This window comes from Haloterrigena sp. KLK7 (assembly GCF_037914945.1).
In the GTDB taxonomy this organism is placed as follows: Archaea; Halobacteriota; Halobacteria; order Halobacteriales; family Natrialbaceae; genus Haloterrigena; species Haloterrigena salinisoli.
Genome location: NZ_CP149787.1, coordinates 2,133,934 through 2,358,086 on the forward strand (window position 1 = coordinate 2,133,934; position 224,153 = coordinate 2,358,086).

The window sequence follows — 224,153 nt, forward strand, 5'->3', positions numbered from 1 at the left end:
TGCAAGATACAGGGGGCGAAACCGACGACGAGCGCGTTTCCACCGGTGCGGTCCTCGCAATGGTGGTCGTCGTACTCGTCGCGTTCGGACTGACGGTCGCTGCCATCGGCGCCGGGCTCTCGACGGGCGAATCGGAGACCGACGGCGGCGAGGAGTCGGTCGACATCGACGGCCCCGAGGACGACGGAGCCGCCGCCGAGAACGACACGACTGTGGCCGATGGAACCGACGACGCTGAGGACGGTACAGCTAACGACTCGCCGGACCAGGACGAGAACGATTCGGACGGCGCGGATGCCGGCGAAGACGGAGCAGATGACGGGAACGAGTCGAACGACGACGCGGTCTCCGAGAACGACTCGAGCGAGAACGAGACGGATGGGGAGGCTGCAGACGACGAAGACGATTCGGCTGGGAACGAGACGGACGGCGAACCCGAGGCGAACGAGACGGACGGCGAATCCGAGGCGAACGAATCCGACGGCGGTACAGAGGGCGCGACGGAGCCGTCGGAACGCGACGGCGCCGATAACGGCGGTTCGATCGTCGACCGAATTACCGGCTTCTTCAGCGATATGCTCCCGATCGGTTACGACGAGTGATCGGATCGAGCAGGAACGACCGTCGCGCAGTCGAACGTCGGTCAGCGAGGTGACAACACCGCGGTCGCGGACGACGGCGGCGATGTCACTGCCTCGAACGCGATGAGCCAGTCGAACCGGAACGCGCTGAGAGGCGGTTCTGTCGAACGATCGAATACGCCGCTCGCGAGGACTGTCGACGGCCGCCGAACGGGACGAAAAAAGTGACTTTATACTCTGGGGGTACGTGGCGACCGAGTATGCGCGTCGCGTTCGTCTCGAGCGAAACGGTTCACCACCGCGATACCGAGACGAACCGGCGACTCCAGTCGGTCCTCGAACTCCTCCGCGACGCCGGCCACGACGTGGAACTGTTCTGTGCGCGGTTCTGGGACGACGACTCGACGACCCTCGAGCGCGACGACGTCACCTATCGCGCCGTCACGGACGACCCCGACGCCCGGCGATCGTTTTGCCTGCGACTTCCGTTCGACCTCGCGGCGGCCGGCCCGGACATCGTCCACGCGAGCGCGCGGCCGCCGACCGCGCTGCTGGCGGCCGGCTGGGGGGCGCGCCTCGCGCGGGCTCCGCTGGTCGCTGAGTGGTACGGCGACGGCGGCGTCGCCGACGACCGGTGGACCAGACGGGCGACGAAGCGGGGCGATCTGATCGTCACGCCCTCGGAACTCGTCGCCACGTGGGTCCGCGAGCGCGGCGGCGACGGCGACGTCGTCGAGACGGTTCCCAATCCGATCGATCTCGAGCGAGTACGGGAGGTGACGGCCGACGAGCGCGTCGACGTGGTCTACGCCCGGCGGCTCGACGAGGGCGCGAACCTCGAGAGCCTCCTGCTCGGCCTGGCGGAGCTCCGCGGCCGCGACTGGACGGCGACCGTGATCGGCGACGGGCCCGAACGCGAGGCCTACGAGCGACTGGCGAGCGACCTCCGGATCGAAGACCGGCTCTCCTTCGTCGGCGACTGCTCGCTCGAGGAGCGTATCGCGGCCTACAGAGGGGCCCACGTCTTCGCGCAGACGGCCGAACGCTGCGTCTTCCCCACGGAGATGCTGTGGGCGCTGGCCGCCGGCTGCGTCGGCATCGTCGAGTACCACGCCGACTCGAGCGCCCACGAGCTCGTCGAGGGCTGGGAGCGGGGGTTCCGGACGACCAGCGAGGACGAACTCGCCGACGCCATCCTCGCGGCCGGCGACCTCGAACACCGGACGTTCGACGACCGGTTCGCCGACTACGACCGCTCGGCGGTCGCCGAGCGCTACCTCGAGCAGTACCGGACGTTGCAGGAGGAGTTCGGCCTGCTGTGAGCGCCGTCGGTACCGTCGCGCTCAGAGGTCGAACTTCGACGCCGCGGTCTCCATGTCCTTGTCGCCCCGTCCCGAGAGGTTGACGAGGATCGTCTCGTGGTCGCCCTCCTCGGCCAGCTGGATCGCCCGCGCGACGGCGTGGCTGGACTCGAGGGCCGGGATGATTCCCTCGGTCTCGCTCAGTTCGCGGAACGCTGCGAGCGCTTCCTCGTCGGTGATGCCGGTGTACTCGCAGCGTCCCACGGCGCGGAACATGGCGTGTTCGGGGCCGACGCCGGGATAGTCCAGTCCCGCCGAGACCGAGTGGACCTCGACGTCGTCGTCGAGCACGCGCGTTTTCATGCCGTGGAGGACGTCGTCCGTCCCGTTCGCGAGCGGCGCGGCGTGACGGTTCGAGTCGCTCCCCTCGCCGCCCCCTTCGGCGCCGTAGAAGTCGACGTCGTCCTCGCGGAAGGCGTGGAAGAGACCGATGGCGTTCGAGCCGCCGCCGACGCAGGCGACCGCGGCGTCCGGCAGGTCGCCCGTCCGATCCCGAAACTGCTCGCGGGCCTCGCGACCGATGACGCTCTGGAAGTCCCGGACCATCCGTGGGAACGGGTCGGGGCCGACGACGCTGCCCACGAGGTAGTGGGTGTTCTCGACGTTCTGCGCGAAGTCCTCGAGCGCGGCGTCGACGGCGTCGGCGAGGCCCTCGTTCCCGCGCGTGACCTCGTTGACCTCGGCGCCCATCAGGCGCATCCGGAAGACGTTCATCTCCTGGCGCTCGACGTCCTTCTTCCCCATGTAGATCTCCGTCTCGAGGTCCAGCAGGGCGCCGACCATCGCGGTCGCGGTGCCGTGCTGGCCGGCGCCGGTCTCGGCGATCAGTCGGTCGCGGCCGGCCCGTTTGGCCAGGAGGGCCTGGCCGAGCGCGTTGTTGATCTTGTGGGCGCCGCCGTGGAGCAGGTCCTCGCGTTTGAGGTAGATCTCGGCGCCGTAGCGCTCGCTCAGGTTGCGCGCGTAGTACAGCGGCGTCGGTCGCCCGGCGAATTCCTCGAGGAGTCCGCGTAGCTCGGACTGGAACTCGTCGGTGGTCGCTACGTCGTCGTACGCCGCGGCGAGTCGCTCGAGCGGTTCCTCCAGCGGGTCGGGGACGTGTCGGCCGCCGTATCCCTCGAATGCACCGTCTGACATACGTTCGCAGTGGCACGCCGACGGCAAATAGATTCCGTGCGTGAACCCCGATTCGACCGCGCTTCGCTCGCGGCCGGGGAGACGGCCGGTTCGGGTGGTCGCCGAGCCGCCGGCGCCTGCGCACACGGGTGGTGTGAGAATGTAGCTATCCTCGACCCCTCGGTCAAAACAGCACCAGCAACGCCGCGAGCGAGAGCCCGCTGCTGACGAGCAACGCCAGCAGAACGACGACGGCGGGCATCGGCCCGGTGGCCCGGAGATCGGCGAGCCGGATCTCGGTTCCGAGGCCGACGAACGCGAACACGAACAGCCAGTCGTAGGCGTTCTCGATCGAGGCCACCTGGGCCGAAGAGAGGACGCCCGCGCTGGCGACGACGGCGAGTGCGAGAAAGCCCAGCACGAACGTCGGAAACTCGTCCCAGAGCGTCCGGACGGAGGGTCGACCACCGCTACCCGCGTGGGCGTAGTAACTCGCGTATGCGAGGACGACGACGCCGATCAGGGCGTTTCGCGCTAACTTCGTCATCGTCGCCCACTGGCCGGCGACGTCGGAGTGAGCGAAGCCGACGGCGACGACGGGACCCGTCGAGAACATACTGACGCCGGCCCACGTGCCGAACACCATCCCGGAGAGGTTCAGGAGGTCGCCGACGATCGGGTAGACGACGATGGTGATCGCGTCGAACAGCAGGACCGTCGCGGCCGCGTAGGCGATCTGTTCCTCGCGGGCGCTGACGGCACCCGCGACCGCGACGACCGCCGAGACGCCGCAGATACTGGCGCCGGCCGCGAGCAGCGACCCCATCCGATCGGCCAGCCCGAACACGTTTCGCGCGAGGAATTCGACGGCGAGCAGCGTCGTCGCGGTCACGACGACTACGATCAGCAGGACGAGCCCGCCGACCTCGAGGACGGTCTCGAGCGAGATCGACGCGCCCATGAGCACGATCCCCCCGCCCAGCCACAGGTTGTGCGTCGCGATCCCGGGCTCGAGGCGGTCGGGGACACCCACGGCGTTCGTCGCGACGAACCCGAGCGCGATCGCGAGCAAAAGCCGGTTGAATCCGAGCGAGACGGCGAGCGCTCGGGCGAGTATCGCGCCGAGACAGAGGGCCAGCAGCCCCGGCAGCAGTCGACGGCCGTTCATCGCGTCGTCGCGGGACCTGCAGTTCGAACGCGCTCACCGGCGCGGCGATCGCCGCGTCGGCGAGGACGCTCCGCCAGTCCCGCTCGAGCCCTCCTCCGGCAATCCGTCACGGCGCCGGCAGTCGGCTGCCGGACATCGATCGACATGTGTCCCGTGCTCGGGTGGCGATCGCAGTTAACTGTTCTCGATTCCGTCGTCGGTCGCGGGGAAACTCGACGGATCGGCTGCGAAGGCGTCGGGAGAGACCGTCGATCGCAGCCGCTCCGCGCGGAACCATCGCCTCGAGTACGTCGAAGCGGGCGGCGACGGACGGCCGAGAAACGAGTGACGCGGTCGAGAACTGGGGGGCTCAGCGATCGACGCTCCCGAGGACGATATCCAGACTGCCCAGCGAGGCGACCAGGTCGGCGACGTACTCGCCTTCGGCCATCTCCGGTAGCGCCGAGAGGTTGTGGAAACACGGGCTGCGGATCTTGAACCGGGCCGGCGAGTTCGAGCCGTCCGAACGGATGTAGACCCCGAGTTCCCCCTTCGCGATCTCGACGCTCCGGTAGGTCTCGGTGCCCGCGTCCGGCTTCAGCGTTCGGGGAACGTTGCTCTGGACGGTCCGCTCGTCCTCGGGCCAGTTCTCGAGGAGGTCGAGACACTGCTCGATGATCTTGGCCGATTCTTCGACTTCCTTCAGGCGGACGAGGACGCGCGCGTGGTTGTCGCAGCTGTCTTCGGTGACGACGTCCCAGTCCAGGTGCTCGTAGTAACCGTAGGGGTCGTCTCGGCGGACGTCGTAATCGATGCCCGAACCCCGGGCGACCGGGCCCGTACAGCCGTAGTCCTTGGCGACCTCGGGCTCGAGAACGCCCGTCCCCATCGTCCGTCGCTGAAAGATCTCGTTGCCCGTCAGCAGGTCGTGGTACTCGTCGACCTTGGCGGGGAGTTCGTCGAGGAAGTCCCGGCACTTCTCGATCCACTCCTCCCGGGGTTCGGGGAGGTCCCAGGCGACCCCGCCCAGCCGGAAGTAGTAGAACATCATTCGCTGGCCGGTGAGATCCTCGAGGATGTCCTGGACGACCTCCCGATCGCGCATCCCGTACTGGAAGATGGCGGTGAAGTCGCCGTAGACGTCCAGGGCGAACGTCGAGACCGCGAGGAAGTGCCCGAGCATCCGGCCGAACTCGACGGACATCGTCCGCAGGACCTGGGCGTACTCGGGGACCTCGATGTCGGCGATGTCCTCGATGGCGCGGGCGACCGCCCACTCGTTGGGGAGATTCGCCGTGTAGTCCCAGCGGTCCGCGTAGGGGATGATCTGGTGGCGATACGTGCCGTTCTGGCACATCTGCTCCTCGCAGCGGTGCAGGTAGCCGACGTCGGGGTCGACGTCGATGACCGTCTCGCCGTCCAGTACCGTCTCGAGGTGGAGCACGCCGTGGGTCGCCGGGTGGTGCGGTCCGATGTTGAGGAACATCGTGTCGCTCTCGGGATCGTCGTGGTCCGACTGGATCGGGTTGGCGTGTGCGGTGTATTTGACGATCTGGGGCTTTTCCTGGTCGTAGTCCAGCGCGAGCGGGTGGCCCTGCCACGACTCGGGCAGGAGAATGCGTCGCGGATCGGGGTGGCCCTCGTACTCGATCCCGACGAGGTCGTAGGCTTCGCGCTCGTGCCAGTCGGCGGTGCGAAACACCGGTTCGGCGCTCTGACAGACGGGGTCGCTCTTGGGCAGTTGGACGACCAGCGTCACCTCGTGCGTTCGGTTCTCGTACTTCGTCAGGTGGAGAATCGACTCGTAGCGGTCCTCGTACTCCTGGGGCGTGAGACACGAGAGGTGATCGAACCCGGCCTCGTCGCGTAGCAGCCCCAGAACCGCTTGGACGTCGTCCGGACGGATGACGAACGCGGGCGCGTTCTCGTGTACGTCCCGGCGAAGCGTGTACTCGGAGAGCAGCGACTCGAGGGACGCCTCGTCGACCCCGTCCTCCCGGCGGTGGTCGTACTCCGGATCGATACCCCTCGGCTCTCGCTGACGTTGTTCACTCATTGGATTCCCGTGCGCCGACGAACGGCGGGCGCGCGTATCGGGCGTACGACTGACACGGAATTGAGGGTTTTCCCGTATTGCGGAGACTGTCACGGTCGAGCGACCGATCGGTCCGCTGTTCTGTCGACCCGGCAATCTGATTACCCAATCGAATCCCCTATGAACACGGCGGGCAATACCTCGAGATATGACAAAGCGGTACGTCTCGCTCCCAGGGGAGGCGGAGGCGGGAATGCGCGAGTTCATCGACGAGGTCGACCGGCGACTCTCGAGCGACGAGGACACCTGTTCGGTCGTCGAGGACGTCCTGATCGATCTCTCGGGCGACCGCGAGGCCTACGAGCGCTGGCGGAACGGCGAGTCGGTCTCGACGGCCGAGCGCGTCCGACTGCAGAGCTACGACCCCTGTAACACGACCCTCGAGAGCGAGTACTACGCCGAGAAGGACGAGGAGCGGTTCCGCCGCTCCAAGCACCTCCAGTGGCTGTGGCGACAGTTCGACAGCCTGCCGATCGCGGACAACGTCGAGTTCGCGCTGCGATTCCGGCGGATGCTCGCCGACCACCTCTTCGAGGAGTGCGGCGACGGCTGCCGCTTCTTCAAGGGTATCACGTTCACCTACGGCCACAACATCACGATCGGTGACAACACGGTCGTCCACGACGACGTCCACTTAGACGACCGCGGGAAGCTGACCATCGGCGATCGCGTCTCGATCTCCGACGGCGTTCACATCTACAGCCACGATCACGACGTCGTCGACCAGACCGAGGTCCGCAACTACCACACCGTCGTCGAGGACGACGTCCGCCTCACCTACGACGCGATGGTCCGCGCGGGCTGTAAGGTCGGCGAGAACGCCATCGTCGGCGCGCGCGGCATCGTCCAGCACGACGTGCCCGCCCACCACATCGCCATCGGCACGCCGGCCAAGAGCGTCAAGATCAAGCCCGGCTGGGAGGACGTCGCCACGCCGGTCGACGAGGCCGGCGTCAACCGCCAGGAACAGCGCCGCATCGAGTACGACCTCCCCGACGACCTCGAGGTCTTCGACGAGTTCGAGCGCGACCTCCGCTGACCGGTCGCCGGCCCTGTTATTCGCCCCGTTCTGACTCTCCGGGATTCCTGAGGCGGGGAATATCCAAGTGGCTTGAGAACCTATAGCACACTGATGGAGCTCTGGGGCTGGCTCATCGGCTACGTGGTGTTGTTCGCCCTCCTCCACCTGGTACTGTACTACGTCTACGTCCGGGGCGGTGACGGCGACAACGCGAGCTCGCCCTCGTTCGCCGATCCCGACCGCGCGAGTTCCCACACCTCGCCCGGTCCCGACCGCTACCCGCGTGCGGTCGACGACGTCGGCGACCCGGACGACCCCGAGGGCGAGCACGACATCGAGTTCGACGGCGAGACGATCCGCTGTCCGCACTGCGGCGTTCGAAACGAGGCCGACCAGACGTTCACCTACTGTTGGAACTGCATCTCGACGCTCCGGCGGTGACCGCGGTTCGGTGCAGTCGGCCAGCGGGTTTCCGATCTCGATCGCGGCGTTCCCGCCCGATATTCGCGATACTATAACTGTACGCATTTTCTATATATTCGCCTATAACTCGTGGAATGAGTCGAGTAATGAACGATTACGTTTTTGGCCTTCAAACACAGAGTGGAAGGAGACGACGAACAGTCATGCACGGACACCGCACTCACTCCCCCGCCTCACAGTCTCGCTCTCCATCGGTCTATCGCGCAACGCACGACCCCGACGGGCCGGCCAGGCTCAGCACGACCGTGGTCCACGCGCTGGCCGACTGCATGGGGACCGACGTCACCGACGGCTACATCTCGCTGTACGACGCCATCGATCCCGTCGCCCTGAACGCCCTCTTCCGGCCGCGCCACGACGGCCGCCAGCGAAGCGGCGGCACGCTCGGCTTCACCGTTCGCGACCACTACGTGACGGTCTCCAGCGACGGCGAAATTCTGATCGAACCGCCCGCACAGCGCTGACCCTCCCTCTCGCGGTTTGTGGCCGTCTCGCCGTCCGAAGTGACGACCTCGAGTAAGAAGCGGCGCGTCTGCGCTACGCCGACAGCGCGTCCGCCAGCGTCCCGAGGTGGTCGACGCCGACGACGGCGACGATATCGCCGTCCGTCTCCGTCCGCAACGTCTCGAGTCGGTCGATCATACAGCGCTCGCGGGTGTCGTCGCGGTAGGTGAGCGCACTGCCCTCGGTCGCGACGCTGCCCAGCAGCGCCTGGACGCTGGCGACGTGGGAGCGTTCGTGAGCGGCCTGGCGCTCCGGGGAGTCGTCGTGGTCGCAGTCGTACTCGATCGGATCGTCGCAGGCGATGGTCATCGACGTCGCGTGGGTCAGCGTCGCCGCGACGCGGCAGGTCAGCGCCTCCCGCGTCGCGCCGCCCAGCCCCGAGAGGACGCGGCGGGCCGTCGACGGCGAGACGCGGTCGGCGATCAGCCGGGCCACGAGCCGCCGGACGAACGACCAGTTGGGCGCGTCGATGCCGACGACGTCGGCCTCGGGCGCGGCGTGGATCGCGGCGCTCATCTCGCCGCCGAACCGGGGCGGGGAGTCGTCGGAGCCGTCGCGGGCGTAGGCGCGATACAGCGGGAGGGCCGCCGACGGTAACTCGAGGGCGACCGTGTCGGGGGCGACGGACTCGAGGATGCGATCGACGCGCGCGATGCTCGCGGGGTGGTCGTGGACGACGCCGAGAAGAACGCAGTCGCCGGACGACCCGGGGACCCGGCGGCAGAACTGGGTCGTGATCCGGGGGTCGTCGAACGACGCGGCGAAGGGAGGGGATTCGTCCATTGATCGACTGGTAATACGCGACTACCGGCATAACCCTTCTGTTGTGGACTCCCTCGAGCGGAGCTGAACGTCACTATCCCGACGTAACGGACGCCTACTCGAGCGCTAACGCGCGAGCGAGCGATAACGGGCCGGTGACCGGCGGAACGATTTCGGCTATTTATTGCTCGCGTCTCCGTCCCGTCGGCTAGTCGGTACGGTCGACGCGCGAACCACCGTCGAACGAGTATGACCGAGGGGACACTCACCGAAGCGGACGAGGGGAAACGGGTCCTGAACACCGACGGGACCGAAGTCGGCCGACTGGTCGACGTCCACGACGGCCGCGGCTACGTCGAACCGGATCCGAGTCTGACGGACACGATCGCGGCGAAACTCGGCTGGGGGTCCAGAAGCGAGGAGGCCCACCCGCTCGACGAGGGGAGCATCGCGGAGATCACCGACGACGCGGTCCGCCTCCGCGGAACGCTCTAGTGTCGGTCACTCGACTGCGAGCTCGGTTTTTCACGGTCCGTCCGGCCGTCTCGATCGGGACGGTCGCATCGCTGTCTCGGTACCTCGAGTCGAGGCCGTCGTCGCGACACCTAGCTCTCGGTGCCGTATACGGTGACCGACCGGACGGCCGAGTCGTCCGGAGTCTCGACCCGAACCGGGAACTCGGTCGTCTGCGCCGCCGGATAGGTCGTATACCCCAGCGACACGGTCTCGCTCGCGCCCGACTCGAGGGAGACGGTCGTCGAGTCGACCTCCTGAGGGTCGTGACCGACGACGAGCGCGACGGTGCCCGAGGCCGATCCGCCGCCGGTGTTCTCGACGACCGCCGTCACCTCGAGGAAATCGCCGGCGTCGACGGGCGCGTTCGTCCCGTCGATCGAGACCGAGAGCGTTCCCTCGCCCCCGGCTCCGCTCTCGATCTCCTCGAGACAGGATTGGGCCTGTGGGTTCGAGCGGGAGATCGTCGCGGTCGGGTAGTCCGGCGGCAGCGTGATGCCGGTCAGCACCGTCCCGAGCTCGCCGTAATCCGGAACCTCCACGCGAGCCCCGTCGGGCGTGGTCGAGACGTCGCGTTCGTCGCCGATCTCGAAGACGATCGTGCCCGAGAACGGCGCGTCGACGTGGGTGCCGATCTCGATCCAGTCCTCGAGGAGCGTGTTGCCGTAGAGCGGCTCGCCCCCGCCCTCGTTGTAGAAGCCGGTGCTCGCCGCCACGCTGTCGCCGTCGCCGAACGTGCCCGAAACCTCCGCTCGCGTACACGAGGTGAAGGTCACGTCCGTCTCGACGGGGTCGTCGTTCCGTCCGATCACGCGGACGGTCCGTTCGGCCGAATCGGACGAGCCGACCACCCGGACCGGGAACTCCTGCGTGTTGTCGACGATCGCCGTCTCGAACTCCAGGGTTACCAGTCGGCCGCCGCCGGATTGCACCGAAACGGTCGCCGAATCGACGGTCGTCGGATTGTGACCGACGATCAACTCGACGGTCTCCGTCGCCGACACGTCACCCTCGGTCTCGAGCCGTGCGGTCACCTCGAGGACCTCGCCGGTCGCGAGGGGATCGTTCGTCCGAAAGATCTCGATCGCGACCGGCGGCGCGTCCGCGTAGGCGAGGACGTTCGTGCTGTCGGCCGCGCCGTCGACGACGACCCAGACGGGAAACTCCTGATCGTTGTCGACGATCGCCGTCTCGAACGTGAGTTCGACGGTCTCCGTGGCCCCGGCTCCCACCTGTATCGACCGCGTGTCGACGACCGTCGGATCGTGGCCGACGACGAGCACGGCGTCGGTCGACAGGGACCCGCTGCCGCCGTTCTCGACCGTCGCGGTCACCTCGAGGACGGCTCCCGTCTCGACCGGACTGTTCGTCTCCTGGATCGTTACGTCGATCGGTGCGTCCTGAACCGCCGTCCGCGCCGCGGCGGTCCCCGTGGCGGCGACGGGAACGAGCCCCCCGACCGCGACACCCTCGAGTACCCCCCGGCGCGTCGGTGTCTGCCACATATTCGATCGACGTCAGCGAACGATCGAAAAGGGTAGAGTCCGTTACATCTTCTAATCGGCGAATGCACCCCTTCTCCCGGTACTGGAGAGATTACGACTGGCTGGTAACGGCCCCGTACGGGGGAACGCGTTCGCTCGAGCGGTGGTCGACGAGTGAATCGGTCCGTCCGAAGCCGAGAGAAGAGAGCACCGACGGCGGAGAACGACAGGAGCGAGTACGGGACGCTTAGACGCCGGTGGAGTACCGCAGGAGACCGGCGAAGCCGCCGAAGGCGTTGTAGAGCTGTTCGCCCTTCTCGAAGTCCGTCGAGATGAACTTGGTCTCGGTGCCGCGCTGTTCGGCGATCTCGATGAGGTGGTCGATCGCGTCCTCGCGGTCGTCCTCGGTCGCCTCGACCTCGGTACCGCAGTCGGTGCAGGTGTGGTCGGGCGTGGACTTGCGGCGGTCGATGACCTCGCGGTCGGTGTTGCCACACTCCGGACAGTCGTAGGTGACGACGTCCTTGCGGAGGTCCTCGCTGATGAGCAGTCGGTCGACCGCGCCCATCATCAGGTTCTGGCGGGTCTGCTCGAAGCCGTAGGTGGCCTGATCGCCCGCGTTGAGTTCCTCGAAGAACTCCTCCATGACCTTCTTGTCCTTCATCACCTCGGCGTCGGCCAGCGCCTCCTCGGCGTTGTCGACGAGGTCCTTCAGGCCCGACTCGTCGGTGTAGGCGACGTCGAACTTGCCGATGACGTTGTCCTGGATCTCGTGGTGGAGATAGTCACCGTCGAGGAACTCGTCTTTCGTAGGCGAGGGGCCCCCGACGAGGATTCCGTCGAGTTCGTGGCGCCGGGGGACGAACAGGTCGTTCGCCATCCCGGCGACCTCCTGGTAGAAGTTGTCGATGGCCTCGAGGCGCAGGCGGGCGAATCGCTGGGCGGACTGACCCCCCTTACGCTGTTTGCCGGGGACGAGCGAGGAGGCGGACTTGACGGGTTCGATGCGCTTCCCCTTCAGCCAGCCGACGTTGGCCTCGCGCCGGTCGAGGACGATCAGACCGTAGAGGCCCTTGTCCGCCATCATCTCCTCTAACGGCTCCGTCAAGAAATCGGAGTCGCAGTGGTAGCGGAACGACTCGACGGGCTGGGGCGGGCTCTCGAGGACCTTCGTGACCATCTCCGTGCGGCCGCCGCCGGAGTCGACCGCACCCGAGAACAGCACGAGTCCGTTCTCCGGCGGATACGTGTCGTAGTAGCGCAGTCGGTCCTTGATGCTCGTCAGCGCGTCCTGGACGGCCGTCCGCGTCTGCTTGGACTTGATGTTGGCCGCCTCGCTGTGTTCCTGCGTGACGTGCTGGACGACGTCACTGATCTGTCTATCCTCGGGTACGTAGATCGTCACGAGCTGCGTCCCGGAGCCGTCGAAGTCCTTGAGATCCTCGAGAACCTTCCGGAACTCGTATTTCTTCCGGTCGGATTGCTCCTGTTCGCCCTCCTGGCTCATTGTCCCTAGGAAACGGTCCTGTGGGTAAGTATTCTTTGAGACGCCGATGTCCGCGGGGGCGCACAACGGGAATCGACCGTCGCGTCCGCGAGCCGATGTCGAGTCGCGTGCCGAGGTCACGTTTTAAGGTCCTCCCGTTCTACTGTCCGGACAGTATCCAGTATGTCTCACGAGACGGTCTATGCTATCGCGAGCGGGAAAGGCGGGGTCGGAAAGACGACGACGACGGTGAACCTCGGGACGGCGCTGGCCCAGGCCGGCGAGCGCGTCGCCATCGTCGACGCCGACCTCGGAATGGCGAACCTCGCCGGGTTCGTCAGTCTCTCCCCCGACTCGACGACGCTGCACGACGTGCTGTCCGGCGACGCATCGGTCGACGACGCCACCTATCGAATCACCGAGAACATCGTCGCGGTCCCGAGCGGCACCAGCCTCGACGAGTACGCCGACACCTCCCCCGAGGGCCTGCGCGAAGTCGTCGACGAGCTCCGAGAGCGGTTCGACTACGTCTTCCTCGACGTCGGCGCCGGGGTCAGCCACGAAACCGTGCTCCCGCTCGGACTGGCCGACGCGGTCGTTCTCGTCTCCACGCCCGAACCCGCGGCGGTCCACGACTCGAAGAAGACCCTCGAGTTGACCGAGCGCGCGGGCGGCGACGTCACCGGCCTCGTCATCACCCGGACGCGCCCCGACAGCGACGTCTCCTACGAGGAGATCGCCGCGCGCCTCGAGACGCCCCTGCTGGCGATGATCCCCGACGATCCCGCGGCCCGCGAGAGCGTCTACGCCGGAACGCCGCTGGTCGTCTACGAACCCGACGGCCCCGCCGCCGGCGCCTACCGACGGCTCGCGGCCGATCTGGCGGGCATCGAGGTCGCAGACACGACGGAGGACGCGGACGACGACGCCGATTCCACCGCGGCCGACCCGTCCGACGCCTCGACCGACGAGGAGTCAACCGAGCGGGAGGCGGCCCACGACGACGTCTCGAGTGCGATTACGGAAGCCGAGTCCGACTCCTGATCGGCGTTACGCCCCTCGAGCGGCGGCCGGGACGTCCCGTATCCGTCCGCGTCGGACGGTAGGCAGTTCCTGTCCCGAGCGTTTCGCGCTCGAGACAGGCGGTTCCCATCGGATTCAGTGACGGTCGTAAACGCGTGATAATCACTCAATATTGTCGTTCATGCGGCACATACTACCGATTGTATCGGCGATAGCGGGTCGCTCGAGCGACGATAGAGGTGAGTCCGAGAAAACCGTCCGCGTTCCCCTCTATTGCCGTGAGTGTATCTGTCTACTGACCGTAACGAACTAATTACTAATCAATTCCCGTAGCGATCGGTCGCCCATGGAGCGACGAAAGATCCTCCTAGGCAGTGGCGCAGCGCTCACAACCGCACTCGCGGGCTGTACCGGCAGCGGCGGTGGCGACGACGAGCCCGACGACGATACCGAGTCGAACACCGACGACGAGCCCGAGAACGACTCCAAGGACACCGAGGACAACTCCAAGGACACCGAGAACACCGACGACAGCGACTCCGAGAAGTCCGACGGGACCGACGACGAGACGTCCGATGCGGACATCCCCGGATTCGACGGCTCGAAACTCTCACTGAAGAGCGACTCGGTAACGGTCGCGTCGATCGAACGGACGGACGGCACGGTCGAGGTCGTCGCGACGAGCGACGTCACCGATCTCGAGAAACTGTACGCGGAGCTCGGGACGCTGGCCGACGCGCACAAGAGCGCGATCGTCGACCTCGAGGCGTTCGCGGACGCGATCGAGTCCATCGACTGGGTCGTCGACCACGAGAAGAAGAAGGTGGTCTCGTTCTCCGTGAAGACCGAGTGGCTCGTCAGCTACAAGAACGGCGACCTCTCGGCGGAGGAGTTCCTCACGAAGGTCAAGTCGACGGCCGAGTGAGAGCGAGCGCGATCCGATCGACGATTCGACGCAAACCGTCTTTTTCACGCGCTCGAACGGCGTCAGTGGGGACCGGCCGTAGTAGCGAGTGAGCCGACGAGCGACCGGCCCGACGTCACATCGAGCGCGGTGCTTCGACGCCGAGGATCGACAGCGCGTTGGCGACCGTGTGTTTCGACGCGGCCACGAGCGCGAGTCGGGCCTCCCTGACGTCCGGGTCGACGTCGTCGGCCAGTACGGGACACTCCCGGTAGAAGGCGTTGAACCGGTCGGCGAACTCGCGCGTGTAGGTCGCGATCTGGTGCGGTTCGAGGTCGTCCGCGGCCTCGTCGACGACCGCCGGGAACCGCGCGATCGTCTCGAGCAGGTCCCGCTCGGCGTCGGTCTCGAGCAGATCGGCCTCGAGGGCCTCGAGTTCGACGTCCTGTCCCGCGAGGTCGGTTTCGGGGTCGAGACCCGCCTCTTCCAGGATGCCACAGCAGCGCGCGTGGACGTACTGGACGTACGGCGCCGACTGGGCCTCGAAGTCAAGCGCCCGGTCCCACTCGAAGGTGATCGCCTTCGTCGGCTGTTTGGAGACGATGTCGTACCGGACGGCGCCGATGCCGACCTGATGGGCGATACGCTCGATGTCCTCGACGTCCAGGTCGTCGTCGCGGATGCGGTCGTCCAGGCGGTCCTCGACCTCCTCGCGGGCGCGGTCGATCGCCTCGTCGAGCAGGTCGTCGAGATCGACGCCCGTGCCGCGACGCGTCGACATCTTCCCCTCGGGCAGGTTGACGTACGAGTAGAGCACCTGTCGGAGGCCGTCGGTGTCGTTGCCGAGCAGTTCGAGGGTCGTCCGGAGCTGTCTGGCCTGCAGTTTGTGGTCCTCGCCCAGCACCGTCACCGCGCGGTCGTACTCGTCGAACTTCCACTCGTGGTGGGCCAGATCGCGGGTGGCGTACAGCGAGGTGCCGTCCGAGCGCAGGAAGACGAGGTTCTTGTCGATCCCGTGGTCCTCGAGTTCGAGCTGCCAGGCGTCCTCCTCGTAGACCGCTTCGTCGAGCTCTTTCAGCCGCGAGACGAGGTCGTCGGTGTCGCCGTTTCGCATGAACCGGGTCTCCTTGACGAACTCGTCGAACTCCGCGGGCAGGCGCTCGAGACATTCCGTCATTCCGCCGAGCACCTGATCGACGACCTCGCTGACCCGCTCGTAGGCCTCGTCGTCGCCGGCCTCCAGGCCCTGCATGATCGACTCGATCTCGGCCTCGGCCTCCGCGACCGCTTCCTCGGCGGCGTTCTCGAGGTAGGCGTTCCCCTTCCGGTAGTAGCGCACGAGGTCGTACTCCTTCCGGTCGCGCTCGGGCTCTCCCTCGAGGTCCTCCTCGTCGAAGGTCTCGTAGGCCCACGTGAAGACGGCCATCTGCCGACCGGCGTCGTTGACGTAGTAGTGGCGGTCGACGTCGTAACCGGCGTACTCGAGCAGGTTAGCCACTGCGTCGCCGATGATCGGATTCCGGGCGCGGCCGACGTGGACCGGCCCCGTCGGGTTCGCGCTCGTGTGCTCGACGACGACGCTTTCGTCGCGGTCCTCGAGGGCGCCGTAGGTTTCCGCGGTCGCGGTCTCGAGAGTCTCGGCGAGATAGGCGTCGCTCGGCAGGAAGTTGAGATAGGGGCCCTGCGTCTGCACTTCGGAGACGTAGGTCAGCTCGTCGGCGTCGAGTTCGTCGGCCAGCTGGCCCGCGACCTGCGGCGGTGGAGCACCGGCTTCGCCGGCGAGTCGGAAGGCCACGCTCGAGGCGAGGACGCTGTCGACGTCTTCCGGCGGTTCTTCGATCCCGAGGTCGTCGGTCGGGAAGTCGAGTGCAGAGAGCGCCCGTTCGAGGGTCTCCTCGACCTCCGCGCGTAAGGCAAGGAACATACCCGCCCGTATTCAGGGCCGAAGTAAAGGAATGTCGGGTTCGCTCGCCCTCGCCGTCACTCCGTCGTCGGACCCTCGAACGACAGTTCGGAGCCGAGTTCATCTCCCGGCTCGGCGCCGTCGCTCGCGAGTTCGGCCTGAATCTTCTCGGTCAACAGGTCGACCGCCATTCGGTTCGCCCCTTCGGGAATGATCACGTCCGCGTTCTTCTTCGTCGGTTCGACGAACTGCTCGTGCATCGGTTTGACCGTTTCGAGGTACTGCCCGATCACCCCCTCCAGATCGCGGCCGCGCTCGATGACGTCGCGTTCGATCCGTCGGAGGATTCGGACGTCCGCGTCGGTCATCACGTAAACGCGGAGATCGAGCATCTCGAGGATATCCTCGTCGTACAGCGAGAGGATACCCTCCAGGACGATCACGTCCGTCGGCTCGACCGTGACGCGCTCGTCCTTGCGGTTGTGGACCTCGAAGTCGTACTGGGGCATCTCGACCGGCTGACCCATGAGCAGGGCGTCCAGTTGCTCCCGGAGGAGTTCCCACTCGAAGGCCGACGGGTGATCGTAGTTGACGTCCGCTCGCTCTTCGTACGTGAGGTGCGAGAGATCCTTGTAATAGTTGTCGATCGGGATACGGGTGACCGCTTCGCCGACCGTCTCGGCGACGGTCCGCGCGACGGTCGTCTTCCCGGCTCCCGTCCCGCCGGCGATCCCGATAGCGAACGACGGAATGCTCATCGTCCGATGGAGGGTCGGATCGCTATTGAATCCCCTGATCCCGTCTCGCGCCGGTTCCGGTCGCAGCCGCGGTCGCGGCCGTCGACGACCCGCTCCGCGCCGGATTCGAAGAGCGGGGCGAGGCGACGGTCACTCGAAGACCGCGGCGGCCTCCCGGAACCGCTCGTCGTGGACGGGTCGGAACCGCTCGCCGGAGGCGTCGAAGGCCGCCGGCGTCCAGAACCGCGCGTTCGTCGCGTCGCTGCCGGCCGTCGGGTCGCCCGTCGCGTCCGTCCGGTCGGCGACGTAGTGGACCGTCACCACGTGCTTGCCGTCCCGGGGCGCCATCGCCGACGCGCTCAGGATCTCGAGCGCGCCGGGGTCGACGCTGACGCCGGTTTCCTCCTCGAGTTCGCGCGCGGCGGCCGCCGCGGGCTCCTCGCCGATCTCGATGTGGCCGCCGGGGAGGGTCCACTCGCCGACGCCCGGCGGGACGCCGCGCTCGACGCAGAGCACCGCGGCGTCGTCCCGCGAGCGGTCGACGACCGCGACGCTCGCACAGGGGATGGGATTGTGCCAGACGACGGTCTCGCAGGCCGGACACCGTTTTCGATCGCGGTTGTCGACCCGTGTCTTCTCGAGGCGGGTACCGCAGTCGGGACAGAACGTCGGCGGTCGACTGACCATTCGTTCGGGTTTCGGAACCCCGTCCTCAAAGCGTTTTCAGTCCGCTGCCGGTCAGGGGGACGACGACGTCGTCGTCGGCGTCGAGCACGTCGTCGTCGCGGTACTGCTCGAGCGCCGCGGGGGCGACCGCGCAGGTCGGCTCGACGTAGAAGCCGCCGCGGTGGAGCCGATCGAGCGCCGTCTCGATCGGGTCCGCGCCGAGAGCGATGGCGTCGCCGCCGGTCGCCTCGATGGCCCGGAGGATCTCGCCCTTCCGGGCCGGTTCGGCGATTCTGATCCCGTCGGCGATCTCGGCGCCGTCCGCGTCTTCGTCCGCTTCGGTACGCCCGCCCTCGAGTTCGTCGACGATCGGCGTGTAGCCGGTCGCCTGCGCACCCAGCAGTCGGGGCATGCCGTCGACGATGCCGGCCTCGTTGAGCAGCGAAAAGCCGCGGTAGGCCCCCAGAAACAGCGTTCCGTGGCCGATCGGGAGCACGACGGCGTCGGGCACGGTCCACCCCTGCTGGGCGGCGACCTCGAACGCGAAGGTCATCGTGCCCGCGTAGAACGCCGGGTTCCAGGCGTGGCTGGCGTACCAGCCCGCTCCCGTCTGTCGCGGGGTGTCCCCGCTCTCGCTTTCCGAGGCGCCTTGCGCCTCGCCCTCGACGGCGTCGATACAGGCGTCGGTGACGTCCCGTCGGCTCCCCTCGATCCGGACCGGCCGGGCGTCGGCCCGCTGGATGGCCATCAGCTTCGATTGCTTGACGTCCGCCGGGACGTAGATGTCGGCCTCGAGGCCCGCGCGGGCCGCGTAGGTCGCGATCGCGGCGCCGGCGTTGCCCGAGGAGTCCTCGATGACCTTCTCGACGCCGAGTTCCACTGCTCGGGAGAGGGTCGTCGTCGCGCCCCGGTCCTTGAACGAGCCCGTCGGAAACACGTACTCGAGTTTGAACTGGGCGTCCCAGTCGGGCGCGTCGACGAGGGGGGTAAAGCCCTCGTGGAAGGTCACGTGCTTCTCGATCGGCAGGAACTCGAAGAACGTCCAGAGCCCCTCGGTCGTATCGAGGTTCTGTAGCGGCAGGGGATCGCCCTGCGGGTGCGGCCGTTCGGTGAACTCGAGGGCGTGGCCGCAGGCGCAGCGCCACGGTTCGGTCGGTCCGGCCTCGTAGACGGTCTCGCAGTTCGGACAAATGAGATCGGATGCCATGTCAGTAGTCGTCGATATCGGTGGCGACAGAACAGACGTACTCGCCGCTGGCGACCTGTGGCAGCCGCCGGGTCCGCCAGAGGATCCCGTCGCTGTCGGCGGTCACCTCCGCCTTCCGTTCGCCGAAGGGGGTCGTCAGTTCGAACAGCAGGTCGCCGCGACGGACGCGCTCGCCTAAGTCCCGCTCGAACGAGATCAGGCCGCCGCCCGGCGCCCCGTACTGTTCGAACCCGTTGGCACGCGTCTGGGTCTCGACGGTCGCCTCCCCGTCGAGGAAGCCGTAGTAGGTGAGGACGTTGAACACGCCCTCGACGCCCTTGCGGATACTCTCCTCGTCCCAGCCGACGGCCCCGCCGAGTTCGGGATCGACGGTCGGGATCCCCTCGTCCGGTGCGGCGCGGGCCAGCTGGCCGTCGGGCCCCTTCTGATCGAGGATGTACCCGCAGCCGAAGACCTTCGCGAGTTCGAGGCAGTCGTCGTGGAGGCGGTGGCGTTTCCCGCAGCGAACCCGGACCTCGTCGATCATTCGACTGGTCGAGCCCTGGTGGAGGTCGAGGATCAGATCGGCCCGGGTCGCGACCTCGAACGTCGCGGCGGCGATCCGCTCGCTCGAGGTGCCGGTCTCGTTGCCGGGGTAGGCGCGGTTCATCTTCGTGTCGTCGATCGGATTCCGGTGTTCGGCGACCTGAAACGCGTGGTAGTTGACGATCCCGACGACCAGGATCGTCCCAGCGATTTCGGCGGGATCGAGCCGCGGGACGACGCGCTGAATGACGCCGACACCGTTGAGCTCGTCGCCGTCGCTCGCCGCCTGCAGATAGAGCGTCTTTCCCGCCCGCTCGCCGTTGATCACGGCGACCGGTAACCCGAACGAGCTTCCGTCCCGGGTTTCGCCGACCTCGAGACGGCCCGTATCGATCTCGCCGGGGGCCGCACTCGCCGTTCCGAGCGTCGTCGTCATGTCCCTGTGGACGGACCCGTTCGCCTTTATTGGTTCGGTGTTCGCCAGCGAGCGGGCAGTTCCGACAGTTTCACTGCGACGAGTCGTCGGCTGTCAGCTGAGGAAAACAACAAAGACACTCGAACGGACACGTGCGACTATGAGTCTCGAGCGGGACGCTCCGGAGACTGAGGAGGCCGATCCGCTGGACGCCTACCGACAGTTCTTCGCGCTCGAGCGCGACGTGCTGGTCCTCTCGGCGGCGATGTTCGCGTTCAGTCTGGGATTCCAGATGACCAGCCGCTACGTGGCCGAGTACATGTACGCGCTGGGTGCGTCGGCGTTCGTTGTCGGCCTGTTCGGGACGGTCGGGAACGTCATCAGCGCCGTCTACCCCTACCCGGGCGGGGCGATCTCCGATCGCATCGGCTCGCGGTACGCACTGACCGCCTTCGGGCTGTGTTCGACCGTCGGCTTCGGGGTCTGGCTGGCCGCGCCCCTGCTCGCGGACGTCTCCGTCGGTCCCACGTCGCTCGCGATCGTCGCGATCTTCGTCGGCCTGTTCTTCTCGCAGGCGTGGAAGTCGTTCGGACTCGGGGCGACGTTCGCGATCGTCAAACAGGCGGTCCCGCCGTCCCAGCTCGCCGCCGGCTTCGCGAGCACCGAGACGTTCCGTCGCACCGCCTTTCTGGTCGGCCCGCTGCTCGCCGCCGCGCTGTTCTACCCGTTCGGCTCGAGCGACGCCGACGTGCAGGTCGCCTTTCAACTGATCCTGCTCGTCGCCGTCGTCTTCGGCGTCGTCGGCACGGTCGTCCAGCACGTCCTCTACGAGGCCGAGGCGGACAGCGTCGGGAAGGAGTTCGGCGGCGTCTCGCAGGTCATCGACGACCTGCGGGCGATGCCCGACGAACTCCGACCGCTGCTGGTCGGCGACACCCTCGTCCGCTTCGCCAACGGGATGGTCTACGTCTTCTTCGTCATCGTCGTCACGCGCTTCCTCGAGGTCGGACTCACCCTCTCCGTGCCCGCGATGGGGACCCTCGAGCTCTCGCCCCAGTCGTACTTCGGCGTTCTGCTCGGGATCGAGATGTTCGTGGCCCTGCTGACGATGATCCCGGTCGCGAAAGCCGCCGAGCGAATCGGGCTGAAACCGGTCGTCGCGCTGGGCTTTTTCGTCTACGCGATCTTTCCGATCCTGCTGATCAACGCGCCGACGGAGAACGGGGGCGCCCTCGCTCTCGCCGCGCTCTTCGCCTTCTCCGGGCTGCGCTTCGCGGGCCTCCCCGCGCACAAGGCGCTGATCGTCGGCCCGGCCGAGCGGGGCGCCGGCGGCCGCGTCACGGGCACGTACTACCTCCTGCGGAACCTGATCGTCATCCCCAGCGCCGCGCTGGGCGGCCTGCTCTGGGGCGGGTTCTCGAACCCGCTCACCGGCGAGACGGTGTTCGGCGGCTCGCCGACGCTCGCCTTCTCCGTCGCGACCGTTGTCGGACTGCTCGGCACCGCCTACTTCCTGCTGTTCGGCGAGGAGTTCGAAGCGTACGCCTGATCGAGAGTTTCCGTCACTGAGCCGCTCGAGGCGCGCCGGAGCGCGGACGGCCGGCGGACGTCAGAGCAGCAGGTCGTAGTAGTACGGACTCACGAAGCCCTCGATGGCCGCCGCGACCGCCAGCAGGACGCCGACGCCGATCAGCACCCAAAACGCCCGCTCGAGCGCGTCGGCGAGGTCCGTCCGGCTCGCGTCCCCGCGAACGGTTCGCCAGCCGGTGACACCGAGCCGGATACCCAGCGCCGAGGCGACGAAGATCGCCGGAATCTCGAAGACGCCGTGGGGGACGACGAACGCGAGCAGTTCCGTCGGCTCGACCTCGGTTCGGGCGACGACCCCCATCGCCACCCCGTTGAATAGCAGCGAGGCGACCGCGGGGAGTACCAACACGACGCCGGCCAGCGCCGTCGTGAGCGCGACCAGCCAGTTGTTGGCGAAGAACTCGAGGGTCGCGGCGAACGGGTTGTGATCGACGAGTCGCGCCGAGATCGACGTCTCGACCGTGTCGGCGATCGGCGCCGCGGCCGCCCAGCCGGCCCAGAAGCCCCCGAGCGCGAGGGCGACGACGAGCGCGTGCGTGCCGGGCGTCTCGCGAACGAACGCGATCATCTCTGACCAGCCGTGCCGAACGCCGTCGCGCAACTGCTCGCCGAGGGACCGCTCCGGCGCGGTCGGCGGCTCGAGGCGCCGTCGATAGTCGTTGTAGACGGCCGTCTTCAGGAGGTCCAGCGCCGGGAACGCGACCAGCGGCGTCACCACCGACAGCAGGGTAGCGACGTCGACGAACGTGATTACCGCCGAGAACGCCGCGAGCGCGATCGTCGTCCCGAGCGCGACGGCGTAGTAGACGCCCGCTTCGATGGGCTTCGATCGGATGAATCCGAGCGCGTTCGTCACCGCGTCGACCGCGGTCGTGTCGTCGACGACGACGGCGACCGACGCGAACGCGAACACCGCGCGGACCGCCAGCAGTGCCGCGAGCCCGGCGACGGCTCCGACGAGAAGGGTGGCCCCGCCCGAGCCGGTCGACAGCGTGACGACGGCGGCGACGATCCCGATGACCAGGCCGAGCGTCAGCAGGACGCCGATCCACGCCAGCAACTCGAGGAGGTAGAGCCCGAGGAACCGCAGCCAGTAGCGACGGGCGCCCGCGAACCCGGCCGCGACGCCGCGATTCCCGCGGAGCCGTGCGGAACAGGCCGTCAGCTGTCCGGCGGCGACGGCCGCGTACAACGCGATCCCCACGACGATCGTCACGGCGATCGTCGCGAGGGTCAGCAGGATCATCGTCGGCGTGAGCACCTGCTCGACGAGCACCTCGAACTGGCTGGCCCACGCGTCGAACGCCTCGGGCTCGGCGTTCGGATCCGGCGGCTCGGTGTTCAGTTCCCGTAGCGCCGCGACGATCGTCTCGAGCCGGCCGGTCGTCGCGAGGTAGGCGTAGCCGATCGCGACCGCGAGGAACGGGACGACGCGGGCGATCGCGGGGACGGCGGCGCCGAGAACGTACCAGGGGAGGAGATCGCCCGGTCGGCGACGGACTGCTGCGACGGCCGCGTCGACGGCCTCTGAGAGGGACATACCGATCGTTCGTCGGTGTGTCAGTTAAATGGACCTCTCTTCCGGAACGACAGTTGCGTCGAGTCTGACGCCGTCGGTGTCGGTCGGCGGTCGATCGTCTGTGAGCCGTCGGTCGAACGTCCGATCGCCGCGGAATCGGTCGCTTCGCCCCCAGCGGAACCTGCGTGACGGGACTTACGTCACGCGCGGACGTACGAACCGGTATGGTCACCACGCTCTCGGCCGACCGACTCGCCGAACTCGTCGACGGGGACGACGAGTTCGCCCTCGTCGATACCCGCCCCGAGGACAGCTACGAGTCCTGGCACGTCCCGGGGGCGGTGCACTTCTCCTTCGGCCCCGAGGAGGAACTGGACGACCGCCTCGAGGCGTTCGCGGACGTCGTCGGCGATACCGACCGCGTGATCACCGTCTGCGCGAAGGGGATCTCGTCGGGCAACCTGGCGACGCGACTCGAGTCGGCCACCGACGCGTACGACGTGGCGACGGTCGACGGCGGGATGAAGGGCTGGAGCGGCGTCTACGACCACGTCCAGATCGACGTCGGTGGGGGCGGCGTCGGAATCGACACGGACGCCCCGACGATCGTTCAACTCCAACGGCGGGCGACGGGCTGTCTGGGCTACGTCGTCGGCTGTCCGGCGACGGGCGAGGCGATCGTCGTCGACCCGACGGATGAATCGACGAGTACGAGGTCGCCGCGGAGGAGGCCGGCCTGACGATCGTCGGCGTCGTCGACACCCACGTCCACGCCGACCACGTCTCCGGCGGTCGGGAGTTGGCCGATGGCCTCGCGGTCCCCTACTACCTCGGCGCGCGAGCGGCCGACCGCGGCGTCGATTTCGAGTTCACGCCGCTCGAGCGAAACGAGGTCCTCGGCGTCGGGGACCTCGAGCTCAAGGCGCTCTCCGCGCCGGGCCACACCAGCGAGATGATCAACCTGCTGGTCGACGGCGCGGCGCTGCTCACCGCCGACACGCTGCACGTCGACTCGGTGGGGCGGACGGAACTCGAGTTCAGTGAGAGCGAGGGGGAGGAAGGTGCCGAGATGCTCTACGAGACGCTCCACCGGACGATCCTGGCCGAACCCGAGGACGTCGTCGTCCTCCCGGGCCACGTCTCGGTCGCCGACGACGGCACGTTCGAACACGGGTCGGCCGGCGAACCGATCCGGACGACGGTCCGAGAGGCTCGCACCGAAATCGACGTGCTCGCCCTCGAGGAGGAGACGTTCGTCGACCGCATGGCCGACGCCGGCGAGAAGCCGGCGAACTACGAGGCGATCATCGACCTGAACCGCGGTCTCGAGGAGCGACCACCCGAGGACCGCACGGAACTCGAGTTGGGACCGAACAACTGTTCGGCGTGAGCCACTGACGAATCGCCCGTTATCGGAAGCCCCCGTGAAACCGAGCGAGAGCACAGGTGCGGCGCCTCAAAGAGGCGTGCACCTGCTCGCAGCCGCGAATGCGCCGGCAACTCGTTCGGTTTTCCTGAGAATCCGTTATCTCCCTGCGTGCCGTACGGTAACACGGGTGAACGCGAATGCAAATACCGGTGACGCAGGAGGTCGAGTGTCCACAGTGTGGAGAGCGAACGAGCGTTTCGGTCCCGAGCGAGGGTACCGAACTGAAGATCAGGCACTCGGTGGCGGCGTTCGGCGAGCACACGACGGTGACGTGTTCGAACGGACACCGGTACTGGGTGTACTTCTGTTAGCGTAGCACCTCAGAACGGATACTCCCGCTCGTCGTGCTGCAGGGAGATCCACTTCTTCTCGGTGACCTCGTCCATGACGTCGGTGCTGTTGTAGCTGCCGACGCCGGAGGCCTTCGTCCCGCTGAACGTGACGTGGGCTTCGTCGTTGATCGGCTGGTCGTTGACGTGGACGTTCCCGGTGTCCATCCGCTCGGCGATCCGCATCCCGGTGCCGACGTCGCCGGCGTGGACCGACCCCGAGAGCCCGTACTCGGTGGCGTCGTGCATCTCGATCGCCTCGTCGATATCGGAGAACGGAATGACGGGTGCGATCGGCCCGAAGTGCTCGTTACAGGCCGCGGACATGTCGTTGGTCGCGTCCGAAATGACCGTCGGCGCGACCAGCAGCGAGTCCTCGACTCCGTCCATCGCGACGGTTCCGCCGCCGGTCTCGAGGGTCGCCCCCTGGTCGATCGTCTCCTCGACGTACTCGAGCATCTCGTCGCGCTGGCCCTCGTCGATGATCGGGCCGACGACCGTCTCCTCGTCGTGGGCGCTCCCGGTCGGCAGGGATTCCGCCCGCGCGGTCAGGCGTTCGACGTACTCGTCGTAGACGCTCTCGTGGACGAGGTGGCGATTGATCGAGATGCAGACCTGCCCCTGGTGGACGAACGAGCCGAAGACCGCCGAGTCGACCGCTCGCTCCACGTCGGCGTCGGCCGTGACGATGTGGGCGTTGTTGCCGCCCAGTTCCAGCGCCATCTCGGAGAGGTTCTCGCCGGCGGTCGCCGCGACGCCGCGGCCGACCGGCGTCGAGCCGGTGAAGGCGACGAGGTCGCTCTCGGGATGGCCGACGACGGCGTCGCCGATGTCGGAGCCGTGCCCGGTGACGACGTTGAGCAGTCCGTCCGGCAGTCCGGCCTCCTCGTACAGCTTCGCCATGAGGAGCCCGCCCGTGATCGGCGTGTTCGACGCGGGCTTGAGGACGACGGCGTTGCCGGTCGCCAGCGCCGGCGCGATGGCGCGTCCGGAGAGGTTCAGCGGGAAGTTCCACGGCGAGATGACGGTGACGACGCCCTGCGGTTCCCGTCGAACGAGGTTCTCCTTGCCGGGAACGTTCGAGTCGATCCGCTCGCCTTTCATCCGCCGCGGGAACGTGGCCGCCTCCGCGGCCTGATCCGAGGCGATGCTGACGGACGTCTCACCCATGATCGGTCCGCCGCCTGCTTCGTGGGCTAACAGGTCCGAAATCTCGTCCTCGTACTCGCCCAGCAACTGCGCGAACTGCTGGGCGACCTGCTCGCGTTCGATCGGTGGAGCCTGTTGCCACTCCGTCTGGGCGTCCGCGGCGGCCTCGTAGGCCGCGTCGACGTCGGCCTCGTTCGCCGCGGGAACGCGGGCGATCTCCTCGCGCGTCGACGGGTCTTCGACCGCGATCTCCTCGTCGCTCTCCGCGGTCGTCCACTCGCCGTCGATGTAGAGACTGTTCCAGTCCGCCTCGATCGAGAGATCCGGCGACATTGCCCGCGGTACGCGACTCCCGCGGAAAAGAAATCGGCCGGCCCCCGATGAAATTTGGCTGCGAGTGAACGAACGCGCGAGCCTCTCGCCGACTCGATCGTTCTCGAGCGGTCAGCGGGAGTACGTCTCGAGTCGCCCGATTCGGTCGTCCTCGATCGCGAAGAAATCGGCGAACTCGAACAGTGCGGTTTCCGATCCGGTATCGCGAACGCGGCCGCGGGCGGCGACCGTGTCGTCATCCGCGACGACCGCGAGCAGTTCGTGACTGGTGTCCGGATTCGGCCGCTCCTCGCGCATGAAGCGGACGAACGACGTGCGGTCCTCGAACGTCCGATCCGGCCGCCGCTGGACGAAGTCGGGCGCGAGGAGGGCCTCGAGTGCCTCGTAGTCGTGGTCGTCGAGGGCGTCGTAGTAGTCGCGGACGAGCGACGCGGCGTCCGACTCGCCGTCCGGATTCCCCGATGGATCGTTCGGCTCCCTCGCTGAATCTCCGGTCATACCGTCCCGTTTGCCCCCGACCGGAAAAGGTGACGCGTTCGCGGCGCGCTTCGGGGGTCGATTCGGGCCGCTTTTCTCCCGGTACGCCCTATCCTCGAGCGTGGAGTGTCACGTCTACTACGAGGGCGACGACGACCCGAACAAGTGCACCGCCAAGCGCCTCGAGAAGTTCGACGAGGCGACCCTCTACCGCTCGATGGGGCAGGTGCCCTACGGCGTCGTCCTCAACCCCCACGCCGAGCGGGCGCTGTCGCCGGCCGACGCCGAGGAGGGGCTGGGGACGCTGGTCGCGCTGGACTGCTCGTGGGAGTCCGCTGAGGCCGCGTCGTTCAAGATGCGCGGCGTCCACCGGGCGCTTCCCTTCCTCGTCGCCGCGAACCCGGTCAACTACGGGCGGCCGTTCCGGCTGACCACCGTCGAGGCGCTGGCCGCCGCCTGCTGCATCTTCGGCGATCGGGAACGGGCCGAGGAACTGCTCGAGCCGTTCCGCTGGGGCGAGACCTTCCTGACGCTCAACGAGGAACCGCTGCGCCGCTACAGCGAGTGTGCCGACTCGAGCGAGGTCGTCGCGGTCCAGGAGGAGTACCTGGCCGACGAGGAGTGACCGCCGGTCATATCGAGGGCTGATGGCCGAGTCATGTCGAGGACCGATGGCCGAGGCATGCCGATGACCGATGGCCGAACCGCTGGGACAGGACCACACAATCACAGCGATTATATGCACCACGGGCGAACGGGGCGACATGCCAAGTTTCGACGCCGCCGAGAAACGGACGCTCGAGAAGATGATCTGCATGCGCTGTAACGCTCGCAACCCGAAGCGAGCCGACCGCTGTCGGAAGTGCGGCTACGAGAACCTCCGTCCCAAGGCGAAGGAACCGCGCGCGGCATAACGCGGGCTCTCCGTTTTCGTTCTCTTACCGAACTTCTCTCGAGTGGCAACTGTACCAATGGAAACCCGGGCTCGAGCAGATTCGGGCTCGAGTAAACCCGAGTCGAGCGCGGTCTACTCGTCGGGATACTTCGGCTCCCGCTTCTCCGCCCGCTCGAGCGCCGTCTCGCACCCACCTTTGTTCTTCGGGTCCTCCCTCACTTCGTTCGGTCGAACCACTCGAAAAATCTGGACCAAAAAGCCGCTCACTCACTCCGTTCGTTCGCGGTACTATTCGTCGGGATACTTCGGCTCTCGCTTCTCCGCCCGCTCGAGCGCGGTTTCCACGACGTCGCGGACGTTCCCGTGGAAGACGCCGCCGTGGCCCGCGTACATGTGTTCGACGCCCTCTGGCATGCGCTCGAGCAGGTCCTCGATGCTCTCGATGAGTCGCTCGCGGGACTGACCGGCCATGTCGGTGCGGCCGAAGCTGCCGTAGTCGAACGCCCCGTCGTCGTGGACGACCACGTCGCCCGAGAACAGCGACGACTCGGAGACCAAGGAGACGTGGTCGTCGGCGTGACCGGGCGTGTAGACCACGTCGAATTCCTCGTCGCCGATCGGTACCGTGTCGCCGTCCTCGAGCGCCTCCGTGCGGGTCGGATGGTCGTCGTAGGCGTAGACCTCGGGATCGAAGGCGTCGACGACGGCCGCGAGCCGTTCGACGTGATCGCCGTGCTGGTGAGTCACGACCACGCTATCGACGTCGTCGACGTGGCTCCGGATCTCGTCGACGATGCCGTCCCACGCGCCGGCGTCGACCAGCGTCGTCGCTCCGTCCTCGCCGACGGCGAGGAATGCGTTGCAGGTGAACGTCTCCGCGTCCTCGGTGACGTGATGGACCTCCATACGCGATGGCTCGAGGGCCGGCCCCAAAAACGGTGCCGTCGCGGACTGGTCGCGGCGTTTGCCGGGCGAGAGCCGACGACCAGAGCGTCGTCTAGCGGCGACATAAACGGAAATAAACAGGTAACCACGAGATTTTTCAATCGGAATCCCAAAGATGACACCGTATGGGATTCGGGAGCTACGACGAATCCGAGCAACAAGAAGTCGACGCTGATTTTGACGACGATGACGCGGTGAAATCCGGTGAAAACAGCCACGAAGGGACGATCGAATTCGAAAACGGTGCGTCCAGCGACGAGTTACTCGATCGCTTGCAGGAGATCAAAGACGAGACCTGATGAAGCCCGGGGTGCGGGCGCTGGGTATCGCCGAATCGTTTCGTCGCGACGCGGACCGGAGCACGCTCGCCGGTGCCGTCGTCCGCGCCGACCGGGTCGTCGACGGCCTCGCCTACCGTCGGTGTACCGTCGGCGGAACCGACGCGACCGACGCCGTCCGCGAGCTGATCGACGAACTGGGTCGGCCCGACGTCCAGTACGTCCTGCTCGGCGCCGTCGCACCCGCGTGGTACAACCTTCTCGACTGTACTCGTATTCACGAGGCCGCCGACCGGCCAGTGATCGCCGTCACCTTCGAGGTGAGTGACGGCCTCGAGGCCGGTCTCCGAGACGCCTTTTCCGGCTCCGACCTCGAGGAGCGTCTCGCGACCTATCGCTCGCTGCCCGACCGCCGCGACCTGTCGGTCAACGACGAGACCGTCTACGTGCGCCAGCTGGGCTGTGACGAGGACGAGGCCGCCGAGGTCGTTCGGGCGTTCACACCCGAAGGCGGTCGTCCGGAGCCGATTCGGGTCGCGAGCGCGGCCGCTCGAGCGGGCGATTCGTACGCCGACGCGCTCGAGACCGAGGAAGAGGACTCGACGTAGCTCGAGTGTAATCGGATGGGCAATAGCAGCCCCGACTAGCCACCGCTGGGTGGGACTGAAAGGGGCTTTCACCGTATCGTGTGTAGCGAAGTCGACTGTAGCCTTGGTTCGAACGACCTGCACCCGAACGGCTCCGGTAAGCGAGACCCGAAAGACGTAGGAGGCGACCGCCTGTCCCACACCGTATGGACGAGTCGGAAGCGATGGACGGGCTCTGCGTGACCGAGTGTACGCGCTGTCCGAAGCTCGTGGACTCCCGGAGCCGGATCGTCAACGGCGCCGGGCCCGAGGACGCCGATCTGCTGTTCGTCGGCGAGGGGCCGGGCGCGAACGAGGACGAGAAGGGCGAGCCGTTCGTCGGCCGCAGCGGCACCGTCCTCGACGACGGTCTCCGGACCGTCGGCCTGGATCGGTCGGACATCCGCATCACCAACTGCGTGCGCTGTCGGCCGCCGGAGAACCGCGACCCATCGAAGGAAGAACTCGCGAACTGCCGAGGCTACCTCGAGACCGAGATCGATCGGCTGGATCCGGACGTGATCGTCACGCTGGGAAAGGTCCCCAGCGAGCACCTGCTCGACCGCTCGGTGGCGGTCACCAAGGAGGCCGGCTCCCTCGAGGAGGTCCGCATCAACGGGTCGCCGCGGCGGGTGCTCCTCTGCGTCCACCCGGCGGCGACGCTGTACGATCGCAGCCAGGAGGAGACCTTCGAGGACGCGCTCGAGCGGGCGGCGGAGTTGGCGGACGTCGGCGACGGCGACAGCGGCCAGACGCGACTCGACGGCTTCTGAGTGTCTGCGCTGCGATCGGCCAGAGCAGTCCGCGATCGGCCAGAGCAGTCCGTCAGCGCTCGAGAGTACTCGATCTGTACCCGAGACTCGAGAGTGAGCGAACAGTAATTGACTTCAACGCGCCACACGGAGTACCGGTATGAGCACGCTTTCGACTTCCAGCGAGCAGTCCCTCGCCTCGGTCGTCGTCGTCGACTACGGGCTGGGGAACCTCCGGAGCGTCACCCGCGGTCTCGAGCGCGCGGGCGCCGACGTCGAAATCACCGACGATCCGGCCGCCTTCGCGGACGCGGACGGCGTCGTCCTCCCCGGCGTCGGGGCGTTCCGCGAGGGCGTCGAGAACGCCGATCCGCTCCGTGAGGACCTCCTCGAGGTCGCCGAGAGCGGTACCCCGCTGTTCGGGATCTGCCTCGGGATGCAGATGCTGCTGACGACCAGTGAGGAGGGCGAGAACGACGGCGAGTCGGCCGTGCAGGGGCTGGACCTGATCCCGGGCACCAACGTCCGGTTTGCAGAGGGTCAGAAGGTCCCCCACATGGGCTGGAACGAACTGGACGTCCAGCGCGAGCACCCCCTCGTCGAGGGCGTCGACGGCCAGTACGCCTACTTCGTCCACTCCTACTACGCCGTGCCCGACGACGAGGACGCGGCGGTCGCGACGACCGACTACGAACGCGAGTTCCCCTCGATCGTCGCCAACGAGGCGGGCACCGTCTTCGGGACGCAGTTCCACCCCGAGAAGAGCGGCGAGACGGGACTGCGGATTCTGCGGAACTTCGTCGAGATCTGCAGTCGAGAATAATCGACCGCGAACGACCAGCGAGAGTGAGCGGTTTTTGGTCTCTTCGCGAACATCGTGAGCGAAGGTCAGCGAAAGCTTCGCTTTCGCTAGACAGATTTTTGCGCGAGTGGTGAGTGAGCAGCGCGAACGAACCCGAGCGGAAAAAGGTGGGCGAGTGAGACGGGACTGCAGATTCTACGGAACTTCGTCGAGATCTGTGCCGAGGAGTAGTTCGGGACGACCGTCCGGTTCGATCGTTTGTCGGCGTCTGAAGGGTCGGCGTCTGAAGGATTCGTATCGATAGCTGTCGCCAGTGGATCGGGACCGGATCGATGATCGGGTCTTCAGAGACACACCCCTCGTTGCCGCTGTATAGATTCGGGAGAGTGGTCATCTCTCGAGAGATCACCGAACCCGGCTGCTATCGACTGCTGAACGGCTTCTGATCGATGATCCGTGGCTAACACCAATCACTGTTATTAAGTACTAGTTCTGTGTCAACGTCCATTGAGTGTATTGGACGAGGATACGTCCAATCGGTATTGGACGTGGACTCGTCGCTCGAGACGAACTCATCCCGCTGTTCTCGATCAGTGTACCGTTACCGAACGGTGGCCGCAATCGCCGAATCCCTCACTGATTCTGGCTGACTCTGTCGGCATTCCGCTCGAGAACGTCGTTCCGCGTCACCGACCGCACCGCGGGCCGCCCCATCCTCCCTCGCCCCACCTCCGCTTCGAGTCGACACCCACCGTCAACTCGTTACAGCGGCACCGCGGGGTGTGTGTCTCCACATACAGCGGCACCCCGGTGTGGAAACCGACCGGCTCAGTTTCGATAGAAACTCTTTTTATCCGATACAGCGGAACTACGGTAACCGTTCCGTTCACCGGGCCTGACTCGCTTCCGCCAGTGACGGTCGTTCGACCCCGCGTATCCCGATCGGTGGCCGGTTGTTGATCGCCGCGTGTGACCTCCCGCCATACAGCGGCACTCCGGGGTCCCCCGACGAGCGACGCGGTGAATCGGCGTCGCTATACAGCGGAACCGAGGGGTGTGGTCCCGGCTATACAGCGGCACTCCGGGGTTTCCCGTGCTCTCGCGTCTCCCCACTGAGTCCCGATGATCGGTACAGGACGTTCGAGACGGCCATACAGCGGAACTGAGGGATGGGTTTTCGCCTATACAGCGGCACCGTGGGGTGTGTTTCTCCCTCGATGAGTACCTCTCGAGACGAAACCGAGCGTATACAGCGGCACTCAGGTTCCGTACGTTTAAGGTATCGTAGCGCGCTCTCTCGAGTAACTGAATGTCGGATTCGATGGACTACTTCGGCAGCGAGAACGAGATCTTCCGGAACAAGGAGCTCCTGCAGGTCTCGCACCTCCCCGACGGGGATCGGATCATCGGCCGCGAGGACGAGCTGACGAACCTCGCGAACGCGATCAAACCCGCCACGCGGGGGAACACGCCGAACAACGTGCTCGTCTACGGGAAGACGGGAACCGGGAAGTCCCTCTGTTCGAAGTTCATCACGAACCAGGCCATCGAACGCGCGGAGGGCAACGACGTCTCGATCGGCGTCGCGTACGTCGACTGCCTGCAGGAGTCGACGGAGACCCAGGCCGTCCAGTCGGCCGGCCACCAGCTCAACGACCAGTCCGCGACGAACGTCTCGATCCCCCACTCGGGGCTGAGCACGGCCGAGTACTACCGGCGCCTGTGGCACATCGTCGACACCCGCTACGACGTCGCCCTGATCATCCTGGACGAGGTCGACAAGATCGAGGACGACGACATCCTGATGCAGCTCTCGCGAGCCGTCGAATCCGGCAAACTCACCGAGAGCACGGTCGGCGTCATCGGTATCTCGAACAAGGTCCGCTACAAGGACTCGCTCGACGAACGGATCAAGTCCAGCCTCTGCGAGCGCGAGTACGTCTTCTCGCCGTACGACGCCACCCAGATCCGTGAGATCCTCCGCTCCCGATCGGACGCGTTCCACGAGGGCGTCCTCGAGGACGGCGTCATCCCCCGCGTGGCCGCGCTGGCGGCCCGGGAACACGGGGACGCGCGGAAGGCGATCGACATCCTCCGATTCGCCGGCGAGATCGCCGAGGAGAACGCCCTCGAGCGCGTCACGGAGTCCTGCGTCGATCAGGCCCACGAGCGCGAGGAGACCAGCCGGCTGGCCGAACTCATCTCCAAGAGCCCCAGTCACGCGAAACTCGTCCTCGAGGCGATGGCGCTGTTGACCCAGCAGAAGGAGGGCGACGACGCGCCCGTGACGACCAACGAGGTCTACGACCTCTACAAGCGGCTCTGTGACCGCGACGGCTCCGAGCACCTGAAACTGCGCCGGATCCGGGACATCCTCTCGGAACTCGAGTTCCTCTCGATCATCGATCAGGAGCGCAAGTGGGCCGGGAAGGGGAAGGGCAACTACATGGAAAACCGGCTGATCGACGATCCCGAGGTCATCATCGCCGCCTGCAACGAGTCCGAGTAGCGATACGTCAGCGACTCGGGTATGATGGATACTCGCGCCTCTCGTTCTCCGGTATCCGCTTGGTGACTTCGGAGTCGATCGGCCTCGAGCGTTCTGCTATCGTGGCAACGGTGAGTGCCACACCCTCCCCAGCCGATTCGTTCGCTCCCTTCGTCTGCTCACGGCGTGGAGCGCCGTTCGCACGGTATGCGGGACCTTCGGTCCCGCACTGTTCGCACGGTTCGCGGGACCTCCGGTCCCGCGCCAGTCGCTCACTCATCCACAGTCAGAGCAAGCTCTGACAAGCCTTCGCTCGTGAAACTCGCGAAGACCTCGCACGAGTTCGAACTGCGCCTCACGGTCCGTTCGGCGCAGTTCAGCGCGCGCCATTGCAAGACGGGTACCGATCGACGTGATATGGTGAGCATTGTACTGACACCGACGAGAGAAAACTAGTCAGACGCGTCTCTCAGAGCAGTTCCCGAACCTCCGAGTACCACATGTCGTGGTAGTCGACGTGGCCGACCCGGCGCGCGATGGCGACGGCCAGCGCGTGCCAGCACTGCTCGGTCGGGTCGTCGGCGTCGAGGTTATACTCGCTGTCCTTGCAGGTACAGCCGCCGTCCTCGACGATGTACTCGTCCTCGTAGCCGACGACGATCGTGAAATCGCGGTAGGCCTTCACCCGGTTCTCGCCGACCGCCTCGATCGCGCGGACCCCGCGGTCGCCGTGGACCCGGGAGATTCGCTCGACGATCTCGGGCGTGAGCTCGCCGGTCTCCTCGAGGTCCGCCTGCCATCGCTCGACTGGGTTGGCCTCCGGCACGACCGCAACTGTGCACCCAACTGTAAAATCGGTTTGGTTGTTGTGCCGCGACGACCGGTCGGGCGGTGTGAACGGGGTTCGGGCAGGCGGTGTGATTCGAGGGATAGTTCGCACCGGGTCGGCCCCGCTTCGACCGGCGGTCGACCGTTCGCGAGACCGCCTGATGAGCGGCCGCTGGGAACGATAATCGGCCCTCGAGTACCCGTAATCCTCGAGTAACCGCAATCCAGAAATAGAGCGCGCGATTCCAGTAGAGGTAATGGATCAGGGGGACCAGAAGACGGCTACCGTCGGGGGGAGACCCCTGATCGCATCGCTCGGCGCCCTATATATCGTCCTCGCGATCGGGTGGTCGATCGGTCAACTGAACCTCGGCAAACCGGCGTCGAACGTCATGCTCGTCGCGGCCTTCATCGGGATTCCGGGGCTGGTACTCCTTTACGGCGGGTATCGGTTACCGCGAACCGACATCCGCCCGCGGTTCTATCCCGTGGTCGCACGCTGGTGTTTCGGTGGGCTCCTCTTGCTGCTCAGCATGCTCGCACTCTACCAACTCGAGCCCGCCAAGGGCGTCAACGATCCGTCACAGGCCGCGCTCGTCCTCTCCGCGTTCGGAATCGCCGCGGGATTCGGCGTCGGCGTCTACGACGCGCTGGCGAAGACGCAAGCGCTCGAAGTGAAGCGGCGCAATCGGGAGCTACAGGAGGTAAAGCGGCGCCTCGAGGAGACCAACAGCGAACTCGAGGCGTCGAACGAGCGCTTAGAGCAGTTCGCCTACGCCGCCAGCCACGACCTGCAAGAGCCGCTGCGGATGATCACGAGCTACCTCACGCTCGTCGAAGATCGGTACGGTGACGAACTCGATCAGGACGGTCGGGAGTTCATCGCGTACGCCGTCGACGGCGCCGAGCGCATGCGCGAGATGATCGAGGGGCTGCTCGAGTACTCCCGCGTCGAGACGCAGGGCGATCCGTTCGAACCCGTCGATCTCGAGTCGGTGTTCGCGGACGTTCGCCGGGACCTCGAACTCCGACTCGAGGAGCACGACGCCACCGTGGAAATCGGGACGCTACCTCGTGTCGAGGGCGACGGCCGCCAGTTACGCCAGCTGTTCCAGAACCTGCTCTCGAACGCGGTCGAGTACAGCGGCGACGAACCGCCTCGGATCAGGGTCACTGCCGAGCAGAACGGCACCCGCTGGACGGTGTCGGTCTCTGACAACGGAATCGGCATCGACCCGGACGATCAGGAGCGCATCTTCCGCGTGTTTCAGCGGCTCCACGGCCGCGAGGAGCACGACGGCACCGGGCTCGGACTCGCGCTCTGCCGGCGGATCGTCGAGCGCCACGACGGCGAGATCTGGGTCGACTCCGAGCCCGGCGAGGGGTCGACGTTCTCGGTGACGCTGCCGGCGGTCCCCGACCGCGGCGAGTGAGATCACGTCGTCCGCTGTCGATCGCGACCCGTTCTCTCGGCTCGAGGCGACGCCAACGGTTCGCAGAGCCGACTCAGGACGACGTGCTCGAGTCGGCCGGCGATTCGAGGGGCGACTCGGCCGCGGCGTCGACGGCGGTGTCGACGTCGACGGTATCGACGTCGACGGTCGCAGCGGCATCGGTCCCGGAACCGGCTCCGATGTCGGCACCGCGACCGACGTCCCGCTGCTCGCGCACGAACGCGGTGAAGTTATCGAACAGGCGTTTGGCCTCGCAGGCGGCCTCGTATCGCTCGGCGTCGATCCCCGCGAGGACCGATTGGATCCGCGCCGGCTCGAGGTCGCCGTCCTTTCCGGCGGTCACCCGCTCGGCCGTCGTCATGTCGTACTCGGGGTGGAACTGGACGCCGAAGACGCGGTCCCGCTGAAAGCCGTGGATGCCGTACTCGTTCCGGGCGAACACCGTCGCGCCCGGCGGCGCCGCGGCCACCCGGTCGGAGTGGGTGGTGAAGACGGTGAAGTCCTCGTCGACGCCAGTCAGCAGCCGGTTCGCTCCGTCGTGCTCGACGGATCGGTAGCCGATCTCGTACTCGCCCATGTCCTCGACGCGGCCGCCGAGCACGTCCGCGAGCAGTTGGTGGCCGTAACAGACGCCCAGAAACGGCAGCCCGGCCGCGACGGCCTCGCCGACCCACTCCTTCAGCGCGCCGATCCACGGCTCGTCCCAGTAGACCGAGGCGCTCGAGCCGGTGACGACGCAGGCGTCGAACGCGAACGTCTCGGGGAGTTCGCCCGACGGGCAGTGGAACTCGACCAGTTCCGCGTCGAGTTCCCGCTCGAAGTTCCGCCGCGTGCTCTCGCGTTTGTGCGCCGCGTTCAACAGGGCGATTCGGAGCCGGTCGTCGTCCGCGCCCTCGCCGGACCGGTCGTCGGCTGACGGGTCGGTCACGAACCGATCCGCTCCGTTCGATTCGCGGCGGCCGAGGACGTGAGCGTTCGCGACTCGAGCTGTGGTACGGTATCCCGAGGCATCGATATGTGAACGGAAGGACCGTCGGGTACAAAATGCTTTGCACTGAGGAAGTAACTGAAAGGCCGATTTCAACGACGATCTCATGGGTATCCCGACTACCAGTGGACGATCGTCTCCCGAGACCGCTCGCTAGGAAAATACTACGGAGAACGGGATCGGCCGGTAAGCCGCGGTTACTCGCATCGAGCGCCGTTCGCGGACGAGAGGGAGCGACGCGGCCGCCACAGACCACGGCGTTTTTCGCGGTCGCCCGTCGACAGGGGGTATGCGCGTCACCGAGGGCGGGATCGACCTCGAGGTCCCCGGCGAACAGACCGAGGGCGTCGAGGAGGCGGTGTTCTACAACCCCAGACAGGAGTTGAACCGAGATCTGACGATCGCGACGCTGCGGGCCTTCCGCGAGCGCGAGGAGCGCGCCGAGACGTATCTGGACGCGATGACCGCCAGCGGCGTCCGCGGGATCCGCGCGGCCGCCGACGGCTGGGACGTCACCTGCTGCGATCTCGAGGAAGACGCAGTCGACCTCGCGCGGGAGAACCTCGAGCGAAACGACCTCGCGGACGAGGCGCGCGTCGAACACCGCAACGTCAACGCGCTCATGCACGACGAGATGTTCGACGTGATCGATCTCGATCCCTACGGGACGCCGATGCCCTTCGCCGACGCGGCCTTCGCCCGCTGTCGGGACCTCCTCTGCGTGACGGCGACCGACACCGCGCCGCTGTGTGGCGCCCACTTCAACAGCGGCGTCCGTTCCTACAGTGCGGTGCCACAGAACACCGACTACCACCCCGAGATGGGCGTCCGAATCCTCATCTCCGCGCTCGCCCGCAGCGGCGCCCGCTTCGACGTCGGCGTCGAACCGATCCTCACCCACGCGACCAGTCACTACGTCCGGACCTACCTCGAGCTCGACCGGAAGGCGAGCGCGGCCGACGCCGCACTCGAGCACCTCGGCCACCTCTCCCACTGCGAGGACTGTCTCTACCGCGAGGCCGAGCACGGGCTGGTCGCCGACCCCCTCGAGAGCTGTCCCCACTGCGGTGGCGACCGACTGCTCACCGCCGGCCCGATCTGGCTCGGCCCGGTTCAGGACACCGCGTTCGTCGCCGAGGTCCGCGCGGCGATCCCCGACGCCTTTGGCACCGCAGAGAAGGGCCGAGAACTCTGCGAAACGCTCGAGGCCGAACTCGACGAACCCACCCACTACGATCAGCACAAGCTCTGCAAGAACTGGGGCGTGCCCGCGAACGCGATGGACGACTTCCTCGCGGACCTCCGGAACGCGGGCTACGCGGCCTCGCCGGCCCACTACGGCGGAACGACGTTCAAGACCGACGCGAGCGTCGGCGAGATCCGCGCGGCGACCGAAGCCAGCCTCGAGTGACCCTGATCGAGTCCCGTTGCCTCCCGAGCCGTCGACTCGAGTCCCAGACCCGTCGACTCGAGGGCGTCACTCCTCCTCGGCGTACAACCGAACGAGCTGACACTCGGGACAGCAGACGCCCTGCAGCTTCGCCCTGTTCTTGAACCCGAGTTTGCCCAGCAGTCCCCCTCGCTCGCCGGTCGCGATCGAGAGCCCCATGCTCTCACCGTCGCGAACGGGAACGGGTTCCATCGTCACGCCACAGTCGGGACAACGTCGTTGTTCCATACGTACGATCGATGTGACAGAGAGAAGAAATTTCGGGTCTCGACGGCGAGACGCACTGGGTCTCGACGGAGCGACGGGCGCTGACCGATCGATTTCGTCACGATCCGTGACGGTACCGTCGAGTGTGCAAGCCAGTGCCACACCGTCGCATATGGCGCTGGCCGTCGCCAATTTCGACCCGTGATCGACCGCACGTTCGACTTCGAACTCGCGGGCGACGCCGTTCGGCTCGCTCGCAGCGAGCAGTTGACGCTGCTCGCGGCCGGCGTCGCCTTCTACGGATTCATCTCGCTCGTGCCGCTGATGTTGCTCGCGCTGGGGATCGCGGCCTCGATCGGCGGCGAGGCGCTGGCCGAGCAGCTGACGGCCGCGGCCACCGACGTCCTCACGGAGTCGGCCCGGGAACTGCTCGCCGAGACGGTCCTCGACGACACCGGCCGCCAGAGCGCGACCGTCATCGGCGCGCTCGGACTCTTGTGGGGCTCGAGTCGCGTACTTCGGGGTCTCGATCGGGCCTTCTCGCAGGTGTACGGCACCGCCGGATCGAAGTCGCTGTTTGACACCTTCTGGGACGCGATGATCGTCTTCCTCGCGATCGCGGGCGGACTCGCGCTCGTCGGCGTCCTCGAGTTACTGATCCGGTACGTCCCGTTCGTGGGGGCGACCGTCCTCGGCCCGATCCTCGTCGTGCTCGGGTTGATCGTGACCTTCCTGCCGCTGTACGTCGTCTTCCCCGACGCTGACGTCGGTATCCGGGAGGCGCTTCCCGGGACGCTCGTCGCCGCCGTCGGCTGGTACGTCCTGAGCCGGACGTTCTCCCTCTACGCCGCGTTCGCCGGCGATTACGTCGTCTACGGCGCGCTCGGAGCCGTCTTTCTCGTGCTCGCCTGGCTGTACCTCGGCTCGATCATCCTCGTCTTCGGCGCCGTCCTCAACGCGGTCCTCGCCGACCGTGAAGTGGATCGGCAGCTACAAAGTCCCGGCCATCGACAGCTTTCGACAGAAGCGATGACCGACGACGCCACGGGTGCCGACGAGGGGGCGACGGACGATCGCGCAGGGACGGCCACGGAATCGACGGAGGCGGGATCGAGCCGCCGTCGAAGCGCCCGCACGCGGGATCGATCGGAGGATCCCGAAGCGCTTCGCGAGGAGATCGAACGCCTGCGCGATCGAGTCGATTCGTTCGAGGACAACGTCGAACGCCGCACCGTCAGGAAGGAGTCCCTCGAGAGCGAACTCAAGCGCTACGTCCGCCGCAAGCAGCGGCGCGGCCACGCCACCGACTGGGGGCCGTACCTCGTCTTGCTCTACGGGACGGCGATGTCCATCGGGGCGTTTTACTTCCTCGAGGGCGGCTGGGCGATTCTCGCGATGCTCGTCGTCTGGACGTCGACGCTCGGCGTCTACGTGCTGATGGTGCTGTTCGGCTTCGGCATCTCCGTTCTCGGTCTCCCCGGCCGCGTCCGCGACATGGTCGGCGAGCGCCGCTCCTGACCGGCTCCGATCCGATCCCGACTCGCTTTCGATCGACTCCCTCGTCCGTTCTCGGCACCGACGCCGTTCGACTCAGCGCCGTGCGACTGCGCGCTGGCGCACGAAGTTCCGAACCCGGTCGGTGTACGTCTCCGGACGGTGGAGGTTACAGATGTGGCCGACGCCGGCGAGCACCTCGACGCGACCGTCCTGGGCCGCCGCCGCGTGCTCCCGCTCGCCGCGGCGCATGAGTTTGTCGTTCTCCCCGTTGAGCACGAGCGTCGGCCCGGGGTAGGTCGACAGCTTCCCCCGGAAGTCCTCGCCCGCGATGAACGGGCCCGCGTTGCCGAACTCCCGCGGGTAGATGCCCGAGTCGATGATCTCCCGTTCGATGTCCGCGGGGAGCTCGCGGTTGCGAACCCAGCGGTAGCCGAGCTTCTCGACGGCCCGACAGCCGATGTCGGGTTTCGTGGCGAGTCGATGGATGGCCCCGGTCGCCCGCGTGAGCGTCTCCATCCCGCCGACCGGGTTCACGCTCGAGCCCGACAGCACCAGCCCGTCGACCGTCTCTGGACGGCGAGCGGTGTACTCCGTTGCGACGTAACCGCCCAGCGAGAGCCCGACCACCACCGCGTTCCCGTCGGTGTACTCGTCGATCACGTGCTCGAGGCGATCGACCGCGGGCTCCATCCGGAACTGCTCGTCGCCGTCGGTGCCGTGACCGGGCAGATCGAACGTGACGACGCGATACTCGGACGATAGCTCCCGCTGCTGGGGGAGCCACATCTTCCGCGTGAACATGGCGCCGTGGACGAACACGATCGACTGGTCGTTTCCCGCGCCGGCGACGTCGATACCCTCGTTGCTCCGTCCGCGTTCGCTGTCTCGACCGAACATAGCCCTCCTATCAGCCGGCGGCCTATAGTGTCCGGGCCGGCGAGATACGGCGAAGCTGTGACGGGAGTTTCCGGTCCGAACCGAAGAATCGACGAGAGCGACCGCTCGAATCAGTTTTCGCGCCGGCCCTCATCTCCGTCGGCGTCTTCGTCCCCATCGCTCAGTCGCTCCGTCTCGGGACCGTCCTCGAGGTCCGTCCGTCCCGCGTCCTCGGTCGTCGGCCCGTTGCGCTCCGACGTCGCGTCGCGGTCGGCGTCGGGCTCCGGATCGACGTCGGACCCACGGGGCCGCTCGCCGGGATCGACCGCGGCGTCCGTCCGTCGCGGTTCGCCGATTCGATCGACTTCGGCGTCGGTCGACTCGAAATCGTCGTCCCGATCGACGTCGGCGTCGGTCGCGTTCATCTCCGCGTTCGGGTCGACGGCGGCGTCGGTCGACTCGAACTCGTCGGTCGGCTCGACCGACGGGCCCGGCCGGGTGCCGCCCTCGCGCTCCTGTCGGGCCAGTTCCGTCGGATCGGCCTCGAGGCCGCGATCGCTCGGTCGGTCGCGGCCCGTCTCGGGTTCGTCGCTCGCGTTCGCCTCGTCCGCGCCGTTCGCGTTCCTCCCGCGCTCGTCGTCCGCGTTCGTCCCGTCCCCGTCGACGGCGTCCGTCTCCTCGAGGGGCTCCTCGTCGGTCTCGTCGCGGAGGGCCTCGGCGATGTCGGTCTCCTCGGTGCCGGCCGAGCCGCCGGCGGGCTCGGTCCGCTGGTCGTCCGCGTCGCCGCCGGTGTTCGAATCGACGGCCGCCTCGAGGTCCCGCTCGTCGACCGACGGCAGGTCGCCCTCGAGGCGGACGGCGTGGTCGGTGATCTCGCGGACGGCGTCGGCGTCGAGCGGTTGAACGGCGTCGGCGACGCCCTCCCAGCCGATCGAGGACTTCACCGAGTCGACCGCGTCCGTTTCGGGTCTGACGTGAGCGACGTCCCCTTCGACCGACGCGACGACGCCGACCTCCTCGCCGTTGTCGTTCACGACGGACTTCCCGACGTCGCCGTTCGAAAACGTTGCGCACATGGGTGGCGCTACCACCACTCTCGGGAAGCCAGTGGTGCCTGCATTCGTCAGGGCCGCCAGTCCGGAACGCCCTCGCTTTCAGTGATCCGGACGGTTCTGTGGGCTATCCCTGCTTTCGGTCCGGTCTCCCGCGGCCTCCGTTCCCGACTCTTGTGGCGAAAATCCCTCTGTGAGGTGGATTCGCGTGTCCGAAACCGCGTCGACGGCGTCGGCCTCGAGGATGAAGGGTTCGTCGACGATATCGTCCCAGCCGAACCGGGCCATGATCGAGTCGAGCGCGTCGGGAGCGGGCTCGACCCGGGCCCGGTCCCCCTCGATCGCGTCGACGGTCCCGATCACCTTCCCGTCGGCTCGCTCGACGGGTTTCCCGACGTCGTCGTCGCTGAAGGTCGCACACATACAGGACGCTCCCGGATCGCGAGTAAAGCGCGTAGTGCCTGCAACCGCCGGGATTTTAGAGAGACGAGAGAGCGATCGCGATCATTCGGCGGGCTGTTCCGACAGCGACTGCACGATGGCAGTGAACTCGTCCGGATCGAGCGGCTTCTCCACCCGGGCGTCCACGGCGGCCGCGATGTCGTCGTCCTCGAACACCTGTTCCTGCTGCGTGCCCGAGAGGACGATGATGGGAACGTCCCTGACGTCCTCGTCCATCTCCTCGAGGACTTCCTCCCCGTCCATCCGCGGGAGATGCAGATCGAGGAGGATCGCGTCCGGCCGCGGGGCGTCGGCGTAATCGCCGCGCTGGTGGAGGAACTCCAGCGCGTCGGGCCCGTCGGAGACGACGTGGATGGTCGGCTCGAACCCGCCCTCTTTCAGCAACTCCTTCGTCAGTCGGACGTCACCGGGGTTATCTTCCACTAAAAGTATTTCCCCAAAGGAATTTGGCCCATCCATTACCAATCCAATTGCGACTGCCACATTTAAGAATTCGGTCTGTCCGGGACCTAGTTCATCAACATCTACAACTCACATGCGATAATATGGGTGGATACGTTCTCGGACTGCGCCAGCTCCGTCCGTCTCGACGTCCGCGAGAGATTCGGCCCGCTATCCACTCAGTCGATCGGGAACCGCAACAGCGCCCCGACCCCGTCGAACGCCTCGGCGAACCGGTTGCCGTCGGGGAAGTCGTCGGGGACGACGACGGTCTCACCGCCCTGTCGCTCGGTTCGATCGCCGAGCTCCTGAAGTCGCTCCCCGTCCAGTCCCGTCGAGAGCAGCAGCGTCTCGACCGCGTCGAACTCGAGGGCGTCGTCGACCTCCTCGCGGCCGTAGGCGACGGGATCGTCGCCGCCGACCCGATCGAAGAACTCGCCGAGCGCCTCGCGCGCGTCGTCCCGGTCGCGTTCGTCGATCGCCTCCTGGCCCTTCGCCGCGAGCTGCTCCAGTCCCTGTCGCGTGGCGTACTCGACGGCGAACTCGCCGACGATCCGGTCCTCGAGGCGGTGATCGAGGTCGGCCTCGTCCCGGAACGTCTCGACGGTGCCCGTCGTCCCACCCAGCAGGACGCCGTCGACGGGGTCGTCGCCGAGGAACGTCCGCTCGGCGCGGTCGGCGACCTCGTCGAAGAACTCCCGTTTCCGGCGTTCGCGGTCGCGTTCGAACCGCTCGGCGGACTGGCCGCCCGCGCTCGACTTCCCGGGGACCTCGCTCTCGAAGCTCTCGAGGGGCTCGACGCCCTCGTCGTCGAGCACGCCGAGCGCGGCGCCGCCGCGTTCGACGACCAGTAGCCCGTGGGTCGACTCGGGCTCGGTGACTTCCTCGAGAGGCTCGAGGTCGAACTCGTTGGCGTGGCAGTAGATCGAGTCGTCGATGGGGACCGGCAGATCGTCGAAGACGACCGACACGAGGTCGCCGTCGGGAACGCCGGCGTAGATCGCCAGCCCGTTCTCCGGGATCTCGTCGTACTCGTTCAGTTCGCTCCGGACGGTCTCCAGCGCGTCGGTGAGCGGCCTCGGAAACGATTGTTCGTCGAGCTGGCTCGCCTCCGCGTAGTCGGTCTCGACGGGCTGGCGGGCCTCGCCGATCGTCTCCTCCGGCGGGACGGCGAGACTGACGAGGATATCGCGGTCGGCCGAGGCCGAGGAGAGTCGGTCGAGTCGGTCGTGGAGTTCGTAGGATGCGAGGGCCATGGATACGGTGTGGTGCCGGCGCCTCCGAGCGCGAGAAGGGGACTCAGAGGGGCGGCGAGTATCCACGCTACGAGAACCGCAGGGTTGAGCGGTCTGCCGGCGCTCTCATGCAGAACGGGACTCGAGTCGGGGGATTCGATATCGCTCGAGGGGGACGAGTCGCCGGACGCGTCGTCAGATAACGCTCGTAGCGCCAGTTGTAACTACACGCCGACAGGCCACCAGTAGTTACGTTTGGACCGCTAAATCTAACCAAGCCGCAAGAGACGAGCGAGCGTTTTCAATTAGCATCCGAGACTGAGAATAGCGCGCGTGCGGCCGCTCAGTCGCTCCGGTAGCCCCGCGGTTCCTCGGTGACGCACGCGGCGTCTTCTGGGGTCGTCGCGCCGGCCGTCAGGCCGGGCAGCCGCGAGCGAACGTCGATCGAGTCGCTGCCGATGACGGCGAAGCCGACGAAGATCGTCAGGAAGCCGGCGATCGCCGACGGCGCGATGGTCTCGTCTAAGATCGCCCAGCCGCCAAGCGTCGAGACGACCGGTACGACGTAGAAGATCAGGTTCGCCGTGGTCGCCTCGGTCGCCTCGAGCAGCCCGAAGTAGGCGATGTACGCGAGGACGCCGGCGATAACGCTGACGTAGCCCAGCGCGACGAGCGCCTCCGTGGTCCACGAGATCGCGGCCATCGACTCGCCGGTCGAGTAGGCGAAGCCGTGACAGAGGGCCGCCGCGAGCGGGAGCCCCCACGCGATCCGGACCGTACTCGAGAGCGTGGCCGTCGACCCCGCCCGGCGGATGAGTACCGCGCCCAGCGCGGCGCTGATCGCACCGCCGAAGAGGATCGCGCGGCCGATCGCGTCGCCGCCCAGTAGGGCCGCGGGGTCGGGGCTGACCACGAGCGCGACGCCGAGCAGTCCGAGCCCCATCCCGACCGCGCCGCGACGCGAGAGTCGCTCGTCGGAGAGGAGGACGGCCGCGAACACCGGCGTCAGGATCGGGTTGAGACTGAAGACGATCGCGCCGACGGCGCTGGTCGCGTACTGCTGGCCGACGAACAGGAGCGCGTTCGCCAGCCCGATCACGAGGACGCCCGTCGCGAGGATCCCGACGACGTCGCCCCGCGTTTCGGGCAGGAGGTCGTCGCCCGAGACGGTGAGCGCGACGTAGCCCAGCATGACCAGTGCGGCGACGTCGAACCGGATCGCGACGAACAGCAGCGGCGGGAAGTACTCGAGGCCGGCCTTCGCCGCGACGAACGTTCCCCCGAAGAAGACGCTCGAGAGGACGAAGAACGCGAGCGTTCGACGGTCGATCACTGGTCGATCACCACCGTAGCCGTGCGATCGGACAGAGAAGTCGCCGACGGATCGTCAGTCGGCAGAAATTCTTCGAGGATCATCATATAACTACGTAGGTGGTCAGGCCATATAGTTTCGTTCAGAAAATATTTCACGACAAGAAAGGTCGCGGCCGGTGGGAGCGGACCGACGACGGGGGAAAGCCGTGCACCCTCGATGCACTCGATCACGGTGTGAAATGATTTCACGGTGCGAAACGGCTTTCCCGCAGGGAGGCGAACGAAGCGTATGGAATCGGCACTCGAGGAGATCGAGTTTCTCGCGCTCTCGGCCAACCGCGTCGAAGTGCTCGAGTCCCTCGCCGAGAGCGGCCAGACCCGTAACGAACTGGCCGCGGCGACCGGGGCCTCGCAGGCGACGCTGGGGCGGGTTCTCGGCGACTTTCGGGAGCGCTCGTGGATTCGCCGAGAGGGCAGCGAGTACGTCGCGACGGCGACGGGCCGACTCGTCGCGTCGGGCATCACCGACCTCCAGCGGATCATCGAGACCGAACGGCGCCTCCGCGAGGTCGTCGACTACCTGCCGAGCGCGGACCTGACCTTCGACCTCCGGCGGCTGGCCGACGCGACGATCACCACGCCCAGCCAGACCCGCCCGAACGCGCCGCTGTCGCGGCTGCTCGAATTGCTCGAGGACGCCGACGACGTTCGGACGGTCTCGCACGCGTTCAACGAACAGACGCTGTCGGTCGTTCAGGACCGCGCGGGAACGGGGGAACAGACGTTCCGGGGCGTCTTCTCGCGAAGCGCGATCGAGGCCCTCGTCGACGACGCGGAGCTTCGGGACCGACTCGAGGTCCTGCTGGCGACCGACGGGACCGCGATCCGCGTTCGGGACGGGACGGTCCCGCTCGCCGTGATGCTCCTCGACGACGTCGTCTACCTGCTCTTGCGCGACGAGCAGGGCGTCCTGCGGGCGTCGATCGACACCGACGATCCGGCGGTCCGATCGTGGGCCGACGAAACGATCGAGGAGTACTGGACGGCCGCCGACTCGCTCGCGGACGCCGGGTTCTCGCTCGAGTGAAAACGCTCTCCGACGGACTCGGCCGCGATACCCGTACCGCGAGTGAATCCCGTCGGCGTCGCATCGACTCATTGTCGTTGCGGACGCTCGAGACCGGAGGCGCTGGGAAAATCGAGGGCCGGATCCGATCTGCCTGCGATTCTTATAACTGGGCACGCGAAATATCGCGCATCGAAAGCGATGGATCTCCACGTCGATTACCGCGTTTCGGTGAGTCTCGTCGGAACTGTACTCAAGTATACGACCGTTCCGCTGTTCCTGCCGCTGGCGATCGCAGTCATCTACGGGGAGTCCGTCCTCCCGTTCGTCGTTACGATCCTCGTCGCGCTCGCCGCCGGCGCCGGCCTCGAGCGGCTCCACCCGGAACCGGAGCTGGGCCGCCGCGAGGGGTTCCTGTTCGTCGCGCTGACGTGGCTCGCCGTCCCGCTGGTCGGCATGCTTCCTTATCTGGTCGCCGGTCAGGGAACGATCGCCTCACCCACGAACGCGCTGTTCGAGTCGATGTCCGGCTTCACGACGACGGGGTCGACCGTCCTCGGTGAGATCTCCTTCGAGCGACACTCCCGATCGATTCTCATGTGGCGCCAACTGACCCAGTGGCTCGGCGGGATGGGGATCATCGTTCTGATGGTCGCGATCCTCCCGCAGCTGTCCGTCGGCGGCGCGCAACTGATGGAGGAGGAAGCGCCCGGCTTCAGCCTCGAGCGCCTCTCGCCGGGAATCAGGGAGACCGCGCGTGCGCTGTGGCGGATCTACATCGGCTTTACCGTGCTCGCCTTCGGCCTCTACTACGCGCTCCATCTGGTCGGGCTCGCGCCGAACATGGACCTCTACAACGCCGTCGCGCACGCCCTCACGACGATGCCGACGGGGGGCTTCTCGCCGGAAGCGCGCAGCGTCGAGGCGTTCAGTCCGTTCATCCAGTGGGCGGTGATGCCGTTCATGCTGATCGCCGGCACCAACTTCGCGCTCTTCTGGCACGCGTTCAACGGGCGCTCGGAGCGACTGTTCGGGAACGCCGAGTTCCGCTCGTACGTCGGACTGGTCGGGCTCGTCGGCGCCGTCCTGCTCGCGTTCCTCGTCACCGGACTCGGGCTGGCAGTGACCCCCGAGAACGTCGGCGTCATTCCCGGCAACCTCGAGGCGTCGGCCCGGCACGCGCTGTTCCAGTCGCTAGCGTTTATCACCACGACCGGCTACGCCAGCATGGACTTCAACACGTGGAGCGAGTCGACCCAGACCGTTCTCCTGTTCGCGATGTTCCTCGGCGGCTCCGTCGGCTCCGCCGCGGGCTCGATCAAGATCGTCCGCTGGTACGTCATCCAGCGGGTCATCCGCCGCGAGTTGCTCACCGACGTCCACCCTAACGCGGTGCTCCCGATCCGCGTCTCCGGCGAGGTCCTCGACGAGGAGACGATCCACGGACTGCTCTCCTTTACGCTGCTCTTTCTCGTCCTCTTCGCCGTCTCGACGATCCTCCTCTACTTCGACACGCATCGGATCGAGGAAAATCTGACCGCGCTCGAGGTGATGAGCGCGACCATCGCGACGCTGGGGAACATCGGCCCCGGCTTCGGCATCGTCGGGCCGATGAACAGCTTCCTCCCGTTCTCGAACGCCGCGAAGCTCTACATGGTGTTTCTGATGTGGATCGGCCGCCTCGAGATCCTCACCGTGCTGGTCGTCCTGACGCCGTCGTACTGGTGGGACTGACGGGCGGTCGCACACGGTTCGCTCGACTCGCGACTCGAGGCCGCGGTCACGACGCCTCGAACGACCGAGCCAGCGAACGGTGATCGAAGCGTTGGGTTCGAAGCTGCGGACTGAACGCCGGCGAGAGGAGAACAGACGCCGTCGATAGTCGCAGTCGACTAGTTCGCGCGCGGGAAGTTGCCGATCGTGTCCGCGCGGAACGCCTCCTCGTCGAACTCGTAGTCGCCGTCGAGGAACTCCAGGACCTTCTGGGTGTCGTTCATGGCATTTTTCAGACACGTCGACGCGCCCGGCGACGGCGTGATGTTGAAGATGATGTCGTCGCCGACGATCTTCGCCTCGCCCATGTCCAGGGACTTGTTCTTCGTGTCGACGATCTGCGGTCGGACGCCGCCGTACCCCTTCGCGCGCTCGATGTCCTCGAGTTCGACGTTCGGAACGACCTTCTGGACGTGCGGGAGGAACTGTCGCGGTCCGACTTCGGGGACGTCGTACACGAGGTTCCGGAGGGCGTACGGCAGGAGGATCCGGTCGGAAAGGATGTTCGCGTAACTGAGGAACGCCGCCGCGTTCAGTCCGAACACGTCGAGGAAGTCCTTGACGGTCGAGATGCGACCGCGCTCGAGCGTCGGGACGAGTTTCGCGGTCGGCCCGAACCGCGTGATGGAGTCGTCGTGGACGTCCGCGTCGCCGTGGACCGCGGCGAAGGGGAGCTTCTTCATCTGGAGGGTGTAGACCTTCCCGTTGAGCAGGTCGTCCGCGAGGAAGAAACTCCCCGCGATGGGGAGCAACACCTTGCCCTCGCCGTAGCCGAGTTCCTTCGCGATCTGGAGGCTGTGCGACCCGGCCGCGACGACGGTGGCCTCACAGTCGAACCGGCCGTCGGTCGTCTCGATCGTGTACCCGTCGAGCGTCGGCGTGATGTCCTCGACTTTCGTCCCGGTGAAGACGTCCACGTTGGGCTCGTCCTCGGCCTGTCGGACCAACGACTGGGTCACCGCGCCGTAGTCGACGACGTAGCCGTCCGGCGTCTGTAACGCGCGCATCTCCTTGCTGGGGTCGCGGCCCTCGACGACCTTCGGTTCGTAGTCGGCGATCTCCTCGCGCTCGATCATCTGGAGCTTCGGGAAGAGATCGCCGAAGCCCTCGCCCTCGTAGCGGTGCTCGAGTTCGGCGACTTCCTCCTTGCCGACGCCCAGCACCATCTTGCTGCGCTTGTCGTGCATCTCGCGGTCGTCGTCGTGGTTCTCGAGATAGCCCGCGAGGAGCTCCGCCCCCTCTTTGACTTCTTCGGCCTTCTCGAGGGTGTAGTTGGTCTCGATATCGCCGAAGTGGAGCGTCTGGGAGTTGTTCGTGTGGTTCGTGTTGATCGCCGCGATTTCCCGTTCCTTCTCGATCAGTGCGATGGAGTCGACGTCGGAGAACTTCGCGGTGGTGTACAGGAGCGATGCACCGCTGATCCCACCCCCGACGATAACGAGGTCATATTTGCCAGACATGGTTGATTTCGGTAGGTACCCGTTTCGACCGGTGAACTCCGAACGGATAACTCATATTCTTTCGATTGGACTTTCGTCGATCGACGAACCCTCTCTCGACGACTCGAGAATCGAACAGGAAGGCGCGTTTCGACGGACCAGCTCGACGTATACGTCGTCTCTACGATCGTTCTGAGCTGTTCGGGCAGGTCAACGCGTCTCAGTCGGTCGTCGATTATCTGTCATCCCGGTTGTAGTTCGGCAGCTGTCGACAGGCGATGGGGACGGTGTGCTCGCAGGTTTTTATAGGGGGTTTCACATCGCGCGGGTCGAAATCTCACTGCGCGCGCGATCGCGCTCGATCGGACGATACGGCGGTCGCCGACTGCGACCGGGACGATCGGATCGGTCTACGTCTCGCTATCGAGTCGCCGCTGAGTCGCCGTTCGATCGTCCGGCGGTTCTCCGCCGGGAACGCCTCGACAAACGCGTCGGCCTCGACGAACCGGTCGACGTTCACCGAAACGCGTCTGTTCAGTCGCGGTGAACTGTGGCTATATTGCGCTTCTCGAGCGATATTCGAGTGGGCCATGAGTACTGATACCACTGCGCTCGGGGAACGGACGACGTGCGAGGAGTGTGGGCTCCCGTATTACGTCGACAACGGTGCCTGTCCGTACTGCGGATCCGCGTCCGGAGACGAATCGCCCCGCTCGAACGCCCGATCGGCGTCGCGATCGCGAGCGACGTGCGACGAGTGCGGGTTACCGTACTACGCCGACGAGAACGACGACTGTCCCTACTGCGAGACCGCAGCGACCGACGATCGGTCGCGGTCCGTCGAGCCGGCGTCCGAGCCCGAATCCGAACCTGCAGCGTCCGAGTCCGAACCTGAGCCCGAACCGAGATCCCGCGAGGAGCCACCGGCGACGGCCGAGGTGAGCGAGTCGACCGACGACGAACCGCCGCTGCTGGCACGGATCTCGAACACGGTCCGGGCCGTGCTGACGGGCCGATGACGGCGGCCGGGCCGGAATTCGGTCGACCGATGGCTCGGCAGGAACGGGACGGGTCGATCGCGTCAGTGTCGGCGGAGCGCCATCGCTCGAGACGCGACGACCATCGGTCAGCCGGTGCGGGCCCCGTCGCGGTCCGCCGGTTCGTCGATCGATCGCAGCCCGCGGTCGGCCACCACCGCGCCGGCGATCAGTGCCGGCAGCCAGAGGATTCCCGGTCCGAGATGGGCCAGCGCGTCGAACGTGAACCCGGCGGTCTGGTGCACCGGGAGGCTGTGCACGAGGAATACGGCGGGAAGGGCGACTGCAGTCGCCCACGCCCACCGCTGGCCGCGCCGAACCCCGAACCATGCGAGCGCGATCACGGCGATCCCGACGGCCGCCATGAGGCCGGCGACGTTGACGTGGAGGTGGTCGATGTAGTGGACCACCTCGTGGTGGGTAGTCGCGAGTTCGCCCCGCGTGACGCCGCCCAGCGTCTCGACGCCCGACTCGAAACCGGGTTCGAAGACGACCCGGTACAGCATCGCCGCTCCGTTCGCGATGAGCCCGACCCCCGACAGGGCGAGCAGGTACGCGCCCCAGCGCAGGCTCCGATTGGTCGTCGGACGGGTCGCGTTTTCGATCGCCGATTCGGTGCGCCGTTCGCCATCGAGTGTGGTCGGTTCTGCCATACACGAACGGCTATCGCGCCGCGATCACATCCCGATTCCTGCGGGCCTGCTAGGCGGGTTTATGTCGGTCCCGGACGCCGGTCGCTCGAGGCCGTACCAGTCGCCGATCTGCCGTGGCGTCGCCGTTGGGCCTCGAGCGCGAACGCGACCGACGCAGCGATTCGAACCGTTCGTTCCGGTCGCTACGTCGGGAGTTGCGTCGTGAGCAGGTTCCGCTCGGCCCGCTGGAGGTGTTCGGAGACCGTCGCGTCCTCGAGCCCGAGTTCGCCGGCGATCTCCGCCGTCGACGCCCGCCGGGGGACCTCGTAGAACCCCATCTCGTAGGCCGTCTCGATGACCTCCCGCTGGCGGTCCGTCAGCGACTCCAGCGGGTTCGCCTCGCCGTCGTACTCGGCGAGCTTACAGAGGTCGGGGACGGCGCCGGCGGCCTCGTAGTTCCGGAGCATCTCCCGAATGGCCGCCTGCGAGCCGACCAGCGAGATCAGGACACCGCGATCCGTCACCGAGGTCTCGCAGTTACCGAGCAGCGCGTCGTGGTCTTCGGTCGCGTCCGCGGGCAGTTCCGCGGCGGAGAGTTCCAGCAGGTACCGATAGCCGGTCCCCGTCTCGGCGAGCAGTTCCCAGTCGTCGACGCACTCGAGGGCCTCGAGGCCCTCCGGATCGAGCCGGTTCGCGACGTCGATCTGCGGAACGCAGGTGGTCCCGTGGTCCTCGAGCATCTCAATGTCGCGGATCCCCGCCTCTCGGAGGAGCGCGACGAGCCCCTCGAAGCCCATCGCCTCGAGCGCCGCGTCGCTGAGGGTCACGATGGCTTCGCGCATGGTACGACGGACGACGATCGCGCGTATAATTTTTTCAGTCGGTGCGTCCGGGAAGGGGGTTGATCCGCCCTCGAGGCACGTCCGCCGTTCGGCGTCCGTGGCGCGACATACCGAACGTGTTCTGCCTCCGGCAGTCTTCTGTCGGTAAAGAACTTTAATCGTCTGCTCCTATCCCTCTCATGTGAAAAGCGAGTTCGATTCGACTGCGGTGGTGATGCCGTCGTGATGCCGTGGGGCCACGCCGCCTTCGGCTACCTCCTGTACTCGTTCGGTCACCGACTCGTGACGCGCGAGTCACCGACGGGTCCGATCGTCGTTCTGGCGCTCCTGTTCGGCACGCAGCTTCCGGATTTCGTGGACAAAACGCTCTCGTGGGGGCTCCACCTCTTTCCCCAGGGGTATTCGGTCGCACACTCCGTCTTCATCGCCGTCCCGGTCGGGGTACTCGTCCTCGGGGCGACGGCGTCCGGACGCCGCGATATCGGTATCGCGTTCACTGTCGGCTACTGGTCGCACCTCCTCGGCGATGCGATTCTGGCGGTTCCAAAGCTCGGCGTGTCGCCGAGCGACCGGCTCCTCTGGCCCGTCGTTACGCTGCCGCCGTACGAGACCGAGGTGTCCCTGATCGGACGCGTCACCGCGATCTTCGGCGAACTCTCCGGTGAGCTGCTGACCGCGGAGCACCTCGTCTTCCTCGCCATCTACTCGATACCGTACCTGCTGGTCTTCTCGCTCTGGGTCGTCGACGGAGCGCCCGGCGTCGCGCAGTTTCTGCGCACGGACAACCGCTAGCGCCCTCCGCCCGGAGCACACCTCGTGCCCGCGTAGCGAGTCCTCGGGACTCACGACTCGCCAGAGCGATCGAACCGGTCTTCGACGGAGTCGACTCCGATGACCGCGCTCGGGCGGACGCAACGTTTTGAGTCGCGACGTCCTACGTACCGGTAGATGGACGCCGAACGCTGGTGGCCACCGTTCGTCGAGGTCGCGGCGCTCCTGTGGATCGTGCTGTTCGTCGCCGACGTCGCGATCAGCGTCGACGTGCTCGTCGTCTCCGAGTCGCTCGCGGCGACGGTTCGCGGCGTCCTCCAGTGGCTCCTCGTCGTCTTCCTCCTCGACGTCGCGGTCCTCTACCGATGGTCTGATCGGGGCCCGAGGGGGTTCGTGCGTTCGAACTGGTTTCTCATTCTCACCGTCGTTCCCTGGTTCCGACCGTTTCGGCTGCTCCGCGTCGGTCGGTCGATCCGCGCGCTTCGACTCCTCTCCGGGTCACGCCGGATCGGCTCGTTCCTCAACAAGGTTCGACGGAAGTGTCACAGCCTGTGGCATCGACTGCGCGGATGAGGGACCCGTCGAGAGCGGCAGCCACTCGTCGATCGGCCACCACGCGCTTCGCCCGTCGTCGTCGCCGACCGCCGCCGCGCGCTGGTAGTCCACGAACCGAACGTCGACGTTGACGGACCGACTCGTCTGGGCATCGATCTCGGTCTGCAGATCCTCGGCCAGTCCCTCGTGTTCGAGGCCGCTCGAGCGCCCCACGGTCACCGTCACCGAGACCTCGTCGCTGAACACGCTCCCGTCGTTGTACTCGGTCTCGACGCCGGCGAGTTCCAGCGTCGCGTACTCGGGGTCGTCGAGCACGGCCTGGACCTCGTCGTTCGCCTGCTGTTCGAAGACGAGGTGCTGGTACGTTCCGAAGGCCGTCAGCGCGACGACGACGAGGAACAACAGGACGATGACGGCGTACGCGCCCGTGCGGAGCGAGACCTCGGCGTTCTCGCGGATGTTGCGGATCACCGACGAGCGGTAGCCGAGCGCGATGAGCGTGAGGTAGGCGGTGAGGTTGATGAACACGATGTTCATCAGGAGCAGGACGATGCCGCCCGCGACGATGAGCGGCTCTCCCCAGGCCGTCCCGATGCCGGCCGCGGCGGCGGCGGGGACGATGGCCGCCGCGACGGCGACGCCGGCGAGGGAGACGGGGAGGTCGGTCGCGAGCGCGAGCGCGCCAGCGAACCCGGCCGCGATGGCGATGACGAGCGTCAGGAGGTTCGGCGTGGCGAACCCGCTCACCTGCCCGACGCGACCGACGTCCAGTGTCGACGGGACGAACCCGGTCTGTTGGAGGAACACGCTCATCACGATCGCGCCGACGTACGCGATGACGAGCCCCGTCACCTGTGACGTGGCGCTGTCGACGACCATCTCGCGGTCGCTGATGACGGCGCCGGCGCTCGCGGAGAGCGTCGACCCCGCGAACGGCGCGATCACCATCGCGCCGACGATGACGATGGCGGAGTCCAGCAGGAGGCCGGCCACCGCGACGATCGCGCTCGCGATGGCGAACGCGAGGTACGTCGCCGTATCCGGCGTCAGGTCCTCCGCGCGCTCGCGAATCTCGGAGTGCGAGGCGCCGCGATCGCCTTTCGGTCCCTCGACGTAGCGGTCCGTCAGCTCCTCGGCGTTCGGCACGGTCGCTCGGTCGACCTCCGTGACGACGGTGTACGTGTCGTCGTCGAGTCCGGCGTCGTACAGGCGCTCGAGGACCGTGTCGACGGCGCCCGCCGGGACCGGGACGTTCGCCAGGCTCCCGTCGCGGTGATCGTCCGCGTCGCTGAAAACGAACTCCACCTCCATCTCGGAGAGCGTCTCTCGCACCGCATCGTGGTCCTCGCTGGGAACGAAGACCTGAACGAGTCGCATACCGACCGGTCGAAGGACAGGCCATTTACTAACAGCCTACTACTGACTGTAACGCGAGCATATGGGGTTCTCGAGGCCAGCTCGTGCCATCTCGGTGTCAAGAATCCACGCGTGACGTCCGGACCGATATCGTTCGACGGACGCGGACGGGGGGACGAACGGTCGGCACCCGTCTTCCTCGACGGTCAGTCCCCCTCTCGACCGAATGCGGATAGAAGACCGGCGCCGGGTATCCGAACCGGACACGTCGCGCAGGTCGTCGAAACCAGTCGGATCACGTCGCAGGCGTTCGGATCGATCGTCGCGAGTCGCTGGTCGACGATCGTCGCCGGTATACAATCGTGTCCGAACGCCCTCGCCGCTCCGACGTCGTGGAAATACTGACTTCCAACGGAAACGCCGATTAGCGCTAAGGGCCTCTCCGGTGTACAGTCCCGTACGAATCTCTCCGTGGATCGAACCGTATGAATCAGCGAACCCGCGTCACCGTCGCCACCGTCGTCATCGCCCTTCTGATCGCATCGCTCGGGGTCCAGGCAGCGGTTATCGAACGCGAGAACAGGGTCGTCAACGACGACGGGCGGTATCCCGGGAACACGCTCGTCGGCGTCCATTCGTACGACGAGACCGGTCGGATCGTCGAACTGACGCCCGACGGCGAGGTCGCCTGGGAGTGGTCGGTGCCCGAATCGCGGGTGTTCGGCGTCGAACAGCTCGACGAGGAGACGGTGCTGGCGGCCGTCGCCGTCAAGCGACTCGCCGAAGACTGCGACGAGGAATACCTCGAGTACGACGAGAAGGACGGCCACTGCGTCCGCAATCGCGTCGTCGAGATCGACAAGGAGTCGGGCGAGGTCGTCTGGGAGTACGACTGGTACGACGAGTTCATCGCCTGGCACGAGGTCCACGACGTCGAGCGACTCGAGAACGGCGAGACGGCGATCGTCGATATGGGGAACGATCGCGCGTTGACCGTCGACCGCGACGGCGAGATCACCTGGGAGTGGCACGCCGAAGACCACCTGACGCCCGGCACGCCGTTCTACGAGGAGTACGGCGGCCCCGAAAAAGCGGGGGAGCACGACGACTGGACCCACATGAACGACATCGACCACCTGGAGAACGGCAACTTCCAGCTGAGCATCCGCAACTTCGACGTGATCATCGAGGTCGATCCGGAGACCGACGAGGTGGTCGACGTCGTCGGCGAACCGGGGAATCACAGCGTGCTGGACAAACAGCACAACCCCCACCGCATCGAAGACCAGGGGACGATGGTCGTCGCCGACAGCGAGAACGGCCGCGTCGTCGAACTCGACGTCGAATCCGAAGAACGCATCTGGCGCTACACCGGTCCCGCGACCGACTCCCTCCAGTGGCCTCGAGACGCGGACCGACTGCCCAACGGCAACACGCTCATCACCGACTCCCGGAACAACCGCGTGCTCGAGGTCGATCCCGACGGCGAGATCGTCTGGCAGTTCGGCGATCCCGACGGGACGGTCATTCCGCTGGCGTACGAAGCCGATCGCATCGGCGCCGGCGAACGGTCGGACGTCCCGCCGGGGAGCGAACTGACCGCGGTCGAGGACGAACCCGGCGCCATCACGGCGACGATTCGCGAGTGGGAGGCCATGGCCCAGTACGTCTTCCCGACGTGGATGCACCTCCCGCAGATACTGCACGTCGTCGGCATCGCCCTCGGGGTCCTGTGGCTCTGTGCGGAGGGGGTCGTCTTCGGCTGGCGTCGAATCAGTGCCGGTCGATGATCGGATCCGGGGGTACCGGCGTTGCGACTTCCCCGACCCCGGTATCGATCCCGGGGCGTTCACGTCGGTCGATGGGCGACAAGCCTGCAGGCTCGGCGTCGCACCCTCGCGTACGGCATCGTTTCAATTCGGCTTACTCTCCGTTCCGTGCGAAATACCTTTACGACCGTCTGCGGCGTTACATACTCTGTATGCCCGGACTCGTACAGCAGACTGCGGAAGCGATCGACGGACTGTCGCGATCGGTCTGGGACGACTCGAGTCAGTTCCAGAAGGCGATCGTCGCCGTCGTTCTCATCGTCACGGGGTTAGCGATCCCGGTCGTTCCGATCGTCCTGGTCGCCCGATACGTCGCCAGCAGGTAGTACAGCGCTGCGTGCGGTCTGGATCCCAGAAGTCGGCCTCGGGCACTCGTACAGCTCGGAATTCCTCGTATCTGATACCGCTCTCTCGAGGACACGGACCGTGTTGAGTGCGAACCCGGCTGGGACTGGAGACTGACGGATAGCAACACCGAATCGATGAGAGTGATACCGTTAGAACCGGCCATCCGCGAACGCAGTTAAATAACAGAGCCGCGATTAGGCGTCGACCGTTGTCCGGACCTCAACCACGCCAGTTCCGCGCACAACGACATCGTACCCCGCGTACTCGAACGAAACTTCGCCAACAGCAGGCTCAGATCGGGAGGTAAACAACTCGTTCAACGCGTCCGGATTGATCGCCTCATAGAGTGGCGGCAATTCGAGCATGTCCAGACCAGACGCTTCTGCAACCGCCGAAACAACCGCATAGACGGGCGTCTTCTCGGTGCCTCGCTTCCATTCAGCAGTGGTAGACAGAGTCAGTCCAGCTTGAGATTCATCAGCGGTAACCTGTGTGTTCATCTTTCTCATGGACCCTGAAGTGCAACAGTCCTCCATAAAAGGATTTACAAACTCTGTTGAATGAGACACGGTCTTTCATGTTTGACGGAGCATTGTCAGCTCTATTCTTCTGTTGTTGACCATCATGCGGTCTGATGTGTACGATTTGACCGGTTTCCAACGAGATCTTCTGTACGCGACTGCAGGCTTAGACGAACGGATATTCGGTTACGCGACGTGGAGTGCGTGAGATCGAAGTCCGCCGCGACTGGGAAAACCAGTCTATCTCTGAATTCTTCGAGAACTGTGCGTCACGTCGGCAAGAGTCGAACGGCAGAAGCCCGAGACGAAGACAGTGATGACCGAGAGAGGTGTGTTATTCCTGTTCTTTCGCTGGAGGATGAGACGCAACTCGTTCAATTACCGTGCAAAAATATCACTATGAGGCACGTTCACATCATAGTCACACCCAATATATTGTGGGAAAGGTATCAAATACAGATTCGTTGAATTCTCTCGTGAGATGTACGACCTCACTGGATTCCAGCGTGACTTGTTATACGTGATCGCAGGTGCCGACCAGCCGTCCGGCCAAACCGTCAAAGAAGAGGTTGAGGGCTACTACGAGAATGAGATCAATCACGGCCGGCTGTATCCGAATCTCGATACACTGGTCAACAAGGAATTCGTCGAGAAGGGACAGCTCGACAGACGAACGAATTATTACGCAATCACTACTGAAGGACGAGAGAAGATTCAAGAACGGCGGGAATGGGAAAACCAGTACGTTAATTTCTGAGATTAATTGATTTGGTTTGACGGCACGTTCTCCTCCTTCTAGCTTTTTGCCGACAAGAAGGCTTATACTGGCAGAATTGAGTCGTCAACGTATGACCGCAAAACATGAGGACACGCTGCCAAATCTCGTAACGATCGTCGGTCGAGGTGTTCCATCGAACTACGAGATCACCGTCAACGGCGAGATCGAATTAGTCGGTTCCGATCCACTCGAGGAAGCGACGGTCGTCACAGACCACGCCGCAGAAGGGGCGATCGAGACCGGTGTGATGCGGTTCCGGTTCTCCGGCGAAATGGCGAACGTGCACGTCGTCGACTGGAACGGTACGCCTGCATCGGAATCACCGAACACGCCGGAAGTCCACATCGACTACGGCGTGCCCGCTCGAAGTGACGGCAAATAACTACCTGAGAATTTTGAACAGGTCTTACGGGAGATCTCTTTATCGCGTTTGTCCGTCGGGAGGTCCAGTGACCGCCTGCCACTGCGATAGCTGCTGAGAGAACTCCAACGATGATTTGCGTGGGAGAGACAGTCAATTGCGGTAGATTCCTTACATCGGACACGTCTCCCATCCGATCGTCGCGCTCGTTTCCGAACTCGAGAGACTGACGCCCGCCCAGCCAGGACGTATCAGTTCGGACCGAACGCAACTTATGTTCCTGATCGAAGTAGGGCAGAATTATGTTCTGGCCTATGGCGCACAACGGGCGAGAGACCGGAGGGAGACCGTAGATGTGTACGCGATTAGTGTATCTCGGACCCGAGAATATCGTGCTCACCGGCCGGTCGATGGACTGGCACGGCGAGATCGGGACCAACATTTGGGTCTTCCCACGGGGAATGGAACGAACGGGCGAAGTCGGGCCGGCCTCGATGGCGTGGACCGCCGAGTACGGCAGTGTCGTCGCATCCGCGTACGACATCGCGACGACCGACGGGATGAACGAGGCGGGTCTGGTCGCGAACGTCCTGTGGCTCACCGAATCCGACTATCCCGAGTGGGACGGCGACAGACCTGGACTGTCGATCTCGCTGTGGGCGCAGTACGTCCTCGACAACTTCGCGACGGTGGCCGAGGCGGTCGAGAACCACCGGAACGAAGAATTCGTGGTCGTTTCCGACGAAATCCCGGACGAAGGCCGGTTGGCCACCCTCCACCTGTCCATCTCGGACGCCACGGGTGACAGTGCCGTCCTCGAGTACGTCGACGGCGAGTTGACGATCCACCACGGTCGGAAGTATCAGGTGATGACGAATTCCCCGACGTTCGACCGACAACTCGCACTCGACGAGTATTGGTCGGAGATCGGCGGAACGGTCATGTTACCGGGGACGAATCGCCCGGCTGACCGATTCGCCCGCGCGAGTTTCTACGTGGACGCGATCCCGCAGACCCGGAACCGTCGGGCCGCAACGGCGAGCGTCTTCGGCGCGATCCGCAACGTCTCCGTGCCGTACGGGATCAGTACGCCGGACGCACCGCATATCTCCTCGACGCGGTGGCGCACGGTCGCCGATCACCGTGACCGACGCTACTACTTCGAGTCGGCGCTCTCACCGAACGTTTTCTGGCTGGACCTCGACGGGATCGACTTCGAAGCCGATGCCGGCGTTCGATCGCTGTCGCTCGGTGAGAACCAGGCGAACGTCTTCACCGGCGATGTCGCCGACGAACTCGTCGAGACTGAGTCGTTCGAGTTTCTCGGTGTCCCGGCTCGATCGGGCTGATCTCGGCCGCGTCCGACGCACTCTTACGGAAAGTCAAGGAGAAAGCCCCGCCCTTTAGGGTGGGCTACGATATTCCAACGACGGTCGGGAATCCTCGTCCTCGAAAACGCGAAGGGTTTTCAGGTGTGATTTGAGATCGCCTCGCGATCCCATCACCACGAGAGACGATGTCTCTCGAGTGAAATCGAACGCGATGGCACTGCGCTATCGGTACGCTTCGAATTCGGTAGGGTTGGTCTGTCTGTCGCACGGTACTCACACGGAGCTGTCGCCACCAGCCGTTAAGAACGTCCACGATGAACCGTCGGACGATGTGTCGTTCTCGATCGGGCGACCGCGACGATCCGACGCTAGTGGCGGCCGAGCGCGAGGGATCAACCGGGCTACAGATCGACGTGGGGGTGCTGGTCGCGCACGCGCCGGGTACCGACCCGGGCCGGCTCCGATCGTTCGCGACGCAAGCTGCCGAAGATACGGTCGACGAGCTCGCGTCCGTCACGGACGTCACCTGGCGGTTCTACCTCGAGGACGCGGTACCGCTCGCGGACAACGACCGGCGACGGCCCTCGGAGTTCCTCGACCGGGCCACGCACCAGATGGTCGAGGGGCCGTACGACTTCGTCTTCGTCGTGACGGACGTTCCGCTCGTCTCGAGCACGGAGCGGTTCGTCCCCGGACTGGCGTCGCCGCTCTCTCGCGTCGCGATCGTCTCGACGGACCACCTCCGCAGTGCGCCCCGGAACGAACCGCGCCGCTCGCTCGAGGACGACGCCGTCCGCTGGAATACGGCGACGCTCGTGGTCCACCTCGTCGGGCACATGCTTGGCGCCCGCCATCGCGACGCCGACGGGGGCGTCATGGAGCCGTTCCGGTTCGACCCGGAACGACGGACCGTGCCGCCGATCGACGCGGACGTCGAGCGGGATCTCCATCGGATCGCCGGGGAGCTCTCCGCGGCCGAGGCCCGCCCGCGCGGCCCGATAGAGCGCCTCGCCTTCCACGCGGCCAGTGCCGTCCGAAACCCCGGACGGATCCTGCAGGCGCTCGGGAACAGCCGGGCACCGTTGTTGCCGCTCTCGTTACCGAAGCTGTCGACGGCCGCGCTGGCACCGACGCTCGTCATCGTCTTCAGCGCCGAATCCTGGGACGTCGGCTTCCACATGACCAACGTGACGGCGGCGCTGTTCGCGGCCGTCAGTATCGTCACTGCGACGCTCTACCTCCTGTTCGTCCAGAACCTCTCGTTCCCGCGGAAGCGTCATCAGATCGTCACCGAACACACGGCCTTGGTCAACGTCACGGTCTTTTTCGTCCTCCTGCTGGCGATGGTCGGCCTCTTCGCGCTCGTGTGGGCGATCATCCTCGTCATCGAACTGGTCGTCTTCCCGCCGAATCTGATGTCCAACTGGCCGAGCCTCGAGGAGCCGACCGTGGGCTTCGTCGATCTCGTTCGGACCGGTGCGTTCATCAGCACCATCGGGGTCCTCTCGGGCGCGTTGGCGGGTGGACTCGAGAGTCGGATCATCATCAGCCACCTCGCACTGTTCCCCGACCGACCGTAGCCTCCTCACTCGAGTTCGAGTGCGACGGCTCCGATTTTCCGGGAGAATGAGACGTGGGATACGCAAATCGCTGGCCTCGGCACTCATAGGGCTCGTCACCACCGGGTGCCGAGTCCGGCTCGGAGCGAGTGAATCGTCATCGGCCACTCGAGCCTACGAGAGTCGCTCCAAAGACGGTTTGGATTCCGCGAAAACGTGGGCGGCTACGAACCGGACGCCGAATCGCCCGTAGACGCCGCGAAGGCGGTGTTGAACTCGTCCATCAGGTTCTGGAGCTGCGCCGTGTTCCGGCGGGAGAACGTCTGTGGAGAGCGCTCGACGGCCGTCCGGGCGTCCGTCCGCTCGGTCGGCGTCGGTCGCGTGCGCGTCCGGGTGTCGGTGTGGTTCGGCTGCGGTTCCGTCTCGGGTCGGGTCTGTGGGCGTCGTGTGCTCATGTCGGTCGGATCGGTGTGGGGTCGTCGAACGGTACGAGGACTCGTCGGAGGAGAGGCGAGTTTACGCTACTACGTGTACGACCGACATCTGTACTCACCCGTAGCGGCTCCGGGGTAATAAAAGTTCATGATAGATAATGGGTTTGGTAGTGAGTATCTAGCCCAAATACCGGCTCGTCTCGAGTCCTGTCCCACGCTCTCGGTGCAGTCGAGCGCCGAGACGTTATACCGGTCGGTGAGAGAGCCTCGAGTAGGATCTCGATGGACGAGGGTGACACGACCCGGGTGCAACGCGGCGACGGAACCGACGGTCGACCGGACGTGAGCTTCGTGCTCCCGGCGCGAAACGAGGCCGACTATCTCCGCGGCGCGCTCGCGAGCATCGCCGGGCTGGACACGGACTATCGAACGGAGGTGATCGTCGTCGACGGCGACTCGAGCGACGAGACCGTCGCGATCGCTCGCGAATACGGCGCCACCGTCCTCGAAGAGGGGGGCAGGAGCATCGCGGCGGCCCGCAACCTCGGCGCGGCCCGCGCCGACGGCGAGTGGCTGGCGTTCGTCGACGCCGACACGGAGCTGCGGGCCGACTACCTCACCGAACTGCTGGGCTACCTCGAGGCGAACGGGCTGGCGGCCGGCAGTTCCTACTGCCGGATCACCGGCCCGCGCCGAGCGAAGCTGATGGAAGCGACGATCAACTGCGTCTTCTCGCGGCTCGAACGTCCCATCATGCCGGGGTTCAACTGCGTCGTCCATCGGCGGGCGTTCGCGGCCGTCGGCGGCTTCCCGGAGGTCCCCAACGAGGACACGGCGTTCAGTCGGTTACTGGGCCGCCGGTATCCGACGGGGTACTGCCCGACCGTGCTGGTCGAGAGTTCGGGTCGCCGGATCGCCGACTCCGGGCTGACGGGGACGCTCTGGCACTACGCCCGACTCGACGTCGGGCGACTCCGTGCCGGCTACTGAGCCTCGGCTGGTGGACGGTACGGGACGTCGCGAATCGTCCGCTCTCGAGACGGCGGTCGGGCGGTACGGAGCGCTACTGGGCCGCCGATTCGGGCGACGACTCCGCCCGCGGCTCGACCTCGAGTTCCTCGAGGTCCTCCATATTGCCCTCGGCCGTCGCCTGCTCGATTTTGGCGATCTCCTCCGCGTAGTGGAGGAAGGTGTCGACCGAGGCGACGACGACGCGGGCCTCGATCGTCAGGAGTTCGATCCCGACGACGGACACGCGCGCCCAGACGTCGATGACGACGCCCTTGTCGAGGATGCGATCGAGCACTTCGGAGAGGCTCGAACCGTCCGGTCGCCGCTGTGGTGATGCCATTGTGACTCTGTCCCAGACTCGAGCGGGCGCTCAGTTCACTACTCGGGCTGCGTCAGCAAGCCGACGGCCGGACCCGCGTCGCGACGCGCCACTCGCGGTTCTTCGCCGATCGTCGCCTCGGCTGGCACCCGCATGGCGTCCGCTTTTGCCGAACCCCGTGGTCGAGACGGCCGTGTCGACCGTTCCGCCCGAAGCCGAGCGCTTGCTCGAGAGCGAGCCGGTAATGGCCCATCTGGGCACCTGCGTCGAGGGCCGACCGCACGTCGCCCCGGTGTGGTACCGGTACGTCGCCGACGAGGAGGTCGTCGAGATCGTCACGACGGGTCGAAAGCTGGCGAACATCCGGGAAAACCCGCGGATCTCGCTTTCCATTCAGAAAGACGAGGCGGGCCAGACGCGCTGGATGGTGTCGCTGCTCGGCACCGCGACGGTCGTCGACGACCCCGACGAGACGGCTGCGGCGCGCCGGCGGATCAACGAGAAGTACGACGCGGAGCCCGCGGCCTACGCCGAAAACACGCTCGTCCGGATCGCGGTCGGCTCGGCGAGCTATCGGACGTACTGAGATCGAGACCTGGCGTGCGGTGGCGCGCGCTGTCTGCGAGGCGCGACCGAAGGGAGCGCCTCGAAACGCGAATAGCGCGGGACCGACGGTCCCGCGAACCATACGAACGGGCGCGGAGCGCCCGTGAGTAGACGGGGAACGAAGTGACCCGTGAGCGAGGTCGGCCGAACGACAGTGAGGGCGACCGATTACTATCGCGCGAGGGATGAGCGACCGAAGGGAGCGAATCGGTTGGGGAGGGAGTGGCACTCCCCTGTTGCCACGATAGCAGAGACACTACGTTGCTCTCAGTTGCTCCTAATTCCACCATTCTGTGATAGAAGCACCAACGAAGAACGTCTGACTCAGGCTGGCGGCGGGGAATCGCCTCGCCCTCCCCAGCCGATTCGCTCAGTCACTCCGTTCCTTCGCTCATCCCTCGCGCAGTTTCGAACCACAGTTCGCTGGGCTTCATGGGTCGCTTCGCTCCCCATTCGCCTCTCGAGGCGCTCACTCCGTTCGCGCCTCGCGTTCGCTCACTGTGGTTCAGCGCGCGCCACCGCATGCCGGGTGTTCGAACCGGTGTGAGACAGCGAATCGCTATCCGCCCGCTCATCGAACTCGGTCGCCGACACCCCCTAGCTGCGACGGTCCGACGACGCTTCGAACTCGAACGTCTCGCCGTGCTCGAGGTATTCGACCCGGTCCTCGAGACCCGCTTTCCGGATCGCCTGCTTGAAGTTCGACAGCGGCGACCGGAACACCTCGTAGTCGTTGTAGTGGATCGGGATCGCCGTGTCGGCGTCGATCAGGTCGACCGCCTCGACGCCCTGCGCGGCGTCCATCGTGAGCAGCACGCCGAGGATCCGCGTCCCGCCCAGATGCAGCAGTGCGAGGTCGATGTCGGGGTAGCGCTCGGGAATCTCCTCTAAAGCGTCGTAGACGAGCGTATCGCCCGAGACGTAGAGCCGCATCAGGGGCGGCTCGTCCGGACTCGCCGCCTCGTCGTCGGGCCGGAACTCGAGCATGCTCCCCATCACCGGCGGCAGTCCCTTCGAGACGACCGGCGGGCCGTGGCGACCCGGCATCGCGGTGATCGTCAGTTCGGCGTCGCCCTTGCGGATCCGACACTCGTCCCACGTCTCGAGCGGATAGGTCTCGAGAAAGCCCTTCTCAGCGAGTTCGACGGCCGCGTGCGGAGTCGTGACGATCGGCAGGTCCGAATCGAGTTTCGCCTCGGCGACGCGGTCGAAGTGGTCGCCGTGGTAGTGGGAAAGCAAGACGAAGTCGATCGGCGGGAGGTCCTCGATCTCGAGTGCGGGATCGGTTCGGCGCCGCGATTTGATCCCGTAGCCCAGATGAACGTGATCGCCGCTGTGGAGGAAGTTCGGATCCGTGAGGATCGTGAAGCCGGCGTACTCGATGATGACGGTCGCGGTCCCGACGAAGAAGATCGACCCGTGCTCGAGGTCGGCGGGTTCGTCCGCTTCGCCGGTCGGTATCTCGAGGTCGACGGCGTGTTCGAGACTCATGGACGGCTCTCCACCGCCGACTCGTTTCAACCCCATTCGGAACTCGCGGGACTGACACGGGAGCTGATACGGTCGCGGTGGCAGCCCCAGTACTCCCGGCCGCATATTCACGGCTCAGCCTCAACCCGCTGGGCGACCTCCGACGCGTATGACCGATCCCCTCGAGTACGAAGTCGTCGTGATCGGCGGCGGTCCAGCCGGCCTGACGACGGCGATCTACGCCACGCGACTGGGCCACCGCACGGCCGTCTTCGAGAAGGAGGGCGGCCGCCACGCGAAGGTCGCCCACGTCCACAACCTGCTGGGCGTCTCCGAGAACGTCTCCGGCGAGCAGCTGGCGACCCACGCCGTCGACCAGCTCGAGCACTACGGCGGCGACTTCTTCCCGGACGCGGTCGAGTCCGTGACGCGGCCGGAGGAAGGCGACGGCGATGGGCCCCGATTCCGCCTCGAGTCCGCCCACGCCACGGTCGACGCCCGGCGGGTCGTCTTCGCGACCGGCTTTCGCGATCGGAGTCCGGACGTCCCGGAACTCGAGCGCTTCACGGGCCGCGGGCTGCACTACTGTCTACACTGCGACGCCTACACGCTCGGCGACGGCCCCGTGTTCGTCCTCGGCCACACGGAGCACGCGGCCCACGTCGCGATGACGATGCTCAACTTCACCGCCGACGTGGACCTCCTGCTCGACGACCGCGAGCCCGAGTGGGGCGAGGAGACCGACGCGCAACTCGAGGCCCACCCGGTCGACGTGATCGACACGGCCGTCGTCTCGGCCTACGGGGACGAAACGATTTCCGGCGACGAGTCGCCGCGGCTCGGCGGCCTCGAGCTGGCCGATGGAACCGAACGGGACTATCTGGGCGGCTTCGCGATGTACGGTTCCACGTACAACGCCGGTCTGGCCGCCGACCTCGGCTGTGACCTGCGCGAGGACGGCGCCATCGCCGTCGACGAGAACCGCGAGACCAGCGTCGACGGCGTCTACGCCGTCGGCGACGTCACCCACGGCCAGAACCAGACCACCATCGCCATCGGCGACGGGGCCCACGCGGGACTGGCGATTCACAAGGACCTCCGGCCGTTTCCGAAGTCCGTCGAGGAACTCGAGGATGAGGGCGACGGGGAGGAGACCGGCGCTCTCGAGGACGGGGTGCCGGGAGCCGCGGCGGATCTGCGCGCCCAGATGCGACGGGTTCGCGACCTCGAGACGCACCCGGGGCTTCGCGGGCCGTCGCCGGGTCGCGAGTGATCGCTAGGTTCGGGGCTCGCTGGTCCTTCTATAATCGATATACCGCGGTCTGTTCACGGTCGCGTAGATAGCGACGCCCGCGAGCGGAACCGGATACGAACGAAGCGTTCTGCTCACGCTGGCGGCTGTGAGTGCCACACCCTCCCCAACCGATTCGCTCACTCCGTTCGCTCATCCCTCGCACATCGTCGTCGGTCGTCCTCACTGTCGTTCGGCCGACCTCGCTCACGGGTCACTTCGTTCCCCGTCTACTCACGGGCGCTCCGCGCCCGTTCGTATGGTTCGCGGGACCGTCGGTCCCGCGCTATTCGCGTTTCGAGGCGCTCCCTTCGGTCGCGCCTCGCAGACAGCGCGCGCCACCGCACGTGGAACGATCGGTATCCAAATTCCTTCGAGCGTCGCCGCCTAGTTCTCTAGTCGCTCGAGGGCCGCCGCAACCACCAGGGGGAAGGTGATCGTCGCGTCGGCGTAGACGGAGACGTTGTCGGCGTCTTTCTCGAGTTTACCCCACGAGCGGGCCTCGTCTAAGGTGGCCCCGGAGAGGCCGCCGGTCTGTTTGGGGTCCATGGTCAACTGGACGGCGTAGTCGTAGGCGTCGGGGGAGACGAGCATCGTCTGGAGGGTGAAGTTCTTGGGGACGCCGCCGCCGACGACGAAGGCGCCGGCCTCGTCGGCGTGGTAGGCGATGTCGGTCAGCGGCGTCATGTCGGCCAGCGCGTCCAGCGTGAACGCGCCCGTCTGGGAGTACATCCAGGCCTGGAGCCCGAGCACGGAGTCCTGTACGGCGGGACAGTAGATCGGGACGTCGTTCTCGTAGGCCGCGGCGGCGATGCCGGGCCCCTCGTCGACGTCGTCGCGCTCGTTGACGTCGGCGTTCGCCCGTCCCAATTCCTCGGTGAGCCGCTGGATCGAGACCGCGCCCTCCTCCTCGCACTCGGCCTCGAGCACCGGGAAGACCTCCTCGCGGAGGTGGCTCTCGAAGTCGGCGAAGAACTCCTGGGGGAGGTAGACGTTGTAGATGCGGTCGACCCCCTCGTCGCGCAGCGTCTCGTCGTGTTCGCGCTCGGTCTTCCCCTCGGCGGTCACCTCGCCGTGGTGGTGTTTCCCGCCGATGGCCTCGATGCTGTCGTGGGTGAGGTTCGCGCCGGTCGTCACGAGGACGTCGATGTGGCCCTCGCGAATCAGGTCGGCGACGATGCGCCGCATCCCCGTGGGGACCATCGCGCCCGCGAGGCCGAAGAAGACGGTCACGTCGTCGTCGAACATCGACTCGGTGACGCCGACGGCCTCGTGGAGGTTCGCCGCGCCGACGCCCGCGTTCCCGTACTCGTCGGCGAGTTCGCCGACGGTCATCCCCGCTCGGACCTCGGCGTGACCGACCGGGTCGTGGGAGAACGCTTCCCGCTCGGGTTCGCGGTGGCCCTCCCCGTCCGCCTCGCTGTCACCGTCGTCGCTCCCGTGCTCGTGCTCGTCGCTCATGTCCTCGCATCCGCGAGCCAGCGGTTTGAACGCCGCGGTTCGATCCGTCGTCTCGGCGCATCACGCTACCAGCGAACGGAGTGCCGCTACGATCACCGCTACGAGCATCGCGATCGCTGTTACTCGCAATGCGATCGCGGCTCGCCGTCGGTTCTTCGGCAGCAGTTCCGCGATACCGGACAGGCCCGTTGCGACTCCGATAACCAGCATCGCGACTCCGCCGCTATCGTATAGGAGTTCGGAGTAGGCGTACAGACTGAAGAACGCGAGCGAACTGCCGACGGATATTCGCGCAGCGTCCCTCCCACTTGGTTCGGAGAAGAGCTCCGTTAGATGAAGCTCCATATTCGCGAATACTGGGCGAGAGATGTAAAACGTAAGGCCCCTCTGTCCGCGTCCCTGCCGGCGCGATGCACGTCAGCTATCGGAATCTGGTGCCCACTGACGTTCAGCGGTACCGACAGCGAGTCGCGTATCGACGGTCCCGCGATAGTGAGCGGAACGCTCACCCGCCGCGACTGGCCGTCAGAGCCCCGTCGGCACCTCGAGATACGTCGTCTCGAGACCCCACTCCTCGACCAATTCCTGCAACGCCCCCACCCCGAACGTCTCCGTCGCGTAGTGGCCCGCGAGGAAGACGTGAATCCCCGCCTCCCGGGCCTCGTGGTAGGCCTTCTGCTTCCCCTCGCCCGTCACCAGCGCGTCCGCACCCGTCTCGACGGCCTCGTCGAGCCAGTCAACGCCGCTGCCGGTGACGATCGCCACGTCCTCGATCTCGTCGGGGCCGAACGCGAGGTGCCGGACGGACCGACCGTCGGTCTCGAGTTCGCCCTCGAGGCGCTCGCGCAACTCGTCGGGCGCGTAGGAGTCCGTTGCCGTCCCGCGCTGGCCGATGCACTCGGGACCGAGCTCGCCGAAGGGAGCGCGGTCCTCGAGCTCGAGCACGTCCGCGACGCCGGCGGCGTTACCGCGTTCCTGGTGGCCGTCCAGCGGGAGGTGGGAGACGTACAGCGCGAGGTCGTTCTCGATCAGGGGAGCGATCCGGTCGTAGGTTCGTCCCGTTACGCGGTCGAAGCCGCCCCACGAGAGGCCGTGGTGGACGACCAGCAGGTCCGCGTCGGCCTCGATCGCGCGGTCGAACGTCTCGCGGACGCCGTCGACGGCGAACGCGACGCGCTCGATCTCGGCGTCCTCCGGTCCGACCTGCAGCCCGTTCGCGCTGGCGTCTACGTCGGCGTAGTCGGCGGTTCGCAGTTCCTCGTCGAGTCGATCGACGACCGTCGAGAGGTTCATGGTCGGCCGTTCGGCGGCGGTCTCCTTGTATCCGGCTGGTTCCGCCGACCCGACCGATTGCGGTCGGCAGCGAGCGCGGGCGAAACGGGAACCCGGTAGCGCGTGGGGCGCTACATCAGGTAGAACAGCGGGAAGAGGATCACCCAGACGATGTCGACGAAGTGCCAGTAGAGGCCGAAGAACTCCACCGGTCGATGGTCCGTCAGGTAGGCGTCGACGCTGACGATCCGGTAGATCATGAACCCGGCGAGCAACATCCCGAGGATGACGTGCAGCGCGTGGAGCCCCGTTGTCACGAAGTACGTCGAGTAGTGGAGGTCGGTGAACCAGTAGACGCCGTGGCTGAACTCGTAGGCCCACTCCCAGCCCTTGATTCCGAGGAACGTCAGCCCGAGCACCAGCGTCGCGCCCATCGTGCCGAGCAGCCCCCGCTTGTTCCCGCGCTCGGCGAAGACGAGCGCGAGGATGACCGTGAAACTCGAGGTCAACAGCACGTACGTGTTGACGAGGCCGAGCGTCGACGACGGCGGAACGGTGCCCCAGGACCCCCAGCCGGCGTGGAGCCGCGCGAAGACGTAGCTCCCGATGGCGGCGCCGAAGACGACGACGTCCGAGGCCAGGAAGAACCAGACGCCGAGTTTCGTGGTGCCGATCCCTTCGAACGGCCAGCGGCTGGCGATCGCCATCTCCGGCGCGTTGAACTCCTCGCGGCCGTACTCGAAGAGCGTGTAGCCGAGGATCCCGACGCCGAGGAGCGTCAGGATCGGGTAGATAATCGTCTGTTCGGCGCTCGTTCCGACGATCTCCTGGCTGACCTCGCCGGTCCCCCGTGCGAACTCGACCGTGTACGGCGTCAGGCCGGTCAGCCCGAGGAAGAACACGAAGGTCCCGAAGCCGATCCCCACCGGCCAGATGCTGGCGTGATCGGCGTGTTCCGCCTGACTCTCCACCGCGGTCGTCACGCCGCCGTCGGTCGTCGCCGCCGTGTCGTCGACGAACTCGAGGCGGCCGCTGGCGTAACTCGGACGGCCGTCCCAGTTGTCCAGCGGTGGCGGCGAGGTGGTCGCCCACTCGGCGGTGCGGGAGTACTCCCAGGGATTATCGGGCGCGTCGGGCCCCGAGAGCAGGCTCTTCACGAGCGTGTAGAACGTGATCAGGAACGACGCGCCGAAGACGAACGCGCCGACGGTCGCCGCCTGATGATAGATCTGAATCGCCTCGCCGTAGTGGAAGACGCGACGGGGCGTCTCCCAGGCGAGGAACATCGGGAAGTACAGCAGGTTGAAGCCGACGAAGTAGACTGCGAAGTTGAGCTTCCCCAGCGTCTCGGAGTACATCTTCCCGGTGATCTTCGGCCACCAGTAGTAGAGGCCGCCGATCAGGGCGGTCACCCCCGAGACCATCACGTAGTGGAAGTGGGCGACGACCCAGTAGGTACCGCGGAACTCGTAGTCCAGCACGACGGCGCCGAGGAAGACTCCGGTGATGCCGCCGAGGATGAACAGGACGAGCGCACCGAGACTGAACAGGAACGGCGTGGTGAATCGCACGCGCCCCTTGACCATCGTGTAGATCAGCGAGAAGATCATCAGGTCGAAGGGCAGCGAAATCCCGATCGTCGTCGCCATGAACAGCGTCTTGATCTCTAAGTTGATCGTCGTCAGGAACATGTGATGGGCCCAGACGAGGAACGACTGGACCGCGACGAGGACCATCGCGATGATGACCCACTTGCGGCCGACCAGCCGTCGTCCCGTGAAGGACTGGAACGTCTCGAACATGATTCCCAACGCCGGGAAGAAGACGATGTACACCTCCGGATGCCCGAAGAACCAGAACAGGTGCGCCCACAGCAGACTCGAGCCCTCGTCGGTCGCGAAGTACTGGGTCAGGAGGAGCCGGTCGCTCGCCAGCAACAGGAGCGCGGCGAGCAGCGCCGCGAACGCGAACAGCATCATCCAGATCGTCAGCAGCCACGACCAGGTGAACAGCGGCATGTTCCACAGCCCCAGCCCCTCCGCGCGCGAGCGGTGAATCGTCGTGAGGAAGTTCACTGACCCGAGCGTGATCGAGAGGACGAACAGAATCAGCCCGAGGATCGTCCCGTTTCCGCCGGTCGTCGCCTGCATCGCGGGGTGGTACATCGGCACGTTCAGCGGCGCGTACATGTACCAGCCGCCGGCGAACGCCCGTCCCTGGAAGAACGAGACCGCGAGGAGAATTCCCGAGAACAGGTAGAACCAGTAACTCAGGGCGTTCAGACGGGGGAAAGCGAGGTCCTTCGCGCCGATCTGCAGCGGGACGAAGTAGTTCGCGAAGCCGGCCGCGAAGGGCGAGAGAAACAGGAACACCATTATCAGTCCGTGGTTGGTGACCGCCTGGTTGAACTCCATGTTCTCGAGCAGCCCCGTCCCGCCGGGGACCCACATATGTGCGCGAAACAGCAGTGCGAGCACCCCGCCGAGCAGGAGGAAAAACAGCGCCGTCGCCAGATAGAGAATGCCGATGTCCTTGTGGTTGGTCGTGACCAGCCACCGCTTGACGGTCGTCCGCGGGGGCAGATCGCTCATCGATCACCCTCCGTGTGGCAGTCTGCGCGGTGCCGTTCGTCCCGTCGTCTCGAGGTCCGTCGATCGGATACCGTCGGCAGACTGGCTGTGGCAACCATTAGCAATAGCTCTCCTCGATGTCGCGTATCAAGGTGTCCGCCGCATGTGCAAGCCGTCGACCCTGTGCCGAACGGACGGTCGCCCGTGCCGAGCGGGGACGTCTCGCACGAAGAACGATCGCTCACCGGGACGGCGCAATCGACGCGTACACCACCAATCTCGAGTCAACGTCGGGGGATCTCACCGCCGCGATGGAACCGATCGCGCTCGAGGGACCGGTCCCGGTGCTGTCCGCCGCGTACGCGACGCTACCGATCGTCGGTGTGAGAAAAGACGAACTCTCGGACCAGTTTGCCGGCGAGCGCCGCGGTCTGTCCCTCGTCGCGGTCGTTGACCTCGACGACGTCGAACCCGTCCGCGTGCGGTGCGACCGCGCGGACGACGTCGCGCAGCTCGCGGGACTCGAGGCCGAACGGCTCCCTCGTACCGGTTCCCGGCGCGTAGGCTGGGTCGGCGGCGTCGATGTCGACGCTCAGGTAGACGTCGCGACCGTCCAGTCGGTCCGCGAGCGGCCAGTCGGCGACGTCTTCGGGCGGGACGACCGTCACGTCCGGCGCCCGGGACCGCTCCCACTCCGCCTCGCTGCCGGTGCGGGCCCCGAGGACGAACACGTCCTCGACCGCGGGCTCCTCGAGGATCCGTCGAGTCACGGAGGCGTGGGAGAGCGCGTTGCCGTCGTAGGCCTCGTAGAGGTCGAGGTGGGCGTCGAGCACGACGACCGCCTCGGGTTCGACGGCGCGGACGCCCGCCAGCGAGACGCTGTGCTCCCCGCCCAGCGTCAGCGGGACGGCGTCGTCCCAGACGACACCGCGCAGCGTCCCCTCGAGGTACTCGAGGTACTCCTTGGCGTCGTCCCACGCGCGGACGTCGCCGTGGTCCTCGACGCCGAGTTCGGAGAAGTACTGACCCGTCCGGTGGTCGTAGTCGTCGAACGGCTCCGCAAAAGTCCGAATGCGCTGGGGACCGAATCGGGTCCCCGGCTGAAAGGTCGTCGATACGTCCAGGGGCGCACCGACGACCACGAAGTTCGCGCCGCCACGGTCAGAGTCACCCGCCGTGTGGCTCCCCTCGCCGTCGTCGGTCGCCCCGGGAAACATCAGACGATCTTTCGCTGTTCTTCCATCTCGAGGTATTCGATGTTCTCGTCGGGTGAGACGTCGGCGTCGTCGGGGACGCGCATCGTGATCGTCTCGTAGGTCTCGAGGTCCATGACCTGCATGTCGTCGCCGTCGACGGAGACGACCTGGCCCTGTTTGCGCTCGATGATCGGGACCCAGATCTTCGCGTCGACCGGCTGGGAGAGCGATCGCTTCTTGCCGTCGAAGACGCCCTCGGCCTCGACGCGCGCCTTGGCGCTGCCGTGTTTGCCCGGCTTCGCCGTCGAGTAGGAGTTGATCTTACACGGCGCGTCGTCGATCATCACGTAGCTTCCTTCCTGGAGGTCGCGAACTTCGGTCTGCTGTTTCGCCATGTCCCGGCGTAATCAATCGACGTGCATAAACCGTTTGGAATGGCCGCTGGCACCGAGTCAGTCCGTAACACGCCGGAGCCGCGGGCGCGACCGACGGCGATGGAGATCGCGTCTCGAACGCGACGACCCGCGATCGAATCCGTCCCGAGACGGCTCTCACCGTTCGTCCCGGCGGAACCCGCGAGGATCGGCCGGCGGCTCGAGCGGACTCGCCGGAAGCCCGTCCCCGACGGTCGGATCGTTGTACGCCCGCGGCGCGACGTCGTTCGGCCCGTCGGGGTAGTACAGCGCGGCGAGCGTCTGGATCTGCCCGCGGCCGACCCCGAGTTCGAACTGTCCCCCGCCGTACAGCCGAATCCCGCGTTCCTCGCAGTAGGCGAGCGTCTCCAGTAGCGACTCGAGCGAGCCGAACCGGGAGGGCTTAACGTTGAGCCAGTCGGGTTCCCACGGCAGATCCGCGACGTCCTCGACGCCGTGGATCGGGGCGTCCCACGACACCCGGCCGCGGACGTCATCGTCGTCGAACAGCGGCCGCGTCCGCGCCGTCAGCGCGGGGTCCTCGACGACGGCCTCGGGGAACCCCTCGAGGACCCGTTCGTACAGTTCGCGATCGGCCGGGACGTCGACCTCGGTCCCCTCGTACTGGCCCTTGAGGTCGAGAATTCGGACGGCGTCCGTTCCGACGGTCTCGCCGATCGCCGCCACGAGGTCGTCGTCCCACGCCGGAATCGGATCGAGCTTGAACTCGAGGCCGGGGACTCGCTCCCGCAGGGCCTCGAGGCGATCGGTCGTCGGGGGCTCGCCCAGCCGCGTGCTGGCGACGAAGCGGACGGGGTCGAGCGACCGGCCGAGCGCGCTCGCGACGTCCGTTCCGGCCTGCCGCAAGGCGAGGTCCAGCGCTGCCGCTTCGAGCCCCCAGCGCCGGTAGTTGCGGAAGACCTCGCGTTCGGGCGGCCCCGCGGGGAAGAGATCGACCGACTCGAGGTGGGCGGAAAACGAGTCGATCGTGTATTCGCCAGTCAGGTCCGGCAGCCCCGACTCGGCCAGCGCGTCGTGATCGGCGGTCTCGTAGGTGACGTCCTCGCCGCGGCCGACGGCCGACTCGCCGTCCGGCCCCGGCCCCGACAGCGCGAACTCGGTCGTGACGCGCGTGAACTCGCTCGAGGTCTCGCGCTCGAGGCGCTCGGTCGCGGCGTCGTCGATCGTCAGCGACAGGTCGGCGATCCGGTCGTAGTCCATACCGGGCTATCGACCGGCCGACGGAAAATCGCTTGGTGCGGGTTCTGAACTGCGCTCACTGTCTCCTCGAACTACGACCGGTCTCGAAGGCGCTCGCTGAATCGACTTTCGGCGAATCGTCGCGCGGTTTCCTTGAGGGCGACGAACCCGAAAACGAGCAGGGCGACGAAAAAGAGCGGGACCAGTCCCTCGACCATCTCCGCGAGGATCGAGATCTGCACGACGAACAGCATCAACAGGATGTCCTTTTCCCGGTCGTTTTCTTCGAACACATCATCGGATTGTAAGCAAGAGCGCATATATGATTCCCTTCTCTCATATCAAGGGCGTATTCGAGGCGGCCCGGTGAGGGTACTGCAACCGGTCTCGTCCGGGACCACCCTCACTCCTCGCCGCGGCGCTGGCGCATGTTCTGTCGCGTGAACTGCGGCTGGGTGCCGATCCCCTCCCGCTCGCGGAACGATCGATAGAGCAGGACCGTCACGACCAGCGAGAAGACGGCCGCGACGATCGACGCTCGAGGCGCCTCGAGCGCGTAGAGGACGCCCGTCGAGAACAGCGACATCGTGAGCAACATGCCGTATATCAGCCGCTTCGCGAAGGTGTCGAAGACGTTCTCCTCCTCCTCGAGGCCGATGCGGATGTAGAGATCGTCCCGATCCAGCCGATCGAGGGCGCGCTCGGCCTTCGGCGCGATCCGGGTCAGCGACTCGCCGGTCTCGCGGAGCTGCCGGCCCGTCTCCGCGGCGTATCGGCGAACTGACTCCTCGCGGTACCCCTCCTCCGTGAGGTAGTCGGTCGCGACCGAGATGAAGTCGAAGTCTGGGTCGAGAGTGACGCAGACCCCCTCGACGACGGTCGCGACCCGCAGGACCAAGGCGAGGTTCTTGGGCAACCGGAAGGGGAAGACGTAGATCGAGTCCTCGATCTGGCCGACGATCTGGTTGACCCGGTACTGTTCGACGTCCTCGCCGCGGGCGTCCTGGATGGCGATCTCCATCACCTCGGCCATCACGCCCCGGTCGGCGTCGGGGCTCAAGGTGCCGATCTCGATCAGGGCGTCCAGAATGCCGTCGATGTCCTGGTTGGCGACGGCGACGTAGAACTCGATGATCTTCTCCTGTGTGAACGAGTCGACCCGTCCCGACATGCCGAAGTCGTAGAAGACGATCCGGCCGTCGTCGGTCACCGCGAGGTTCCCCGGGTGGGGATCGGCGTGGAAGACGCCGTCGTTCATGATCATCTGCAGGTACGCCCGCTCTAAGTTCTCCGCGAGCAGCGTGCGGTCGATCCCCTTGCGCTCGAGTTCCTCGAGGTCGTTGATCTTCGTCCCCTCGACGTACTCCATCGTGAGCACGCGCGGCCCGGAGTGGCTCTCGATCACGTCGGGGATGACGAAGCGGTCGTCGCCGGCGAAGTTCGCCCGGATCTCCCGGAGCATCTCGGCCTCGCGCTCGTAGTCCATCTCCTCGCGGATCGTCTTCGCGAACTCGTCGGCGAGGTTCCGCAGGGAGAACGCCCGGGATTCGTCGACGAAGTACAGCAGGATCGGCAGCGACCACTTGATCACCCGCAGGTCCGCCGCGACGAGTTCCTCGATGTCCGGCCGCCGGATCTTCACCGCGACCTCGCGGCCGGCGACCCCGCGTCCGGAAGCGCCGCCGTCCGCTCGAGCGTCCCCCGATTCGGCCCCCGTTTCCGCCGTCTCGGCGGCGCCGACGGCCTCGGGAGCGACGCGGGCGCGGTACACCTGTCCGAGGCTCGCGCCGCTGATCGCCTCGGTCTCGAACTCGGCGAACCGCTCGTCGACCGGACCGAGCTCTTCCTCGAGGACCCGCTTCGCGTCCGCCCAGTCGGCCGGGGGCACCTCGTCCTGCAGCGCCGCGAGGACGTCGAGGTACGCCGGCGGGAGCACGTCGGGCCGGGTCGAGAGCAGCTGGCCGAGTTTGATGAACGTCGGTCCGAGCGTCAGCAGCGACTCCAGCAGGACCTCCGCGCGGTGGCGGTGGGTCTCGGCGTCGACCGTTCGCGGTCGTCCGAACAGCAGGAACCGGTGGCGGTCACGGGCGTAGGCGAGCAACAGCGGGAGGAACTGCCAGGCGACGAGGACGAACCGCTTGTAGGCGCGGAGGGAAACCAGTCTGGGTCACCTCGGGTTAGGCGTCTTCCTCGACGACGTCGATCGTCGTCTCGCTCGTCGCCGCCGTTTTGGGGAGGGTCAACTCGAGGACGCCGCGTTCGACGACCGCTTCCGTCTCCGTGCCGACCGCGTCGGCGGGCAGGGGGAGTTCGATATCGAGAAAGAGCGAGCGGTTCTCCTCGAGGTACTGATAGTCGCCAGCGGGGTCCTTCTCGCGGTGGGCCTCGATGGAGAGCCGGCCGTCGTCGACCGCCACCTCGAGCGAGTCGGCGGAGACGCCCGGAACGTCGAGGACGAGCAGGTAGGCGTCCTCGCTCTCGAGCAGATCGAAGAAGACGTCTTCTGAGAGATCCTGCAGTGCGGCGCGGAGCGCTGACATGGCTACAGGTTCGAACGCCGATACGAAAAAGGCCGCGGTAGCGGTCGATTCGGCGGTCGGACGGCGGGCCCGTCCGACGCAGGCCACGCCACGCGCTGGGACCGTCGATCGGCAGCGATCCGGGCGGTCCCCCACGTTTTAGGCGCCCGGCGACCCGAGTGAGGGTATGGACGGAGCCGACAGCGAGCGCAAACGGGCCGGGTTCAAGGAACGGACGCCGGTCGACGAGGCGCGACGAATACTCAGAGAGGCCGTCGTGGGGGACGGCGACGCCGGCGACGAATCCGGTGTGGACGGCGACGCGGCCGGCGTGACCGCCGACGACGGCGATGCGATCTCGCCTCCGACGGGGTCCGAACGGATCGACGTCGAACGCGCGGACGGCCGGGTGCTGGCCGCCCCCGTCACCTCGGCTCGGAGCGTCCCCCACTACGAGCGGGCCGCGATGGACGGCTACGCCGTCCGCGCGGCGGACACGTTCGGCGCCAGCGACCGCTCCCCCGAAGTCCTCCGGGTCGCCGAGGGCGTCGGCGCCGACGCCGAGGTCGGACCCGACACCGCTGCCCGCGTCCACACCGGCAGCGCGCTCCCCGAGGGCGCCGACGCCGTCGTCATGATCGAGCGCGTGACCGAACTCGAGTCGGCCGGCGAACTCGAGGTCGAGGACGCGGTCGCGGAGGGCGAGAACGTCGCACCGGTCGGCGAGGACGTCGAGGAGGGCCAGCCGCTCTACGACGCGGGCCACCGGCTGCGGCCGTCGGATCTGGGCCTGCTTCGGTCGGCGGGCTACGCCCGCGTCGCGGTCGCGAAGCCCCCGACGGTCGGCGTGATCCCGACGGGCGAGGAACTCGTCGAGGGCGATCCGGGTCCGGGCGAAGTGGTCGAAACCAACGGCCTCACCGTCTCTCGGCTCGCGGAACGCTGGGGCGGCCGCGCGACCTATCGGGACGTCGTCACCGACGATTTCCAGTCCCTGCGCGTGGCGATCCAGCGGGACCTGCCGAAGGACGTGATCGTCACCACCGGCGGCTCGAGCGTCGGCGAACGCGACCTCCTGCCGGAGGTGATCGACGAACTGGGCGAGGTGCTCGTCCACGGCGTCGGCCTCAAACCCGGTCATCCCGTCTGCCTCGGTATCGTCGAGGAGACGCCCGTCCTCGCGCTGCCGGGCTATCCCGTCGCCTGTATCGTCAACGCCGTCCAGTTCCTCCGACCCGTGATGCGCTGGCTCGAGGGCACCGAGCCCGACCCGCATCCGACCACGTACGCGCGCCTCGAGCGCAAGATCCCGAGCGAACCCGGTACGCGGACCTTCGCGCGGGTCCGACTCGAGGAGCGCGAGCCGGACGACGGCGACGACTTCGGGGCCGGTGAGCCGCGGTTCGCGGCGGCACCGACTCGGGCGAGCGGCTCCGGCGTGCTCTCGAGCGTCGCGCTGGCCGACGGCTGGGTGGTCGTCGACGACGACCGCGAGGGGATCCCCGCGGGCGAGACCGTCGCCGTGGAGGACTGGGAGCCGAACACGTAACCCGCAGCGGTTCATCTCGACACTGTTTTTACCGTGACGGATGTACGCACAGTCATGGAACTGAACGAATTCCTCGAGGGGGAGACGCTGGACGGGCGACAGGCCGCGATCGTGTTCTTCACCTTCCTGGTGCTCATCGTCGTCGCGGCGCTGATCCTGATCATGTTCAGCGACGTCTTCTACAACCTGGTCAACTAGGTCGTGGTCGCCGGGCTCAGTCCGACAGCACCGCGAGTCGAACCGCGTCCGCGAGCGCGTTCACGCGAGCGACGTGCTCGTAGGACCCGTCCCGAACCCCGTTCGTGACGTACGAGAAGGCGATATTCTCCTCGGGATCGGCCCAGCCGACGCTGCTTCCCAGTCCGGCGTGGCCGAACGCTCGCTCCGGCGAGAGCGTTCCGTACGGCGCGACCGTCGTCCCGCCCTTCCAGAAGCCCAGCGCGAACCGTCCCTCCCGTCCGAGCGTGCCGTCGGCGTCCGTCTCGGCCTCGAGGGCCGTCAGTCGCTCGACGGTCTCCGCAGAGAGGAGCCGGGTACCCTCGAGTTCGCCGCCGTTGGCGAGGCAGGCGTAGAACCGCGCCATGTCGCCGGCGGTTCCGATCCCGCTGGCCGCCGGGATCACGGCGCGGTGGATCTCCTCGGCGTTGAACGGCGCCGCGACCTCGGCGTTGTCTCCGAGCCCCTCGCCCGGATCCCGACAGCGGTCGAACGCATCGAAGCCGACCAGCGTCGCCACGTCGTCGTCCTCGTCCTCTCGGAGGCCGATCCCGGTGTCGTCCATTCCCAGTGGTTCGAACACGCGCTCGGCGGCGGCCTCCTCGATCGGCGTCCCCGACACGCGGCGGACGAGTTCGCCGACCAGCCAGCCGAACGTGAGCGCGTGGTAGGCGGGCGTCTCCCCCGGCGGGAAGTTCGGCTCCATCGCCTCGATCTGCGCGACCGCGGCCTCCCAGTCGCCCCAGAGGTCGGGCCGGTCGTCGATCTCTCCCTGATTGAGTCCCGCGGTGTGGCTGAGGACCTGTCGGACGGTGATCTCGGCCTTCTCGGTCCCCTCGTCGGCGAACTCCGGCCAGTGGTCGACGACGCGGTCGTCGTAATCGAGTTCCCCCTCGTCGACCAGCGTGTGCAGCGTCACGGCGGCGTAGGGCTTCGTACACGAGAACAGGACGTGGCGCGTCTCGGGCGTCTCCCGGTCGCCGTCGGGCCCCTCGAGGCCGCCCGCGAGGTCGAGCACCCGCTCGCCGTCGACGTAGACGGCCAGTTGCGCGCCGTGGTGAAGCCCGACCTCGAGGTGGCGGTCGAAGAGGGCGGCGATCCGCTCGCGGTCCGAATCGTCAAGCCGTACCATACCGCACTCCTCCAGCGGGAGGATTGTAACGGTTGCCCACCAACCTTTTTTAACGGGGGCATCGGCTGGCGTCGAAGACGCCAGCCTCAACCCCCGCCAAAAAACGTTGATGAAAAAAGGCCGCCTCCGCGGACTTCGCCCGCTCCGACGGAGAACCGCTCGCGAAGCGAGCGGATGCTAGCGTCGTTAGATCGTTAGCCGGAGAACTCGTAGAGATCGTCGCCGACGTGGTGCAGCGAGTCGACCACCTTTCCCTCGTCGCCGGCCATCTCGTCGCCGTTGACGCGGGCGCGGCCGACCGCCAGCACCTTTCCGTGGGACTCCTCGGCGATGACGACCAGATCGTCGGGCGAGATGTCGTCGGTGGCCTCCGTGATCCCCGGTCGCATCACGTCCGCGCCGTCGCTGACGAACGAGATCGCGCCGGCGTCGACCGTGACCAGTCGCTTCTCGGGTTCGTAGGCGTTGGCGCCTCTGACGGTCAGGAACGGTTCCTCGTCGAAGTACGCGACCTGTGGCTCCCCGTCGATGAGGACGACCTCCCAGTCGGTGTCCTCGAACTCGACGCGCTCGTAGGCATCCCCCTCGGGCGAGACGCCGAGTTGCTCCTCGAGGGCCGTCTCGACGTCCGAGACGGCGTCGCTTCGGAGATGGTGTCGGGACTTGACCTGCATACCCGGTCCAACGACCGAGCGGGAGATAAAAGGCCCGTTCGGCGACCGATCGGACGCGCTGAGAGTCGCCCCCGATTACGAGTGTGATAATCGCTAAGTACTAGCACGGTGTCGGGCTAGCCATGTGGCCCTCCCGGACGCGTACTGAGACGGTCACGTGTCTCGCCTGCGGCGACCAGGTCACCCGGTCGATGGCGCGCGAGTACGACAAACACGGCGACCGCTGGGATCGCGAGGACAAGGAGTTCGAACACCTGTGTAAATCCTGCCACGACGATCTCTGTCACTACCCGCGGGACGAACTCGAGGCCCTGCTCGTCGAGAGCGAGGCCGGCGAAACGGACCGGGCCACTTTTCTCGCCGACTATCTCGAGACCGTCGAGGAGCGATACGGGACGCTCGAGGAGGAGTCCTGACGGCGGCGAACGATTCGTCTCCCGTCCGTCCATCCCGACACGACTTTCACCTTCACGTCCGTAGGCCCCGGTATGAGTAACGACGCACAGGCCGAGGCCGGGACGGCCGACGCCCAGGGCCCGGTCGAGGTCTCGGAGGACCTCGCGCGCCACCTCGAGAACAAACGCGAGGAACTCTTCGAGAAGTTCGAGCTCCGCGACGAGTTCCCCGCCGAGGTCCTCGAGGAGGCGGAAGCCCGAACGGAGGGCGTGACGGACGAGATCAGCGACGAGATCGACGAGCGGAAGGATCTGCGCGACCTGACGACGTGGACGACGGACCCGATCGACGCCCAGGACTTCGACGACGCGCTCTCGATCGAAGAGCGCGAGGACGAGTACGTCCTCTGGGTCCACATCGCCGACGTCACCCACTACGTTAATCCCGACACGGCGATGTGGGACGAAGCCGTCGAACGCGGGAACACGGTCTATCTGCCCGGCTACACGGTCCACATGCTGCCGCCGGTGCTCGCCGAGACGGTCTGTTCGCTGGTCGCCAACGAGGACCGACTCGCTCACACCGTCGAGATGCACCTCGACAAGGAGAACCTCTCCTACGAGAACATCGAGATCTACAAGTCGGTCATCCAGTCCGACGAGCGCCTGACCTATTCGCAGGCCGAAAATCGACTCGAGGACCCCGAGGCCGACCTCCACGAGGAGAACAAACTGGTCTACGAGGTCGCCAACCGCATGCACGAACAGCGCAAGGAGGACGGCTCGCTCGTCCTGAACCCGAGCCGCGACCGGGCCCACACCATCATCGAGGAGTGCATGCTGAAGGCCAACAAGGCCGTCACGCACGAGCTCATGTGGAATCGCGGCGTCGAGGCGATGTACCGGGTCCACCCCCAGCCCAGCCCCGACGAGTGGTCCGAGGCCCTCCGCGAGATTCAGGACTTAGACGGCGTCTCGATCCCCGGCGACACGTGGGACGACCCGCGAAAGGCGGTCAACGCGACGCTCGAGGAAGCTCCCGGTCGCCAACTCGACAAGATCCAGTGGGCCGTGATGAAGGTGATGCCCCGCGCGAAGTACATGAACGACCCGTTCGGCGGTCACCACGCGCTGAACTTCGAGATCTACGGCCACTTCACCAGCCCGATCCGCCGACTCTCGGACCTGATCAACCACTGGATCGTCTACCAGAACGACGTCCCCGAGAACCTGATCGAACTCTGCGACCGCGCCAGCGACAAGCAGAAGGACGCCGAGCAGTGCGAACGCGAGTACAAGAACTTCCTCCAGGAGGTCGGCCTCGACCCGATGGCGGTCAACAACCGCGGGATCGAGGTCGTGGACGAGAGCGAGGCCGAAAAGACGTTATAGCGGCCGATAGTCGTCCTATTTTCCCGTTGCTCGATCGAACCGCGTGCGGTGGCGCACGCTGGATCACGGTTCCCTCCACGGTCACCGTGATCCGAAGCCGTGCGAGGGATGAGCGAGGGAGCGAAGTGACCGAGCGAATCGGCTGGGGAGGGTGTGGCGATTCCCCGTTGCCGCGAGAGCAGCGCACTCGAGTTATCAATAACTGCCCCCGAGACATCAGTTACCACTGCAAAAACGAGGTCGGGACAGCCGCTAGTGAGTGAACGAGCGAAAACTCGGTCGAACTCCGATTCTTTCCGCTCGAGGACTCGAGCGCCGCGTCCGTGAATCGCTCGTCAGGCGACGGTCCTGTCCCGAGGTAGATCGTGAGATCGGCGCGGCGAAGGCCCGGAACCGCTCGCCGAGGGGATCAGAAACGCCGTCCGGATCGGCGACCACCTCGGGCTATCGCATCTCGGTCGCGATCGGCCGCTCGTAGACGTACTCCTCGAGCCCCGCGGCCAGATCGTTCTCACGGGTCGCGACGCGTTCGAACCCCGCGGACTCGTAAAACGAGATCCCGACGTCGTTGGCCGCGAGGACGGCCAGCCGCAGGCGATCGAACGCGTGCTCGAGGTCGGCCTCGAGCCGCGTCAACAACCTCGACCCGATGCCCTCGCCCCAGCTGTCGGGAGTGACGTACAGGCGTGCGAGGTAGCCGACCGCGGGATCCTCCGGCCACGGAACGGCGTGGGCGAACCCGGCACACTCGCGGTCGAACTCGCCGGTGCGGTCAGCGCGGTCGTCCGTCGAGCGCGCTCGAGGCGCGTCGTCGGTCGGCTCGGCGACGAGGAAGGCCACGTCCGCCCGCCCGCTCGCGCCGCCGATCGCCGACTCGAGATCGCCGATCGCGTACCAGTCGTCGACGACTTCGTCGACCCGATCGGACCCGAGGATTCCGTCGTAGGCGGCGTGCCAGCTCTCGCGGGCCGTCTCGTGGATCGCCCAGGCGTCGTCGCGCGTCGCCGGCCGAACGGCTCGAGTCACAACGGACGGTAATAACTCCGCGTCCAAAAGCCCGTGGCTGGCCGATGATTGGTTGCACAGGTCCTGATACGTCCATATACGACTTTCTCGATATCGTCGGTATGCGCGCGGATCGTTCCGCCTGCGTTCGACCTCCCGTCACCGATTCAGTCGACGACGAACGTCTCCGACTCGATCACGCTGCCGCCGACCCAGCACTCGCGGGCGAACCACGCGAAGTAGCCGACGAGCCCGGCCGTGAGTAGGCCCTCGAGCGGGCCGAGTCCGGTGACGCCGTCGCCCCGGAGGAGGCTCGCGGCGCTGATCGCGGCCCAGCCGACGGCCAGCAGCGCGATCGCGACGGCGGCGACGCGGGGCCACTCGAGGGTCGTCGACCCGAGCGAGACCCGTTCCCGGCGGCCGACGGCGAGCATCCCGCAGCCGACGGCGACCAGCCAGACGACGATGCCGACCATCGACGGCGTCGTCGGAATCCCCAGTGCGGCGACGAAGCAGACGGCCAGCAGGAGCGTCGCGACGCCGCCGCCCGCGAGCCCGCGTCGGAGGACGGCCTTCCGAGCGTTCATCGGACGCCGATTCGGCGGCGGCCGTCAATACCCGTTCGGATCGCCGCCGAGGCTCGGGCCGACGGCCGGTCTTCCGACGCTCGTTCCCGTTCTCCCTCTCGAGCCACCGCTCGAGCGTACGGAACCCGGACTCGCGGCTCAGCGCGTTCGCTCTCGGACGACGGCTTCGACCGGTTCGGTCGGTCTGAGCGTGATCGCCGGGCGAACCGAGAGCGTTTCGTCGGTCGGTTCGAGCCGCCACCGCGAGGCGATCGTCGCGAGGACGATTCGTGCCTCGACGAGCGCGAACCGGTGGCCGATGCAGTGACGCGGCCCGCCGCCGAACGGGAAGTACGCGTACTCCGGGCGATCCGAGTCGTCGAGCCATCGTTCAGGATGATACGTCTCCGGGTCGTCCCACCACCGCTCGTCGCGGTGGACGACCCACTGCGGGAGGAACACGGTCGCTCCCTTCGGGAGCCGATAGCCGTCGACGGTGACGTCCTCGACCGGCTCTCGAGCGGTCGCGTGCGTCGGCGGATAGTACCGGAGCGCCTCCGAGACGGCCGCCTCGGTGTACGGGAGCCGGTCGAGGTCGGCCATCGTCGGCGCCTCGCCGTCGAGTACCGACTCGAGTTCGGCGGCTAACCGCTCCGCGGCGCTCGGACGGGTGCCGAGCAGGTGGACCGCGTACGTCAGCGCGAGCGCTGTCGTGTCGTGTCCGGCGGCGAGCAGCGTCACGACTTCGTCCCGAATCGCCCGGTCGGACATCCGCTCGCCGCAGTCGTCTTCGGCGGTCAGCAGCGCGGACAGCAGATCGTCGCGGCTCGCGGCGTCGTCCCGTCGCCGATCGATCAACTCGTAGACGATCTCGTCGAGTCGCTGACGGCCGCGTTCGAACCGTCTGTTCGCCGGCGTCGGTAGCCACCCGGGAAGCCACGTGTTCGCCCCCTCGAACCGATCCGTCGTCGTCCGGAACGCCTCGAGGATCTCGTCCTCGCGGTCGTCGAGATCGGTCCCGAACAGCGACCGGACGAGGATTCGGAGCGAGAGCCGGCGGAATTCGTCGTCGAGCCGTATCGTCTCGCCCGGCGACCAGCGGTCCGTCACCCGGATCGCCTCCGCTCGCATGATCTCGGCGTAGGCGGCGATCCGATCGGGACGAAACGCCGGCTGCATTCGGATTCGCTGTCGCCGCCAGTGCTCCCCTTCGCTGACGACCAGCCCGTTTCCGAACAGCGGCTCCAGTCGACCCTGTCCCAACTCGGCGTTGCGGAACCGATCGCTCTCGCTGACGAGAATCCGCTCGATGTGCGACGGGTGGGAGACCATGTACGACTCCATCGGACCGACGTTCGTGTAGACGACATCGCCGTACTCGCGAGCGCAGCGCTCGATGAACGATAGCGGATCGCGGACGTACCGGTGGAGGTTCCCGATCACGGGGAGCCCGTTCGGTCCCGGGGGCTCCCGAGCGTCTGTGCTCGAGGGCGCCGTTCGCGCGTCGGTGCTCGCGGTCATGGGCGATGCTACGGACCGGACCGACGCGAACGTCGCGGTTCTCATGCTGAGTCTTTTATAACTCGCCGCGGTAGCTTCGGTGAAAGGGAGATGCGCTACGTCACGCTGACGGTCAACTCCGACGAGGGCGGTTTCCACCCGGTCGGTCGACGACTCGCCGCGGACCCCGATGTCTCCCCGGTGGCGATCCACCACGTCGAGCTGCTCGCCGACGAGACGCTCGCGATGCTCGGCGAAGTCCGCGGCGACGCCGAGCGGTACCGGGAGATCCTCGAGTCCGCGGACTCGGTGCTGAACTGCGTCGTCTCCGCGGACGCGGACGACGACCGGGCGATCGGCTTCTCGCACATCCGGCCGAACGAGCGCACGCTCGAGTTGTTCGAGCGACAACGGGCCTCACCGTTCGTGGTCGAGATGCCGATCGAAGTGACGGCCGACGGCGGCCACCGGCACACGCTCGTCGGCGACGCCGATGCCTTCGACGGCAGCAGCCTCGACCTTCCGGAGGGGCTCGAGGGCGAGATCGAAGCCGTCGGCGACTATCGGCCCGACACCGGGACGCTGTTCGGATCGCTGACGGCGCGCGAACGCGAAGTGCTCTCCGTCGCGGTCGACTGCGGCTACTACGAGTCGCCGCGAGAGGCGACTCACGACGACCTCGCCGCCGAACTCGGGATTTCAGCGAGCGCGGTCGGCAGACACCTCCAGCGGATCGAGTCGAAGGTGTTCTCGAGGGTAGCGTGACGCTACCGAATCCGATCGAAGCGGCCGCGGTATCGCCTCGTTCGCGGGGAGAAGTAGCAGCGCGAAACCGAATCAGTCGTCGTCCATCGGCGCCGTCACGGGTTCGACGCGCTCGCCGCGGGGCCCCTCGAGGTCCACCTTCGGGAGCAGGTCGCGCAGGTAGCGACCCGTGTGGGAGTCCTCGAGTCGGGCGATCTCCTCGGGCGTCCCGGTCGCGACGATCTCGCCGCCGTTCTCGCCGCCCTCGGGGCCGAGGTCGATCACGTGGTCGGCGTTCTTCACGAGGTCGAGCTCGTGCTCGATGACGACGACGGTGTTCCCGTTGTCGGTCAGCCGGTGGAGGACGTCGATGAGTTTGCGCTCGTCCTCGCTGTGGAGGCCGGTCGTGGGCTCGTCGAGCAGGTAGAGCGTCTCGCCGGTGTCCTTCTTGCCGAGTTCCTCCGCCAGCTTGATGCGCTGGGCCTCCCCGCCCGAGAGCGTCGTGGAGGGCTGGCCGAGTTTCATGTAGTCGAGGCCGACGTCCTTCAGCAGCTTCAGACGCCGTCGGATCTGGCTCGAGGACTCGAAGAACTCGTAGGCCTCCTCGACTTCCATCTCGAGGACGTCGGCGATGGTCTTGCCCTTGTAGGTGACGTCCAGGGTGGCGTCGTTGTAGCGAGCGCCGTCGCACTCCTCGCAGGGGACGTACACGTCCGAGAGGAAGTTCATCTCGATCTTGACGGTTCCCTGACCGCCACACTCCTCGCAGCGGCCGCCCTTGACGTTGAAGGAGAACCGTCCCTTCTCGTAGCCTCGCTGTTTCGCCAGCTTCGTCTGGGCGAACAGCTCGCGGATGTAGTCGAAGACGTTGGTGTACGTCGCCGGGTTCGAGCGGGGCGTGCGGCCGATCGGCGACTGGTCGATCAGTCGCACGGTCTCGATGTCCTCGAGCCCCTCGAGGGCGTCGTGATCGCCCGGAATGACCGACGTGTTGTCGTTCATCTCGCGGGCCAGCCCCTTGTAGAGCACCTCGTGCATCAGCGTCGACTTGCCGGACCCGGAGACGCCCGTGATCGCCGTGAAGTTGCCCAGCGGGATGTCGACGTCGAGGTCGTCCAAGTTGTGCTGGCGGGCGCCGCGGATCGTCAGCGCGCCGTCGGGATCGCGGCGTTCGTCGGGCACTGGGATCTGCCGGCGGCCGGAGAGGTAATCGCCGGTGATCGATCCCTCGGTCGACTTGACCTCCTCGACGGGGCCGTTGGCGACGACCTCGCCGCCGCGCTTGCCGGGGCCGGGACCCATGTCGATGACCTGGTCCGCTCGCCGCATCGTCTCCTCGTCGTGTTCGACGACGATGAGGGTGTTCCCGAGGTCGCGAAGTTCCTCCAAGGTGTCCAGCAGCCGGTCGTTGTCCCGCTGGTGGAGCCCGATCGAGGGCTCGTCTAACACGTAGAGGACGCCGACCAGCCCGGAACCGATCTGCGTGGCGAGGCGGATGCGCTGGCTCTCCCCGCCCGACAGCGTCGCGGCCTCCCGGTCGAGCGTGAGGTAGTCCAGCCCGACCTCGCACATGAAGCCGAGTCGCGCGCGGATCTCCTTCAAGATCTCCTCGGCGATGACCTTCTCGCGCTCGGTGAGGTCGGCCTCCATCGATTCGAAGTGCTCTAAGGCGTCGCCGATGCTCATCGCGTTGATCTCGGTGATCGCCGTCCCGTCGACGAGCACGGCCCGACTCGCGGCCTTCAGCCGGGTACCGTCACAGGCCGGACACTCCGTCGCCGACATGTAGTCCTCGATGTGCTCTCTGGTCGAGTCGGAGTCGGTCTCGACGTACCGGCGCTCTAAGTTCGGAATAACGCCCTCGAAGCGCTTGCGCTTCCGGCGAGTGCCGTTCTTCGTGCTCCGCTTGAAAACGACCTCGCCGTCGGTGCCGTAGAGGAACGCCCGCTGGACGTCCTCGTCTAACTCCTCGAACGGCGTCGACAGCGAGACGCCGAAGTGCTCGGCGACGGCGTCGAGGCGGGTCCGGTAGTACGATCGGTTGTAGCTCCAGGCCTCGAAGACGTGCTTGAGCGGCTTGGACTCGTCCTGGATGACGAGGTCCTCGTCGACCTCCTTGGTCTCGCCCAACCCCTCGCACTCGGGACAGGCGCCGTGGGGCGAGTTGAAGGAGAACGAACGGGTCTCGATCTCGGGGACGTCGATCCCGCAGTGCGTGCAGGCGAGGTCCTTCGAGAACTCGACGACGAAGCGGTCGTCCTCCTCGGTCTCGTCGCCCAGCGCGCCCGTCCGCCGGGCCGCATCGCCCAGGTCGCTCGCGACGTCCTTCGGTGCGTCCGGCAGGATCACCTTCAGGACGCCCTCGGCCTCGTCGAGCGCCGTCTCGACGCTGTCGATGATGCGCGGGCGGTCCTCGGCGGAGACCTTCACGCGGTCGACGATGACGTCGACGGTGTGGTCGAAGTTCTCGTCCAGCTCGGGATCGTCCAGCGTGAGGTCGTGTTCCTCGCCGTCGATCTCGACGCGGGCGTACCCCTCCGAGACGAGTTCCTCGAAGAGGTCCTCGAAGGCCCCCTTCTGGTCGCGGACGACCGGCGCCGCCAGCTTGACCTTCGTTCCCTCGGGGAGCTCGAGGATGCGCTCGACCATGTTCTGGGCCGACTGCTCGCCGACTTCGCGGCCGCATTCGGGGCAGTGGGGGGTACCGACGCGGGCGTAGAGGAGACGGAGATAGTCGTGGAGTTCGGTAACGGTCCCCACCGTCGATCGGGGGTTGTTCGCGGCGTTCTTCTGATCGATCGAGATCGCCGGGGAGAGTCCTTCGACGGTCTCGACCTGCGGCTTGTCCATCTGGCCCAAGAAGTTCCGGGCGTACGCCGAGAGGCTCTCGATGTACCGGCGCTGGCCCTCGGCGTAGATCGTCTCGAACGCCAGCGAGGACTTGCCCGAACCCGAGAGTCCGGTGACGACGGTGAACTCCTCGCGGGGGATGGTGACGTCGAGGTCCTTGAGGTTGTGTTCCTCCGCACCCCGTACCTCGATGTAGTCCTTGCTCATGCGTTTGTATCGATTTGTGACCGGATAATTTCGCGACTCACTGCTCGATTCACTGTGATTGAGTCAGTGGCCGAAAGGACTTAACGGGTCTGAAAGCGTAATAGAGTGGCATTTGCTAGCAGCTAGCGACGCTCGAGAACGGCCGAATCGTTGCGGTCCCGTGGTGATCTGACCACCGAGTCCAAAGTGACTTCGGTCGGACGCCCGAACGAGGTGCCATGAGCGACGACACCGACCCCGGGCTGGCGGTCGACGACTTCGTCGACTACTGCCACACGCAGGCGGGCCTGCTCTCCGGGCGCGTCGAGACCATGCGCGACGAGGCCGACGAGCTGCTCGCCGAGATCGACGAGGACATGGCCGAGCTCCGCGGGCAACTCGAGGATCACGCGACGGCGACCAAGGGGACCGACGCACCGTCGACGCCGGACGGACCCGGCGACGAGCTGGACCTCGACGCCTTCGAGGAACTCGAGAGCGACGTCAAGGAGAAGCAACTGCTCCTCGAGGCCAAACAGACTCGAATGGAGGCCTTCCAGACGCTGGCCGGCGCGTACACGGACCTCGCCGAGGAGTTGGCCGACGACGTCGACGACGGCGAGGACGCCCTCTCCCGCGTGCTCGAGTTCGAGGCCGACCGCGACGCCCCGGCGTACTTCGATGATCGGGAAACGATGCTCGAGGCCGCAGCGCAGTCGAGCGACGACACCGACACCGATACCGATTCCTGAGCGACCGGACGAGCGTCGAGCGAGAGCGTTTTTCCACTGTTTCTACACCGTCGGTCTCGAGACCGTCCTCACCGGCGGGCGACGACCGCGAACGTCTCCGGACGCTCCCTGACGATCTCCGTAGTGAAGCCGGCCCGCTCCAGTTGCTCGACGGCGGTCGCGGCGTCGAACCGCTCGTCGAGCGGCGGTCCGTCCGTCCCGGATCCGTCGGCGGACCAGTCGACCGTCACGACGCGGGCGCCGGGTCGACACACCCGCGCGAGTTCGGCGAACGCCGCGTCGTCGGCGTACTCGTGGTGCGTCATCACCGAGAACGCGCCGTCGAGTTCCGCGTCGGCGAACGGGAGCGCCGCGACGTCCGCCGTCACCGGTTCCACGGCCGCCGGAACGCCCTTCTCGCGGTGCAGTTCGTGCATCTCCCGCTGGACGTCGACCGCGTACAGTCGGTCGACGAACGGGGCGACGTCGGCCGCGTAGAAGCCCGTCCCCGAGCCCAGGTCCGCGACGACGGTCGCCGAATCCGGATCGAGCAGCTCGAGCAGTTCCTCACGGGAGCAGAACCGATACCGCGACGGATCGTCGAGCGCGGCGGCGCGCTCGATCGGATAGGTGTGAAAGCCCATGGTGGCAGTTCGCGGGAGAACCGGATCAATCCGGAGGCTCGCGCGGGACTCGCCGCGCCGATCGACCGTCGCGGGGTCACGTCACAGCGCCTCGAGCAGCCGATCGACGTCCTCGCGGGTGTTGAACGCGTGGACCGACGCCCGGATCGCGTCGGGGTCGGGCAGCGATCGAACGACGATTCCCTCCGCCGAGAGCCGCTCGACGGTCGCTTCGGGGTCGTCGACGTCGATCGCGATCAGCCCGGACTCGAAGCCGCGCGGACTCAGCAGTCGCTCGTCCGAGACGCCGCCCTTGAGCCGATCCGTGAGCGTCTCGATCCGCTCTTCGATCGCGTCGAGACCGATCTCCTCGAGCGCTCGGATCGCTTCGGTCAGCCCGGCGTGGGGCGCGGGGCTGGCCGTCGCGACCTCGAACCGCCGTGCGCCCCGCTCGTACTCGTACGCGGTGGCGTTCTCGTCGACGACGCTCCGGTAGCCGATCGCGGCGGGGACGAGGTCGTGCTCGCGCTCGAGACCCTCGCGAGCGTACAGGAAGCCGGAGCCGAAGGGGCCGACGAGCCACTTGTGGCCCGCGGCGGCGACGAAGTCGGCGCCCCACTCGCGGACGTCGATCGGTCGCTGGCCGGGCGCCTGCACGGCGTCGACGAGGACCAGCGCGCCGGCGTCGTGGGCGATATCGACGATTTCGGACACCGGCAGTCGGGTACCGTGGGTCCAGGTGAGCGAACTCACGCAGAACAGCGTCGCGTCCTCGGCCGCCGATTTCACGGCCTCGAGATCGACTCGGCCGCTCTCGGTCTCGAGCACCCGCACGTCGACTCCCCGCTCGCGCTCGAGGCGCTGCCACGGGAGGATCCCCGCGGAGTGCTCGAGGTCGGTCCGGACGACGACGTCGTCCGCGTCCCAGTCGAGCGCGCCGGCGACGCGGTTGATCCCGTCGGTCGTGCTCTCCGTGAGCGCGATCTCGTCGGGGGCCGCGCCGAGCAGACCGGCGATCGCGGCCCGCGCCTCGTCGTAGGCGTCGAACGCCGCGGGGTACTGGCCCTCGCCCGTCGGGGCCGCGTACTCGTGGTGCTCGAGGCTCGATTCCGCCGCCTCGACGACGCGGCGGGGGCTCGGCCCGCCGGCCCCCCAGTTCAGATACGCGCTGGACTCGAGGGCCGGCATCCGCTCGCGCAGGTCAGTGGGATCCATATCCGACTCGTCGGCCGGCGTCGTGTTCGTTCTGACGGTCGACGTGAACTGTCGTCTCGGTCTCGAGCCCCGATGCGGAGCCGGAACGGGCCCGAGAGAGCCGATCATTGTTCGGTGGTATTTAACCACCCTCGATATCGGGGGAGTTGTCGATCGGATTACTGGCGGCCGAGAACCGTCGAGGGGGTTGACCGTACGTCTACCCCTATACACAGATGAGGAGAAGGCCAATGACAACGACAGCAGCAAACCGACGGCAGTTCATGGCGGCACTGGGCGCGGCCGGCACCATCGCGGTGGCCGGCTGTCTCGGTGGCGACCAGCCCCAGGGGAACAGCGCGACGACCACCCCCGCCCCCGCGACCGACGATGAGGAGGGGCTGCCGGCGGCGAAAGCTGTCGACGTCGACCGGATCGCCCGGGACCCGACGGACGTGCCCCCGCCGGTCGACTGGACCCAGCCCCGCGAACACGACGTGACCGTCCGCACCGAGCGGCTGGTCGCCGAGATCGAGCCCGGGGTCACCTTCGAGTACATGACCTTCGAAGGGCAGGTTCCGGGGCCGATGATTCGGGTCCGGGAGGGCGACCGGGTCACCCTCACGTTCGACGTGCCCGAGGAGCTGAACAAGGTCTCGCACAACATGGACTTCCACGCGGTCTACGGGCCGGGCGGGGGCGCCGAAGCGACGACGATCGGCCCCGACGACGACACCGCCGAGATCAGCTTCACGGCCGACTACCCCGGGGTGTTCATCTACCACTGCGCGATCCCGAACATGGCCGCCCACATCAGCGCCGGCATGTTCGGTGCGATCCTCGTCGAACCCGCCGAGGGCCTCCCCGAGGTCGACCGCGAGTTCTACCTCGGCCAACACGAGCTCTACACCACCGGCGAGGTCGGCGAGGAGGGCCACCACGCCCTCGACTACGACGCGATGCTGGCCGAAGAGCCCACCTACGTCGTCTTCAACGGCCAGCCCTACGGCTTCACCGAGGACGGCGTCGGGCCCATGCAGGCCGAGACCGGTGAGACCGCCCGCGTGTACTTCGCCAACGGCGGCCCCAACCTCACCAGCGCCGTCCACCCCATCGGCAACGTCTGGAGCCGCTACTACCGCGACGGCGACCTCCTGACCGACCCCGACCGTAACATCGAGACCGCTCCCGTCGCGCCCGGCACCACCACCGCCGGCGAGATGGAGTTCCCCGTCCCCGGTCCCGTCAAGCTCGTCGACCACGCGCTGACCCGCGCCACCCAGAAGGGCACCCTCGCCGCGATCAACGTCACCGGCGAGCCCACCCGCGACCTCTACGACGAGGAACCGTGACCGGGACCGGGACCGGGACCGGAACCGGAACCGCGACTCGGCCCGGACTCGAGCGACCACCTCATTCTTCCTCGCACCGCGATACCGCGCCCGTCCATCGTCCCGTTTCGACGTAACCCGCTTCACTAGGTACCGGCGACTCGAGCGACCAGCCGCTCGTCTCGATCGGCCCGTCTCGTTCCCGACCGGCGGTAACTGAGGGTGGACCTTTACGCGGTCACTGGATAGTACTCATCCAATGATGTTCGTCTCGGCACCGCTACTCACGTTCGACGCCAGCGATCCGGAAGCGACGGTCGCCATCGGTCAGCTGTTCGCCTCCCTCGCGGTCGGCGTCGCCGCGCTCGTCCTGTTGTACTACGCGTCCGTCTTCGTCCGCGACGTCCTCGTCGCCGACGTCCGCGAGGCGCAGTGGTACCTCTTCGCCGGGATCGGCGCCGCGATCGTCTACGCCGTCGCCGATATCGGGACGGTGGTCCTCGAGGCCGACCGGCTCTCCCTGTTCGCCGAGGGCGCAGTGCTGTTCTTCATCCTCTTTCTCGCGCTGGCGATCCGCGCGATGTATCACGCCGAACGGCCCGGCGAGGGGCGGTCGCGGCTGGTCCCCGCGTGGGCCGACTACGCCGTCGTCGCGGTCTTCGTCGGCGCGTGGTGGGGGACCTTCCTCCTCGAGAGCGACTGGACTCGGCCGGTGATCGCCGTCGGCTGGATCGTCACTTCCGCGTGGGCCGTCCGCTACGCCGTCCAGACCGTTCGCGTCCACGAGGGGACGACGCTCGCGGCGCTGACGCGCCACCTGCTGCCGGCGATCCTCTGCGTCGTCGCCGTCGTCTCCGTCGACCTCGTGACCGGCTACCTGTCGGGCTACGCGGCGCTGACCGACGCCGTCTGGATCGTCGGCACGACGCTGGTCGCTGCCTTCCTGTTCGACACCGCAGTCGCTATCCGCCAGCAGGGCGGCGAACTCGAGCGGCTCTACGACTGGACGACCTGGCGCGAACAGTCCCTCGAGCAGTAGCCGCGGACGGCGTTCCGGGCGGTCGTCGCCTCAGAGGTTGCCCCGCAGGACGATCTCATCGCCGACCGACTCGAGCATGTCCTCCGTGACCACGTAGTCCTCCTCGTCTTCCCCCTCGACGCCTATCGAGGCGAGGAGGTGCTCCGCGACCGACGGGTTCGGATCGACGGAAGCGCGACCGTTCTCGACTTTCGCGACGATTCCGAGCTCCTTGCCTTCGGCGTCGACGACCGTCTTGCCGACCTCGTCGTCTGTCAGTGTCGCTGTCATACCCGTCGCTATCACGACGACCGGGTTAACTCCGGGGCCGTCCCGTGCCAGCCTCGCACCGATCGACGGTCGCGCTGCAAACGCGTCCCCGAGCTATTTGACTGCGGCCGACGACGGTACTGTCGAAGCGTCCGCTTCGTGCCAGCTATGACTCACACCATCGAACTCAGCGACGACATGAAAGAACGGCTCGACAGCCACTGCGAGGAGGGCGAGTCCTACGAGGAGTTCCTCGACGAACTCCTCTCGATCTACGAGACCGAGGGCGCGTTCCTGCAGGAAGGCTACTCCGAGTAACGATCGGCGATGGGACTCGATACCCGTCGTCCCGTTCAATTTTGCAGCGACGCGAGAGACGGCTAGCGAGGCGCGACTCCGATCCATCGCCGACGCCGGGACGGCGTCGCTCGAGTCGGTGACTGCGGCCGAAAATCGGACAGTGACGAGCGAGCCGTCAGTCGTCGTGAATCACCGGCTCCTCCTGGGGCGCCTGTTTCTCCTGAAGGTGTTCGATCGCGTGGAGTTCGACGACCGGGAACAGTTTGGCCACCGTGAGGAAAAACAGGGTCACCATCCCGACCGTGCCGACGAGCGACGCGATCTCGATGAGACTCGGGAAGTACTCGCCGGGCACCGCGCCGTAGATGTCCAGGGTCGGGTGCAGGAACCCCTCGACGACGAACAGGATCTTCTCGATCAGCGTACCGGTGAGTACCATGAGCCCGGTGGCGACGGCCCGCTTCTTGGTGAACAGCGTCGGCCGGATCGTCTGCGCGAAGATGAACGCGAGCGCCGTGGCGACGAGACCCATCGCGAGGGCGTAGAGCGGTTGGTGAATCCGTCCCTCGGCCGCGTGGGTCACGTCCACGGGCGCCGTGAACAGGCCGGTGACGAGTTGCTGGAGCTGCAGCCAGAGGAAGAGCAGACAGAAGAAGCCCAGCCAGAGGAGCAGTCCGCGGAAGATGTCGTCCGTGATGATGTGGTCCCAGTCGTAGGCCCAGCGGAAGGCAAAGGACAGCAGGATGACGCCGCTGATCGCCGAGGTGAGGGCGATGGTGAGGAACTGCGGGCCCTGAACGGCGCCGAACCAGCCGGGCATCGTCGGAATCACCGCGAACAGCCATGGGATGACGCCGCCGTGGAGCAACAGCGGGGCCATGATGATGATCGCGAGCGCGAGCCACCAGACCATCCGGTCGATGACCTCGTCCTCGCGTTCGGTGTAGCCGATCGTCATGAACCGGTAGATCGGACCGAACCGATCCGGAAGCTGGTCGCGCAGCCGGCTGACGTCGTACCGCAGCGTCAGCGAGAGGTAGGTCGCCGTCAACACGAGGTACGCGGTGATGACGGTCACGTCCCACACCAGCGGCGAGTTGTGGATCGTGATGTGGTAGTGGCCGAGCACGCTCGTGACCATCCGGTCCGGACGGCCCATGTGGACCAGGATGTAGAAGCCGGCGGCCGAGAGCCCGGCGATCGTCAGGAGTTCGGCCAGGCGAGCGACCGGCATGTAGCGTTCCATCCCGAGCAGCCGGACGGCCGCCGAGAGGATGATTCCCCCGTGCGCGATCCCGACCCACCAGATGAACGCACCGATGTAGACGCCCCACGTCACGCCGCCGCCCGAGCCCCAGTCCGCGAGGCCGGTGACGGCCATCCCCTCGTAGAGCTGATATAACCACCCGAGGACGAACAGGGCGAACGCCAGTCCCGCGACGGCGGCCAGCGCGAAGTACTTCGTCGACGTGTTCTGTATCGGACGCAGGATGTCGGCCTTTCGCGGCGTTTTCGTACTCATTGGGAGAGCTTCGCAAGCCTACGTATGCCACACCCGTTATTGCACCCGTTGGCTTTGCAAGCACCGCGGAACGGACCGAAATGCGGCCGCTCGTCCCCGTCAGCCGTTCCAGCGAGGCTGGGCGCCGAGCCGGGCCGCGGTGTGTCACGAGCCGGACCGCGGCCGAGTTCTCGCGACCGCCTGCCACGTCCCCGCTTCGCGACTGCTCTGAACGCGAGTCCCGTCGAGTACGTTCGAAATCCCTCGAGTAACGACTGATTACGACCCGTATCCGACAGTTTCCGCTGGTCCGACCGGCCTTTCGAATAGCGCCGGAACCGACCGATAGTACGACGTCCGCCCAGTAGGTGCGCGTCGAGCCCGATTCGTCGCGGTCGGTCGGCGCGGTTGCCATCGGAACGTCGGCGCGGTTCCAGCGGGTTCCGGCGCGCCGATACGGACGCTGTGAACGGTGTGGCACATCCAAGTATGTGCGGGCCGAACCGTCTCGTATGACAGTCCTGGTCGCCCTCGACGAGTCTGATCCCGGCCGGGCGGCCCTCGAGTACGCGCTCGAGAACCACGACGAGGACGATATCGTCGCCGTCCACGTCGTCGATCCGAACGAGAGCGGCTACGGCGAGGCCGCCCACCTCGGCGCCGACGGGATCCGAGAGCAGCGCCGAGAGCGAGCGAACGAACTGTTCGAGACGGCCCGAGAGGCCGCGAACGAGCGGAACTGCGAGGTCGAGACGGTGCTCCTGACCGGCCAACCCGCGGCCGCCGTCCTCGAGTACGCGACCGACCGCGCGGTCGATCGAATCGTCGTCGGCAGCCACGGTCGATCGGGTATCTCGCGGGTCTTGCTCGGGAGCGTCGCGGAACGGATCGCCCGACGCTCACCCGTTCCGGTGACGATCGTTCGCTGACACGTGTCCGCCGTGCGAGCGAGCGCATCGTCCCGGCTGAACCGACGCTGTGGACCTCGTACCTCGCCTGCGGAATTCGTTGTTTGCGGACGGACACTCCACCGCAACTGAATAAACTAATGTGGCTTCGAAATAGTTTCGGCGGTATGAACAACCGCTACGATGTGGTCATCGCCGGTGCCGGTCCGGCCGGGGGACAGTGCGCACGCGACCTCGTTGCCAGGGGCTACGACGTCGTAGTCCTCGAGACCGAGTCGGAAGAGGAGTTCCCGCGCCAGAGCAACAAGTCGACCGCGGGGACGTTCCCGTCGATGATGGCCTCCTTCGGCATCCCGGACGACGTCGTCATGCAGTACACCGACAGCGTCGTCCTCGAGTCGCCTCACGACCACTACACGCAGGAACAGCCCGGCGCCGTCCTCGAGTTCGCCGACTTCAAGCGCTATCTCGTCGAGGACAGCCGCGAGAAGGGCGCCGAGTACCTGTTCGACGCTCGCGTCACCGCCCCGATCACGGAGAACGGCGAGATCGTCGGCGTTCGGTACAACGGCGACCAGGAGGTCTACGGCGACGTCGTGATCGACGCGACGGGGCCCGCTGCGCCGCTGGCGAAGAAACTCGACGTCGTCGACCTGAAACGCGAGAACCACGCGATCGGCATCGAGTACGAGTTCGAGGGGATCGACATCGACCGCCCCGGCTTCGCCGACCTCCGCGACGCGATGATGCTCCGACTGGACCACGAGATCGCGCCCGGCGGCTACTCGTGGATCTTCCACACCGGCGAGGACACCGCCAAGGTCGGACTCTGTTACCTCCAGAACGAGCACCACAGTCGGTACGCCAAGGACGGACACACGGTCGACGACTACCTCGAGCACTGGCTCGAGACGGACCCCCGCTTCGCGAACGCGACGCGACTCGAGGGGAAACAACACCGAGGCTCGGCCCACCTCCAGCTGCCGGAACGGATGCACACCGACCGGTTCCTGGCCATCGGCGACACCGTCCCGACGGTCGACCCGCTGTGGGGCGAGGGGATCAACAAGTGCATGCAGTCCGGTCGCGTCGCGGCCGTCGCCGTCGATAGCTGTCTCAAACACGGCCTCGAGCCGACCGCCGAGAACCTCGAGGTGTACGATACCCTCTGGCACCGCGACGTCGCGCCGAACCAGCGCAAGCGACTGCTGATGACCCAACTGCTCTATCTCGCGCCGAACGAGCGCTACGACCAGTTCATGAACGACCTCCACCGGCTCGACGAGGAGACGCTCGCGGCGGCGAACAACGGAAACGTTCTCGCCATCGCGAAACTGTTCGATATCGACGACGCGCCGCTGCTCGCTCGCTTCGCGAAACAGCAACTCGGGCTCGATCGGTTCCTGTAGCGCCCGCTGTTCTCGTTACAAAAGGCGAACTCGTATCGTTATCGCCACGCTCGAGGTCGGCGTCTCGGCGGTGGGGACCCGCTGTCCCGGCTGCGATCGCCGCTGCCTCTTTCCGGTCGCTCGCCGATCTACCGGTAGATGGCACTCATCGAGAACCTCGCGCTGGTCTTCGTCGCCGGCCTCGTGACGGCGCTGGCGACCGGCCTCGGCGCCGTCCCCTTCCTCCTCTTCGACTCGATCAGCGACCGGCGGAACGTCGTCCTCTGGGGGCTCGCCTCGGGAATCATGCTCTCGGCGTCGACCTTCGGCCTCGTCGAGGAGGGGCTGGCCGAGGGGACGCCGTTCGAGATCGCGATCGGGATGGCCGCCGGCGTCGCGCTCGTGATCGTCGCCCACGACGTGTTGCTGGACGCCGATATCGACCCCCGCGACTACGAAGAGGCCGATTTCAAGAAACTCGTGCTCATCCTCGGCGTGCTGACCGTCCACAGCTTCCCCGAAGGCGTCGCTATCGGCGTCTCGTTCGCCGATCTCGGCCTCGAGGGTGGCACCCAGTTTCTCGGGTTCACGGTCCCGCTGCTGGCGATCTTCATGACCGTCGCGATCTCGATCCACAACGTCCCCGAGGGGACGGCGATCTCGATCCCGCTGTCGGCGATGGGCGTCGCCGACTGGAAGCTCGTCTGGTGGGCCGTCTTCTCGAGTCTCCCCCAGCCGATCGGGGCGGTGCTGGCGTTCGGCTTCGTCCGCTACGCCCGGGAGTTCCTCCCCTACGGCTTCGGCTTCGCGGCCGGCGCGATGATCTACCTCGTGCTCACGGAGTTCGTCCCCGAGGCGCTCGACGTCGGTCGGAACCTCCCGCGGGGCGGCAAGCCGGAACTGGCCGCCGGACTCGTCGTCGGCGTGCTCGTCATGGTGCCGCTCACGTTCGTCTGACGGCCGTTCGATCCGAATCGGGACCTGATCTGCAACTGGCGCTCACTCGAGGATGGCCCCGTGTTCGTCGATTTCGCCGTTTACGATCCGCGTCGAGGAGATCCGCTCGCCGTCCGCGGCGAGGACGTAGGGGGCGACGATCCCCGAGATGGGCTCGAGGTCGCGGTCGCGTCGGCGCTCGTTGATCGCCTCGAGTTCGGGCGCCGTTTCCGGGGAGACGACCAGCGCGTCGATCGAGGGGTCGTCCTCGGCGATGTCGTACTCGCTCGTCAGTTCCCGGATCTCGACCTCGCGGTCCCAGCGATCGATCTCGGCGACGGCGTCGGTCACCGCCGCCATGCGGTCGTCGAACCCGGGAATTTCTCGGGGTTCGTGGCGCGTCTCGACCGCCAGGTCGTCGCTGGTCAGGGCGACGACGACGCCGTCCTCGCCGAACCGCAGCGCGTGTTCGAACAGGGTCCGATGACCGTCGTGAAGCGGGCCGAAGGTGCCGGCGACTGCCACTCGCATGTGCGACTCGAGGAGGAGAAGCCCCATAACTGTGCCAGCCGGTTATCGGCGACTGACGGTCGCGACGGGACTGCTAGTCAGGTCTCGAGCAGGTCGTCCGTCTCGGTCACCGTCGCGAACTCGCCCTCGAGGTGGGCCAGCGCGGTGCGGTGGACCGTCTCGGCGTCGAAGCACTCGCCGTCGAAGGTGCGATCGAAGGTCGCGGTCGCGTCGGCGACGACGATCGGTTCGAAGCCGAGGTTCTCGGCCATCCGTGTACTCGTCGAGACGCAGTGGTCGGTCGTGAGCCCGGTGATCACGACCGTCTCGACGCCGCGCTCGCGGAGCCACGCCTCGAGATCGGTTCCGACGAAGGCGCTGTTGACCGACTTCACCATCGTCGGCTCGCCCTCGAGGGGCGCAGTTTCGGACTTGAACGCGAATCCGGGGCTGTCGCTCCGGAGCGGCGAGTCCGGTTCCGTCGAATCGTGGCGGACGTGGACGAGCGGCCGGTCGAGGTCGCGCCAGCGCTCGAGCACTCGCGCCGCGTTCGCCTCCGCGTCGGGGTCGTTGCGCTCGCCCCACGAGGGATCGTCGAACCCCCGCTGGAAGTCGATGAGGACGAGGGCGGCGTGTGCGAGGCGGTCGGCGTCGACGGCGGCCGTTCGGTCGAGTTTGTTCGGGGGAGGCGTCATCGTTCGAGCGGTTCGACGCGGTCGTTCGACGTCAGGACGCCGCCCTCGAGGATCCGGGCTCGGAGGCCGCCCCGGTGGATCAGCGCCTCGCGAACGCCTTCTTCCTCGAGGTGGCGCTCGAGGTACGAACACGGTTCGCAGAGTTCCGTGCCCTCGCAGACGAGGTCGCCGACGCGGAACCGTTCCCCGTCGAGGTGGTTCAGCGCGACGCCCTCGGTGGTGACGTTCCGTCGGTGGATCCCCGGCTCGAGGGCGATGCCGTAGTCGCGCTCGGCCGCCTCGAGCGCCTCCCGCTCGATGAAGGTAATATCGCTGCCGTCGCGGTCAGCGAAGGTCCCCTCGGTGTCGAAGTAACGGTCCCCCTCGAGACCGCGACCGGCGACGGCCGTCGCTTCCTCGACTCGCTCCATCGGCGCCTCTCGTTCGGGGGCGACGTGGATCGCCCGAACTCGACCCGTCATGTCGGGGGAGACAGTGGGGGACGTGATAAACTACTGCGATTTTCGACGGGGCCGGATGCTCACACCTTCTCGGGCAGCCAGCCGCCGTCGACCTCTACGTTCTCGCCGCTGACGTACGCGCTGTCCGGGTCGAGGAAGAAGTACAGCGGCGCGATCAGGTCCTCGAAGCTCGCGGGCCGGCCGCGGGGGAGTTCCTCCGGGAACTCGTCGGAGTTCTCGACGACGTACGGCGAGATGGCGTTGACCGTCACGGCGTCGTCCTGCGTGTCCGCCGCGAGCATCCGGGTGAACATCAGGACGCCGGCCTTCGCGACGAAGTAGGGGAAGTTCGTCGGGCTGACCAGCCCCTTCTCGCTCGAGGCGTAGCCGATGTTGACGATCCGGCCGTAGTCGCCCTCGCGCATCGCGGGGAGGGCTCGCTTCGAGCAGAGGTAGGTGCCGTTGAGATTGGTCTCGAGCACGCGGTTCCAGGTATCGAACTCGAGGTCGGCCCAGTGGTCGGGGGCGAAGTCGCCGACGTTGTTCACGAGGACGTCGACGGAGCCGAGTTCGGATTCGACGGCCGAAAAGAGCCCCTCGACGCTCTCGGGGTCGGTGACGTCGCCCTGAACGGTCATCGCGTCGGCGGCGCCGCGGTCTTCGGCCTCGGCGGCCACCTCGCGGGCGGCGTCGGCGCTCGTGTAGTAGTGGACGGCCGTCTTCGCGCCGCAGTCGGCGGTCGAAAGCAGGAGTTCGCGACCGACGCCGCGTGCGCTGCCCGTCACGAGTACCGTCCGATCCGAGAGGTCGGGTCCGTCCATGTCCCTCCCGTCGACGACGGCGTGGAAAAATCGCCCGGAACGGCGGCCCGCACTCGATCACGAGAAGTGGATTTACGGTGCTCCCCGAGAGAGATGTCCGTATGACACTAGAAACAGTGCTGCTCGCCGTCGGACCCGGAGACGCCGAACGAATCGACGAACTGGCCGAGACGGTCGCCGAAGTCGCCGAGCCCGCCGACGCCACCGTCGTGCTCGCCCACGTCTTCACGAAAAGCGAGTACGACGACGTCCTCTCCCGACTCGAGTTCGACCGAGACCAGACGGAGATCGACCCCGACGACGTCGCCCGCCGTCACTCGACGATCCTCGACCTGCAGGAGACCCTCGACGAGTACGGCGTCGACTACGAGACCAGGGGTGCGGTCGGCGAACACGGCCCGACGATCGTGGATCTCGCGACCAGCACCGACGCCGACCGCGTCGTCGTCGGCGGTCGCCGCCGGTCGCCCACCGGGAAAGCGGTCTTCGGATCGACGGCGCAGGAAGTCATGCTGTCGGCGCCGTGTCCCGTCACGTTCGTCCGGAACGACGACCACGGCGCCTGATCCGTCGTCGGTCTCGAGCGATCGCGCGACCCCGTCCGCGGACGGCGCTCCGCTGGCCGTGACGGCGATCGAGACGATACCGCGTGCCGTCGGGCCGGGAGACGTCGTTCACCGCTCGTCGGCCCGATCTTTCCACGCTCGTTCCTGCCGACGCTCCAGTACGTGTCGCCGGCCGTCGACCAGTTCTCGCCGGACCCGTTCCTCGAGTCCGCGGGCTTCGGCCAGCAACGTTCGCTGGTAGTTCTCGACGACGTCGTACGACCAGCGGTCGTCGTCGACGACGCCGTGGGGTAACAGCTCGTCCCGGACGGCGTCGGCGAGGTCGTCGCGACCGGACTCCCTGAGGAGCCGTTCGGCCTCGCGGAGGTGGTCCATGCCGTGGCCCGTCGCGTGGTGGAACGCGAGCAACTGCCCCTGCGCGCGCTGGAACCACTCGAGGGCGAGTTCGACCTCGTGGACCGCGTTCCGTTCGCTGTCGGCCAGGTCTGAGGCGGATCCGGACTCGCTGCCGTTAGCTGTCTCCTCGGTTGCCATACCTAGATGTATGTTACCGTTCAGCATACAACTGTCCCCAGCGATCGCGGTCGGTCGCGACCCGGACGGTAATCTATTGTAAATAATACTCGTTGGCGAGTATAATCTGAGTAGTTAAGTACGGTCGCGGTCGTCCCTAGGATAGCATGGACTACTATGCGGGCGTCGATCTCGGCGCGACGAACGTCCGTGCCGTCGTCGCCGAGGACGACGGGACGACGATCGGTGTGAGTCGCCGATCCACACCACGTGGCCCGACGGGGATCGACGTCACGGAAGGCGTTCTGCGGACGCTTCGCGAAGCGTGCGGCGATGCCGGTATCGCACCCGAAGAAATCGTCGCGGGGGGGATCGGCTCCATCGGTCCGTTCGACCTCGCGGAAGGAGCGGTCATCGATCCGGCGAACCTGCCGGACTCGATCGATCGCATCCCGCTGACGGGACCGATCTCGAAACTGATCGACAGCGACGAGGTGTACCTCCACAACGACACCAACGCCGGCGTCATCGGCGAGCGGTTCCACGCCGACCGCAACCCCGACGATATGGTATACATCACGATCTCCTCCGGGGTCGGCGCCGGCGTCTGCTGCGACGGCAATATCATGAGCGGCTGGGACGGCAACGCCGGCGAGGTCGGCCACTGCGTCGTCGATCCGCAGGGGCGACTGACCTGTGGCTGCGGCCGCGACGGCCACTGGGAGGCCTACTGCTCGGGGAACGCCATCCCCGACTTCGCCCGACTGCTCGCCGAGGACGATCCGACGATTTCGACCGACCTGCCCCTCGAGGGGCCCGACTTCACGGCCAAGGACGTCTTCGAGCTGGCCGGCGAAGACGAACTGGCCGACTACACCATCGAGCAGCTCGCCCACTGGAACGCGGTCGGCGTGACGAACGTGATCCACTCGTTCGCCCCGATCGTCGTCTCCTTCGGCGGCGCCGTCGCCCTCCACAACGAGGAACTGGTCGTCGACCCCATCCGCGAGCGCGTCTCCGAGATGGTGATGACCAACGTCCCCGAGATCACCGTCACCGATCTGGGCGACGACGTCGTCCTCGAGGGCGCGCTCGCCAGCGCGCTGACCGGCGGAACGGGCGACCGCAAGCAGCTGTAACGGTCGGCGCTCGAATCGACGGCGGCCCGAGGCCGCCCCTCGAGAGCGACCTCGGGGCCGACCAGTCGACGACGTACCGACCTTTGCGTCCGCTTTCCACGTATTTTTGACGCGCGCGACAGTGGGTGACGTATGCAGCGGAGAGCCTTCCTCCGAGCGAGCGGGGCCGCCTGTGCCGTCCTGACCGTCCCGGGAGCGGTCGCCGGCTCGACCGGCGCGACGCCGCGCGCCAGTCAGGAGATCCCCGACTCGTTCGAACCGCTCGGGCGCGTCGAGGTGCCGGACGGCGGTGAAGCAGTCGTCAGCGGCGACGGCGAGACGGTCTATCTCGCGACGGCGCTCGGGTTCGCGACCGTCGATATCGGCGATCCGACCGAGCCCGAACTGCTCGCCGAACGCTACCGGCTCGAGGTCGACGGACGGGAGTTCATGGATATCCTCGACGTCGAGATCGACGACGACCGACTCGCCGTCGTCGGGCCGGCGAACGAGGGAAACGACGGCTTCCACGGGTTCGTACTCTACGACGTCAGCGATCCCGCCGACCCCACCGTCGTCGACCGCTACGAGACCGGCTTCCACATCCACAACTGCTTTTTCGCGGACGGACTGCTCTACGTCGTCGCCAACGGCCCCGACGACAACGCCCTCGTCATCTACGACGCGAGCGACGACGAGACCGAGGAGGTCGGCCGTTGGTCGCTGCTCGAGCACGACCCCGAGTGGGAGGACGCCTACTGGTACGTCCGTTACCTCCACGACGTCACCGTCCACGACGACATCGCGTACCTCCCGTTCTGGGACGCCGGTACCTATCTGGTGGACGTCGGCGATCCGAGCGACCCGGAGTACGTCTCGCACGTGCGCGACCCCGACGTCGGCGAGGACCGCAGCTACGGGGGGAGCGAGGCCGTCTACGGCCTGCCGGGCAACGACCACTACGCGACGGTCGACGACGCCGGCGAACTCCTCGCGGTCGGTCGCGAGGCCTGGACGACCGACGGCTCGGCGCCGGACGGGCCGGGCGGAATCGACCTCTACGACGTCAGCGATCCGACGGCGCCGGACCCGCTGGCGTCGATCGAGCCGCCCGAGAGCGACGACGCGTCACGCAGGGGCGGCGAGTGGACGACCGCGCACAACTTCGAGTTGCGCGACGGTCGCCTCTACTCGGCGTGGTATCAGGGCGGGATCAAGATCCACGACGTCAGCGATCCCACCGATCCCGCGGAGCTCGCACACTGGCGCGAGACCGACGACGCGGCGCTCTGGACGGCACGCGTCGCCAACGGCGGTGCGACGGTCGTCTCGAGCAGCACGTCGCGGATCCCCGCCACGGACATCGACGGCGCGCTGTACACGTTCCCGACCGGCCTCGAGAGCGACACACTCGAGACGAGCGACGGCGACGATGGCGACGGGAACGGCTCCCTCAGCGATCGGGTTCCCGGCTTCGGCGGTCTCGGCGCCGGTGTCGGACTCGCCGGCGGTGCGGCCGCCCTCGAGTGGATCCGCCGGCGCGACGGCGACCGGTGACCGAGCGCGCGCTATCCTCGAAACCGTCAGGAACGATCCTGATAGTAGCTAACACGGGTCAAAACCTTATTCAGCGCTCGCGTGCTAGAGCGAGTAATGACTGATTCCGACGCGGTATCCGACGCCGAGGACGACGGCGAGCCGTCGCTCCGAGAGCGCGTCGAGACCTGGCTCAGCCGGGAGATGCCGATCATCCAGATGCACGGCGGGACCAGCGCCGTCCGCGAGGTCAACTCCGAGACCGGCGAGGTCATCATCGAACTCGGCGGCGGCTGTAAGGGCTGTTCGGTCAGCGACGTCACGACGGGCAACATCGAGGCCGAACTCATCAAGTGGCCCGAGATCGACGAGGTCACCGTCCGCGTACCGGACGCGCGCGAGAGCCTCGGCGGTCCCGACCAGGCCGAATCGATCATGGGCGTCGATCGCACCGAGGGCGGTCGCGGCGACTGGGGATCGTCGAACCCCGGCAAGGACCACCTCTAAACGGTACGTCTCGCTCCACTGGCGTGTTTTGGCAGTTCCTACGGCCCCGTATGCGGCTAGTACGCGGTCATCGGTCCGTCTCGAGTGCCGCACGCTGCCGGACGATGTGATGATTCTCGGCGCGCTCGAGTCGCTCGTCGACAGCGGTCGCACTTCGCCGACAGCGGTCGCACTCTCTCGCGTAGTCACCACGTCGTCCCACGTCTCCGCCAATACCCGACAGCACGTGCGAAGGGAAGCGTCGTACCGGTCGATTCGGACGCCGCAATCGCCCTCCCGGTTGGCGGTCGTCGCCGCTATCGGTCGGTCGGCGACCGCGTCGACGGACCTTCTGTTCCGTGTGAACTCTCAGCAAACCGCAAGAAGGCGTCGGGTTCGACTGAATACGCTTTCGAAATGGTTTTAACCGCAACGAGCCAAAGAGACCGATATAAGCGCCTCTGCGCGTGAGCTACAACAATGAGCGACCAACACCAGAACCTGGCCATCATCGGCCACGTCGACCACGGGAAGAGTACGCTCGTGGGACGACTCCTCTACGAGACGGGGAGCGTACCCGAGCACGTCATCGAACAGCACCGAGAAGAGGCCGAGGAGAAGGGCAAGGGCGGCTTCGAGTTCGCCTACGTCATGGACAACCTCGCCGAGGAGCGAGAGCGCGGTGTCACCATCGACATCGCCCACCAGGAGTTCTCCACCGACGAGTACGACTTCACAATCGTCGACTGTCCCGGCCACCGCGACTTCGTGAAGAACATGATCACGGGCGCGTCCCAGGCCGACAACGCCGTCCTCGTCGTCGCCGCTGACGACGGTGTCGCGCCCCAGACCCAGGAGCACGTCTTCCTGGCCCGCACCCTCGGTATCGACGAACTCATCGTCGGTATCAACAAGATGGACATCGTCGACTACGAGGAGTCGACGTACAACGAGGTCGTCGAGGAAGTGACCCAGCTGCTCAAGCAGGTCCAGTTCAACACCGACGACGCCTCGTTCATCCCGATCTCGGCGTTCGAGGGCGACAACATCGCCGAGAAGTCCGACAACACGCCGTGGTACGACGGCGAAATCCTGCTCGAGGCACTCAACGACCTGCCGGAGCCGGAGCCGCCGACGGACGCGCCGCTTCGACTCCCGATCCAGGACGTCTACACCATCTCGGGTATCGGTACCGTCCCCGTCGGACGTATCGAGACCGGTCTCCTGAACACCGGCGACAACGTCTCCTTCCAGCCCAGCGACGTGGGCGGGGAGGTCAAGACGATCGAGATGCACCACGAAGAGGTGCCCAAAGCGGAGCCCGGTGACAACGTCGGATTCAACGTCCGCGGCATCGGTAAGGACGACATCCGCCGCGGTGACGTCTGTGGCCCCGCCGACGACCCGCCGAGCGTCGCCGAGACGTTCCAGGCCCAGATCGTCGTCATGCAGCACCCGTCCGTGATCACGGCCGGTTACACGCCGGTCTTCCACGCCCACACGGCCCAGGTCGCCTGTACGATCGAGTCCATCGACAAGAAGATGGACCCCTCGAGCGGCGAGGTCGCCGAGGAGAACCCCGACTTCATCCAGTCGGGTGACGCTGCTGTGGTCACCATCCGACCGCAGAAGCCCCTCAGTATCGAGCCGTCCAGCGAGATTCCCGAACTCGGGAGCTTCGCCATCCGCGACATGGGTCAGACCATCGCGGCCGGGAAGGTCCTCGAAGTCCACGAGAAATAAATGCAGCAGGCACGCGTTCGACTCGCGGGCACGAGTCCAGACGACCTCGACGACATCTGCGACGACGTCCGCGAGATCGCGAACAACACCGGCGTCAACCTGAGCGGTCCGATCCCGCTGCCGACGAAGACCCTCGAGGTCCCGACCCGGAAGTCGCCTGACGGCGAGGGCACCGCGACGTGGGAGCACTGGGAGATGCGCGTCCACAAGCGCCTGATCGATCTGGACGCCGACGAACGCGCACTCCGCCAGCTCATGCGCATTCAGGTGCCGAACGACGTCTCGATCGAGATCGTCCTCGAGGACTGAGGCGATCGCGGTTGCAGTTGCGGTTGCGGTTGCGATTTTCACCGTTTCTTCACACCGTCTATAGCGACGCAGCCGTCGCGATCGGCGGTAGCGGTGTGCTAACGACTCCACAGCGGCGATCGCTCTCGAGAAGCGACACCGACGGACCGTCTTCGAATTACCAGCGACGCTCGCGGTAGGCAATCCATAGCCGTCAGTGTCGACGCGGACACTTTTGGGGGGCGCGTCCCACTAGCCGCTATGGCAGATCGCTCGTCGCGATCGGGGATCGGAATGCGGTCGGGGACCGGCGCCGAATCGCCGACCGACGACTCGAGTAGCCCGATCGTCGAGCTGCTCGCCGTCTTCGTCCTCGTCTTCGTAGTCCAGCAGGTGGCGGCGCTGCTCAGCGTCGGGCTGATGGCCGGGCTGTTCGTCCTCGCGCCGCCGCTGTCGACCAATCCGTGGACGGTCGTGACGAGCGTCTACGCCCACGGCAGCGTCGGCCACCTGGTCTCGAACGGCCTCGCGTTGATCGTCTTCGGCTGGCCGGTCGCGCGCGCGACGACGCGGCTTCGATTCCACCTGTTTTTCGCGGTGACGGGTGCGATCGCTGGAATCGCCCAGATCCTCCTCACGAACGTCGCGGCGTCGGTCTCCGTGGTTCCCGCGACGGGCGGCGTGCTCGGCGCCAGCGGTGCGGTCTTCGCCCTGCTGGGCTACCTGATCGCCTCGAACCGGCTGTCGGCCAGCCTGGCCTCGTTCGTCGACGTCCCGTCGTGGCTGTCGGCGCTGGTGTTCCTCGGCCTCGCCGTCGCCGTCACGATGGCGACCGCGTCGCCGGGCGTCGCCCTGCTCGCGCACTTCACCGGCCTGTTGCTCGGTCTGGTGGCCGGACGCGCTCGAGTCCTGCACGTCGGCTCGCCGTCGCAGTCGGGGCCCGCGAGGCTCTGAGGCGATCACCGCTCGAGCGCGCCTCGCGGAGCCGAGCGAAAAGGTATTTTCCCGACCTGTTCGAACGAAACGTATGGCACCGACTCAGGTTCAGCGGGCGGTCGACGTCGCCGAGCGAGAGCTCACCCTCTCGTGGGCGACCGTCGCCGCTGTCGTCCTCCTCTTCGCGGGTCGACTGCTCCTCGAGGGCACCGCCTCGCTCACCCAGACCGTGTCCCTCGTGGCCTACGCCGCCGTCGTGACCGCGAGCGCGTTCGTCCGCGTCCGTCGGTGGGCCGGGATCTGGTTCCTCTGGGCGGCCTTCGTCCTCCACTTCGCGCTGACGTTCTCGGCGGCCGGGATGGGATCCATCTCCCTCGTGCTCCTGCTGGTCGCCGGCGTGTTAGTGGCACTAGGGGTGCAGGACGTGCGCGGGGAGCTCGAGCGATGACCCCGATCCGGTGTCGACCGGCGGGAACGCTCGGGACGACTCGAGCGTGTGGACGGCTGTCGCGCCGCTCCCGAAACACAAGCTACAAATAGAAACCCCGGTTAGGAACGTGCGAGGGCTCGTAGATCAGTGGCAGATCGCTTCCTTCGCAAGGAAGAGGCCCCGGGTTCAAATCCCGGCGAGTCCATCAAGATTTTGTAACGTTTCGAGTTATCCGGTTAGTCGCTGCTGTAGCGACTGACTCCGCATTATGCAGTTGCGTTTCGTGCGTAGAAACCACCCCTGAAAATCGAGTGATTGCCGGTGCGGGATTCGCCTCCGCGCTGGCTGGCGATTTCATCGAAGGAAACCGGGGGTGGTCAGCGTGACGATCGCGCCGTGGCCGTCGACTGGCACTGAGTCGACGTGTGAGCACTGCGGCGAACACGTCTCGGCTCAGTTCTGCCGGGTCTACGGTGATAACCGCGACCGAGTCCATCGCTGTCCCGAGTGCGATACCTACTGCCGGCTGACCCGCGGGTCCGCTGCTGGGATCGACGTCGCGATCCCAGACCCGGAGACGTCGCCCGGTCGTCACGGGGGTGAACCCGATGTCTGAGGAGTTCGTCTCGGCAAGCGAACTCTACGACGTCGAGAGTCGGACGCCCATAGTCCATCCGGCCCATCAAGCGACCGACGCTGACGTTCGGCGCGCGCTCGAGAACCGGGAAATCCGTGCCGACGGCGGTAACGCCTCGAGCGTTAATTGTCGAGCGTTAATTGTCGTTCTCGTCGTCGGAATCCGAGTCGTTCTCTGCGTTCTCTTCATCGCCATCGGCACCCGGACCGAGCCCAGGTTCTGGTTCTTCATCTATCTCCTCTTTCGCAGCGTCAAGGCCTTCTTCATCGGAATTCTCTGAATTCGAATTATCGGCCATCGTCCCAGCTAGGGGGAGTCGAATACAAAACGGTCTCCCCTGTTATTTTTGGGGAGACTCCGCTGTATGAGTATTCAGTAAACGCGGCTACTGAACGCGAGCGGGGTGACCGATGAGCCGCTCGAGTCAGTCTCGACTCGCTGCCTCGAGACAGGCTGGCGATCGGCGGGCGAAGACCGCAGCGAGGAGTACGTTCAGTTCAGTTGGGCTCGCGTCTTCGGCCCCGACGAGATTCTGGAGGGATCGCGATGAGCGTCGATCGTGACGGTCGCGACCGACGGCGACGGTCGGCGGTCTCGCCGACCAGTTGGGCAAGCATCCCGCGACGATCTACCGGGCGATCGAAGACCTCGGCGACGTCCTCGAGCTCGACCAGGGCGACGTCTCGTTTCGGGCCCGGAAGTATCGTGAGGAGTTGCGCGCGCTCGTCGAGTCGGCCGAGCACGCGATCGAGAGCTACGCCGATCGGATGCAACACCTCGTGGGTCTGGCCGATCACGTCGCCGAGTCGTCGCCGTTCCAGAAGTGGCTTGCCGAGAACGGCGCCGACCTCGAGTTCGACGACCAGGGCGAACCCCGTCGGATGCGAATCGATACGATTCTCTCGCGGCTGAAGGCCGATAGTTTCGAGAACGTCGGTACGATCGCCGCCGAGGCCCTCGAGAAGTGGTCGAAGTCGGGGAACGACCCGACAATTCTCCGCGGCGCCGAGTTGACCTGGAAGACTCCCGGCGGCGGAACAGAGACAGGATTCGTCGGCGCCGTCGCCGATCGATGAATCGGCCAGAGTAGTGGCAACACTACCCCGTTACTTCATTTAGACAACCACAGTTTCGTTAGCAGCTGATTTTCGCAAGTTCCGTTGTATTCGTCCCCTCGAGAGCGGGGTCTGCACCGTGATCGCACCGCAGCGCCTGCAGGGTCGTTTCGCGCTGCGCGCGAAAGCCCCCTTGGCGGGTGTCCCCAAGGGGACAGCGCCAAAAAATTACAGCGCCCCGCCCCCGCTTCCGCATGCGGAGCCCCAGTTGATCCAGACGAAACACACCCTCTGTAACTCGACGCACGTCAATCTTAATTTTGTACACATGCAAAGTTACCTATGAGCAAGCCGTTAGAGATCAAAGACTACCCTCTACCGATACATATTAAGTGGAATAGTCAGGATCGTCCGGTTAGGATCTTATTCATAGATGGTTTATTTGACATTATAAAACCGATTTATGACATAATAAAACCAGTGTCTGAAGTTATGACTGTAAAAGAACAACCAGAGGCTGTAGAGAATGTTATAGAGTTGATTAGGGGGCTGACAGTAGAGTATGGGGCATTCGGCTGGGTATTTGCCATATGCGTTCTGGAACTAGTACTCTTAGCTGCGGAGAAATTGGTATCTATTGGGAAATTCACGTATGAGAAGACAGGATTTGGTATGAATTTCGGCCAGTATTTCGGAGCCAGTGGTTACGTTTTGCTGGAGTATCCCGTTGTTGAGTGATTTCAAGACCAGTCTGTCTTGCTTTCTTTATCTGGTTTTGTTTCCCCTCCGGTTGCACGTCCACAAATCCGGTTCCCCGAATATGCACACGAGTCGCGAAACCCCGTGTGCATATCGAACGATGATCGCCCCACGACCCCAGCGACAACTCGGATAGAGTGACGGGACATCCCCATTTCGTGGGCTATGGGCTGCTCGAGATAGGCGAAAAAACGAGGATTCGACGGTCTGTGTGTACGAGTATGCGAATCCGAACCAGTGAAGAGTATGCGTACCGGAACGACGCAATCGAGCGAGCAGCGGACTTCTACGGCTGTAACAAGACGAAAGCCGTCGTCTCAGCCTGTGATGATGTACCAAAACTGGTTGCGGCAGCGTGGACCGTCCTCGAGCGCGATGACCTCACTCACGAGCAGCGCACGGAGATCGCTGAAACACTATCGACGAGAGCGACGACCTTCGAAGTAGGACAGTCCGTAGACGTTGATCGAGATTAGAAACAGCAGATAGGAGCACAGTTTTTTATTCAGAACTGCTCGCGAAACTCGCGGTAAGTACAGAGCAAGTAGTGTGCGACCTTTTCAATGAAATAGAGGATTCCGGTACGTTGTTCGGTGATCTCGTCCGAATTTGCCCGACCCGGGATCCCCTCACTCAGACGGTTCGTTCACGCTGGTCGATTCGTCGACGCCGGCCTTCCGGCGCAGCCACTCGAGGCCGAGCGCCCCGCCGAGAAGTCCGCCACCGGCCGTGAAGCCGGGCACGTTGTCGGCATCACTGTTGTTCCCGGCGTCCGTCTCGTTTCCAGCGTCCGTCTCGTTTCCAGCGTCCCCATCTCCGGCGGTTCCGTTCCCGCTATCGCCGTCGTCGACGGACTTTCCGTCGTCGGCAGCCGGATCGTCGTCCGGACAGGGGCACTCGTCTTCGTCGTCGCTGTCGTCTTCCCCCGCGTCGCTGTCGTCCTCGCCGTCCTGCTGCTCGTCTCCCTCGTCGGACCCGCCTTCGTCGTCGGACCCGTCTTGCTCGTCAGATCCGTCTCCCTCGTCGTTTCCGCCGTCCGTGTCGTCGTTCTCGCCACTCTCGTCGGGCTGGTCGTCCGTGTCGGTTTCTTCACGAAGCGCGACGAGTTCGCCGTCGTGATCGACGTAGATGGTCTCGCCGCTGATCGCACGAATGTGTCCGACCGGTGCGTCGTCTTTCGAGAGCGTCCACTTCTCTCTCCCGTCGCGTTTGTCGAGCGCGACGAGTTTCTGATCGTAATCCCGGTCTCCGTAATTGTGGCCATCTACCTCAAAATAGACGTAGACGGTCTCGCCGCTGATAACGGCCTGCCCGTAGGTGTACGTAACGTCGAGCTCCCAATCGTACTCGTCGCCGTGGATCGAAGTACTGTCGTAGCCGTAATCGTGTGCTGAAAGCACGGATTCATTGCCGAGCGTCCCTATGGAATAGGGCCCGACCAGACCCAACCCACTGCCGGTTTGTGCATCGTAGAAGGGGAGTTCCTCCCCCGGAAGCTCGGCGAGAACCGCCGTCTCAGTCGCGTAGATGGCATCTCCTCCTGTCCAGTGCGATGTCTGCCAGATGGTCTCTCCGGTCGCGGGATCGAAGGCGAGAACGCCGTCCTGCGTTTCGGCGTAGACGACGCCGTTCATCGCGGCGGTTCCGGGGGTGAATTCGGACTCCTGTTCGTCACCGTCGCTCGACTCGACGACAGCCGTGTCTTTCTGCCATCGGACCGATCCGTCGTCGGCCTCGAGGGCATACAGGATGCCGTCGACGACGACGAAGACGCCGTCGTACGCCACCGTGTGGCTACTCGTCCTCTCCCCGGGGTCGAGGTCGCTCTCCCAGCGGACGCTACCGTCTTCTCGATCGAGCGCCACGATATCGCCGCCGTTGAGGTATACCATCTCGCCGGCTACCGCGGGGTCACCCGCGTCGACGTCGGCGTTCTCCCAGAGGCGCGTTCCGTCCGCCGCGTCGAGGGCGACGACACCGTCCGCGGTCGTCGTGTACACGGTGTCGTCGGCGACCGCGACGGAGCCGTCGTGGTCGACGGTCCAGGCGGCCTCGAGCGACTCGCCGTCGAACTCGTAGCCGTCTTCGATGAATCGCGCGTGACCGGCGTCACCGCGGTAGGACGCCCAGTCCTCGTCCAGGTCCGGATTCGGATCCAGGTCCGGGTCCGGGAGGTCGTCGACATCAGCCTCGGCGGCTCCGGCCCCTACCGAAGCGAGTCCGGTCCCAATCGACAGCGCTGCCCCACTCGCCAGCACAGATCGTCGTTTCCACATAACGACACGACGTACGAATATCGGTCATATTCCTATCCATCAATTAACGGTATTTCTTAGCTATGCAATTGTTTCAAACTGTTCAGGACGCATCTGTAGTTACCAAATCGGGCGTTTCAGTTTCGTCTCTAGTTCTGAATAAAGAAATTGTATTATCAACCATTATGGAATGTCGCCGATAGAAATCTTCGCCTGCTCCGTGCCGCGGTGATCGCCGCCGACGTGCCACCGGAGCAGCGGGAGACTCGAGGCCGTGCACATCTTGTCCGTGACAATCGTGCAATCAGAGCGCCCATGGGGCCGGTAGACGACGAAACAGTACCAGCCGTCCGCTCGCCGGAGTTTCTCGTGATACTCGCGATAGACCTTGAAGTTCCCCGGCTGGCCGTCGCTGTGCTCGAGCATCGTCGATTTAATCTCGACCGGCGTCCCGTTGTTGAATCTGGCGTCGTGCCAACTGGCCCGCTCGAGTTCGAACCGTCGCTTCTAGCCGAGTCGACTCGAAAGACTCCCGACGAGACTGAAACCGGATTCCGCGGCGCCGACCGCTGAATCGCCTTCGAGTAGCGGTGACAGACATCCGCTCTTTCGCTGGTTCCGACACGTTTAGTTAACTATCAGGGGTCATAAATAAGTTCCAACGGTCACTACCATTGGCAAGTACATTTAACACTCGGAATATGGTAGCCTCGACTGAGGGAATACCGGAGTGGGGGACTCAAAAACCGATCAAGTGACCAGAGATGTCGATTTGATCTTCGAATGGCGACGGCTCTGTCACGCCTGCGGTCAGCAGAAGCGCTTCAACAGACTGATCTGCGACGATTGTCGGGACCGCCATGACGTGTAGTCTACTCACCCACGTAGTCGATCAGTCCCATCTGTTGCCGTTGTACGCAGTTCGGACACCGCCCGGGACCAGCGATTTGTGCAAATTTCCGCTCACCGCAATCGGCACACCTTCCGTCAGGATATCGAACCATACACTATTGAGACAATAATTACACCATAGGTCTTCTGGCTACGCGACGATGGCCAGATCCGGTTTTCGCGTCCAGTACCAGTCCTGCGGCGCCAACGTGGCTCAGCGGTGAGTCGTCGCCGCTGTACTCGAGCGCGTCATCTCACGAACCCTGAATATTCAAAACCGCTCGCCGAGCTGACTTCAGTCCCTCGTGCGCGGCAACCCTGCGACTGTACGTCCGGCGCTCAGTTCGTGAACCGAGGCCCTCGCAGCCATCGCGAACACGCTTCGAGCGTACCCGCCTCGAGAACGAGTGCCCTCGTTACTCGAGCCGCGAATCGACCCTCACTCGTCGGTTCGCGTCGCGAGCCACTGCTCGAGACGTTTCATCACGGCCGCGGCCACGACCTCGCCGATCCGCTCGGGCGCGTCGCTCAGGTCCCAGACGTACTCGCCGTCGCGGGTGACGGTCACCCACTCGACGTAGTCACCGCGGTCGAGTTCGAGCAGGAGGTCCTCGAGGACGCTCGTCTCGAGCCGACAGTCGAGGGCGTCTTCGACGCGACCGGCGAGCTGTGACGTGGTCGCGAGGACTCGACCCTCGCTCGCGGGGACGGGTCGGTCGGGAGTCGACGGGGTGGGGGGTTGGGTGGGCATGGTCGACCGACCGGTAGGAAGTCGAGTCATATTAATTCCGGTGGTACTCTCGGGCCAGTGACTATCTGTCGGAGCGATCCGAGTCGCCTGGAAGACCTGAACGCGGCCGATTCGATAGTTCCGGGCACCGATCACAGGGTCTCCATGAGAATCGGTTTCGGCCCAGTGGCGGACTCGTACGGAAAGGACAGCGTCACGACCGTGCCGCCGTCGGGTCGGTCGGCGAACCGCAGATCGCCGCCGGCGTTCTGGACGATCCAGTTGACGAGCCACAGCCCCAGTCCGGAGCCGTGCTCGAGTTGCGTTTCCGCGCCGTCGAGGACGGCCCGCCGCTCGGTTTCGGGAATGCCGTCGCCGTCGTCGGCGACCGTGAACTCGAGTCGGGTGTCGTCGCCGTAGTCGACGGTTCGGACCGCGACTTCGACGGTCGGTTCGTCGTCCGCGGCGTCCCCGTCGGCTGCCGAGTGGTGTTCGACGGCGTTATCGACGAGTTCGTTCAGGGCGTCGACGACGCTGCCGTCGACGGTCGGCGTGGTCGCCGTCGCCCCCGACTCGTCGGTCCGAGACGCGATCCGCGCGTCGGGATAAGCCGCTCGCGCGCGGTCGACGACCGATCGAACCGCCGCCGTGGCGTCGATCAGATCGGCGTCTCCGTTTCGCTCGAGCGTTCGCTCGACGCCGCGGGCCTTGTCGGCCGTCTCGATCAGGTCGGTGGTCTCCTCGCGGATCGGCCTGACGTGCTCGCGCTCGAGCGACGGCGCCTTCTCGCTGATGAGGCCGGCGTGGCCCTCGATGACGGTCGCGGCGTTCCGGAGGTTGTGCCGGAGGACGCGGTTGAGCACCTGAATCCGTTGCTCCCGGTCTCGCTGCTCGGTGATGTCGCGAGCGACGACGACGTACCCGCGCTCGAGGGCGCTGACCGTCACGTCCTGCGGGAACGTCGTCCCGTCGGTTCGCTGGCCGATCAGCGTTCCCCGCCAGTAGTTTCGCTCGGCGAGCGCCGGTCGCACTTCGCGTTCGATCGTCGCCCGCGCGGCGTTCGCGTACCGTCCCGCCCACTCGGTTCCCTCGAGCGTCGCCGCGTCGGGAACGTCGTAGAGGGTCGCGTAGGCGTCGTTGACGTACGCGTGTTCGTCGTCGACGACGACGGCGATCCCGTCCATCGAGGCGTCGACGGCCCGCGAGAGGCGCTCGCTCTCGCGGTAGTAGTGGGCGAACTCGACGTACGTGTAGCCGAGGAGGCCACCGAACGCCATGCCGGTGCTCAACGCGCTGATCACCGGCTGGGTGAGTCCGGCGGAAAAGTTCATCCTGATCGAGAGCAGGTAGATACACCAGGCACAGAAGAGCGCGACCATCGCGCCGCAGGTGACCGAGCCGACGGTGACGATGTCCGCTCGCCGCGTCGTCTCCTCGTGGTCCCGCGTCCGAACGCCGTACCAGACGTGACCGACTCCGATTCCCGTGGGGATCCCCATTTCGAGGACGAGCAAGGCGACGGACCCGCCGAAGGTCACGACGTATGCGCCGACTATCGCGAGCAGTCCGAGTCCGACGATCGAAACCGAGTGCTCCCGAACGGACGTCGACGTGCGGCGAGCACTGGTGGGCATCGTCGGAACAGTACGTGATGGGAAGACGACGATGATAAATCAATTGGCAATTCCACCGACACCTCGGTCGGCGAGTCCGCTCGCCGGCCCCGACTTGTTTGGTGATAGAAGCCGTCTGCGATCGACATGACGACTCTCTACGCGGCGATGCGGGACCGCCTCCGCTGCTACGCGAGCGACGACGCCGACGCGGGCGGGATGAGCCACGCGAGCACTCGACTCGAGGGACACGCCATCGAGTGTCTCGCCGCCTCGCGGGCGGCCCCGGAGCGGGTCTTCGTCGGCACCTTCGAGGACGGTCTGTACCGTTCCCGCGGTCGAGACGCGGCGCCGGGCGAACGGGAGTTCGAACGCCTCGAGACCGAGTTCGTCAGCGAGGCCATCACGGCGCTGGCGGTCAGCCCGCACGATCCGAACGTGGTCTACGCCGGAACCGAACCGAGCCGCGTCTACCGCTCGCTCGACGGCGGCGACACCTGGACGCGCCTCGAGGGGCTGACCGACCTCCCGTCGGCCGACGAGTGGGCCTTCCCGCCGCGACCCCACACCCACCACGTCCGCTGGCTCGAGGTCGACCCGTTCGATCCCGACCGGCTCTACGTCGGCATCGAAGCGGGCGCGTTCGTCCTGAGTCCCGACGGCGGCGAGACGTGGCGCGAGCGCCCCGAGGGCTCGCGCCGGGACAACCACACGCTCGCGACCCACGCCGACCGCGAGGGCCGGATCTACACCGCCGCCGGCGACGGCTACGCGGTGAGCGACGACGGCGGCGACTCCTGGCGGCGCCCCCAGGACGGCCTCGAGCACACCTACTGCTGGGGGCTGGCCGTCGATCCCGCCGATCCGGACGCGGTCATCGTCTCGAGCGCCAGCGGCGCCCGGACGGCCCACACGGCCGAGCGGGCCGACTCCCACGTCTACCGTCGCGTCGGCGACGAGTCTTGGGAGCGACTCGAGGACCGGGGGCTCCCGACGGGCGAGGGCGTCGTTCGCGCCGTCTTCGAGACGACCGGCGAGGACGGGGTCGTCTACGCGCTGAACAATTGGGGACTGTTCCGCAGCGAGGACTTCGGCGACTCCTGGGCGGGGATCGATACTGATTGGGCGGTAGGCCTCGAGACGCAGGCGCCGCGCGGACTGGTCGCACTCCCCTGAGCCGTCTCAGCCGTCACTCGCCACGCTTCCGTCGCTGCGTTCTCGGACGACGGCGACCGTGACGGCGTGAACCGACGCGACGAGGGCGCTACTCAGCACGGTCCCGGCGTACGGAAGCGGAACGAGCGTGAGGAGCCACGCCGCGAGCCCGAAGGCGAGTACGAGCGCGGCGATCGACCAGCCCGAGCCGCGGGTGACACGGGCGCTTCGACGGAGCGCCGCGACCGGTCCCGCGCCGGTGACGACGAACGCGGGCGCGGCGAACAGGCGTACCATCGCGGCGAAGACCAAGACGAGCAGCGGAATCCCGAGGACCAGTCCGAGTTCCCCGAGCGAACCGAGCAGTCGCCCCGCCGCGGAGAAGAGGACGACGAGACCGAAATACGCGGGCACTCGTCGAATCGAGTGCGATTCGGTTTCCGCGTCGGCGACCCCGGCCCCCTCCTCGAGGGCTCGAGCGATCGTGATCGACCCGGCGACCGCGACGACCAGGAGGGCGACCGCTTCGAGTCCGATCCCCCACGCGAGGTAGGGGAGTTTCAGGTCGACGAGGGCCTCGAGCGAGCGCGTCGTCTCCGGGACGCCGGTCGGGTAGCCGTCGAACTCGACGCTGATCGTGAAGCCGACACTGTCGTCGAGCGACAGCGTTGGAAGCGGATCGTGTCGGCGAACCCAATCGACGATCGCGAGGAGGACGCCGGCGACGGCGAACGGCAGGAGCAGCGATGGATCGCGTCGGATCCGCGTCGCCGCCGAGAGCGGTGACGACGGCTCGTTCCTCCGGGCGGCGGTTCGGCCATCGGTACCGTCGTCGCGGCTCGAGACCGAATTTCGAATCGGATCTGACGCGTCGTTCGACGGCGATCCCGTCCCCCGATTCGCCGACCCGGATCCCGAACCCGGTTCGCCCGTCACGCCGATCCCTCCAGCGCGAGGAGCCGATCGCCGTCGACGGCGTACAGGACGCCGTCGCCGACCGCCGGCGGTGAGAACGTCCACTCCGATTCGTACGCGAACAGCTCGTCGCCCGTCTCTGCATCGAACGCGATGATTTCGGCCCCGTTCGTGACGTAGACGACGCCGTCGGCGACGACCGGCGTCGTCGGGGTGGCGAACGATACCGACCACTCCTCGTCGCCCGTCTCGAGGTCGAGCGCGTGTAGCGACTGGTTACTGTCCGCGACGAAGACCGTTCCGTCGGCGACGGCGGCGGCGCCCTCGGTCGCGTTCCCCTCGAGGTCGCGCTTCCAGCGGACGTCGCTCCCGTCGGCCTCGTACGTCGTGACGCCCGACCGCGTCAGAACGACGACAGCGCCGTCGGTCGCCGTCGGCGCGAGGACCATCTGCTCGTCGAGTTCGTCGCGCCACTCCTCGTCGCCCGTCTCGGCGTCGAACGCGCGGAGTTGGTGGGGCCAGGCAGTGACGAAAACGGTCCCGTCTCTCACTGCCGGTCGGCGCAGTGCCTCGCTGGCGATGTCGCTGTACTCGACGGTTCGTCGCCACCGTTCGCGACCGCTGTCGGCCTCGAGCGCGACGACGTCGGACGTCTCCGGAACGACGCTGTACACCGTCCCGTCGACCGTGACGGGCGGCGGGGCCTCCGTCGGACCGAAGAAATCGAATCCCGATTCACCGACCGGCGACTTCCACCGTTCGTCTCCGACCCGCCGTCCGAACAGTTTCAGGCCACCGCCGGCGTTCAGGCCGACGATCTCACCTGGCGCGGCGACCGCCAACGTATCCGTTCGGTAGATCGAGGACGGTACGTGGGCTGGGCTCGAGAACCTGTGGGCGTCACCGTAGGAGAACCGAACGTCGCCGGTCGTGGCGTCGAAAGCGACGAGTTCCTCGGTGCTGGCATATACGGTTCCGTCGGCGAGAATCGGCGGCCCCATGCCGAATCCACCCGTTCTATCGAAGGTCCCTTCCCACGCGATTCGCGGCTCGCCTTTCGGCCCCGACGCGTCGGGATTGAAGCCGGTCCCGGCGGCGTCGTAGCGCGCCATCGGCCAGTCGACCTCAGCGGATTCGGCGGCGGACGCGATGCCGATACTCGTCCGTAGCCCGTCGTCGAGAACACTTTCACTACCGGTGATTCCAACGGCGCCGACTCCGACGCCGGCGAGCAGTCGTCGTCTGGAGGGCATCGTTCGATCCGTCACGCGTCGAACGTGTAAGTACTTTCATCTCTTCGGACTGGATTCAACCCTGGTGTAGCGGACCTCGCGAGGGTCGACGGAATCGTTCGATCGCGAATCGTCCCGTCGGTCGGCAACGGTGGGGTGCTTCGAAATCCTTTTAGTCGCGACACGGGGATAGTAGGGTAACTGAGTGATATCATGGACGTCGACATCATCTCCGAAACGGAGAATCCCATGTTGCATCGAACCGACGTGACCTTCGAACTCTCCCACGAGGACGCGACGCCGGAGCGTCTGCAGGTCCGAGACAGTCTCGCGGCCAAACTGAACAAGGACGCCGACGAGGTCGTCGTCCGCAAACTCGACACGAAGTTCGGGATGCGAAAGACCGTCGGCGAGGCCAAGGTCTACGACACGGCCGACGACGCCCGCGACGTCGAGCAGGACCACATGCTCGAGCGAAACAAGATCGGCGCCGAGGACGCCGAGGCCGAGGCGGACGCCGAAGCGGAGGAAGCATAAATGCCACGACACGAACTCTACGACGACGACGGCAGCACCGAGCGCGAACAGTGCCCCCGCTGCGGGGACGCCTTCCTCGCCGACCACGGTGACCGCCAGCACTGCGGCAAGTGCGGCTACACCGAGTGGGAGTAGCGATGCGCCGAGCGGAGCGAGGGGCATCGATTACGCGCACGGGGAACGAAGTGACCCGTGGGCGATAACGCGCTCGAGCGTTCTTCCACGTCCCGCGCCGTGACCGAGAGAGCGCAGTAATCCAGACACGTGAGTTCTACCACCCGCATTCTCGGGATCGAAGGCACCGCCTGGGCGGCCAGCGCGGCGGTGTACGATTCCGCGACCGACGACGTCGTCATCGAGAGCGACGCCTACCAGCCCGACAGCGGCGGCATCCACCCCCGCGAGGCCGCCGAACACATGCACGACGCGATTCCCCGCGTCGTCGAGACCGCTCTCGAGCGCGCCCGCGAGACCCACGACGGGCCCGCCGACGCGGCCCCGGTGGACGCGGTCGCCTTTTCCCGGGGTCCCGGTCTCGGCCCCTGTCTACGGATCGTCGGCACGGCCGCCCGCGCGCTGAGTCAGGCCCTCGAGGTGCCCCTCGTCGGCGTCAACCACATGGTCGCCCACCTCGAGATCGGTCGCCATACCGCCGACTTCGACTCGCCGGTCTGTCTCAACGCCAGCGGCGCGAACGCCCACCTGCTGGCCTACCGCAACGGCCGCTACCGCGTGCTCGGCGAGACGATGGACACGGGCGTCGGCAACGCCATCGACAAGTTCACGCGCCACGTCGGCTGGTCCCACCCCGGCGGCCCGAAGGTCGAGGCGGCCGCCGAGGACGGCGAGTACGTCGACCTCCCGTACGTCGTCAAGGGAATGGACTTCTCGTTTTCGGGGATCATGAGCGCCGCGAAGCAGCGGTACGACGACGGCGTTCCGATCGAGGACATCTGCTTCTCGCTCCAGGAGAACGTCTTCGGGATGCTCACCGAAGTGGCCGAACGCGCCCTCTCGCTGACCGGCAGCGACGAACTCGTGCTGGGCGGCGGCGTCGGACAGAACGAGCGCTTACGCGAGATGCTCCGGGAGATGTGCGACCAGCGCGGCGCCGAGTTCCACGCGCCGGAACCCCGATTCCTGCGCGATAACGCGGGGATGATCGCCGTCCTCGGCGCGAAGATGTACGACGTCGGCGATACCCTTGCGATCGAGGACTCTCGAGTCGATCCGAACTATCGGCCGGATCAAGTGCCCGTCACGTGGCGGCGCGACGAACCCGAACTCGCGGCCGGTCGAGGAGCGGACGGCAGCGAGACGCAGGTCCGCGGCGCCGAAGCGCTCGTCGACCTCGAGCCCGAGCGCGGCCGCGTCGCGAAACGCCGCGAGTCGAAGACCTACCGCCATCCCGAACTCGACGACCGGCTCCGACGCGAGCGGACGACCCTCGAGGCCCGCTTGACCAGCCTCGCGCGCCGCGAGGGGGTGCCGACGCCAGTGCTCTCGGACGTCGATCCCCGCGAGGCCGTATTGGAACTCGAGTACGTCGGCGAGACGGACCTCCGCGACGGGCTGACCGCCGAGCGGGTCCGCGAGGTCGGTCGCCACCTCGCGCGACTGCATCGGGCCGGGTTCGTCCACGGCGATCCGACGACGCGGAACGTCCGCGTCGGTGGCGCGGGACGCGCCGCGTCGCGGAGTGAACGAACGGCCGACGACCGTGACCGGCCCGACGGCTCCCGGAACGCGCGGGCGACCGACGGCCGCGATCAGGCGGGCGACCACGTATACCTCATCGACTTCGGCCTCGGCTACCACACCGACCACGTCGAGGACTACGCGATGGACATTCACGTCTTCGACCAGAGCCTCGTCGGCACCGCAGACGACCCCGAACCGCTCCGCGCGGCGCTGCGGGAGGGCTACCGTGAAGCCGGCGAGGAGCGTGTGCTCGAGCGCCTGCGGGACGTCGAGGGTCGCGGTCGGTACGTCAGCGACGATACTCGAGAATAGGTCGCCTCGAGGGCGTCGGTCGACGATTCTCAGCCCACTGATTCGATAGTCGAGTCGCCGCTACTCCACGGCACAGGAGTCCCCGGTCGTATCGACCCCGAGCAGGTAGTTCCCGCCGCAGAACCCCGTCCAGACGTTCTGGAGGAGTCCCAGTCCGGCGATGCCCGCTATCGCGGCGCGCTCGCGTTTGTCGTCCTGGTAGGCCGCCGCGGCTATCACGACGAGCCAGATGCCGAGTACTCCGCGGACGATGCGATCGTATCCACCGACGTTTCGCTGCATACGCGATCGTACGGGCGGCCGAGTGGAAACCGTGTGGCCGAATATCTCGCACGCATTTATGACGGCCCCCGTCGACTAGCCGACAGCAACCGACCGATGAAACGCGTTCGAATCACCTTGGATCCCGCCGGGGACTACGCGCCGCCGCTGTACCGTCGGTTCGCGGGCGGGGCACCGTCGCTGGATCGGGTCCACATCATCAACTGGAACGTCGCGGCGCCGCCGACGGCGTTCCTGCTCAGACTCCGCGGCGACTACCGCCGGTTCGAGGCCGAACTGGAAGCCAGCGAGAACGCCGACGAGTACGAGATCCTGCCGATCACCGACCGGGAGTGTCACTGCTTCCTCGAGGGGGAGGTGGCCGACGCCGCGCGGCTGCTGTTCGAGAACTTCACGCGGGGGAGCCTGATCACCGTCCCGCCGATCGTGTGCAACGACGACGGGACCAACACGTTCTCGATCATCGGGACGGACGCCGACATCCAGAACGCGGTCGAGGGCGTCCCCGACGGCGTCGGCGTCACCGTCGAGGCGGTCGGCGGGGAGACCGTCGCCCCGAAGAGCGCGGTCGGACGGCTCTCCGAGCGCCAGCTCGAGGCCGTCGAGGCCGCCCTCGAGATCGGCTACTACGGCGTTCCCCGCGAGGCGACGACGGCCGACGTCGCCGACGAACTCGACTGCGCGACCGCGACGGCCGCGGAACACCTCCAGAAGGCCGAGTCGAAGCTGATCGGGGCGTTACTCGAGCGGTAGGGCGGCGGCTCTCATCCCCGCGGAACCGCGATACGGGGCTGCGCTCTCGAGGCCGCGCGGCCGTTCGATTCCGCTGACGGAGAGGATCACCAAATACTCTTATCAGGTGAGGCCGTACCTTCCCGTATGGCAGACAAACCGACTTCCGGAGAGATTCTCGGCGTACCGTACAACTTCGATCGACCCAGCCTCGGACGGATGATCTCCTCGTACTGGCAGCCCGGCGAGGGGATGCTCGTCGAGAAGCCCTTCGGCGTCGGCTACACCCTGAACCTCGCCAACTGGCGGTCGTGGATCGTCGTCCTCGTCGCCGGCGCGCTCCTCTGGCAGCAAGAGCAGAGCGACTCCGGCGCCGACGAGGACCGCCAGGACGACCCCGTCGAGGTCATCGTCGACGACCAGGACGAGTAGGCGCGTCCCCGTTTTTCGCCCGGCTCGAATCCTCGGAGTTCGCACCTCGAGCGCCGGCTGTCGGAATCGCACCTCGAGAGCGCTCCCGTCGAACCGAATCGTTATCCCGGGCGGCGTCGCAACATGGCGCCACTATGCAGGCCGAGACCTCCGATTTCGTGGTCGCGCGAGACGGGAGCGGCGATTTCGAGTCCGTTCAGGCCGCGATCGACGCCGTTCCGGACTTCCGGGACGCGGAGACGACGATCTTCCTCGAGTCCGGGACCTACGAGGAGAAACTGGTGGTGCCGACCTCCAAGACGAACGTGACCCTCGTCGGCGAGGACCCCGCGGAGACGGTCCTGACCTACGACGACTACAACGGGAAGGCGAACCGCTTCGGCGAGGAGATGGGGACGACCGAGTCCTCGAGTTGCTTCCTGTTCGGCGACGACTTCACGGCGCGGGGGCTGACGTTTCAGAACACGGCGGGCGCCGTGGGACAGGCCGTGGCCGCCCGGGTCGACGGCGATCGCGCCGTCTTCGAGAACTGCCGATTCCTCGGCCACCAGGACACCCTCTACACTCACGGCGAGGACAGCCGTCAGTACTACCGCGACTGCTATATCGAAGGGCGGGTCGACTTCGTCTTCGGCTGGTCGACGGCCGTCTTCGAGGACTGTGAGATCTTCTGTACCGGCGACGAGGGATACGTCACCGCCGCCTCGACGACCGAGGACACCGACTACGGCTACCTCTTCCGGGACTGCGAGATCACGGGCGACGCGCCAGCGGACTCCTTCTACCTGGGGCGGCCCTGGCGGCCCTACGCCCAGACGGTGTTCGCACACTGCTACCTCGGCGAGCACGTCCGGCCCGAGGGGTGGCACAACTGGCGGGACCCCGACAAGGAGGAGACCGCCTTCTACGCCGAGTACGAGAACGAGGGCCCCGGCTTTACGCCCGACGAGCGCGTCGACTGGGCCCACCAGCTGACCGACGAGGCGGCCGCCGAGTACACCCTCGAGACCGTCCTCGACGGCTGGGATCCCCTCGAGCGGCTCGTAGACGCCGACGACTGATCGCCGGCCGCCAGCCGTCGATCGCCGATCGGTACGTACTGAGCCTCGAGCCATCAGCGGCCGACGTCACCGCTGACACTTCCGAAAGGCGGAGACGACGACCGACGTCGGCGCGACGCAACCGACGACGCTTTGCCGTCGCCGCCACGTCGCTCGCACATGGCCATTCGATTCGTCACCGGCAACGAGGGGAAGGTTCGCGAGGCGCGGGACTACCTCGCGGACCTCGAGCCAGTCGAACAGATCGACTACGACTACACCGAGGTCCAGAGCGACTCGCTCGCCGAGATCGCGGCCCACGGCGCCCGCGAGGCCTTCGTGGAACTGGGGAGCGACGAACCGGTCCTCGTCGACGACGCGGGACTGTTCGTCGACGCGCTCGAGGGATTCCCGGGCCCGTACTCCGCGTACGTGGAGGACACCGTCGGCGTCGAACGGCTCTGGCAACTCGCGAGCGAAGAGGAGAATCGACGCGCTCGGTTCAAGACGGTGCTCGCGTACGCCGACGGCGAGGTGCCACGCACCTCGGACGAGACGGCGAGCGAAGCGGATAGCGGTTCGCGAGCCGTCAGAGTCGAGACCTTCGAGGGCTCGGTCGCCGGAACGCTCGTCGCGCCGCGCGGCGAGGGTGGGTTCGGCTACGATCCGATCTTCGAGTACAACGGGCAGACGATGGCCGAGATGAGCACCGAGGAGAAAAACGCGATCTCCCATCGCGGCCGCGCGCTGGCCGAGTTCGCGGAGTGGTACGCCGGACGCGACCAGTGAGACGATAGATCGACTTTTTCCGATTCGCTCTCGACGACCTGACACCAATCTGCCGAACCCTCGAATTCGACTGTTTCTCGATATTCGGTGCTAGACCTTTATATTGTCGCGGAATGATGGGTATCGTAGACGAGAGTGCGATCGAGAAATCGCTCTCGAGAGCGTCCTCTCGTCCAAAACAGATCGAGAAAACGCAATATGAGTTCGGACGATGACGCGATCGAGGCGGCCTGCCGGAGCCTCGAGGCCGTATGCGACGACGTCGAGGAGACCGTTGACGCCTTGACGGAGCAGCGGCCGGCCGAAGACAGGGTCGCGACGCAAGCGGCGGTGTTCGGCGCGCTCGCGAACGAACACCGAGTACGGATCCTCGAGGCGCTCCGGGACGGCGAGCTGTGCGCCTGCGAACTGCAGGTCGTCCTCGAGGCGCCCCAGTCGACGGTCGCGACCCACCTCCGGCGGCTCCGGGAAGCGGGGCTGATCAAGGGCCGGAAGAAGGGGAAGTGGACCTACTACCGGATCGCCGACACGGCGGCGCTCGAGTTGCTCGATATCGGCGCCGCCGTCGACGTTCCAGAGACCGACTGACTGCCGACCGATACGAACCGAGACAACCATGACAGGAAACGATACCACCACCGACGACGCGACCGACACGCCGCGCGATCAGCGAACGCACGTCCGCGAGCGGTACGCCGAGGTCGCGTCCGTCGACGGCGACTGTTGCGACGCCTCGACGACCGACGCCGGCTGCTGTGACGACCCCGCGGCCGACGACGACACCGAAACGGAGTGCTGTGACACCTCGGAAACCGACAGCGGCTGCTGTGACGCTTCGAACGGCGAGTTCGACCTCGAGGACGATCCGTCTCGGGCGCTGTCGCTCGGCTACGAGCCGGCCGACCTCGAGGCCGCCCCCGAGGAGTCGAACCTCGGGCTCGGCTGTGGCAATCCCGTTGCGATCTCGAACCTCGAGGCCGGCGAGACGGTCCTCGATCTCGGCTCCGGGGGCGGGTTCGACTGCTTCCTCGCGGCTCGCGAGGTGGGCCCCTCGGGACGAGTCATCGGCGTCGATATGACGCCGGAGATGCTCGAGCGCGCTCGCGAGAACGCGGCCGAGGGCGAGTTCGAGAACGTCGAGTTCCGACTGGGCGAGATCGAACACCTTCCAGTCGCCGACGCGACCGTCGATACGATCGTCTCGAACTGCGTCGTCAACCTCTCGCCGGACAAGGGCCAGGTGTTCGCGGAGGCGTACAGAGTCCTTCGGCCCGGCGGCACGCTCGCGATTTCGGACCTCGTCGCGACCGAGCCGCTACCGCGAGAGATCCGCGAGAATCCCGACGCCGTCGACGCCTGCGTCGGCGGGGCCGCGACGGTCGACGAACTGGAACCGCTGCTCGACGACGCCGGCTTCGTCGACGGCTCCATCACCCTCGAGGGCGAGTGGACCGCGGACCTGCCGGTCGCGTCCGCTCGGATCGAAGCGAGAAAACCCGTCTGAGTCGCGATCGAAGGTTTTCGCTCGAGTTCGAATTCGAAAGCAGGGACGAACTTCGATCGACGGCCGTCAGTCGTCGCCTTCCGCGGTCGCGTTCGCGCTCCCGTCCTCGGACCCCGAACCGCCGCCGGCCTTCGCCGTGCTGTCGACGTTGACGCCCTCCCAGTCGTGATCCGAGTGGTAGCCCTCGCGCTCCTTCGCGCTGGCCGCGACGCGGATGAACTCGGCCTTCTCGCGGGCGTCGGGGATCGTGTGGCCGCCGCAGTATGAGAGCCCGGACTGGATGCCGGCACAGAACTCCTCGACGACGTCGGCGACCGGTCCCTTGTAGGGGGTCAGCGCCTCGACGCCCTCGTCGGCCCGGACGTCCTCCTCCTTGTCGTCGCGCTTCTCCGCGGCGGTCGTCGTCGCCATCCCGCGGGAGCGCTTGTACCGCGTGCCGTCGACCTCGACGACCGCGCCGGGCGCCTCCTCGGTGCCAGCGAAGAGGCTGCCCATCATCACGGTGTCGGCGCCGGCCATCAGCGCCTTCACCGCGTCGCCGGACGTCCGGATGCCGCCGTCGGCGCAGACGGTGACCTCGAGGGCCTCGGCCGCCTCCGCGCAGTCGTCGACGGCGGTCAGCTGCGGGACGCCGGCGCCGGCGACCTTTCGCGTGGTGCAGTGGGAGCCGGGCCCGATACCGACCTTCACGCAGTCGGCGCCGGCGGCCGCGAGGTCCTCGACGCCCTCGGGCGTCGCGACGTTGCCCGCGACGAGATCCGTCTCGGGGAACTCCTCGCGAAGCCGTTCGACGGCCTCGATGGTCCGTTCCATGTGGCCGTGGGCGACGTCGACGACGAGCGCGTCGACGCCGGCCTCGACCAGCGCGGCGCTGCGACCGACGTAGTCCTCGTCGATTCCGACGGCGGCGCCCACTCGCTCGTCGGCGTCGTTCACGCGTTCGACCTGCTCGGCCTGTTCCGCCGGCGTGAGGAATCGGTGGAGGACGCCGAACCCGCCGGCGCGCGAGAGCGCGATCGCCAGTTCGGCCTCCGTGACGGTGTCCATCGCGGCCGACACCAGCGGCGTCTCGAGTTCGACGGAGGGCGTGAGGTTCGTCGAGAGATCCACGTCGCTGCGGCTGTCGACTGGCGAGCGGTTCGGAACGAGGAGGACGTCCCCGTAACTCAGTCCGGTGCGAAGATCGTTCATTGACCCCTCATCACTCACTGCTGTGACCGGATAAACGTCTCGGCTCGGAACGGCCCGCGTCGCGGTCGTCTCCCCGCGTCCGTTCCTACTCGCGAGGGTCTCGATCCGGACCGGGGTAGTCGCCGCCCTCGACGGCCTCGTAGAGGCTCTCGGGATCGAACAGCCGCGCGAACGCGTCCGGCGGGCGGACGCTGACCGAGACGCGGGGCTGCAGGGAGAGACCTGCCTTCGCCGATCCCAGTCCCTCGTCGTACGAGAGCAGGTGCGCGGCCTGTCCGCGGTAGGCCGAGGCGAGCGCCGGGTGGTCGTCCGCCGGCTGGTCGACGGCGACGCGCTCGGCCTCGAGTCGCCCCCGATGGGCCGCCGCGAGGTCGGAAGCGGCCAGCGCCGCTACGAGCCGCTCGGTGCGCTCGAGCAGCGGGTCGCTCGCGACGAGTTCGACCCAGGAGTGGCGACGGACGTGATCGAGGGCCTCCCGGGCGTCGCCGCCGACGAGCAGGTCGGCCGCGAGCACTTCGGGAGCCGCGACGACGCGGGCCGGATTCGGCCGCTCAGGCATCGTCGTCGGCCTCCGTCCCCGAGTTCGGCTCCGCCTCGGTCGACGGCTCGTCGGCCGTCGCTCGAACGGCCTCGAGCGTCACGTCGTAGTCCGCGCCCCGATCGAAGAGTTCGGCCCAGCTCGCTGGCATCGGCGCTCCTTCGCAGTCCGGAGAGAAAAGCCCCGCGTCTCTCGACTTACGCGAATTTGATATCGCTGTATGAGATTTATCACATCAAATCGACCCGTCGACGGATACGGCCGGCAGTTGCCGTTACAGTGCTCGAAGGAGGGTTTTCGATCCGATTTCGCCTGCAATCGCCGTGCTACTGTCGAAACCGAACGCGCACCTGAGAAGAAACGTCTCCACCCAGCGATCGATCGTTCACTACTCCGCTTCAGAGAGCGCCCAGAACAGAACGCCCCCGAGGACGAACGCGACGCCGACGTTGACGGCGAGGCCCGCGACGCCGACGCCCAGCACGAACGCGAGCGAGCGGCGGCCGGAGACCGGTTCGAACGCCGCCCGAGCCAACTCGAGCGAGACGACGACGAGCAACACGCCGAGTACTGCCAGCGGGAACGCGGCCAGCAGCGCGCCGGTGGCCACGAGCGCCAGCGCGAGGTAGCCGATCCCGAGCAGGACGTTCGCACCCCCGGTGCGAGCGCCGAAGGCGTACTTCCCCGCGAGCCCGCCGCTGCCGTGGCACATCGGCACGCCGCCCAGCGGAATCGCCGCGAGGCAGGTCACGCCCATGCTCGTCGAGAGCGCGTCTGGCGAAACATCGCGGTCGTAGAGGTCGCCACAGAGCAGCGCGGTCGCGATCGCCGCGTTCCCGACGGTCATCCCCAACTGTGCGACGGTCCCCTCGAGTGCGGCGGTCGACAGCGTCGGCGCGCCCGCCGGGAAGACGGCGAGCGCGGGCACCCGCGGCGTCGGGAGCCCCGTCGCCGCGACGGCGGCGAGGGCGCCGAGTCCGAGAACGACCAGGACGCTGGCTTGCCGGTAGCCGACCAGCGATAACAGGCCGACGACGGCTATCCCGCCTATCGCGACCGGGAGGTTTCCCGCCGAGAGATCGACGGCCGCCTCGAGCAGGAGCAAGGCGACGGCGAACTGGACGCCGCGAATCACGGGTTCGCCGACGACCCGCTGGAGTCGGCCGACGAGTCCGAGCCGTCCCACGAGCAGTAACGCGCCGCCCGCGACGAGGCCGGCGGCGGCGAGTTCCGAATAGGAGAGCGCGCCGACGATCGCCAGCCCGATCAGGGCCTTCATCGGCTCGACCGACAGCGGCATCCCGTAGTGGAGGCCCCAGACGATCTGGAAGACGCCGAAGCCGACCAGTACGTGGGGCAGGGAGACGCTCGTCGTTGCCGCGAGGGCGACCAGCAGTGGCAACACCGTAACCGAATCCCCTAGCGCGCCTGTCAGCTCGCTCGTCGAGAACTCGAGTACGGAGTCGGCCCCAGACCTGAACGAGTACGCCATCTACACCCGCTACAGTCGGAATCCATTTGAGGTTTGCCGATAACCAGTCACCGTTTCATGACGATACCTGCGCTAGGTAATCCCGTTACAGCTTCGAATCGTGGCCGTAGCGACTCGTTCTCTCGATCTCGGACGCCACGCGACGCTCGCTTTCTCGAGTCATAAATTGAAATGCGCTATACGGAACGGGAACGGTCGTCGTCAGGGCTCCTCGTCTTCGACGGACTCGAGCGAGTCCGCCTCGACGGCGTCGCTGTACCGTTCTAACGTGGCTTCGTAGCCGGCCATCGCGAGGTCGTACGTCTCGCGCAGGTCGGCGATAGGCGTCTCGCTCGCGTCGATCCGCAGGTCGTTGTACGACGGTTCCCACTCGTGGCGTTCGGTCGTCTCGACGGCGACCGCCGCGCTCTGGACCGACAATCCCTCGCGCTTGTCGCCGCCCTCGATGTCGCCCGCCGCGAGAGCGTCGATCAGTCGCTTCGCGAACGGGTCGGTTTCCGCGTCCGCTCGCACCGCGTTCGGTCCCGTCGCGGGATCGGTCGTCTCGTGGACGGCGTTAGCCGCGTAGTTGGCCGCGGCCGCCTCGAGGACGTCCTCGCCGGTCAGCATGTTGCCGGCGACGGTGAACTCGTCGCGCTCGAGGTGGCCCGACTGCTCGACACACTCCGCGCCCGTGAAGGCGAACGATCCCTCGCGGTCGACGCCGTGGAGCTGGCGGTGTGGCGCCCCGTCGTCGGCGTTGAGCAGCGCCTCGAGGACGTCCTCGCCGGTCAGCATGTTGCCGGCGACGGTGAACTCGTCGCGCTCGAGGTGGCCCGACTGCTCGACACACTCCGCGCCCGTGAAGGCGAACGATCCCTCGCGGTCGACGCCGTGGAGCTGGCGGTGTGGCGCCCCGTCGTCGGCGTTGAGCAGCGCCTCGAGGGCGTCCTCGATCGCGAGCCCGTCCTCGACGTACGCGAGCCCGCGCTCGCCGAGTTCGACGTTGACCAGACTCTGGGTCGCGACGGCGCCGCGGTCGCTGACGAACGGACAGAGCGTACCGACGCCGGGGAGACGGGTGGTCACGGCGACGCCGAATCGGTGGTGGCTGTCGCCGTCCGGAGTCTCGTAGGTCTCGTGAGCGCAGATGCTGAAGGTCACGCTTCGTGGATCACCGGTCGCGAACAAAAATCACGCGCCGGTCTCGGTGTGCGGTGGTCGACGCCGTTCGTCTCGGTCGGTTTCGCCCGTCGGACGAGTGGTCGACGGTGTGAGTGCTACCTGACACGGTTCGAGCGTCGCGCTGCTCCCGTACGATTTCCGAACCGGAACGGGTTGGGAACGTTCTCGATCGTCCGTCAGTCCGGTCTCGAGGAAGACCGAAACTCGGAGTTCGGGACGGAACCGGCCGGTTACTCCTCGAGTTTCGCGAACCCATCACTGGGCCGATTCATTCGAGATCGTGACTGTGTCTGACGTAAGAACTATACTGGCGGCGGCGGTGGGTTACGCCAATGGGACTTATGAGCAAAATCCTCGGCGGCGGCCAGTCTCGAACGGCCGAGGACTACGTCGAACTGGATCTCGACGACGCGTCGGCGAGTTCGGCCGAAGCGGCCATGCAGGTACACATCGCCGAAGTCAACGACCAGGCCGACGCGATCGACATCAAAGACGCCGTCTACGACGGCGACATCGTCATCGCCGACATCACGCGTCTGCGGACCTCGGACAGCACCGTCGAACACATCGTCGACGAACTCCGGCAGGTCGCCCAGGAGGTCGACGGCGACATCGTCCGGAAGGGCGACGATCAGATCATCATCACGCCGACCGGCGTCCACATCAGCCGCGAGAAACTGGGCCAGCGGGCCTGATCCGGTCGCCACCGAATTTTCTGTGACTCCGTCTCGTTCGAGGGAGGACGGACTCTCGCGCCGATTCGCCGTCTGGAGATCGTAGCCGTCCGACCATCGCTCGGTAGTGTCCATTGGTACCGCGTATCGCGGTACCGACCTGTGATCCGGCGATGTTATCCGGGTTTTGTTGCCGACTCCGGTGACGAACCCGGCGCGTAGTGACCGTCCGTCTCGAGTCCCCTGTAATCGATCCCGTCGCTGCGGTCGAATAAAGGCCGGGCATACGATGGGTAACGGAGCTGTCACGAGTGGCGACGCGTCGCTGCCGTGGTTGCGGAGCCGCGGTACGGCTTACCCTGAGACGTAGTTGAAAGGGGATCTCGAGCCAATCCGTGGCCACAGCATGAGCACGCGACTACCGAACCCACCCGGTCCGGGACGGGGCCCGGACTCGAGGCGGCGCGATCGAAGACGTCGCCCGCCGGCTGCGTCGGACGGACGACCGAAGCGACGAGCGGACGCCGGAGGTGTGCGGCCGTGAGCGACGCGCCGCGCGTCGTCTCGCCGTCGTGGCTCGAGGCCCACCGTGAGTCGGTGACGGTCGTCGACGTCCGCGAGCAGCGCGATTACGAGGAACTGGGACGCGTTCCGGGCGCGGTCAACGTCCCAGCCGAGGCGTTCCGCGACCCGAGTAGCGTAGCCGAGGGGAAACTCCCCGGTGCGGAGGCCTTCGCCGACCGCATGAGCGAGGCGGGGATCGAGTGCGGTGACGCCGTCGTCGCCGTCGACGACGAGCGCGGTGTCGACGCGGCCCGGTTCCTGCTGACCGCCGCCGTCTACGGCCACGAGGGGGATCTCTACCTGCTCGACGGCGGTCTCGAGGCGTGGCTCGAGGAGACCGAAGCCGACCTCGAGACGACCGACTCCGAATCGGAATCGAAGGCGGGGTCGGAGCCGACGCCGCCGACGACGTACGAGGCCGTCAGACGGGACGACGCACCGATCGTCGACCGCGAGGGCGTCGAATCGGCCGTCGAGGGCGACGCCGTCGTCGTCGACACCCGGACGGCGGCCGAGTACGACCAGTCACACATCCCGGGTGCGGTGCAACTCGGCTGGGAGACCCTGCTCGAGGACGACACCGGCCGACTGAAGCCCGAGGACGAACTCGAGGCGTTGCTCGCCGATCGGGGCATCGAGCCGGACGAACGGATCGTCCTCTACTGTAACACCGCGCGCAGGCTGAGCCACACCTACGTCGTCCTCCGCCATCTCGGCTACGAGGCCGTCGAGTTCTACGAGGGGAGTCTGACCGACTGGGTGCGCGCGGAGGCCCCCGAGTGGGACCCCGTCGACCTCAAGCGGCAGGTCCGCGCCTACGCCGACGCGGGCGGATTCGATGCGATGGTCGAGGAGCTCGGCGAGGACGTCCTCGGCCGGCTGAAGCTGATCGGCCTCTACCACCAGAAACAGCGGGGCTACTTCATGCTCCGCACGCGGGCGCCCGGCGGGATCCTCACCGCCGAACAGGCCCGCGTGATCGGCGAGGTCGCCGACGAGTTCGCCCGCGCGCCCGAGGCGTACGGCGGGCCGGATCAGAACCCCGTCTTCGGGGACGGCTATCTCGACGCGACCACGCGACAGGACATCCAGATGCACTGGATTCGGATCGAAGACATCGACGAGATCTGGGACCGCTACGAGGCGGTCGGCCTCGAGACGATGCAGGCCTGTGGCAACTCGGTGCGCAACGTCGTCGGCTGTCCCGCCGCGGGGATCGATTCCGGCGAGACGATCGACGTCCGGCCGACCGTCGAGCGCGTCAGCGAGCGGTTCTTGGGGGACCACCACTACGCTAACCTCCCGCGGAAGTTCAAGGTCAGCGTCACCGGCTGTCACGAGGACTGCGCCCGATCGGGAATCCAGGATCTGGGGCTGACACCGGCCGTGAAAGACGGCAAGGACGGTTTCGCCGCCCGCGTCGGTGGCGGCCTTTCGGACGGGCCGCGCGTCGCCAGCGACATCGATCTCTTCGTCGAACCCGAGCAGGTCGACGACCTCGTGGCCGCGATGGCCGACCTGTTCATGGACCGAGGTAGCTACCTCGACACCGCCGTCAACCGCCTGCGCTTCCTCGTCGAGGAGCTCGGCCCCGAGCGATTCAGGGAGGAACTCGAGTCCTACGCCGACTTCGCGTTCGAGTCGCCCGACGAGGCGCTGACGACCGACTATCGGGGCGACCACGTCGGCGTCCACGAGCAGGACGACGGCCGCTCCTACGTGGGACTGAACGTCCCGACGGGTCGACTGGGCGGCGACGAGTTGGCGGAACTGGCGCGACTCGCCGACGACCTCGGCGACGGCGAACTCCGGCTGACGCCCAACCAGAACGTGCTCGTCCCCCACCTCGCGGACGACGCGCTCGAGGCGTTTCTCGACCGGCCGGTCGTCGAGCGCTACAGCCCCGATCCCGGTCCCTTCACGCGCGGAATCGTCACCTGCACGGGACGGGAGTTCTGCAACTACGGGATCATCGAGACGAAGAACCGCGCGATCAGGTGGGCCCGCGAGCTCGACGACTGGGCCGAGGAGACCGGTATCGCGGACGACCACGACGCGATCCGCGTTCATATGTCCGGTTGTTCGGCCTCCTGCGCCCAGCCCCAACTCGGCGACTTCGGCCTCCGCGGCGAGGTGTATCGGGACGACTACGAGTCCGGCCGCGCGGCCGACCTCGGGCTGGGCGGCGACCTCGGGAGCGACGAGTTCATCGACTGGTTGGTCGGCAAGATCCCGATCGACGACGTTCCGGGCGTGATCCGGGAGACGATGCTCGCCTACGAGCGCGACCGCGAGGACGGCGAATCGTTCGCCGACTGGACCGACCGAAAGTCCGACGCGGAACTGCGCGAGCTCGTCGCGGGGCGTCCGACGACCGAGCCGCCCGCGATCGGCACGGAGGTGAGCTGAATGTCCGCGGACAACCAGCCGTCGGTGCCCGAGCCGAACTCCCGAGCCGAGCCGAAGGGCGTCGGTGGAGATCCGCGCGAACTGAACGACGACGTGACGGAGCCGCCGGGGAAGATCTGGTTCCGCGACTTAGACGAGGCGGTGATCGAGGCCGATCGCTGTATCCAGTGTGCCTCCTGTGTCGCGGCCTGTCCCTCCGACTCGATCGGGATCGACGAGGAGGAACAGCGACCGACGCTGGTCAAGATGTGCACCGGCTGTTCGCGCTGCTGGGACTTCTGTCCCCGCAGCGGCCTCCGCTACGAGCGCCACCTCGAGCTGACCGCCGAGGAGCGCGCCCTCGACGACCCCGAGACGTACGCCGCGCGAGCGAGCGGCGACGCCGCGGCGGCCGGGCAGGACGGCGGCGCCGTAACGGCCCTGCTGGCCGAACTGATCGAATCCGGCGAACTCGACGGCGCCGTCGTCGCCAGGGAGAGCGACGCGGACCCGCTGCGCGGCGAGCCCTTCCTCGCGACCTCCCGCGAGGACCTGCTCGAGGCCGGCGGCAGCATCTACAATCAGACGATGGGACTCGGCCGAATCGACGACCTGCTGGCCGACGAGGGGCTCGATCCGGCCGAGACGGACCTCGCGCTCGTCGGCCCGCCCTGCGTGATTCAGGGTGCGACCGCGCTCGACCGGTACGACCACGAGCCGGCCGACCCGATCGCGCTGACGGTCGCGCTGATGTGTACGCGTAGCTTCGAGCACGGGCGGCTGGTCTCTCACCTCGAGCGCTTCGACGTCGACCCCGAACGGGTCGACAAACTCGATATCGCCGAGGGCGTGCTCCGCGCCTCCGACGACGACGGGGAGACGCTGCTCGAGGCCGACGTCGACGAGTTCGGCGCCGCGGGCCTGCGCGGCTGTGAGGAGTGTGCGGACTTCGTCGGCGCCGCGGCAGACATCAGCGCCGGCAACGTCGGAACGGAAGACCGCGAAACGACGGTCGTCGTCCGCACAGAGACCGGTCGAGCGGCCTGGACGGCGGCGGCCGACGGCCTCGAGGTGACCGAAATCGACCGGCCGGAGACGCTCGAGCGACTCGCCGACTGGAATCGGCGCCGCGCGGAGTCGACCCTCCCGCGGGAGTACGATCCCGAGGAATCGATCGGTATCACCTACGAGGACCACCGCGAGGCCTACGACGGCACCGATCGGGAGCCACAGCCGCTGAACCCGGCTCGAGTCCACCAGTACGAGGAGTGGTGTTGAGTTCGAGCGACCGGTCCAACGCTCTGTGGCAGCTGACCGGTTCGATTCTCCGTTTCGGCCGACCGAGCGGCAACCGCGGCCGGGTGGGACTGAAAGGGGCGACCCGCTGGCGCTTGCGTCAGCGGGTCGGGGCTTTCGGGCGGGACTGAAAGGGGCTGCGCCGCTCGCCGACTGGACGAGCGGCGCAGGGGCTTTCAGGTGTTTTCATCCGGCGGGAATTCCGGTGGCGGGTTAATACCCAGAGTGCGTAATCCGTTCACATGACCGGGTTTCGAGCCACAGTCGTCGTCGAGGACCCCGGGGACTGCCCGATCGCGGACGTCTCGGCGACCGCCGACGAACCGATCACCTCCGTGACGCGGTCGCGCGCGACGACCGACGGGACGGTCGTCGAGGAGTTCGGTATCGCCGCCGGCGCGGAGACCGAGTCGGTCGACGACGGGACCGCGACCGAACTGACTCCCGTTCAGGCGAACGAACGCGAGGAAATCTATCGGTTCGAACGCGACGGCGACGCCGACTGCGCGTGCGAGATCGTCGAAGGGACCGGGACGCCGGTCTCCTCGGTCAGCGCACGGGACGGCGCGCTCCGATTAACGTTTCGCACCCTCGAGTTGACGGAGATCGCCGACATCGTCGACGACCTTCGGGATCGATTCGAGAGCGTCCTCGTCGAAGAGCTCACGCAGGACCACGACGACGAGACGACGGATCCGGTCCTCGTCGACCGCGACCTGCTCACGACGCGCCAGCGCGAGATCCTCGAGACGGCCCACGAGATGGGGTATTTCGACTATCCGAAGGGTTCGAACGCGACGGACGTCGCCGAGGAACTGGGGATCGCTCGGTCGACGTTCACCGAACATCTGGCCGCCGCCCAGACGAAACTGCTCGACGCGCTGCTCGAAAAATAATGAAAAAATTCCTGCGCATATAGTAGTTGGTGACCGAACGTCTAATTAGACTCCCTACTAACTCGTTCGGTTGTTCATATGACCGGAACGAAACGGAGACATCGCACGCGTTTAGCCGTGACGGCGAACAAACGACAATACTTTTCCAATGGGGTGCGAAACACCGACTATGGCTGACGATCTCAAGAAAGGACTGGAGGGAGTCCTTGTCGCAGAGTCAGGACTCAGCTCGATCGATGGCGACGCCGGTCGACTGATCTATCGAGGGTACTCGATCGAGGATCTCGCTCGCGGCGCGAGCTACGAGGAAGTCCTCTATCTCCTCTGGCACGGCGAACTCCCGACCGCCGACGAACTCGAGGAGTTCTCCGCAGCGCTCTCCGAGGAGCGGACGGTTCACGACGACGTCCTCGATGCCATGGAGCGGCTCGCGGCGGCCGACGAGCGGCCGATGGCGGCGCTCCGGACCGCGGTTTCGATGTTCTCGGCCTACGAGCCCGAGAACGACGCCGAGCCCGAGGATCTCGAGGCGACGATGCGCAAGGGGCGGCGCATCACCGCCAAGATCCCGACCGCGCTGGCGGCCTTCGAGCGCTACCGTCTCGGCGAGGAACCCGTCGACCCCCATCCCGACCTGGGGCTGGCGGCGAACTTCCTGTACATGCTGACTGACGAGGTGCCCAGCGACGTCCACGCCGAAACCTTCGACCAGGCGCTGATCCTGCACGCGGACCACGGCCTGAACGCCTCGACGTTTACGTCGATGGTGATCGGCTCGACGATGGCCGACATCTACAGCGCCGTGACCGGCGGTGTCAGCGCCCTCTCCGGCCCGCTCCACGGCGGCGCTAATCAGGACGTCATGGAAGTGCTGATGGAGATCGACGAGAGCAACAAGGACCCCCTCGAGTGGGTCGAGGAAGCCACCGACGAGGGTCGACGCATCCCCGGCTTCGGCCACCGCGTCTACAACGTCAAGGACCCCCGCGCGAAGATCCTGCAAGAGCGCAGCAAGGAACTCGCCGAGAGCGGCGACTCGAAGTGGTACGACATCACCACCACGATCGAGGAGTACCTCTCCCAGGAGAAGGGACTGGCCGAGAAGGGAATCGCCCCGAACGTCGACTTCTACTCCGGATCCGTCTACTACCAGCTGGGGATCCCGATCGATATGTACACGCCCATCTTCGCGATGAGCCGCGCCGGCGGCTGGGTCGGTCACGTCCTCGAGTACCAGGAGGACAACCGCCTCATCCGCCCGCTCTCGCGATACACCGGTCCCGAGGATCAGGAGTTCGTCCCGGTCGAAGAGCGGTAACGCGTTCGTCTCGCCACCCCATCGATTCGGTTTTTCCGTCTCGCGGTGTCTCGCTCCGCCCGTTTCACTGTCGTCGATCGGACCGCCAGTACGGTTCCGACCGGTACGGGCAAGACGACGGCGTTCGAACGCCGACGTGTGCTCGTCTTCGTCTACGGAACGCTGACCGAACCCGACCGAGTCGCGGCGCTGCTCGAGGACGGCCCCGGCGAGTACGAGTTCGTCGGCCCGGCGACGCTCGAGGGACTGCACCGCGTCGACGGCCGGTATCCGACGCTCGTTCCGGGCGGTAGCGTCGAGGGTCGACTCCTCTCGGTCGACGGACCCGCGCTCGAGCGACTCGATCGCTACGAGGGCGTCGAGCGCGGACTGTACGTTCGGGTCGCGGTTTCGGGACCGGACGATCGGCGCGTCTGGATCTACGTCGGCGATCCGGATCGGCTCGGCGTCGACGCTACCGATGCCTGGCCGAACGTGCGTCCGTTTCGCGACGCGGTTCGCTCCTCTATCGTGCCGGACGATACCATGGTAGTAGGAGGCGAATGACGTCCGTCTGCCAACCGTCAGACACGGCCGTCTCTTCGCTTCTATCTGGCGATTTCACTTTTACCCCGGAGCCATGAGCTTTATATGCTCCGCGTTCCGTTCTACACTCGCACGTCACACGCCGTGCATTCCCTGTATTCCCTGTCGTGTTGCCGATCCGGCAACACTGTCCTGTTGGGGCCGCCGTGAACGCCGGGCCGACCGGCCGACGGTCCCCGACAGTCTTACACCACCCGCCCCATAGTCGGGCGTATGCTCGAACTCGACGATATTCTCGAGGCTCGCGAACGGGTACGGGAAACGTCCAGACACACGCCGCTCGAGCGATCGCACACCTATTCGTCGATGACCGGCGCCGAGGTACACCTGAAACTGGAGAACTTCCAGCGGACGGGCGCGTTCAAGATCCGCGGGGCGACCAACCGAATCGCGACGCTCTCCGAGGACCAGAAGGACGCGGGCGTCGTCACCGCCAGCGCCGGCAACCACGCACAGGGGGTCGCACTCGCCGCGACTCGATCCGGCGTCGACTCGAAGATCGTCATGCCCGAACACGCCCCGATCTCGAAGGTCAAAGCGACCAGAAACTACGGCGCCGAGGTCGTGCTGGCGGGCCGAGACTACAACGAAGCCGCCGAGCGCGCCCACGAGATCGAACGCGAGGAAGATCGCACCTACGTCCACGCGTTCGACGACGAGTACGTGATGGCCGGCCAGGGCACCATCGGCCTCGAGATCCTCGAGGACTGCCCCGACGTCGAGACCGTCGTCGTCCCCATCGGCGGCGGCGGGCTCATCAGCGGGATCGCGACCGCGATCAAGGAGCGAAAGCCCGATACCCGCGTGATCGGCGTCCAGGCCGCGGGCGCCTCGAGCGCCGCCGCCTCGCTCGAGAAGGGCGAGCGGATCTCGATCGACGAGGTCGACACCATCGCCGACGGTATCGCGACCCGCAGCGTCGGCGAGCAGACCTTCCCCTATATTCAGGAGTACGTCGACGAGGTCGTCACCGTCTCCGACCCCGAGATCGCCGTCGCCCTGGTCTACCTGCTCGAGCGCTCGAAGACCGTCGTCGAGGGCGCGGGCGCGGTGCCGCTGGCGGCCGTCCTCTTCGAGAAGTTCGACTACGCCGAGGGCGAGGTCATCGTTCCCGCGCTCTGTGGCGGCAACATCGACCTCAACACGCTGACTAACGTGATCGTCCGCGGCCTCGTCGAGACCGGCCGCTACCTGAAGATCCGAACCGTGCTGAAGGACCGCCCTGGCGCGCTCGAGGACCTCCTCGATATCTTCACCGCCCACCAGGCGAACATCTACGCCATCCACCACGATCGGACCTCTCGCGACGTCGAGATGAGCGATACGGAAGTCGAGATCGAACTCGAGATGCGCGGCCCCGACCACGTCGACGCCTTCCTCTCGGACCTCCGCGAGGCCGGCTACGAGGTCGACGTCCTCGCCTGATCGGTTCGGCGCGATCGCTCGTTCGTACGACGACCGCGTCCGGTCAGTTCACTATGCTTTTCCCGTCAGTCGGCAATAACGCGATATGGGAATTCAGGAATACTTCGAATCCGATCTCCGGTTCTACTACGCGATCGGTGTATTCGTTATGCTAGTCTACGTGCTTGGAATCGCGCTCTCAGCGCTCTTGGACCTCGCCGTTATCGATCACCGACTCATCCCGCTTACCGTCGGCTTCTTCCTGTTCATGTTCGTCTACTTCATCTCGGTAAGCGTTCAGGCCCTCGAGCCGGATTCCTGACCGCGATTCGACTCGTGTGGCGTCCGTACTACACGCGTGTCGTTCAACTGGAACCTCCGGGGGACGAACGCACTTCGACCGCTTTTAAGCAGCCTCGGCTCGAGTCGTCGACTATGAAACGGATTGTCCAGACCGACGACGCGCCCGCCGCGGTCGGCGCCTACAGCCAGGCGACCGGTAACGACTCGCTGCTCTTTACCGCCGGCCAGATCCCCCTGACGACCGACGGCGAACTGCTCGACGACGAACCCATCGCGGCCCAGACCGAACAGGCCCTCTACAACCTCGACGCCGTCCTCGACGAAGCCGGCGCGTCCGCCGAGGACGTCCTCAAGGTCACCGTCTACCTCGAGGACATCGACGACTTCGACGCGATGAACGAGACCTACGCCGACTACTTCGACGACCAACCGCCCGCCCGCAGCGCGGTCGAGGTCTCCGCCCTCCCCAAGGGCGTCGGCGTCGAAATCGAAGCCATCGCCTCCCTCGAGTAATGGCCCCGGCGCTGCCCTCGGTCGTCCGGTCCCATCCCCGGATCGTCTCGGCGCTCCTCTGGGGCGCCGTCGGCTGGATGGCGTTCCTGGCGCTCGTGCAGGGCTACGCGCTGGTCGTCGACCCGCTCGTAACGTTCGGTCAGGCGGTCGTCATCGCCGTCCTCGTCGGCGCGGTCACCGCGGGGACGGCCTACTGCCTCGAGCATCGCGTGGCCGTCTGGGCGGCGCGCCGTGCGCGGCGTGAAACCGATGCACACGGCGGCGACGACAAAAGTAAGAGTTAAAGGACGGTCGCCGTTAGGAAGAGACGAGCCAGGATGGCCGAACGGTAAGGCGCACGCCTGGAAAGCGTGTTCCCTTTGGGATTCTGGGTTCAAATCCCAGTCCTGGCGTTTTCCCCGATCTCAACCCCATTAGGGGCTCGAATTGTATTATCGGTCTTTTGAGCGAGTGAGGGTAAAATCGATCATTGAACGCAGTAGTGAGTTCTCGAAGGCGTCCATCTTGTGACCGATCTCGAGCGATACCCCACGTAGTAGATGAGTAGCTGTCATGAAGTGACTAGCAATTAGCTATCGTAATTATTATTGTCTCACGAAATGAAATAACAGTAGTGGGCTCGGATGAGTACTACCGTCGCACTGCCATCACTCGGTTAGAGGGACTCTCTCGAGAAGACGAACGACTGTTGCTCGCGACGATCGACGAGTGGCACGACGGGTGTACTCTCGCATCGGATCTGGCCTGGCAAGTGTGCGAAGCGAAGTCCGATGTGCAAGCGCTCGCATACGACCCGATCCGAGAGGAAACAGAACTCGGCGGCCAACACGCCGTCCTCGCCTGTCACGAAGCGGCGAGTGCGATCAAGTCCTGTAACGAGAAACGACGAAACGAGAAGAAAGCGAGCAAGCCACGGTTCACGTCGCGGTCGATCACGTACGATACGCGGTCGATGACCGTGTTTCACGAGCGCGAGCAGGTGTCTCTCGCTACCCTCGGTGATCACGCTCGAGTCCGCGCTGACCTATCGCTTCCAGCCGCCACCGATGGGTATCAGTACGAATTCTTGGATAGTGACGAGTGGGAGTATACGGAGAGCACACTGCACTACCGCGATGGGTGCTGGTACCTCCATCTCGGCTTCCGCAGGCCGAAAATCGACGAGTCAGAGTCGACGACCGCGAACGGAACGGTTCTCGGTGTCGACCTCGGCGTCAATCAGATCGCCGTCACCAGCACTGCTCGCTTTTTCGATGCGGGTGAACTCAATCACACCCGCCGCGAATTCGAGAAAACGCGGACGGGATTACAGGAAACGGGAACGCAATCCGCCCATCGAACACTCGAGAGACGAAGCGGTCGTGAACGCCGCTACGTGCGTCACGTGCTTCACGACGTTGCGAATGGAATCGTCGAGGAAGCACGGGATCACGAATGCGACGGGATCGTGTTCGAGGATCTCGAGGAGATTCGGACGAACCTTCCCGAGGCGGACTGGCACTCCGACTGGGCGTTTCGATCGTTGAAAGAGTACGTAGAGTACAAGGCCGAAATCGCGGGAATATTCGTCGAAACGGTCCAGCCGTGGAATACGTCGACGCAATGTTCCGAATGCGGGTTCACTACCGATGAAAACCGGACCGGAGCCGATTTCGAGTGCCAATCGTGCGGAAACCGGAATCACGCAGATTACAACGCAGCGAAAAATATCGCGAAGCGTTATCTCCGTCGTGGCCACCAGTCGTCGCGACGGAGGGGCGTCAGTCAATACGCCCTGAAGTCAGGATCGAGGACACCGAGTTAGCGGTTCCGCTACTCCCGTCGGGATCGAGGTCGAGGTCACTGACAAGCCGCCACTCGCGGGGAACCCGAGTGAGGCAGTTGATATCCCTGTTCTGGCGTTTCGAAGCGGTGGCATACACCGTTCTCGAGACAATTCGATTCGGAACACTACGGCACACTGACCGCAATCCGCTAGATAGCGAGTATCTGTATCGATTCGATCCAGCGACGAAAAATGATGACGCGGTACGCGGTACAGCGGTATCGTGGAGGCGAGACGGGTTACCGCGTAACTGTCGCTGGCGAGTCGGTCGTAATCCAGCAGTCGGGGTCGTCCGGATCGCGGAGTTCGAGGTTGCCGCTTTGACACACCACCATTTCGTATCGATCCGTCATCGTGACCCCGTCGTGACCTGCCTCGGGATCGGATATCGTAACGAGGCCCTTACCGGCCGATTCGGCGGCGGTATGGAACCCATACCGCTCCGCGAGCGGGACGTGACTCGTCGCGCGGTCCGCCTCGAGCGGTCGGCTCGAGCCTCGAGCGACGGCGGGTAATCTCGTCTCGAGTCCGGTATCTGGGAGTGACACTCTCGAGTGGCGACGAACAACGATTTATCCCGACGGTCCGACGCTCGAGGTATGTGCGGTCGCTACACGCTGTTGGTCGAGCGGGAAACCCTCGAGGAGCGGTTCGACGCGCGGTTCGCGGACGGACCCAGCGGGTTCGAACCGCGGTACAACATGGCGCCGGGCCAGCGCTTGCCAGTGATCACGAACGACGAGCCGGGGACGATCCGGCGACTCGAGTGGGGGTTGGTGCCGTCGTGGGCCGAGGACGACAGCGGCGGGATCATCAACGCGCGGGCGGAGACGGTCGGCGAGAAGCCGACGTTCCGCGAGGCGTACGAGCGGCGGCGATGTCTGGTCCCGGCGGACGGGTTCTACGAGTGGGTCGAGACCGAGTCGGGGAAACAGCCCTACAGAGTTACGTTCGAGGACGACCGCGTGTTCGCGCTGGCGGGGCTGTGGGAGCGCTGGGAGTCCGACGAGGCGACGACGCAGACCGGTCTCGAGGCCTTCGGTGGCGGCGTCGACGAGGCGGCCGCTGACGGTTCCGACGGCCCGCTCGAGACGTTCACCATCGTGACGACCGAGCCCAACGACCTCGTCGCGGACCTGCACCATCGGATGGCGGTGATTCTCGAGCCCGGGACCGAACGGGAGTGGCTGACGGCCGACGACCCGAGCGACCTCCTCGAGCCCCATCCGGCCGACGAGATGCGCGCGTATCCGGTCTCGCGGGCGGTCAACGATCCGTCGGTGGACGAGCCGTCGCTGGTCGAGCCCCTCGAGACCGGTTGAACAGTCCGAACGGGCCCCGACGCTGACTACAGCCCCTCGCGTCCGCCCTGCGAGAGCATCACGAGGATCGAGAGCCCGGAGACGACCAGCAGGATCAACGCGGGGATCGCGGCGTACTGGTAGTAGGCCGCTTCCTGGGCGCGCCAGATGATCGTGACGAGCGTATCGAAGTCGTGGGGGCGAAGCATCAGTGTCGCCGGGAGTTCCTTCATCGTGGTCAGAAAGACGAGGGCGGCACCGGCGGTCAGCCCCGGGGCGATCAGCGGCAGGGTGATCTTCCGGAAGGTTCGCAGCGGCGTCTCGCCCAGCGTGTGGGCGGCCTCGACCAGCGTCGGGTCGACCTGCAGCGTCGTCGAGCGGATCGAACCGACCGCCTGGGGCATGAATCGAACGACGTAGGCGAAGACGAGCAGCGGAACGGTCTGGTAGAGCCCCGGCAGATAGGTCGTAGCGAGGTCGCTCCCGTACCGGACGTTCTCGTATCCCGTCACGAAGAACACGAGCGCGAGGCCGAGGGCGACGCCCGGGACGGCGAAGCCGACGTAGGTCGCGCGTTCGAAGATCACCGAGAGCGAGCTGTCGTGTCTGGCCGCGAAGTAGGCGACCGGCAACGCCACGAGGACGGCGACGAGCGCCGCCGCGGCGGCGACCGTAATCGAGTTGAGGGCGTACTCGAGTTCGAAGCCGAGCGACGGCCGCGCGTTCGGATCCGCGGTCACGAGCCAGAGGCCGAGGATCCACAGCGGAACCAGCAGCGCGACGCCGGTCACCGTCGCGGGGAGCGCCATCGCCGGCCAGCGCCAGCGGCCGAGTTCGACGACGGGACCGCTCGAACCGTCGCCGCTGCTCTGCACGTTGTCGCCGGGACGGACCCACCACTCGAGGGCGAGGACGACGAGGACGACCGCGAGCAACTGCAGACAGAGCAGCGCCGCGTAGTTCCGGTTGAAGGCGTTGTACTCGACGTAGATCTGGCGGGTAAACACCGGTAGCTGCATGATCGCGGGGGTGCCGAAGTCGGAGATCGCGTACAGCGCCGCGAGCAACGCGCCGGCGACGATTCCGGGACGAACCTGCGGGAGCGTCACGCGGCGAAACGCCGCCCACGTGCTGTGGTTGAGCGTGCGAGCGGCGTCGAGCAGCGTCGCGTCGAACGACAGCAGCGCGGCCCGGGTCGTCAGGTAGACGTAGGGATACGTGTAGAGGGTGATGACGAGCGTCGCGCCGCTGAGCCCGTAGATCTCCGGCAGTCGCTCGATCCCGATCGGCTCGAGGAGCGCCTGGAACTCGCCGTAGGGGCCGAACGCGGAGACGAACGCGAAGGCGCCGATGTAACTGGGGACGACCAGCGGCAGGGCGACGATGATCGACCAAAATCGGCGAAAGGGGAGATCGGTCTGGACCGTCAGCCAGGCCAGCGGGACGCCGATCAGGACCGAAAGGGTCGTCACCGCGATCATCAACAGGAGGCTGTTCCCGATGACCTCGAGGGTCTCCGAGCGGGCGATCAGGTCCCACGCTCGGCCGGGATCGACGGTCGTCGCCTCGTAGAGGAGCCACGTCAGGGGAAACACCATGCTGGCGGCGATGGCGCCGGACACCAGCGCCAGCCCCAGCGACGGTCCGTCGGTCGCGTCGCGCTGTCGCGGGAAGAGAGCCTTCATAGTTGTGTCGAGTGATCGTCCGGTATCTCGACGGCGACACTGCAGCGACATACCAGGGTCGAAATCATCCGCAGAGCGGGAACGTCGGCTGCGTGACGGTCGCTACCGGAACTCGTTACCTGACGCTCTCGTTCCAACGAGTATAAGGATTAGGTTTGCCTAATCCTCGTCCATGGAGCTGACACGACGCGACGCGGTCGCCGCGCTGGCCGCACTCGGCGTCGGGAGCGGAATGCTGTCGGGCTGTGCGGCCCCGTCCGGGTCCGATCCGTCGGCCGACGTCGACGCCGAACGGATCCGCGAGGTGCTGGTCGCGGCCGCGGACGTCGTCTATCCCAGCGAGGTCTCCGGGACCGAGGCGTTCGTCGAGGCGTTTCTCGACGGGCGACTCGAGGGTCGAGAACACGCCGTCGGGCTGGACGAAACGGTCGCGGAACTGGACGCTCTCGCGGAGTCGTGGTACGGGGATCGGTTCCCGGCGCTGTCGCTCGAGACCCGCGATCAGGTCCTTCACGGGACCGGCGCGGCGACGGCCGACGAGGATCCCGACGGAACGACCGCCCAACGCGTGCGCTACTACGTCGTCAACGAACTGCTGCTCGCGCTGTACGCCTCGCCAGCGGGCGGCGAACTGGTCGGCCTCGAGAATCCACAGGGCCACGCGGGGGGAACCGAGACGTACCAGCGGGGGCCGCGATCATGAGGGCGACGGTCCGACAGTCGGCCGACTCGGTCGGGGAGGCGACGCCGTGAGTTGGGACCGGCCGGGGGCCGAATCGGCGGCGCCCGTCGAGACAGAGACCGATCGCGCTCCCGTCGACGGCGCCGACGTCTGCGTGATCGGCGCGGGGCCCGCCGGCGGGATCGTCGCGGATCGCCTCGCCGACGCCGGCCGCGAGGTCGTCGTCCTCGAGGCCGGGCCGCGGTTCGATCCCGCGGACCGCCTCGCCCGACAGGAACGGGCGATCCGGCCCGCCTACGACCGGCCGGCCGTCTGGGACAGCGATCCCGAGCGGGACGCGTACTCGAGCAGTAGCGACCGCTTCTATCCGCTGAACTTCACCCGTGCCAAGGGGGTCGGCGGCTCGACGCTGCACTGGCAGGGGATGGTGATGCGCCTCCACGAGGACGACTTCGACTCCGCCAGCGTCCGCGGCGTGGGGTCCGACTGGCCGATCGACTACGAGGACCTGCGGCCCTACTACGCCGCCGCGGAGCGCGAACTCGGCGTCGCCGGGGCCGACGACAACCCGTTCGCGCCGCCCCGAGAGGAGCCCCATCCGATGCCGCCGTTTCCGCCCTCGTACAGCGACAGCCTGTTCGCCGAGGCCTGCGAGGAACTCGAGATCGCGATGCACTCGGTGCCCAACGCTCGCAACTCGGAGGGCTACGACGGCCGGAGCGCCTGCGTCGGCTACGGCACCTGCGAACCGGTCTGTCCCGCCGGCGCGAAGTACGACGCGACGGTCCACGTCGAGCGCGCCGAGGAGAAGGGGGCGGCGGTGATCGACCGCGCGCCGGTCCAGCGCCTCGAGCACGGCCCCGACGCGATCGACGCCGCCGTCTACGCGACGCCCGACGGCGCGGAACACCGCCAGACGGCCGACGCCTTCGTGATCGCCTGCGGTGGCGTCGAGACGCCTCGCCTGCTGTTGCTCTCCGACTCGAGCCACTACCCCGACGGCCTCGCGAACTCGAGCGGGGTCGTCGGCAAATTCTTCATGGAGCATCTGTTCGCGGGAACGGGCGGGATCCTCGACGAACGGACCCGACAGAACCACGTCGGCTTCCTCACCAGCGAGTCCCACCAGTTCTACGACGACGCAGACGAGGAGATCGCCCCGTTCAAACTCGAGTTCCTGAACTACGGCGGCCCCGCGGCGCTCGAGATGGCGCCGCCGGCGATGGCCCTCGAGGGCGACGACTGGGGCGACGACCTGCTCGAGCGCCTCCGGACGGAGTACGGCAACCACGTCGGGGTGGGCGCGCTCGTCGAGCAACTCCCGCGCGAGGACAGCTACATCGGACTCGATCCCGACCGCACGGACGACCGCGGCAACCCCGTCCCGGACGTCCACTGGACGATCGGCGACCGGGCGCGGCGGACCATAGAGCGGGCCAACGAGATTCAGCGCGAGATCCTCGCGGAACTCGGGGCCGAGATCACCTGGCAGGTCGGCCCCGAGAACACCGGGCCGGCCTTCCACCACATGGGAACGACTCGTATGGGTGACGACCCCGCCGAGAGCGTCGTCGGTCCCGACCTGCGGACCCACGACCTCGAGAACTGCTGGATCGCCTCGAGCAGCGTCTTCCCGACCGGAGGCGCGATGAACCCGACGCTGACGATCGCGGCGCTGGCGCTGAAGGCCGCCGACGACGTTCACGCGGCGCTGTGACACCGCCCTTACTTTTAGGCGAACCTAAAAGAATAAGTACGCCGGGGCGAGAGTACACTCAATGAGTAGCGCTGACAGTCCCTCCGGAGACGACGCGGACGACGGTATCGACGCGGAGCTATCCACCAGCGAGAGCGGCGACTCGAGCGCGGCGGTCGACGGCGACGCCGACGAGTACACGTTCGAGGATCTCAGCGTCGTCATGGGGACCTACAACGAGGAGGAGGCCATTGGCAAAGTGCTCTCGGACATCGAGGACGTGACCGACGGGAAGGCGGAGGTCGTCTGTATCGACGGCTCCTCGGATCGGACCCCCGAGATCGCCCGCGAGCGCGGCGCGACGGTGATCGAACAGCAGCCACAGGGGTACGGCGTCGCCGTCCGCGCGGCCGTCCTCGAGCCGGATCGTCCGATCGTCGTCACGACCGACTGCGACGACACCTACCCGATGGAGCAACTCCCCGAGTTCCTCGAGTCGATCAACGAGGGGTACGACGTCGTCAGCGGCGACCGCCTCTACCACGGCGCCGACGCGATGCCGGCGTTCAACCGCTTCGGCAACCACGCCTTCGCGGCCATCGCGAGCGTCCTGCTGGGGACTCGCGTTCACGATACGACCACCGGGATGCGCGCCTATCGCCGCGAGGTCGTCGAGTCCATCGAGTGGACCGAGAACACCGGCCTCTCGGCCGAACTCCTGATCCGTCCGTTGATGCGGGGCTACGACGTCCGCGAACACCCCATCGAGTACCGCGAGCGCGCCGGCGAGACCAAACTCGACCCGCTGAAGGGCGGTGCCGAGATCGCGAAATCGATCGTCAAGGTCTGTCTCGAGGAGCGACTTCGGGAACTGCCACACGAACCGACGCAGTAGGCGGCGAGTCGGGCGGACCGATCCGTCCTAGTAGTGGACGCTCTGCGTGAGGACGAACACCAGCAGCGCCATCAGCAGCGATCCGAGCAGGGTCTCGACGCTGGCGAGCGCGCGGGCCCACCCGCCGACCGGTTGGATGTCGCCGTACCCGAGCGTGGCGAACGTGACGACGCTGAAGTAGAGACTTTTGAGTAACGTCCGTACGAGGACGGGCCCCGGCGTCTCCGTCGGATCGTCGATCGCGTAGGTGATCGCGGTGTCGGTCCCGACCTCGCGGATCCCGCCCGTCAACGGATACAACCCGGCGCAGACGGCGATCAGGAGCAGCGAGGTCGCGACGACGCGCCACGGACTCGTCCCGTACTGCATGACCCAGCGGGAGCCGGCGAGCTTGACGGCCTGCAGGTAGTCGCCGACCTGCCAGGCCCGCGTCCGGCGAAAGTTCATCTCGCGCAGGTAGTACGTGTGCACCCGCTCCGGGAAGGCGTTCTCGTCGTAGAGTCGCTGCAGTTCCCGGTAGACCCACTGTGCGGAGTCGGCGGATGCCGTGGTATCTTCGTTCGACGCGTCCGCGAGTTCGTCCTCGTACACCGCCCGCTCGTCGAACGCCGTCTCGAGATTGAGTCGGACGTCGGTCAGGCCCGCGCGATACAGCCTCGCGCCCCGAAAGTCCGCGCCGCGGAGGTCGACGAAGACGAACACCGCGTCGTGGAGGTTCGCGTTCCGGAACGACGCGCCGTGGGCGTCGACGTCTCGAAACGTGGCCCGGCGGAGGTCCGTCCCCGAGAGATCGGCGCCGTCGAGGACCGCGTCCGTGAAGTCCGCGGCGACGAGCGACCGCCCCGCGAGGAACGACGTCTCGCGCAACATCGCGCCCTCGAGATTCGCGCCGTCGAGTCGTTCGCCCGGTTTCGGCGGATTTCGTTCGTATTCCTCCGCCGGAACGACCGTCTCGGTGTGCCAGCGACACCGATCGGTATCGTCCCAGGTGGGTCGCCAGCAACAGACCGCGCCGGCGTCGTCGACCCCGCTGCTGCTCGTGACGTGTCCGCACCGCTGTTCGGTCATAGGGTTCTTGGCGGGCAGTCGGCCCCTAACGATAGTGCTTGAAATACCGCCGCGAGCCGCCGCTCGACGGACCGACGGTCAGTCTCCGTCGGAATCGGCGCCGCGAGCCGTGAGTTCCGTCTCGAAGTGCTCCCACTCGCTGTAGAGTTCCGGTCGGTCGGGGAGGTACGTCCCCTCGGTACCGCAGTTCGGTGCGAGCAGACAGCCCGTTCGCTCGGGCGGCCAGACGACCTCGACGCGTCCGTCGGTCACCCGGACGGACTGGGTCTGCGTGTAGGTGTACGTCGCGCCCTGCGGCTGGATCAGCGTGATCGAGAGAGACACGTCCTCGGCGCCGTCGATGGCGAGCGTGCCATCGGCCGTGTCCGCGGTCGTTCCGTTGGCCGTGTCGGCGTCCGTTCCCTCGTTCGCAGTCGTCCCGTTGCCCGTCTCGTTGCTCCGCCCGGTCGTCGCGTCGGACAGCCGGGCGACGCCGTCGCTCTCGCCGGTGGCCTCGAGCGACCAGTCGACCGCGAGTTCGTCCTCGGAGCCGTCGATCTCGTACTGCGTAGCCGCGTCGTCGGTCTCGAGGCGAACGACTACCCGTTCGACGCCCTCCGCGACGCCGACGACGGTCTCGCCCGCGAACGACGCTCCGTCCCGCACCGTCAGGGGCTGGATCGCCGGAACGATCGGATCGGAGGGCTCGGCCGTCCACTCGCCGCGGTAGGTGTAGCGGTAGTAGTCCCGATCGGGATAGGCGTCGAGGACGGCGAAGTCCCGCTCGGCCGAGCCCTCGAGGGCGTAGACCACCTCGCCGTCGAGGCCGGGATCGTTTCGCAGCGACTGGAAGGGGTGGCCCTGCCACTGTCCGTACGGCGTCGGCAGGAAGACGAGGTCGTTCTCGAACTCCCGCTCCTCGAAGGGTTCGTAGGCCGCCTCGAACCGGTCGGTGTGGGGGGCGTGGCGTTCGACCGGCGTCGAGACGAGCGCGGCGTTGGCGGCGCCGACGACGAGCACGCTCGCGGCCAGCGCCGCCAGCGCGACGGCCCGGGCGGCGTCCCGCGACGTCGCGGCCTCGAGTCGGCCCGCCGTCGCGCTGGCGCGAAGCCGTCGCCAGCCGGTTACGAAGCCGAACGCGGCGAAGATCGAGAACGGCGCGAGGAGATCGAAGTGGTAGAGCGGTCCGAACTCCGAGACGAACCCGTCCGTGGGATCCGCCATCGTTCCGAGGACGTTGAAGTTCCCCCAGAACGGAACGTTGCCGAGCGAAACGCTGAGCAACACGCCGATCAGCAGGATTCCCGCAATCGGGTCGATCCGGCTCTCGCGGCCGGTCGACGACGTATCGCTCCCGTCGCGTTTCTCGACGCCCGCGGCTCGAGGCGGCGACTCCGTCTCGGTGTCGCGGCGGATCCACCCGCGAACCGCCGCCCCGAGCCCCGCCAGCGCGGCGAGCGATCCGAGCGGACCGGCCGCGAACCAGCGAGTCCAGAAGTACTCGAGGACGTAGGCGTTGGCCTCGAGGGCCAGCGCCGGGGTGTACTCGATCGAGTGGTCCAGAAGCCGCCGCCGGCCGAAACCCGGCCCGTCCAGCGGCGCGAACGCCTGATAGGGGAAGACCAGCGCCGACCCGGTCAGCCGGGCGTTGTACGCGAGCGCGACGCCGACGAACGCGAGGCCGATCGCCGCGGTGACCGCGTTTCGCCGGATCGCGTTCGGTAGCGGCCGGAACCGTTCCCTGGGATCCCAGTCGCCCCGCCGGAGCGGGCGGACGACCGTCCACAGCGCGTGGCAGATGAACGGCGCGGCGAACAGGACGGCGGTGTACGGCCGGGCGAAGAAGGCGAGACCGATCGCCGTCCCGGCCGCGCCGGCGTCCCGCAGTCGGCCGGACCGGACCCCGCGGAGATAGCAGACCGCGAAGGCGAGGTTCAGCACCGTCGTCGGCGCGTACGGGAGGAACACCGACGTCGTGAGCAGGGTCATCGGCGAGGCAGCGAAGACTGCTGCGGCGACGACGCCGACCCGTCGATCGACGGCTATCGAGCCGAGGACGTAGACGAGCGCGGCGTTGCCGGCCGCGACGGCCGCGAGCGTGACCCGGGGTTCCCCGAACAGCGCCATCGAGACGGCGTACATCGCCGACGGAACCGGCGAGTACTTCGGATAGAGTCGTCCGCCGTCTTCGATGAAGAACCACGGCCGGAACGCACCGGCGAGCTCGCCGGCGTGGAGCTCGAGTTGGCCCTCGAGCAACATCGCGGCCTGCAGGAGGTAGACCGCCTCGTCGTCGTTGCTCGAGTGGTAGGGAAACAGCTGCGTGGCGAGGATCCAGACGGCGACGCCGGCCAGCAGGGCGACGGCCAGCGCGTACCACTGCTCGCGTCGGGAGAACGGAACGCGATCGGTTCGGATCGACGACCGGAGACGGCGGAGCAGTGCGGAGGGCACGGAAAAACGAGGTCGCTTACCAGGAGATGCCGTCGACGCTGCGCATCAGATCGACGGTCTCCTCGATGTTCGAGAGTTCCGACAGATCGATATCCGGAACGTTCAGTTCGTCGAGCGACGGCAGGCCGCCGAACGGTTCGACGCCGTCGATCATCGGATACTCGAACGTATCGACGGCGAAGAACTCCTGGGCCTCGGCCGAGAGCAGGTGACGGACGAAGTTCTCGGCCAGTTCCGCGTCGTCGGCGGAGTCGAGGACGGCCGCGCCGGCGACGTTGAAGACGGCGCCCGCGTCGCCCGCAGTGAACGTCGAACTGATCGACGGATCGCTGTCGCCGTCGATGATCCGCTGGATGTAGTAGTGGTTCGTGAAGCCGGCGTCGATCTCGCCGTTATTGATGGCCTCACAGACCAGGTGTTCGTTGGAGTAGCTGCGGATCCCCGCGTCGACGATTCCCTCGAGCCACTCGCGGGTGGCGTCTTCGCCCTCGAGTTCGACCATCGCGGCGACGAAGGACTGACAGGAGCCGTAGCCCGGCGCCCAGCCGAGGTCGCCGTCGAAGTCGGTGTAGGCGTCGATGCTGTCGGGCAATTCGTCCTCCGAGTAGGCGTCGGTGTTGTACGGAACGGTCCGCGCGCGGCCGGAGATACCGACCCAGTCGTCGGTCCGGAAATCCGAGCCGACCATGTCGAGCACGTCGCTCGAGAGGCCGTGAGTCAGTCCGTCGCTCGCGAGCGAGCTGAGTCCGGTGGCGTCGACCGTGTAGAAGATGTCGGGTCGGGTCGCCGGCCCCTCCTCGTTGATCGCGTTGACGAGGTTCGAGGAGCTCTCGTAGCGAACGTCCAGCGTCAGGTCGCTGTAGTAGTCCTGGAGGCCCTCGACGATCGGACCGACGAGGAACTCGTTCCGACCGGAGTAGATCGAGAGTTCGCCCTCGAGGTCGGGCAGGTCCTCGACGGACGTGCCGCCCGGTTCGGGGCGACCCTCGCGACCGGAACCGAACTGACCGAAGGGATTCGCCTGGTCCTCCTCGCTCCCGATCAGACCGAGACAGCCGGCCATGCTACCTACACCGAGCGCAGCCGAACCGGCGAGAAACGCCCGTCGGCCCGTGAAATCGTTATTCCCCGTCATGTGGTTTAGGCTAGCCTAAATATACTTATATGCGTCGATTCTCGGCAACGGCCGTCGATCGATCGCGGGTCTCGAGCCGGTCGAGACACTCGAGCCAGTCGAGCATGTGGTCGCCGACGTAGTTGAAGAAGGCGCCGTTGTTGTACTCGTCCCAGTCGCCGCGAGAGAGTTCGCGGGCCATCGCTTCGAAGACGTCGGCGTAGGAGTCGGCGTTTTCGCCCGCATCGTCTATCACTCTCCACAGATGTTCGTTCAACTCGAGTCCCGGGACCTCGTTGTTGAGGTCGTCGAAGGTGCTGCGGGGGGCCTTGTTGTGCTCGCAGAGCGGTGCACCGTTGTAGATGCGCTTGCCGAGCACGTCGCAGGCGCGCTTGAGGAAGACACCCGACCAGATGTCGTCGAAGCGGCCGACGTCCCACTCGTTGTCGTCCATCGGGAGCTGGTAGAACGCGGGGATCACCTCGCGGCGGAAGGCGAGGTTCATCGAGCAGACGGTGAGGTAGTTCCCCCGCGCGGCGACGAAGTCGTCGCCGAAGTCGTCTCTCGTCGTGCGGGTCTGGGCCTGTCCCTCGAGGTCGCCGTCCATCAGAATGCGGACGGCGTCGAGATCGGGGACGTTGGTCCACAGGCCCTGCGAGGCGACGACCTGTCCGGATTCGACCTCGGTCGTGCCGGTCTCGACGGTCTCGCCCATCGCAGAGTACGGATAGCCGCGGGGGTAGAGGCCGTGCTCGTCGGCGTTCTGGTAGAGGACGTTGACCCACTGCTCGTCGGAAGAAACCGCCTCGACCTCGCCGCCGAAGGCGAGGTTCCGCATGTGCGTCCCGAAGAAGTCCTCCTCGTCGTGGGGGAGCGTATCGTCGTCGATAAAGAAGCCGTAGTCGAACTCGTCGTGGGCCCACATATAGAGCAGCCCGAAGCTCGTCTCGGCGTGACTGGCCGCCGGTACGACGTGGCCGTACTGCGCGATATCGTGGTCGGCGTACCACTCCTCGCGGCGACTGCCGTCGAAGACCTCGCCCGAGACGCCTTCCTCCTCGAGCATCCGTTCCATCGCGTCGGTCTCGCAGAAGTCCTCGGTGACGAGGACGACGTGGAGCCGCGAGAGGTCGAACCCGTGTTCGCGCGCGTTCTCGAAGTACGAGCGCATGCACTCGTACTCCCGTATCGTCGGTACGACGACGCAGATGTCCTGACTCATTGCCACGCTATCTTTTAGGCTCGCCTAAAAAACTGCCGGTTTCGTCGGCCGATTCCGACTCGGCCGCCGCGTCCGAAAGCGAGATTCCCAGCGCCGCGACCGCGCCGGCACCGCCGACCAGCGTCACGCCGTTTTTCAGCGCGTGGTCGACGATCGCGGCCGCCAGCGCCGTCCCCGCACCGACGGGTGTCAGTCCCACGACGAGCGCCGTGAAGGCTGCCTCGTAGAGGCCGACGCCGCCCTGCGAGAGCGGGAGGACCTTCGCGAGATTGCCCACGCTGACCGCCAGCGTCCCCACCGCCAGCAGCGTTCCGGTCTGGAGGCCGCTGTCCAGCGCCGCGAGGACGAGCACCGCGGTCAGCACGTCCAGCGACCACACGAACAGACTCCCGCCGCCGATGGTTGCCAACGCTCGAGGCCGGCGGGCGACGACCTGTACGTTCCCCGCGAAGCGGAGCGCGCTCTCGAGGAGGCCGTCGATTCGCGACCGGCCCCCGACGCGCCGGCGGAGCCAGTCGCCCAGTCCGAGATCCGCGCGGGCCGAGGTGACGACGACGAACCCGATTCCGATCGTCGCCGCGCTCACCGTCGCCGCGGCCAGCAGGGCCGTCCGCGCGCCACCGGCTTCCGCGACGATCTCGAGCGGTCCGGCCCGTCCGCCGAGTGCGAGCCACGCGGTCGCCAGTCCGGCGAGCGCGGCGATCGTCGCCAGATCGAACACCCGTTCGACGGCCAGCGACGCGAAGCCGGCGGTGTATGGAACGTCTCGATGAGTATTGACAGCGTACGCGCGTACCGCGTCACCTGCCCGCGCGGGAATCACGAGATTGGTCGTCTGACTGACGAAGACCGCCATCGTGAGAAACCCCGTTCCGCTTCGGTGACCGATCGCACCGAGGACGTCCGCGTACCGACGCCCGCGGAGCGGCCACGAGAGAGCGTAGACGACGACCGCGGCGACCAGCAGCGCGGGATCGGCGGTCGACACCTCGCTCGCGACGGTTTCGACGTCGACCTCCCGCAGGGCGACGAGGAAGCCGACGGCGACGAGTATCGTTCCGGCGATCGTCAGCCGTCGTCGCGTCAGGACGCCGAACGGCCCTCGATCCTCGGCCCCGCCGGCAGTTGACGGCGACGGACCGTCGTCGACGCCGTCTGATCCCTTTCCGTCGGCGCCGTCGTTCATGGACGCCACTCTCGAGGCCAGATATTTAAGCCCACCTAAAAATCCTTCCGACGGGGTCGATGACGGCTCTCGTGTCCGATTCCGCTGACACGAGCCGATCGCCTCGGCGTTCAGTTCAGCTCAGCGAGGATCTCCCGAGTCGACCGCCGAACGGCCTCGTCGCTCGAGCGCGTCGGCTCCCAGCCCAGCGCCGAGAGCTTCTCGATCGAGAGGCGCATCTTCGGCACGTCGCCGGTCCAGCCGCGTTCACCGCCGGTGTACTCGAAGCCGGGCTCGAGCCCCATCTCGTCGGCGACGATGGCAGCGATTCGATCGACCGAGGTCGTGGTTCGCGTCCCGAGGTTGTAGGTGTTCATCGCGTCGTCGGCGTGCTCGACGACGTGGAGCATCGCGTCGAGGCAGTCCTCGACGTGGAGGTAGGACTTCTCCTGCCGGCCGTCGCCCAGAATCGTCAGCGTCTCGGGATCGTCCCGCAGCTTTTCGATGAAATCCGGAATGACGGCTCCGCGCAGGCGCGGGCCGACGACGTTCGCGAAGCGGAAGTTCCAGACGGTGAGATCGTGGCTGTGGGCCCGCGCGGAGAGTAATCCCTCGTCCGCGAGCTTGCTCGCCCCGTAGGCGCTGATCGGCTCGAGAGGGGCGTAGTCCTCGGGCGTCGGCCGCGGGGCCTCACCGTAGACCGTCGACGAGGAGGTGTAGGCGATCTCCGTCACGCCGGCGTCGGCCATCGCCTCGAGGATGTTCCGCGTCATCCGCGTGTTGTCGTCGAACTGGCCGTGCGGGCGGTCCGTGTCGACGTGTTTCGACGCCGCGAGGTGGAAGACGATATCGACGTCGTCGAGGCGGCCCTCGAGGACGCCGGGTTCGGTCAGGTCCGCGTCGACGAACGTCGCGCCGTCGGGAACGCGGTCGGCGTCGCCGTTCGATAGATCGTCGACGATCGTGACGTCAGTGCCGTCGGCCAGCAGCCGCTCAGTCAGATGCGAACCGATGAATCCGGCGCCGCCCGTGACGAGGGCCTGCCCGTTCGAGAGGTGCATACAGGCCGATCCATTGACATCGGGTTAATCTTGTTGTCTTCCTCGTCGGTGACTCGGGTTCTCGTCACCGTCGATACCTGCCCCTCGCCGCGGTCGGCTCGAGTCGCGCCGGCGCCGTGCTACTCGCTCGGTTTCGATTCGGCCAGCGTGTCGCCCGTCGCTCGATACGTCGACGCCGTCCGATCCGCTCGAGGCGGACCACCCCCGTCGCGCAAATCGAAATTACTTAAATATGTCGGGGACACCCGCCTTCTACGCCGCCTACGTGGATGCTAACATCCCTCACAAATATCCACCGAACAGCGCGCACTACTGCGGTTTTGGACCGCTCAATTCGTTTCCAGGCGATCGTCACGAGCGCTGAATAGCGTAGCATTTATATAGAATCACAATCAATGACTCAGTTGACTATGAGCCAGCGAATGCAGCAGGGTCAGCCGATGATCGTAATGAGCGAGGATTCCCAGCGCGTCAAGGACAAGGACGCGCAGGATTACAACATCAGCGCGGCCCGTGCGGTCGCCGAGGCCGTCCGTTCCACACTCGGTCCGAAGGGGATGGACAAGATGCTCGTCGACTCGATGGGCTCGGTCACCATCACCAACGACGGCGTCACCATCCTCCAGGAGATGGACATCGACAACCCGACGGCCGAGATGATCATCGAGGTCGCCGAGACCCAGGAGGACGAGGCTGGCGACGGCACCACGACGGCCGTCGCGATCGCCGGCGAACTCCTCAAGAACGCCGAGGACCTCCTCGAGCAGGAGATCCACCCGACGGCGATCATCAAGGGCTTCCACATGGCCTCCGAGCAGGCCCGCGAGGAGATCGACGACATCGCCCAGGACGTCGACACCGAGGACGAGGAACTGCTGCGCTCGGTCGCCGAGACCTCGATGACCGGCAAGGGCACCGAGGTCAACAAGGAGCACCTCTCCCAGCTCATCATCGACGCGGTCAAGCAGGTCACCGTCGAGGACGAGGAGGGCAACAACGTCGTCGACCTCGAGTTCCTCAACATCGAGACCCAGACCGGCCGTAGCGCCGGCGAGTCCGACCTGCTCGAGGGCGGCATCGTGGACAAGGACCCCGTCCACGACAACATGCCGACCGAGGCCACCGACGCCGACATCCTGCTGCTCAACGAGGCCATCGAGGTCGAAGAGACCGACGTCGACACCGAGGTCTCCGTCACCGACCCCGACCAGCTCCAGAAGTTCCTCGACCGCGAGGAGAAACAGCTCCGCGAGAAGGTCGACACGATCGCCGACCTCGGCGCCGACGTCGTCTTCTGCCAGAAGGGCATCGACGACCTCGCCCAGCACTACCTCGCCAAGGAGGGCATCCTCGCCGTCCGCCGCGCCAAGAAGTCCGACCTCGAGTTCCTCTCGGAGGTCGTCGGCGCGTCGGTCGTCTCCGACCTCGAGAGCGCGACCGAGGACGACCTCGGCTTCGGCGACGTCACCCGCGACGACGAAGACGAACTGTTCTACGTCGAGGGCGAGGACGCCCACGGCGTCACCCTCCTGCTCCGCGGCTCGACCGACCACGTCGTCGACGAACTCGAGCGCGGCGTCAACGACGCGCTCGACGTCGTCGCCCAGACCGTCTCCGACGGCCGCGTTCTCGCCGGCGGCGGCGCCATCGAGGTCGAACTCGCCTCGCGCCTGCGCGACTACGCCGACTCCGTCTCCGGCCGCGAACAGCTGGCCGTCGAGGCCTTCGCCGACTCGCTCGAGCTCGTCCCGCGCGTGCTCGCCGAGAACGCGGGTCTCGACTCCATCGACACGCTCGTCGACCTGCGCGCGGCCCACGACGACGGCGACATCGAGGCCGGTCTGAACGTCTTCACCGGCGACGTCGAGGACACCTTCGAGGCCGGCGTCGTCGAACCGGCCCACGCCAAGGAGCAGGCCGTCACCTCCGCCGCTGAGGCCGCGAACCTGGTCCTCAAAATCGACGACATCATCTCCGCCGGCGACCTGTCGACCGATAAGGGCGGCGACGAAGAGGGCGGCGCGCCCGGCGGTGCCGGCGGCATGGGCGGCATGGGCGGCGGCATGGGCGGCATGATGTGAGATCGGCCCCGTAACGCCGTCAGAGACGCCAGTTTTCCCTATTCTGGGACCGTTACGGTCTCATTCGATTTTTCGGTCGAGAAGCAGACCCGAGCGGGAACGGTGCGGTAGCGTCTCCGACGCCACGGGGACGGAACTCGGATCAATATTACTCGTCTCAATCCCGAGCGGTCCGCGTATGGAGAACTCGACTTACTCTATTCCTTTCAGTGACAACGACGGATAGATAACCTGCCGGGAAATCTGGTCTTTTCATCGTGGGTGTTTGATTTGATCGAGACCCATAATTTATTAATAGTTAGTAGAAACAGCATTTCGCAGATGTCAAACCGAACACCAGAACTTGCGACACGATTGGCTGACGACGCTCGAGCCGCACTCACGGCAGTTATCAATCGAGATACCGGTCGAACCGGCGCTGATACGCAGGCTGCTATCGAGCGAGCGAAGGCGAACCGCCAGCAACGGCAGCGAGCGCCGCGCGTGATCGAACTTGAGCCGGACACCGTTGCGGGGACTCCCCTGGAAGGGACGATCACCGTTCTGGGCGCCGAAACCGGGTCCGACCTCCTCGCGGATTTCGAGCACGCAGTCGAAGCTGATGACGCTGCTCTCGCACGCGATGTTCAGGCACGTCTCGCCGAGGCGATCGAAACGGATGTCGACGCGGACGCGCCGGCGCTCACGGACGTCGTCTATCACGACCGAACGGTCGTTACGGCCCCGGTCGGCTCGAATCGGTTCGGTGCGGCGATGGCGCCGTACGACGGCGGCTCGCTCGATCACTCCGCGTTCGAAGTTCGCGAACACGTCGCCGACGGTGCCGACGTCGAGTGCGAGTACCGCATTATTGTCGCCCCGCCGACGTCCGAGCGCGTCGAAGAGGATGCGGCGGCTGCCGCTCCCGACGACGCTGACGACGCCGCAATCGTCTTCGGCCCGGCTCACGCGTCGGTTGCGTGGGCGTTCGCAGCCGGCGTCGTCGTCGGTGTTGCACTCGGTCCGTCGGGCTCTACGGATCCCGCGCTCCACCAGCTCGAGGGGCAGGTTGCCGGTGAATTCGAACCCAACGCATCGGTTCAGGAACTGATGAGTGCTCGCGACGAACTCCACGGCTGAATCGCCGTCGGTTTCTGCTGCCCGTCTTTCAGCCGGAACTGCGGGTGACAGTACGTCCGATACCCACCACATTCCATCATCTTATTTTCCGCGGAATCAATACATTTCTTCTTAGCAATATATTTATTAATGACTGGTGATAACACGATTTCGTAGATGAAAGTACAGACGCCAGACATCACAGCACGACTGGTCGACGAAGCACGGACCGCGCTCGAATTAGTAACCGATCGCCACACGTCTCAGTTCGACGCAGCGACCGAACAGTCCACCCGTCGGAACCAGGCGAACCGCCGGCAACGGCAGCGAACGCCGCGCGTGATCGAACTCGAGTCGGACGCCGTTGCGGGGACTCCACTCGAAGGGACGATCACCGCTCTGGGCGCCGAAACCGGATCCGACCTCCTCGCGGAGTTCGAGCGTGCAGTCGTCAGCGGCGATACCGAACTCGCGCTCGACGTTCGGAACCGTCTCGCGGCCGAAATCGATCCGGATACCTCTACCGGCACTGCGGCTCCGGTCATCGCAGATATCGTATACCACGATCGGACGGTCGCCACGACCGCTGCTGGCTCGGATCGGTTCGGTGCAGCGATGGCGCCGTACGACGGCGGCTCGCTCGACCACTCCGCGTTCGAGGTTCGCGAGTACATCGCCGAGGACGGTGACGACGAGGCACCCGACTTCGAGTGGGACTATTGCGTCGTCGTCGCGCCGCCGCCGACCGATCAGGTCGAGCGCGACGCGACTCACGCCGCCCCGGAAGACACCGACACTGCGGCCGTGCTGGCCGGCCCCGCCGGTGCATCGGCAGCGGCGCTCGCGTTCGCCGCTGGCGTTCTCATTGGGGCGGCAGCGGCCGGAACGGGATCCGCCGATCCGGCTCTGAGCCAGTTCGATGATCGGACGCTCGGTGACGCCGATGCCGGTGCATCGGTCGAGGAACTGCTGGATGCCCGCGATACGCTCACTGCCTGAACCGACCGCCCTTGAGGTGACCGAGGCAACGACCACCGATACGCCGTGATAGCGCTGGCGTCCGTCGAACGGACGGCAGAACGCCGTATTTTATCGACGATCGGTATTATCTATCGTACTCATATCGAGAAAACTCTATATACATGGGTTCGAAACGATTTGCTGTGACCTCTCGGCACGCTATCAGGACTTCACATCTGCGGAAAGAGTACGGTAGCACTGCTGCTGTGGATTCGTTATCGCTCTCGATCGATCGGGAACCGATCTACGGATTCCTCAGTCCGAACGGAACGCCCGACACGCTCGAACGACGTATCGAATCAAACGAAGAACCGACCCTCGAGAACGCGTTCCTCGAAATCACGACTGATACTACCGTCGAGACGAGCGCGTGAAATCAAGAACGATGTGGGACCAAGTCGCTACGAGCGTGCTGATCGCCAAAACGCGCTCCGTTCGGCAGTACCGAAAGCTGAGAGCGAAACCGATGCTCGCTGCGTTTCAGGTGCTTCCGCTGCTGATTATCGTTCCCGCTGTCGTCGGACGATTGCCGTTCCCCGGGTACGAGGCGTTTTGGTCCGAGCCGGGCGCGTACGTCTACGGAACGCGGTTCGCCAGCGGCCACGAAACGACCGTGCTCGAACTGGGACGCGGCGCCGCAGGCGTACTATTCCTGCTCGTCATCTATCTGGTCTTGCTTCCGAAAGCGATGGGAAACGGGGCGATGAACGGCGAAACGGACGACCACCTCGTCGCCGTTCCGGCGACGACCCTCACGACCGCTGAACTGTTGACGTATCTCGCGTTCAGTTGGCGCACCGCAGGACTCATCTTACTCGCCGCTGCGGTCGCGTTCGGCGCTGGTTCGGGCGCGGTGCTCACGACCGTCATGATCGTCTTTGCCGGCGGCGCGTTGTTCGTTACGGCCGTTGCCGTGGCGTATCCGATCGCGCTGACGTTACAACTCGCGTTCGTTCGCGTCGCGGTCCTTCGCGAGCACAAACTGATCGTCGGGGGGCCACTCGTCGTTGGCATGTTCGCGGTATTCGTGTCCCTTCGGGAATCGGTCGAACTCTTGCGTGCTGTTCCGATCGGCTGGTACGCTGACCTCGCCCTTATCTCGACGCCTGCTGCGTCTCCGGTCCGTGCGACGGTCGCGTTGATCGCGATGCCGGTGGCCTTTATCGCGAGTGCATCGATTTCGCCGCGAATCGGCGAGCGACTGTGGCTCGCGGACGAGCGGTCTCAACTCCCATCGGATCCGACGGAACGAAGCCAGTCGCCGGTCGACGGGCTGCTACGGCGAGTGCTGTCGCGGCCGGTAGCCGCCGTCGTTCGAGTGACGTGGCGACGACTTCGCCGCGAGCCTCGAGCGTTGCTGTTCGGTGGATTGTTGATCGTGCTTACCGCGAGCGCCGGCGGGAGCGTCGCAACTCGGTTTCCGGACGGTATTCCGCTAATCGTCGCGATTTACGGCGCGGCGACCGTCGGCGTCGGTGTGACCCTCAATCCGCTCGGGAGCGAGGGGCGGGCGTTGCGCGGGACGTTGACGTCGCCGCACGGAGGACGCCACGTCCTCACGGGGTATGCGCTTTCCGCAGCGATACCCGGGTGTATCCTCGTCGGTCTCGCGACTGCAGTGGCAGGTTCGATGACGGAATTGGAACTGCTCACCCGCGCCGGACTCGTCGTGTTCGGTGCGCTTCTCGGTGCGATCGCTCCAGTTCTCGCACTCGGTATCGGCGTCGCCCTTCCGCAGTTCGACGGAATCGATCCAACGAGTACCGCCGGCATGCAGACTCCACGTCTGGAAGCTGTATTCGTGTTTAGCGCAGCAATAATCGTCCTCGGATTGCCGGCGATCGTCGGTCTACACGGCGCACCGTCTATCGCCTCGGTCGTTGACGTCCCGCCGCGCGTCGTCGCAATCGCCGGTCCCGTAACGAGTCTGATACTGCTGTCGGGAGCAGGCTGGCTTTCCTACAGATACGCGCTCACTACGATCCGAGAGCGCGACCTCGCTATCTGAACTGATCGACGCTACTGAACGTCCCGAAACCCGTTTCGAGACGGCTATACTCCATCCCCAGCCGATATAGAATCAATATACCGTAGTGTTAATATATCTGCAATATAACGCTACCGTATGGATTGGTTGACAGCTTCGATCATCTCGGTTCTCCTCCTGTGGTTGGGACTGACGGTCGTAAACGCCACGACCCCCGGATCAGAGTTCCTGTCGGAACGAATGGGGCCGTTACACACGCTCGTCCCGAAGTGGAACTTCTTCTCACCGCATCCCGGACGGTACGATTACTATCTCGTATACCGCGATCGATACGTCGACGGCGAGGTAACGAACTGGCGGAGGGTATCCGGAATCAATCGATCGCCCGGCAAATTTCGATGGATCTGGAACCCCCATCTGTATCGGAGTAAAGCGTTGTTCGATATCGCGGAGAATTTGAGTACGAACGCGAGCCAGCAGTATGCGAATACGAGAGACGCCGCCGACGCCGTCGATGACGGCGGACAACTCGAACTCCGCTCGGTCGATCTGGGTCACCTCGAGTTGTCCGTACTCTATCTCGCGTTACTTCGGTACGTCAGTCGTCGAGACCACTCGCCGTTGAGCGAGAGCACGCAGTTTTTGATACTGCAACACTCCCGTGCGAGTGATCGGTACGAACCGCTGTTCCTCTCTCATTTCCACGAGTTGGAACGATGATCGACGACGGCTTCACGCTCCACGCGGCGATCCGTGTCATGGTGTTTCTGGTCGGCGTTCAGGTGCTCATCTCCTCACTGGAGCAACTGTACACGCGGGACCGATTCGCCGACGACGGCCTTCTCAACTGGGAGGTTTCGAAGCGGTTCGTACGCACCAGTGGACTGCTCGCTCCGTTTGCAGAACGACTGCTGAGACCCCCACGGTTCCGACTACTGCTGATCGCCAGGCTCGCCCTTGCGATTACCATTTCCGTGACGGCGCTGTTCGGACGTGTCTCGTGGGTACTACTGTTGCTCCTCTTCGCGACACACCTCGGCATCGTGTACCGTCAGATGGCCGGACTCAGCGGTGCGTTTCAGATGCAACTCGTGCTCGTCCCGGGCTTGATCCTCGCAGCGCTCTTCCCCGACGGGAGTCTCGTTCAAACGGCGGCGATCCTGTTTATTGCTGCCCAGTCCGTGTTGTCGTATCTGATCGCCGGCGCGAGTAAGCTCGTTTCGTCGGACTGGCAGACCGGCTCCGCAATAGCGGGAGTGTTTTCGACCGAGGTCTGGGGAGACGAACGGATATACCACCTCCTGCAGCGATATCCGCATCTCAACGTGGTCGGCGCCTGGCTAGTTATCGCGTTCGAGTGCCTTTTTCCGATCGTCCTGTTCGTCGATCCGCAGTGGACAGTGGTCGTGTTCGCGGGGGGGATTCTCTTCCACGGATTCAACGCCGTCTTCATGGGATTGAACAAGTTCGTTATCGCGTTTCCGGCTACGTATCCGGCGGTGTACTACGCTAATCAGGTCGTCCGGAGCGTGATCTAAGCACCGCGTTCTTCGAGGCCGCTTGCGGTGTGCAGCGTTGCGCTCGAGTCGAACGCGAAGGCGGTTCGCGGCCCGAATCCGCGTTTCTTGGCAAGCCGGTGATCTTTTGTGCCGGGGCTACTACGCGGCGTATGTCGTCGCAAACGACCTTCGGCTGGTCGCTGTTTACCTCCGGTATCGTCACGCTCGTCCTGAAGGCGCTTCCCGGCGACTCGCTGTGGTGGGGGCTCATGCTCCTCGCCGTCGGACTGGTATTGCTGTACTATCGGTAGCCGTGGCGCCACTATTGCCGACCCAGTGGTCGACACCGTCAGTTGCCGAAATCATGGCCGCTTTCCGTTTCGAACCGGAAGGCCCTCGCCAGTGAGTACCACCGACGACGAGACGCCGTTCGACGCCTACCGCGAGCACGTCGACCGCCCGCTGTGGCGACTCTTTCAGGAATACGCGCCCGATCGGCTGGGCTGGTTCACCGCGGGGATGCTCGCCAACTTCGTCGCGCGGATGGCGAGCCTCGTCCCGCCGCTGTTGCTGGGTACCGCCATCGACGCCGTCTTCACCGGCGACGGCGCGTTCGAGTTGCCGATCGTCCCCAACGCCTGGCTGCCGACCGACCAGATGGCCCAGTTCTGGTTCACCATCGCCGCCGTCGCGGTTTCGTTTCTCATCGTCGCCCTCTTCACCTGGATCTACGGCGTCACCGCTAACCTGTTCGCCCACGGCGTGATGCACGCCGTGCGCGTCGACTCCTTCGAGAAGATGCAGCGCCTGGACATGACCTTCTTCGACGACAAGGAGACCGGCGAGGTCATGGCGGTGCTGAACAACGACACGCAGAACCTCGAGATGTTCCTCGACAACGCGCTGATGAACTCCGCGCGGCTGCTGGTGATGGTCGGCGGAATCGCCGGCGTCCTCTTCTATCTCAACTGGCAACTGGCGATCGTCACCCTCGTGGCGATCCCGGCGATGGTCGCCTTCACGATCTGGTTCATGCGCGTCGTCGAACCCCGGTACGCTCGCCAGCGCTCCGCCGTCGGCTGGCTCAACACCCGCCTCGAGAACAGCCTCTCGGCGGTCACGCTGACGAAGGCGACCAACAGCGAGTCCCACGAGATCGATCGCGTGCGGCAGGCGTCGCGGCGGCTCTACGAGGACACGATGGCCGTCCTCCGACTCTCGTACTTCTACCGGCCCGGCATGGAACTGCTCGCCGGGCTCGCCTTCGCCGGGACCTTCCTCGTCGGCGGCCTCTGGCTCGCGACCGGCACGGCGCCCGGGCCGCTGACCGGCAGCCTCTCGGTCGGCGACTTCGTCGTCTTCCTCTTCATGACCCAGCGGATCGTCGCCCCGCTGGCCGAAGTATCGAACATCGTCGACCAGTACGAGAACGCCAAGGCCTCGAGCGAGCGCGTCTTCGGCCTGATGGACATTCCGGTCCACGTCGCCGACCCCGAGGACCCGGTCGAACTCGACGCCCTCGAGGGTCGCGTCGAGTACGAGGACGTCACCTTTAGCTACGACGCCAGCGAGGCCCACGTCGGCGAGGAGACGGCCTTCGAGGAGTCCGTCATCCGGGACGTCTCCTTTACGGCCGACCCCGGCGAGACGGTCGCCTTCGTCGGCCCGACCGGCGCCGGCAAGTCGACGCTCGTCAAACTGCTCCTCCGGCTGTACGACGTGCAGTCGGGTTCGATCCGGATCGACGGCCACGACGTCCGGGAACTCTCGCTGGCCGACCTCCGATCGTCGATCGGCTACGTCAGTCAGGAGACGGTCCTCTTCGACGGGACAATCGCGGACAACATCCGCTACGGCCAGTTCGAGGCCGACGACGAGGCGGTCCGCGAGGCCGCGCGGGCGGCCCGAGCCCACGAGTTCATCGCCGACCTCCCCGATGGCTACGAGACCCGCGTCGGCGAGGAGGGAGTCAAACTCTCGGGCGGTCAACGACAGCGGATCGCGCTCGCGCGCGTCGTCCTCGCTGATCCGGCGCTCGTCGTGTTGGACGAGGCGACCAGCGCCGTCGACACGAAGACCGAACTACAGATCCAGCAGTCGATCGAGCGGCTCACCGCGGAGCGGACGACGCTGACGATCGCCCACCGCCTCTCGACGATCAAGGGCGCGGACACGATCCTCGTGATCGAGGACGGCGAAATCGTCGAACGCGGGGATCACGGGGAGTTACTGGACGCGAACGGCCGGTACGCGATGCTGTGGGCGGCTCAGGCCGGAGATCGCGAAACGGCCGCCGAAGCCCTGACCGACGGGGACGACTGACCGGGGTCGGAGCGAGTCGCTGACGGCGCTGCGCTGAGTGCTCGTAATGGGCCGGAAAACGTTCGAGTCGGCGGCTCCCGTTCGAGTTAGCTATCGTCGACCTCGAGCTCGAACTGCTCGTTCTCGCTGACCGCGTTGAGGACGACGCTCGTGTTCGAGGCCTTGATATCCGGATCGGTCAGCAGTTCCTTGATCTCGTCGTTCATGTCGTCGGTGTCGGTGAACTTGCCGATGGCGATGACGTCGTAGTCGCCGGTGACCTCGTAGACCGAGATCATCTGGGAGTGGTCGCGAAGCGTGTCGGTGACGTCGGGGAGGGCGTTCCCTTCGACCTGGAGCTGAACGACGGCCGTGACGTCGTAGCCGACCGCGTCGTAATCCACCCGCGGCGTGTAGCCCTCGATTACGCCCTGTTCCTCGAGATCGGAGAGGTGATTCGAGACGGTCGTCACCGAAACGTCGAGCTCCTCGCCGAGGCTACGGAGGCTCGCCCGCCCGTCACCCAGGAGTTCATTCACTAGTTTTGCATCGAGATTTTCGTACGTCATCACACTCTTCCTCTCACTGGTCCCTTTAGAAATTTACGAACAGACACTTTCAGGGGATGGAGAGAAGATTTGCTTAGAGCAGTAGGGTTTTAGTAGCAGAGTTACTTGGGTAGGACGACGAGAAAAATGACAAGCGGAAACATCACTGAGGCCGAGCAGGCGGTATTAGACGAGATCGAGGAGAAAGACGTCGATTTCCTCCGTCTCCAGTTTACTGACATTCTCGGAACGGTAAAGAACGTCTCCGTTCCCGCCCGCCAGGCCGAGAAGGCCTTCAGCGAGGGTATTTACTTCGACGGGTCCTCGATTGAGGGATTCGTCCGCATTCAGGAATCGGACATGCGCTTGGTCCCCGACCCGGACACCTTCGCCGTCCTCCCGTGGCGCCAGAAGGAGGACAGCGCCGCGGCCCGGATGATCTGTGACGTCTACAACACCTCCACGGGCGAACCCTTCGAGGGCGACCCGCGCCGCGTCCTCAAGAACGCGCTCGACCGCGCCGAGGAACTGGGCTACGAGGTCAACGCCGCGCCCGAACCGGAGTTCTTCCTGTTCGAGGAGGACGAGGAGGGCCGCGCGACGACCAAGACCAACGACGCCGGCGGCTACTTCGACCTCGCGCCGAAGGACCTCGCCTCGGACGTCCGCCGCGACATCATCTACGGCCTCGAGGACATGGGCTTCGAGATCGAGGCCAGCCACCACGAAGTCGCCGAAGGGCAACACGAGATCAACTTCGAGTACGACGACGCGCTCGCGACCGCGGACAACGTCGCCACCTTCCGCACCGTCGTCCGCGCCATCGCGGCCCAGCACGACCTGCACGCGACGTTCATGCCCAAGCCGATCCCGAAGATCAACGGCTCGGGGATGCACACGCACTTCTCGCTGTTCGAGGACGGCGAGAACGCGTTCCACGACGAGGACGACGAGTTCAACCTCAGCGACGAGGCGCACTCGTTCCTCGCGGGTATCTTAGAGCACGCGCCGGCGATCACGGCGGTCGCCGACCCGACGGTCAACAGCTACAAGCGCCTGGTGCCGGGCTACGAGGCGCCGGTCTACGTCGCCTGGTCGGACCGCAACCGCTCGGCGCTGATCCGCAAGCCCGCGGCCCGCACGCCGGCGGCCTCGCGCATCGAGGCTCGCTTCCCCGACCCGTCCTGTAACCCGTACCTCGCCTTCGCGGCGCTCATCCACGCCGGTCTCGACGGCATCGAGAACGATCTCGACTGCCCCGACCCGGTCCGGGAGAACATCTACGAGTTCGACGAGCAGAAACGCGAAGAGTACGGCATCGAGACGCTCCCGTCGAACCTCGGTGAGGCCGTCGAGGCCTTAGAGGAGGACGAGGTCATCTACGACGCGCTCGGCGAGCACGTCGCGCCGAAGTTCGTCGAGGCCAAGAGCCAGGAGTTCGAGGAGTACCTCGTCGACGTCTCCCAGTGGGAGATCGACCGCTACCTCGAGACGTTCTGAGGGGACCCGGCGTTCGACCCGCTGTTCTGCCGTTTTCTCCCTCTCTCGCTTCTGTTCGTTCACCGACACGCGTCCGGCTGTCGAGCCGCCGGTTCGCGGCGCCGTTCGTCGCTCTCGCGCCGCAGTCAGCCGGACGCGTCGGGGCCGAAATCGTGGTCGTGGCCCTCGAGTCGGAGCCCATTCGACTCGGCCTCGAGCGTGTAGTATCGCTCCCAGGCGGGCGCGAGGCTCACCACGTCGACGCCGTCGAGTTCGGTCTCGCGGTGGCGGTGGTGGTGGCCGACCAGACAGAGCGACGGCGAGAGGGTCTCGAGCAGGCGGTCGACGTGCTCGCAGCCGGGATCGTAGCCGTAGGACAGCAGGCCGTGCGGAGCCTCGTGGGTGAGGAGGACGTCGATGTCGTCTAGCTCGGCCGCTCGCTCGACGTCTTCGCGAGTGAAGTGTCGTCGACGGTCGTCCTCGAGTTCGTCGCGCGAGCGGTCGTACCTCGTCGGCGCGTAGTTGCCCGAGAGGCCGGCCACGCGCAGCCCGTCGACGGTCGCGGCGGTGCTCGCGAGCAGGTGGACGCCGTTCGCCTCGGGAGGGCTCTCGCCGGCGCGCAGCGCCTCGATGACGTCGAAGTCCTCGTTGTTGCCCGCGACGAACCACGTCGGCGCCGGGAGATCGTAGTGCTCGAGATCGCCGAGCTGTAGCACGCGATCTGGATCGACGGTGCGATACAGTTCGAGAAGGGTCTCGCGTCGGTCCGGTTCGGACGCGTGGGCGTCGCCGAGAACGAGCATGATCGGACGAACGGTCTCGGCGCTGAAAACCGTGTTCAGGCTTCGGCCTGATCGATCCACTCTTCGGCGTCGCTCTCCGAGACGTCGGCGGCCTCGGCGACGGTCTCGGCGTCGGCGCGAACGAGGTCGTCGACCGTCGCGATACCGGCGTCGGCGAGTTGCTCGCGGACGTCCGCGTCGATTCCCTCGACGGACTCGAGCGTGTGCTCCGGGTCGGTCTCGATCTTCGTCTCCGCCGTGACCTGCTGGTCCTGAAGCTGCTGGGTCACTTCCTCGGCCTGCTCCTCGAGTTGTTGCTGGAACTCTTCGACCTGTTCGGCCTGGCGGTCGAGCAGTTCCGCGACGTCGCTGGTCTGGCTCTCGAGTTGCTCCTCGACCTGATCCTGCAGTTCCTGCGTCCGCTCGAGTTGCTCGCTGAGCTGACTCGAGAGCTCGTCGACGTTCTCGACCGTCTGGTCCTCGACCGAGCGGGACAGCTCGAGGAACTGATCGGTCTGTTCCTCGAGCGCGTCGACGAACTCGTCCGAGAGCTCGTCCGCGGAGTCGACGTCTCGCTCGAGTTCGCCCTCGAGCGCGTCGTAGAACTCGGCGTGGGTCGTCTTCAGCTGTGCGAACGTCTCGTCGATCGTTCGATGGGCGTCCCCGGGCTCGTCGCCGGGGAACAGCGCGCTCGTCGCGTTGAGGTAACTGTGGGTCGCCGCCTGCGCGAGCTCGAGTTGCTGGCGCTGGAGCGACTCCTGGCCTTTCAGCCCGGTTAACGCCATCGCGTCGACGTTGGACTGGGCGGACAGTCCCTGTTTGAACAGCTGCTGGCTTCCTTTGACCGCGGTTCGCTGGACGTCGAACATCGCTCGAATGGGGGATTCCGATTGACTCATGGGTACACTCAGTAGTCGGTGCCGACCGGGGATAAGTAACGGGCTTGCAAACCATTAGATGGCATCCATTGGTAGGAAATACCCCGAATAGCTGACCGGTCGCTGGCTCCGCACTCGTTTCGGCGACCGCAACGCGATACTGATTGTCACGGCAAGCCTCATTCAGAGTTATGAGCGCCTTCGTTGTCCGTTCACTATGGTGGACAGTCGAACCTACGCGTTCGAGGGAACCGAACCGACGATCGACGACGCGGCGTCGGTGAGTCGAGAGGCCACGATAGTCGGCGACGTCCGGATCGACGCCGATGCGAGCGTCTGGCCGGGCGTCGTCCTCAGGGGCGACATCGGCCCCGTCCGCATCGGCAGACAGGCGCATATCGGCGACAACGCGACGATTCACGCCTCGACGCTCGCGGACCGCGTCATGATCGGGCACGGCGCGGTGCTCAACGAGGCGACCGTCGAAGAGGGGACGCTGATCGGGTTCAACGCGACGGTCAACACGGATTCGACCGTCGGCGCGGGCAGCGTCGTCGCCGCGGGGACGGTGATTCCCGACGAGTACGACATCCCACCCGAATCGTTCGCCCGAGGTGTCCCTGCCCGAATCACGCCGCTCGAGGAGACGGGCGTCGACGCGGAAGCGATCTTCGAGGACTTCTCGTCGGGCGAGTACACGAACCTGGCCGGCCGCCACGACGAACTCTTCGACTGAGAGCCTCACGCGGCGTCGGCGCGCTCGGTGAACCGGCCGCCGTCCACCCGCGATAGCGCGACCGAAGGAGGGCCTCGAGCGCCGCGACGATCGCGCACGCGATCTCGACACCCGCGAGAAAAACGAGCGGAAGGGGATCAGTCCCGTTACTCGCTGACCGGCACCTCCTGCCCGTCGTCGGCGTCGATTCGAATCGGTTCGTCCCTCCACTCGATCTCGAGGCGGCGCCGCGAGAGGTACGGCGCGAGCGTCGAGGCGGAGACGAGGCCGCAGTAGGCGCCGTCGCTGACGACGGGGAGATGTTTGACCCCGTTCGCGCGCATCGTTTCCGCGGCGGCCACCAACGATTCGCCCCGCGAAATCGTGGTCACCGGCGACGACATGACCGCCGAGACCGGATGCGGTTCGAGCGTCTCGGCGACGAAGGCGACGATATCCGATTCGGTAACGATCCCGACGACGGTCTCGTCCTCGAGGACGACCAGCGCCGGCACGTCCGGATCGCGAAGTCGCTGTGCGGCCTCGCTGACCGGTGTCTCCGGCCGGAGCGTGCGGCCACCTCGAGTCAGTACGCGTTCGAGTGTAACGGTGATCATCGCGTGGGCAGTGGTATCATTACCCACTACATAACCACTTCGGACATATCCAATATATATCCTAGTATTGTGGCCGTATGGGTTATTTGAACCTATAAAAACTACGTATGGTCGTAACCAATCTCTGAACGCGGACGATTACTACTACGGGAAGAAATCCGAGTCGTCCGTCGACCGATCAGGTCTTCGTCCTGTCGCCGTACCGGCGCGTCGACGACTGGAGCGCGCCGCCACAGTTCGGACAGTTCGCGCGGTACGAAACCGGGTGGATAGTGGTCAGACAGTCTCGGCATTCGTAGCGCTTTTCGTAGTTATTCATTTGGAAAGTACCCGATACCGGATGACGACACTCTGATTATTAAGTCTTATTGCGCCTGTATGGTCGACTATACACTCGATGAGACGACGATGGGAGGCAGCCGCGAGGTACTTCTGGGAGGAGGCGGCCTCGAGTACGCGTTCTCCCTGCCGTTGTCGGGTTAGCGTACGGCCTCGGCGTCGTAGAGCGCGTCGATCTCCTCCGCATCGTAGCCCGCGTCGGCGAGATACCGGCGAGTGTGTTCGCCCTGCTCCGGCACGCGCTCGTCGAGGTCCGTTGCCTCCGTCGTCTCCCCCGCCTCGTCGCCGAACCGGGCCGGAAATCCGATCCGCGGCGGGGCGCCATCGGGACGCTCGACGAGGTTTCGCGCCCGGAACTGGGGGTGATCGATCATCTCGGCGGGCGAGTAGACGCCGGCGAACGCCGCGTCGACCCCCTCGAGGACCGTCTCCCACTCGTCGCGGGATCGCTCGCGGAAGAGGTCCCGGAGTTCGGCTTCGAGGGCGGCGCGCACGGCCGGATCCCGCGCGCCGTGCTCGTCGATCAGGTCGTCCCGGTCGACGGCCTCGCAGAACGCCCGCCAGAACTGCGGCTCGAGGGCCGCGAGGGTCACCCACGTTCCGTCGGCGGTCTCGTAGCAGTCGTACCACGGATAGGCGCCTGTCAGCGGCGTCTCGCCGGGCCGCGGTTCGGCGGGGTCGGCGGTCGCGGCCTGATAGGCGACCGGCTGGGCGAACGAGGCGACGACGTCGGCCATCGCGACGTCGACGTACTCGCCGCCGGCGTTGCCGAGTTCCCTCGCGAGCAGCGCCTCGACGACGGCGAACGCGGCGAACAGCCCGCCGGCCATGTCGCCGATGGGGTAACCGGGCGGCCGGGGCTTCTCGTCGGGCGACTCGCGAGTCATGTCGAGCAGTCCGGCCAGCGCGACGTAGTTGAGGTCGTGGCCGGCCCGATCCGCCCACGGGCCGTCCTGGCCGTAGCCGGTGAGCGAGCAGTAGATCAGGTCGTCGTTGTACTCGGTGAGCGTCTCGTAGTCGATTTCCAGCCGGTCGACGACGCCCGGCCGAAACCCCTCGAGGACGACGTCGGCGTCCTCGACGAGTCGGTAGAACGCCGCCAGCCCGTCGTCGGTTTTCAGGTCGATCGCGACGCTGCGCTTGCCGCGGTTTACCATCTCGAAAATCGCGCCGACGCCGTCTGCCGTGCGCGGGGCCATCGCTCGAGCGTAGTCGCCCGCGTCGGTGTCCTCGACTTTCACCACCTCGGCGCCGGAGTCGGCCAGTAACTGCGTCGCGTACGGACCGGGCAGCAGCCGCGAGCAGTCGAGCACGCGAATGCCATCGAGTCGCATACGGTGTCCTCGTCGGCCTGATAGTTTATCGTATGGGTCGAACCGAACCGAAAATCGCGAAACGGCGTCGCGAGGCGCGAGTCGGATTACCGCTGTGTCGCCGAGCCGATGTCGAAGAACTCCGCGTAGAGCCCCGTCGCGAGGGCGTCGAGGTTCTCCTCCGCTTCGCTCGCGTCCATGGTGTCGCCGACGCCCTGCCACTCGACCGAGAAGCGGCTGATCGGGACCAGCGCGAGGCCGCCGATACGGATCTCGCCGTCGGGCGTGCGAACCGTCCACTCGGTTCGCATCCCGTCGAACGACCGGGTGACGTCCTCGATGTGGGCGCCGTGATCGACCCACCGCTCGACGAGGCCGTCGGTGATCCGGCGCAGTTGCCGCTCACCGAGCACGTGAGCGACGACGCCGCCGCCGGCGAGGACGGCGAACGCGGCGAAGGCCATCGGCACCCCGCCGTAGGGGATGTTCACTGACGCGGCCAGCCCGCCTACCGCGACGACGAGTCCGAGGATCCGCGCGTCGACGGCGCTGGGAACCGTTCCGTTCCAGCCCTCCGACTCCCGCGTCGACTGCTCGACCTGCGTCGGCTGCTCGAGTTGCATGTTACTCGAGAATGGGACGAACGTCGGGTAGCCGTTGACCTGTCCCAGTTCCGGCTTTATGGTTCGAACGTCACTCGTAATCGAGTAATTCGTCGTCGCCGTGTCGTTCGCGGAGGGCCTCGAGGGCCTCGCGCTGGGCCTCGAGGCGCGGCGTCGGTTCGTCGTACGTGTGCTCGAACAGGTCGCGCGGATCGCTCTCGGCGGACTCCGCGCGATCGACCAGGTCCTCGAGGGTGGCCTCGATTTCGGTCTCGATCGTCTCGATCCGCTCGTCGTCGAGGACGCCGCGGTTCCGGAGGTAGGTCTCGAACCGGTCGATGGGGTCTCGCTCGCGCCAGCGCTCGACTTCGGCCTCGTCGCGGTAGGCCGAGGGATCGTCGGCGGTCGTGTGCGCGCCGTAGCGGTACTGGACGGCCTCGATCAGCGTCGGGCGCAGTCGGTCGCCGTCGGACGCGAGCGCCTTCTCCCGCGCGGCCCGCGTGACGACGTAGCAGGCCAGCGGATCCATCCCATCGACCTGCACGCCCGTGAAGCCGTAGGCGTCGGCCTTCTGCGCGATAGTGGCGCTCGCGGTCTGGTTCTCCCGCGCGATCGAGATCGCCCACTGGTTGTTGTTACAGAAGAAGACCGTCGGGGTGTCGAAGACGCCCGCGAAGTTCATCGCCTCGTGGAAGTCGCCCTCGCTGGTCGCGCCGTCGCCGAAGTGGACGACGCCGACGCGCTCGTCGCCGTTCAGTTTCGCGGCCCACGACCAGCCGACCGCGTGCGGGAGGTGGCCGCCGATCGAGATGTTCAGCGGGAAGACGTCGATCTCGGCCAGCGCGGCGTTGCCGTCCTCGTGGCCCATCCAGTACAGCAGGTACTCCCAGGGGAGGTCCCGCGAGACGACGGCGCCGTGTTCCCGGTACTGGAACGACAGCATGTCGTCGTCCGCGAGCGCGTACGTCGACCCGATCTGGGAGCCCTCCTGGCCCGCGAGCGAGGCGTAGGTGCCCAGTCGGCCCTGTCGCTGGAGGCTGATCATCCGCTCGTCGAACCGTCGGGAGAAGCGCATGTCCCGGTACATCGACCGCAGCGTCCCCGCCTCGAGGTCGGGTTCCAGGTCCGGTGCGACGACCCTCCCCTCGGCGTCGAGGATCCGGAGCCGATCGTCGGGTTCTCGCTCGAGGACGGCACGCTCGAGGGCGTCTCCTGCCATATAGTGGCCGTTGGCGGCCGGCTACATAACGATATCCGTGCGTTTAGCTCCCACGTCCCTTCGACCAGCGAGAGCACTCGATACTATTTTACTGCTCTCGGTTGACGGAGAGATATGGACGATTCCGACGTCACCGTCGATGTCGAGGTAGAGGTCGAAGTCGACAGCGAGGAACTCGAGCTCGAGGCCGAGGACCGCCGCGAGTTCGAGGGCGAGTTCGAGACGGACGGCCTGGAGATCGAGGTCGAGGCGGAAATCGAAGTCGAGGGGGAAGCCGAGGAGGAAGACGAGGCGGCGGCCGAAGCTGACGAAGAGGAAGAGGAAGACGAGGAGTAAGCGTCGGCGGAAGACGCCGACCGAACGATCCGCGCTGCCGTCTACCCGTCGACAGACGCGCGTCCGTCGAACGGTCTCTTTTCCCGGTCGATCCGCCGTCAGCGAGGCGACCGAGGCGATCCGACGCGAGTGTCCGGCCTCGAGCGCGCGATCGAGCCGGTGACTCGAGGTCGGGAGTCGAACCGCGTTCGTTCCGGCGAGGTGGGGGCGTAAGTCGGTTTTATTACGTGAGTATGTGAACGATCCGCCATGTATCGCGTTTTAGTCCCCGTCGACACGAACGAGGATCGGGCGATCGAACAGGCGACGTACGTCGCGTCGCTACCCGACGCGGCCGACTCCGTCGAGGCCTACGTGCTGTTCATCTTCGACGAGGAGAGCGCAGACCTGCCCGAAGCGGTCGAGCAGTTCGAGTCGGCGTCGCGGGTCGGATCCGTCCGCCGAGCGACGGAACGCCTCGAGGAGGCGGGCATCGAGGTGACCGTCCTCGAGGGCAGCGGCGACGTCGAAGACGGCGACATCCACGAGGCGGCCGCGGAGTACGACGTCGACGAGCTCGTCCTCAGCGGTCGGAAGCGCTCTCCGGTCGGCAAGGCCGTCTTCGGCAGCGTCACCCAGTCGGTGATTCTCAACTCCGATCGACCGGTGGTCGTCACGGGCGGCGGGAACGAAACCAGCTAGGACAGTTCGGTTACCGCTCCACCGATACGCGCTTTTTCGGGCCGGCTGCGACCGCGAGCGGCGCCGTACCGAGTGCGATCGCGGGTGCACTCGGGTCATCGCCGCCGGAGCTCGAACCGTCGCCGGTCTCCTCGATGACGTACCGCTGACCGAGCATCGGATCGAGCAGACTGTCGACCTCGCCGCGGTCGTCGCGGAGCACGGGCGCGTCCGAGGTATCGGGCTCGTCCATGTAGTTCTCGACCTCGTCGGAGAGGTCGATGCCGAGGTCGCGCTCGTCGTTTCGCTCGGCGAGGTCGGCCTCGGAGAAGTCGGTCTCGGCGTTGGTCGCCGTGATTTCGATGTTCTGGATCTCGTTGGTACTGGAGGTCCGGAACGCGTACGTGCCGCCGAAGACCTCGTCCATCGTCTTCCACTGGGCGCGGTAGAACTCGCCGGCGGCGCCAGTCGGCGCGGCGATGACGTTGGCGTGGAAGACCCCGTCGTCGGCCAGCCGATCGGAGGCGAGCTCCATGAACTCGACGGTGGTCAGGTGGAAGGGCACCTGATCCTTCTTGTAGGCGTCGAGGACGATCACGTCGTAGGTCTCCTCGGTGTTCTGGAGGTACTGCCGGCCGTCGACGGTGTGCGTGGTCATGTTCTCGCCGTGCTCGAGGCTGAAGTACTCCTCGGCGGTGTCGGTCACCTCCGGATCGATCTCGACGACGTCGACGTCGACGTCGTAGCGCCGCTCGAAGTCCTTCGGCCCCGTGTAGCCGCCGCCGCCGATGAACAGCACGTCGTCGACGTCCTCGACGTCGTCGGTCATCAGCATCGGCAGGTGGAAGTACCTCGTGTACTCGAAGACGTGACGCTCGCGTTCCTCGAGATCCATCGCGCTGTGGCGAGCGCCGTCTAAGTACAGCGTCCGGACGTCGCCGTCGTCGACGACCTCGAGTTCCTGGTAGGCGGTCTGGGTCTGGTGGACGACGTCGCCGCGGTGGTCGAGCGCGACCGGGCCGGCGCCGGTCGCGACGATGAGCAGGACCGCGATGCCGACGCTCGCGAGCGTCGGCTTCTGGGGCAGCGAGGGCGCCTCGATGGCGATCGCCGTCGCGACGAGGGTGACGCCGAAGACGAGGCCGATGGTGTCGACGGTCAGCGCGGGGATGAGGACGAACGTCGTCGCGGCCGAGCCGAGGATGCTGCCGATGGTCCCCAGCGCGTAGACGTGTCCCGACGCCTCACCGGTGCCCTCCTTCCTCGAGAGTTCGGCCGCGTAGGGGCTGATGAAGCCGAGCAGGTAGGTCGGCGGACCGAACAGGATGATCGAGGACGGGAGGGCGGCGTACCGCGCCGGCAACGCCAGCGCCGACGTCTGGCTCAACAGCATGTCGCTGGCGTAGATCACGACCGCCATGTACACCGCCGTCCCGAGCAACAGCCAGGTCATCTCCCGGTCGGTCGCGTCGGCCGCTCGCTTGCCGCCTTGCCAGTAGCCCAGGCTCAACGCCGCGAGACAGACCGTCATGATGCCGCCGACGGTGTAGATGTGGCTGCCGAACTGCGGCGCGACGATCCGGAGAGCGAGGATTTCGATCCCCATGCTGGTGATCCCCGAGACGAAGACGGCGAGTTCGGGCTTCGCGGGTCGATAGGAGAGCGCGGTCCGCGCGGTCATTCGTTTCGAGATTGGGCCCCGACGACGAGAACTTGTCGCCTCGGTAGCGATCGCCGCCACCGTCATTTATATCAGTCGAGTCGAACGTGAACGGTATGCGTCAGGTGACGGTCGATCGAGTCGTCGAGGCGACGCCCGCGGAGCTCTCGGAGTGGCTCGATCCGCCGACGATCGTCCGCGCGGAGGGGAGTTTCACCGTCGAGGCGATCGACGACCGGGACGACGCGGTGGTCGTCCTCGCCAGCGGCCCCGGCATGGCCCTCCCGTTGCGGTTCGAGGACCGCGACGGCGCGATATACTATACGCAAGAGGGCGACCAGGGTCCGTTCTCCCACATGGAGACGTGGATCGAACTCGAGGACGCGGCCGGCGGCACTCGAGTCGCGATCCGCTCGTCGGTCTCGCTGTCGGCCCCGCTGCCGTTCGGCGACCGGATCGCCGCCTGGAAACGGAAGGGCGAGTGCTCGCGGCTGCTCGAGGCCCTCGAGGACGCGTTCGACTGAGTTACGGACGCGCTCGGGTGACTCGCGAATGCGATCGCCCGTGAGCGCGGTGACGGGACCGTCGCCCGAATCCGAGCGCATCGGACCGTCGCGACTCGAGGGCCGGGATCCGTCGCGTGACGCCGTCCGCAACCGGCGATTCATCTCGAGTCGATGCCATTATTAGCGTCCAGTTGGGACTGCCTATCACGGGAGCAGCGTCGCAGCAAGACACACCACCCGCTCCCGTTTTCACGGCATAGTGGCGCCGATGAGCCGCGTCTGCGTCGGAGCGGGTGAGACCGCGAACCAGTGACAGGGTGCAGGCGATCTGTCGTTTCACGTCGACGCCCGTAACTGTTCGGCAGACGTTCGTCTGACGAATCGACGACGCGGCGCAGCGTCGATAAGCGGTTCGCAGCGAAACGTCCGGGTCACGGCTTCAGAATACGGCCATCGCGACGACGAACAGCGCGACGATCGCCCCGCCGAGGACCACTCCGGGAACGTGTAGCGCTCCCGCCGCGGTCGCGAGCAGGAAGGCGACGCCCGCCCCGAGCGCTGCGACGGTGGGTCGGTGCCCGTCTCGGGACGCCTCGCGACTCGCTCGATCGAACTCCGCGTCCGTCGAGGCCGCCGCCTCGAGATACGGTCGGAACGACTCGAGTCGCGCGGTCGGTCGCACGATCCCGCGGGACTTCTCGTACTCGATGACACCGGCGGTATCGAGTTTCGGGAGGTGTGACTGGTAGAGCGGGATGTAGACGCGCTGGCGCTGTGTGGAGGTCAGCGCGGCCACGGTCGTCTCGTGTTCCCGCGCGGCGACGTGTTCGGCGACGTCGCGCATCTTGACGGGGCCGTCTGCCCGCAGCAGGTATCGGATCGACTCTCGCCGTCGGAAGGTCTGGAGGATGTGAAACGTGTCGTCTGGAGAGAGGGCTGTCGACGCGTCCGCGTTCGATTCGCCGTTCTCGTCGGCGGGGACGTCCGGCGAACGAGCGGAGCGATCTGTGACTGACATGCTACTCAATCGAGTGAGTGAACCACGTCTACCTAAATATTCTTGTATATAAAATATATAAAAACAACACTTATAACTCTATAAAGAAACTCTCGTCGGGGGAACGGTTTGATCGCCTGACGGCACACGGCAATCGACGTATCGAGGTGATCGACCCGACTTGCTCCGCTATTTCCCGCGTCGTAATCCCCCGGAGTCCCGGTGCAGCAAGGAGCGAATCGTCCCGTCCACATCATCCCGCTCCACGAATCTCGGTTTTGCAGTCTCGGAACCTCGTGATAATACGTTCCCCAAACCACGACGGTATCCGTTCTAATCAGCAGTCCGAAGGGAAGAATATGGGGGTCGGGACGGGCGGAGCTGCGACCTTCGCAACTCGACAATACTGTGAAAACGACTGTCCCGATACCGATCACGTCGCGATCCCGGTCTGCCGGCCGCTCGAGACGGGCGCGAATCGATCCCGTCGATCAGAGCGGACGGGGATGGCCCTCATCGGACCCGGCGGCTCACCGTTCGTATTCGGAGACAGAAGGCGTGTCTCTCGGGGCGACGACGGGCGATTAGTTCGTCGTGATGATCTCGATCACGTCCCGCGACTCGACGTCGTAATCCTTGCCGAGCTGGCGGTTGGTCCGGCAGTCGATCGCGTGGAGGAAGCCGTCGCCGATGTCGGAGTGGAGGCTGTACGCGAAGTCCTCGGCGGTCGAGTTCGGCGGAATCAGGTAGCAGTCGGGCAACACCTCGCCGCGCTCGTTGCCCAGCCCGTTCGCGCCGCCGGGGAACACCGGAACGACGCCCAGCACGTCGAACAGCGCGGTCTCGAGGGCCGCCTGGACGCCCGTCGCGCCGTACTCGTCGAGGAAGTCCCGGATCTGCTCCAAGCCCTGCTCCTGCTCGCCCGAGATATCGCCCGTGATCTCGAAGTCGGCGTCGCCGGGACGGTAGTCGACGACGTCGGCCTTGTCGGCCGATTTCAGCGCCTTCTCGGCGTGGGCGCTGCAGGGAACGAACGTGAGGTGGTCGTAGTCGGGGTCGTTCGTGATCTCCTCGTAGTTCTCCTGTGCGTCCGGCAGGTCCATTTTGTTCGCCGCGACGACCATCGGCTTGGTCTCCTTACGGATCTCCCGGGCGAGCTCGAGTTTGTCCTCGTCGTCCCACTCGGCGGGATCGAAGCCGACGTCGACCCGGCGGATGAGTCGCTTGATCTCGTCCTCGTTCGTCTTGAACGCGCTCATCTGCTCGGCGAGCTCCTCCTCGATGGCGTCGTCCTCGGTCGTGTAGCCGGACTCGTACCGGTTGATCCCCTTCTCAAAGACGTCGAGATACCACTGATCGAGTTCCTCCTCTAAGAAGTCGATGTCCTCGCGGGGGTCGTGATCCTCGGTGGGTTCGCCCTCGAGGTCGGTCTGTCCCGAGAAGTCGACGACGTGGACGAGCACGTCCGTCTCGTTGAGATCTGTCAGGAACTGGTTGCCGAGGCCGGCGCCCTCGTGGGCGCCGGGGATGAGGCCGGCGACGTCGACGAGTTTCGTCGGGACGAACCGCGTTCCGTCGTCGCAGTAGCCGACGTTGGGCGTACACTCCTCGTCGAACTCGGGGGCCGCACAGTCGACGCGGACGTAGGCCTCGCCCACGCTGGGGTCGATGGTCGTGAACGGATACGCGCCCTCGGGCACGTCGTTCATCGTGGCTGCATTGAAGAAGGAGGACTTGCCGACAGAGGGTTTGCCGACGAGTCCGATCCGGTAACTCCGACTCATTACCCGCTCTGGACGGGCAGCGCCTAAACGGGTTTCCCTCCGCCGCTCGTGTGCTACGAGTGCGCATAGCAGGCAGAGAGCGACCGCTATGCGCGCGTGCAGGCTACACGTGCGTCGGCGGTTCGACCGCCGTCTCGACGTCGAGTTCGGCCGCGACGTCGTCCAGCAGATCGCCCTTGACCTCCGCGCTCCGCCAGCCGATCTCGGCGACCAGCGGCGGCTCGAACTCCGAGCGGATCGTCTCGAGGCGCTCTTCCTCCGTCTCGACGCGCTCGCGGAGGTAGCGCGCGCCGCGGCCGTTCTCGTCGGGATCGGGCGACGGCGTGAGTTTGTTGGCGACCAGTCCGCGGACCGCGAACCCCTTCTCCCGGAGGTCGTCGATCGAGCGACGGGTCTCGTTCAGCGAGAGTTCGTCCGGGTTCAGGACGAGGAAGAAGGCGGCGTCGTCGTGGAGCGCGGACCCGGCGAACTCGAAGAACTCCTTGCGCTCCTCGAGCCGTCGGAGGACGGGATCGCCGTCCATCACGCGCCGCGGTTCGTTGTTGCCGACCGCGGCCTTCTCGAAGAGATCGATGCTCGTCCGGCGCTTGTACATCAGCCGGTCGATCCACCCCTCGAGCAGGTCGGGGAGGCCGAGCAGCCGCAGGGTGCTCCCCGACGGCGCGGTGTCGAAGACGACCCGATCGTAGTCGTCCGCGTCGCGCATCACGTCGACGAACCGGTCGAACAGCGCCGACTCGTAGGCGCCCGGCGTCCCGTGGGCCATCTCGAGTTGCCGGTTGATCTCGTTGACCATCGACGCCGACACCTGCTCCGAGAGGTTCTGCCGGATCTCGTCCAAGTGGCGCGTGACCTCGTCCTCGGGGTCGATCTGCATCGCGTCGAGGCCGTCGATCCCCTCGACCGACCGCGGCGAGTCGTCGAAGGACTGATCGAACACGTCCGTGACGGAGTGGGCCGGGTCGGTCGAGACGACGAGCGTCCGGTGGCCGTCGCGGGCGCACTTGAGCCCGTAGGCGCACGAAACGGTCGTCTTGCCGACGCCGCCCTTGCCGCCGAAGAAGACGAACGGTTCCATGAGATCAGAAGTGGTACTGCTGGCCCTTGCGTTCGAGGTACGTTCCGCGGTCCCAGAGGCGTCGCTCCCACGATTCGAACTCGTCCTCGAGGTAGGGCAGCAGCTCGGCGGTGTAGTACGAGACCGGCGACGGGATGCCGAAGGCGTCCGGGAAACACGCCAGCATGAACGCGTCCTCGGCGTCCTCGGCCTCCTTCTCGATCTTCTCGTAGGCCGGATGCGAGATCATGCCGTGATAGAGCCCTCGCAGCCACTCCTCGAGCGTCTGCCGGAACGATTCGATCCGATCGGCCAGGTCCATGCCCGTACCTCCGTATCCAACGGTGAAAACAGTCGTGGCTCGCTTTCAAGGCGCTCCGATCCCAGTGACCGGATATGGGGACGATGACGGACACGAACACGAACACGGACTCCGACGACCGGATCCCCGTGACGATCCTCTCCGGGAGCCTGGGGGCCGGAAAGACGACGCTGCTCAACCACCTGCTCTCGAACGCCGGCGAGCGGACGCTCGCGGTGCTGGTCAACGACATGGGCGAGGTCAACGTCGACGCCGAGCTCGTCGCCGAGGGGTCGGAGCTCGAACTCGACGACGGCGTCGCGGAGCTCTCGAACGGCTGTATCTGCTGTGAGCTGCAGGACGACCTCGAGACCGCCGTGGTCAGGCTGGCCCGCGACCGCTCGTTCGACCACCTCGTCGTCGAGTCGTCGGGCATCTCCGAGCCCGCGCCCGTCGCGCGGCTGTTCACGACCGAGTCCCGCGTCGCCGCCCGCTACGACGTCGACACGCTCGTGACCGTCCTCGACACGCCCGCCTTCCTCGAGGCGTTCGCCGGCGAGGGGACGCCCGAACGGCGCGGCGACGAGGGCGACCGGCCGCTGTCGGACCTGCTCGTCGAACAGGTCGAAGTCTCGAACGTCGTGCTGCTCAACAAGGCGGATCTGTGTAGCGAGGCGGAACTCGCGGCGGCCGAGGACCTCGTCCGCGCGCTCCAGCCCGACGCCGAGACGATCCCCACCGAGTTCTCCGCGGTCGATCCCGCCCGACTGCTCGGCGCGGACCGCTTCGAACCCGACCGGGTGAACGATCTCCCGGGCTGGAAGCGCGCGCTGGACGACACGGACGGACCGTCCGATCGCGACCACGGTGCCGGCGATCACGACCACGGCGGCCACCACCACCCTGACGAAGTCTACGGCGTCTCGTCGTTCGTCTACCGACAGCGACGGCCGTTTCACCCCGAACGGTTCGCCGCGTTCCTCCGGGACCTGCCGCAGTCGATCGTCCGCGCGAAGGGAACCGCCTGGATCGCCGACAACGAGATGCGCGTCGCGATCGCGCAGGCGGGACCGTCGATCAGGGCCACCGCACGGGGCCCCTGGATCGCGAGCCTGCCCGCGGTCGAGCGCGACATGTATCGGTCGAACCGTCCCGACCTCGAGTGGCACGACGAGCACGGCGACCGGCGGACGGAACTGGTGTTCATCGGCACCGACTACGACGAGTCCGAACTACGGGCCGCCCTCGACGACGCGCTGGTGACCGACGCGGAGTGGGAGACCGGCCACGACGGCCCCTTCCCCGACGAGCAGGGCGCGGAGTCGGTCGTCCGCGAGCCCTGAGTCCGCGTCTCACCGGACGACCGTCAGCACGCGCAGTCGCCGCCGGTCGCCCGCTCGAAGCGCATCTCCGCGCCGCAGTCGGGGCACGTGGGCTCCCCCTCGAGTTCGACGTCCCGGATTCGGACGCCGCAGTCGTCACACCAGTAGGCGCCCGACGAGCCGTCCGTCGGACGACGGTTCGGTGCGGGCGATTCGAGTGCGTCTTTCAGCGAATCGACGAGCCCCATGCGCGACTACTCGTCGGCGACGCCAATAATACTATGCGAGTGTGTCGCACACTTATTCCCGGCGCGAATCGGGGGACTCGCGGCCGGCGCGAACCGACGCACACTCGCGGCGGTGCCGCTCGAGGAACGGTCGGGACTACCCGAGGACCAGTGGAATGGCAAGGGCGACGATGAGGGACGCCAGGATCGGGATCAGGTAGAACAGGCGCTCGGCGCGGACCGCGGCCGGCACTTCCCTCGCGAGTTCCGGCCGCGCGGTCCACACCTGTCGGTGATAGGCGGCGACGGTGGCGACGGCGAACAGGACCGTCGAGGCGGCGATCGCCGCCTCGAGCGACAGTCCCAGCGCCTGTCCGTACAGCGGTCCGAACGAGAGCGAGATCATGAAGGTGAGACCGACGACGACGACGAACGGCACCGGATCGACGCGCGAGCCGTGGCGGTTACGAAGGCGCATACGGTGCGTTCGCCGTCGAGAAATATAGAGCTATATAGTCGTGGTCGGCACCGCCGAATCGGCAGTGCTCCGGACGTCCGGTCCGGGTTCGGCACCGACGGCCCCGACCCGGAGACGGCCCGACGGCTCGGGACGGCGAAGGTATAAGTGACGGTGCCGATCTCTCCCTGTATGAGCGATAGCGACTCCGAACGGGAGGGGTTCGAGGCGGGCGCGGCGGGATCGCGGGGCGATCCCCGCGTGCTGATCGCGATGAACGCGGTCCTGTCGACGCTGTTCGCGTGGACGATCGTCTGGGGGCTGTCGTTCCTGGGCGTCCTCGAGTTCGGACTCATCAACGTCGCCACGGCCGCGATCGTGCTGTTCGCGATCACGTATCTCGTGACGATGAGCTGAGTTCGGTTTCGGTTCCGTCCCGGCCCGGACTCGATTCTCGCTCCCGATATCGGCCCCAGTGACCGCTCTACTGACCGTAAATGAGTCGCCGTCCGAGGGCGTTGATGCGGTCGGTCACGCGACTCGCCCAGGCGCCCGGCGAGACGCGTCGGAGCGTCTCGTCGTCGACCTCGATGGCGCTCTCGCCGAACGGGTCGCGATTCGATTCGTCCTCGCTCTCGCCGTCTCCGTCGTCGGACGAGGCGACGTCGACGACCGTCGACATCGAACAGCGGCCGCAGGCCTCGGTTTTCTTGCCTCCCATGGGAATCCCTCGCAGGGTACTACGTCTCCGACGGCTAAAAGCTGCCGCCCGAATCGGTACACCGTCGGACCCGAGCGTCGCTGACGCCGCTCTCACCGACGATTATTTGATACCCCGACGGTAACCGGTGGTATGCAAATTCGGACCACGGATCGGCGCGAGGCCGAACCGGCGTCGAACCGGACGCGACCGCGATCGTTCCCCACGGACCCACGATGAGCGAGAAGGTGCAACCGGACGAACTCCCGGCAGAGATCCGCGAGGCAGTGCCCGACTGGGACGACGAGTACCTCGATCGGATCTCCGATCGGTTGATGTACAACTACGACCTCGAGCGGAACCACTCGGTCCGCGGCGAGCGCTGGGACCTCTACGGGGAGATGCGCGTGCGCAGTCAGAAGCAGTTCTTCCACCCGGCGCTCTCCTACGCCGACCACGAGGCCGAGGAGTACCTCTTCGCCCGGCGCGAGTCGCGGCCGACGGTCGCGGCCCTCGAGCGCCTCGTCGACCTCGGTCACGACCTCGCCGACGAGCGCGTCGTCCCCGACGAGGAACACTTCGGGACGGACTTCACGTTCGTCCTCGTCGCCGACGAACTCTCCGACGACGTCCGCGAGTTCGTCGACGGCTTCCGCGATCGGACGCTGCTGAAGTTCGGCTACCACGGCCACTACGAGGTGAACCTCGCCGTCGTCGTCCCCGACGCGGAGGACCACGTCGCCAGCGAGGCCGCCGACGTCGCCGAAGCGTTCACCCTGTGGGACGACGTCAGCGAGCCCGACGAGGGGCTCCTCTCGCGGTTCGCGAAACGGTTCTGGAAGTAGGCGACGGCCCCGTCGGTACCGACCGGTCGCTCTCGCGTCGGCGAAAAAACGGAAACGAAACGGCAGGTTCTAGTCGTCGCCCGGTTCGGCCGCGGGTCGTTCGGGTCCGCTCCGAACGCTTCGAATGTTCTCGTACCCCAACTTGACGAGCGCGAGCGCCAGGCCGATGAGCACGAGCCCGAGAACCATCTGTACGCCCGCGGAGATCTGTTCGCCGAAGGTCCCCGCGCCACCCTGAATCAGATTCAGGTAGAGGTTCTCGTAGAACACGAGGATCGAGAGCCCGAGGACGGTGATCGTGACCATGATCGCCATCGGGACGCCGGTCGAAACGAGTTGTTTGTTGTCGTCCCAGTTGGCCAGCCAGACGGTCGCGGTGAGCAGCGCCAGCGCCGCGAGCAGCTGATTCGCACCACCGAAGAGCTGCCAGAGGACGACCCACTGGCCGGAGACGACGAGCAGGTACGCCGGGACGATCTGAACGATCGGGTTCGTGTACCGACCGCGTGCGATCGAGCGCGGATCCATGTTCAGTCCCGTATCGGTCCGCCCAGCCGGCGTGCCGACGATCTCTTCCATCATGTATCGGCCGAGACGGACGGCCGTGTCGGTCGACGTGAGCAGGAAGCTACAGAGGACGAGCGCCATGAACACGGCGCCGACGGTCTCGGAAACGCCGAGACTCGTGAGGATGATGCCGCCCCCTTCGGCGAAGTTCGGAAGCGCAGCACCGATTCCGCCCGCGGGATCGGCGAAGCCTGCCACTGCGAGGGTCGAGAGTGCGACCGCCGCGAGGAGCCCTTCGCCGAGCATCCCGCCGTATCCGATCAGCCGAGCGTCAGTCTCGTTATCGAGCTGTTTGGCGGTCGTCCCGGACGAAACCAGCGAGTGGAATCCGCTGATCGTCCCGCAAGCGATCGTGATGAACAGGAGCGGGAACAGCGGCGCGAGTCCGGCGGCCTCGACGCCCCAGAACCCCTCGAACGCGCCGATGGAACTGTCGATGACGAGCGGGCTGGACGACGTTCCGAGGAACGTCCCGACGACGATCGCGACGACCGCCCCACCGACGCCGGTGTACAGCAGGAACGACGACAGGTAGTCGCGCGGCTGGAGCAACACCCACACCGGCAGCGCGCTCGCGACCGCGGCATAGACCATGACGATCGGGATCCATCCCGCGGTGTTACCGCCGAGCGCGGCCGCACCGGGCACCCAGTCGCCGGCTCCGCCGAACAGCACGATCGTTCCGGCCGGGTAGTCGCCGGCGAACAGCGCCAGCGGGTACTGGAGCCCCACCCAGACGGCCGCGAAGACGCCCGCGACGAACAGAATCGTCCCGGGGATGAACGGACCGTTGAACTGGTACAGGTAGACGCCGAACACCAGTGCGAGCCCGATGTAGAGTAGCGACGCCGTTACCACCTGTGGATACGCGTTGAAGACGATCCCGACGACCAGCGCGAACACTGCCACGACGAGCATGATCGTCAGGAACGCGAACCACAACAGCATGTTTTTGCCGCCCTCTCCCACGTACTCCCCGATCATGTAGCCGATCGACTTCCCCTCGTGGCGGAGACTGCCCGACAGCGAGACGAAGTCGTGGACGGCCCCCATCAGGGGATTCCCGATGGCGATCCACAGCAACGCGGGAACCCACCCCCAGATGGCACCGGCCGTGATCGGTCCGACGATCGGGGCACCGCCCGCGATACTCGAGTAGTGATGCCCCAACAGGACCGGTTTCTTCGACGGCACGTACTCCTGCCCGTCTTCGTACTTGTGCGCCGGCGTCTCCGCCTCTTCGTCGAGTTCGACGAACTGCGTGAGATACCGCGAGTATCCCACGTAGCCGGCGGTGAACGTCACCAGTACTGCCGCGATGATCCAGATTACTTGAGTCATGGTACCTCTAGGCAAATCGAGGGGGACGGATAACCTTAATTGTTGTTTGTCTTTATTGGCGGAGATCGACCGTCTTTTTCAAATCTCAAACGCGGTGTCATGACCTATTATTGATATTACATATAGGTCGTGCACACGGAATCGGGTTAGTTCGTCGGCACAGTTCCGGGAATATTCCCTCGAGACGAGGGATCGACACTACCTGATACGCGGAAGCTGATTCCGCGGATTGACGCCGGTGGCGCCGATCGACCGTGACCGGCCACCGGACCGAGGACCGTCCGGCGCCTCCGCCGGTTCCGGCCCGTGCCACGAACTCCCGCGATCGGTTCCGGAAACCAGTATACCTATCACGAACCGGTACTGACGGGCGTCCATGAAGGTCGGCGCACACGTATCCATCTCCGGCTCGCGCGTCTCTTCCGACGACGAAACGCCGCCGTACGACGACGTTCGGAACGCGGTCCACCGCCAGCGGGCGTTCGGCGGAAACTGCGGACAGATATTCACCACCTCGCCGCAGGTCTGGGCACAGCCGGAGCTCAGCGACGAGGCAGCCGACGGCTTCCGCGAGGAGAGCGACGAGAAACTCGAGGGGCCGTGGGTGATCCACTCGGCGTACCTGGTCAACCTCTGTACGCCCAAAGACGACCTCCGACGGAAGTCCAAGGAGAGTATGCAAGCGGAGCTCGACGCCGCCGAGCGGCTGGGAATCCCGTACGTCAACGTCCACCTCGGCGCGCACACGGGTGCCGGCGTCGAGGGCGGTCTCGACAACGCGGCGAGCCTGATCGACGAACTCGACGTGCCCGAGGGCGTCCAGATCCTCATCGAGTCCGACGCGGGCAGCGGGACCAAGCTGGGCGGCGAGTTCGAGCACCTCGCGGGGATCATCGACCGCACCGAGACCGATATCGGCATCTGCATCGACACCGCCCACACGCTGGTCGCCGGCAACGACCTCACGACCCCCGAAGCCGTCGACGAGACCGTCCAGCGGTTCGACGACGAGGTCGGCCTCGAGTACCTCAAATACATCCACCTCAACGACTCGAAACACGACGTCGGCACCCACAAGGACGAACACGCCCACATCGGCGAGGGCTACATCGGCGAGGACGGAATGCGCGCGATCGTGAATCATCCCGACCTGCGAGATCTCCCGTTCGCGCTCGAGACGCCGACCGAGGACGGTCGCGGCTTCGAATGGAACATCGAGAAGGTCAAAGAGCTGCGAGATTCGAGCTGAGCGCGGTTCGGAGCGAACGAACTGAGAGAGAACCGCGGAAGCGCGAACGGCGAGTGTAGCGAGCCGTGAGCGAGTGAACCGAGCGAGGATCTCGAGGTCGCGAGCGGGGAGCGTAGTGACCCGCGAGCTGCGAGATTCGAGCTGAGCGCGGTTCGGAGCGAACGAAGCGAGCGAGACGCTTCTTGGGAGCGTTTATTTCCTACAGTCGTCGATTGGTACTTCGATCAAAACGGACGGTGAAGAGCACTGTCCCGTGATCGTGGCAACGGGGAATCGCCACACCCTCCCCAGCCGATTCGCTCGTTCCGTCCAGTCACTCGCTCATCCAACGGAAGACGCGGAGCGTCTTCCGAGCCGTTCGCTCGCTGTGCTCGCGAAGACCTCGCGCAGTATCGGCGGCCGCCCGCACTGCGGTTCGGGCGGCCGACAGCGCCCGCCACCGCACGTCGGACGGGCAGATTGCAGTCGTCTCGAGAGCCACGACGCCGACCGGCACCGCTGTCCGACTTCCGACGGCTACCAAGCGTCGAAAATCGACCCGTTTTTACTCGAGACCGACGTACGACGGCTCGTGCGCGAGTTCTCCGAGGACTACCTGCGCCGGACCCGCGAGGGGATGTGGGACGACTCCCGCGAGGCCCTCGAGCCCCTCGCTCTCGACTCCCGCCAGCGAGTTCTGGACGTCGGCTGCGGCACCGGCGAGCTGAGCCGCGTCCTCCGCGAGGAGACACCCGACGACGCCACCGTCGTGGGCTGTGACGTCGACCGCGAGTTGCTCGAGATCGCGGCCGATCACGACGACCCCGTTCCCGTCGTCGCCGGCGACGCGCTCCGACTGCCCTTCGCCGACGACAGCTTCGACCTCGTGGTCTGTCAGGCGCTGTTGATCAACCTACCCGATCCCGCGGCCGCCGTCGCGAAGTTCGCCCGCGTCTCGACGGATCTCGTCGCGGCGGTCGAACCGAACAACGCCACCGTCGAGATCGACTCGAGCGTCGACCGCGAGGACCGCCTCGAGCGGCGGGCCCGCAGCGCCTACCTCGACGGCGTCGCGACGGACGTCGCGCTCGGCGCCGACGCCCGAACGGCGTTCGAGGACGCCGGCCTCGAGGTGTGCGAGACGCGTCGGTACGATCACGTCCGGACGGTCGAACCGCCCTACAGCGAGATGGCGCTGCTCGCGGCCCGGCGGAAGGCGACCGGCGCGGGGCTGGCCGACGACCGCGAGACGATGCTCTCGGGGCGGCTCACCGAGGCGGAGTACGACGACCTCCGGAGCGCGTGGCGCGAGATGGGACGCGACGTGATCGAGCAGATGGAAGCGCGGGAGTACCGCCGCGAGGAATCGGTGCCGTTTTTCGTCACGGTCGGGCGGGTTCCCTGACCGGCCTCGAGGGACGGTCGGTAGTCGCGCGCGTCCGCCGCGTCCCCACCGGCGCCCTCAGCGGCTCGATCGAACGATGATCTGATCCTTCACGGTCTCGATGCGATCGACCGGGATCCACAGTCGATCGTCGTCGTCGGATCGTCCGGCCGCCGTCGCCGGGGATCCGTCACCGGGTTCGACGACGAGGTCGAGCAGCGCACCGGACTCGGGGTCCATGGTCACGGTGTGGAGCCGGCCGAAGATCTTCCCGTCCGTTCCGACGATGCGTTTTCCGCTCAGGTTTCGTGCGAGCATCTCGCTCATACGTCCCCGGGCCACATCCCACCATAAATGAGTTCGGTTGTTCCTCACCGAGAGACTGCCGGACGAGAACGACAGTCTCGGCGGGGACATCGGGGCGTTCGGACGAGTTAGCGCTGTTCCAGCGGCGAGACGACGTTCAACGGCACGAGGATATCCCCCTCACGAGAAGCGCGAGAACGGCGACCATCGCGGCGCGGGCGATCGGCGCCCGTCGATCAGGGGTACGTATCATACTCGAGAGCGTAGCCGCGACCGGGATAGCCGTCGGTCTCCGCTCGAGTCGATCGGCCGTTCGCCTCACCAGGGTCGAGAACGCCTCGAGCGACCGCAATCGGCTCGGCGGTGACTGCGGGTTACATGTGAACGCGACGCGAACGTTCCGTCATGGCGGCGATCGAACTCGAGGGGCTCACCAAGGACTACGGCGAGGTGCTGGCCAACGACGACGTGACGTTCGCCGTCGAGCGCGGCGAGATATTCGGCTACCTCGGGCCCAACGGGGCCGGAAAGACCACGACGATCCGGACGCTGCTGGGCCTGCTCTCGCCGACGGCGGGGACGGCGCGCGTGCTCGGCCGCGACGTCACCGACGAGGACGCCCTCATCGAGGCCAAACGCCGGCTGGGCTATCTGCCGGACGCCCCCGCGTTCGACGAGACCGCGACGGGTCGCGAGGTCCTCGAGTTACACGCCGCGATCAAGGGCGACGAGCGCAGCGCGGCGTTGCTCGACCTGTTCGAGCCGCCCCTCGAGCGGCCGGTCCGTGACTACTCGCACGGCAACGTCCGCAAGCTCGGGCTCGTGACGACGTTCATGCACGATCCGGAGCTGGTGATCTTGGACGAGCCGACGAGCGGCCTCGATCCGCTGATCCAGCACCGCTTCGCCGAGTTCCTCCGCGAGGAACGCGAGCGCGGCGTCACGGTGTTCTTCTCCTCGCACGTCCTGAGCGAGGTCCGGCGGCTCTGTGACCGCGTGGGGATCATCCGGAACGGCCGCCTCGTGACCGTCGAGCCCGTCGAGTCGCTGCTCGACCGCAGCGGGAAGGTCGTTCGACTGCGCGCCGCGGCGTCGATCCCCCGCGAGGCGCTCGCGCTCGACGGCGTCCACGACCTCGAGACGAGCGTCGTTCGCACCGGCAGCGACGGTGACGATGCTGACGACGCGACGGCGGTCACCGAGTGCGCGTTCACCTTCACCGGCGACGTCAACGCGTTGCTCGCGCGCCTGCGGGAGTACCGGTTGCTCGATCTGTCGATCGAGGAGGCGCCGCTCGAGGACGTCTTCATGCGGTTCTACGGCGACGGCGAGAGCTCCGCCGAGCCGGCGTCCGGAGCGGAACTAGCCGAGCGAACGGAGGACGACTGAGATGTTCGAACTCGCCCGCTACGACGGTCGACAGCGGGTCAGGGGCAGTCTCTATCTCTCGATCGCCATGTCGCTGCTGGCGGTCGTCGTCGTCTGGATCTATCCGTCCTTCAGCGGCTCGTTCGACGACGTCGACGAGGAGTTCCTGCGGGCCTACCCCGAAGGGGTCGTCCAGCTGTTCGACATCCGAACGATGGCCTCCCTCGAGGGCTTTCTCGCCTTCGAACTCTACGTCTTCGGCTGGACGATCCTGCTGGGGCTCTACCTGGCCTACCTGGGGGCCGGAACGATCGCTGACGACGTCGAGCGCGGCCGGATGGACGTCTTGCTGTCGATGCCGATCTCGCGGGCCCGAACCGTCGCGGAGAAGTTCGCCTCGCTGGCCGTCCCGATCGTCGTCGTCAACGTCGTCACCCCGATCGTCGTCCTCGCGGCGGCGACGCTGGTCGGCGAGCCGATTTCCGCCGCGGATCTGGTGGCGCTCCACGCCCTCTCGATTCCGTACCTCTTCGCCTGCGGCGCCATCGGGCTGGTCGCCTCCGTCGCGGTCGACCGCGTCGGGATCGCCCAGCGACTCGCCCTCGGGGTCACGTTCGGCCTCTTCATGCTCGAGTCCCTCCTGGACGGCACCGACTACGAGGCGATCGGCGCCGTCGCTCCCATGCGGTACTTCGATCCCAACGCCGTGTTGCTCGAGAGTTCGGTCGATCCCGTCCACGCCGGAATCCTGGTCGCGATGACCCTCGTCCTCGTCGTCGTCAGTCAGCGCTGGTTCGAACGGATCGATATCGCCTCGTGAGACGGCTATCTCCTCGACGTTCGGGACCGCGGATCGGTGAGCGACGATGTCCCGATAGGCGAGGAACACCCCGGTTTCAGTCGGCGTTATCGCTCGATCGGTCGCTCTCGAGTCCGGCGCTGACGCAGTCGTCGCCGAGCGGACAATCGCTGCATTCGGGATTCCGCGGTGTACAGACGTCGGCCGCGAAGTCCAGCATAGCGTACAGGAAATCGCTGCTCCGATCGGACGGTGCGATCTCGTCCGCGAGAACGGCGATCGCGTCCGAATCGCGCTCGAGACCGAAGAACCGAGAGATCAACCGCCGGACGTTCGTGTCCACTGCCGAGACGTTTTCTCCGAACGCGTGAACCGCCACTGAGCGCGCGGTGTACGCTCCGACGCCGTGGAGCTTCGCGAGCTCGGACCGACAGCGGGGAATTCGTCCCGAGTGACGAGCGAGCAGTTGTCCCGAACACCGTTCGATGAACTCCGCGCGCTTCGAGAGGCCGAGCGGTGCGATCCGATCCTCGATCTCGTCCGACGGGGCGGCGACGACGGTCTCGGGAGTCGGATACCGCGCCACGAAGGGAACGTACGCCCCGGATACGGCGGCCGCGGTCGTCCGCTGGAGCAGGATTTCCGCGATAAGCAGTTCGTAGGGCGACCGTCCGGTCGCACGCCACGGGAGACCGTGTCGACCGTGTTTCCCGTACCAGCGGAGCAGTGGACCGGTGAGCGGTCGAGAACTCGAGGGCATGAGGTACCCTGTCGCGGTATCGGTTAAATACGTGAGGACGGTGAGCGACGTTTCGGAAACGGTCGACCCGATCTCCGGGCGAACGAGTCCGTGTTCAGTCGTCGATCGGAAGCGTTACCCCAGTCGCTCGAGGACCTCGCTGCCCTCGAGATAGGCGAAGCCGTGCCGATCAGCGTAGGCGCGGGCGTCGACGGGCGTCATCGCCTCACCGGTCTCGTCGTCTAACATCTCGCAGACGACGACGGCCGACGGGAGGTCGGCGGCCTCGGCCAGCGCGATGCCGAGTTCGGTGTGGCCCTCCCGCTGTGCGAGCAGGTCGGGCGCGGCCTTCAGCAGGTGGACGTGGCCGGGGACGCGGAACTCCGCGGCGAAGTCGGTCTCCGCGGGCGCGGCGGCGGCCTCGCCCAGCGCCCGAATCGTCGTCGAGCGGTCGTTGTCGGTGATTCCGGTGTAGGTGTCGCGGTGGTTGACCGTCAGCGAGAACGACGAGCGCTCGTCGTAGCCGAGTTCGTGGTCGCCGGTCGCGGGGTGGTCGACCGCCTCGCCGTAGAAGGGGAGGTCGAACGCCTCGGCGACCTCGTGGCCCAGCGCGACGCAGACGAGGCCGCCCGCGTCGTTTCGCAGGCGGGCGACGGCCTCGGGCGTGACGCTGTCGGCGTGGTAGATCAGGTCCGTCTCGCCCTCGCGGTCGGCCGCGTCGTGGACCAGTACCGGCTCGCCGGCCCGCAGCGACTCGAGGGCGTCGTCGACGGCGTCGGCCCGCGCGGTCCGGCCGGTGCCGCCGTCGGCGCTCGCGTTCGGCTCGCCGTCGGCGGTCGATCGCGGCCCGGCGTGGTGGCCCGTCATTCGCGACCACCCACGTAGACGACGACGTGGTCGTCGTCCTCGAGGCCGAGTTCCTCGCGGAGCTTGTCCGGGGCGATGACCTCCAGCTGGTCCTCGTCGTGGTGGGTCCGCTCGGGCGCGATGATGTGTGCGGTCTCGTACCGACGGCCGTCGGCCGTCTCGATCGTCGCGGGATGGCAGACCGCGGGGCCGTAGGTCCGGTCCTCGTCCTCCCAGCCGTCGATCGGTACCGGCTCGAGCGACGACATGGCGCCGCGCCGGCGGACGCTGTCGTCGCGCAGGTCGACGTTCAGCGTGCCGGGGAACGGCTCGTAGCCCAGTCGGTCCTCGAACTGGCGCTGGTAGCCCGGCAGGGAGATGTAGTGGCGGCCCTCGCCCATGCCGCTGGTGACGGTGCCGTCGAGTTCGATCTCCGAGTCCGTCTCGAAGATGCGACGGTAGTCCTCGTACTCGGCGTGGAGCGCGTGCTCGCCGTCGTCGGTGATCGCCACCCACTGGCCGTCGCTGACCGTGTCGCGCTCGAGCAGGCCCGCGCTCTCGAGGCGCTGGAGCCGACGCGATGCGGTCTGGTTCGACGCCTCCAGTCGATCCGCGAGGTGAGAACAGGAGATCTTCACGTCGCCCTCGAGACCGCCCTCGAGCGCGAGCAGTTTGAGCACGGCGAGTTCGTCGTGCCCGACGGCGGACTCAGCTGAGACTGACATACCCGAGCCTACGGGCGTATTCCCTAAAAGCATACCGAATGTGGCATGCGTACCAAAACTGAGATGGCGTTGTCGAGCGTTTATCGCGTGTTCCGAGATTCCGCGCGCGGCGCAAAAAGCCACCGGTCCGACGGAGCGGAAGCGAGTCGCGTTCCGCGTTCGACCCGCACCGCCGAAATTCAGGCGGCTCGACATCGCAACGACGTTCCTTGCACAATGCAAGCCGTCCGGTTTTACCGCGGTCTGTTGAGCGTTTAGCCGTACTTGCATGAAGCGTCTCGTCGAGGCCCTATTCGGACTGGTTGCACTAACGGGCCTCCCGTACCTGATCTACCTGGGAGCGTACTATCTCCGGCGGCCGTCGGGCACGCCCGCGAACACGCAGCCGCGAGAGCCGTCGGTCAGCATCGTCCTGCCGACGTACAACGAGGCCGCCATCGTCGAATCGAAACTCGAGGAACTGGTCGAACTGGACTACCCGATGGAGAAGGTCGAGATCGTCGTCGTCGACTCGAGCGACGACGGCACGGCCGAATTAGTCGAGACCTTCTTCGCGGGCCGTCCGGAGCCGGAACTGACGCTCATCCGCGAGGACGAGCGGCGCGGGCTCGCGACCGCGCTGAACGAGGCCTACGCCGCCGCGGACCACGAGGTCGTCGTCAAGACCGACTGCGATTCCCGGCTGGCGCCCGACGCCGTCCGGACGGCGGTCGCGAACCTCGCCGACCCCGACGTCGAGGCGGTGACCGGCCGCAACGCCGACGTCATCGGCGGCAGCGAGGTCGAACAGAGCTATCGGGACATCCAGACGATGATCCAGATCCTCGAGTCCCACATCGACTCGACGCTGATCTTCCACGGCCCGTTCTCGGCGTTCGAGCGCGACGCCATCGTCCCGATCGACGAGGACTCGATCGCCGACGACAGCGAACTCGCCCTGAAGATCCGTCGCAACGGCGGCCACGTCGTCTTCGATCCGGACATCCACTACCAGGAGGCCGCCCACTCCGAGTTCGGCAAGCGCCGCGAGCAGAAGGACCGCCGCGCGATGGGGCTGTTGCGCCTGCTGTGGCGCCAGCGCGACGCGCTCGGCCGTCACGGTAACTACGGCCGCGTCGTCCTGCCCTTCAACTGGTGGTTCATGGTCGTCTCGCCGTGGCTCGTCGGCGCCGGCCTCGCGCTGGCGACGCTCGGCTCGCTGGCGGTCCTCGGTCCCGCCGGACTGCTCACGCCGGTCGGAATCCTCGCCTTCACGGCACTTGGCTCGCGGGACGCCCTCGGCCCGCTCCAGCCGCTGTACTCGCTGTTCGACACCCAGATCTCGCTGCTGCGCGCGAGTCTGTCCCTCATCCGGGCACGCGCCGACGGCGACGAGGAGACCCACGACGGCACCTGGTCGACCGACGACGAACTCCGGGAGGTGTTACAGTGACCGACGCCGACACCGACGCGGACGTCGCCATCCTCCACGACCGATTCCCCGGCATCGGCGGCGGCGAGGAGTTCGCCATCGAGGCCGCCCGCGTTCTCGAGGCGCCGATCTACACGACCTACGTCGCCGACGGGACCGAGATCCCCGACGACGTCACGGTGATCCCGTTCCAGCAGGCGAAGTACACCTCGCTGCCGTGGCGTCCGTTCCTCGAGTGGAAGAACGAGGGGATGAACCCCCTCGAGACGCTCAACGTGGCGCTGGACATGACCGACGCTCACCCCGCGTTGACGGAGTACGACGTGATCCTCGAGAGCGCGCCGCTCTCGAAGTACTACGTCCCCGAGGTGGGCCAGCGGATCGTTCACTACCCTCACAGCCCGCCGCGGTGGCTGTACGACCTCTATCGCGACCGCCTCTCCGGGTTCGAGGCGCCGTTCGTCGAGACCGGGCTCAAGGCCTACGCGAAGGGCTGGCGTGCGCTGGACAAGGAGGCCAACGACTACGTCGATCAGTTCGTCGCGAACAGCGAACTCGTCCGCGATCGGATCCGGCGGTTCTACGACCGCGACGCGACGGTCGTCTACCCGCCGGTGACCGGCGATTGGCGCAACGAGGGCGACGACGGCTACTTCGTTACCTGGTCCCGTCTCGCCCCCGAGAAGCGGATCGACACGATCGCGAAGGCGTTCGCGGGACTGGACGAGCGGCTCGTGATCGCCGGCGACGGCGAGCAGCGCGAGCAACTCGAGGCGTTCGCCGAAAACTACGACAACATCGAGGTCCGGGGCTACGTCGAGGACATCGAGTCGCTGGTCGCTCGGGCCACCGCGGTCGTCTACGCCCCGAAGCAGGAGGACTTCGGCCTCGTCGGGGCCGAGGCCATGATGGCCGGGAAACCCCTGCTCGGCGTGAACGAGGGATTCACGCGCTACCAGGTGCAGGGCGGCCGGACCGGCCTGCTCTTCGAACCGACCGTCGAGTCGATCCGCGAGACGGTCCGACGGTTCGATCCCGACGACTTCGACGCGACCGAGATCCGCGCGGAAGCCAGACGCTACGAGTACGACCGCTTCGCGGCCGGCCTGCGCGAGGTCGTCGCGGAGACGGCGGCGACCGAGATCGACGTGCCGGATCCGGAGTCAGGGTCGGAGCCGCGGCCGGGGACGGAACTCGAGCCGGAATCGGACCGCGAAGACGCGACTCGATCGGGCGAACAGCGACGCGGCGACGAGCGCACCGAGGAGGTGGCCGATCAGTGACGGCGAGCACGACCGCTCGCGATCGGGGCGACGACTCGAGAGCGCGGACGGACGCCGAGCCGTCGCGTCCGACGGAGTCGGGCTCGGCCGATCGGTGTCTGCTCTACCAGAACAGCGACGCCCACCCCGCGCATCGAGTGTTCGCCGACGCCGTCGGCGCCGATCGGCGCCACTTCGAGACCGGGCGACCGCCCGAATCGGGCGGCAACACCGAGCGAATCGTCGATCGGCTTCGGACCGCCGGGACGCTCCCGGCGTACGACACCGTCATCGCGGAGGGGAGCGCGCCGCTCCAGACCGGGCTCGCGTACAAACTGCGCCACCCGGGGACGACGCTCGTCTACCTCGCCGCCGACGAGACGTTCTACACGCTGGCCGAGCGGCCGACACGGTACCTCTGGCAGGGGCTCAAGCCGCTCTCGAGCCGGCTGCTGGACGGCGTGATCGCGGTCGGCAGGGACGCCTACCGCTGGGGGCGACCGTACCTCGGTGACGTCCCGGTCGCGTACGTCCGACCCCCGATCGGCGACGCGAAGTACGAACGGCTCGCGTCGCTCTCACCGAACTCGCCGCGGGACCCCTTTACGATCCTCTCGGCGGGCGAGGCCAAGCCGGCCAACGGCTACGATCGACTGGCGCGTGCGGTCGGGCGATTCGCCCGCACCGTCGACGCCGACGTGCGACTGGTCGTCCTCGGCGAGGGCCACGAGGCGGAAGGGTACGCAGACAGATCCCACGTCCTCACGCCCGGGTTCGTCGACCTCGATACCTTCGCCGACTGGTTCGGCCGCGCGAGCGTCTACGTCCAGTCCTCTCGGGGCGACGCGTTCCCCGTCGCCGCGCTCGAGGGGATCCTCTCGGGCACGCCGACGGTGGTCACCGAGGCGACCGGCGTTCGGGAGCTGTTGCCTGAACGACAGGTGATTCCACCGACCGAGGCGGGCCTGTTAGCGGGCCTGCGGGACGTCTTCGAGCGGTCGCCAGCGGAACGGGAGGCCGCTGCTAGCGAGCAACGAGACCTCGTCTCCGATCTGACCGAATCGAATCAAGGGAAACGCTTCGGCGCCGCGCTGGAGGCACTCGCATGACCGGAACGGACCGACCGAACATCGTCGTCGTCTGTCTGGACACCGTCAGGAAGGACGTGTACGACCGATTCGCGACCCGACTCCGAGAGCGGGCGTCCGTCCGCTTCGAGGGAATGCGGGCGCTCGGCGGCTGGAGCGTCCCGAGTCACGCCGGGATGCTGACGGGCGCTCTCCCGTCGGAAACGGGCGTCCACGCCCACCAGCGTCGGTTCGATCCGATCGACGCCGAGGACACCTGGATCGCGCCGCTCGAGCGACAGGGGTACGAGTCGGTCTGCGTCACGTCGAACATCTACGCCAGCCCCGTCTTCGGGTTCGACCGCTTTTTCGATCGGACGGTTCCCATCTCGCCGAGCCGCAGACTCCCGGAGGGGATGGACGTTCAAGAACACATCTCCGATCGGTCGGCCGAGGGCGTGGAAGCGTACGCCGACTTCGTCCGCGAGGCCCTCGAGCACGACCACCCGCTGCGCTCACTGGCCAACGGCGTTCTCCTCAAGCTGGACGACGTGAGTCGGAAGCTCCCGATCGAGAAGCCGACCGACTTCGGCGGCCGGGCGATCGCTCGCACTCTCGAGCGCGAGGTCACCGAGCCCGACGGGCCGGTGGTCGCCTTCGCCAACCTCATGGACGCCCACGGGCCCCACACCGCGTTCCGCGGGCTGGACGACTCGATTCATGGCGTCTCGGCCGACTTCCACTCGAGTTCGTTCCGGGACTCGGACGTCAACGTCGCAGACGGGCTCGGCGCGTACGAATCGGACGTCGAGCGCGTCCGTCGGCTCTACGCCGCGACGGTCGACTACCTCGACCGGGTCGTTACCGATCTCATGGACGCGTTAGCGCGCGAGGACGACCGCGAGTCGATCCTGATCGTGACGGCCGACCACGGCGAAAACCTCGGATACGAATCCGACGGCTACCTCATGAACCACATGAGCAGCCTCTCCGAAGGACTGTTACACGTTCCGTTCGACGTCGTAGCCACCGACGACAGCGCCCTCGAGGTCGAAGGGAAGACTCCCGTCGACGTGAACGGACTCAGCTCCCACGCCGACCTCGGTGACGCGGTCCGCTCGCTCGCGGGCGAGGACCCGTTCGACCCGTTCGCCCTCGAGCGCGAGCGCGCCCGCGCCGAGATCGTCGGCTCCGGCTCCGGCATCCCGGAGGGCGGCGACGAGTCCTACTGGGACCGAGGCCAGCGGGTCGTCTACGAGGGCGACCGGAAGTACTACCGCGATCAGCTCGGCGACGAGGCCGTCTACGACGTCTCCGGGCCGCCGTCGAAACAGGTCGAACTGCCCGACGAGACGGTTCCGGACGGGCTCTTCGAGTCCGCCTTCGGCGACTGGGTCGCCGACGAGGAGCGCGACGGACGGGACCATGCCGAGGAGGTCGACGCCGCGAGTCGCGCGCGACTGGAGGATCTGGGATACCTATGACCGAACACACGACGGACACGACCCTGCTAGTCACGGTGGATTCGCTCAGGACAGATCACGTCCAGTACATGCCACATACCCTGGAGTTTCTGGACGACACCCACGACGCCGCGTTCGCCACGAGCACCGCGACGCCCGGCAGCTTCCCGGCGATCATCGGCGGGGAGTATCCGGCCGGGAACGGCCTCGAGGCCGACGCCAGCGTCGTCCACGAGTTCGACGCCCACTGCGTCGGGGTCACGACGAACCACCTGCTGTCCGCGGAGTACGACTACGCGGCCGGCTTCGACTCGTTCACGTCGCCGAAGGGCGGCGGCGAGTCGCTGAAGGACAAGGGGGCAATCTTGCTCGAGCGCGGTTCGCTCCCCTACAAGGTCGCCAGCTGGGGCTACAACCGGTACCAGCAGCTCCGGAGCTACGTCGAGGAGACCGAGAAGTCGTTCCGTCCCGCGGACGACGTCGTCGACCAGTTCCTGACCGAAGTCGACGGCCGCGACGAGTGGTTCGGCTGGCTCCACTTCATGGAGCCCCACCACCCGTACGACCCCGACGGCGCGAACGTCGACCGGGCTGAGGCACAGCGAGTCACCCGCCGCGTCCTCTCGGACCGCGGCTCCGAGGAGGACGAGGCCCTCGTCCGGGACCTCTACCGTCAGGAGATCGCGGAACTCGACGCGGCCCTCGAGTCCCTCTGGGACGCGATCCCCGACGACACGCGCGTCGTCTTCTGTGGCGATCACGGCGAACTGCTCGGCGAGGACGGACTGTGGGGCCACCCCGGCGAGATGCGCCCCGAACTGCTGAACGTCCCGTTCGGCACGCGCAACGCCCCCGACGTCGGCGAGGTCGTCTCCCTGATCGACGTGCCGACGGTCCTGACCGGCGCCGAACACCGCCAGGGGACGCTCGATCGCGAGATCGCCTTCGCGGCCTACGGGGACCGAAAGGCCGCGATGACCGCCGACCACATCGCGACGGCGGACGGCACGTATCGACTCGACGACGGCGAACCGGTCGACGATCCGACCCTCGAGCGCGAACTCGAGCGGTTCGATCCCGCCTACGTCGTCAAGGAAGAGGCGCTGCAGGAGGATCTGGAGGACTTGGGATACGCATGACGGTGATCGTACTGGCGCTGGACGCCCTCGATGCCGGACTGATCGACCACTTCGGTCTCGACTCGTTCCGCCTCGAGTCGGGCGGCGAGATCGAGACGTTCGCGAACACGCAGGACGTCCCGTACACGCCGGAGGTCTGGGCGACCGTCGCGACCGGGCTCGAGCCGGCCGAGCACGGGATCACCGGCGGCGGCACGAGCGAGTGGGAGAACCCCGCGCTCGACCTCGCCTCGACGGTCACCGGCCACCTCGACGAGTCGACGCGGGGGACGCTGGGTAAACTCGTTCGCTCTCGGACCGGCGAGCGCGAGCGCATCGGCGAGACGGACCGCGAGTCGATGTTCGACGCCGACGACGCGGTTGTCCACAACTGGCCGGGCGTCCACGACGGGCAGCCGCTCCAGCGGGCCTGGGACCTGATGAACGCCGTCGCAGAGGGGATGCCCCGCAGCGAGTTCGAGCGCGAACTGTTCGGGCTCTGCGCCCAGCAGTTCGGCTGGGCCCGCGAGATGCTCGAGCACCCGGTCTCGATCGCCGGCGTCCACGTCCACACGCTGGACGCGGCGGGCCACGCCTACGCCGACGACGAGGACGCGCTGGGCCGCGCCTACGAGCGCGTCGGCGAGTTCGTCGACGAGATCGTCGCTGCCCTCGGCGAGGGCGACGAACTCCTCGTCGTCAGCGACCACGGCATGCGAACCGAGTTCTATCCGCCCGACGCGGGCGAGAAGCCGGCGAGTCACTCCTGGCGCGCGTACGCGAGTTCCACGGCGGACACCCATCCGGAGTCGGTCTACGACGTACGACGATGGGTGGAGGAGCGCGCGGCGGCGTCCGGGGCGAACGCGTCTGACGGCGACGAGGGAATCGACATGCCGACCGAGCGCCTGCGCGAACTCGGCTACCTCGAGTGACCGCTAGCACCGACCCGCTCGGCCGTCAGTCAGCGTCTCGATCGGTATCAATGGCTTCCGTGTCGTTCCGGCTGACCGACCGATATGCGGTGGCGCGCGCTGTCGACCGACCGAGTGCTAGCGAGGGCGGTCGACACACTGTGCGAGGGATGAGCGAACGAAGTGAGCGAATCGGCTGGGGAGGGTGTGGCTATTCCCTGCCGCCACGATAGCAGGCTGCGACTCGTCGCATTTCTACGGTACCGCTTCGCTGTCCGCTTTCCACGTCTGCGTAGCAGCCGCCACCCGTTTGCAGATGGGATGCTTGCCTCCATCCCTTTGACGCCCGATTTCAGAGAGTTACGACCTCGAGTCCGGAATTTCGGACAGTCAGAAGAAGGTGAGCGCAATTTGACGATTTGAACTACGCCGTCACCCTCGCTATGAACCACGCCGTCACCCTCGCTACGCTCGGGTGCCGTCTGGTTCAAATCTACTCGTCGTCTTTTCAGCGATTCAGGACTCACTCCTCGTGGTTCGAAAGACGCTACGCGTCTTTCGTCATCACGAAACAGCGAAGCTGTTTCGAACGACTACGCTCGTCGTTCCTCGTTGAACCCCTGAAAAGTAGCGGGAGGTAGATTTGAACTACCGATCTGCGGGTTATGAGCCCGCCGGAATCTCCTGGCTATCCCATCCCGCTATCACGTACTCTCTGCTGGCCACGATTAAGGCTTGGTATTCGCGTCCCGTCTCAGAGAGACTGACAGACACTCGTTGTGTGGTCCGGTACGGAGCTGTCAGCAGCGGATTACCGTACGAAATCGCTCATAGATCGTTCCGCTCGACGCAACTCGACTCGAGATCGGTATCTCCAATCCGCCATTCGGCGCCGAATCGGACTGTTGTCTGACCGTAATTGCCCCATAATTATGCCCCGTTCCGGTGGAGACGAGCGCAATGAGAATCCTGCTTCTGCGGACGTGGACGACGAACATCGGGAACGGATTCATCGACTACGGGGCGAAGGCGATGCTCGAGCGGGCGTTCCCCGACGCGGAGATCGTCGAGACGGGCGGCTATCCGAACCACGCGGCGGACACCGCGGCGCTGTGGCGGGGCACGCGAAAGTTCGAACGGATGACCGGGTACGGAGGGTCGGACTACGAGTCGCCGACGCACTCGATCCGGCGGAACGCGGTGAACGTCAGCGAACTGATCGACGCCGATCTGGCCGTCCTCCCGGGCTGCGTGCTCTCCCGGCCGACGTTCCGAAAGTACTTCGACACGCTCACTCGACTCAGGGAGCGGGACATTCCGATCGTCATCATCGGTGGGGGCGGCGAGGAGTACGACGAAGCCGAACGGAAAGACGTCGAGGCCGTCTTCGACGCGCTCGACATCGAGGTCCTGCTCACCCGGGATCGAACCGCCTACGAGGAGTACGACGACCTCGTCGAGTACTGCTACGACGGCATCGACTGCTCGCTGTTCCTGGGCGACGCTCACCAACCGCCCGAGGCGAACCGAGAGTTCGACGTCCACGCGTTCGACAAGGGCGAAGAGCCCGATATCGACGGCGCGTCGTCGACGATCATCAGGCCCGATCACGCGCCCTTCGACGAACCGTACCACTTCCCGGTCGGCGAGCGGGCGCGGGAACTGCTCGGCCTCGAGACGCCCCTGTTCGAGCAGGAGAACGTCTTCGTCTCCGACATGGTGACCGACTACCTCTTCCTCTACGCCAACGCGGACGTGGTGCGCTCGGACCGGATCCACGCCTGCCTCCCCGCCCTGACCTACGGCAACCGGGCGCAGTTCTACTTCGACACGCCGCGGGCGAACCTCTTCGATCGGGTTCCGATCGACGGCGACGTCACGAGCGAGCCGGTCCGGTTCGATATGGACGAACTCGAGCGGGAGAAAGACGCGCAGGTCGAGGCCCTCGAGGAAGGGGTCACGACGGTCCTGTGACCGTGAGCGTGACCGTCCCGCTGCCCGGAGAGCGACGGCGACTAGCGACCCCGCGGGCGATTCCATTGCCGGGGATAGGTTCTTTGGAGGGGGACTGGTAGGATGAGCGGACACGCGACCATGGGAGACGAGCCATCCATCGCCCTCGTCGTGCTCGATACCCTTCGAGCGGATTCGTTCGACGAGCACTTCGACTGGTTGCCGGGCGTGCAGTTCACGAACGCGTGGAGCACGAGCCACTGGACGGCCCCGGCCCACGCCTCGCTGTTCACCGGCCGCTACGCGAGCGAGGCCGGCGTGACGATCAAGTCCCAGGACTTCGATCGGGACACCACTCGCCTCCCCGAACTGCTCCGGGACCGCGGCTATCGGACGCGGGCGTTCAGCTGCAACGTCAACATCTCGGAGCAGCTGGGCTGGCACCACGGCTTCGACGAGTTCGACGGCGGCTGGCGGCTCAGCGGCCTCGGCGAGGACGTCTTCGACTGGGACGAGTTCATCGCCGAACACCGGTCCGACGGTCCCGAACGGTACCTCCGGGCGCTCTGGCGCTGCGTCGAGGGCGACTGCGATACGACCCAGTCGCTGAAACAGGGGGCCCTGATGAAGCTCCGGGACATGGGGCTCGAGAGACGCCACCCCGACGACGGCGCGGCGGAGTTCCTGGAGTACGTCCGGGAGGAATCGTGGGACCGGGACGGCGAGTTCCTCTTCGCGAACCTCATGGAGGCCCACCTGCCGTACGACCCGCCCGACGAGTACCGGACCTACCCGGACGAAGAGTCACCCCATTTCGACAGCGTGAAGGCCACGCTCGGGGAGCCCTCGGCCGAACCGGACCGGATCAGGACCGCGTACGACGACGCTGTGCGGTACCTCTCGGACATCTACCGCGACATCTACGCCGAACTCGCGGCGGAGTTCGACTACGTCGTGACGGTCGCCGACCACGGCGAGGCGCTCGGGGAGTACGGCGCGTGGCAGCACGGCGGCGGCCTCCATCCCCCCGTGACGAAGGTCCCGCTCGTCGTCTCCGCGCCCGGCCCGAACGCCGACGACCGAACCCCCGACGCGGACGGCGCGGAGCGACCGACGCGGGACGCCCTCGTGAACCTGCTGGACGTCTACGCGACGGTGCTCGACCTCGCCGGTATCGAATCGGCCCACCGTCGCGGCGAGTCGTTCCGCCCGCTGCTCTCGAGCGAGCCGAGCGCGACGGAGCCGCGGTCGAACGCGCTACTCGAGTTCCACGGGATCTCGAAGCGGCGCGCGCTCGCGCTCGAGGAGGACGGCTACGACGTCGGGTCCGTCGATCGCGAACGCCACGGCGTCGCGACGGCCGACTGTTACTACTTCGAGGGGCTGTCCGGGACCGAGCTGATCGGCGACTGCGATCCGGCGACCCTCGAGTCGGAACTCGAGCGACTGGTCGCCGACCTCGAGCGCCGCGAGGGGCTCTCCGAAGCGGATATGGACGGTCTGGAATCCCAGCTCGAGGAGCTGGGGTATCTGTGACAGTGGGCTCGAGTCGATCGACGGCGGCGGTCGAGCGCCGTCAGCGGCCGACGAGATCGATCCGGGTACTTCGACGCACGCGGCCGCCACGCCGGAGGTCGCGCGAACCATGAGCGACGCGACCTCGGTCAGCCTCGGCGGCGAGACCGTCAAGGCGACGGCCGCGAAGTTCACGATGGCCGCGATCGGGTTCCTCGGGACGATCGTCTTCGCGCGGGTGCTCGGTCCGACCGGGTTCGGCGGCTACTACCTCCTCTTCTCGCTGGTGAAGATCGCCGATCGGGCGGTCAACGGGTGGGGAACGGCGGTCAAAAAGCGGTTCTCGGAAGCAGATTCCCCGACGGGCGAACTGGTCGGCAGCCAGGCGCTGTTCACGCTGGTCTGGATGGGGCTGGCCGTCGGAGTCGCGCTCGTCACGTCCCGCTGGCTCGTCTCCTACACGGGCCTCCCGGAGGCGCCGGTGCTGTTCGTCGTCCTGCTGTTCGCCGTCACGCTCTTCGAACCGCTCGACCTGATGGTGCAGGCGCGAGGCCGCGTCGGGGCCTCGATGTGGACCGACACGCTTCGGTCGCTGCTCACCTTCCCGCTCCAGCTGGGGTTGATCCTGCTCGGGCTCGGCGCCGCCGGTATGGCCTACGGACTGGCCGGCGCGACGTTCCTGACGGTGCCGATCCTCGCGTACTACGTTCAGGCGCGGCCAGTCGCTCCGTCACGGGAGACGGTCACGAACGTCTGGTCGTACGCCAAGTACAGCATTCCGAACTCGTTTCTCGGGCAGGCCTACGATCGGTTCGACATCATCCTGCTGGGCTACCTGCTGGCGCCCGCCGCCGCGGGCCACTACGAGGTCGCGTTCAAACTCACGGTCCCGGCGACGTTCGTGACGATGGCCGCCTCGAGCGGCCTGATGGCTCGGGTGAGCCGCCGTCACAGCGAGGGAGAGGAACTCGGAGACGACGTCTCGAACACGCTCGCGTTCACGAGCATCATCGCGATCCCGATGTTCTTCGGGGCCGTGGCGATGCCCGAGCGACTCGTCGTGACGTTCTTCGGTCCCGACTACGCCGAGGCCGCGTTGCTGCTCGTCGGACTCGCGGCGTACCAGATCGCGAAGACCCAGGCCGGCGTGCTCTCGAGCGTGATCTACGGGATCGATCGACCCGACGTCAACACGCGGATCTCGGCCGTGACGCTGGGGATCAATATCGTTCTCGGCGTCGCGCTGACGCTCGTCTACGGCGCGATCGGCGTCGTCGTCGCGACGGCCATCGCCGAGACGCTCCGCTACTGCCTCTCCGCGATCATCATCAAGCGGGAGCTCTCGGAAGTCGTTCTGTTCCCGCGAACGCTCGCGGAACAGTTCGCGGCCGGACTCGTGATGCTCGCCGTGATCGTCCCCGCGGAACGCGCCGTCGCCGTCGAGCAGTGGTACCATCTCCTGGCGATCATCGGGCTGGGTGCGGTCGTCTACGGCGTCACGCTGACGGCGATCAGCCGAAAGCTCCGCATCACGGTCAAGGGCGTCGTCCGCAGTTCTCGCCTCGAGCTATAGCGGTTCGTCCGTTCCCGACGATTCCCGAGCGATGACCGCCTCGATCGCCGTCACGCGCTCCGGGTCCGTCGTCCGGAAGCCGTTCAGGCGCGCGACTCGGTCTCGAGGCAGACGAGCGCGGTCGCGTTGTCGTTCGACGCGGTGCCCTCGTCCGGCGAACCGACCGCCGAACGCGTCTCGATCGTCTTTCCGGATCGACTCTCGGGGCGGTATCTGGGACTGTCCGTAGCGGCTAATGTCTCCATGGACGAAACGCTCTTGTAGATGTTTGGTAGATATTTTCGTGTGATATGTTACCACCGATATCTGACCGCCGGAACCGAGACACTGCGCAGCAGCCGTGTCCCGACGTCCCACCGAGTCAACCGTGTCCGTAGACCACGCTGAACCGCGACGCCGAAGCATCGAGGTCGAGTACTGGGTGACCGACGACGAGGGGCGGCTGACTGACCCCGGCGAGCTCGTCGCGGCGTCGCCGGGCGCCGAACGGGAGTTCGTCGAGCCGGTGCTCGAGATCAAGACCACGCCCTGCGAAACGGCGACCGAACTGCGCGCGGAACTGTTCGACCGGATCGGCACCGTCCTCGAGCGGGCCGACGAGCTCGAGAAGAAGCTCGTTCCGCTGGGGACGCCGGTGGCCGCCGACGAGATCCGCGAACTCCCCAGCGACCGGACGCGGATCCAGAACACCGTCGTCGGCGAGGACTTCGAGTACGTGCGCCACTGTGCAGGGACCCACGTCCACGTCGAACAGCAGCCCGGACGCGAGATCGATCAGCTGAACGCCCTCGTCGCGCTCGATCCCGCGCTGGCGCTGGTCAACTCGTCGCCGTACTACCGCGGGCACCCGATGGCGGCCGGCGCCCGGTCGAAGTGCTACCGCTGGCTGGCCTACGACGACGTCCCCCATCAGGGCTGGCTGTGGCGGTACGTCTCGGACCGCGGGGAGTGGACTCGGCGGCTCGAGCGCCGGTACGAGGAGTTCGTGACGGTAGCGACCGACGCGGGCGTCTCGCGACGGACCCTCGAGTCGAACTTCGACCTCGAGAGCGCGGTCTGGACGCCGGTCCAGCTTCGCTCGTCGTTTTCCACCGTCGAGTGGCGCTCGCCGGACACCGCGCTCCCGAGTCAGATCGTCAGGCTGGCGAATCGGCTGGCCGACCTCGTCGGCGATCTCGAGGACACCGACGTGCGTATCGACGGGAGAGACGGCCGCGTCACGAGCGAGACGATCACCCTCCCGGAGTTCGACGCCGTCCTCGAGTACGTCCACGCCGCGATCCGCGACGGGCTCGAGTCCGACGCCGTCCGGTCGTACCTCGAGCGGATGGGATTCGACGTCGACGCCTACGAGCCGATCACGCACGAACTCGCCGGTCGGGGGCGGATCGATCCGGCCGAAGCGCGAGGGATCCGGCTCGAGTACGCCGAGCGACTGGAGCGGGACGTGCGGCGGGCGAAACCGATGCACAGCGACTGAGGTGCGTATCTGGGTTGTCGACTCGAGCGGTCGCCTGTCCGCCGGGCTCGTCGACTCGAGGGAGCGTCAGCTCGTCGGTTTCGTCGACTCGAGCGACCGCCGACGCGCTCAGTCGCCGACGACCGGATCGCGCTCCCAGAACTCGCTGCCCTTCTTGAGTTTCGGGACCCAGGTGTCCTTCTGCTTCGCGAGGAGCGCGACGCGGGACTCCGGCACCCCTCGAGACTCGGTGAACGCGGGCATGTACTCCTTGACCTCGTCTGCGAACGCCATGACGTCCTCGTGGTCGGGCATCGCCGAGCGGTCGAGTCGGCCCTGCGAGTGGCCGACGTGCATGTACGCCTTCAGTTCGATGAAGTCCGGATCGGCCTGCTGGTAGAAGCCGGCGTACCAGTCGGGGTGGTGCATGTTCTCGCCGTCGACGAGCGTCGTCCGGAGCACCGTGCGGGTCTCGTCCTTTTCAGCGAGGACGTCCATCGTCTCGAGCAGGCGGTCCCAGGCGTCGTCCTCCATGGCGCCGACGACCTGATCGAAGGTGTGGCGCTCGGGGGCGTCGACGCTGACGTACAGTTGCGTCGGATCGCACTTCCGAAGCATCTCGGGTCGGGTGCCGTTGGAGACGAGGAAGGTGGTGATATCGCGGTCGTGGAAGGCCTCGATGAGTTCCGGCAGATAGGGGTAGAGCGTCGGTTCGCCGTCGAGCGAGATGGCGACGTGGCGCGGTTCCATCGCCTGATCGAAGACCTCACGGGGGACCTCGTCGTTGCCGCCGAAGCCCGAGAGCAGTTTCTTCTGGAGGTCGATCGAGGCGTCGACGACCGCCTCGGGGTCGTCCCACTCCACGTCGTCCATCTCGTAGGAGTGGCCCTGGTGGTCGCGCCAGCAGAAGACGCAGCGCTCGTTACACCGGACGACCGGCGTCATCTGGATGCAGCGGTGGGACTCGATCCCGTAGAAGATGTACTTGTAACACTTCCCCTCGCCCCGGATGGCGTTGGCCGTCCAGCCGCAGGTCTGGGCGGCCGTGTGGTTCTCGCTGTGGTAGTCCGGGCTCGAGACCTGCATCGCACCGCCGTCCTCCGTGTCGTTCTCTCGGTCGGCGTCGGTCCCGCCCTCGACGCCGGTGTCGGCGGAGTCGCTCATATTGCCCTCGCTTGGACGGGACCGGACAAAAGGCGTGTGGTGTCGCACGCGCCGACTATGCGGCGGTGGAACGAATCGAACCGGGAATCTCGGGGCCGCACTCTGCAGGGCCTCGAGCGACGCGCGCTCGCTACTTGTGTGGCAACTCGCCGGGTTCGGCCGGGTCGTCGTCCTCGAGGGTCACTTCGCGTTCGAAGCCGTACAGGACCAGCCCCGTGTTGGCGGTCATGATGGTTCCAGTCGTCGGGACGGACGCGAACAGGTACAGCCCCGCGCCGACTGCGACGGCGCCCCCCGAGAAGGCGGCCCACAGCAGGGGTCTCGAGACCCCGTGGTCCGTGGCGTCCCGGTAGGTCCAGACGAAGAGCCCGACGGTCCCCACCACGCCGATAACGGCGACGAGGGTGTCGACTACCATACGTAAGGGTTCGGCGGACGCAAGAAAAGCGTTCTGAGTGGGGCCTGCTTGGCTGCGCTCGAGTCCGTCGTTCGGTGTACGCGCTCCGCTCGAGGGATCTCTCTGCGGTGGTGCGCGCTGGACCGTGGCGACTGTACAAGGAGCCACGGTCAGAACCGTGCGAGCGAATCGGCTGGGGAGGATGTGGCACTCACCGTTGCCAGCGTGGAGTCGTGGTAGTGCCGTATTCAATGAACCAAGGGATACCACGTCTCCCACAGCCGGTTCGGTCACCGAGTCGAACCACCGGGACGAGTTAATCGACCGAACCGCGAACGCGCTCGAGAACCGCCAGCGTCCCGTCCGCGTGCACCTCGTCAAGCACTTCGTCGGCCGCCGCTTTCGCCGTCTCGTCGGCGTTGGCGACGGCGAAGCTCCGACCGACGGCCTCGAACGTCGAGACGTCGTTGATCGAGTCGCCAACTGCGACGGCCTCAGAGAGGTCGATATCGACGTGTTCGGCGATCGTCTCGAGGCCGTCGCCCTTGTTCGGTGCGGCGTCCTTGACGTGGTAGGCGTAGCCGGTGTCGATCACCTCGAGGCCGTGCTCGGCGGCGATCTCGCGCAGCGGCTCGATGGGTTGGTCGAGGTTCACGGCGATCTCGGTCTCGCGCCACCGGTTGACGGTGTTCTCCGGCCCCCAGCCGAGGTCGTAGCCGGCGGCGCGGTACTCCTCGGCGACCGCCTGGGCGGCCGCGCGGTCGGCCGTGAAGAAGACGTCGTCACCGGTGTAGACGACGCCGCCGTTCTCGGCGACGACGAGCTCGGGGATGCCGACGAAGTGACAGAGGGCGACGGGGTAGGGGAATGCCTTCCCGGTGGCGATCACGACGGGCGCCTCCCAGTCCCGGAGGGGGTCGAACACGCGCGGATCGATGCCCCACCCCTCCGGGCGGGTGAGCGTCCCGTCGATGTCCAGCACCAGCGGCGGATCGTCCGTCATGGCCGTCACTCGAGGGTCGGGCGGCCTAAAGGAGTCGGTTCGGGCGTACTCGAGACCGAGAGATCGGTCAGTGACGCCTTCCGGTCGCCCGGTATCATCCGAACGCCCGCCCTATACCAGTGCGATCACGATGACGGTACCCCCGGCGATGCCGGCGAGAACCCCGACCGCACGTGCCAGTTGCTCCCCCCACGCGACCGTTCGTTCGAGCGAGAGCACGACCGCGATGAGTGCCATCCAGACGATGTTCATCGAGCCCACGATCACCATGAACGCGAACAGCGCCCAGCAGCACCCGACGCAGAAGACGCTGAACTGCCAGCTCATCCGAACGGCACCGCCCACTCCCGGTCGGTGATGACTCAGGAGAAACCCGAGCGGCGACCGGCAGTACCGCAGACACCGGTGTTTGTACGGCGAGAGCTGGTACCCCGATAAGAGGAGCAACGACCCGCCCATCAGGAGCCCGCCATGGGCGTTCGCGAGGGTAGCGACCGGCACCACCGCGTTGACGACGAGCGGGACGATTCCCGTCAGCGTCCACACGAGCGCGTACGTTCCGAGAAACGCCCCGACCCGCACTGCTTTCCCCGCGGCCGTCGTCCCCTCGAGCGTCTCGGCGTACAGCCGGAAGAGCGGGACCGACGACGGGTACATCATCGCGATCATCATCACTCCCCACATGAACAGGTACAGGCCGATACCGGTCACCCCGTTCGAGAGCGCCATCGCCTCCGGCGCTCCCGGGTCAGACACGTGCATTTGCATCCCCCTCTGTCCGCCAGGCATCGGGAGCCAGCGACCGATGACTGCTGCCCACGCGAACAGCGCGATTACGTAGGTAATGAGCGCGACGATCGGAATGCGCCGATGGGTGATTCGATCCCGGATTGAATCATGTGTCCCCATGATCGATCGACTCTATCGCTGTCCTCCCGCACTCAGGAGTTCGCCAATTCGAAGTCGCCGAGGTAGGCGTTGTTTCCGGAGACGTCCCACGTGAACTGGTCATCGTAGGAGACCGTAGCCGTGGTTGACTTCCCGGTCTGTACCTCCGTACTCTCCGTCAGCGGGTGAGGTGAGATCGTCCCGACTTCCTCGTTGAACCCGACCGCGCCGCTCGCGTCCATTTCGACGGCGTCCCCGATCTCGACGGAGAAGTCCGATCCGTCCCGCGAGAAGCTGATCGGAACGGTCGCGACGTCGGCGGATCGGACGTGTGTGTCAGCGACGGGCGCCCAGATCCCACCGGCGCGGCCGGAGTAGATGTCCTCGAGGGCCTCGCGCTGATCGTCGTCGGCCGTCTCGTCGATGAGCAATACGATATCCCACTCCGTCTCGGGGGCGAACATGACTCCCTCATCGGTCGAAATGAGCATGCCGACGTCTACCCCGCTCAGGTCGATATCGCCGTACCTTCCCTCCTCGATATGCCACGCCAGTGAGACGGTACAGACGTCATCGTCCGGTGATTCCATCCATACACACTGGCATGCGACATCGCAGTTGCAGGCTTCAACGTAGTCTCCCGTGATGGTCCATTCCTGTGTCATTGACGAACACCGTGTGATACGCCAGCAAGCACCACGATAAAGTCATCTAGTGAAAATACACCACCTAGTGAAACCGTTGGGTTGACCCTCGTATCGTCAACAGAGGGTTGGAGAGACGGACCGCAGTCGAAGTCAGAATTCCTCAGAGTTCGAGATAGCCCGCGTTCGGGAGGAGTCCGGCCAGATAGAGCACGCCGAGCACGAGCATGAACGCGGCGATGGCCATCGCCGGCGGGTCGACGTGCGTCCCGGAGTGCGAGTAGAACACGCGCTGGGACAGTTCGCCGATGAGGGCGCTGATCGCGCCGAACGCGCCGGCCACGAGCAACACGACGGGATCGCTCCCGACGGCCGACGCGGCGATCACTGCACCCGTCGATCCCAACAGCGTGATGTGGTGGGTCACGGGAATCTTTTCGACGCCGAGGTTGAGGAACAGCAGGCTCATCGCCGAGATCGCGTAGCCGAGGAAGATGCTACCGGTCTCGAGCCAGATGAAGCCGCCGAGGATCCCGCCGACGACGCCGATGGCGGCCACGCCGGACCACTCGTACTGGTGGGGCAGCCACGGCTCGGTCGCCAGCCGATCGGTCTCGACTCCGCCGTCGGCGACCGCGCGCGTCTCCTCGCGCTCGAACGGCGACATGTCGAGGACGCTCGAGCCGCCGACTCGGCCGACCAGCGGGTAGTCGAACGCGAGTCGCGCGATGAAGGCCGTCGCCACGACCGAGAGCGCGATGTTGTCCGTCGGGAAGCCGATCCCGCTCATCACCTGGGTGATGAGCATCCCGAGCGCGCCGAAGACCGCGCCGACCGCGAGGATGTCGGGTTTGGTCCCGAACGCGTAGGAGATGTCCTTCCCGAAGTGATAGTCCCAGTCGGCGGGCTCCATCTCGGGGTACTTCCGGCCGGCGTAGGCGGTCGCGGCGACGCCGCCGGCGAAGGCGATGTGGGGACCGGTGACCGCGCCGAAGCCGATCGTATCCGTGATCCCGGTCGCGATGTTACCGGCTCCGATGGCGTCGACGGCTCCGAGTTCCCCCTCGAGGATCGCGAGCCCCTCGCCGAGGAAGACGACGAAGCCGGTGAAGACGAACGACGGGAGCGCGCCGAGCGCGGCGCCGAACGCACCGCCGGCGAGCGCGGCGATGAGCAGAACGGCGAACGCTTCGAACTCCATGCCGACGATCGGAACCTGGAGTATCGTCCCGATCATGGATCACTCCTCACCGTCCCGCGCCCAGTCGCGCGATCGGTCGACTGCTTCCGTCCAGCGCGCGTACCGTTTGTCGGCTCGATCGGGGTCCATCTCGGGTTCGAACTCGCGGTCGATCTGCCAGTTGTCCCGCAGGCTGTCGACGTCGTCCCAGTAGTCGACGGCCAGTCCCGCGGCGTAGGCCGAGCCCAGCGCCGTCGTCTCGTCGACGACCGGGCGGACGATCTCCGAGCCGATGATATCGGACTGGAGCTGACAGAGGTAGTTGTTCTTGACCGCGCCGCCGTCGACCTTCAGCGAGGTCATCTCGATGCCCGAGTCGGCCTCCATCGCCTCGGCGACGTCGCGGGTCTGGTAGGCGATCGACTCGAGGGTCGCCCGGACGATGTGTTCTCTCCGGGTGCCCCGGGTCATCCCGACGATGGTGCCGCGAGCGCGCTGGTCCCAGTGGGGCGCGCCCAGCCCGGTGAAGGCGGGGACGACGTAGACGCCGTCCGTCGAGTCGACGCTGCGGGCGAGTTCGGCCGTCTCCGCGGGGTCGTCGATCAGCGAGAGGTCCTCGAGCCACTCGATCGCCGCGCCGGTGATGAAGATCGAGCCCTCGAGGGCGTACTGGACGTCCTCGCCCGACTTCTGGAAGCCGATCGTCGTCAGCAGGCCGTGGTCGCTCTCGACGGCCTCGCTGCCGGTGTTCATCAGGAAAAAGGAGCCCGTGCCGTAGGTGTTCTTCGCGTCGCCGGCGTCGAAACAGGTCTGGCCGAACAGCGCGGCCTGCTGGTCGCCCAGCGCGCCCGCGACCGGAATCTCGGCCTCGAGGAACCCGTCCGGATCCGTCGATCCGTACGTCGCGTCGTCGCTGGACGGGCGAACCTCCGGGAGCATCTCCTTCGGAACGTCGAACTCCTCGAGGAGGTCGTCGTCCCACTCGAGGTCGTGGATATTGTACAGCATCGTCCGCGAGGCGTTAGTGACCTCGGTGATGTGCTCGCCCGTGAGGTTGTAGATCAGCCACGTGTCGATGGTGCCGAACAGGACCTCGCCCTTCTCCGCGCGGTCGCGGATGTCTTCCGGACGCGAGCGCTCGAGTTTGATCGGATCGGCGTTGTCGAGCAGCCACTCGGCCTTCGTCGCCGAGAAGTAGGCGTCGGCCTCGAGGCCGGTCTTCTCGCGGATCGTTTCGACCTTCTCTGCCGCCTCGAGTCGCTCGACGCGGTCGGTCGTCCGGCGGTCCTGCCAGACGATAGCGTTGTGGACCGGCCGGCCGGAGTCGGCGTCCCACAGCAGCGTCGTCTCGCGCTGGTTGGTCACGCCGATGGCCTCGAGCTGGTCGGGGCTGATCCCCGCCTGGCCCAGCGCCTGCGTGATAACGGATTTCGTGTTCTCCCAGATCTCCATCGGGTCGTGCTCGACCCAGCCGGGTTCCGGATAGATCTGTTCGTGCGTTTCATAGGCGTTCGCGACGACCTGGCCGCCGTGATCGAACACGATAAAGCGCGTCCCGGTCGTTCCCTGATCTACTGCACCGACGTACGTTGATTCTGTCACTGGTGATCTCCCTCGTTGCTCCGCGCGATGTCTTTACCGACGATCGCACGATACTGGTAAACAATACCTACTATCATTATAAAATTTGTCGAACTCCCAAGTATAGTATAGTAATTAGGATGTCATTACCCAGCGTGCTATCCGAAATAAGCGGTTGTTTCGGCCGTTTCACGCGGTAATCCTCCGATACTGATACTCGTGCGATCTCGAACGATCCGTCCGCTGAGCCCGTAACTGCGATCTCGTTACGGGCGTTCGGCTATCGTCGATAAAATAAAGGTCCGGGAGGGAGAGGGACGAACGAAGGGATGGCAACAGACACCGAGGTCCTCGTTCTCGGGGGCGGGTCGACGGGCTGTGGTATCGCGCGGGATCTGGCGATGCGCGGCCTCGAGGTGACCCTCGTCGAGCGAGGCAATCTGACCGACGGCACGACCGGCCGCATGCACGGACTCCTCCACAGCGGCGGCCGCTACGCCGTCTCCGACCGAGCCAGCGCGACGGAGTGTATCGAGGAAAACGAGATCCTCCGAGAGATCGCCGGCCACTGCGTCGAGGAGACCGGCGGTCTGTTCGTCCAGCGCCCCGAGGACTCGGACGACTACTTCCGCGAGAAACTCGAGGGCTGTCGCGACTGCGGGATCCCCGCGCGCGTCCTCTCGGGACGGGAGGCCCGCGAGGTCGAACCCTACCTCGCGGAAGACGTCAAACGGGCGATCGAGGTCCCCGACGGCGCGGTCGACCCGTTCCGACTCTGCGTCGCGAACGCGCTCGACGCCGAGACCCACGGCGCGCGGATCGAGACGCACGCCGAGGTGGTGGACCTCTTGCGCGACGGTGACGACGTCTACGGCGTCGAGGTGCGCCACGAGTCGGGTCCCGGCAAGCGGATCCACGACGCGGCCGGCACCACCGAGGAGATCACCGCCGAGTACGTCGTCAACGCGACCGGCGCGTGGGCGGGCCAGATCGGCGCGATGGCCGACCTCGAGATCGAGGTCCGTCCCTCCAAGGGCGTCATGACCATCATGAACGTCCGGCAGGTCGACACCGTGATCAACCGCTGTCGGCCGAAGGGCGACGCCGACATCGTCGTCCCCCACGAGACGACGGCCATCCTCGGGACGACCGACGAGGAGGTCGCCGATCCGGACGACTTCCCGGAGGATCAGTGGGAGGTCGATGGGATGATCGACACCCTCTCGGAACTCGTCCCGATCCTCGAGGAGGCGCGGACGATCCGTTCCTTCTGGGGCGTGCGCCCGCTGTACGAGCCGCCGGGAACCGGCACGCAGGATCCGACGGACATCACGCGGGACTTCTTCCTGCTCGATCACGCCGAGCGCGACGGCGTCTCGGGCATCTCGAGCATCGTCGGAGGCAAGTTCACGACGTACCGCGCGATGGCCGAGGAGATCTCCGATCACGTCTGCGAGAAACTGGGCGTCCGCGCCTCGTGTGCGACCGCGGAGGAACCCCTCCCCGGGAGCGAAGATATCGCGACGCTCGAGGCCGGCATGGACGATTTCGGCCTCCGATCGCCGGTCGCGCGCCGGAGCAAACAGCGCCTGGGGAGCCGCGCGAGCGAGGTCCTCGAGACCGACGCGGCAAATCCCGTGATCTGCCAGTGCGAGGGCGTGACGCGCGCGGAGATCCGCGACGCGATCGACCAGTCGGGATCGGACCTGAACGCGGTCCGCATCCGGACGCGCGCCTCGATGGGCAACTGCCAGGGCGGCTTCTGCTGCCAAAATATGGCCAACGAGCTCCACCCCGAGTACGACGAGGCCACGGTTCGCGCGTCGCTCGACGAACTCTTTCAGGAGCGCTGGAAGGGCCAGCGCCACGCGCTGTGGGGCGAACAGCTCTCGCAGGCGATGCTCAACTACGCCCTGCACGCGACGACGATGAACCGGGACCGCGATCCGGCGAACGAGCCGACGGCGATCGACTTCGCCGATTTCGACGGAGGGGCCTGAAATGGCCATCGAGGACGACGTCCTCGTCATCGGCGGCGGTCTCGCGGGCGCGACGGCGGCGCTCGCGGCCGCGGACGCCGCGCCCGACGCCCGCGTGCGGCTGGTGACGTACAAACAGAGCACGCTGCGCCACGCCAGCGGGCTGATCGATATCCTCGGCTACGCGCCCGGCGCGCCCGAGGAGGGGCCGCTCGTCGACCCCTTCGACGCGCTCGAGGACCTCCCTCAGGGCCATCCCTACGAGCGGGTCGGCAGCGAGGCGGTCCGCGAGGCGTTGGCCTTCTTCGACGAGACGGTGGGCGACGCCTACGCGGGCGACCACACCGACGCGAACGCACTGGTCCCGACCCACGGCGGCACCGTCAAGCCGACCGCGCGCTATCCCGTCGCGGCGGCCGACGGACTGGCCAGCGACGACCGAGACGCGCTGCTGGTCGGCTTCGAGACGCTGCCCGATTTCGAGGCGCCGCTGGCCGCGGCCCACCTCGAGGCCGCGGGCGCGCCGTTTTCGGCCCGCGGCGTCACCGTCCCGTTCCCCGGCATCGTTCGGGACGACGCGAAGGTGACCCGCTACGCCCACCTGCTCGATCACGACGAGTCCGTGGCGACGGGCGCCGGCGAGACCGGCGCGCGCGAGGCGCTCGCGACGACGATCAGCGAACGCCTCGAGGGCGAATCCCGCGTCGGTTTCCCCGCGATTCTGGGCGACGAACGCGCCGACGCGGTGCGGGCCGACCTCGCGGACGCGCTCGGCGTCGACGTCTTCGAGGTCCCGATGGGACCGCCGAGTCTGCCCGGCATGCGACTCGAGGACCTGCTGTACGGGGCGCTCGAGGAGAGAGGCGTCCGCGTCACGTCGGGCGTCCCGGTGATCGATTTCGAGACCGCCGAGGCGGACGCGGTGGCGGCCGACGGCGGCAGCGGCGATGACCGCATCGACCGCGTCGTCGTCGACCGCAACGGCACCGAGGTTCCCCACCGCGCGGACCAGTACGTCCTCGCGACGGGCGGACTGGTCGGCAAGGGCGTCCGTTCCGAGCGCGAACGGGTCTTCGAACCGATCTTCGACTGCCACGTCCCCCACGCCGAGGACCGCTACGACTGGTTCGTCGACGACGCCTTCGGCGACCACCCCTTCGCGCGGTTCGGCCTCGCGCCCGACCGCGACCTCCGCCCGCTCGACGCCCGCGACGACCCGGAGTTCGCGAACCTGCGGGCCGCGGGCGCGGTGCTCGGCGGCTACGACTTCGCGGCCGAGAAGTCCGGCGCCGGCGTCTCGCTCGCGACGGGCTACGTCGCCGGGACGCGGGCCGCCGAGGAGGGTGAATAGCGATGGGCGACTCGAGCGAGAACTACAGGCCGACCGATTCGAGAGCCAGCGACCGGCCGAACGACTCGAGAGCGAGTTTCGAGACACGACGAGTATTCCAATGAGCGACGCAGAGCAACCGACCGACGATCACGTACCGGGCGCAGAAGAGGAGGAGTTCGAACCCGTTCAGGTGTTCCCCGAGGCCGAGGAGATGGACCTCCGGCCCGGCGCGGACAACTGCTACAAGTGCTCGACCTGCGACACCAACTGTCCCGTCGCCGAGGTCGACGACGAGTTCCCCGGGCCGAAGTTCCAGGGCCCCGAGCAGTGGCGGCTGAAACGGCAGGACGACCACGACGTCGACGACTCGGTGATGAAGTGTTCGAACTGCATGCGCTGTGACAGCGCCTGTCCCTCCGAGGTGCCCCTCTCGCAGATGCACAACACGGCTCGCGGGGAGTACGTCGAGGAGAACATGGACAAACTCTCTCGAGAGTATATCCGCAACCGGATCCTCGCGAACTACCGCCGACTCGCGCCGCTCGCGGCGGCGTTTCCCCGCACGGCGAACTTCGTGATGGGGCTGTCCGTCACGAAGTGGATGGGCGAGAAGGTCCTGGGGATCACGAGCGAGCGAGAGTTCCCCGAGTTCGCGACCGAGACGTTCCGCGAGTGGTGGACGAAGCGCGGCGGTGCGAAGGTCGAGAACCCCGACAAGCGGATCGCCTACTTCCACGGCTGCTACTCGAACTACAACACGCCCGAAGTCGCGAAGGCGCTCGTCCGCGTCTACGAGCACCTCGGCTACGAGATCATGGTCCCCGACCAGTCCTGCTCGGGGACGCCGATGTTCGCCAACGGCATGCTCGAGGACGCACGTCGGGCCGCCGAGACCAACGTCCGCGAACTCGCGGCCGCGCTCGAGGAGGGCGCCGATATCGTCGCCTCCTGCAGTTCCTGTTCGATGTCGCTGCGCCAGGAGTATCCCGAACTGTTCGATTTCGAGGACACCGAAACGGTGGCCGCGAACACCTGGGACGCCGTCGAATATCTCCGGGTTCACGAGGACCTCGAGGGCGAACTCGAAGAGACCAGCGTCGACGGTGAGGAGTTCGCCTATCACGCACCGTGTCATTCACGTAACCAGGGACTCGACGGACAGACGATCGAACTGATGGAACTGATCGACGGCATCGAGGCCCACGACGTCGGCGACTCCTGTTCGGGGATCTCCGGCACCTACGGCTGGAAGGAGGAGAACTACGAGACGTCGATGAAGATCGGCGAGGAGATGTTCGAGCACATGGACGACGCGCCCGCCGAGACCGGGCTGACGGAGTGTCCGACCTGCTCGATGCAGATGGAACACGGCACCGGCTACGAGATCAAACACACGCTCGAGGTCCTCGAGGCGGCGCTGGTCGGGACCGACGACGCGGACGGGCGCCGGGAGGCGGGGTAGATGGACCTGCAGGAGCGCATCGCCCGGCGGCGGTCGGCGCGACAGGACCGAGAGATCCTCGTCGACCGCGACTACCTCAGTCCGGTGGTCCACCCCGCGGATCCGGTCGGTCGCGGTCCCGTCCTCGAACGGCTTCTCGACGCGCTCGAGCCGGTGTTCGACGGCGAGTTGCCGCCGCCGGTCGCCGTGGTCGGCCCGTCGGGAGCGGGCACGTCAGCGATCGTCACCGCCGTCTTCGACGCGTTAAACGAGCGACTCGGCGAATCGAGTCGATCGATCGGTACGACGACCCGAGCCGGGCGAACCGGTCCCTCGACGTGGTTCGTCTACGTCGACGGCCGCCGCGTCGAGAGCGCGTTCGCCTTCTACCGGACCGTCCTCTCAGTGCTCTCGGGGGAGTCCGTCCCCGAGAGCGGCGTCGGAACCGACGACCTCCGCGAGCGGCTCCGGGAGCAACTCGGCCGTCCGGACCGCCACGCGGTCGTCGCGATCGATCACCACGACGAGCCCGAGACGCTCACCTACGGGCGCGTCCGCGAGTTGCTCGAGCCGATCGCCGACGGCGTCTCGACCGTCGCCGTCGGCCGGGAGACCCCCGACGAGCTGGCGGCCGATCGCCCGACGGTCTCCGTTCCGGCCTACCGCGATCACGAACTCGTCGAGGTGCTCTCCGACCGCGCGTCGACGGGGCTGGCGGCCGGCGCGATCGCCCACGAGTCCGTCCGCGAGCTGGCGGCGTGGGCCGACGGGAACGCCCACGACGCGCTCGCGGCCCTGTTCGGCGCCGCCGTCCTCGCGAGCCGGGACGGGAGCGATCGGATCGCCCCGGCGCACCTCGAGCGGGCTCGAGACGACGTTCCCGACGACAGCGTCCACCTCGATCGGGTGCTCTCCCTGTCGGAGACCCGCCAGCGCGTGTTACTCGATCTCGTCTCGATCGACGCCGCCGACCGCCCGATCCGCGACCTCGCGACCGAGATCGCCGACCGCTCGTCGCTGACCGCCGGCACGGTCAAACGATTCCTCTACGAACTCGCCGACCGCGGCGTCGTCGAACGCGTCCCGCTCTCGGCGACCGGGAGCGGCCGCCGACCCAGCGGCGTCGCGGTGCGGTTCCCGACCATCGCGTTCCGCGCGCTCGGACCGACTCCCGCCGAAACCGACGAAACCGACGACGACGGCGAAAACGCAGCCCGCGGCGGAGACGAAGACGGAACCGACTCCCCGTCCTGATTGTCGGTTCGCCGTTCGCGTTCCCGTTCTGATCGAAAAATCTGGTATCGAAACTCACTCACTCTCTCGTCGCGTTCGCC

At 66.4% G+C, this 224,153-nt stretch carries 220 protein-coding genes, 3 tRNA genes and 3 pseudogenes (1 of these 226 running past the window's edge); 119 read left to right on the forward strand and 107 right to left on the reverse strand.

All coding sequences use genetic code 11. From position 1 onward, the window contains the following. Both WD430_RS10475 and WD430_RS10480 read left to right on the forward strand, forming a co-directional pair. Positions 1–602, forward strand: the 3' portion of a protein-coding gene (locus tag WD430_RS10475) for a hypothetical protein (RefSeq protein WP_339102398.1). Its footprint begins 1 nt before the window's first position; 602 of the gene's 603 nt are visible here — the last part of the coding sequence; only part of the start codon is in view: it crosses the left edge, with 2 bases visible at positions 1–2; the stop codon is at positions 600–602. A gap of 239 nt (positions 603–841) precedes the next feature. Beyond that, positions 842–1,903, forward strand: a complete 1,062-nt coding sequence (locus tag WD430_RS10480) for a glycosyltransferase (protein ID WP_339102399.1) — start codon at positions 842–844, stop codon at positions 1,901–1,903. A 21-nt stretch (positions 1,904–1,924) separates the two neighbouring features. Here the strand turns inward: WD430_RS10480 and trpB are convergent, their stop codons facing one another. The 3 genes from trpB to WD430_RS10495 all read right to left on the reverse strand — a co-directional run bounded on the left by trpB (position 1,925) and on the right by WD430_RS10495 (position 6,258). Beyond that, a complete protein-coding gene (trpB, locus tag WD430_RS10485; RefSeq protein ID WP_339102400.1) occupies positions 1,925–3,076 on the reverse strand; it encodes a tryptophan synthase subunit beta in 1,152 nt (383 codons plus the stop codon). A gap of 163 nt (positions 3,077–3,239) precedes the next feature. After that, positions 3,240–4,223: a putative sulfate exporter family transporter gene (locus WD430_RS10490; protein ID WP_339102401.1), complete on the reverse strand. Its 984-nt coding sequence runs from the start codon at positions 4,221–4,223 to the stop codon at positions 3,240–3,242. Positions 4,224–4,572: 349 nt separating this feature from the next. Next, positions 4,573–6,258, reverse strand: a complete 1,686-nt coding sequence (locus WD430_RS10495) for an NADH-quinone oxidoreductase subunit D (RefSeq protein WP_339102402.1) — start codon at positions 6,256–6,258, stop codon at positions 4,573–4,575. A gap of 187 nt (positions 6,259–6,445) precedes the next feature. Here WD430_RS10495 and WD430_RS10500 point away from each other — a divergent pair, with 187 nt between their 5' ends. The 3 genes from WD430_RS10500 to WD430_RS10510 all read left to right on the forward strand — a co-directional run bounded on the left by WD430_RS10500 (position 6,446) and on the right by WD430_RS10510 (position 8,265). Then, on the forward strand, positions 6,446–7,336 hold the full coding sequence (locus WD430_RS10500) for an acyltransferase (protein ID WP_339102403.1): 891 nt from the start codon (positions 6,446–6,448) through the stop codon (positions 7,334–7,336). A gap of 93 nt (positions 7,337–7,429) precedes the next feature. Beyond that, positions 7,430–7,759 (forward strand): hypothetical protein, encoded by a 330-nt coding sequence (locus tag WD430_RS10505; RefSeq protein WP_339102404.1) that lies wholly within the window; start codon positions 7,430–7,432, stop codon positions 7,757–7,759. A gap of 185 nt (positions 7,760–7,944) precedes the next feature. Then, positions 7,945–8,265: a HalOD1 output domain-containing protein gene (locus WD430_RS10510; protein ID WP_339102405.1), complete on the forward strand. Its 321-nt coding sequence runs from the start codon at positions 7,945–7,947 to the stop codon at positions 8,263–8,265. Between the two features lie 73 nt (positions 8,266–8,338). On the opposite strand, the gene WD430_RS10515 is transcribed toward WD430_RS10510, so the two are convergent. Further along, positions 8,339–9,088, reverse strand: a complete 750-nt coding sequence (locus WD430_RS10515; protein WP_339102406.1) for a hypothetical protein — start codon at positions 9,086–9,088, stop codon at positions 8,339–8,341. A gap of 228 nt (positions 9,089–9,316) precedes the next feature. On the opposite strand from WD430_RS10515, the gene WD430_RS10520 reads away from it, so the two are divergent. Beyond that, a complete protein-coding gene (locus WD430_RS10520) occupies positions 9,317–9,562 on the forward strand; it encodes a PRC-barrel domain containing protein (protein WP_339102407.1) in 246 nt (81 codons plus the stop codon). Between the two features lie 110 nt (positions 9,563–9,672). On the opposite strand, the gene WD430_RS10525 is transcribed toward WD430_RS10520, so the two are convergent. After that, the gene (locus tag WD430_RS10525; RefSeq protein WP_339102408.1) at positions 9,673–11,085 is read right to left on the reverse strand and encodes a CARDB domain-containing protein; all 1,413 of its coding nucleotides are present in this window, start codon (positions 11,083–11,085) and stop codon (positions 9,673–9,675) included. 226 nt (positions 11,086–11,311) lie between these two features. Then, positions 11,312–12,571, reverse strand: coding sequence for a peptide chain release factor aRF-1 (gene prf1 / locus WD430_RS10530; RefSeq protein ID WP_339102409.1), 1,260 nt, complete (start codon positions 12,569–12,571; stop codon positions 11,312–11,314). 162 nt (positions 12,572–12,733) lie between these two features. Between prf1 and minD the strand changes: the two genes are divergently transcribed. Together minD and WD430_RS10540 are read left to right on the forward strand one after the other, a co-directional pair. After that, positions 12,734–13,594: a cell division ATPase MinD gene (gene minD / locus WD430_RS10535; RefSeq protein WP_339102410.1), complete on the forward strand. Its 861-nt coding sequence runs from the start codon at positions 12,734–12,736 to the stop codon at positions 13,592–13,594. A 325-nt stretch (positions 13,595–13,919) separates the two neighbouring features. Continuing rightward, positions 13,920–14,498, forward strand: coding sequence for a hypothetical protein (locus WD430_RS10540; RefSeq protein WP_339102411.1), 579 nt, complete (start codon positions 13,920–13,922; stop codon positions 14,496–14,498). A gap of 115 nt (positions 14,499–14,613) precedes the next feature. Here the strand turns inward: WD430_RS10540 and argS are convergent, their stop codons facing one another. The 5 genes from argS to WD430_RS10565 form a co-directional block, all read right to left on the reverse strand. Then, the gene (gene argS, locus WD430_RS10545; RefSeq protein WP_339102412.1) at positions 14,614–16,401 is read right to left on the reverse strand and encodes an arginine--tRNA ligase; all 1,788 of its coding nucleotides are present in this window, start codon (positions 16,399–16,401) and stop codon (positions 14,614–14,616) included. A gap of 56 nt (positions 16,402–16,457) precedes the next feature. After that, positions 16,458–17,138 (reverse strand): uridine kinase, encoded by a 681-nt coding sequence (udk, locus tag WD430_RS10550; RefSeq protein WP_339102413.1) that lies wholly within the window; start codon positions 17,136–17,138, stop codon positions 16,458–16,460. 129 nt (positions 17,139–17,267) lie between these two features. Further along, complete coding sequence (locus tag WD430_RS10555) at positions 17,268–17,804, reverse strand: NUDIX hydrolase (RefSeq protein ID WP_339102414.1); 537 nt, start codon at positions 17,802–17,804, stop codon at positions 17,268–17,270. Between the two features lie 25 nt (positions 17,805–17,829). After that, positions 17,830–18,990 carry a pyridoxal-phosphate dependent enzyme gene (locus WD430_RS10560; RefSeq protein ID WP_339102415.1) on the reverse strand — a complete coding sequence of 387 codons (1,161 nt, stop codon included), beginning with the start codon at positions 18,988–18,990 and terminating at the stop codon, positions 17,830–17,832. 1 nt (position 18,991) lies between these two features. Then, a complete protein-coding gene (locus WD430_RS10565; RefSeq protein WP_339102416.1) occupies positions 18,992–19,951 on the reverse strand; it encodes a succinylglutamate desuccinylase/aspartoacylase family protein in 960 nt (319 codons plus the stop codon). 139 nt (positions 19,952–20,090) lie between these two features. On the opposite strand from WD430_RS10565, the gene WD430_RS10570 reads away from it, so the two are divergent. Then, a complete protein-coding gene (locus WD430_RS10570) occupies positions 20,091–21,479 on the forward strand; it encodes an MFS transporter (protein WP_339102417.1) in 1,389 nt (462 codons plus the stop codon). A gap of 60 nt (positions 21,480–21,539) precedes the next feature. Here WD430_RS10570 and WD430_RS10575 read toward each other — a convergent pair whose 3' ends face one another. Next, complete coding sequence (locus tag WD430_RS10575) at positions 21,540–23,060, reverse strand: stage II sporulation protein M (protein ID WP_339102418.1); 1,521 nt, start codon at positions 23,058–23,060, stop codon at positions 21,540–21,542. A gap of 203 nt (positions 23,061–23,263) precedes the next feature. Here WD430_RS10575 and WD430_RS10580 point away from each other — a divergent pair. After that, positions 23,264–24,429: pseudogene (locus WD430_RS10580) on the forward strand (rhodanese-like domain-containing protein). 359 nt (positions 24,430–24,788) lie between these two features. On the opposite strand, the gene WD430_RS10585 reads toward WD430_RS10580, so the two are convergent. Then, positions 24,789–26,279 (reverse strand): aldehyde dehydrogenase family protein, encoded by a 1,491-nt coding sequence (locus WD430_RS10585; protein WP_339102419.1) that lies wholly within the window; start codon positions 26,277–26,279, stop codon positions 24,789–24,791. A 111-nt stretch (positions 26,280–26,390) separates the two neighbouring features. After that, positions 26,391–26,777: a nuclear transport factor 2 family protein gene (locus WD430_RS10590; RefSeq protein ID WP_339102420.1), complete on the reverse strand. Its 387-nt coding sequence runs from the start codon at positions 26,775–26,777 to the stop codon at positions 26,391–26,393. Between the two features lie 100 nt (positions 26,778–26,877). Here WD430_RS10590 and WD430_RS10595 point away from each other — a divergent pair, with 100 nt between their 5' ends. Next, positions 26,878–27,381, forward strand: coding sequence for a DUF367 family protein (locus WD430_RS10595; RefSeq protein WP_339102421.1), 504 nt, complete (start codon positions 26,878–26,880; stop codon positions 27,379–27,381). A gap of 139 nt (positions 27,382–27,520) precedes the next feature. Continuing rightward, positions 27,521–27,670: a 50S ribosomal protein L40e gene (locus tag WD430_RS10600; protein ID WP_339102422.1), complete on the forward strand. Its 150-nt coding sequence runs from the start codon at positions 27,521–27,523 to the stop codon at positions 27,668–27,670. A gap of 269 nt (positions 27,671–27,939) precedes the next feature. Here WD430_RS10600 and WD430_RS10605 read toward each other — a convergent pair whose 3' ends face one another. Continuing rightward, complete coding sequence (locus WD430_RS10605) at positions 27,940–28,557, reverse strand: MBL fold metallo-hydrolase (RefSeq protein WP_339102423.1); 618 nt, start codon at positions 28,555–28,557, stop codon at positions 27,940–27,942. A 164-nt stretch (positions 28,558–28,721) separates the two neighbouring features. Here WD430_RS10605 and WD430_RS10610 point away from each other — a divergent pair, with 164 nt between their 5' ends. From WD430_RS10610 to WD430_RS10630, 5 genes are all read left to right on the forward strand, one after another. After that, on the forward strand, positions 28,722–28,895 hold the full coding sequence (locus WD430_RS10610) for a DUF5786 family protein (protein ID WP_339102424.1): 174 nt from the start codon (positions 28,722–28,724) through the stop codon (positions 28,893–28,895). Continuing rightward, positions 28,895–29,482, forward strand: a complete 588-nt coding sequence (locus WD430_RS10615) for a DUF99 family protein (protein WP_339102425.1) — start codon at positions 28,895–28,897, stop codon at positions 29,480–29,482. Before WD430_RS10610 ends, WD430_RS10615 begins: the two co-directional genes overlap by 1 nt. A gap of 185 nt (positions 29,483–29,667) precedes the next feature. Then, entirely contained in the window at positions 29,668–30,273 is a 606-nt protein-coding gene (locus WD430_RS10620) for a uracil-DNA glycosylase (RefSeq protein WP_339102426.1), read from the forward strand. 139 nt (positions 30,274–30,412) lie between these two features. Further along, positions 30,413–31,075 (forward strand): imidazole glycerol phosphate synthase subunit HisH, encoded by a 663-nt coding sequence (gene hisH / locus WD430_RS10625; protein WP_339102427.1) that lies wholly within the window; start codon positions 30,413–30,415, stop codon positions 31,073–31,075. A gap of 1,288 nt (positions 31,076–32,363) precedes the next feature. Then, positions 32,364–33,563: an orc1/cdc6 family replication initiation protein gene (locus WD430_RS10630; protein ID WP_339102428.1), complete on the forward strand. Its 1,200-nt coding sequence runs from the start codon at positions 32,364–32,366 to the stop codon at positions 33,561–33,563. A gap of 448 nt (positions 33,564–34,011) precedes the next feature. On the opposite strand, the gene WD430_RS10635 is transcribed toward WD430_RS10630, so the two are convergent. Continuing rightward, positions 34,012–34,368: a hypothetical protein gene (locus tag WD430_RS10635; RefSeq protein WP_339102429.1), complete on the reverse strand. Its 357-nt coding sequence runs from the start codon at positions 34,366–34,368 to the stop codon at positions 34,012–34,014. Positions 34,369–34,627: 259 nt separating this feature from the next. Here WD430_RS10635 and WD430_RS10640 point away from each other — a divergent pair, with 259 nt between their 5' ends. Further along, positions 34,628–35,803 carry an ATP-binding protein gene (locus WD430_RS10640; protein ID WP_339102430.1) on the forward strand — a complete coding sequence of 392 codons (1,176 nt, stop codon included), beginning with the start codon at positions 34,628–34,630 and terminating at the stop codon, positions 35,801–35,803. A gap of 73 nt (positions 35,804–35,876) precedes the next feature. Here WD430_RS10640 and WD430_RS10645 read toward each other — a convergent pair whose 3' ends face one another. Continuing rightward, a complete protein-coding gene (locus WD430_RS10645) occupies positions 35,877–36,752 on the reverse strand; it encodes a type 1 glutamine amidotransferase (RefSeq protein ID WP_339102431.1) in 876 nt (291 codons plus the stop codon). 349 nt (positions 36,753–37,101) lie between these two features. Here WD430_RS10645 and WD430_RS10650 point away from each other — a divergent pair, with 349 nt between their 5' ends. After that, a complete protein-coding gene (locus WD430_RS10650; RefSeq protein ID WP_339102432.1) occupies positions 37,102–38,223 on the forward strand; it encodes a tRNA (guanine(26)-N(2))-dimethyltransferase in 1,122 nt (373 codons plus the stop codon). 66 nt (positions 38,224–38,289) lie between these two features. Here WD430_RS10650 and WD430_RS10655 read toward each other — a convergent pair whose 3' ends face one another. Further along, positions 38,290–38,490, reverse strand: coding sequence for a hypothetical protein (locus tag WD430_RS10655; protein ID WP_339102433.1), 201 nt, complete (start codon positions 38,488–38,490; stop codon positions 38,290–38,292). Positions 38,491–38,670: 180 nt separating this feature from the next. Between WD430_RS10655 and WD430_RS10660 the strand changes: the two genes are divergently transcribed. Further along, positions 38,671–39,987, forward strand: coding sequence for a YihY/virulence factor BrkB family protein (locus tag WD430_RS10660; protein WP_339102434.1), 1,317 nt, complete (start codon positions 38,671–38,673; stop codon positions 39,985–39,987). A gap of 72 nt (positions 39,988–40,059) precedes the next feature. Here the strand turns inward: WD430_RS10660 and WD430_RS10665 are convergent, their stop codons facing one another. The 6 genes from WD430_RS10665 to WD430_RS10690 all read right to left on the reverse strand — a co-directional run bounded on the left by WD430_RS10665 (position 40,060) and on the right by WD430_RS10690 (position 45,365). Next, the gene (locus WD430_RS10665; protein ID WP_339102435.1) at positions 40,060–40,863 is read right to left on the reverse strand and encodes an alpha/beta hydrolase; all 804 of its coding nucleotides are present in this window, start codon (positions 40,861–40,863) and stop codon (positions 40,060–40,062) included. A gap of 110 nt (positions 40,864–40,973) precedes the next feature. Further along, complete coding sequence (locus WD430_RS10670; protein WP_339102436.1) at positions 40,974–41,918, reverse strand: hypothetical protein; 945 nt, start codon at positions 41,916–41,918, stop codon at positions 40,974–40,976. A 78-nt stretch (positions 41,919–41,996) separates the two neighbouring features. Beyond that, on the reverse strand, positions 41,997–42,317 hold the full coding sequence (locus tag WD430_RS10675) for a hypothetical protein (RefSeq protein ID WP_339102437.1): 321 nt from the start codon (positions 42,315–42,317) through the stop codon (positions 41,997–41,999). A gap of 81 nt (positions 42,318–42,398) precedes the next feature. Next, entirely contained in the window at positions 42,399–42,815 is a 417-nt protein-coding gene (locus WD430_RS10680; RefSeq protein ID WP_339102438.1) for a response regulator, read from the reverse strand. Positions 42,816–42,976: 161 nt separating this feature from the next. Then, positions 42,977–44,053, reverse strand: coding sequence for a Vms1/Ankzf1 family peptidyl-tRNA hydrolase (locus WD430_RS10685; RefSeq protein WP_339102439.1), 1,077 nt, complete (start codon positions 44,051–44,053; stop codon positions 42,977–42,979). A gap of 322 nt (positions 44,054–44,375) precedes the next feature. Further along, entirely contained in the window at positions 44,376–45,365 is a 990-nt protein-coding gene (locus WD430_RS10690; RefSeq protein ID WP_339102440.1) for an EamA family transporter, read from the reverse strand. Between the two features lie 270 nt (positions 45,366–45,635). Here WD430_RS10690 and WD430_RS10695 point away from each other — a divergent pair, with 270 nt between their 5' ends. Further along, positions 45,636–46,433, forward strand: coding sequence for an ArsR family transcriptional regulator (locus WD430_RS10695; protein WP_339102441.1), 798 nt, complete (start codon positions 45,636–45,638; stop codon positions 46,431–46,433). 180 nt (positions 46,434–46,613) lie between these two features. Continuing rightward, positions 46,614–48,146 (forward strand): TrkH family potassium uptake protein, encoded by a 1,533-nt coding sequence (locus WD430_RS10700; protein WP_339102442.1) that lies wholly within the window; start codon positions 46,614–46,616, stop codon positions 48,144–48,146. Between the two features lie 158 nt (positions 48,147–48,304). On the opposite strand, the gene WD430_RS10705 is transcribed toward WD430_RS10700, so the two are convergent. Then, positions 48,305–49,645 carry an FAD-dependent oxidoreductase gene (locus WD430_RS10705; RefSeq protein WP_339102443.1) on the reverse strand — a complete coding sequence of 447 codons (1,341 nt, stop codon included), beginning with the start codon at positions 49,643–49,645 and terminating at the stop codon, positions 48,305–48,307. A gap of 569 nt (positions 49,646–50,214) precedes the next feature. Here WD430_RS10705 and WD430_RS10710 point away from each other — a divergent pair. Beyond that, entirely contained in the window at positions 50,215–50,643 is a 429-nt protein-coding gene (locus WD430_RS10710) for a hypothetical protein (protein WP_339102444.1), read from the forward strand. 107 nt (positions 50,644–50,750) lie between these two features. Here the strand turns inward: WD430_RS10710 and WD430_RS10715 are convergent, their stop codons facing one another. Then, positions 50,751–51,314: a hypothetical protein gene (locus WD430_RS10715; RefSeq protein WP_339102445.1), complete on the reverse strand. Its 564-nt coding sequence runs from the start codon at positions 51,312–51,314 to the stop codon at positions 50,751–50,753. Between the two features lie 182 nt (positions 51,315–51,496). Then, positions 51,497–52,135 (reverse strand): helix-turn-helix domain-containing protein, encoded by a 639-nt coding sequence (locus WD430_RS10720; protein ID WP_339102446.1) that lies wholly within the window; start codon positions 52,133–52,135, stop codon positions 51,497–51,499. A 225-nt stretch (positions 52,136–52,360) separates the two neighbouring features. Between WD430_RS10720 and WD430_RS10725 the strand changes: the two genes are divergently transcribed. Next, complete coding sequence (locus tag WD430_RS10725) at positions 52,361–52,927, forward strand: metal-dependent hydrolase (RefSeq protein ID WP_339102447.1); 567 nt, start codon at positions 52,361–52,363, stop codon at positions 52,925–52,927. A gap of 156 nt (positions 52,928–53,083) precedes the next feature. Further along, positions 53,084–53,479 (forward strand): hypothetical protein, encoded by a 396-nt coding sequence (locus WD430_RS10730; RefSeq protein ID WP_339102448.1) that lies wholly within the window; start codon positions 53,084–53,086, stop codon positions 53,477–53,479. Here WD430_RS10730 and WD430_RS10735 read toward each other — a convergent pair. Beyond that, positions 53,405–54,838 carry a DUF389 domain-containing protein gene (locus WD430_RS10735; RefSeq protein WP_339102449.1) on the reverse strand — a complete coding sequence of 478 codons (1,434 nt, stop codon included), beginning with the start codon at positions 54,836–54,838 and terminating at the stop codon, positions 53,405–53,407. The two genes, WD430_RS10730 and WD430_RS10735, sit on opposite strands and share 75 nt — an antisense overlap. Positions 54,839–55,302: 464 nt before the next feature. On the opposite strand from WD430_RS10735, the gene WD430_RS10740 reads away from it, so the two are divergent. Both WD430_RS10740 and WD430_RS10745 read left to right on the forward strand, forming a co-directional pair. Then, positions 55,303–56,607, forward strand: coding sequence for an aryl-sulfate sulfotransferase (locus tag WD430_RS10740; protein WP_339102450.1), 1,305 nt, complete (start codon positions 55,303–55,305; stop codon positions 56,605–56,607). A 191-nt stretch (positions 56,608–56,798) separates the two neighbouring features. Further along, a complete protein-coding gene (locus WD430_RS10745) occupies positions 56,799–56,972 on the forward strand; it encodes a hypothetical protein (protein WP_339102451.1) in 174 nt (57 codons plus the stop codon). A 216-nt stretch (positions 56,973–57,188) separates the two neighbouring features. Here WD430_RS10745 and WD430_RS10750 read toward each other — a convergent pair whose 3' ends face one another. Continuing rightward, positions 57,189–57,503, reverse strand: coding sequence for a HalOD1 output domain-containing protein (locus tag WD430_RS10750; RefSeq protein ID WP_339102452.1), 315 nt, complete (start codon positions 57,501–57,503; stop codon positions 57,189–57,191). A 493-nt stretch (positions 57,504–57,996) separates the two neighbouring features. On the opposite strand from WD430_RS10750, the gene WD430_RS10755 reads away from it, so the two are divergent. The 4 genes from WD430_RS10755 to WD430_RS10770 all read left to right on the forward strand — a co-directional run bounded on the left by WD430_RS10755 (position 57,997) and on the right by WD430_RS10770 (position 61,565). Beyond that, positions 57,997–58,272, forward strand: coding sequence for a PadR family transcriptional regulator (locus tag WD430_RS10755; protein ID WP_339102453.1), 276 nt, complete (start codon positions 57,997–57,999; stop codon positions 58,270–58,272). Positions 58,273–58,363: 91 nt separating this feature from the next. Continuing rightward, positions 58,364–58,675 (forward strand): hypothetical protein, encoded by a 312-nt coding sequence (locus tag WD430_RS10760; RefSeq protein ID WP_339102454.1) that lies wholly within the window; start codon positions 58,364–58,366, stop codon positions 58,673–58,675. Positions 58,676–59,007: 332 nt separating this feature from the next. Next, complete coding sequence (locus tag WD430_RS10765) at positions 59,008–60,003, forward strand: linear amide C-N hydrolase (protein ID WP_339102455.1); 996 nt, start codon at positions 59,008–59,010, stop codon at positions 60,001–60,003. A gap of 311 nt (positions 60,004–60,314) precedes the next feature. Then, on the forward strand, positions 60,315–61,565 hold the full coding sequence (locus WD430_RS10770; RefSeq protein ID WP_339102456.1) for a hypothetical protein: 1,251 nt from the start codon (positions 60,315–60,317) through the stop codon (positions 61,563–61,565). A gap of 203 nt (positions 61,566–61,768) precedes the next feature. On the opposite strand, the gene WD430_RS10775 is transcribed toward WD430_RS10770, so the two are convergent. Then, positions 61,769–61,999 (reverse strand): hypothetical protein, encoded by a 231-nt coding sequence (locus WD430_RS10775; RefSeq protein WP_339102457.1) that lies wholly within the window; start codon positions 61,997–61,999, stop codon positions 61,769–61,771. 261 nt (positions 62,000–62,260) lie between these two features. On the opposite strand from WD430_RS10775, the gene WD430_RS10780 reads away from it, so the two are divergent. Then, positions 62,261–62,968, forward strand: a complete 708-nt coding sequence (locus WD430_RS10780; protein WP_339102458.1) for a glycosyltransferase — start codon at positions 62,261–62,263, stop codon at positions 62,966–62,968. A 73-nt stretch (positions 62,969–63,041) separates the two neighbouring features. Here WD430_RS10780 and gvpA read toward each other — a convergent pair whose 3' ends face one another. Beyond that, positions 63,042–63,329, reverse strand: coding sequence for a gas vesicle protein GvpA (gene gvpA, locus WD430_RS10785; RefSeq protein ID WP_339102459.1), 288 nt, complete (start codon positions 63,327–63,329; stop codon positions 63,042–63,044). Between the two features lie 172 nt (positions 63,330–63,501). Here gvpA and WD430_RS10790 point away from each other — a divergent pair, with 172 nt between their 5' ends. Next, positions 63,502–63,894 carry a pyridoxamine 5'-phosphate oxidase family protein gene (locus tag WD430_RS10790; protein ID WP_339102460.1) on the forward strand — a complete coding sequence of 131 codons (393 nt, stop codon included), beginning with the start codon at positions 63,502–63,504 and terminating at the stop codon, positions 63,892–63,894. Positions 63,895–64,511: 617 nt separating this feature from the next. On the opposite strand, the gene WD430_RS10795 is transcribed toward WD430_RS10790, so the two are convergent. Beyond that, positions 64,512–65,405 (reverse strand): MBL fold metallo-hydrolase, encoded by an 894-nt coding sequence (locus tag WD430_RS10795; protein WP_339102461.1) that lies wholly within the window; start codon positions 65,403–65,405, stop codon positions 64,512–64,514. Between the two features lie 148 nt (positions 65,406–65,553). Between WD430_RS10795 and WD430_RS10800 the strand changes: the two genes are divergently transcribed. Next, positions 65,554–66,657: an NAD(P)/FAD-dependent oxidoreductase gene (locus tag WD430_RS10800; RefSeq protein WP_339102462.1), complete on the forward strand. Its 1,104-nt coding sequence runs from the start codon at positions 65,554–65,556 to the stop codon at positions 66,655–66,657. 405 nt (positions 66,658–67,062) lie between these two features. Here the strand turns inward: WD430_RS10800 and WD430_RS10805 are convergent, their stop codons facing one another. The 10 genes from WD430_RS10805 to WD430_RS10850 form a co-directional block, all read right to left on the reverse strand. Continuing rightward, positions 67,063–68,136, reverse strand: a complete 1,074-nt coding sequence (locus WD430_RS10805) for a deoxyhypusine synthase (RefSeq protein ID WP_339102463.1) — start codon at positions 68,134–68,136, stop codon at positions 67,063–67,065. A gap of 60 nt (positions 68,137–68,196) precedes the next feature. Next, positions 68,197–68,481 carry a hypothetical protein gene (locus tag WD430_RS10810; protein WP_339102464.1) on the reverse strand — a complete coding sequence of 95 codons (285 nt, stop codon included), beginning with the start codon at positions 68,479–68,481 and terminating at the stop codon, positions 68,197–68,199. Between the two features lie 180 nt (positions 68,482–68,661). Then, positions 68,662–69,429 (reverse strand): Nif3-like dinuclear metal center hexameric protein, encoded by a 768-nt coding sequence (locus WD430_RS10815; protein WP_339102465.1) that lies wholly within the window; start codon positions 69,427–69,429, stop codon positions 68,662–68,664. Positions 69,430–69,539: 110 nt separating this feature from the next. Then, complete coding sequence (locus WD430_RS10820) at positions 69,540–71,999, reverse strand: cbb3-type cytochrome c oxidase subunit I (protein ID WP_339102466.1); 2,460 nt, start codon at positions 71,997–71,999, stop codon at positions 69,540–69,542. A 347-nt stretch (positions 72,000–72,346) separates the two neighbouring features. Further along, positions 72,347–73,195: an agmatinase gene (speB, locus tag WD430_RS10825; protein ID WP_339102467.1), complete on the reverse strand. Its 849-nt coding sequence runs from the start codon at positions 73,193–73,195 to the stop codon at positions 72,347–72,349. Beyond that, positions 73,195–73,569, reverse strand: coding sequence for a translation initiation factor IF-5A (locus WD430_RS10830; RefSeq protein ID WP_339102468.1), 375 nt, complete (start codon positions 73,567–73,569; stop codon positions 73,195–73,197). Before WD430_RS10830 ends, speB begins: the two co-directional genes overlap by 1 nt. 156 nt (positions 73,570–73,725) lie before the next feature. Further along, the gene (locus tag WD430_RS10835) at positions 73,726–74,808 is read right to left on the reverse strand and encodes a hypothetical protein (RefSeq protein WP_339102469.1); all 1,083 of its coding nucleotides are present in this window, start codon (positions 74,806–74,808) and stop codon (positions 73,726–73,728) included. Between the two features lie 71 nt (positions 74,809–74,879). Beyond that, positions 74,880–75,080, reverse strand: a complete 201-nt coding sequence (locus WD430_RS10840; protein ID WP_339102470.1) for a hypothetical protein — start codon at positions 75,078–75,080, stop codon at positions 74,880–74,882. Between the two features lie 110 nt (positions 75,081–75,190). Then, positions 75,191–76,888, reverse strand: coding sequence for an AarF/ABC1/UbiB kinase family protein (locus WD430_RS10845; RefSeq protein WP_339102471.1), 1,698 nt, complete (start codon positions 76,886–76,888; stop codon positions 75,191–75,193). A gap of 76 nt (positions 76,889–76,964) precedes the next feature. After that, the gene (locus WD430_RS10850) at positions 76,965–77,327 is read right to left on the reverse strand and encodes an Hsp20/alpha crystallin family protein (protein ID WP_339102472.1); all 363 of its coding nucleotides are present in this window, start codon (positions 77,325–77,327) and stop codon (positions 76,965–76,967) included. Between the two features lie 166 nt (positions 77,328–77,493). Here WD430_RS10850 and glp point away from each other — a divergent pair, with 166 nt between their 5' ends. Beyond that, on the forward strand, positions 77,494–78,855 hold the full coding sequence (glp, locus tag WD430_RS10855) for a gephyrin-like molybdotransferase Glp (protein WP_339102473.1): 1,362 nt from the start codon (positions 77,494–77,496) through the stop codon (positions 78,853–78,855). 54 nt (positions 78,856–78,909) lie between these two features. Next, on the forward strand, positions 78,910–79,053 hold the full coding sequence (locus WD430_RS10860; protein ID WP_339102474.1) for a hypothetical protein: 144 nt from the start codon (positions 78,910–78,912) through the stop codon (positions 79,051–79,053). Positions 79,054–79,069: 16 nt separating this feature from the next. Here the strand turns inward: WD430_RS10860 and WD430_RS10865 are convergent, their stop codons facing one another. Continuing rightward, positions 79,070–80,203 (reverse strand): serine hydrolase domain-containing protein, encoded by a 1,134-nt coding sequence (locus WD430_RS10865; RefSeq protein WP_339102475.1) that lies wholly within the window; start codon positions 80,201–80,203, stop codon positions 79,070–79,072. 194 nt (positions 80,204–80,397) lie between these two features. Continuing rightward, entirely contained in the window at positions 80,398–80,877 is a 480-nt protein-coding gene (locus tag WD430_RS10870; RefSeq protein WP_339102476.1) for an RNA-binding protein, read from the reverse strand. Positions 80,878–80,999: 122 nt separating this feature from the next. Between WD430_RS10870 and WD430_RS10875 the strand changes: the two genes are divergently transcribed. Continuing rightward, positions 81,000–81,293: a hypothetical protein gene (locus WD430_RS10875; RefSeq protein WP_339102477.1), complete on the forward strand. Its 294-nt coding sequence runs from the start codon at positions 81,000–81,002 to the stop codon at positions 81,291–81,293. Between the two features lie 72 nt (positions 81,294–81,365). Then, complete coding sequence (locus WD430_RS10880) at positions 81,366–82,664, forward strand: ribonuclease R family protein (protein WP_339102478.1); 1,299 nt, start codon at positions 81,366–81,368, stop codon at positions 82,662–82,664. A gap of 444 nt (positions 82,665–83,108) precedes the next feature. On the opposite strand, the gene WD430_RS10885 is transcribed toward WD430_RS10880, so the two are convergent. The 3 genes from WD430_RS10885 to WD430_RS10895 form a co-directional block, all read right to left on the reverse strand. After that, on the reverse strand, positions 83,109–83,690 hold the full coding sequence (locus WD430_RS10885) for a GNAT family N-acetyltransferase (RefSeq protein ID WP_339102479.1): 582 nt from the start codon (positions 83,688–83,690) through the stop codon (positions 83,109–83,111). A 146-nt stretch (positions 83,691–83,836) separates the two neighbouring features. Further along, entirely contained in the window at positions 83,837–84,256 is a 420-nt protein-coding gene (locus tag WD430_RS10890) for a hypothetical protein (RefSeq protein ID WP_339102480.1), read from the reverse strand. A 138-nt stretch (positions 84,257–84,394) separates the two neighbouring features. After that, positions 84,395–85,756 (reverse strand): cytochrome P450, encoded by a 1,362-nt coding sequence (locus WD430_RS10895; RefSeq protein WP_339102481.1) that lies wholly within the window; start codon positions 85,754–85,756, stop codon positions 84,395–84,397. A gap of 90 nt (positions 85,757–85,846) precedes the next feature. Between WD430_RS10895 and WD430_RS10900 the strand changes: the two genes are divergently transcribed. Continuing rightward, a complete protein-coding gene (locus tag WD430_RS10900) occupies positions 85,847–86,500 on the forward strand; it encodes a helix-turn-helix domain-containing protein (protein ID WP_339102482.1) in 654 nt (217 codons plus the stop codon). Between the two features lie 72 nt (positions 86,501–86,572). Here WD430_RS10900 and uvrA read toward each other — a convergent pair whose 3' ends face one another. After that, positions 86,573–89,536 (reverse strand): excinuclease ABC subunit UvrA, encoded by a 2,964-nt coding sequence (gene uvrA, locus WD430_RS10905; RefSeq protein WP_339102483.1) that lies wholly within the window; start codon positions 89,534–89,536, stop codon positions 86,573–86,575. Between the two features lie 218 nt (positions 89,537–89,754). Here uvrA and WD430_RS10910 point away from each other — a divergent pair, with 218 nt between their 5' ends. Beyond that, positions 89,755–90,267, forward strand: a complete 513-nt coding sequence (locus tag WD430_RS10910) for a hypothetical protein (protein WP_339102484.1) — start codon at positions 89,755–89,757, stop codon at positions 90,265–90,267. Positions 90,268–90,335: 68 nt separating this feature from the next. On the opposite strand, the gene WD430_RS10915 is transcribed toward WD430_RS10910, so the two are convergent. Both WD430_RS10915 and WD430_RS10920 read right to left on the reverse strand, forming a co-directional pair. Further along, complete coding sequence (locus tag WD430_RS10915; protein WP_339102485.1) at positions 90,336–90,890, reverse strand: class I SAM-dependent methyltransferase; 555 nt, start codon at positions 90,888–90,890, stop codon at positions 90,336–90,338. Positions 90,891–90,971: 81 nt separating this feature from the next. Next, positions 90,972–92,084, reverse strand: coding sequence for an aminotransferase class V-fold PLP-dependent enzyme (locus WD430_RS10920; protein WP_339102486.1), 1,113 nt, complete (start codon positions 92,082–92,084; stop codon positions 90,972–90,974). Between the two features lie 230 nt (positions 92,085–92,314). Between WD430_RS10920 and nirK the strand changes: the two genes are divergently transcribed. Together nirK and WD430_RS10930 are read left to right on the forward strand one after the other, a co-directional pair. Further along, entirely contained in the window at positions 92,315–93,415 is a 1,101-nt protein-coding gene (gene nirK / locus WD430_RS10925; protein ID WP_339102487.1) for a copper-containing nitrite reductase, read from the forward strand. Positions 93,416–93,653: 238 nt separating this feature from the next. Further along, positions 93,654–94,433 carry a hypothetical protein gene (locus tag WD430_RS10930; RefSeq protein ID WP_339102488.1) on the forward strand — a complete coding sequence of 260 codons (780 nt, stop codon included), beginning with the start codon at positions 93,654–93,656 and terminating at the stop codon, positions 94,431–94,433. Positions 94,434–94,463: 30 nt separating this feature from the next. Here WD430_RS10930 and WD430_RS10935 read toward each other — a convergent pair whose 3' ends face one another. Further along, on the reverse strand, positions 94,464–94,703 hold the full coding sequence (locus WD430_RS10935; protein WP_339102489.1) for a hypothetical protein: 240 nt from the start codon (positions 94,701–94,703) through the stop codon (positions 94,464–94,466). 147 nt (positions 94,704–94,850) lie between these two features. Here WD430_RS10935 and WD430_RS10940 point away from each other — a divergent pair, with 147 nt between their 5' ends. Then, positions 94,851–95,000: a hypothetical protein gene (locus WD430_RS10940; protein ID WP_339102490.1), complete on the forward strand. Its 150-nt coding sequence runs from the start codon at positions 94,851–94,853 to the stop codon at positions 94,998–95,000. Positions 95,001–95,157: 157 nt separating this feature from the next. Here WD430_RS10940 and nrfD read toward each other — a convergent pair whose 3' ends face one another. Next, positions 95,158–96,504, reverse strand: a complete 1,347-nt coding sequence (nrfD, locus tag WD430_RS10945) for an NrfD/PsrC family molybdoenzyme membrane anchor subunit (RefSeq protein WP_339102491.1) — start codon at positions 96,502–96,504, stop codon at positions 95,158–95,160. A 491-nt stretch (positions 96,505–96,995) separates the two neighbouring features. Here nrfD and WD430_RS10950 point away from each other — a divergent pair, with 491 nt between their 5' ends. The 3 genes from WD430_RS10950 to WD430_RS10960 all read left to right on the forward strand — a co-directional run bounded on the left by WD430_RS10950 (position 96,996) and on the right by WD430_RS10960 (position 99,736). After that, positions 96,996–97,412 (forward strand): universal stress protein, encoded by a 417-nt coding sequence (locus tag WD430_RS10950; protein ID WP_339102492.1) that lies wholly within the window; start codon positions 96,996–96,998, stop codon positions 97,410–97,412. Positions 97,413–97,558: 146 nt separating this feature from the next. Beyond that, positions 97,559–98,800 carry a digeranylgeranylglycerophospholipid reductase gene (locus tag WD430_RS10955; protein ID WP_339102493.1) on the forward strand — a complete coding sequence of 414 codons (1,242 nt, stop codon included), beginning with the start codon at positions 97,559–97,561 and terminating at the stop codon, positions 98,798–98,800. A 138-nt stretch (positions 98,801–98,938) separates the two neighbouring features. Next, positions 98,939–99,736, forward strand: a complete 798-nt coding sequence (locus WD430_RS10960) for a ZIP family metal transporter (RefSeq protein WP_339102494.1) — start codon at positions 98,939–98,941, stop codon at positions 99,734–99,736. 42 nt (positions 99,737–99,778) lie between these two features. On the opposite strand, the gene WD430_RS10965 is transcribed toward WD430_RS10960, so the two are convergent. The 4 genes from WD430_RS10965 to WD430_RS10980 all read right to left on the reverse strand — a co-directional run bounded on the left by WD430_RS10965 (position 99,779) and on the right by WD430_RS10980 (position 102,181). Continuing rightward, the gene (locus WD430_RS10965) at positions 99,779–100,246 is read right to left on the reverse strand and encodes a pantetheine-phosphate adenylyltransferase (protein WP_339102495.1); all 468 of its coding nucleotides are present in this window, start codon (positions 100,244–100,246) and stop codon (positions 99,779–99,781) included. Between the two features lie 77 nt (positions 100,247–100,323). Next, a complete protein-coding gene (locus WD430_RS10970; protein ID WP_339102496.1) occupies positions 100,324–100,920 on the reverse strand; it encodes a cysteine hydrolase family protein in 597 nt (198 codons plus the stop codon). Beyond that, complete coding sequence (locus WD430_RS10975; RefSeq protein ID WP_339102497.1) at positions 100,917–101,381, reverse strand: MOSC domain-containing protein; 465 nt, start codon at positions 101,379–101,381, stop codon at positions 100,917–100,919. The genes WD430_RS10970 and WD430_RS10975 overlap by 4 nt, the downstream gene beginning before the upstream one ends. Before the next feature lie 59 nt (positions 101,382–101,440). Beyond that, positions 101,441–102,181, reverse strand: a complete 741-nt coding sequence (locus tag WD430_RS10980; protein WP_339102498.1) for an SDR family oxidoreductase — start codon at positions 102,179–102,181, stop codon at positions 101,441–101,443. Positions 102,182–102,282: 101 nt separating this feature from the next. Between WD430_RS10980 and WD430_RS10985 the strand changes: the two genes are divergently transcribed. Beyond that, positions 102,283–102,747, forward strand: coding sequence for a universal stress protein (locus WD430_RS10985; protein ID WP_339102499.1), 465 nt, complete (start codon positions 102,283–102,285; stop codon positions 102,745–102,747). Positions 102,748–102,855: 108 nt separating this feature from the next. Here WD430_RS10985 and WD430_RS10990 read toward each other — a convergent pair whose 3' ends face one another. Beyond that, complete coding sequence (locus WD430_RS10990) at positions 102,856–103,281, reverse strand: hypothetical protein (protein ID WP_339102500.1); 426 nt, start codon at positions 103,279–103,281, stop codon at positions 102,856–102,858. Positions 103,282–103,427: 146 nt separating this feature from the next. Between WD430_RS10990 and WD430_RS10995 the strand changes: the two genes are divergently transcribed. From WD430_RS10995 to WD430_RS11055, 13 genes and pseudogenes are all read left to right on the forward strand, one after another. Continuing rightward, entirely contained in the window at positions 103,428–104,399 is a 972-nt protein-coding gene (locus WD430_RS10995) for an ROK family protein (RefSeq protein WP_339102501.1), read from the forward strand. Positions 104,400–104,531: 132 nt separating this feature from the next. Further along, positions 104,532–105,935: a hypothetical protein gene (locus tag WD430_RS11000; RefSeq protein WP_339102502.1), complete on the forward strand. Its 1,404-nt coding sequence runs from the start codon at positions 104,532–104,534 to the stop codon at positions 105,933–105,935. Positions 105,936–106,031: 96 nt separating this feature from the next. Next, positions 106,032–106,421, forward strand: a complete 390-nt coding sequence (locus tag WD430_RS11005) for a NifU family protein (RefSeq protein WP_339102503.1) — start codon at positions 106,032–106,034, stop codon at positions 106,419–106,421. A 459-nt stretch (positions 106,422–106,880) separates the two neighbouring features. Then, the gene (gene tuf / locus WD430_RS11010) at positions 106,881–108,143 is read left to right on the forward strand and encodes a translation elongation factor EF-1 subunit alpha (RefSeq protein ID WP_339102504.1); all 1,263 of its coding nucleotides are present in this window, start codon (positions 106,881–106,883) and stop codon (positions 108,141–108,143) included. Then, positions 108,144–108,452 (forward strand): 30S ribosomal protein S10, encoded by a 309-nt coding sequence (gene rpsJ, locus WD430_RS11015; RefSeq protein WP_004215311.1) that lies wholly within the window; start codon positions 108,144–108,146, stop codon positions 108,450–108,452. Between the two features lie 240 nt (positions 108,453–108,692). Further along, positions 108,693–109,385, forward strand: a complete 693-nt coding sequence (locus WD430_RS11020; protein WP_339102506.1) for a rhomboid family intramembrane serine protease — start codon at positions 108,693–108,695, stop codon at positions 109,383–109,385. A gap of 73 nt (positions 109,386–109,458) precedes the next feature. Next, entirely contained in the window at positions 109,459–109,815 is a 357-nt protein-coding gene (locus WD430_RS11025; protein WP_339102507.1) for a hypothetical protein, read from the forward strand. Positions 109,816–109,930: 115 nt separating this feature from the next. Beyond that, positions 109,931–110,002: transfer RNA gene (locus tag WD430_RS11030), tRNA-Ala, on the forward strand. 168 nt (positions 110,003–110,170) lie between these two features. Continuing rightward, positions 110,171–110,413: a hypothetical protein gene (locus WD430_RS11035; protein WP_339102508.1), complete on the forward strand. Its 243-nt coding sequence runs from the start codon at positions 110,171–110,173 to the stop codon at positions 110,411–110,413. Continuing rightward, positions 110,406–110,714, forward strand: a complete 309-nt coding sequence (locus tag WD430_RS11040) for a hypothetical protein (protein WP_339102509.1) — start codon at positions 110,406–110,408, stop codon at positions 110,712–110,714. Before WD430_RS11035 ends, WD430_RS11040 begins: the two co-directional genes overlap by 8 nt. A 298-nt stretch (positions 110,715–111,012) precedes the next feature. Next, positions 111,013–111,510 (forward strand): annotated as a pseudogene (locus WD430_RS11045) (DNA-binding protein); the annotation flags it as partial. A gap of 321 nt (positions 111,511–111,831) precedes the next feature. Next, positions 111,832–112,227, forward strand: coding sequence for a hypothetical protein (locus WD430_RS11050; protein ID WP_339102510.1), 396 nt, complete (start codon positions 111,832–111,834; stop codon positions 112,225–112,227). Between the two features lie 242 nt (positions 112,228–112,469). Next, positions 112,470–112,724 (forward strand): hypothetical protein, encoded by a 255-nt coding sequence (locus WD430_RS11055; RefSeq protein WP_339102511.1) that lies wholly within the window; start codon positions 112,470–112,472, stop codon positions 112,722–112,724. A 153-nt stretch (positions 112,725–112,877) separates the two neighbouring features. Here the strand turns inward: WD430_RS11055 and WD430_RS11060 are convergent, their stop codons facing one another. The 4 genes and pseudogenes from WD430_RS11060 to WD430_RS11075 form a co-directional block, all read right to left on the reverse strand. Then, positions 112,878–114,524 carry a PQQ-binding-like beta-propeller repeat protein gene (locus WD430_RS11060; protein ID WP_339102512.1) on the reverse strand — a complete coding sequence of 549 codons (1,647 nt, stop codon included), beginning with the start codon at positions 114,522–114,524 and terminating at the stop codon, positions 112,878–112,880. A 162-nt stretch (positions 114,525–114,686) separates the two neighbouring features. Then, positions 114,687–115,010 (reverse strand): annotated as a pseudogene (locus WD430_RS11065) (hypothetical protein); the annotation flags it as partial. Positions 115,011–115,833: 823 nt separating this feature from the next. Beyond that, entirely contained in the window at positions 115,834–116,145 is a 312-nt protein-coding gene (locus WD430_RS11070) for a hypothetical protein (protein ID WP_339102513.1), read from the reverse strand. Positions 116,146–116,276: 131 nt separating this feature from the next. After that, the gene (locus WD430_RS11075) at positions 116,277–117,758 is read right to left on the reverse strand and encodes an ATP-binding protein (protein ID WP_339102514.1); all 1,482 of its coding nucleotides are present in this window, start codon (positions 117,756–117,758) and stop codon (positions 116,277–116,279) included. A 126-nt stretch (positions 117,759–117,884) separates the two neighbouring features. Here WD430_RS11075 and WD430_RS11080 point away from each other — a divergent pair, with 126 nt between their 5' ends. Beyond that, complete coding sequence (locus WD430_RS11080) at positions 117,885–118,913, forward strand: hypothetical protein (RefSeq protein ID WP_339102515.1); 1,029 nt, start codon at positions 117,885–117,887, stop codon at positions 118,911–118,913. A 6-nt stretch (positions 118,914–118,919) separates the two neighbouring features. On the opposite strand, the gene WD430_RS11085 is transcribed toward WD430_RS11080, so the two are convergent. Further along, complete coding sequence (locus tag WD430_RS11085) at positions 118,920–119,828, reverse strand: hypothetical protein (RefSeq protein ID WP_339102516.1); 909 nt, start codon at positions 119,826–119,828, stop codon at positions 118,920–118,922. Beyond that, positions 119,825–121,060, reverse strand: a complete 1,236-nt coding sequence (locus WD430_RS11090) for a PQQ-binding-like beta-propeller repeat protein (protein ID WP_339102517.1) — start codon at positions 121,058–121,060, stop codon at positions 119,825–119,827. Before WD430_RS11090 ends, WD430_RS11085 begins: the two co-directional genes overlap by 4 nt. Before the next feature lie 192 nt (positions 121,061–121,252). On the opposite strand from WD430_RS11090, the gene WD430_RS11095 reads away from it, so the two are divergent. The 3 genes from WD430_RS11095 to WD430_RS11105 all read left to right on the forward strand — a co-directional run bounded on the left by WD430_RS11095 (position 121,253) and on the right by WD430_RS11105 (position 123,589). Then, on the forward strand, positions 121,253–121,576 hold the full coding sequence (locus WD430_RS11095) for a 30S ribosomal protein S24e (protein ID WP_339102518.1): 324 nt from the start codon (positions 121,253–121,255) through the stop codon (positions 121,574–121,576). Further along, complete coding sequence (locus WD430_RS11100; RefSeq protein WP_126661995.1) at positions 121,577–121,711, forward strand: 30S ribosomal protein S27ae; 135 nt, start codon at positions 121,577–121,579, stop codon at positions 121,709–121,711. Between the two features lie 129 nt (positions 121,712–121,840). Next, positions 121,841–123,589, forward strand: coding sequence for a bifunctional N(6)-L-threonylcarbamoyladenine synthase/serine/threonine protein kinase (locus WD430_RS11105; RefSeq protein ID WP_339102519.1), 1,749 nt, complete (start codon positions 121,841–121,843; stop codon positions 123,587–123,589). Positions 123,590–123,649: 60 nt separating this feature from the next. On the opposite strand, the gene WD430_RS11110 is transcribed toward WD430_RS11105, so the two are convergent. Then, a complete protein-coding gene (locus WD430_RS11110; protein ID WP_339102520.1) occupies positions 123,650–123,871 on the reverse strand; it encodes a DUF2892 domain-containing protein in 222 nt (73 codons plus the stop codon). 96 nt (positions 123,872–123,967) lie between these two features. Here WD430_RS11110 and WD430_RS11115 point away from each other — a divergent pair, with 96 nt between their 5' ends. The 6 genes from WD430_RS11115 to arsM all read left to right on the forward strand — a co-directional run bounded on the left by WD430_RS11115 (position 123,968) and on the right by arsM (position 128,368). Then, positions 123,968–124,624 carry a helix-turn-helix domain-containing protein gene (locus WD430_RS11115; protein ID WP_339102521.1) on the forward strand — a complete coding sequence of 219 codons (657 nt, stop codon included), beginning with the start codon at positions 123,968–123,970 and terminating at the stop codon, positions 124,622–124,624. Positions 124,625–124,750: 126 nt separating this feature from the next. Beyond that, the gene (locus tag WD430_RS11120) at positions 124,751–125,035 is read left to right on the forward strand and encodes a DUF5808 domain-containing protein (RefSeq protein WP_339102522.1); all 285 of its coding nucleotides are present in this window, start codon (positions 124,751–124,753) and stop codon (positions 125,033–125,035) included. A gap of 134 nt (positions 125,036–125,169) precedes the next feature. Continuing rightward, positions 125,170–126,096, forward strand: coding sequence for a pectinesterase family protein (locus WD430_RS11125; RefSeq protein WP_339102523.1), 927 nt, complete (start codon positions 125,170–125,172; stop codon positions 126,094–126,096). Positions 126,097–126,255: 159 nt separating this feature from the next. After that, positions 126,256–126,864: an RdgB/HAM1 family non-canonical purine NTP pyrophosphatase gene (gene rdgB / locus WD430_RS11130; RefSeq protein WP_339102524.1), complete on the forward strand. Its 609-nt coding sequence runs from the start codon at positions 126,256–126,258 to the stop codon at positions 126,862–126,864. Positions 126,865–127,062: 198 nt separating this feature from the next. Beyond that, positions 127,063–127,452: a metalloregulator ArsR/SmtB family transcription factor gene (locus WD430_RS11135; RefSeq protein WP_339102525.1), complete on the forward strand. Its 390-nt coding sequence runs from the start codon at positions 127,063–127,065 to the stop codon at positions 127,450–127,452. Positions 127,453–127,480: 28 nt separating this feature from the next. Beyond that, positions 127,481–128,368: an arsenite methyltransferase gene (arsM, locus tag WD430_RS11140; RefSeq protein WP_339102526.1), complete on the forward strand. Its 888-nt coding sequence runs from the start codon at positions 127,481–127,483 to the stop codon at positions 128,366–128,368. 66 nt (positions 128,369–128,434) lie between these two features. Here the strand turns inward: arsM and WD430_RS11145 are convergent, their stop codons facing one another. From WD430_RS11145 to WD430_RS11165, 5 genes are all read right to left on the reverse strand, one after another. Further along, complete coding sequence (locus WD430_RS11145; RefSeq protein WP_339102527.1) at positions 128,435–129,559, reverse strand: guanosine monophosphate reductase; 1,125 nt, start codon at positions 129,557–129,559, stop codon at positions 128,435–128,437. An 85-nt stretch (positions 129,560–129,644) separates the two neighbouring features. Next, a complete protein-coding gene (locus tag WD430_RS11150; protein ID WP_339102528.1) occupies positions 129,645–130,118 on the reverse strand; it encodes a hypothetical protein in 474 nt (157 codons plus the stop codon). Next, complete coding sequence (locus tag WD430_RS11155) at positions 130,111–130,248, reverse strand: hypothetical protein (protein WP_339102529.1); 138 nt, start codon at positions 130,246–130,248, stop codon at positions 130,111–130,113. Before WD430_RS11155 ends, WD430_RS11150 begins: the two co-directional genes overlap by 8 nt. Positions 130,249–130,485: 237 nt before the next feature. Beyond that, positions 130,486–131,589 (reverse strand): putative sulfate/molybdate transporter, encoded by a 1,104-nt coding sequence (locus WD430_RS11160; RefSeq protein WP_339102530.1) that lies wholly within the window; start codon positions 131,587–131,589, stop codon positions 130,486–130,488. 201 nt (positions 131,590–131,790) lie between these two features. Continuing rightward, on the reverse strand, positions 131,791–132,732 hold the full coding sequence (locus tag WD430_RS11165; protein WP_339102531.1) for a DUF1028 domain-containing protein: 942 nt from the start codon (positions 132,730–132,732) through the stop codon (positions 131,791–131,793). 353 nt (positions 132,733–133,085) lie between these two features. Between WD430_RS11165 and sepF the strand changes: the two genes are divergently transcribed. The 13 genes from sepF to WD430_RS11230 all read left to right on the forward strand — a co-directional run bounded on the left by sepF (position 133,086) and on the right by WD430_RS11230 (position 145,841). Further along, positions 133,086–133,448 carry a cell division protein SepF gene (gene sepF, locus WD430_RS11170; RefSeq protein WP_339102532.1) on the forward strand — a complete coding sequence of 121 codons (363 nt, stop codon included), beginning with the start codon at positions 133,086–133,088 and terminating at the stop codon, positions 133,446–133,448. Between the two features lie 519 nt (positions 133,449–133,967). Next, positions 133,968–136,400, forward strand: a complete 2,433-nt coding sequence (locus WD430_RS11175; RefSeq protein ID WP_339102533.1) for a rhodanese-like domain-containing protein — start codon at positions 133,968–133,970, stop codon at positions 136,398–136,400. Further along, on the forward strand, positions 136,401–137,657 hold the full coding sequence (locus WD430_RS11180) for a Coenzyme F420 hydrogenase/dehydrogenase, beta subunit C-terminal domain (protein ID WP_339102534.1): 1,257 nt from the start codon (positions 136,401–136,403) through the stop codon (positions 137,655–137,657). 260 nt (positions 137,658–137,917) lie between these two features. Next, positions 137,918–138,571, forward strand: coding sequence for a helix-turn-helix domain-containing protein (locus WD430_RS11185; RefSeq protein WP_339102535.1), 654 nt, complete (start codon positions 137,918–137,920; stop codon positions 138,569–138,571). A gap of 169 nt (positions 138,572–138,740) precedes the next feature. Then, entirely contained in the window at positions 138,741–139,889 is a 1,149-nt protein-coding gene (citZ, locus tag WD430_RS11190) for a citrate synthase (RefSeq protein ID WP_339102536.1), read from the forward strand. A gap of 138 nt (positions 139,890–140,027) precedes the next feature. Further along, complete coding sequence (locus WD430_RS11195) at positions 140,028–140,435, forward strand: gamma-glutamylcyclotransferase family protein (protein ID WP_339102537.1); 408 nt, start codon at positions 140,028–140,030, stop codon at positions 140,433–140,435. A 252-nt stretch (positions 140,436–140,687) separates the two neighbouring features. Beyond that, positions 140,688–141,899: a threonine ammonia-lyase gene (gene ilvA, locus WD430_RS11200; RefSeq protein ID WP_339102538.1), complete on the forward strand. Its 1,212-nt coding sequence runs from the start codon at positions 140,688–140,690 to the stop codon at positions 141,897–141,899. Positions 141,900–141,984: 85 nt separating this feature from the next. After that, on the forward strand, positions 141,985–142,200 hold the full coding sequence (locus WD430_RS11205) for a hypothetical protein (protein ID WP_339102539.1): 216 nt from the start codon (positions 141,985–141,987) through the stop codon (positions 142,198–142,200). Between the two features lie 113 nt (positions 142,201–142,313). Beyond that, positions 142,314–142,694 (forward strand): Rid family detoxifying hydrolase, encoded by a 381-nt coding sequence (locus WD430_RS11210; protein ID WP_339102540.1) that lies wholly within the window; start codon positions 142,314–142,316, stop codon positions 142,692–142,694. Continuing rightward, positions 142,694–142,978: a hypothetical protein gene (locus WD430_RS11215; protein WP_339102541.1), complete on the forward strand. Its 285-nt coding sequence runs from the start codon at positions 142,694–142,696 to the stop codon at positions 142,976–142,978. Before WD430_RS11210 ends, WD430_RS11215 begins: the two co-directional genes overlap by 1 nt. 27 nt (positions 142,979–143,005) lie before the next feature. Further along, positions 143,006–143,086, forward strand: a tRNA-Ser gene (locus tag WD430_RS11220). A gap of 380 nt (positions 143,087–143,466) precedes the next feature. Next, the gene (locus WD430_RS11225) at positions 143,467–144,498 is read left to right on the forward strand and encodes a transposase (RefSeq protein ID WP_339105811.1); all 1,032 of its coding nucleotides are present in this window, start codon (positions 143,467–143,469) and stop codon (positions 144,496–144,498) included. A gap of 620 nt (positions 144,499–145,118) precedes the next feature. Further along, a complete protein-coding gene (locus WD430_RS11230; RefSeq protein ID WP_339102542.1) occupies positions 145,119–145,841 on the forward strand; it encodes an SOS response-associated peptidase in 723 nt (240 codons plus the stop codon). Between the two features lie 26 nt (positions 145,842–145,867). On the opposite strand, the gene WD430_RS11235 is transcribed toward WD430_RS11230, so the two are convergent. Beyond that, positions 145,868–147,505 carry an iron ABC transporter permease gene (locus tag WD430_RS11235; protein WP_339102543.1) on the reverse strand — a complete coding sequence of 546 codons (1,638 nt, stop codon included), beginning with the start codon at positions 147,503–147,505 and terminating at the stop codon, positions 145,868–145,870. Between the two features lie 172 nt (positions 147,506–147,677). Between WD430_RS11235 and WD430_RS11240 the strand changes: the two genes are divergently transcribed. From WD430_RS11240 to WD430_RS11250, 3 genes are all read left to right on the forward strand, one after another. Continuing rightward, complete coding sequence (locus WD430_RS11240) at positions 147,678–148,208, forward strand: gluconate 2-dehydrogenase subunit 3 family protein (protein ID WP_339102544.1); 531 nt, start codon at positions 147,678–147,680, stop codon at positions 148,206–148,208. A 46-nt stretch (positions 148,209–148,254) separates the two neighbouring features. Next, positions 148,255–149,904 (forward strand): GMC family oxidoreductase, encoded by a 1,650-nt coding sequence (locus tag WD430_RS11245; RefSeq protein WP_339102545.1) that lies wholly within the window; start codon positions 148,255–148,257, stop codon positions 149,902–149,904. A 202-nt stretch (positions 149,905–150,106) separates the two neighbouring features. Beyond that, positions 150,107–150,778: a dolichyl-phosphate hexose transferase gene (locus WD430_RS11250; RefSeq protein WP_339105812.1), complete on the forward strand. Its 672-nt coding sequence runs from the start codon at positions 150,107–150,109 to the stop codon at positions 150,776–150,778. 27 nt (positions 150,779–150,805) lie between these two features. On the opposite strand, the gene WD430_RS11255 is transcribed toward WD430_RS11250, so the two are convergent. The 6 genes from WD430_RS11255 to WD430_RS11280 form a co-directional block, all read right to left on the reverse strand. Then, positions 150,806–151,846 carry a pentapeptide repeat-containing protein gene (locus WD430_RS11255; protein ID WP_339102546.1) on the reverse strand — a complete coding sequence of 347 codons (1,041 nt, stop codon included), beginning with the start codon at positions 151,844–151,846 and terminating at the stop codon, positions 150,806–150,808. Positions 151,847–151,924: 78 nt separating this feature from the next. Beyond that, a complete protein-coding gene (locus WD430_RS11260) occupies positions 151,925–154,279 on the reverse strand; it encodes a glycosyltransferase family 39 protein (protein ID WP_339102547.1) in 2,355 nt (784 codons plus the stop codon). Positions 154,280–154,295: 16 nt separating this feature from the next. Further along, entirely contained in the window at positions 154,296–155,414 is a 1,119-nt protein-coding gene (locus tag WD430_RS11265) for an extracellular solute-binding protein (protein ID WP_339102548.1), read from the reverse strand. A gap of 25 nt (positions 155,415–155,439) precedes the next feature. Beyond that, complete coding sequence (locus WD430_RS11270; protein WP_339102549.1) at positions 155,440–156,615, reverse strand: alpha-1 4-glucan-protein synthase; 1,176 nt, start codon at positions 156,613–156,615, stop codon at positions 155,440–155,442. 7 nt (positions 156,616–156,622) lie between these two features. Continuing rightward, positions 156,623–157,801 carry a lysylphosphatidylglycerol synthase transmembrane domain-containing protein gene (locus tag WD430_RS11275; RefSeq protein WP_339102550.1) on the reverse strand — a complete coding sequence of 393 codons (1,179 nt, stop codon included), beginning with the start codon at positions 157,799–157,801 and terminating at the stop codon, positions 156,623–156,625. Between the two features lie 110 nt (positions 157,802–157,911). Next, complete coding sequence (locus tag WD430_RS11280) at positions 157,912–158,841, reverse strand: NAD-dependent epimerase/dehydratase family protein (protein WP_339102551.1); 930 nt, start codon at positions 158,839–158,841, stop codon at positions 157,912–157,914. Positions 158,842–159,251: 410 nt separating this feature from the next. On the opposite strand from WD430_RS11280, the gene thsB reads away from it, so the two are divergent. From thsB to WD430_RS11300, 4 genes are all read left to right on the forward strand, one after another. Then, on the forward strand, positions 159,252–160,922 hold the full coding sequence (thsB, locus tag WD430_RS11285) for a thermosome subunit beta (RefSeq protein ID WP_339102552.1): 1,671 nt from the start codon (positions 159,252–159,254) through the stop codon (positions 160,920–160,922). Between the two features lie 270 nt (positions 160,923–161,192). Next, positions 161,193–162,041 (forward strand): hypothetical protein, encoded by an 849-nt coding sequence (locus tag WD430_RS11290; protein WP_339102553.1) that lies wholly within the window; start codon positions 161,193–161,195, stop codon positions 162,039–162,041. Positions 162,042–162,197: 156 nt separating this feature from the next. Then, positions 162,198–163,019 carry a hypothetical protein gene (locus WD430_RS11295; protein WP_339102554.1) on the forward strand — a complete coding sequence of 274 codons (822 nt, stop codon included), beginning with the start codon at positions 162,198–162,200 and terminating at the stop codon, positions 163,017–163,019. 487 nt (positions 163,020–163,506) lie between these two features. Beyond that, positions 163,507–165,048 carry a hypothetical protein gene (locus WD430_RS11300; protein ID WP_339102555.1) on the forward strand — a complete coding sequence of 514 codons (1,542 nt, stop codon included), beginning with the start codon at positions 163,507–163,509 and terminating at the stop codon, positions 165,046–165,048. A 261-nt stretch (positions 165,049–165,309) separates the two neighbouring features. On the opposite strand, the gene WD430_RS11305 is transcribed toward WD430_RS11300, so the two are convergent. Continuing rightward, positions 165,310–165,585 carry a hypothetical protein gene (locus tag WD430_RS11305; protein ID WP_148225343.1) on the reverse strand — a complete coding sequence of 92 codons (276 nt, stop codon included), beginning with the start codon at positions 165,583–165,585 and terminating at the stop codon, positions 165,310–165,312. 158 nt (positions 165,586–165,743) lie between these two features. Here WD430_RS11305 and WD430_RS11310 point away from each other — a divergent pair, with 158 nt between their 5' ends. From WD430_RS11310 to WD430_RS11320, 3 genes are all read left to right on the forward strand, one after another. Beyond that, positions 165,744–166,565 (forward strand): hypothetical protein, encoded by an 822-nt coding sequence (locus WD430_RS11310; protein ID WP_339102556.1) that lies wholly within the window; start codon positions 165,744–165,746, stop codon positions 166,563–166,565. A 131-nt stretch (positions 166,566–166,696) separates the two neighbouring features. Then, the gene (locus WD430_RS11315) at positions 166,697–166,837 is read left to right on the forward strand and encodes a hypothetical protein (RefSeq protein ID WP_008894056.1); all 141 of its coding nucleotides are present in this window, start codon (positions 166,697–166,699) and stop codon (positions 166,835–166,837) included. A gap of 91 nt (positions 166,838–166,928) precedes the next feature. Beyond that, positions 166,929–168,848 carry an ABC transporter ATP-binding protein gene (locus WD430_RS11320; protein ID WP_339102557.1) on the forward strand — a complete coding sequence of 640 codons (1,920 nt, stop codon included), beginning with the start codon at positions 166,929–166,931 and terminating at the stop codon, positions 168,846–168,848. 86 nt (positions 168,849–168,934) lie between these two features. On the opposite strand, the gene lrp is transcribed toward WD430_RS11320, so the two are convergent. Then, positions 168,935–169,396 carry an HTH-type transcriptional regulator Lrp gene (gene lrp, locus WD430_RS11325; protein ID WP_339102558.1) on the reverse strand — a complete coding sequence of 154 codons (462 nt, stop codon included), beginning with the start codon at positions 169,394–169,396 and terminating at the stop codon, positions 168,935–168,937. A gap of 126 nt (positions 169,397–169,522) precedes the next feature. Between lrp and glnA the strand changes: the two genes are divergently transcribed. After that, positions 169,523–170,875, forward strand: a complete 1,353-nt coding sequence (gene glnA, locus WD430_RS11330) for a type I glutamate--ammonia ligase (RefSeq protein ID WP_339102559.1) — start codon at positions 169,523–169,525, stop codon at positions 170,873–170,875. A gap of 125 nt (positions 170,876–171,000) precedes the next feature. On the opposite strand, the gene WD430_RS11335 is transcribed toward glnA, so the two are convergent. Both WD430_RS11335 and WD430_RS11340 read right to left on the reverse strand, forming a co-directional pair. Further along, positions 171,001–171,657, reverse strand: coding sequence for a metallophosphoesterase (locus tag WD430_RS11335; protein ID WP_339102560.1), 657 nt, complete (start codon positions 171,655–171,657; stop codon positions 171,001–171,003). 35 nt (positions 171,658–171,692) lie between these two features. Beyond that, positions 171,693–172,505, reverse strand: coding sequence for a helix-hairpin-helix domain-containing protein (locus WD430_RS11340; protein WP_339105813.1), 813 nt, complete (start codon positions 172,503–172,505; stop codon positions 171,693–171,695). Between the two features lie 226 nt (positions 172,506–172,731). Here WD430_RS11340 and WD430_RS11345 point away from each other — a divergent pair, with 226 nt between their 5' ends. Continuing rightward, positions 172,732–173,250, forward strand: coding sequence for a gamma carbonic anhydrase family protein (locus tag WD430_RS11345; RefSeq protein WP_339102561.1), 519 nt, complete (start codon positions 172,732–172,734; stop codon positions 173,248–173,250). A 146-nt stretch (positions 173,251–173,396) separates the two neighbouring features. Here WD430_RS11345 and WD430_RS11350 read toward each other — a convergent pair whose 3' ends face one another. From WD430_RS11350 to pdhA, 5 genes are all read right to left on the reverse strand, one after another. Further along, complete coding sequence (locus tag WD430_RS11350) at positions 173,397–173,846, reverse strand: CBS domain-containing protein (protein ID WP_339105814.1); 450 nt, start codon at positions 173,844–173,846, stop codon at positions 173,397–173,399. Between the two features lie 178 nt (positions 173,847–174,024). Continuing rightward, complete coding sequence (locus WD430_RS11355) at positions 174,025–174,165, reverse strand: rubrerythrin-like domain-containing protein (protein WP_339102562.1); 141 nt, start codon at positions 174,163–174,165, stop codon at positions 174,025–174,027. A gap of 160 nt (positions 174,166–174,325) precedes the next feature. Further along, positions 174,326–175,519: a CaiB/BaiF CoA-transferase family protein gene (locus WD430_RS11360; protein ID WP_339102563.1), complete on the reverse strand. Its 1,194-nt coding sequence runs from the start codon at positions 175,517–175,519 to the stop codon at positions 174,326–174,328. 86 nt (positions 175,520–175,605) lie between these two features. After that, positions 175,606–176,121 (reverse strand): hypothetical protein, encoded by a 516-nt coding sequence (locus WD430_RS11365; protein ID WP_339102564.1) that lies wholly within the window; start codon positions 176,119–176,121, stop codon positions 175,606–175,608. A 70-nt stretch (positions 176,122–176,191) separates the two neighbouring features. After that, positions 176,192–177,319: a pyruvate dehydrogenase (acetyl-transferring) E1 component subunit alpha gene (pdhA, locus tag WD430_RS11370; protein ID WP_339102565.1), complete on the reverse strand. Its 1,128-nt coding sequence runs from the start codon at positions 177,317–177,319 to the stop codon at positions 176,192–176,194. A gap of 114 nt (positions 177,320–177,433) precedes the next feature. Between pdhA and WD430_RS11375 the strand changes: the two genes are divergently transcribed. Continuing rightward, on the forward strand, positions 177,434–177,655 hold the full coding sequence (locus tag WD430_RS11375; protein ID WP_339102566.1) for a hypothetical protein: 222 nt from the start codon (positions 177,434–177,436) through the stop codon (positions 177,653–177,655). Between the two features lie 249 nt (positions 177,656–177,904). Next, positions 177,905–178,336 (forward strand): universal stress protein, encoded by a 432-nt coding sequence (locus WD430_RS11380; RefSeq protein WP_339102567.1) that lies wholly within the window; start codon positions 177,905–177,907, stop codon positions 178,334–178,336. Between the two features lie 10 nt (positions 178,337–178,346). Here WD430_RS11380 and WD430_RS11385 read toward each other — a convergent pair whose 3' ends face one another. Further along, on the reverse strand, positions 178,347–179,996 hold the full coding sequence (locus WD430_RS11385; protein WP_339102568.1) for a fused MFS/spermidine synthase: 1,650 nt from the start codon (positions 179,994–179,996) through the stop codon (positions 178,347–178,349). Between the two features lie 95 nt (positions 179,997–180,091). Here WD430_RS11385 and WD430_RS11390 point away from each other — a divergent pair, with 95 nt between their 5' ends. Then, positions 180,092–180,499: an SRPBCC family protein gene (locus WD430_RS11390; RefSeq protein WP_339102569.1), complete on the forward strand. Its 408-nt coding sequence runs from the start codon at positions 180,092–180,094 to the stop codon at positions 180,497–180,499. Positions 180,500–180,920: 421 nt separating this feature from the next. On the opposite strand, the gene WD430_RS11395 is transcribed toward WD430_RS11390, so the two are convergent. The 4 genes from WD430_RS11395 to WD430_RS11410 form a co-directional block, all read right to left on the reverse strand. Next, positions 180,921–181,499, reverse strand: coding sequence for a hypothetical protein (locus WD430_RS11395; protein WP_339102570.1), 579 nt, complete (start codon positions 181,497–181,499; stop codon positions 180,921–180,923). Positions 181,500–182,062: 563 nt separating this feature from the next. Further along, complete coding sequence (locus tag WD430_RS11400; RefSeq protein WP_339102571.1) at positions 182,063–183,262, reverse strand: redox-regulated ATPase YchF; 1,200 nt, start codon at positions 183,260–183,262, stop codon at positions 182,063–182,065. Between the two features lie 103 nt (positions 183,263–183,365). After that, entirely contained in the window at positions 183,366–184,340 is a 975-nt protein-coding gene (locus WD430_RS11405; RefSeq protein ID WP_339102572.1) for a TRC40/GET3/ArsA family transport-energizing ATPase, read from the reverse strand. 4 nt (positions 184,341–184,344) lie between these two features. Beyond that, entirely contained in the window at positions 184,345–184,641 is a 297-nt protein-coding gene (locus tag WD430_RS11410) for a hypothetical protein (protein WP_012944129.1), read from the reverse strand. 83 nt (positions 184,642–184,724) lie between these two features. On the opposite strand from WD430_RS11410, the gene WD430_RS11415 reads away from it, so the two are divergent. Next, complete coding sequence (locus WD430_RS11415; protein ID WP_339105815.1) at positions 184,725–185,963, forward strand: GTP-binding protein; 1,239 nt, start codon at positions 184,725–184,727, stop codon at positions 185,961–185,963. Between the two features lie 23 nt (positions 185,964–185,986). Here the strand turns inward: WD430_RS11415 and WD430_RS11420 are convergent, their stop codons facing one another. Both WD430_RS11420 and WD430_RS11425 read right to left on the reverse strand, forming a co-directional pair. Continuing rightward, positions 185,987–186,190 carry a hypothetical protein gene (locus tag WD430_RS11420; RefSeq protein ID WP_339102573.1) on the reverse strand — a complete coding sequence of 68 codons (204 nt, stop codon included), beginning with the start codon at positions 186,188–186,190 and terminating at the stop codon, positions 185,987–185,989. 136 nt (positions 186,191–186,326) lie between these two features. Continuing rightward, on the reverse strand, positions 186,327–186,647 hold the full coding sequence (locus tag WD430_RS11425; RefSeq protein ID WP_339102574.1) for a hypothetical protein: 321 nt from the start codon (positions 186,645–186,647) through the stop codon (positions 186,327–186,329). A gap of 171 nt (positions 186,648–186,818) precedes the next feature. On the opposite strand from WD430_RS11425, the gene WD430_RS11430 reads away from it, so the two are divergent. After that, positions 186,819–187,043 (forward strand): hypothetical protein, encoded by a 225-nt coding sequence (locus WD430_RS11430; protein ID WP_339102575.1) that lies wholly within the window; start codon positions 186,819–186,821, stop codon positions 187,041–187,043. A 67-nt stretch (positions 187,044–187,110) separates the two neighbouring features. Here the strand turns inward: WD430_RS11430 and WD430_RS11435 are convergent, their stop codons facing one another. Then, positions 187,111–187,347 (reverse strand): hypothetical protein, encoded by a 237-nt coding sequence (locus WD430_RS11435; protein ID WP_339102576.1) that lies wholly within the window; start codon positions 187,345–187,347, stop codon positions 187,111–187,113. 215 nt (positions 187,348–187,562) lie between these two features. Here WD430_RS11435 and WD430_RS11440 point away from each other — a divergent pair, with 215 nt between their 5' ends. Next, on the forward strand, positions 187,563–188,171 hold the full coding sequence (locus WD430_RS11440) for a hypothetical protein (RefSeq protein WP_339102577.1): 609 nt from the start codon (positions 187,563–187,565) through the stop codon (positions 188,169–188,171). A gap of 69 nt (positions 188,172–188,240) precedes the next feature. Here WD430_RS11440 and WD430_RS11445 read toward each other — a convergent pair whose 3' ends face one another. After that, a complete protein-coding gene (locus tag WD430_RS11445) occupies positions 188,241–190,079 on the reverse strand; it encodes a carbon starvation CstA family protein (protein ID WP_339102578.1) in 1,839 nt (612 codons plus the stop codon). A gap of 376 nt (positions 190,080–190,455) precedes the next feature. Here WD430_RS11445 and WD430_RS11450 point away from each other — a divergent pair, with 376 nt between their 5' ends. Both WD430_RS11450 and WD430_RS11455 read left to right on the forward strand, forming a co-directional pair. Further along, entirely contained in the window at positions 190,456–191,328 is an 873-nt protein-coding gene (locus WD430_RS11450; protein ID WP_339102579.1) for a deoxyribonuclease IV, read from the forward strand. Positions 191,329–191,899: 571 nt separating this feature from the next. Then, positions 191,900–192,712, forward strand: coding sequence for a methyltransferase domain-containing protein (locus WD430_RS11455; protein WP_339102580.1), 813 nt, complete (start codon positions 191,900–191,902; stop codon positions 192,710–192,712). Positions 192,713–192,769: 57 nt separating this feature from the next. Here the strand turns inward: WD430_RS11455 and WD430_RS11460 are convergent, their stop codons facing one another. Further along, positions 192,770–193,018: a PRC-barrel domain-containing protein gene (locus WD430_RS11460; RefSeq protein WP_339102581.1), complete on the reverse strand. Its 249-nt coding sequence runs from the start codon at positions 193,016–193,018 to the stop codon at positions 192,770–192,772. 384 nt (positions 193,019–193,402) lie between these two features. On the opposite strand from WD430_RS11460, the gene WD430_RS11465 reads away from it, so the two are divergent. Further along, positions 193,403–194,386 carry an ABC transporter ATP-binding protein gene (locus WD430_RS11465; protein ID WP_339102582.1) on the forward strand — a complete coding sequence of 328 codons (984 nt, stop codon included), beginning with the start codon at positions 193,403–193,405 and terminating at the stop codon, positions 194,384–194,386. Position 194,387: 1 nt separating this feature from the next. Continuing rightward, positions 194,388–195,185: an ABC transporter permease subunit gene (locus WD430_RS11470; RefSeq protein WP_339102583.1), complete on the forward strand. Its 798-nt coding sequence runs from the start codon at positions 194,388–194,390 to the stop codon at positions 195,183–195,185. A 76-nt stretch (positions 195,186–195,261) separates the two neighbouring features. On the opposite strand, the gene WD430_RS11475 is transcribed toward WD430_RS11470, so the two are convergent. The 3 genes from WD430_RS11475 to WD430_RS11485 all read right to left on the reverse strand — a co-directional run bounded on the left by WD430_RS11475 (position 195,262) and on the right by WD430_RS11485 (position 197,474). After that, the gene (locus WD430_RS11475) at positions 195,262–195,924 is read right to left on the reverse strand and encodes a hypothetical protein (protein ID WP_339102584.1); all 663 of its coding nucleotides are present in this window, start codon (positions 195,922–195,924) and stop codon (positions 195,262–195,264) included. 114 nt (positions 195,925–196,038) lie between these two features. Next, a complete protein-coding gene (gene ribB, locus WD430_RS11480; protein ID WP_339102585.1) occupies positions 196,039–196,770 on the reverse strand; it encodes a 3,4-dihydroxy-2-butanone-4-phosphate synthase in 732 nt (243 codons plus the stop codon). Next, positions 196,767–197,474 carry a DUF120 domain-containing protein gene (locus WD430_RS11485; RefSeq protein WP_339102586.1) on the reverse strand — a complete coding sequence of 236 codons (708 nt, stop codon included), beginning with the start codon at positions 197,472–197,474 and terminating at the stop codon, positions 196,767–196,769. Before WD430_RS11485 ends, ribB begins: the two co-directional genes overlap by 4 nt. Before the next feature lie 268 nt (positions 197,475–197,742). Between WD430_RS11485 and WD430_RS11490 the strand changes: the two genes are divergently transcribed. From WD430_RS11490 to WD430_RS11515, 6 genes are read left to right on the forward strand one after another with little or no spacing between them, the layout of a single operon-like run. Further along, complete coding sequence (locus tag WD430_RS11490; RefSeq protein ID WP_339102587.1) at positions 197,743–198,906, forward strand: glycosyltransferase; 1,164 nt, start codon at positions 197,743–197,745, stop codon at positions 198,904–198,906. Then, entirely contained in the window at positions 198,903–200,168 is a 1,266-nt protein-coding gene (locus WD430_RS11495; RefSeq protein ID WP_339102588.1) for a glycosyltransferase, read from the forward strand. Before WD430_RS11490 ends, WD430_RS11495 begins: the two co-directional genes overlap by 4 nt. Then, positions 200,165–201,256 carry a glycosyltransferase family 4 protein gene (locus WD430_RS11500; RefSeq protein WP_339102589.1) on the forward strand — a complete coding sequence of 364 codons (1,092 nt, stop codon included), beginning with the start codon at positions 200,165–200,167 and terminating at the stop codon, positions 201,254–201,256. The genes WD430_RS11495 and WD430_RS11500 overlap by 4 nt, the downstream gene beginning before the upstream one ends. Next, positions 201,253–202,698 carry a sulfatase-like hydrolase/transferase gene (locus WD430_RS11505; protein ID WP_339102590.1) on the forward strand — a complete coding sequence of 482 codons (1,446 nt, stop codon included), beginning with the start codon at positions 201,253–201,255 and terminating at the stop codon, positions 202,696–202,698. Before WD430_RS11500 ends, WD430_RS11505 begins: the two co-directional genes overlap by 4 nt. Then, positions 202,695–203,816 carry a sulfatase-like hydrolase/transferase gene (locus WD430_RS11510; RefSeq protein ID WP_339102591.1) on the forward strand — a complete coding sequence of 374 codons (1,122 nt, stop codon included), beginning with the start codon at positions 202,695–202,697 and terminating at the stop codon, positions 203,814–203,816. The genes WD430_RS11505 and WD430_RS11510 overlap by 4 nt, the downstream gene beginning before the upstream one ends. Next, positions 203,813–204,730 (forward strand): alkaline phosphatase family protein, encoded by a 918-nt coding sequence (locus WD430_RS11515; protein WP_339102592.1) that lies wholly within the window; start codon positions 203,813–203,815, stop codon positions 204,728–204,730. Before WD430_RS11510 ends, WD430_RS11515 begins: the two co-directional genes overlap by 4 nt. Before the next feature lie 607 nt (positions 204,731–205,337). Here WD430_RS11515 and WD430_RS11520 read toward each other — a convergent pair. After that, positions 205,338–205,412 (reverse strand) — tRNA-Met (locus WD430_RS11520). A gap of 257 nt (positions 205,413–205,669) precedes the next feature. Here WD430_RS11520 and WD430_RS11525 point away from each other — a divergent pair. From WD430_RS11525 to WD430_RS11535, 3 genes are all read left to right on the forward strand, one after another. Continuing rightward, complete coding sequence (locus WD430_RS11525; RefSeq protein WP_339102593.1) at positions 205,670–206,683, forward strand: polysaccharide pyruvyl transferase family protein; 1,014 nt, start codon at positions 205,670–205,672, stop codon at positions 206,681–206,683. Between the two features lie 102 nt (positions 206,684–206,785). Continuing rightward, positions 206,786–208,198, forward strand: coding sequence for a sulfatase-like hydrolase/transferase (locus WD430_RS11530; RefSeq protein WP_339102594.1), 1,413 nt, complete (start codon positions 206,786–206,788; stop codon positions 208,196–208,198). A gap of 109 nt (positions 208,199–208,307) precedes the next feature. After that, positions 208,308–209,750, forward strand: coding sequence for an oligosaccharide flippase family protein (locus WD430_RS11535; protein ID WP_339102595.1), 1,443 nt, complete (start codon positions 208,308–208,310; stop codon positions 209,748–209,750). An 83-nt stretch (positions 209,751–209,833) separates the two neighbouring features. On the opposite strand, the gene WD430_RS11540 is transcribed toward WD430_RS11535, so the two are convergent. Next, positions 209,834–209,995, reverse strand: a complete 162-nt coding sequence (locus tag WD430_RS11540) for a hypothetical protein (RefSeq protein WP_339102596.1) — start codon at positions 209,993–209,995, stop codon at positions 209,834–209,836. A 122-nt stretch (positions 209,996–210,117) separates the two neighbouring features. On the opposite strand from WD430_RS11540, the gene WD430_RS11545 reads away from it, so the two are divergent. After that, on the forward strand, positions 210,118–211,230 hold the full coding sequence (locus tag WD430_RS11545; protein ID WP_339102597.1) for a glutamate-cysteine ligase family protein: 1,113 nt from the start codon (positions 210,118–210,120) through the stop codon (positions 211,228–211,230). A gap of 108 nt (positions 211,231–211,338) precedes the next feature. Here the strand turns inward: WD430_RS11545 and twy1 are convergent, their stop codons facing one another. From twy1 to glpK, 7 genes are all read right to left on the reverse strand, one after another. Then, positions 211,339–212,373, reverse strand: coding sequence for a 4-demethylwyosine synthase TYW1 (twy1, locus tag WD430_RS11550; protein ID WP_339102598.1), 1,035 nt, complete (start codon positions 212,371–212,373; stop codon positions 211,339–211,341). A gap of 130 nt (positions 212,374–212,503) precedes the next feature. Beyond that, complete coding sequence (locus WD430_RS11555) at positions 212,504–212,791, reverse strand: hypothetical protein (RefSeq protein WP_339102599.1); 288 nt, start codon at positions 212,789–212,791, stop codon at positions 212,504–212,506. Between the two features lie 295 nt (positions 212,792–213,086). Continuing rightward, on the reverse strand, positions 213,087–213,773 hold the full coding sequence (locus tag WD430_RS11560; protein WP_339102600.1) for an HAD-IIB family hydrolase: 687 nt from the start codon (positions 213,771–213,773) through the stop codon (positions 213,087–213,089). Positions 213,774–213,884: 111 nt separating this feature from the next. Next, entirely contained in the window at positions 213,885–214,682 is a 798-nt protein-coding gene (locus WD430_RS11565) for a DUF2182 domain-containing protein (protein WP_339102601.1), read from the reverse strand. 32 nt (positions 214,683–214,714) lie between these two features. After that, entirely contained in the window at positions 214,715–215,326 is a 612-nt protein-coding gene (locus WD430_RS11570; RefSeq protein ID WP_339102602.1) for a DUF1326 domain-containing protein, read from the reverse strand. A 142-nt stretch (positions 215,327–215,468) separates the two neighbouring features. Beyond that, a complete protein-coding gene (locus tag WD430_RS11575; protein WP_339102603.1) occupies positions 215,469–216,542 on the reverse strand; it encodes a hypothetical protein in 1,074 nt (357 codons plus the stop codon). A gap of 3 nt (positions 216,543–216,545) precedes the next feature. Further along, positions 216,546–218,087 carry a glycerol kinase GlpK gene (gene glpK / locus WD430_RS11580; protein ID WP_339102604.1) on the reverse strand — a complete coding sequence of 514 codons (1,542 nt, stop codon included), beginning with the start codon at positions 218,085–218,087 and terminating at the stop codon, positions 216,546–216,548. Positions 218,088–218,395: 308 nt separating this feature from the next. On the opposite strand from glpK, the gene glpA reads away from it, so the two are divergent. From glpA to WD430_RS11600, 4 genes are all read left to right on the forward strand, one after another. Next, on the forward strand, positions 218,396–220,066 hold the full coding sequence (gene glpA, locus WD430_RS11585; protein WP_339102605.1) for an anaerobic glycerol-3-phosphate dehydrogenase subunit GlpA: 1,671 nt from the start codon (positions 218,396–218,398) through the stop codon (positions 220,064–220,066). Position 220,067: 1 nt separating this feature from the next. Continuing rightward, complete coding sequence (glpB, locus tag WD430_RS11590) at positions 220,068–221,396, forward strand: glycerol-3-phosphate dehydrogenase subunit GlpB (protein WP_339102606.1); 1,329 nt, start codon at positions 220,068–220,070, stop codon at positions 221,394–221,396. A gap of 100 nt (positions 221,397–221,496) precedes the next feature. After that, entirely contained in the window at positions 221,497–222,840 is a 1,344-nt protein-coding gene (locus tag WD430_RS11595; protein ID WP_339102607.1) for an anaerobic glycerol-3-phosphate dehydrogenase subunit C, read from the forward strand. Further along, entirely contained in the window at positions 222,841–224,073 is a 1,233-nt protein-coding gene (locus WD430_RS11600) for an AAA family ATPase (protein ID WP_339102608.1), read from the forward strand. The last annotated feature ends 80 nt before the right edge of the window (positions 224,074–224,153 follow it).

What these genes read in the sequence shown, in the direction of transcription:
- lrp (WP_339102558.1), bottom strand. Translation starts at nt 169,396, where the DNA reads ATGACGTACGAAAATCTCGATGCAAAACTAGTGAATGAACTCCTGGGT.
- WD430_RS10890 (WP_339102480.1), bottom strand. Translation starts at nt 84,256, where the DNA reads ATGAACGCTCGGAAGGCCGTCCTCCGACGCGGGCTCGCGGGCGGCGGC.
- WD430_RS10570 (WP_339102417.1), top strand. Translation starts at nt 20,091, where the DNA reads ATGAGTCTCGAGCGGGACGCTCCGGAGACTGAGGAGGCCGATCCGCTG.
- WD430_RS10815 (WP_339102465.1), bottom strand. Translation starts at nt 69,429, where the DNA reads ATGAACCTCTCGACGGTCGTCGATCGACTCGACGAGGAACTGCGAACC.
- WD430_RS10510 (WP_339102405.1), top strand. Translation starts at nt 7,945, where the DNA reads ATGCACGGACACCGCACTCACTCCCCCGCCTCACAGTCTCGCTCTCCA.
- WD430_RS10995 (WP_339102501.1), top strand. Translation starts at nt 103,428, where the DNA reads ATGGACTACTATGCGGGCGTCGATCTCGGCGCGACGAACGTCCGTGCC.
- twy1 (WP_339102598.1), bottom strand. Translation starts at nt 212,373, where the DNA reads ATGAGCGACTCCGCCGACACCGGCGTCGAGGGCGGGACCGACGCCGAC.
- WD430_RS11005 (WP_339102503.1), top strand. Translation starts at nt 106,032, where the DNA reads ATGACTGATTCCGACGCGGTATCCGACGCCGAGGACGACGGCGAGCCG.
- WD430_RS10755 (WP_339102453.1), top strand. Translation starts at nt 57,997, where the DNA reads ATGTACGACCTCACTGGATTCCAGCGTGACTTGTTATACGTGATCGCA.
- WD430_RS11380 (WP_339102567.1), top strand. Translation starts at nt 177,905, where the DNA reads ATGTATCGCGTTTTAGTCCCCGTCGACACGAACGAGGATCGGGCGATC.
- glp (WP_339102473.1), top strand. Translation starts at nt 77,494, where the DNA reads ATGGACGGAGCCGACAGCGAGCGCAAACGGGCCGGGTTCAAGGAACGG.
- WD430_RS11600 (WP_339102608.1), top strand. Translation starts at nt 222,841, where the DNA reads ATGGACCTGCAGGAGCGCATCGCCCGGCGGCGGTCGGCGCGACAGGAC.
- WD430_RS10895 (WP_339102481.1), bottom strand. Translation starts at nt 85,756, where the DNA reads ATGACCGCGAGCACCGACGCGCGAACGGCGCCCTCGAGCACAGACGCT.
- WD430_RS11340 (WP_339105813.1), bottom strand. Translation starts at nt 172,505, where the DNA reads ATGTTCGACGTCCAGCGAACCGCGGTCAAAGGAAGCCAGCAGCTGTTC.
- udk (WP_339102413.1), bottom strand. Translation starts at nt 17,138, where the DNA reads ATGAGCATTCCGTCGTTCGCTATCGGGATCGCCGGCGGGACGGGAGCC.
- WD430_RS11475 (WP_339102584.1), bottom strand. Translation starts at nt 195,924, where the DNA reads ATGCCCTCGAGTTCTCGACCGCTCACCGGTCCACTGCTCCGCTGGTAC.
- WD430_RS10695 (WP_339102441.1), top strand. Translation starts at nt 45,636, where the DNA reads ATGGAATCGGCACTCGAGGAGATCGAGTTTCTCGCGCTCTCGGCCAAC.
- citZ (WP_339102536.1), top strand. Translation starts at nt 138,741, where the DNA reads ATGGCTGACGATCTCAAGAAAGGACTGGAGGGAGTCCTTGTCGCAGAG.
- WD430_RS10620 (WP_339102426.1), top strand. Translation starts at nt 29,668, where the DNA reads ATGGACGAGTCGGAAGCGATGGACGGGCTCTGCGTGACCGAGTGTACG.
- WD430_RS11075 (WP_339102514.1), bottom strand. Translation starts at nt 117,758, where the DNA reads ATGCCCACCAGTGCTCGCCGCACGTCGACGTCCGTTCGGGAGCACTCG.
- WD430_RS10910 (WP_339102484.1), top strand. Translation starts at nt 89,755, where the DNA reads ATGAGCGACGACACCGACCCCGGGCTGGCGGTCGACGACTTCGTCGAC.
- WD430_RS10930 (WP_339102488.1), top strand. Translation starts at nt 93,654, where the DNA reads ATGATGTTCGTCTCGGCACCGCTACTCACGTTCGACGCCAGCGATCCG.
- WD430_RS10880 (WP_339102478.1), top strand. Translation starts at nt 81,366, where the DNA reads ATGAGTAACGACGCACAGGCCGAGGCCGGGACGGCCGACGCCCAGGGC.
- WD430_RS11530 (WP_339102594.1), top strand. Translation starts at nt 206,786, where the DNA reads ATGAGCGGACACGCGACCATGGGAGACGAGCCATCCATCGCCCTCGTC.
- WD430_RS11490 (WP_339102587.1), top strand. Translation starts at nt 197,743, where the DNA reads ATGAAGCGTCTCGTCGAGGCCCTATTCGGACTGGTTGCACTAACGGGC.
- WD430_RS11525 (WP_339102593.1), top strand. Translation starts at nt 205,670, where the DNA reads ATGAGAATCCTGCTTCTGCGGACGTGGACGACGAACATCGGGAACGGA.
- WD430_RS10650 (WP_339102432.1), top strand. Translation starts at nt 37,102, where the DNA reads ATGCGCGTCACCGAGGGCGGGATCGACCTCGAGGTCCCCGGCGAACAG.
- WD430_RS11275 (WP_339102550.1), bottom strand. Translation starts at nt 157,801, where the DNA reads ATGAACGACGGCGCCGACGGAAAGGGATCAGACGGCGTCGACGACGGT.
- WD430_RS10775 (WP_339102457.1), bottom strand. Translation starts at nt 61,999, where the DNA reads ATGAGCACACGACGCCCACAGACCCGACCCGAGACGGAACCGCAGCCG.
- WD430_RS10820 (WP_339102466.1), bottom strand. Translation starts at nt 71,999, where the DNA reads ATGAGCGATCTGCCCCCGCGGACGACCGTCAAGCGGTGGCTGGTCACG.
- WD430_RS11450 (WP_339102579.1), top strand. Translation starts at nt 190,456, where the DNA reads ATGAAGGTCGGCGCACACGTATCCATCTCCGGCTCGCGCGTCTCTTCC.
- WD430_RS11405 (WP_339102572.1), bottom strand. Translation starts at nt 184,340, where the DNA reads ATGGAACCGTTCGTCTTCTTCGGCGGCAAGGGCGGCGTCGGCAAGACG.
- WD430_RS11230 (WP_339102542.1), top strand. Translation starts at nt 145,119, where the DNA reads ATGTGCGGTCGCTACACGCTGTTGGTCGAGCGGGAAACCCTCGAGGAG.
- WD430_RS10540 (WP_339102411.1), top strand. Translation starts at nt 13,920, where the DNA reads ATGGAGCGACGAAAGATCCTCCTAGGCAGTGGCGCAGCGCTCACAACC.
- WD430_RS10795 (WP_339102461.1), bottom strand. Translation starts at nt 65,405, where the DNA reads ATGAGTCTCGAACACGCCGTCGACCTCGAGATACCGACCGGCGAAGCG.
- WD430_RS11180 (WP_339102534.1), top strand. Translation starts at nt 136,401, where the DNA reads ATGTCCGCGGACAACCAGCCGTCGGTGCCCGAGCCGAACTCCCGAGCC.
- WD430_RS10975 (WP_339102497.1), bottom strand. Translation starts at nt 101,381, where the DNA reads ATGACGGGTCGAGTTCGGGCGATCCACGTCGCCCCCGAACGAGAGGCG.
- WD430_RS10705 (WP_339102443.1), bottom strand. Translation starts at nt 49,645, where the DNA reads ATGTCTGGCAAATATGACCTCGTTATCGTCGGGGGTGGGATCAGCGGT.
- WD430_RS11145 (WP_339102527.1), bottom strand. Translation starts at nt 129,559, where the DNA reads ATGAACGATCTTCGCACCGGACTGAGTTACGGGGACGTCCTCCTCGTT.
- WD430_RS10850 (WP_339102472.1), bottom strand. Translation starts at nt 77,327, where the DNA reads ATGTCAGCGCTCCGCGCCGCACTGCAGGATCTCTCAGAAGACGTCTTC.
- WD430_RS11345 (WP_339102561.1), top strand. Translation starts at nt 172,732, where the DNA reads ATGGTGGACAGTCGAACCTACGCGTTCGAGGGAACCGAACCGACGATC.
- WD430_RS10935 (WP_339102489.1), bottom strand. Translation starts at nt 94,703, where the DNA reads ATGACAGCGACACTGACAGACGACGAGGTCGGCAAGACGGTCGTCGAC.
- WD430_RS11510 (WP_339102591.1), top strand. Translation starts at nt 202,695, where the DNA reads ATGACCGAACACACGACGGACACGACCCTGCTAGTCACGGTGGATTCG.
- WD430_RS11060 (WP_339102512.1), bottom strand. Translation starts at nt 114,524, where the DNA reads ATGTGGAAACGACGATCTGTGCTGGCGAGTGGGGCAGCGCTGTCGATT.
- nrfD (WP_339102491.1), bottom strand. Translation starts at nt 96,504, where the DNA reads ATGAGTACGAAAACGCCGCGAAAGGCCGACATCCTGCGTCCGATACAG.
- WD430_RS11400 (WP_339102571.1), bottom strand. Translation starts at nt 183,262, where the DNA reads ATGAGTCGGAGTTACCGGATCGGACTCGTCGGCAAACCCTCTGTCGGC.
- WD430_RS11070 (WP_339102513.1), bottom strand. Translation starts at nt 116,145, where the DNA reads ATGCCCACCCAACCCCCCACCCCGTCGACTCCCGACCGACCCGTCCCC.
- WD430_RS11210 (WP_339102540.1), top strand. Translation starts at nt 142,314, where the DNA reads ATGAAACGGATTGTCCAGACCGACGACGCGCCCGCCGCGGTCGGCGCC.
- WD430_RS10835 (WP_339102469.1), bottom strand. Translation starts at nt 74,808, where the DNA reads ATGGACTACGACCGGATCGCCGACCTGTCGCTGACGATCGACGACGCC.
- WD430_RS11100 (WP_126661995.1), top strand. Translation starts at nt 121,577, where the DNA reads ATGCCACGACACGAACTCTACGACGACGACGGCAGCACCGAGCGCGAA.
- WD430_RS10600 (WP_339102422.1), top strand. Translation starts at nt 27,521, where the DNA reads ATGCCAAGTTTCGACGCCGCCGAGAAACGGACGCTCGAGAAGATGATC.
- trpB (WP_339102400.1), bottom strand. Translation starts at nt 3,076, where the DNA reads ATGTCAGACGGTGCATTCGAGGGATACGGCGGCCGACACGTCCCCGAC.
- WD430_RS11300 (WP_339102555.1), top strand. Translation starts at nt 163,507, where the DNA reads ATGCTCGCTGCGTTTCAGGTGCTTCCGCTGCTGATTATCGTTCCCGCT.
- WD430_RS11315 (WP_008894056.1), top strand. Translation starts at nt 166,697, where the DNA reads ATGTCGTCGCAAACGACCTTCGGCTGGTCGCTGTTTACCTCCGGTATC.
- WD430_RS10500 (WP_339102403.1), top strand. Translation starts at nt 6,446, where the DNA reads ATGACAAAGCGGTACGTCTCGCTCCCAGGGGAGGCGGAGGCGGGAATG.
- WD430_RS10565 (WP_339102416.1), bottom strand. Translation starts at nt 19,951, where the DNA reads ATGACGACGACGCTCGGAACGGCGAGTGCGGCCCCCGGCGAGATCGAT.
- WD430_RS10700 (WP_339102442.1), top strand. Translation starts at nt 46,614, where the DNA reads ATGGATCTCCACGTCGATTACCGCGTTTCGGTGAGTCTCGTCGGAACT.
- WD430_RS10875 (WP_339102477.1), top strand. Translation starts at nt 81,000, where the DNA reads ATGTGGCCCTCCCGGACGCGTACTGAGACGGTCACGTGTCTCGCCTGC.
- WD430_RS10490 (WP_339102401.1), bottom strand. Translation starts at nt 4,223, where the DNA reads ATGAACGGCCGTCGACTGCTGCCGGGGCTGCTGGCCCTCTGTCTCGGC.
- WD430_RS11040 (WP_339102509.1), top strand. Translation starts at nt 110,406, where the DNA reads ATGTCTGAGGAGTTCGTCTCGGCAAGCGAACTCTACGACGTCGAGAGT.
- WD430_RS10615 (WP_339102425.1), top strand. Translation starts at nt 28,895, where the DNA reads ATGAAGCCCGGGGTGCGGGCGCTGGGTATCGCCGAATCGTTTCGTCGC.
- WD430_RS10505 (WP_339102404.1), top strand. Translation starts at nt 7,430, where the DNA reads ATGGAGCTCTGGGGCTGGCTCATCGGCTACGTGGTGTTGTTCGCCCTC.
- WD430_RS10765 (WP_339102455.1), top strand. Translation starts at nt 59,008, where the DNA reads ATGTGTACGCGATTAGTGTATCTCGGACCCGAGAATATCGTGCTCACC.
- glnA (WP_339102559.1), top strand. Translation starts at nt 169,523, where the DNA reads ATGACAAGCGGAAACATCACTGAGGCCGAGCAGGCGGTATTAGACGAG.
- WD430_RS10940 (WP_339102490.1), top strand. Translation starts at nt 94,851, where the DNA reads ATGACTCACACCATCGAACTCAGCGACGACATGAAAGAACGGCTCGAC.
- WD430_RS10590 (WP_339102420.1), bottom strand. Translation starts at nt 26,777, where the DNA reads ATGACCGGAGATTCAGCGAGGGAGCCGAACGATCCATCGGGGAATCCG.
- WD430_RS10575 (WP_339102418.1), bottom strand. Translation starts at nt 23,060, where the DNA reads ATGTCCCTCTCAGAGGCCGTCGACGCGGCCGTCGCAGCAGTCCGTCGC.
- WD430_RS11310 (WP_339102556.1), top strand. Translation starts at nt 165,744, where the DNA reads ATGATCGACGACGGCTTCACGCTCCACGCGGCGATCCGTGTCATGGTG.
- WD430_RS11470 (WP_339102583.1), top strand. Translation starts at nt 194,388, where the DNA reads ATGTTCGAACTCGCCCGCTACGACGGTCGACAGCGGGTCAGGGGCAGT.
- WD430_RS10735 (WP_339102449.1), bottom strand. Translation starts at nt 54,838, where the DNA reads ATGCGACTCGTTCAGGTCTTCGTTCCCAGCGAGGACCACGATGCGGTG.
- rpsJ (WP_004215311.1), top strand. Translation starts at nt 108,144, where the DNA reads ATGCAGCAGGCACGCGTTCGACTCGCGGGCACGAGTCCAGACGACCTC.
- WD430_RS11155 (WP_339102529.1), bottom strand. Translation starts at nt 130,248, where the DNA reads ATGCCAGCGAGCTGGGCCGAACTCTTCGATCGGGGCGCGGACTACGAC.
- WD430_RS10725 (WP_339102447.1), top strand. Translation starts at nt 52,361, where the DNA reads ATGCCGTGGGGCCACGCCGCCTTCGGCTACCTCCTGTACTCGTTCGGT.
- WD430_RS11150 (WP_339102528.1), bottom strand. Translation starts at nt 130,118, where the DNA reads ATGCCTGAGCGGCCGAATCCGGCCCGCGTCGTCGCGGCTCCCGAAGTG.
- WD430_RS11185 (WP_339102535.1), top strand. Translation starts at nt 137,918, where the DNA reads ATGACCGGGTTTCGAGCCACAGTCGTCGTCGAGGACCCCGGGGACTGC.
- WD430_RS11215 (WP_339102541.1), top strand. Translation starts at nt 142,694, where the DNA reads ATGGCCCCGGCGCTGCCCTCGGTCGTCCGGTCCCATCCCCGGATCGTC.
- WD430_RS11420 (WP_339102573.1), bottom strand. Translation starts at nt 186,190, where the DNA reads ATGGGGCTCGTCGATTCGCTGAAAGACGCACTCGAATCGCCCGCACCG.
- WD430_RS11250 (WP_339105812.1), top strand. Translation starts at nt 150,107, where the DNA reads ATGGGGACCTACAACGAGGAGGAGGCCATTGGCAAAGTGCTCTCGGAC.
- WD430_RS10495 (WP_339102402.1), bottom strand. Translation starts at nt 6,258, where the DNA reads ATGAGTGAACAACGTCAGCGAGAGCCGAGGGGTATCGATCCGGAGTAC.
- WD430_RS10715 (WP_339102445.1), bottom strand. Translation starts at nt 51,314, where the DNA reads ATGGCAGAACCGACCACACTCGATGGCGAACGGCGCACCGAATCGGCG.
- ribB (WP_339102585.1), bottom strand. Translation starts at nt 196,770, where the DNA reads ATGACGGGCCACCACGCCGGGCCGCGATCGACCGCCGACGGCGAGCCG.
- WD430_RS11560 (WP_339102600.1), bottom strand. Translation starts at nt 213,773, where the DNA reads ATGACGGACGATCCGCCGCTGGTGCTGGACATCGACGGGACGCTCACC.
- WD430_RS10515 (WP_339102406.1), bottom strand. Translation starts at nt 9,088, where the DNA reads ATGGACGAATCCCCTCCCTTCGCCGCGTCGTTCGACGACCCCCGGATC.
- WD430_RS10670 (WP_339102436.1), bottom strand. Translation starts at nt 41,918, where the DNA reads ATGTGCGCAACGTTTTCGAACGGCGACGTCGGGAAGTCCGTCGTGAAC.
- WD430_RS10720 (WP_339102446.1), bottom strand. Translation starts at nt 52,135, where the DNA reads ATGCGCGAAGCCATCGTGACCCTCAGCGACGCGGCGCTCGAGGCGATG.
- WD430_RS10750 (WP_339102452.1), bottom strand. Translation starts at nt 57,503, where the DNA reads ATGAGAAAGATGAACACACAGGTTACCGCTGATGAATCTCAAGCTGGA.
- WD430_RS10990 (WP_339102500.1), bottom strand. Translation starts at nt 103,281, where the DNA reads ATGGCAACCGAGGAGACAGCTAACGGCAGCGAGTCCGGATCCGCCTCA.
- WD430_RS10805 (WP_339102463.1), bottom strand. Translation starts at nt 68,136, where the DNA reads ATGAGCGACGAGCACGAGCACGGGAGCGACGACGGTGACAGCGAGGCG.
- WD430_RS11445 (WP_339102578.1), bottom strand. Translation starts at nt 190,079, where the DNA reads ATGACTCAAGTAATCTGGATCATCGCGGCAGTACTGGTGACGTTCACC.
- thsB (WP_339102552.1), top strand. Translation starts at nt 159,252, where the DNA reads ATGAGCCAGCGAATGCAGCAGGGTCAGCCGATGATCGTAATGAGCGAG.
- WD430_RS10800 (WP_339102462.1), top strand. Translation starts at nt 65,554, where the DNA reads ATGACCGATCCCCTCGAGTACGAAGTCGTCGTGATCGGCGGCGGTCCA.
- WD430_RS10560 (WP_339102415.1), bottom strand. Translation starts at nt 18,990, where the DNA reads ATGGCATCCGATCTCATTTGTCCGAACTGCGAGACCGTCTACGAGGCC.
- WD430_RS11595 (WP_339102607.1), top strand. Translation starts at nt 221,497, where the DNA reads ATGAGCGACGCAGAGCAACCGACCGACGATCACGTACCGGGCGCAGAA.
- WD430_RS11120 (WP_339102522.1), top strand. Translation starts at nt 124,751, where the DNA reads ATGGCAGACAAACCGACTTCCGGAGAGATTCTCGGCGTACCGTACAAC.
- WD430_RS10915 (WP_339102485.1), bottom strand. Translation starts at nt 90,890, where the DNA reads ATGGGCTTTCACACCTATCCGATCGAGCGCGCCGCCGCGCTCGACGAT.
- WD430_RS10985 (WP_339102499.1), top strand. Translation starts at nt 102,283, where the DNA reads ATGACACTAGAAACAGTGCTGCTCGCCGTCGGACCCGGAGACGCCGAA.
- WD430_RS11095 (WP_339102518.1), top strand. Translation starts at nt 121,253, where the DNA reads ATGGACGTCGACATCATCTCCGAAACGGAGAATCCCATGTTGCATCGA.
- WD430_RS11235 (WP_339102543.1), bottom strand. Translation starts at nt 147,505, where the DNA reads ATGAAGGCTCTCTTCCCGCGACAGCGCGACGCGACCGACGGACCGTCG.
- ilvA (WP_339102538.1), top strand. Translation starts at nt 140,688, where the DNA reads ATGCTCGAACTCGACGATATTCTCGAGGCTCGCGAACGGGTACGGGAA.
- WD430_RS10685 (WP_339102439.1), bottom strand. Translation starts at nt 44,053, where the DNA reads ATGGCCCTCGCATCCTACGAACTCCACGACCGACTCGACCGACTCTCC.
- WD430_RS10965 (WP_339102495.1), bottom strand. Translation starts at nt 100,246, where the DNA reads ATGCGAGTGGCAGTCGCCGGCACCTTCGGCCCGCTTCACGACGGTCAT.
- WD430_RS10780 (WP_339102458.1), top strand. Translation starts at nt 62,261, where the DNA reads ATGGACGAGGGTGACACGACCCGGGTGCAACGCGGCGACGGAACCGAC.
- WD430_RS10980 (WP_339102498.1), bottom strand. Translation starts at nt 102,181, where the DNA reads ATGGACGGACCCGACCTCTCGGATCGGACGGTACTCGTGACGGGCAGC.
- WD430_RS11375 (WP_339102566.1), top strand. Translation starts at nt 177,434, where the DNA reads ATGGACGATTCCGACGTCACCGTCGATGTCGAGGTAGAGGTCGAAGTC.
- WD430_RS10520 (WP_339102407.1), top strand. Translation starts at nt 9,317, where the DNA reads ATGACCGAGGGGACACTCACCGAAGCGGACGAGGGGAAACGGGTCCTG.
- hisH (WP_339102427.1), top strand. Translation starts at nt 30,413, where the DNA reads ATGAGCACGCTTTCGACTTCCAGCGAGCAGTCCCTCGCCTCGGTCGTC.
- WD430_RS11255 (WP_339102546.1), bottom strand. Translation starts at nt 151,846, where the DNA reads ATGACCGAACAGCGGTGCGGACACGTCACGAGCAGCAGCGGGGTCGAC.
- glpA (WP_339102605.1), top strand. Translation starts at nt 218,396, where the DNA reads ATGGCAACAGACACCGAGGTCCTCGTTCTCGGGGGCGGGTCGACGGGC.
- WD430_RS11460 (WP_339102581.1), bottom strand. Translation starts at nt 193,018, where the DNA reads ATGAGCGAGATGCTCGCACGAAACCTGAGCGGAAAACGCATCGTCGGA.
- WD430_RS10630 (WP_339102428.1), top strand. Translation starts at nt 32,364, where the DNA reads ATGTCGGATTCGATGGACTACTTCGGCAGCGAGAACGAGATCTTCCGG.
- WD430_RS11295 (WP_339102554.1), top strand. Translation starts at nt 162,198, where the DNA reads ATGAAAGTACAGACGCCAGACATCACAGCACGACTGGTCGACGAAGCA.
- WD430_RS10860 (WP_339102474.1), top strand. Translation starts at nt 78,910, where the DNA reads ATGGAACTGAACGAATTCCTCGAGGGGGAGACGCTGGACGGGCGACAG.
- WD430_RS11540 (WP_339102596.1), bottom strand. Translation starts at nt 209,995, where the DNA reads ATGGAGACATTAGCCGCTACGGACAGTCCCAGATACCGCCCCGAGAGT.
- minD (WP_339102410.1), top strand. Translation starts at nt 12,734, where the DNA reads ATGTCTCACGAGACGGTCTATGCTATCGCGAGCGGGAAAGGCGGGGTC.
- WD430_RS11080 (WP_339102515.1), top strand. Translation starts at nt 117,885, where the DNA reads ATGACGACTCTCTACGCGGCGATGCGGGACCGCCTCCGCTGCTACGCG.
- WD430_RS11000 (WP_339102502.1), top strand. Translation starts at nt 104,532, where the DNA reads ATGCAGCGGAGAGCCTTCCTCCGAGCGAGCGGGGCCGCCTGTGCCGTC.
- WD430_RS11440 (WP_339102577.1), top strand. Translation starts at nt 187,563, where the DNA reads ATGAGCGAGAAGGTGCAACCGGACGAACTCCCGGCAGAGATCCGCGAG.
- WD430_RS11205 (WP_339102539.1), top strand. Translation starts at nt 141,985, where the DNA reads ATGGGAATTCAGGAATACTTCGAATCCGATCTCCGGTTCTACTACGCG.
- WD430_RS11240 (WP_339102544.1), top strand. Translation starts at nt 147,678, where the DNA reads ATGGAGCTGACACGACGCGACGCGGTCGCCGCGCTGGCCGCACTCGGC.
- WD430_RS11055 (WP_339102511.1), top strand. Translation starts at nt 112,470, where the DNA reads ATGCGAATCCGAACCAGTGAAGAGTATGCGTACCGGAACGACGCAATC.
- WD430_RS11515 (WP_339102592.1), top strand. Translation starts at nt 203,813, where the DNA reads ATGACGGTGATCGTACTGGCGCTGGACGCCCTCGATGCCGGACTGATC.
- pdhA (WP_339102565.1), bottom strand. Translation starts at nt 177,319, where the DNA reads ATGGCAGGAGACGCCCTCGAGCGTGCCGTCCTCGAGCGAGAACCCGAC.
- WD430_RS10970 (WP_339102496.1), bottom strand. Translation starts at nt 100,920, where the DNA reads ATGACGCCTCCCCCGAACAAACTCGACCGAACGGCCGCCGTCGACGCC.
- WD430_RS10710 (WP_339102444.1), top strand. Translation starts at nt 50,215, where the DNA reads ATGAGTACTGATACCACTGCGCTCGGGGAACGGACGACGTGCGAGGAG.
- WD430_RS11555 (WP_339102599.1), bottom strand. Translation starts at nt 212,791, where the DNA reads ATGGTAGTCGACACCCTCGTCGCCGTTATCGGCGTGGTGGGGACCGTC.
- WD430_RS10745 (WP_339102451.1), top strand. Translation starts at nt 56,799, where the DNA reads ATGCCCGGACTCGTACAGCAGACTGCGGAAGCGATCGACGGACTGTCG.
- WD430_RS11110 (WP_339102520.1), bottom strand. Translation starts at nt 123,871, where the DNA reads ATGCAGCGAAACGTCGGTGGATACGATCGCATCGTCCGCGGAGTACTC.
- WD430_RS10810 (WP_339102464.1), bottom strand. Translation starts at nt 68,481, where the DNA reads ATGGAGCTTCATCTAACGGAGCTCTTCTCCGAACCAAGTGGGAGGGAC.
- WD430_RS11090 (WP_339102517.1), bottom strand. Translation starts at nt 121,060, where the DNA reads ATGCCCTCCAGACGACGACTGCTCGCCGGCGTCGGAGTCGGCGCCGTT.
- WD430_RS11535 (WP_339102595.1), top strand. Translation starts at nt 208,308, where the DNA reads ATGAGCGACGCGACCTCGGTCAGCCTCGGCGGCGAGACCGTCAAGGCG.
- WD430_RS10730 (WP_339102448.1), top strand. Translation starts at nt 53,084, where the DNA reads ATGGACGCCGAACGCTGGTGGCCACCGTTCGTCGAGGTCGCGGCGCTC.
- WD430_RS11115 (WP_339102521.1), top strand. Translation starts at nt 123,968, where the DNA reads ATGAAACGCGTTCGAATCACCTTGGATCCCGCCGGGGACTACGCGCCG.
- WD430_RS10655 (WP_339102433.1), bottom strand. Translation starts at nt 38,490, where the DNA reads ATGGAACAACGACGTTGTCCCGACTGTGGCGTGACGATGGAACCCGTT.
- WD430_RS11425 (WP_339102574.1), bottom strand. Translation starts at nt 186,647, where the DNA reads ATGCGCCTTCGTAACCGCCACGGCTCGCGCGTCGATCCGGTGCCGTTC.
- WD430_RS11125 (WP_339102523.1), top strand. Translation starts at nt 125,170, where the DNA reads ATGCAGGCCGAGACCTCCGATTTCGTGGTCGCGCGAGACGGGAGCGGC.
- WD430_RS10955 (WP_339102493.1), top strand. Translation starts at nt 97,559, where the DNA reads ATGAACAACCGCTACGATGTGGTCATCGCCGGTGCCGGTCCGGCCGGG.
- WD430_RS10555 (WP_339102414.1), bottom strand. Translation starts at nt 17,804, where the DNA reads ATGGTCAGTCGACCGCCGACGTTCTGTCCCGACTGCGGTACCCGCCTC.
- WD430_RS11020 (WP_339102506.1), top strand. Translation starts at nt 108,693, where the DNA reads ATGGCAGATCGCTCGTCGCGATCGGGGATCGGAATGCGGTCGGGGACC.
- WD430_RS10960 (WP_339102494.1), top strand. Translation starts at nt 98,939, where the DNA reads ATGGCACTCATCGAGAACCTCGCGCTGGTCTTCGTCGCCGGCCTCGTG.
- nirK (WP_339102487.1), top strand. Translation starts at nt 92,315, where the DNA reads ATGACAACGACAGCAGCAAACCGACGGCAGTTCATGGCGGCACTGGGC.
- WD430_RS10665 (WP_339102435.1), bottom strand. Translation starts at nt 40,863, where the DNA reads ATGTTCGGTCGAGACAGCGAACGCGGACGGAGCAACGAGGGTATCGAC.
- WD430_RS11575 (WP_339102603.1), bottom strand. Translation starts at nt 216,542, where the DNA reads ATGATCGGGACGATACTCCAGGTTCCGATCGTCGGCATGGAGTTCGAA.
- WD430_RS10640 (WP_339102430.1), top strand. Translation starts at nt 34,628, where the DNA reads ATGGATCAGGGGGACCAGAAGACGGCTACCGTCGGGGGGAGACCCCTG.
- WD430_RS11570 (WP_339102602.1), bottom strand. Translation starts at nt 215,326, where the DNA reads ATGACACAGGAATGGACCATCACGGGAGACTACGTTGAAGCCTGCAAC.
- WD430_RS10950 (WP_339102492.1), top strand. Translation starts at nt 96,996, where the DNA reads ATGACAGTCCTGGTCGCCCTCGACGAGTCTGATCCCGGCCGGGCGGCC.
- WD430_RS11160 (WP_339102530.1), bottom strand. Translation starts at nt 131,589, where the DNA reads ATGGCGTACTCGTTCAGGTCTGGGGCCGACTCCGTACTCGAGTTCTCG.
- uvrA (WP_339102483.1), bottom strand. Translation starts at nt 89,536, where the DNA reads ATGAGCAAGGACTACATCGAGGTACGGGGTGCGGAGGAACACAACCTC.
- WD430_RS10760 (WP_339102454.1), top strand. Translation starts at nt 58,364, where the DNA reads ATGACCGCAAAACATGAGGACACGCTGCCAAATCTCGTAACGATCGTC.
- WD430_RS10610 (WP_339102424.1), top strand. Translation starts at nt 28,722, where the DNA reads ATGGGATTCGGGAGCTACGACGAATCCGAGCAACAAGAAGTCGACGCT.
- WD430_RS10865 (WP_339102475.1), bottom strand. Translation starts at nt 80,203, where the DNA reads ATGGTACGGCTTGACGATTCGGACCGCGAGCGGATCGCCGCCCTCTTC.
- WD430_RS10870 (WP_339102476.1), bottom strand. Translation starts at nt 80,877, where the DNA reads ATGCAGGTCAAGTCCCGACACCATCTCCGAAGCGACGCCGTCTCGGAC.
- WD430_RS11565 (WP_339102601.1), bottom strand. Translation starts at nt 214,682, where the DNA reads ATGGGGACACATGATTCAATCCGGGATCGAATCACCCATCGGCGCATT.
- WD430_RS11050 (WP_339102510.1), top strand. Translation starts at nt 111,832, where the DNA reads ATGAGCAAGCCGTTAGAGATCAAAGACTACCCTCTACCGATACATATT.
- WD430_RS11365 (WP_339102564.1), bottom strand. Translation starts at nt 176,121, where the DNA reads ATGCAACTCGAGCAGCCGACGCAGGTCGAGCAGTCGACGCGGGAGTCG.
- WD430_RS11135 (WP_339102525.1), top strand. Translation starts at nt 127,063, where the DNA reads ATGAGTTCGGACGATGACGCGATCGAGGCGGCCTGCCGGAGCCTCGAG.
- WD430_RS11410 (WP_012944129.1), bottom strand. Translation starts at nt 184,641, where the DNA reads ATGGACCTGGCCGATCGGATCGAATCGTTCCGGCAGACGCTCGAGGAG.
- WD430_RS11355 (WP_339102562.1), bottom strand. Translation starts at nt 174,165, where the DNA reads ATGAATAACTACGAAAAGCGCTACGAATGCCGAGACTGTCTGACCACT.
- sepF (WP_339102532.1), top strand. Translation starts at nt 133,086, where the DNA reads ATGGGACTTATGAGCAAAATCCTCGGCGGCGGCCAGTCTCGAACGGCC.
- WD430_RS11265 (WP_339102548.1), bottom strand. Translation starts at nt 155,414, where the DNA reads ATGACGGGGAATAACGATTTCACGGGCCGACGGGCGTTTCTCGCCGGT.
- WD430_RS10585 (WP_339102419.1), bottom strand. Translation starts at nt 26,279, where the DNA reads ATGTCGCCGGATCTCTCGATCGAGGCGGACTGGAACAGTCTCTACATC.
- WD430_RS10480 (WP_339102399.1), top strand. Translation starts at nt 842, where the DNA reads ATGCGCGTCGCGTTCGTCTCGAGCGAAACGGTTCACCACCGCGATACC.
- speB (WP_339102467.1), bottom strand. Translation starts at nt 73,195, where the DNA reads ATGTTTCCCGGGGCGACCGACGACGGCGAGGGGAGCCACACGGCGGGT.
- WD430_RS10830 (WP_339102468.1), bottom strand. Translation starts at nt 73,569, where the DNA reads ATGGCGAAACAGCAGACCGAAGTTCGCGACCTCCAGGAAGGAAGCTAC.
- WD430_RS10770 (WP_339102456.1), top strand. Translation starts at nt 60,315, where the DNA reads ATGTGTCGTTCTCGATCGGGCGACCGCGACGATCCGACGCTAGTGGCG.
- prf1 (WP_339102409.1), bottom strand. Translation starts at nt 12,571, where the DNA reads ATGAGCCAGGAGGGCGAACAGGAGCAATCCGACCGGAAGAAATACGAG.
- WD430_RS11395 (WP_339102570.1), bottom strand. Translation starts at nt 181,499, where the DNA reads ATGTCAGTCACAGATCGCTCCGCTCGTTCGCCGGACGTCCCCGCCGAC.
- WD430_RS11270 (WP_339102549.1), bottom strand. Translation starts at nt 156,615, where the DNA reads ATGAGTCAGGACATCTGCGTCGTCGTACCGACGATACGGGAGTACGAG.
- argS (WP_339102412.1), bottom strand. Translation starts at nt 16,401, where the DNA reads ATGTTCCTTGCCTTACGCGCGGAGGTCGAGGAGACCCTCGAACGGGCG.
- WD430_RS10920 (WP_339102486.1), bottom strand. Translation starts at nt 92,084, where the DNA reads ATGGATCCCACTGACCTGCGCGAGCGGATGCCGGCCCTCGAGTCCAGC.
- WD430_RS11360 (WP_339102563.1), bottom strand. Translation starts at nt 175,519, where the DNA reads ATGCGACTCGATGGCATTCGCGTGCTCGACTGCTCGCGGCTGCTGCCC.
- WD430_RS11385 (WP_339102568.1), bottom strand. Translation starts at nt 179,996, where the DNA reads ATGACCGCGCGGACCGCGCTCTCCTATCGACCCGCGAAGCCCGAACTC.
- WD430_RS11350 (WP_339105814.1), bottom strand. Translation starts at nt 173,846, where the DNA reads ATGATCACCGTTACACTCGAACGCGTACTGACTCGAGGTGGCCGCACG.
- WD430_RS11335 (WP_339102560.1), bottom strand. Translation starts at nt 171,657, where the DNA reads ATGCTCGTTCTCGGCGACGCCCACGCGTCCGAACCGGACCGACGCGAG.
- WD430_RS11465 (WP_339102582.1), top strand. Translation starts at nt 193,403, where the DNA reads ATGGCGGCGATCGAACTCGAGGGGCTCACCAAGGACTACGGCGAGGTG.
- WD430_RS11505 (WP_339102590.1), top strand. Translation starts at nt 201,253, where the DNA reads ATGACCGGAACGGACCGACCGAACATCGTCGTCGTCTGTCTGGACACC.
- WD430_RS10605 (WP_339102423.1), bottom strand. Translation starts at nt 28,557, where the DNA reads ATGGAGGTCCATCACGTCACCGAGGACGCGGAGACGTTCACCTGCAAC.
- arsM (WP_339102526.1), top strand. Translation starts at nt 127,481, where the DNA reads ATGACAGGAAACGATACCACCACCGACGACGCGACCGACACGCCGCGC.
- WD430_RS11435 (WP_339102576.1), bottom strand. Translation starts at nt 187,347, where the DNA reads ATGGGAGGCAAGAAAACCGAGGCCTGCGGCCGCTGTTCGATGTCGACG.
- tuf (WP_339102504.1), top strand. Translation starts at nt 106,881, where the DNA reads ATGAGCGACCAACACCAGAACCTGGCCATCATCGGCCACGTCGACCAC.
- WD430_RS11485 (WP_339102586.1), bottom strand. Translation starts at nt 197,474, where the DNA reads ATGTCAGTCTCAGCTGAGTCCGCCGTCGGGCACGACGAACTCGCCGTG.
- WD430_RS11430 (WP_339102575.1), top strand. Translation starts at nt 186,819, where the DNA reads ATGAGCGATAGCGACTCCGAACGGGAGGGGTTCGAGGCGGGCGCGGCG.
- WD430_RS10525 (WP_339102408.1), bottom strand. Translation starts at nt 11,085, where the DNA reads ATGTGGCAGACACCGACGCGCCGGGGGGTACTCGAGGGTGTCGCGGTC.
- gvpA (WP_339102459.1), bottom strand. Translation starts at nt 63,329, where the DNA reads ATGGCATCACCACAGCGGCGACCGGACGGTTCGAGCCTCTCCGAAGTG.
- glpB (WP_339102606.1), top strand. Translation starts at nt 220,068, where the DNA reads ATGGCCATCGAGGACGACGTCCTCGTCATCGGCGGCGGTCTCGCGGGC.
- WD430_RS10900 (WP_339102482.1), top strand. Translation starts at nt 85,847, where the DNA reads ATGCGCTACGTCACGCTGACGGTCAACTCCGACGAGGGCGGTTTCCAC.
- WD430_RS11390 (WP_339102569.1), top strand. Translation starts at nt 180,092, where the DNA reads ATGCGTCAGGTGACGGTCGATCGAGTCGTCGAGGCGACGCCCGCGGAG.
- WD430_RS10680 (WP_339102438.1), bottom strand. Translation starts at nt 42,815, where the DNA reads ATGGATGGGCCAAATTCCTTTGGGGAAATACTTTTAGTGGAAGATAAC.
- WD430_RS10740 (WP_339102450.1), top strand. Translation starts at nt 55,303, where the DNA reads ATGAATCAGCGAACCCGCGTCACCGTCGCCACCGTCGTCATCGCCCTT.
- rdgB (WP_339102524.1), top strand. Translation starts at nt 126,256, where the DNA reads ATGGCCATTCGATTCGTCACCGGCAACGAGGGGAAGGTTCGCGAGGCG.
- WD430_RS10675 (WP_339102437.1), bottom strand. Translation starts at nt 42,317, where the DNA reads ATGTGTGCGACCTTCAGCGACGACGACGTCGGGAAACCCGTCGAGCGA.
- WD430_RS11415 (WP_339105815.1), top strand. Translation starts at nt 184,725, where the DNA reads ATGACGGACACGAACACGAACACGGACTCCGACGACCGGATCCCCGTG.
- WD430_RS11280 (WP_339102551.1), bottom strand. Translation starts at nt 158,841, where the DNA reads ATGCACCTCTCGAACGGGCAGGCCCTCGTCACGGGCGGCGCCGGATTC.
- WD430_RS11025 (WP_339102507.1), top strand. Translation starts at nt 109,459, where the DNA reads ATGGCACCGACTCAGGTTCAGCGGGCGGTCGACGTCGCCGAGCGAGAG.